Annotated in this window: 179 protein-coding genes, 3 rRNA genes, 1 pseudogene and 2 riboswitches (2 of these 185 cut by a window edge); of the genes and pseudogenes, 131 read left to right on the forward strand and 52 right to left on the reverse strand. The window is 44.9% G+C overall.

Annotated elements, in window-relative coordinates; genetic code table 11:
- The 3 genes from MKX40_RS04200 to MKX40_RS04210 all read left to right on the forward strand — a co-directional run.
- Positions 1 to 1553, forward strand: partial view of a glycosyltransferase family 39 protein gene (locus tag MKX40_RS04200; RefSeq protein WP_339239612.1) — the 3' portion only. It extends 31 nt beyond the left edge of the window; the window shows 1553 of its 1584 coding nt (coding positions 32–1584); its start codon lies off the left edge, out of view; its stop codon occupies positions 1551 to 1553.
- A 4-nt stretch (positions 1554 to 1557) separates the two neighbouring features.
- Positions 1558 to 2106 carry a hypothetical protein gene (locus MKX40_RS04205; protein ID WP_339239614.1) on the forward strand — a complete coding sequence of 183 codons (549 nt, stop codon included), beginning with the start codon at positions 1558 to 1560 and terminating at the stop codon, positions 2104 to 2106.
- A 406-nt stretch (positions 2107 to 2512) separates the two neighbouring features.
- On the forward strand, positions 2513 to 3502 hold the full coding sequence (locus MKX40_RS04210; protein ID WP_339239617.1) for a phosphotransferase: 990 nt from the start codon (positions 2513 to 2515) through the stop codon (positions 3500 to 3502).
- Positions 3503 to 3692: 190 nt separating this feature from the next.
- On the opposite strand, the gene MKX40_RS04215 is transcribed toward MKX40_RS04210, so the two are convergent.
- The gene (locus tag MKX40_RS04215) at positions 3693 to 4295 is read right to left on the reverse strand and encodes a hypothetical protein (RefSeq protein WP_339239618.1); all 603 of its coding nucleotides are present in this window, start codon (positions 4293 to 4295) and stop codon (positions 3693 to 3695) included.
- Between the two features lie 238 nt (positions 4296 to 4533).
- Between MKX40_RS04215 and MKX40_RS04220 the strand changes: the two genes are divergently transcribed.
- The 7 genes from MKX40_RS04220 to MKX40_RS04250 all read left to right on the forward strand — a co-directional run bounded on the left by MKX40_RS04220 (position 4534) and on the right by MKX40_RS04250 (position 10031).
- Complete coding sequence (locus MKX40_RS04220) at positions 4534 to 5106, forward strand: RNA polymerase sigma factor (protein ID WP_339239619.1); 573 nt, start codon at positions 4534 to 4536, stop codon at positions 5104 to 5106.
- Positions 5081 to 5929 (forward strand): hypothetical protein, encoded by an 849-nt coding sequence (locus MKX40_RS04225; RefSeq protein ID WP_339239621.1) that lies wholly within the window; start codon positions 5081 to 5083, stop codon positions 5927 to 5929. Before MKX40_RS04220 ends, MKX40_RS04225 begins: the two co-directional genes overlap by 26 nt.
- Entirely contained in the window at positions 5910 to 6785 is an 876-nt protein-coding gene (locus MKX40_RS04230; RefSeq protein ID WP_339239623.1) for an ABC transporter ATP-binding protein, read from the forward strand. The genes MKX40_RS04225 and MKX40_RS04230 overlap by 20 nt, the downstream gene beginning before the upstream one ends.
- 116 nt (positions 6786 to 6901) lie before the next feature.
- The gene (locus MKX40_RS04235) at positions 6902 to 7852 is read left to right on the forward strand and encodes a hypothetical protein (RefSeq protein ID WP_339239625.1); all 951 of its coding nucleotides are present in this window, start codon (positions 6902 to 6904) and stop codon (positions 7850 to 7852) included.
- A 130-nt stretch (positions 7853 to 7982) separates the two neighbouring features.
- The gene (locus tag MKX40_RS04240) at positions 7983 to 9119 is read left to right on the forward strand and encodes an Imm41 family immunity protein (protein ID WP_339239627.1); all 1137 of its coding nucleotides are present in this window, start codon (positions 7983 to 7985) and stop codon (positions 9117 to 9119) included.
- 25 nt (positions 9120 to 9144) lie between these two features.
- A complete protein-coding gene (locus MKX40_RS04245) occupies positions 9145 to 9594 on the forward strand; it encodes a hypothetical protein (protein WP_339239628.1) in 450 nt (149 codons plus the stop codon).
- The gene (locus MKX40_RS04250; protein WP_339239629.1) at positions 9591 to 10031 is read left to right on the forward strand and encodes a hypothetical protein; all 441 of its coding nucleotides are present in this window, start codon (positions 9591 to 9593) and stop codon (positions 10029 to 10031) included. The genes MKX40_RS04245 and MKX40_RS04250 overlap by 4 nt, the downstream gene beginning before the upstream one ends.
- A 102-nt stretch (positions 10032 to 10133) precedes the next feature.
- Here MKX40_RS04250 and MKX40_RS04255 read toward each other — a convergent pair whose 3' ends face one another.
- Positions 10134 to 10538 carry a CBS domain-containing protein gene (locus MKX40_RS04255; RefSeq protein ID WP_074093601.1) on the reverse strand — a complete coding sequence of 135 codons (405 nt, stop codon included), beginning with the start codon at positions 10536 to 10538 and terminating at the stop codon, positions 10134 to 10136.
- 177 nt (positions 10539 to 10715) lie between these two features.
- Between MKX40_RS04255 and MKX40_RS04260 the strand changes: the two genes are divergently transcribed.
- On the forward strand, positions 10716 to 12803 hold the full coding sequence (locus MKX40_RS04260) for a penicillin-binding transpeptidase domain-containing protein (RefSeq protein WP_339239632.1): 2088 nt from the start codon (positions 10716 to 10718) through the stop codon (positions 12801 to 12803).
- Between the two features lie 139 nt (positions 12804 to 12942).
- On the opposite strand, the gene MKX40_RS04265 is transcribed toward MKX40_RS04260, so the two are convergent.
- Positions 12943 to 15876, reverse strand: coding sequence for a pentapeptide repeat-containing protein (locus MKX40_RS04265; protein WP_339239634.1), 2934 nt, complete (start codon positions 15874 to 15876; stop codon positions 12943 to 12945).
- A gap of 246 nt (positions 15877 to 16122) precedes the next feature.
- Here MKX40_RS04265 and MKX40_RS04270 point away from each other — a divergent pair, with 246 nt between their 5' ends.
- The 3 genes from MKX40_RS04270 to MKX40_RS04280 all read left to right on the forward strand — a co-directional run bounded on the left by MKX40_RS04270 (position 16123) and on the right by MKX40_RS04280 (position 18531).
- Positions 16123 to 16539, forward strand: a complete 417-nt coding sequence (locus MKX40_RS04270; RefSeq protein ID WP_339242910.1) for a VOC family protein — start codon at positions 16123 to 16125, stop codon at positions 16537 to 16539.
- Between the two features lie 139 nt (positions 16540 to 16678).
- On the forward strand, positions 16679 to 17278 hold the full coding sequence (locus tag MKX40_RS04275) for a TetR family transcriptional regulator C-terminal domain-containing protein (RefSeq protein WP_339242912.1): 600 nt from the start codon (positions 16679 to 16681) through the stop codon (positions 17276 to 17278).
- 32 nt (positions 17279 to 17310) lie between these two features.
- Positions 17311 to 18531, forward strand: a complete 1221-nt coding sequence (locus MKX40_RS04280) for an MFS transporter (RefSeq protein WP_339239635.1) — start codon at positions 17311 to 17313, stop codon at positions 18529 to 18531.
- A gap of 100 nt (positions 18532 to 18631) precedes the next feature.
- On the opposite strand, the gene MKX40_RS04285 is transcribed toward MKX40_RS04280, so the two are convergent.
- From MKX40_RS04285 to MKX40_RS04295, 3 genes are all read right to left on the reverse strand, one after another.
- A complete protein-coding gene (locus tag MKX40_RS04285) occupies positions 18632 to 20041 on the reverse strand; it encodes a glycoside hydrolase family 1 protein (RefSeq protein WP_339239636.1) in 1410 nt (469 codons plus the stop codon).
- A 42-nt stretch (positions 20042 to 20083) separates the two neighbouring features.
- The gene (locus MKX40_RS04290; RefSeq protein WP_339239638.1) at positions 20084 to 21982 is read right to left on the reverse strand and encodes a beta-glucoside-specific PTS transporter subunit IIABC; all 1899 of its coding nucleotides are present in this window, start codon (positions 21980 to 21982) and stop codon (positions 20084 to 20086) included.
- 184 nt (positions 21983 to 22166) lie between these two features.
- Positions 22167 to 23027 carry a PRD domain-containing protein gene (locus MKX40_RS04295; RefSeq protein WP_339239640.1) on the reverse strand — a complete coding sequence of 287 codons (861 nt, stop codon included), beginning with the start codon at positions 23025 to 23027 and terminating at the stop codon, positions 22167 to 22169.
- A 311-nt stretch (positions 23028 to 23338) separates the two neighbouring features.
- On the opposite strand from MKX40_RS04295, the gene MKX40_RS04300 reads away from it, so the two are divergent.
- The 28 genes from MKX40_RS04300 (at position 23339) to MKX40_RS04435 (ending at position 61098) form a co-directional block, all read left to right on the forward strand.
- A complete protein-coding gene (locus tag MKX40_RS04300) occupies positions 23339 to 23506 on the forward strand; it encodes a DUF3934 family protein (protein ID WP_076333364.1) in 168 nt (55 codons plus the stop codon).
- A 165-nt stretch (positions 23507 to 23671) separates the two neighbouring features.
- Positions 23672 to 24103: a MarR family transcriptional regulator gene (locus MKX40_RS04305; protein ID WP_339239642.1), complete on the forward strand. Its 432-nt coding sequence runs from the start codon at positions 23672 to 23674 to the stop codon at positions 24101 to 24103.
- 80 nt (positions 24104 to 24183) lie between these two features.
- Positions 24184 to 25344 (forward strand): ABC transporter permease, encoded by a 1161-nt coding sequence (locus MKX40_RS04310; RefSeq protein WP_339239644.1) that lies wholly within the window; start codon positions 24184 to 24186, stop codon positions 25342 to 25344.
- Between the two features lie 253 nt (positions 25345 to 25597).
- Positions 25598 to 26515 (forward strand): ABC transporter ATP-binding protein, encoded by a 918-nt coding sequence (locus MKX40_RS04315; RefSeq protein WP_339239647.1) that lies wholly within the window; start codon positions 25598 to 25600, stop codon positions 26513 to 26515.
- A gap of 4 nt (positions 26516 to 26519) precedes the next feature.
- Positions 26520 to 27674 carry an ABC transporter permease gene (locus tag MKX40_RS04320; protein ID WP_339239650.1) on the forward strand — a complete coding sequence of 385 codons (1155 nt, stop codon included), beginning with the start codon at positions 26520 to 26522 and terminating at the stop codon, positions 27672 to 27674.
- 1 nt (position 27675) lies between these two features.
- Positions 27676 to 28782: an ABC transporter permease gene (locus MKX40_RS04325; protein WP_339239653.1), complete on the forward strand. Its 1107-nt coding sequence runs from the start codon at positions 27676 to 27678 to the stop codon at positions 28780 to 28782.
- A gap of 104 nt (positions 28783 to 28886) precedes the next feature.
- Positions 28887 to 31544: a condensation domain-containing protein gene (locus MKX40_RS04330; protein ID WP_339239655.1), complete on the forward strand. Its 2658-nt coding sequence runs from the start codon at positions 28887 to 28889 to the stop codon at positions 31542 to 31544.
- On the forward strand, positions 31525 to 32664 hold the full coding sequence (locus tag MKX40_RS04335; RefSeq protein ID WP_339239659.1) for a condensation domain-containing protein: 1140 nt from the start codon (positions 31525 to 31527) through the stop codon (positions 32662 to 32664). Before MKX40_RS04330 ends, MKX40_RS04335 begins: the two co-directional genes overlap by 20 nt.
- 14 nt (positions 32665 to 32678) lie before the next feature.
- Complete coding sequence (locus MKX40_RS04340) at positions 32679 to 34286, forward strand: non-ribosomal peptide synthetase (RefSeq protein ID WP_339239660.1); 1608 nt, start codon at positions 32679 to 32681, stop codon at positions 34284 to 34286.
- Positions 34267 to 35742, forward strand: coding sequence for a condensation domain-containing protein (locus tag MKX40_RS04345; RefSeq protein WP_339239661.1), 1476 nt, complete (start codon positions 34267 to 34269; stop codon positions 35740 to 35742). Before MKX40_RS04340 ends, MKX40_RS04345 begins: the two co-directional genes overlap by 20 nt.
- 15 nt (positions 35743 to 35757) lie before the next feature.
- Positions 35758 to 36918: an ACP S-malonyltransferase gene (locus tag MKX40_RS04350; protein WP_339239663.1), complete on the forward strand. Its 1161-nt coding sequence runs from the start codon at positions 35758 to 35760 to the stop codon at positions 36916 to 36918.
- Positions 36919 to 36954: 36 nt separating this feature from the next.
- On the forward strand, positions 36955 to 40728 hold the full coding sequence (locus MKX40_RS04355; RefSeq protein ID WP_339239666.1) for an SDR family NAD(P)-dependent oxidoreductase: 3774 nt from the start codon (positions 36955 to 36957) through the stop codon (positions 40726 to 40728).
- 24 nt (positions 40729 to 40752) lie between these two features.
- A complete protein-coding gene (locus MKX40_RS04360) occupies positions 40753 to 45246 on the forward strand; it encodes an SDR family NAD(P)-dependent oxidoreductase (RefSeq protein ID WP_339239668.1) in 4494 nt (1497 codons plus the stop codon).
- Positions 45243 to 46460 (forward strand): beta-ketoacyl synthase N-terminal-like domain-containing protein, encoded by a 1218-nt coding sequence (locus MKX40_RS04365; RefSeq protein WP_339239671.1) that lies wholly within the window; start codon positions 45243 to 45245, stop codon positions 46458 to 46460. Before MKX40_RS04360 ends, MKX40_RS04365 begins: the two co-directional genes overlap by 4 nt.
- A 14-nt stretch (positions 46461 to 46474) precedes the next feature.
- Positions 46475 to 47200, forward strand: coding sequence for a thioesterase domain-containing protein (locus MKX40_RS04370; protein ID WP_339239675.1), 726 nt, complete (start codon positions 46475 to 46477; stop codon positions 47198 to 47200).
- Between the two features lie 14 nt (positions 47201 to 47214).
- Positions 47215 to 48810, forward strand: coding sequence for a non-ribosomal peptide synthetase (locus MKX40_RS04375; protein WP_339239677.1), 1596 nt, complete (start codon positions 47215 to 47217; stop codon positions 48808 to 48810).
- Complete coding sequence (locus MKX40_RS04380) at positions 48788 to 49444, forward strand: hypothetical protein (protein ID WP_339239679.1); 657 nt, start codon at positions 48788 to 48790, stop codon at positions 49442 to 49444. Before MKX40_RS04375 ends, MKX40_RS04380 begins: the two co-directional genes overlap by 23 nt.
- A gap of 11 nt (positions 49445 to 49455) precedes the next feature.
- A complete protein-coding gene (locus MKX40_RS04385; RefSeq protein WP_339239681.1) occupies positions 49456 to 50127 on the forward strand; it encodes a 4'-phosphopantetheinyl transferase superfamily protein in 672 nt (223 codons plus the stop codon).
- 206 nt (positions 50128 to 50333) lie between these two features.
- Positions 50334 to 50987, forward strand: coding sequence for an accessory gene regulator B family protein (locus MKX40_RS04390; protein ID WP_339239683.1), 654 nt, complete (start codon positions 50334 to 50336; stop codon positions 50985 to 50987).
- A complete protein-coding gene (locus tag MKX40_RS04395; RefSeq protein ID WP_339239685.1) occupies positions 50950 to 51117 on the forward strand; it encodes a cyclic lactone autoinducer peptide in 168 nt (55 codons plus the stop codon). The genes MKX40_RS04390 and MKX40_RS04395 overlap by 38 nt, the downstream gene beginning before the upstream one ends.
- A gap of 212 nt (positions 51118 to 51329) precedes the next feature.
- The gene (locus MKX40_RS04400) at positions 51330 to 52679 is read left to right on the forward strand and encodes a GHKL domain-containing protein (protein WP_339239687.1); all 1350 of its coding nucleotides are present in this window, start codon (positions 51330 to 51332) and stop codon (positions 52677 to 52679) included.
- A 24-nt stretch (positions 52680 to 52703) separates the two neighbouring features.
- Positions 52704 to 53438, forward strand: coding sequence for a LytTR family DNA-binding domain-containing protein (locus tag MKX40_RS04405; protein ID WP_339239689.1), 735 nt, complete (start codon positions 52704 to 52706; stop codon positions 53436 to 53438).
- A gap of 519 nt (positions 53439 to 53957) precedes the next feature.
- Positions 53958 to 55509 (forward strand): 16S ribosomal RNA (locus MKX40_RS04410).
- Positions 55510 to 55815: 306 nt separating this feature from the next.
- Positions 55816 to 58741, forward strand: a 23S ribosomal RNA gene (locus tag MKX40_RS04415).
- Positions 58742 to 58817: 76 nt separating this feature from the next.
- A 5S ribosomal RNA gene (rrf, locus tag MKX40_RS04420) occupies positions 58818 to 58934 on the forward strand.
- The 16S, 23S and 5S rRNA genes sit together here, the layout of an rRNA operon.
- Before the next feature lie 186 nt (positions 58935 to 59120).
- Positions 59121 to 59744: a deoxynucleoside kinase gene (locus MKX40_RS04425; protein WP_017690540.1), complete on the forward strand. Its 624-nt coding sequence runs from the start codon at positions 59121 to 59123 to the stop codon at positions 59742 to 59744.
- Complete coding sequence (locus tag MKX40_RS04430; RefSeq protein ID WP_339239693.1) at positions 59741 to 60397, forward strand: deoxynucleoside kinase; 657 nt, start codon at positions 59741 to 59743, stop codon at positions 60395 to 60397. The genes MKX40_RS04425 and MKX40_RS04430 overlap by 4 nt, the downstream gene beginning before the upstream one ends.
- Before the next feature lie 218 nt (positions 60398 to 60615).
- Positions 60616 to 61098: a hypothetical protein gene (locus MKX40_RS04435; protein ID WP_339239695.1), complete on the forward strand. Its 483-nt coding sequence runs from the start codon at positions 60616 to 60618 to the stop codon at positions 61096 to 61098.
- Between the two features lie 553 nt (positions 61099 to 61651).
- Here the strand turns inward: MKX40_RS04435 and MKX40_RS04440 are convergent.
- The 7 genes from MKX40_RS04440 to MKX40_RS04470 form a co-directional block, all read right to left on the reverse strand.
- Positions 61652 to 62395, reverse strand: coding sequence for a MerR family transcriptional regulator (locus MKX40_RS04440; RefSeq protein WP_339239697.1), 744 nt, complete (start codon positions 62393 to 62395; stop codon positions 61652 to 61654).
- A 359-nt stretch (positions 62396 to 62754) separates the two neighbouring features.
- Complete coding sequence (gene thiE, locus MKX40_RS04445) at positions 62755 to 63420, reverse strand: thiamine phosphate synthase (RefSeq protein WP_339239699.1); 666 nt, start codon at positions 63418 to 63420, stop codon at positions 62755 to 62757.
- Positions 63420 to 64232, reverse strand: a complete 813-nt coding sequence (thiD, locus tag MKX40_RS04450) for a bifunctional hydroxymethylpyrimidine kinase/phosphomethylpyrimidine kinase (RefSeq protein ID WP_339239701.1) — start codon at positions 64230 to 64232, stop codon at positions 63420 to 63422. The genes thiE and thiD overlap by 1 nt, the downstream gene beginning before the upstream one ends.
- Positions 64229 to 65041 carry a hydroxyethylthiazole kinase gene (gene thiM, locus MKX40_RS04455; protein WP_339239703.1) on the reverse strand — a complete coding sequence of 271 codons (813 nt, stop codon included), beginning with the start codon at positions 65039 to 65041 and terminating at the stop codon, positions 64229 to 64231. The genes thiD and thiM overlap by 4 nt, the downstream gene beginning before the upstream one ends.
- Positions 65042 to 66238: 1197 nt before the next feature.
- The gene (locus tag MKX40_RS04460) at positions 66239 to 67312 is read right to left on the reverse strand and encodes an ABC transporter substrate-binding protein (protein ID WP_339239705.1); all 1074 of its coding nucleotides are present in this window, start codon (positions 67310 to 67312) and stop codon (positions 66239 to 66241) included.
- 179 nt (positions 67313 to 67491) lie between these two features.
- The gene (locus MKX40_RS04465; RefSeq protein ID WP_339239708.1) at positions 67492 to 68295 is read right to left on the reverse strand and encodes an ABC transporter permease; all 804 of its coding nucleotides are present in this window, start codon (positions 68293 to 68295) and stop codon (positions 67492 to 67494) included.
- A complete protein-coding gene (locus MKX40_RS04470; RefSeq protein WP_339239710.1) occupies positions 68282 to 69049 on the reverse strand; it encodes an ABC transporter ATP-binding protein in 768 nt (255 codons plus the stop codon). Before MKX40_RS04470 ends, MKX40_RS04465 begins: the two co-directional genes overlap by 14 nt.
- Before the next feature lie 176 nt (positions 69050 to 69225).
- Positions 69226 to 69328, reverse strand: a riboswitch (TPP riboswitch).
- A gap of 286 nt (positions 69329 to 69614) precedes the next feature.
- Here MKX40_RS04470 and MKX40_RS04475 point away from each other — a divergent pair.
- From MKX40_RS04475 to MKX40_RS04485, 3 genes are all read left to right on the forward strand, one after another.
- The gene (locus MKX40_RS04475) at positions 69615 to 70325 is read left to right on the forward strand and encodes an aspartate/glutamate racemase family protein (RefSeq protein ID WP_339239712.1); all 711 of its coding nucleotides are present in this window, start codon (positions 69615 to 69617) and stop codon (positions 70323 to 70325) included.
- Between the two features lie 118 nt (positions 70326 to 70443).
- Complete coding sequence (locus MKX40_RS04480; RefSeq protein ID WP_339239714.1) at positions 70444 to 71319, forward strand: radical SAM/SPASM domain-containing protein; 876 nt, start codon at positions 70444 to 70446, stop codon at positions 71317 to 71319.
- Between the two features lie 349 nt (positions 71320 to 71668).
- Complete coding sequence (locus MKX40_RS04485) at positions 71669 to 72337, forward strand: pectate lyase (RefSeq protein WP_339239716.1); 669 nt, start codon at positions 71669 to 71671, stop codon at positions 72335 to 72337.
- Between the two features lie 188 nt (positions 72338 to 72525).
- On the opposite strand, the gene MKX40_RS04490 is transcribed toward MKX40_RS04485, so the two are convergent.
- Complete coding sequence (locus MKX40_RS04490) at positions 72526 to 73479, reverse strand: copper amine oxidase N-terminal domain-containing protein (protein ID WP_339239718.1); 954 nt, start codon at positions 73477 to 73479, stop codon at positions 72526 to 72528.
- Between the two features lie 166 nt (positions 73480 to 73645).
- Positions 73646 to 73756: riboswitch (TPP riboswitch) on the forward strand.
- 266 nt (positions 73757 to 74022) lie between these two features.
- On the opposite strand from MKX40_RS04490, the gene MKX40_RS04495 reads away from it, so the two are divergent.
- The 10 genes from MKX40_RS04495 (at position 74023) to MKX40_RS04540 (ending at position 88177) form a co-directional block, all read left to right on the forward strand.
- Positions 74023 to 74616 carry an ECF transporter S component gene (locus MKX40_RS04495; protein WP_339239720.1) on the forward strand — a complete coding sequence of 198 codons (594 nt, stop codon included), beginning with the start codon at positions 74023 to 74025 and terminating at the stop codon, positions 74614 to 74616.
- Positions 74617 to 76191, forward strand: coding sequence for an ABC transporter ATP-binding protein (locus MKX40_RS04500; RefSeq protein ID WP_339239722.1), 1575 nt, complete (start codon positions 74617 to 74619; stop codon positions 76189 to 76191).
- The gene (locus tag MKX40_RS04505; RefSeq protein WP_339239725.1) at positions 76166 to 76960 is read left to right on the forward strand and encodes an energy-coupling factor transporter transmembrane component T; all 795 of its coding nucleotides are present in this window, start codon (positions 76166 to 76168) and stop codon (positions 76958 to 76960) included. Before MKX40_RS04500 ends, MKX40_RS04505 begins: the two co-directional genes overlap by 26 nt.
- Before the next feature lie 100 nt (positions 76961 to 77060).
- Positions 77061 to 79364 carry a PQQ-binding-like beta-propeller repeat protein gene (locus MKX40_RS04510; RefSeq protein ID WP_339239727.1) on the forward strand — a complete coding sequence of 768 codons (2304 nt, stop codon included), beginning with the start codon at positions 77061 to 77063 and terminating at the stop codon, positions 79362 to 79364.
- Between the two features lie 131 nt (positions 79365 to 79495).
- Complete coding sequence (locus tag MKX40_RS04515) at positions 79496 to 80305, forward strand: ATP-binding cassette domain-containing protein (RefSeq protein WP_339239729.1); 810 nt, start codon at positions 79496 to 79498, stop codon at positions 80303 to 80305.
- Entirely contained in the window at positions 80302 to 80973 is a 672-nt protein-coding gene (locus tag MKX40_RS04520; RefSeq protein ID WP_339239730.1) for a methionine ABC transporter permease, read from the forward strand. The genes MKX40_RS04515 and MKX40_RS04520 overlap by 4 nt, the downstream gene beginning before the upstream one ends.
- 65 nt (positions 80974 to 81038) lie before the next feature.
- Positions 81039 to 81896 (forward strand): MetQ/NlpA family ABC transporter substrate-binding protein, encoded by an 858-nt coding sequence (locus tag MKX40_RS04525; RefSeq protein WP_339242914.1) that lies wholly within the window; start codon positions 81039 to 81041, stop codon positions 81894 to 81896.
- 487 nt (positions 81897 to 82383) lie between these two features.
- Entirely contained in the window at positions 82384 to 84381 is a 1998-nt protein-coding gene (locus MKX40_RS04530) for a methyl-accepting chemotaxis protein (protein WP_339239731.1), read from the forward strand.
- Between the two features lie 71 nt (positions 84382 to 84452).
- Complete coding sequence (locus MKX40_RS04535) at positions 84453 to 84758, forward strand: PAS domain-containing protein (protein WP_339239734.1); 306 nt, start codon at positions 84453 to 84455, stop codon at positions 84756 to 84758.
- Positions 84759 to 84952: 194 nt separating this feature from the next.
- The gene (locus tag MKX40_RS04540; protein ID WP_339239737.1) at positions 84953 to 88177 is read left to right on the forward strand and encodes a response regulator; all 3225 of its coding nucleotides are present in this window, start codon (positions 84953 to 84955) and stop codon (positions 88175 to 88177) included.
- Between the two features lie 21 nt (positions 88178 to 88198).
- Here the strand turns inward: MKX40_RS04540 and MKX40_RS04545 are convergent, their stop codons facing one another.
- Positions 88199 to 88873 (reverse strand): response regulator transcription factor, encoded by a 675-nt coding sequence (locus MKX40_RS04545; protein WP_339239740.1) that lies wholly within the window; start codon positions 88871 to 88873, stop codon positions 88199 to 88201.
- A 135-nt stretch (positions 88874 to 89008) separates the two neighbouring features.
- Positions 89009 to 89872, reverse strand: a complete 864-nt coding sequence (locus MKX40_RS04550; protein ID WP_339239744.1) for a helix-turn-helix transcriptional regulator — start codon at positions 89870 to 89872, stop codon at positions 89009 to 89011.
- A gap of 139 nt (positions 89873 to 90011) precedes the next feature.
- Here MKX40_RS04550 and fabF point away from each other — a divergent pair, with 139 nt between their 5' ends.
- Positions 90012 to 91250: a beta-ketoacyl-ACP synthase II gene (fabF, locus tag MKX40_RS04555; protein WP_339239747.1), complete on the forward strand. Its 1239-nt coding sequence runs from the start codon at positions 90012 to 90014 to the stop codon at positions 91248 to 91250.
- 123 nt (positions 91251 to 91373) lie between these two features.
- Here fabF and MKX40_RS04560 read toward each other — a convergent pair whose 3' ends face one another.
- Positions 91374 to 92603, reverse strand: coding sequence for a nitrate/nitrite transporter (locus MKX40_RS04560; protein WP_339242917.1), 1230 nt, complete (start codon positions 92601 to 92603; stop codon positions 91374 to 91376).
- A 425-nt stretch (positions 92604 to 93028) separates the two neighbouring features.
- Between MKX40_RS04560 and nirB the strand changes: the two genes are divergently transcribed.
- The 3 genes from nirB (at position 93029) to MKX40_RS04575 (ending at position 98242) form a co-directional block, all read left to right on the forward strand.
- On the forward strand, positions 93029 to 95197 hold the full coding sequence (gene nirB / locus MKX40_RS04565; protein ID WP_339239750.1) for a nitrite reductase large subunit NirB: 2169 nt from the start codon (positions 93029 to 93031) through the stop codon (positions 95195 to 95197).
- Between the two features lie 39 nt (positions 95198 to 95236).
- Positions 95237 to 97369 carry a molybdopterin oxidoreductase family protein gene (locus MKX40_RS04570; protein WP_339239753.1) on the forward strand — a complete coding sequence of 711 codons (2133 nt, stop codon included), beginning with the start codon at positions 95237 to 95239 and terminating at the stop codon, positions 97367 to 97369.
- A 132-nt stretch (positions 97370 to 97501) separates the two neighbouring features.
- Complete coding sequence (locus MKX40_RS04575) at positions 97502 to 98242, forward strand: hypothetical protein (protein WP_339239756.1); 741 nt, start codon at positions 97502 to 97504, stop codon at positions 98240 to 98242.
- A 79-nt stretch (positions 98243 to 98321) separates the two neighbouring features.
- Here MKX40_RS04575 and MKX40_RS04580 read toward each other — a convergent pair whose 3' ends face one another.
- Positions 98322 to 99254 carry an AraC family transcriptional regulator gene (locus MKX40_RS04580; RefSeq protein WP_339239759.1) on the reverse strand — a complete coding sequence of 311 codons (933 nt, stop codon included), beginning with the start codon at positions 99252 to 99254 and terminating at the stop codon, positions 98322 to 98324.
- A 162-nt stretch (positions 99255 to 99416) separates the two neighbouring features.
- Here MKX40_RS04580 and MKX40_RS04585 point away from each other — a divergent pair, with 162 nt between their 5' ends.
- From MKX40_RS04585 to MKX40_RS04610, 6 genes are all read left to right on the forward strand, one after another.
- Positions 99417 to 99701, forward strand: a complete 285-nt coding sequence (locus tag MKX40_RS04585; RefSeq protein WP_339239761.1) for an Atu4866 domain-containing protein — start codon at positions 99417 to 99419, stop codon at positions 99699 to 99701.
- 17 nt (positions 99702 to 99718) lie between these two features.
- Positions 99719 to 100456, forward strand: coding sequence for an SDR family oxidoreductase (locus MKX40_RS04590; RefSeq protein WP_339239763.1), 738 nt, complete (start codon positions 99719 to 99721; stop codon positions 100454 to 100456).
- 403 nt (positions 100457 to 100859) lie between these two features.
- The gene (locus tag MKX40_RS04595; protein WP_339239766.1) at positions 100860 to 101285 is read left to right on the forward strand and encodes a hypothetical protein; all 426 of its coding nucleotides are present in this window, start codon (positions 100860 to 100862) and stop codon (positions 101283 to 101285) included.
- 24 nt (positions 101286 to 101309) lie between these two features.
- Complete coding sequence (locus tag MKX40_RS04600) at positions 101310 to 106280, forward strand: DUF4132 domain-containing protein (protein ID WP_339239768.1); 4971 nt, start codon at positions 101310 to 101312, stop codon at positions 106278 to 106280.
- Between the two features lie 626 nt (positions 106281 to 106906).
- On the forward strand, positions 106907 to 109618 hold the full coding sequence (locus tag MKX40_RS04605) for a glycoside hydrolase family 3 C-terminal domain-containing protein (protein WP_339239771.1): 2712 nt from the start codon (positions 106907 to 106909) through the stop codon (positions 109616 to 109618).
- Positions 109619 to 109700: 82 nt separating this feature from the next.
- Positions 109701 to 111269, forward strand: coding sequence for a glycoside hydrolase family 30 beta sandwich domain-containing protein (locus MKX40_RS04610; protein ID WP_339239774.1), 1569 nt, complete (start codon positions 109701 to 109703; stop codon positions 111267 to 111269).
- A 238-nt stretch (positions 111270 to 111507) separates the two neighbouring features.
- Here the strand turns inward: MKX40_RS04610 and MKX40_RS04615 are convergent, their stop codons facing one another.
- Positions 111508 to 112296: a formate/nitrite transporter family protein gene (locus tag MKX40_RS04615; protein WP_017690511.1), complete on the reverse strand. Its 789-nt coding sequence runs from the start codon at positions 112294 to 112296 to the stop codon at positions 111508 to 111510.
- Between the two features lie 384 nt (positions 112297 to 112680).
- Between MKX40_RS04615 and MKX40_RS04620 the strand changes: the two genes are divergently transcribed.
- Complete coding sequence (locus MKX40_RS04620) at positions 112681 to 115068, forward strand: S-layer homology domain-containing protein (protein ID WP_339239777.1); 2388 nt, start codon at positions 112681 to 112683, stop codon at positions 115066 to 115068.
- A 31-nt stretch (positions 115069 to 115099) separates the two neighbouring features.
- On the forward strand, positions 115100 to 119443 hold the full coding sequence (locus MKX40_RS04625) for an S-layer homology domain-containing protein (RefSeq protein ID WP_339239780.1): 4344 nt from the start codon (positions 115100 to 115102) through the stop codon (positions 119441 to 119443).
- Positions 119444 to 119542: 99 nt separating this feature from the next.
- On the opposite strand, the gene MKX40_RS04630 is transcribed toward MKX40_RS04625, so the two are convergent.
- From MKX40_RS04630 to MKX40_RS04645, 4 genes are all read right to left on the reverse strand, one after another.
- Entirely contained in the window at positions 119543 to 119953 is a 411-nt protein-coding gene (locus MKX40_RS04630) for a hypothetical protein (RefSeq protein ID WP_339239783.1), read from the reverse strand.
- Positions 119950 to 120474 carry a HEAT repeat domain-containing protein gene (locus MKX40_RS04635; protein WP_339239785.1) on the reverse strand — a complete coding sequence of 175 codons (525 nt, stop codon included), beginning with the start codon at positions 120472 to 120474 and terminating at the stop codon, positions 119950 to 119952. The genes MKX40_RS04630 and MKX40_RS04635 overlap by 4 nt, the downstream gene beginning before the upstream one ends.
- Before the next feature lie 5 nt (positions 120475 to 120479).
- Entirely contained in the window at positions 120480 to 120719 is a 240-nt protein-coding gene (locus tag MKX40_RS04640) for a bacteriocin immunity protein (RefSeq protein ID WP_339239787.1), read from the reverse strand.
- A gap of 398 nt (positions 120720 to 121117) precedes the next feature.
- Positions 121118 to 122107, reverse strand: coding sequence for a zinc-binding dehydrogenase (locus MKX40_RS04645; RefSeq protein WP_339239789.1), 990 nt, complete (start codon positions 122105 to 122107; stop codon positions 121118 to 121120).
- A gap of 181 nt (positions 122108 to 122288) precedes the next feature.
- Here MKX40_RS04645 and MKX40_RS04650 point away from each other — a divergent pair, with 181 nt between their 5' ends.
- From MKX40_RS04650 to MKX40_RS04665, 4 genes are read left to right on the forward strand one after another with little or no spacing between them, the layout of a single operon-like run.
- Complete coding sequence (locus MKX40_RS04650; RefSeq protein ID WP_339239792.1) at positions 122289 to 123149, forward strand: LysR family transcriptional regulator; 861 nt, start codon at positions 122289 to 122291, stop codon at positions 123147 to 123149.
- A gap of 48 nt (positions 123150 to 123197) precedes the next feature.
- A complete protein-coding gene (locus tag MKX40_RS04655; protein WP_339239793.1) occupies positions 123198 to 124304 on the forward strand; it encodes a beta-eliminating lyase-related protein in 1107 nt (368 codons plus the stop codon).
- A 41-nt stretch (positions 124305 to 124345) separates the two neighbouring features.
- The gene (locus tag MKX40_RS04660) at positions 124346 to 124807 is read left to right on the forward strand and encodes an SMI1/KNR4 family protein (RefSeq protein WP_339242918.1); all 462 of its coding nucleotides are present in this window, start codon (positions 124346 to 124348) and stop codon (positions 124805 to 124807) included.
- 30 nt (positions 124808 to 124837) lie between these two features.
- Positions 124838 to 125725: a LysR family transcriptional regulator gene (locus MKX40_RS04665; protein WP_339239795.1), complete on the forward strand. Its 888-nt coding sequence runs from the start codon at positions 124838 to 124840 to the stop codon at positions 125723 to 125725.
- 233 nt (positions 125726 to 125958) lie between these two features.
- Here the strand turns inward: MKX40_RS04665 and MKX40_RS04670 are convergent, their stop codons facing one another.
- Positions 125959 to 126948 (reverse strand): aldo/keto reductase family protein, encoded by a 990-nt coding sequence (locus MKX40_RS04670; protein WP_339239796.1) that lies wholly within the window; start codon positions 126946 to 126948, stop codon positions 125959 to 125961.
- 107 nt (positions 126949 to 127055) lie between these two features.
- Positions 127056 to 128090 carry a PocR ligand-binding domain-containing protein gene (locus tag MKX40_RS04675; protein WP_339239799.1) on the reverse strand — a complete coding sequence of 345 codons (1035 nt, stop codon included), beginning with the start codon at positions 128088 to 128090 and terminating at the stop codon, positions 127056 to 127058.
- 306 nt (positions 128091 to 128396) lie between these two features.
- Here MKX40_RS04675 and MKX40_RS04680 point away from each other — a divergent pair, with 306 nt between their 5' ends.
- From MKX40_RS04680 to MKX40_RS04700, 5 genes are all read left to right on the forward strand, one after another.
- Positions 128397 to 129539: a glycerol dehydrogenase gene (locus MKX40_RS04680; RefSeq protein ID WP_278296700.1), complete on the forward strand. Its 1143-nt coding sequence runs from the start codon at positions 128397 to 128399 to the stop codon at positions 129537 to 129539.
- Entirely contained in the window at positions 129539 to 131305 is a 1767-nt protein-coding gene (gene dhaK, locus MKX40_RS04685) for a dihydroxyacetone kinase subunit DhaK (protein WP_339239801.1), read from the forward strand. Before MKX40_RS04680 ends, dhaK begins: the two co-directional genes overlap by 1 nt.
- A gap of 403 nt (positions 131306 to 131708) precedes the next feature.
- Complete coding sequence (locus tag MKX40_RS04690; protein WP_339239803.1) at positions 131709 to 132764, forward strand: hypothetical protein; 1056 nt, start codon at positions 131709 to 131711, stop codon at positions 132762 to 132764.
- A gap of 500 nt (positions 132765 to 133264) precedes the next feature.
- Positions 133265 to 134440, forward strand: coding sequence for an alanyl-tRNA editing protein (locus MKX40_RS04695; protein WP_339239805.1), 1176 nt, complete (start codon positions 133265 to 133267; stop codon positions 134438 to 134440).
- Positions 134441 to 134595: 155 nt separating this feature from the next.
- Positions 134596 to 135900, forward strand: a complete 1305-nt coding sequence (locus MKX40_RS04700) for a DUF1963 domain-containing protein (RefSeq protein ID WP_339239807.1) — start codon at positions 134596 to 134598, stop codon at positions 135898 to 135900.
- Positions 135901 to 136312: 412 nt separating this feature from the next.
- Here MKX40_RS04700 and MKX40_RS04705 read toward each other — a convergent pair whose 3' ends face one another.
- The 3 genes from MKX40_RS04705 to MKX40_RS04715 all read right to left on the reverse strand — a co-directional run bounded on the left by MKX40_RS04705 (position 136313) and on the right by MKX40_RS04715 (position 137506).
- The gene (locus MKX40_RS04705; protein WP_339239810.1) at positions 136313 to 136501 is read right to left on the reverse strand and encodes a hypothetical protein; all 189 of its coding nucleotides are present in this window, start codon (positions 136499 to 136501) and stop codon (positions 136313 to 136315) included.
- Between the two features lie 85 nt (positions 136502 to 136586).
- Complete coding sequence (locus tag MKX40_RS04710) at positions 136587 to 136934, reverse strand: DUF1801 domain-containing protein (protein ID WP_339239812.1); 348 nt, start codon at positions 136932 to 136934, stop codon at positions 136587 to 136589.
- The gene (locus MKX40_RS04715; protein ID WP_339239814.1) at positions 136931 to 137506 is read right to left on the reverse strand and encodes a GNAT family protein; all 576 of its coding nucleotides are present in this window, start codon (positions 137504 to 137506) and stop codon (positions 136931 to 136933) included. The genes MKX40_RS04710 and MKX40_RS04715 overlap by 4 nt, the downstream gene beginning before the upstream one ends.
- Before the next feature lie 180 nt (positions 137507 to 137686).
- On the opposite strand from MKX40_RS04715, the gene MKX40_RS04720 reads away from it, so the two are divergent.
- Positions 137687 to 138142, forward strand: a complete 456-nt coding sequence (locus tag MKX40_RS04720) for a GNAT family N-acetyltransferase (protein ID WP_339239815.1) — start codon at positions 137687 to 137689, stop codon at positions 138140 to 138142.
- 423 nt (positions 138143 to 138565) lie between these two features.
- A complete protein-coding gene (locus MKX40_RS04725; protein ID WP_339239818.1) occupies positions 138566 to 139918 on the forward strand; it encodes an amino acid permease in 1353 nt (450 codons plus the stop codon).
- A 271-nt stretch (positions 139919 to 140189) separates the two neighbouring features.
- Here MKX40_RS04725 and MKX40_RS04730 read toward each other — a convergent pair whose 3' ends face one another.
- The 3 genes from MKX40_RS04730 to MKX40_RS04740 form a co-directional block, all read right to left on the reverse strand.
- Entirely contained in the window at positions 140190 to 141080 is an 891-nt protein-coding gene (locus MKX40_RS04730; RefSeq protein WP_339239820.1) for an SDR family oxidoreductase, read from the reverse strand.
- A gap of 68 nt (positions 141081 to 141148) precedes the next feature.
- The gene (locus MKX40_RS04735) at positions 141149 to 141490 is read right to left on the reverse strand and encodes an antibiotic biosynthesis monooxygenase (protein ID WP_339239821.1); all 342 of its coding nucleotides are present in this window, start codon (positions 141488 to 141490) and stop codon (positions 141149 to 141151) included.
- A 155-nt stretch (positions 141491 to 141645) separates the two neighbouring features.
- The gene (locus MKX40_RS04740; protein ID WP_339239823.1) at positions 141646 to 141993 is read right to left on the reverse strand and encodes a helix-turn-helix domain-containing protein; all 348 of its coding nucleotides are present in this window, start codon (positions 141991 to 141993) and stop codon (positions 141646 to 141648) included.
- 295 nt (positions 141994 to 142288) lie between these two features.
- Between MKX40_RS04740 and MKX40_RS04745 the strand changes: the two genes are divergently transcribed.
- Complete coding sequence (locus MKX40_RS04745) at positions 142289 to 144043, forward strand: HAMP domain-containing methyl-accepting chemotaxis protein (protein ID WP_339239825.1); 1755 nt, start codon at positions 142289 to 142291, stop codon at positions 144041 to 144043.
- 176 nt (positions 144044 to 144219) lie between these two features.
- On the opposite strand, the gene MKX40_RS04750 is transcribed toward MKX40_RS04745, so the two are convergent.
- Positions 144220 to 145131 (reverse strand): LysR family transcriptional regulator, encoded by a 912-nt coding sequence (locus MKX40_RS04750; RefSeq protein ID WP_339239827.1) that lies wholly within the window; start codon positions 145129 to 145131, stop codon positions 144220 to 144222.
- Positions 145132 to 145247: 116 nt separating this feature from the next.
- Between MKX40_RS04750 and MKX40_RS04755 the strand changes: the two genes are divergently transcribed.
- Entirely contained in the window at positions 145248 to 146291 is a 1044-nt protein-coding gene (locus MKX40_RS04755) for a 2,3-butanediol dehydrogenase (protein ID WP_339239828.1), read from the forward strand.
- A 200-nt stretch (positions 146292 to 146491) separates the two neighbouring features.
- Here MKX40_RS04755 and MKX40_RS04760 read toward each other — a convergent pair whose 3' ends face one another.
- Together MKX40_RS04760 and MKX40_RS04765 are read right to left on the reverse strand one after the other, a co-directional pair.
- A complete protein-coding gene (locus tag MKX40_RS04760) occupies positions 146492 to 147004 on the reverse strand; it encodes a GNAT family N-acetyltransferase (RefSeq protein WP_339239829.1) in 513 nt (170 codons plus the stop codon).
- Positions 147005 to 147133: 129 nt separating this feature from the next.
- A complete protein-coding gene (locus MKX40_RS04765) occupies positions 147134 to 147898 on the reverse strand; it encodes an AraC family transcriptional regulator (RefSeq protein ID WP_339239831.1) in 765 nt (254 codons plus the stop codon).
- A gap of 201 nt (positions 147899 to 148099) precedes the next feature.
- On the opposite strand from MKX40_RS04765, the gene MKX40_RS04770 reads away from it, so the two are divergent.
- From MKX40_RS04770 to MKX40_RS04790, 5 genes are all read left to right on the forward strand, one after another.
- Positions 148100 to 150421 (forward strand): beta-L-arabinofuranosidase domain-containing protein, encoded by a 2322-nt coding sequence (locus MKX40_RS04770; RefSeq protein ID WP_339239832.1) that lies wholly within the window; start codon positions 148100 to 148102, stop codon positions 150419 to 150421.
- Positions 150422 to 150504: 83 nt separating this feature from the next.
- On the forward strand, positions 150505 to 151071 hold the full coding sequence (locus MKX40_RS04775) for a Uma2 family endonuclease (protein WP_339239834.1): 567 nt from the start codon (positions 150505 to 150507) through the stop codon (positions 151069 to 151071).
- Positions 151072 to 151788: 717 nt separating this feature from the next.
- Positions 151789 to 152520, forward strand: coding sequence for a hypothetical protein (locus MKX40_RS04780; RefSeq protein WP_339239836.1), 732 nt, complete (start codon positions 151789 to 151791; stop codon positions 152518 to 152520).
- A 12-nt stretch (positions 152521 to 152532) separates the two neighbouring features.
- Positions 152533 to 154221 carry a VWA domain-containing protein gene (locus MKX40_RS04785; protein WP_339239839.1) on the forward strand — a complete coding sequence of 563 codons (1689 nt, stop codon included), beginning with the start codon at positions 152533 to 152535 and terminating at the stop codon, positions 154219 to 154221.
- A gap of 19 nt (positions 154222 to 154240) precedes the next feature.
- Positions 154241 to 155380, forward strand: coding sequence for a toxic anion resistance protein (locus MKX40_RS04790; RefSeq protein WP_017690481.1), 1140 nt, complete (start codon positions 154241 to 154243; stop codon positions 155378 to 155380).
- A gap of 121 nt (positions 155381 to 155501) precedes the next feature.
- Here the strand turns inward: MKX40_RS04790 and MKX40_RS04795 are convergent, their stop codons facing one another.
- Together MKX40_RS04795 and MKX40_RS04800 are read right to left on the reverse strand one after the other, a co-directional pair.
- Positions 155502 to 156053 carry a hypothetical protein gene (locus MKX40_RS04795; RefSeq protein WP_339239841.1) on the reverse strand — a complete coding sequence of 184 codons (552 nt, stop codon included), beginning with the start codon at positions 156051 to 156053 and terminating at the stop codon, positions 155502 to 155504.
- Between the two features lie 117 nt (positions 156054 to 156170).
- The gene (locus MKX40_RS04800; protein WP_339239843.1) at positions 156171 to 156770 is read right to left on the reverse strand and encodes a TetR/AcrR family transcriptional regulator; all 600 of its coding nucleotides are present in this window, start codon (positions 156768 to 156770) and stop codon (positions 156171 to 156173) included.
- Between the two features lie 192 nt (positions 156771 to 156962).
- Here MKX40_RS04800 and MKX40_RS04805 point away from each other — a divergent pair, with 192 nt between their 5' ends.
- Positions 156963 to 157721, forward strand: a complete 759-nt coding sequence (locus MKX40_RS04805) for an SDR family oxidoreductase (protein ID WP_278296680.1) — start codon at positions 156963 to 156965, stop codon at positions 157719 to 157721.
- Positions 157722 to 157888: 167 nt separating this feature from the next.
- Here the strand turns inward: MKX40_RS04805 and MKX40_RS04810 are convergent, their stop codons facing one another.
- Positions 157889 to 158923 carry a LacI family DNA-binding transcriptional regulator gene (locus MKX40_RS04810; RefSeq protein ID WP_339239846.1) on the reverse strand — a complete coding sequence of 345 codons (1035 nt, stop codon included), beginning with the start codon at positions 158921 to 158923 and terminating at the stop codon, positions 157889 to 157891.
- A 445-nt stretch (positions 158924 to 159368) separates the two neighbouring features.
- Here MKX40_RS04810 and MKX40_RS04815 point away from each other — a divergent pair, with 445 nt between their 5' ends.
- The 4 genes from MKX40_RS04815 (at position 159369) to MKX40_RS04830 (ending at position 164417) form a co-directional block, all read left to right on the forward strand.
- Positions 159369 to 160655 carry a maltose ABC transporter substrate-binding protein gene (locus MKX40_RS04815; protein WP_339239847.1) on the forward strand — a complete coding sequence of 429 codons (1287 nt, stop codon included), beginning with the start codon at positions 159369 to 159371 and terminating at the stop codon, positions 160653 to 160655.
- Between the two features lie 138 nt (positions 160656 to 160793).
- Entirely contained in the window at positions 160794 to 162149 is a 1356-nt protein-coding gene (locus MKX40_RS04820) for an ABC transporter permease subunit (protein ID WP_339239848.1), read from the forward strand.
- On the forward strand, positions 162146 to 162982 hold the full coding sequence (locus MKX40_RS04825) for a sugar ABC transporter permease (protein ID WP_091015889.1): 837 nt from the start codon (positions 162146 to 162148) through the stop codon (positions 162980 to 162982). The genes MKX40_RS04820 and MKX40_RS04825 overlap by 4 nt, the downstream gene beginning before the upstream one ends.
- A gap of 148 nt (positions 162983 to 163130) precedes the next feature.
- On the forward strand, positions 163131 to 164417 hold the full coding sequence (locus MKX40_RS04830) for an MFS transporter (protein WP_339239851.1): 1287 nt from the start codon (positions 163131 to 163133) through the stop codon (positions 164415 to 164417).
- A gap of 194 nt (positions 164418 to 164611) precedes the next feature.
- Here the strand turns inward: MKX40_RS04830 and MKX40_RS04835 are convergent, their stop codons facing one another.
- A complete protein-coding gene (locus tag MKX40_RS04835) occupies positions 164612 to 166768 on the reverse strand; it encodes an alpha-amylase family glycosyl hydrolase (RefSeq protein WP_339239854.1) in 2157 nt (718 codons plus the stop codon).
- A 446-nt stretch (positions 166769 to 167214) separates the two neighbouring features.
- Between MKX40_RS04835 and MKX40_RS04840 the strand changes: the two genes are divergently transcribed.
- Genes MKX40_RS04840 through MKX40_RS04850 form a run of 3 tightly spaced genes read left to right on the forward strand, consistent with a single transcriptional unit; the run spans position 167215 to position 171382 of the window.
- Positions 167215 to 168594 (forward strand): alpha/beta hydrolase-fold protein, encoded by a 1380-nt coding sequence (locus tag MKX40_RS04840; RefSeq protein ID WP_339239857.1) that lies wholly within the window; start codon positions 167215 to 167217, stop codon positions 168592 to 168594.
- Positions 168591 to 170009 carry a hypothetical protein gene (locus MKX40_RS04845; RefSeq protein ID WP_339239860.1) on the forward strand — a complete coding sequence of 473 codons (1419 nt, stop codon included), beginning with the start codon at positions 168591 to 168593 and terminating at the stop codon, positions 170007 to 170009. Before MKX40_RS04840 ends, MKX40_RS04845 begins: the two co-directional genes overlap by 4 nt.
- On the forward strand, positions 170003 to 171382 hold the full coding sequence (locus tag MKX40_RS04850) for a fatty acid--CoA ligase family protein (protein ID WP_339239862.1): 1380 nt from the start codon (positions 170003 to 170005) through the stop codon (positions 171380 to 171382). Before MKX40_RS04845 ends, MKX40_RS04850 begins: the two co-directional genes overlap by 7 nt.
- 348 nt (positions 171383 to 171730) lie before the next feature.
- On the opposite strand, the gene MKX40_RS04855 is transcribed toward MKX40_RS04850, so the two are convergent.
- Together MKX40_RS04855 and MKX40_RS04860 are read right to left on the reverse strand one after the other, a co-directional pair.
- Positions 171731 to 173503, reverse strand: coding sequence for an alpha-glycosidase (locus MKX40_RS04855; RefSeq protein WP_339239864.1), 1773 nt, complete (start codon positions 173501 to 173503; stop codon positions 171731 to 171733).
- A 186-nt stretch (positions 173504 to 173689) separates the two neighbouring features.
- Positions 173690 to 174271 carry a hypothetical protein gene (locus MKX40_RS04860; protein ID WP_339239867.1) on the reverse strand — a complete coding sequence of 194 codons (582 nt, stop codon included), beginning with the start codon at positions 174269 to 174271 and terminating at the stop codon, positions 173690 to 173692.
- A gap of 422 nt (positions 174272 to 174693) precedes the next feature.
- Here MKX40_RS04860 and MKX40_RS04865 point away from each other — a divergent pair, with 422 nt between their 5' ends.
- The 24 genes and pseudogenes from MKX40_RS04865 to MKX40_RS04980 form a co-directional block, all read left to right on the forward strand.
- A complete protein-coding gene (locus MKX40_RS04865; protein WP_339239869.1) occupies positions 174694 to 175695 on the forward strand; it encodes an iron-siderophore ABC transporter substrate-binding protein in 1002 nt (333 codons plus the stop codon).
- A gap of 124 nt (positions 175696 to 175819) precedes the next feature.
- Entirely contained in the window at positions 175820 to 176833 is a 1014-nt protein-coding gene (locus tag MKX40_RS04870; RefSeq protein WP_339239871.1) for an iron ABC transporter permease, read from the forward strand.
- Entirely contained in the window at positions 176830 to 177873 is a 1044-nt protein-coding gene (locus tag MKX40_RS04875) for an iron ABC transporter permease (RefSeq protein WP_339239873.1), read from the forward strand. The genes MKX40_RS04870 and MKX40_RS04875 overlap by 4 nt, the downstream gene beginning before the upstream one ends.
- A 13-nt stretch (positions 177874 to 177886) precedes the next feature.
- Entirely contained in the window at positions 177887 to 178708 is an 822-nt protein-coding gene (locus MKX40_RS04880; protein WP_339239876.1) for an ABC transporter ATP-binding protein, read from the forward strand.
- 586 nt (positions 178709 to 179294) lie between these two features.
- Positions 179295 to 180317, forward strand: coding sequence for a hypothetical protein (locus tag MKX40_RS04885; RefSeq protein WP_339239878.1), 1023 nt, complete (start codon positions 179295 to 179297; stop codon positions 180315 to 180317).
- Positions 180318 to 180485: 168 nt separating this feature from the next.
- Positions 180486 to 181841, forward strand: coding sequence for a diaminobutyrate--2-oxoglutarate transaminase (locus tag MKX40_RS04890; protein WP_339239880.1), 1356 nt, complete (start codon positions 180486 to 180488; stop codon positions 181839 to 181841).
- Entirely contained in the window at positions 181835 to 183268 is a 1434-nt protein-coding gene (locus tag MKX40_RS04895; protein WP_339239883.1) for an MFS transporter, read from the forward strand. The genes MKX40_RS04890 and MKX40_RS04895 overlap by 7 nt, the downstream gene beginning before the upstream one ends.
- A complete protein-coding gene (locus tag MKX40_RS04900) occupies positions 183246 to 185033 on the forward strand; it encodes an IucA/IucC family protein (protein ID WP_339242920.1) in 1788 nt (595 codons plus the stop codon). The genes MKX40_RS04895 and MKX40_RS04900 overlap by 23 nt, the downstream gene beginning before the upstream one ends.
- Positions 185008 to 186843 (forward strand): IucA/IucC family protein, encoded by a 1836-nt coding sequence (locus MKX40_RS04905; protein WP_339239884.1) that lies wholly within the window; start codon positions 185008 to 185010, stop codon positions 186841 to 186843. The genes MKX40_RS04900 and MKX40_RS04905 overlap by 26 nt, the downstream gene beginning before the upstream one ends.
- On the forward strand, positions 186840 to 187616 hold the full coding sequence (locus MKX40_RS04910; protein WP_339239885.1) for an aldolase/citrate lyase family protein: 777 nt from the start codon (positions 186840 to 186842) through the stop codon (positions 187614 to 187616). The genes MKX40_RS04905 and MKX40_RS04910 overlap by 4 nt, the downstream gene beginning before the upstream one ends.
- Positions 187613 to 189016 carry a type III PLP-dependent enzyme gene (locus MKX40_RS04915; protein WP_339239887.1) on the forward strand — a complete coding sequence of 468 codons (1404 nt, stop codon included), beginning with the start codon at positions 187613 to 187615 and terminating at the stop codon, positions 189014 to 189016. Before MKX40_RS04910 ends, MKX40_RS04915 begins: the two co-directional genes overlap by 4 nt.
- Complete coding sequence (locus tag MKX40_RS04920; protein WP_339239889.1) at positions 188976 to 190823, forward strand: IucA/IucC family protein; 1848 nt, start codon at positions 188976 to 188978, stop codon at positions 190821 to 190823. The genes MKX40_RS04915 and MKX40_RS04920 overlap by 41 nt, the downstream gene beginning before the upstream one ends.
- Positions 190824 to 191086: 263 nt before the next feature.
- Positions 191087 to 194572, forward strand: a complete 3486-nt coding sequence (locus tag MKX40_RS04925) for a glycoside hydrolase family 2 TIM barrel-domain containing protein (protein ID WP_339239891.1) — start codon at positions 191087 to 191089, stop codon at positions 194570 to 194572.
- 192 nt (positions 194573 to 194764) lie between these two features.
- Entirely contained in the window at positions 194765 to 195079 is a 315-nt protein-coding gene (locus MKX40_RS04930; protein ID WP_339239893.1) for a DUF4362 domain-containing protein, read from the forward strand.
- A 232-nt stretch (positions 195080 to 195311) separates the two neighbouring features.
- Entirely contained in the window at positions 195312 to 196784 is a 1473-nt protein-coding gene (locus MKX40_RS04935; RefSeq protein ID WP_339239895.1) for a hypothetical protein, read from the forward strand.
- A 129-nt stretch (positions 196785 to 196913) separates the two neighbouring features.
- Positions 196914 to 197294 (forward strand): hypothetical protein, encoded by a 381-nt coding sequence (locus MKX40_RS04940; RefSeq protein WP_339239897.1) that lies wholly within the window; start codon positions 196914 to 196916, stop codon positions 197292 to 197294.
- 415 nt (positions 197295 to 197709) lie between these two features.
- Positions 197710 to 198765: a DUF4183 domain-containing protein gene (locus MKX40_RS04945; protein ID WP_339239898.1), complete on the forward strand. Its 1056-nt coding sequence runs from the start codon at positions 197710 to 197712 to the stop codon at positions 198763 to 198765.
- Between the two features lie 82 nt (positions 198766 to 198847).
- A complete protein-coding gene (locus tag MKX40_RS04950) occupies positions 198848 to 199132 on the forward strand; it encodes a DUF4183 domain-containing protein (RefSeq protein ID WP_339239900.1) in 285 nt (94 codons plus the stop codon).
- 255 nt (positions 199133 to 199387) lie between these two features.
- Positions 199388 to 200584 carry a WXG100 family type VII secretion target gene (locus MKX40_RS04955; RefSeq protein ID WP_339242922.1) on the forward strand — a complete coding sequence of 399 codons (1197 nt, stop codon included), beginning with the start codon at positions 199388 to 199390 and terminating at the stop codon, positions 200582 to 200584.
- Positions 200584 to 201057, forward strand: a complete 474-nt coding sequence (locus MKX40_RS04960) for a hypothetical protein (RefSeq protein ID WP_339239901.1) — start codon at positions 200584 to 200586, stop codon at positions 201055 to 201057. Before MKX40_RS04955 ends, MKX40_RS04960 begins: the two co-directional genes overlap by 1 nt.
- Positions 201058 to 201230: 173 nt before the next feature.
- Positions 201231 to 201806, forward strand: a complete 576-nt coding sequence (locus tag MKX40_RS04965) for a hypothetical protein (protein ID WP_339239903.1) — start codon at positions 201231 to 201233, stop codon at positions 201804 to 201806.
- Between the two features lie 76 nt (positions 201807 to 201882).
- Complete coding sequence (locus MKX40_RS04970; RefSeq protein WP_339239904.1) at positions 201883 to 202371, forward strand: hypothetical protein; 489 nt, start codon at positions 201883 to 201885, stop codon at positions 202369 to 202371.
- A gap of 120 nt (positions 202372 to 202491) precedes the next feature.
- Positions 202492 to 202971 (forward strand): hypothetical protein, encoded by a 480-nt coding sequence (locus MKX40_RS04975; RefSeq protein ID WP_339239906.1) that lies wholly within the window; start codon positions 202492 to 202494, stop codon positions 202969 to 202971.
- Positions 202972 to 203184: 213 nt separating this feature from the next.
- Positions 203185 to 206081, forward strand: a pseudogene (locus MKX40_RS04980) (DEAD/DEAH box helicase family protein); the annotation flags it as partial.
- Between the two features lie 184 nt (positions 206082 to 206265).
- Here the strand turns inward: MKX40_RS04980 and MKX40_RS04985 are convergent.
- Positions 206266 to 207453 (reverse strand): DNA cytosine methyltransferase, encoded by a 1188-nt coding sequence (locus MKX40_RS04985; RefSeq protein ID WP_339239908.1) that lies wholly within the window; start codon positions 207451 to 207453, stop codon positions 206266 to 206268.
- Between the two features lie 110 nt (positions 207454 to 207563).
- Here MKX40_RS04985 and MKX40_RS04990 point away from each other — a divergent pair, with 110 nt between their 5' ends.
- Positions 207564 to 210707 (forward strand): ATP-binding protein, encoded by a 3144-nt coding sequence (locus MKX40_RS04990; protein WP_339239910.1) that lies wholly within the window; start codon positions 207564 to 207566, stop codon positions 210705 to 210707.
- A gap of 2 nt (positions 210708 to 210709) precedes the next feature.
- Entirely contained in the window at positions 210710 to 212617 is a 1908-nt protein-coding gene (locus tag MKX40_RS04995; RefSeq protein WP_339239911.1) for a response regulator receiver domain, read from the forward strand.
- Between the two features lie 20 nt (positions 212618 to 212637).
- On the opposite strand, the gene MKX40_RS05000 is transcribed toward MKX40_RS04995, so the two are convergent.
- The 3 genes from MKX40_RS05000 to MKX40_RS05010 form a co-directional block, all read right to left on the reverse strand.
- Positions 212638 to 213084, reverse strand: coding sequence for an IS5 family transposase (locus tag MKX40_RS05000; RefSeq protein WP_339242924.1), 447 nt, complete (start codon positions 213082 to 213084; stop codon positions 212638 to 212640).
- Positions 213027 to 213401 carry an IS5 family transposase gene (locus MKX40_RS05005; protein WP_339239913.1) on the reverse strand — a complete coding sequence of 125 codons (375 nt, stop codon included), beginning with the start codon at positions 213399 to 213401 and terminating at the stop codon, positions 213027 to 213029. Before MKX40_RS05005 ends, MKX40_RS05000 begins: the two co-directional genes overlap by 58 nt.
- 208 nt (positions 213402 to 213609) lie before the next feature.
- Complete coding sequence (locus MKX40_RS05010) at positions 213610 to 213966, reverse strand: helix-turn-helix transcriptional regulator (RefSeq protein WP_339239915.1); 357 nt, start codon at positions 213964 to 213966, stop codon at positions 213610 to 213612.
- 145 nt (positions 213967 to 214111) lie between these two features.
- Here MKX40_RS05010 and MKX40_RS05015 point away from each other — a divergent pair, with 145 nt between their 5' ends.
- From MKX40_RS05015 to MKX40_RS05040, 6 genes are all read left to right on the forward strand, one after another.
- Positions 214112 to 214627 carry a HEPN domain-containing protein gene (locus tag MKX40_RS05015; protein WP_339239917.1) on the forward strand — a complete coding sequence of 172 codons (516 nt, stop codon included), beginning with the start codon at positions 214112 to 214114 and terminating at the stop codon, positions 214625 to 214627.
- A gap of 144 nt (positions 214628 to 214771) precedes the next feature.
- The gene (locus MKX40_RS05020) at positions 214772 to 215044 is read left to right on the forward strand and encodes a hypothetical protein (RefSeq protein ID WP_339239919.1); all 273 of its coding nucleotides are present in this window, start codon (positions 214772 to 214774) and stop codon (positions 215042 to 215044) included.
- Between the two features lie 161 nt (positions 215045 to 215205).
- Positions 215206 to 216321, forward strand: a complete 1116-nt coding sequence (locus tag MKX40_RS05025) for a WXG100 family type VII secretion target (RefSeq protein ID WP_339239921.1) — start codon at positions 215206 to 215208, stop codon at positions 216319 to 216321.
- Positions 216322 to 216333: 12 nt separating this feature from the next.
- Positions 216334 to 216645 carry a hypothetical protein gene (locus MKX40_RS05030; protein ID WP_339239922.1) on the forward strand — a complete coding sequence of 104 codons (312 nt, stop codon included), beginning with the start codon at positions 216334 to 216336 and terminating at the stop codon, positions 216643 to 216645.
- A gap of 183 nt (positions 216646 to 216828) precedes the next feature.
- Entirely contained in the window at positions 216829 to 217155 is a 327-nt protein-coding gene (locus MKX40_RS05035) for a nucleoside triphosphate pyrophosphohydrolase (protein ID WP_339239923.1), read from the forward strand.
- On the forward strand, positions 217139 to 219583 hold the full coding sequence (locus tag MKX40_RS05040) for a DEAD/DEAH box helicase family protein (RefSeq protein ID WP_339239924.1): 2445 nt from the start codon (positions 217139 to 217141) through the stop codon (positions 219581 to 219583). The genes MKX40_RS05035 and MKX40_RS05040 overlap by 17 nt, the downstream gene beginning before the upstream one ends.
- Before the next feature lie 46 nt (positions 219584 to 219629).
- Here the strand turns inward: MKX40_RS05040 and MKX40_RS05045 are convergent, their stop codons facing one another.
- The 4 genes from MKX40_RS05045 to MKX40_RS05060 form a co-directional block, all read right to left on the reverse strand.
- Complete coding sequence (locus MKX40_RS05045; protein WP_339239926.1) at positions 219630 to 220073, reverse strand: hypothetical protein; 444 nt, start codon at positions 220071 to 220073, stop codon at positions 219630 to 219632.
- Positions 220074 to 220288: 215 nt separating this feature from the next.
- A complete protein-coding gene (locus tag MKX40_RS05050; RefSeq protein WP_339239927.1) occupies positions 220289 to 221059 on the reverse strand; it encodes a MerR family transcriptional regulator in 771 nt (256 codons plus the stop codon).
- On the reverse strand, positions 221034 to 221960 hold the full coding sequence (locus MKX40_RS05055; protein WP_339239928.1) for a DUF2268 domain-containing protein: 927 nt from the start codon (positions 221958 to 221960) through the stop codon (positions 221034 to 221036). The genes MKX40_RS05050 and MKX40_RS05055 overlap by 26 nt, the downstream gene beginning before the upstream one ends.
- A gap of 59 nt (positions 221961 to 222019) precedes the next feature.
- On the reverse strand, positions 222020 to 223276 hold the full coding sequence (locus tag MKX40_RS05060) for an MFS transporter (protein ID WP_339239930.1): 1257 nt from the start codon (positions 223274 to 223276) through the stop codon (positions 222020 to 222022).
- Between the two features lie 276 nt (positions 223277 to 223552).
- On the opposite strand from MKX40_RS05060, the gene MKX40_RS05065 reads away from it, so the two are divergent.
- The 3 genes from MKX40_RS05065 (at position 223553) to MKX40_RS05075 (ending at position 225610) form a co-directional block, all read left to right on the forward strand.
- The gene (locus MKX40_RS05065) at positions 223553 to 224842 is read left to right on the forward strand and encodes a galactokinase family protein (RefSeq protein ID WP_339239932.1); all 1290 of its coding nucleotides are present in this window, start codon (positions 223553 to 223555) and stop codon (positions 224840 to 224842) included.
- 171 nt (positions 224843 to 225013) lie between these two features.
- Positions 225014 to 225295, forward strand: a complete 282-nt coding sequence (locus MKX40_RS05070) for a hypothetical protein (protein WP_339239934.1) — start codon at positions 225014 to 225016, stop codon at positions 225293 to 225295.
- Between the two features lie 36 nt (positions 225296 to 225331).
- A complete protein-coding gene (locus MKX40_RS05075) occupies positions 225332 to 225610 on the forward strand; it encodes a hypothetical protein (RefSeq protein ID WP_339239935.1) in 279 nt (92 codons plus the stop codon).
- Between the two features lie 151 nt (positions 225611 to 225761).
- Here the strand turns inward: MKX40_RS05075 and MKX40_RS05080 are convergent, their stop codons facing one another.
- Both MKX40_RS05080 and MKX40_RS05085 read right to left on the reverse strand, forming a co-directional pair.
- Entirely contained in the window at positions 225762 to 226295 is a 534-nt protein-coding gene (locus MKX40_RS05080) for a hypothetical protein (protein WP_339239937.1), read from the reverse strand.
- Positions 226296 to 226651: 356 nt separating this feature from the next.
- Positions 226652 to 226930, reverse strand: coding sequence for a hypothetical protein (locus MKX40_RS05085; protein WP_338591354.1), 279 nt, complete (start codon positions 226928 to 226930; stop codon positions 226652 to 226654).
- A gap of 146 nt (positions 226931 to 227076) precedes the next feature.
- On the opposite strand from MKX40_RS05085, the gene MKX40_RS05090 reads away from it, so the two are divergent.
- The 3 genes from MKX40_RS05090 to MKX40_RS05100 are packed head-to-tail and all read left to right on the forward strand — an operon-like array spanning position 227077 to position 229241.
- Positions 227077 to 228519: a hypothetical protein gene (locus tag MKX40_RS05090; RefSeq protein ID WP_339239939.1), complete on the forward strand. Its 1443-nt coding sequence runs from the start codon at positions 227077 to 227079 to the stop codon at positions 228517 to 228519.
- Between the two features lie 35 nt (positions 228520 to 228554).
- On the forward strand, positions 228555 to 228845 hold the full coding sequence (locus MKX40_RS05095; protein ID WP_339239941.1) for a hypothetical protein: 291 nt from the start codon (positions 228555 to 228557) through the stop codon (positions 228843 to 228845).
- A gap of 30 nt (positions 228846 to 228875) precedes the next feature.
- Positions 228876 to 229241: a hypothetical protein gene (locus MKX40_RS05100; protein ID WP_339239942.1), complete on the forward strand. Its 366-nt coding sequence runs from the start codon at positions 228876 to 228878 to the stop codon at positions 229239 to 229241.
- A gap of 207 nt (positions 229242 to 229448) precedes the next feature.
- Here the strand turns inward: MKX40_RS05100 and MKX40_RS05105 are convergent, their stop codons facing one another.
- On the reverse strand, positions 229449 to 230612 hold the full coding sequence (locus MKX40_RS05105; protein WP_339239943.1) for a Ger(x)C family spore germination protein: 1164 nt from the start codon (positions 230610 to 230612) through the stop codon (positions 229449 to 229451).
- Positions 230609 to 230686, reverse strand: partial view of a spore germination protein gene (locus MKX40_RS05110; RefSeq protein WP_339239945.1) — the end only. 1431 nt of this gene lie beyond the right edge of the window; 78 of the gene's 1509 nt are visible here — the last part of the coding sequence; the start codon falls outside the window, past its right edge — the gene reads right to left on this strand; its stop codon occupies positions 230609 to 230611. Before MKX40_RS05110 ends, MKX40_RS05105 begins: the two co-directional genes overlap by 4 nt.

Below are 230686 nucleotides of genomic sequence, written 5' to 3' on the forward strand. Positions count from 1 at the left end.
TCATTTTGCTCGTGTTTGTTGCGGTGTTTATTGCTTCATCCTTGTTGGTTCGGGCACAGTACAACTACGCCTTGTATGGGGACAATCCCATTTTGGGCATGCAGCAGTGGAGTATTTTTCTGCCGGTCATTCTTTTGCTTCTTGGTTCAGGTGTCGGGTTATATGCGCTTTGTCTGAAACTGAACAAATACACTCCAAAAGTTGTCATTCCAATCGTGCTGTTATGTTCTCTGGCCATTCAGATTATCATCATTTTCGTATTTCCAAGAGTGCCTACGGATGATTCGCAGACGGTTCTTTCACTCGCCATGAACATGCTCTATGACCAGGATTACTCCTCGTTTGAAACGGGCGGTTATTTGCACATGTTCCCGTTTAACTACTCGATCGTACTGTACCTGAAGACGTTGCTGTACCTGTTCCCGGACAACTATCTGGTTATCAAACTATTCAATATTTTGTTTTCAACATTAACCACATTCATGATTTACCTTATTTATAAACAAGTGAATGACAGATCCACTGAACGTGATTACGGTGTGTTGATCTTTGCAGCGACGTACCTGCCGTCCTTGTTCCTGAACAACCTGATCTATAACGATGTGATTGCCACAGCATTTCTGACATCGTGTTTATACTTTATCATTCGTTTTGTGCGTGAAAAGTCTTGGAAAACAATCATCCTTGCCGCCATTTTTCTCGCGATGGGCAATTACTTTCGAAGCATCGGTGTTATCGTGCTAATCGCTGCTATCATCTATATCCTGCTGAATATGCGGAGCATCGGAGCGAAGAAAGTTGTCATTTCCATCGGTGTGCTAGCTATGTTGTTTAATGTACCAACCTGGACTCAGAATGCAGTTCTTCAATCCTCCGGTGCTGTGAGTGAACCTGTTGGAGAGAATGCTGCACCAGTCTATATGTGGCTCAATATGGGGATTAATCTGGAGCGTTTTGGCTTTTGGGACAATATGGAGAGTTATCAGATCTATCAAAGGCAGGCCAACTACAATAAGGCCGAGAGCGCAGCATTGTTCAAACAAGAGATTGGCAGCAAGCTGTCCGAAGCAAGTGCGAGTGACTTGGTGCAGATGTATTACAAAAAGATCATATGGACCTGGACCGAAGGGACATACCAGATGGACCGATACGGAATCGGCAATGAAAGTTCCATCGGTGCCGGAAGAGGAAGGGGAGGCGCAATCGCAGGGTCCTATAGCTATACCAATGCGGTAACAGAACTGATGCAGGGGGATTCGGCTTATCGGACAGGATTACTCTGGATCGTATATGTGATGAATTTCCTGATGTACTGTTTTATTCTCATCCGGTTGGTCGGTGGAATTCGTCGTAAACGGTATGACGAAGTTTCATTGATTCTGGTCATTCTCGGATTCATCGGTTTTTATATTCTCTGGGAGATTAAGTCCAGATACATCTATCCTGTATATCCGTTGTTGGTTGTGCTGTCCTATATGGGGTTCAAAGACACGTATGACTTCATATTCCATCGTAAAGGTACCTTGGAGCAATATTCTCTGAGAAAAAGGTGATCATATGCGAAAAAAACAATATTTCACATCGGTTACGCTATTCCTGTTGCTAGGATGCTTGGTTATGCTGACGGCTTGCGATGTTATAACCGCCCAGAATATTACCAACACCGGTTCTGTACAAGGTATAAACGGGTTTGGGATGCCAAATGGTGGCGGTCTGGGCATGAACGGAGGAACACCAAGAGGTGGAAGGGGTACCCCGGGCACGAATGATCGAACAGGCAGTCCCGACATGACGCAGGGGACGATGAATGCCGACATTACGGGTAGAATCGTCTCCGTGGAGGGAAACACAGTTACGCTGGCGTTACTTGAAATGCAGGACACCTCATCTCCAAGCATGGAATGGAAGGATACCGGAATGGAATTGAAATTGAATATAAAAGATGATGTCACTATCACTGAAGGCATGGGGATGCCACGCTCGGGCAAATCAAGCCCGAGTGCGAATACGTCCATTCAAGTGTCTGATCTTCAAAAAGAAAATATCGTGATGGTGTGGTATAAGGATAACTCTGAGACGGTGGAACGGATGATGGTTGTGCAGTAAAAGATGATGGGATTATCGTCATTTTGTAATTGCTTACAATAGGGTTATCGGCTATTATGGAAACAACTGGTTTTTTTAAAGGGAGTGAGCGTCATGAAACGACGGTCTAAGATGGTATGTTCGATCACTACAAATAAGGTAAGAATGAACTGAATACTTCCGGCAGACCATTAGACGAAGGGTGGAACACTTTTAGTTTCCCAGTCCGATCTGAGTTCTGCCGACATATAGGGATATAACTGCTCAATTTTTCTGGCGTATGCGAGGTTTATTTGCTTGTGCAAATTTCTCATACACTCAGAATTTTTAAAAGCCGCAGGCATAGCCTGCGGCTTTTTGCGCGCAAAAATAGGCAGACGATGGCTATAAACCATCCACACGAAATGATTAAAAAGGAGAAATGCCCATGTTATCATTAAAATATTTATTTCAAAATAACAACCTTGCCGAGATGATTCTGAAGAATTGGAGTTATGATCCCGAGTCACTGGATATGTTTCAGTATTATCGCATATCCTCCAATGCCGTGTATCCGTTTAGAGATCAGGGAGAGGTCCGATTGCTTCGATTTGCCCCGGTAGAGGAAAAGAATAAAATCAACCTTAGCGCTGAACTGGATTTCCTCCGTTATCTTCGAACGAATCATTATGGAGCCATGGAGGTGGTACCTGCCCATTCAGGAACAGAACTCGTAGAGACTCACACGCCGTGGGGAACATACTACGCTTCCGTATTCAAGCGAGTACCCGGATCGCAGTTAGGGAGCATTGAACTAAATGACTCCATCCTGTACAGCTATGGTGAGGCTTTGGGTGAACTGCATCATTTATCGCGATCATTCATACCTGCGCAAAAGGAGAAGCAACGCTGGACCTATACAGATGTTTTGGATTGGATGCAGAAGATTTTGGAGGGGTTTCCTGCGGAGGCGGCTGCTCTGAACGAGGTAGAGCTTCTTCAAACGTATTTTGCAGCATGGCCGATAAACAAGCAAAATTTTGGACTTATCCACTACGATTTTGAACCGGACAATGTCTTCTATGACGAAAAAAAACAGTCTTGTTATGCCATTGATTTCGATGACTCGATGTATCACTGGTACGCGATGGATGTGGAGCGAAGTCTGGATAGTCTGCGTGAGGAGATCGAGCCTGAGCAATGGGAGCAGAAGAAACAATGGTTCCTGAACGGGTACTGGTCCAAGGCGGGAGAACGTTATGATCTGGAGAGCATGTTCCCCGCATGTCGCCGGTTTGCCAATCTATATGGATACGTGCGTGTGCTTCGGTCTGCCGAAGAGCAATTTTCACATGAGCCGGAATGGATGAGTGCACTCAGAGCAAAATTGAGTCAGAAGATGGCTGAACAAGCGGAGCAATTTGGTCATCCGATGTAAAGTCTACACGTAAACAGTGATCCCATAGATTAAACATTGAACGTAAGTCACATCCCATACCAGAATCAATCCTCATAACTAACAAACCAGCTTGGGAAATCGAATGTAGAATCCCCGAGCTGGTTTTGAGCACAGGTTACCCCGCTGATTCGGGGCAACTCATGCTCTTTCTACATATGTATCTATTTGGTTAGTCGAGACTCAGATCGAAATCAGGCTCACACATATATTCTAATGGGTACAGATCGTCACGTGCCGAGATTAATGCACGGAAATGCAGATCCTTGATACTGTGCTCAGATGCGTTTCCATCGGCGTGATTGGAGACAAGTTCAGCTACAACAAACACATCTTCTGCGAGGTTACATTTAAACAGAACATTCTTCGGATGAATAACTTCCTCCAGGTAACTGTATGTCATCACATGAAATGTTTGTGCACGCCAGTTTGTCTTGATTACTTTATAGGACTGTGTGCGAACTAGGTCCAGATAACGTTCCAGCTGGAACGTATGTTCAAATTGCGTAATATAACCTTGTTTATCTACATCAATCGTAAACTCCACATCGTAACTGACATGCATTTCATCTTTATAAGTTCCGTTCATGACCTTCATGACGTCAAAGTGTGATCCGAATGCCGGATCCTCCACATAGGGAATGGTTACGAGTTCGGCATTAACATAATCTGTAATCTTACTGTTCGTGGAAGGTGGACTGTAATATTTCGATGGCTGAAGATCAATGGTTCCAATCATGCTTCCAGGAAAACCGGGGCTGCAAGTTATTCGCATAGTCATCTCCTTCGTTGTTGGTCAGTAGTTAGACGAACGAGTAAGAAGAAAGTTGCACCAGAATAAGGAAGTGGAAGGATGGAGCTAATAGTTCGCACTTCTGCGTAAAATTTGGATCAGAGTCAGTGTATTAATGCATTTTTTGGGGGGGTTTTTATATTCAGAAAAATATATGCTTTATTTTTGATCTTTTATAATCCAAATATCGTTAATTGTAGGTAGAGGAGGTGAGGGAGCGTTGAATGATGAAGAGCTTATTCAAGAGATTCATGAAGGTAGCCGAGCTGCAATGGAAGTACTGGTGAAACGGCATTATAAGACGATATTTGCTTATGTTTACCGAAAAACCGGAGAATACCATACTGCTTATGATCTCACACAAGAGGTATTTATAAAAATGATGAATTCACTGAACAAGTATCAGAACACAGGTAAATTCAGTCACTGGTTACTGAAGATTGCAGTGAACCATTGTAGAGATTATTATCGTGGGCGGGAGTTCAAGCAGCAACAAAGAGAGAGTGAATTAACTGAGGAGGCGTTCCCTGCCAGTGAACAACAGAACGTTTGGAATATTTTTCATAAGCGATATCAGAACGAACAAGTCAGGCGGGCAGTATTAAGTTTGCCTGATCACCAGCGAGACGCAGTCATTCTAAACTATTACAATGGATTGAAGATCAGGGAAGTTGCTGAACTTACGGGAACCAATGAATCTACCGTAAAGTCACGCATTCGATTAGGGATAACGAAATTAAAGGAGATTATTGTGGGAGGTGAACGGGATGAAAAGCAGAGGAAACGGAGATAAATCGAATCCCGTGGCAGAGTTGGAAATAGAAGAGTACCAACAAATAGCTTCATATCTGGATGAGTATCCGGTCGAATTTCCATCCGAGATGGAGATTGACAAGACAATTAGAATACTTGATACATATATGCCAGATCACATGAATGCTCAATCGAAACAAAAATCATCTGGGATTTCAGTCAAGGAATTGTTCCAGTTAGTTTATAGTGAGGTTGCTGTCTTCCACAAATCTTACTGGTTAGTCTGTTCAATGCTATTGTTGTTCGGCTATTGGCTAGGTACCCACAGCACGACAGACCCGTACATGAGTGTACTCTTTATAGTTCCTGTCCCATTTGTACTTGGTTTGCTAGAAGTTTTCAAAGGTCGAGATCAAGGATTAATGGAAATTGAATTGACCTGCAAAATTACAGCACAGCAACTGATGCTTACCCGTCTAATCGTAGTGCTCACTGGGAATATGGCGTTTGTTTTTTTGCTTAATTTGCTTATATCAAGCGAACCAGGTGTTTCCTTATCATGGAGTGCTATCGGCCTCGCGTATACACAGCTTATGATCGCAGCAGGTACAAGTCTATGGCTCGCGATGCGTGTCAGAGGCGGGACAGCCGTTAGTATATTTTTAATTGTATGGTTCGCACTGGTTTGGCTTGTATTAAGTAATCCCGGATTGAAGACTCTACTTCAATCAATTCAGCCCGCAGTAGTTATAGCGATGGCTCTATGTGGAGTTCTACTATTGATCAGTCAGATCTATGAGATGGCAAGGAAATATACATTAAAGACAGAAAGAGGTTACTCCTTTGATACTGACCATGGATAACGTATCCAAGAAATACAGGAACAAGTTGGCGGTAAAAGAAGTCTCACTGGAACTATCCAGTGGTGGTGTTTATGGCCTCCTTGGACCGAATGGAGCAGGGAAGACAACATTGCTTCGCATGATTGTAGACATTTCCAAGCCCACGTCTGGACAAATTTTGTTGAACGGGCGGCCTATCCAAAACATGGGGGAACATTATCGAAGTTTGTTGGGCTACATGCCGCAACGATTTGGGTTTTATAACCGATTCAGTGCTTATAAATTTCTCATGTATATGTGCTCTTTGAAAGGGATTGGTATTAATCAAGCTTCAGCACGTGTACAGGAAACGTTAGTAAAGGTGGGCCTTGAAAATCAGGCACAACATAAAATCCGCACATTCTCCGAAGGGATGAAGCAGCGATTGGGAATTGCCCAAGCTTTGCTGAATGATCCACAAATTTTAATTCTTGACGAACCTACAGCTGGATTGGACCCCAAAGAGCGCATTCGATTTCGTAACATTATCGGTGAGCTGGGAAGAGATCGTATTGTAATGTTATCTACGCATATCATTTCTGATTTGGAGTTTTCATGTAAGCAGATGATTCTGATGAATGAAGGGCAGCTCATCGCCCATAATACTCCGGAAGAGATTATGAGCCGGATGAAAAATACCGTATGGAAAGCGAAATTGAATTCGCAGCAACTTGCTGATCTTACCTCTCATTTCAAAGTAAGTGGTTTGTCTTATGAGTCAGATGGAATCGTAGCCCGAATTCTCGCCAAAGAAAAGCCTGTTCCCCAAGCCGTACCAGCATCACCTCGGCTTGAGGACGTATATATGCACTATTTTGGAGAGGAGACGAAGTCTTGATTCGTTTAACTCAATTCGAGTTTTATAAAATTATAACGCGTAAAAGCATTGGTATAGCGATGTGTATTTTGATTGTTTTTCTAGTCGTATACTCATTTTGGAGGCATCCTGGGATAATGGATGGTTCAGGTTTCTACAAACCTTATGAAGGTCCAATTACAACAGAGAAGGTAAAAGTCGCACATAATCAATATGATTCCCTCTGGGATAGTCCCGAGGGTAGATACCAATATGGTGCATTTTACGATATTGTGTTTTTTTCTCCGGAAACGATCAAGAACAGCACACGATATGATGATCGTGGCAATGTCATGGAGCGAACAGTGAATGTATCGGAAATTTATTATAATAAACCTTGGGGCTACTTATTGGAATACATTGATCAATACGGTGTAGTTTTTATGATGATTATGGTTCTACTAGGGTTGGCTCCAGTATTTACTGAAGAATATGCATTAGGTACAGCATCATTACTGCGTAGTAGTAAAAGAGGCAAAAGCAAGCTCGTATCGGCAAAATGCATTGCTTCCATATTGTACGTTGTTATGTGTGTCATTTTATTTACTGGGATAAACTTGGTTTTATATTGGTTAAGGTTTGGTAATCTGGCTGGGGCGAATACTTCTATACAGAGCGTGGGCATGTACGTTTACAGTTTTGATTATGAGTTCTCACCGTATACTTTTAATGCTTTTCAATATTATTTGGTTCAATTGTTTACTCATATAGCAGGCAGCTTGGTCTTTGCATCTATTGTTTTACTGGTATCCGTTCTCAGTTCTACATCCTTTATAGCTACAATTGTGAATACTGTGATAGTAGGTCTGCCATACTTGGCCTTTGACGTATTAAATTTAAATTCCGGGTCATTAAAGTGGGTAGAAAAATTTTCGATAAGTACCATGATACGGGTAACAGGGCTTTATCAAACACCAATAAACTATTCCTTATTTGGACTGAATATGTCTTATTTAACCTTATATATTGTTGTGATGGCGTTCATTACTGTTTCGACTATACTTGCCACATATCGTATATTCCACAGCAGGGAAAGGTTTTTTGAGTGAAGCTATTTTATTAGAAATAAGGTTCGCAGTTACTGCGGGCTTTTTTATTTGCAGAGATACGGGCACTATTTCCAATCTACCTTCTCTTTTGATACAGTAACTGTAGGACATATCGGAGGTTATATCATATATGGAACAAGCACTTCAGATCCTGATGCAAAATGCACGAGCAGAAGAGAATACCTTGTTGTATATGCTGCATGAGGAAGCACGTTTCGATCAGGAACTATTCTGGCAATACGTGAACAGTATTGTGGAACTGACTCGTCTTACTGCCAATCAGCCTTTGGATCGAGAACTTTCCAGTGCCGTTAGTTTCACCTATTCCAAAATCATGGAGTATCTGCAATGGCATCAGTTGGATCGTGATGTGTATGAGATTAAACAGTTTCCATATGTCTACGCACATCAGATTGTGAATCTGCTAGGCAACGTAGTTAACGGTTTCTATCAAGGTATCGTACCCGCTGAAGCCAGTTTCGATGAGGAGTTCCCCAATCCAGCCTTCACAGGCGAAATGGCAGAAGAGCAACCAGCCGTTCTGCAGCTGGGCTACTATAAACAACATACGAATGTACACGCCCTTGGCTTCCGCGAGGAAGATGGGGCGTATCGAATTGTTTTGAACGAAGAAGAGGATCGGGATCTTGCAGATTCCAGGCTGAGTCGCCGAGAGGTGGAGGGAACGTATCTTTTTACGGCCCCCGATGCCAGCAGCGCCTACCAATGTTTTCACGAATGGGTCATGGAGAACAGTGCCCCGTATCGCTCTTGGAGAGGAGTCCATCGAATGAATGTGAATGAACATGTAATTGAACAGCAGCCGCTTACCTTTGTGGGAATCAAACAAACATTTTCTTGTGTGGATGGTGAAAATTTAAGAGGGATCCCCAAGATGTGGCAGGATGCTTTGGCAGACGGCATTGAGGAACGTTTAAACGGGTTCAATAATGGAGCTATTCCCGGTCTGGTGGGCATCTGTGTAGATCAGAGGGAGCTGCATGACAATCAAATGGAGTACTGGATTGCCACTTCTCACACAGGTGAAGTGCCTGAAGGCCTGGTGTCCATCGAACTGCCCGCGTCCCATTGGGTTGTATTTGAGGCCGACGGATTAGAGCCGGAGGCGATACAACGATTGTGGCACCATATTATGACAGAGTGGTTTCCCTCCACTTCATATCAGCATGCAGGTATTCCGGAACTTGAAGTATATAGAGGTCATGGCACACCCCCCCAAGTCTGGATACCTGTAAAATCACTGTGAGCAAAATTGAAATAGGAGGGCTACGATGTTATCCAATAAAGTAATTGAACACTGCCAGGAGCAAGGCTGGTGGCATGAAGATGTTCCGGCAGCATACGAAGACGCATTACGGAAGCTTGAGATTGATCTTCATTCGGATTTTGCCCAATTTTATTTACATGCAGAGGATGGACCGACTTTTTACAGCAGGCATCAGGAGTTGTATCAGATCTGCTGGTTTATGGAGAACACCGTATATATGGAAGACATGAATGTAGCACAGCTTACACTGGGACTTCCCGAGGCGTATATTCCACTGGACAGTTTTGAAGGTGAAGGTGGATTTTTCTACAACCGTCGGACGGGAGAAGTGGTGCTGGTGGAATTGGGGGAGTCCATCGAACGGTTTCTAAATGGCGAGAGCAAACCGCAGTGGGCTGATTTCAATGCTTTTCTGGAATGGTATTTCGTCCTGGAGGAGGAGACGGTGCAATGAAAGATCTGACACCGGAACATGCCGAACTGGAGCGACAAATTATAGAAACGGTAGAAGCCGGTAATGTGCTGGATGAGACGCAGCAGCATGAACAAGCACTTATCCATTATGATCAGGCATGGGGCATGTTGCCCGAGCCGAAGATGGAATGGGAGATCGCAAGCTGGATCGCATCCTGTCATGCGAATGCACATATCGATCTGAAGCAATATGAACTGGCAAAGCCGTGGGCTGAGATATCGTTACATACGCGGAGTACGGATAGAAATACGAGTCCATTGATCGATCTCGGCATGATCTGCATGAGACTTGAACAGCATGACGAGGCGTATATGTATCTGCACCAGGCGTATGAGTTCGGCAGAGAGCGGGCATTTCAGGGAAGTTCGAGGGACGTACTGAGTTATTATAAGGAAGAGCGGGCTAGGCGCAAGTAGAGCCAATTCCATATCCATACCATGCAACGAAAAGGGTACCCCGGTTTGGCCAAACATGACCCAGGAGTACCCTTTCAATTATTACGGCATGTTCGACTTCATCTAATCCGAAATGTTACGCGTATAGTATTCAATAATATCCTTACGACGGATAATACCGAGGAAGACACGATCGACATCCACCACGGGCACAAAATTTTGGTCTGCTGCAAGTGTCAGCATATCCTCCATTTCAGCCTCAATGAATACACATTCATTATATACCCGATTGTTAATCTCATGGACTTGAACCTGATCCATCGTATCAAAAGTCAATCCGGGTGTATTTCGCATTTTCCATAACAAATCGCCTTCGGACAGGGTAGCAACATATTTTCCATCCTGGTCAATCACGGGAATGGCGGTGTAGTGGTGCGATTCCAATTGCTCAATAGCATCTTTCATGGAAGCGGTAGACTTGATATAGGCCACTTCGGCTTTGGGGAGTAAAAAATAGCTGATTTCCATCATCGGGCTCCTTTTCAGCCTTTTGCATAGCAAAAAAGCTTTAGTATGTAATCTCACTATCCTTATTTAAACATATTATGTGAGCTTTCGGCTATTTTTAATGATAAATTCGTCAGATTTGTTTCATTGTTTAAATGGCGCTGGAAATCTATAGTGTATATTAGAGGTGATGTAACCATGAAATCCAAACGTAAATTAATGTACGGACTGCTACCCATCTTGTTTGCAGGTGGAATCGGAATGTATCTATACATGCAGAATAACAAAGAAGCAGAAGCCAAGCCCCAGACTACCGTGAATCAGTACGTAGAGCATCTGCAAAAAAAGGAGTTTGACCAGCTGTATACCTTGATGACGTCTGCTTCGCTGCAAGAGTCCGGCATGAACAAGGAACAATTTGTTGAAAAATACAATGCGATCTATTCAGGTATGGAAGTATCCACCGTCAAGGCAGAGGTTAAGCCAGTAGATATTGCCGAAACGGCGGCCGATGGCAGCAAGACCGATGCAGAGAAACAAAACCCGGATACATATGAGGTGGATTATAACCTGCAGCTGACAACTTTTTTGGGGGAAGTCAGTGAGACGCATACATTGAAACTGGTTCGACTGGAGCTTGAAGATGGAAGCAAAAGTTGGAAAATTAACTGGCAGCCCTCGCTGATCCTGAATGACATGATTAAGGGCAGTAAGGTACGCGTGAGGACACTGTTCCCTGAGCGTGGAGACATTGTGGATCGTGATGGTTTGCCATTGGCTACCAAGGGTACGATGAACGAATGGGGCATTGTACCTGGGAAACTTGGTGATAACCCGGACCAGATGATTACCCAAATCGCAAATCATTATCAGGTTTCGGAAGATGCCATTCACAAGGCGCTTGCACAGACATGGGTGAAGCCGGAGTACTTTGTCCCGATTGGTTCAACAGAGGAGTTTGACGTGCCAGAATCTTTGAGCGGGGTTACGATGCAAAGCAAGGAAATTCGTTATTATCCACTCGGCGATGCGGCTGCGCACCTGATTGGTTACGTGCGTAAAGCCACTAAGGAAGATCTGGATAAGGATACAGAAGGCTATTATCGCGCAGAGGATTGGATTGGCAAAGCGGGTTTGGAGCAGTCCATGGAGAAACAGCTGCGTGGTGAACGTGGTGGATTGATTGAAATTACGGATGAATCCGGCAACTCCCGTTCTGAGCTTATTCGCAAGGATGCTGTAGATGGACAGAATGTTCAACTGACGATTAGCTCCAAACAACAGAAGAAATTGTATCAGACATTGTCCAGTGGTGGAGACGCCGGTGCGATGGTTCTGATGAATCCGACGGACGGCAACTTGCTGGCGTTGGTGAGTGCGCCTTCCTATAACCCGAACAAGATGGTTACAGGACTTACACAGGCAGAGTGGGATGCTTATTCGGCAAATGAGAAGCTTCCTTTTATCAATAGAGTAACTACTCGATATGCTCCAGGCTCAACCTTCAAAGCAATAACTGCGGCAGCAGGCCTAATGGAGAAGGTAACGACAGCGGACAAAACCCACGAGATTTCCGGTTTGCAGTGGCGTAAGGACGACAGTTGGGGCGGATATTACGTCAAACGGGTGAAAAGCCTGAGCCCTGTCAATATGGTCGATGCTCTGGTGTATTCCGATAATATTTATTTTGCGATGGAAGCCACCGAGATGGGCAGTGCAAAGTTCATCGACGGAATTCAAAAGTTCGGGTTTGATGACAATTTCGGGTTGGATGAGCTGTACCTGAAGCCAAGTCAATATGCGAATAATTCTCATAAAGACCTTTCCTCCGAAGTGCTGCTGGCTGACACATCCTATGGACAGGGTGAAATGTTAATGTCGCCAATTCATCTCGCTGCTGCCTTTACGCCATTTGTGAATGAAGGAAAGCTGGTGAAGCCTGTTCTGATCGCTGGCAAAGAAAGCACGGACTCTGAGGTAATTATTACTCCCGAAGCTGCAAATACAGTTAAGAATGCTTTGGAAGAAGTGGTTTCCCGGCAGGGAGGCACCGCCCACACCTTGAATTCAATTCCTGGAGGGCTCGCAGGCAAGACGGGAACAGCCGAATTGAAGGCGAAAAAGGGTGAGAAGGGGCAGGAGAATGGATTTTTCGTAGTGTTTGATACCGACTCTCCGACCTACCTGTTAACCGCTGTAATTGAAGAGGTGGATGGCAGGGGAGGAAGCCATTATGTCGTGGATAAATTAAAACCTTTTTTGGAAAAGTTGGAGATTACGCAGTAACTCCGATGTAATGTATGAGTAGTCTTCTAATATTTTTATATATGCTAATAGAGTGATCAGTTATCACTAGAAGTTGATAACTAATCACTCTTAATTATTTTTATTTGGAGAATTTAATGTGTTCTGAGAAAAAGCGATGCTACATTCTATTTGAAAATTGATCTTCCATAAATTCTTCATGCTTGATTACGCAGTATGAACCCTCGAAATTACAATTTTCCATAAACTTAACCTTCTCAAAGTCAACCTTTGTCAAGTCGGCTCCTTCAAAAATCACATTATTTAATACTGCATTATCAAAACAAGAATGTGATAGATTAGCTTTATGAAAATTTGTGTTGTTCAATAATGCATTTTTAAAATTACAACCACGTAGTGAAGAATTTGAAAAATCCGTATATTCTAATTCTGTACTTGAAAATATTATCATTTCAAATCTTAATTGACTTTTATTATTTAGATTTTTTAAATTCGCTTTATAGAAGTTAGAATTTGAGAAGTCAGTTTTGTAAATAGTTGCATGCTCCAATTGTGCCCAATTAAAATAGGCATGTCGAGCGTAAGCTTCATATAAATAAACTCCGGTCATATTACATTCATTAAAATGAGTTCTTTCTAACTGAGAATAACTTAATTTAGCTCCTTTGAAATTTGCTCCATCACACATAGAATGAACTAAATTAGAGTAGTGCATTGCTCCTGACTCAAAGTTTATGTAGGATAAGTCAGCCCTATATAAATCCGCCATGTCAAGACATTGATTAGATATGTCTAGATGTCTTAAATATGACATAACGATTGCGTTTGTTGCACCAGTACGTTGTCCAGTTATCATTTTTAAAATAGTACCAAAACTGTTTTCTAAATCCCAATTAATTTTTAGTGATTGGTCGATATGGCTAGAAGCCAAGCTAAGTAAAATAATCAAAGATTCAAAAGTGTTGTTAGAGTATATCCTTTCTAATGAAAAGGATGGCCTAGGATCAAGTCTGTCAACAGGTACGTCAAATTTAATACAGTAATTTAATAACTCTCCTAATGTCACTTGGAGTCTTTGTATTTCCTTCACACTTAGAAAATCAAGCTCTCCTTTTATAAAGTTGATTAAATAAGTGTCAATCTTAGCTGACCCACATAAATTAATAAAGTAAACAACTGCTGATTTAGTATCCCATCCATCATCAGGATCATCTGCTCTTCTAGAAAGCATTTTATTTATATGTTTTAATGATAAGATAATTCTCCGAGAAGCTAAATACTCTCCGAAACTCTTATGGGTGAATTCAAAAGTGTTATCGCCCATATTATTTGCTCCTGATTCTCTGAAATAGAATGCAGTTAGGAGCCTAGTGACTCCATTAGCGGCGCCTTCTTGAAATCTATTTAACAAATCTTTTAACCCATTGTTTTGAGAGTAGTTTTCTATATCCCTTATTGTGGTGGTTCGACCTGAACCGTGCCAAACCGAGACAGCTATAACCTCTAGGATACGAATGAATTGTTCTAAAGTAGTGTCTTTTATTGATGGGTGCTTATTATTGGCCCATCCTCGTTCATAGACTGCTTGTAGTAAGTCATTATATATTGCGTTTAAATTGTTATTTTTATTAAAATCAATCTTATCTCTCATAAAACTTAATGCCACTAAATAATTTAGTAAGGGCTGAGAAGTTATTTCTTCGAGACTTTCTCCAGTTAAGGTATCAGGTATAGAGGTAAAGTTTTGGCCACTTGCCAATCCATAAAGTTTCCACCAAGTTTTTCTTTGATCTGTTTCTAAAAGCTTATTAGGATCATAATAGTCATCCTTGTCGTCGTGGCTAATATAGTATGGAAGTATTTCAAATATTTGATTAGGCCGCCTAAACTGATCTTTGCTTTGCTGTATACTTAGTTCTCTACCTGTCATGATGACCTGAATTCTTATTTCTTCCATATTAAAGCGATCTACTTTACGTTGTACTTCCTCAACAAATTGTCTGGCTATCTCATTTGCTAACTTTCCTTGTCTAGATAGTTCATCCAAACCATCAAAAAAAACAATTATTCTTTCCTCACCATTTTGAGGATCTAAGGGGTTATGGATGAGGTACTTATCATATTTCACGAATCGTCCTACTGCCTCAATTAAGTCATCGGACAATTCAAAATGATGCAATGGAATAAATAACACAGGTATACTTTGCTTTTCGGCTAATTTTGCCGAGTATATTTTTGCAAAAGAAGACTTCCCTGATCCGGGACCTCCACTTATAACACGAATAGCATCATTTTTATCAGCTGTATGTAACCAGTTATCTAATTCTTTCTCTAAATCAATAACGACCTTTTTATTAGGAGGAAGTGAAAAATCAATATCTCCCAACTTTGAATTATCCTGAGATTTTTTGTTATAGTATGCCCGCAGAGGAACATAGATTTTTCTCAAACTAAATGCTTCATCAAACATTCTTTTTTCAGTTTCTTTTCGCAAATAAGTGGTATAGCGCAACCAAGAAAGTTGTCTTTCATTAGCTCTCATAAAAGGAGAATCAAAGTATTCTGAAATACTTTTATATTGTTCTGGCCTTGCTTTCCACTCTTCATGGAGAGCAAAGGTGAAAAATACGGGTAATCGATCAGTTATTGAAGTGATTTGACTTGCTGAGAGATTGAATCCGTCTAACCATTGTGCAAACGGTATTTTTACAGTGCTTAATATTTTCAAGGATTTAGGGTTAGAAAAGAAGTTTCTATCAATCTCAAATATTTCATTCTCTAAAGATAGATCAATTCTCATGCTGAGACTTTCTATATCTATTTCTGTGATATTAAATAATTCACGACTTTCTTCAACTATATTTCTTATAGCTTCAGTAAGAGATCTATAAATTAGAAGCCAGGCTAGATGTGTTACCTCCTTCTCAAGTCCAAGTGAAAGTAATGCTTCATAACTGTTATTAATAACCTCTTTAGAATCTAAGAATACTCCTCCAATTGTTGCTTTTCCTAAAGACTTAAAAAAATCATTCCAATTAGCCTTCATTGATTGGTTCAAATTTTTTATGCTCTTTCTGACAACCAAAGTCTCCATGTTAACACCTCCAAGTAAATAAAAAAATTATAGCATTCGAGGGTTACAAAAAACTACAATATATGTAGCCAAACTGATTATTTTATTTTTAAATAAATAATATTTTCAAGATGAGATATACTTTGAGTTTATTCTACGAGAAAATGATCTTGTGGTATTCGAAGGTATTTATAATAAAATTGATAGCGTATTCGCGAGGTGTTATTTTGAGGTGGAATCTATTCTATGAGTTCGAGGTGACCCATGGTGGCTATTCGTGCTAAGCAGATTTTTGTCAATTTACCTGTTCAAGATTTGAAGAAATCCGTTGAATTTTTTACCAAGGTGGGGTTTGAGTTTGAAGCTAATTTTACGGATGAGTCCGCTACTTGTATGATCATCGGGGAAAACATTTATGCCATGCTTCTGGTTGAGGAACGTTTCCAATCCTTCATCTCGAAAAAAATCTCCAATGCTGCCGAAACAACCGAAGTCATCGTTGCTCTGTCTGTAGATAGCCGTGAGCAGGTAGATGTCATAGTACAAGCTGCCCTCAATGCAGGAGGCAAGCCATCCAACGAACCACAGAATCATGGATTCATGTATGGATGGAGTTTTCAAGATCTGGATGATCATCTGTGGGAAGTATCCTATATGGATATAAGCGCTTTTCCTTCAGAGTGACATAATGAAAATAACTAGGGCAATACTAGGAAGGTTCTATTTTTGTTAGTCATACCTTTTTGATTGCTTATATTCGATGCATCTGTTAAAATACAGAACGAATGTTCAGTATGCATGGAACGGAGTGAATGGAATGAATATGAATAAAAAACAACTTCAAACCGAGCAGACCAAGAAGAAACTTGCGGATGCTTCCAAAGCCCTTTTTGTACAGAAAGGCTATAAAGCAACGTCCATTGAGGATATTGTAGCTGCGACGGGTAGCAGTAAAGGCAATATATATTATCATTTTAAAAGCAAAGAAGGTCTGTTCCTTTATCTAATCGATGAGTGGGATCGGGAGTGGGAAGCGAGCTGGGCGGCCAAGGAACATCTCTATCGCACGTCCACGGAAAAGATTTACGGACTGGCTGAACAACTCGTCATGGATGACATGAATCATCCACTGACGAAGGCGGCTGATGAGTTCTTCACTGGGGAGAAGAAAGAAAATGATATTGAGGAACGGATCTCCTTGATGTTTGAGCGGCATATTCAATTTAATAAACAAATGATAGAACAAGGCATTGAGAGCGGCGAGTTCAAAGCAGACAATGTAGATCATCTCGCACTGATCTTGGAAAGTACCATTATTGGCCTAAGCCAGATGTCACGGGGCATGGAACCTGAACAGGCTCTTGCGTTATACCGCCAGGCTGCCAGTGTATTCTTGCATGGCATTGCAAAAGATAAAGCTTAAGCAACATTTTGACAACTACGGAGGATGGAATCATGGCATTATTAACACGGAACAGGGGCGCATTGCTGCTGTTAATGTTTAATATTTTTCTTGTTTTTACGGGTATTGGCCTGGTTGTGCCGATTATGCCTGCGTATATGGATCTTCTCCAAATCACTGGCTTCACAGTTGGATTGCTGGTCGCGGCATTTTCCTTTACACAGTTTCTGTTCTCCCCGCTTGCGGGTCGTTGGTCGGATACGTGGGGACGTAAAAAAATTATCGTTGGCGGTATGCTGATCTTTGCCGTATCGGAGTTTATGTTTGGTGCGGTTAATGCACCGGTGCTGCTCTTCGCAGCCCGTATGCTTGGTGGGATTGGAGCAGCGATGATCTTCCCAGCGGTTATGGCTTACACTGCGGATATTACTACGGAGGAAGAACGGGGTAAAGGGATGGGCTTGATCAATGCAGCCATTACAACCGGATTTATCATCGGACCGGGAATTGGTGGATACATTGCTGACTTTGGCATTCGAATTCCGTTTTACGCCGCAGGGGTTGCCGGTTTGCTGGCATCCATCATTACATTAATTATTTTGCCTGAATCTACCCGAAGCACAGGAGAGCAAAGTAAACCTGTGGCTGGCGAGTCGAATGTCAAAGCTCCGGGCATGATATCTCAATTACTGAATTCGTACCGTGAACCCTACTTCTTCAGCTTGATTATTGTGTTTGTTATGGCATTTGGTCTGGCAAACTATGAGACCGTATTTTCATTGTTTGTGGATCACAAGTTTGGTTTCACCACGAAAGACATTGCATTCATTATTACATTTGGTTCCATCGCGGGTGCGGTGGTGCAAGTATCCCTGATTGGTTGGTTGCTCAACCGATTTGGTGAAAAGATGGTCATTTCAGTCTGTCTGTTGTTTGTAGCCGTATTTGTATTGTTGACCTTGTTCGTGCACACGTATTGGCTCATTCTTGTCGTAACGTTTATCGTGTTTCTGGGTATGGATATTTTGCGTCCGGCCATCAGTACACAGATGTCCAAACTGGCACAGGAACAGCAGGGTTTTGTGGCTGGACTGAATTCGGCGTATACCAGCTTGGGGAATATCGCAGGTCCGATTGTGGCTGGAGCACTGTTCGATGTGAATATTAACTATCCTTACGTTTCAGCAGCAGCTGTTCTGGCGATCTGTTTCCTGTTATCCCTGCGGGTACTTCGAGGAGGCAAAACGGTGAAACAACCGAAGACTGAGATGTAATTGTATTATTGGAAATGAAGTACACTAACACAAAAAAACAGTCGATCACACCTAACGTGTGGTCGACTGTTTTTTATTATGTTATTAAAGGATTACGGTATTAACGAATTTCTCCATTCGTTTCAATCAGTTTTTGATACCAGTGGAAACTTTGTTTGCGGATACGTCTCAATTCCTTGATATCGAATTCCTCACGATCCACATAGATGAATCCATAACGTTTGCTTGACCCTTGATGTGTGCTAACCAGATCGATCGCAGACCAAGGGCAGAAGCCAAATACATCTACGCCGTCCGTGATCGCTAGTTGAATCTGTTCGATATGTTTATTGAAAAATTCAATACGATACGGATCGTTAACCACGTCGCCTTCCTCCAGTTTATCAAATGCACCCAGACCATTTTCCGTAACAATCAATGGCAGGTGATAGCGAGAGTAGATCTGACGCAGGGTAGAGCGGAAGCCGACCGGATCAATTTCCCAACCAAACTCCGTTTTTTGCAGATTGGGATTCACAGATCCTCTATATGCGCCCGGTTCACCTACGATTTCATGCTGGTCTCCTGTATGGGAGAAGTCATTACCATCGTTCAGACTTTCACCAACCGTCTGGGAAGTGTAGTAGTTAAACGCAATAAAGTCAGGATTTCCTTGCGCCAGGATGTCCATATCTCCGTCTTCAATGATGGGAGTATATCCTTTCTCTTCGAGATAACTCCAGGCAATATGATTATAACGTCCGTATACCGCCATATCGAGATAGAGCCAGTTACGAATGGCAGCATAGTTATCAGCCGCGAGTGTATCTTCTGGTTTGGAGCTCGCCGGGTAAATTACACCGATATTGGGAGCTGGGCCAATCTTGGCTTCAGCCAGCATATCATGACATAGGACCATGGCTTTAGCTTGAGCAACCAGCATATGGTGATTTTGCTGATACAGTGTTTTTTGCGGATCAACAAGTGTTGTATCCAGTGTCCCCAGAGAGCCAGGATGCAGGATCAGCATATTTTGTTCGTTAATGGTCAACCAATATTTAACCCGATCTCCGTAGTTCTCATAAAGGGTCTTGGCATATTGTTCAAATGCATCAATTGTGGCACGGTTGGACCAGCCTCCTTTTTCTTCAAGCGCATAAGGAAGGTCGAAGTGATACATGGTCACAATGGGCTCAATACCATATTTAATTAATTCATTAATGAGAGAATCGTAAAAGGCTAGACCCTTAGGATTCACTTCACCTGCTCCTTGCGGATAGATGCGTGTCCATGCGATCGAGAAACGATAGGCTTTAAAGCCCATTTCAGCCAGCAATGCTACATCTTCTTTGTACATATGATAGTGATCACTGGTTACTTTGAAGTCGGTTACACCTTCGACATGGTTTCCCATGTCGATGACAGAAGGGCCTTTACCATCTTCATTCCAGGCTCCCTCAATCTGATAGGCAGAGGTTGAACCTCCCCAGAAGAAATCTTTAGGAAATGGTTTTAGTTGAGTATGTTTCATGGTTAGTTCCTCCTAAGTTGAATTCGTATAAGATAAGTTGTGTCAGACAACGAGAGTCAGCAGGACATCATTTTTCTCTACCTGCTCTTGATTCGTTTCGAACACATCCACTTCTTGCTTCGTTAGGGTCACAATGACAGGGGTTACGGTTTCGTATCCGGCTTCCTTGATCTTATCGATGTCAAACTGGATCAACAGATCGCCCTGTCTGACGATATCCCCTTCCTGAACGACAGGAGAGAAGTGTTTTCCTTTCAGCGCTACGGTGTTGATGCCGATATGAATCAGAATCTCCGTACCTGCATTGGTTGTTAATCCAATGGCATGTCCAGTCGGGAAGAGGGAAGTGACAACACCGTCTACCGGAGCAACAACTTCACCAATCTCAGGCACAATCGCCAAACCTTTGCCCATAGCACCAGTCGAGAAGGCTGGGTCATTAATGGTGTTCAGTGCTACGGCTTTACCTGTAAGTGGGCTATAAATTTGTTCTTTCTTGATCTCCGTTGTTTTGGTCTCAGGTATGACAGGAAGCTCTACCGGCGTACTTTCAGCTGATGTGCTGGAACCAGATTCATTTTTCTCGGAAGCTGTGTCTTTCGTTTTGCTTTCATAACCAAACATCACCGTTAATACCGCGGCTACCGCAAAGGAGCAGGCAATCGCAATCACGTAGACAACCGTTGGTGTGTAGACAGGAATGGCAAAAATATTGTGGAACACATAAGCAGTCATTTTAACGCCAAAGTGACCATTAATGGCACCGCCGATCGCACCTGCGATAACTACGATAGGAATCACACGTTTATAACGCAAGATCAGACCGTATACGATTGGTTCAGTTACTCCTGCAAGTAAACCGGTAAGGCTGGTCGAGCCAGCAAGGGTTCGCAGGGTTTTATTCTTTTTGGCTTTCAGGAAAATACCGAAGGCTACACCGATTTGTGCAAATACAGCTGCAGCAGCCATGGCTTCAATCGGATCGCCGCCAACCCCGATATTCTGTATCGTGATGGGAGTGAAGCCCCAGTGGAGTCCAAAGACAACCATGAAGGTCATGAATCCACCGAGTACAATCCCTGATAATATACCGCTGACACCAATGAGCCAAGTTACACCGGAGGAGATCCAGTCACCTACTGTAGTGCCGAATGGTCCGAAGGCCATGGCGGGCAGCGGAACCATAATCATCAGAGCAATCATTGGTACAAGGAACAATTGCAGGTCTTTCAAAATGATTTTTTTGAGTAACTTATCAAGAACAGCATAGATACTAATCGATATGAAGATTGGGAATACGCTGGCTGAATAATTCATCATCACAACCGGTATACCCAGGAACGATACATCTGAGCCCTTATCCATCAGCCCGGTGAAGCTCGGTTCCATCAGAGCGGCACCAATTACGCCAGCTACATAAGGATTGGCTTTCAGCTTCATACCCAGTGTGATCCCAAGGAAAATGGGCAAGAAATAAAATACAGCGTTGCCGGCAGCGGATAAAATCAAGTATGTGTCACTTGTATCCGACATCCATCCGAGCATGGTAAGGACAGTCAGCAAAGCTTTTAGCATACCTGATCCTGCCATAGCCGGGATTAACGGCGAGAAACTTCCGGATATAATTTCAAAAACTTTGGATAACAGCGAGGTTTTTTCCCCTGTGGACTCAGCCGATGAGGAGGAATCTCCTCCAAAATCCCGGTTTTTCATAATCTCCGCATATACATGAGCCACGTTACTACCGATGACCACCTGGAACTGGCCGCCGCTTTCGACAACGGTAATAATGCCGTCGTGTTTTTCGAGCGTTTCGCGTTCTGCCTTTTTCGAATCTTTCAGGTCAAATCTCAGCCGGGTCGCACAGTGGACAAGACCATTGATATTGGCTTCTCCGCCGACGAGACGAACGATGTCATCCCCCATTTTTTTATGATCCATGTTCATTCTCCTTTGTTGTTAAGATTGCCTGAAAACAAAAAAATACCTAAACGAATGGCTATGATCATCGGAAAGATGACCTGTTGCCAATCATTTAGGTATCGCCTGCTTGAGCAGTAACAATCCTTGTCGTTAAGTTGTGAGACCTACTATATATGACGCCGTAATCGTTTGCAAGCTTTTTTTATTCCGCGTCAAGCAACTCGTTACGGGAAGTGACACGTTGAATATGGATCGTCAAATACACCTTTTCATCAATGGACATGGCACTTTCAAACTTGTCTTCAAGATAATGATTAATCAACTGGGTGCACTGAAAAGCCTTGCTATATTTGTCTTTCACCTGCTCATACAGAAAGTTATCGCCTGAAGCAAATTGCTCCTGTTCATTACTTAACATTCGCTGCACAAAGTATTGCAGATGGGTAATAAACCGGGAATAATTAAATGAATTTTCATCCAGGGCGATGTGGTAATGGTTGGTCACAATGTTGAAGATATCATCAATAACTTCGGTAATTTCAACGGTCTGTTTCATGCCTTGAGCATCTTGGCGTGCGTTGACAAAATGCATGGCAATAAAACTTGCCTCATGTTCATCCATTTGGATGCCGAATTGTTCCTGGATCAGCTCCACAGCATTCATACCAACCCCAAATTCCTTCTTGTAAAACTTCTTAATTTGCCACAAAAGGGAATTCTTCAGCCCGACGGATTTACGGTACCGGGTAATGGCAAACTGAATATGATCGATCAATGATATATAGATATTATCACTAAAAATATCGCCCATTTCCTTTTTGGCATGACCAACAATTTCGTCTGCTAACTTCAAATATTCAACCGATGTTTCCCCAATCAGATCAATGAGCTTTTGCGGTATTTTATCTGATTTCAGCACAAAGGTTTTTTCAATTTTATCCTCATCCACGGGCTGGCCGTTTTTCTTTTTGAAGCCGAGACCGTTGCCAATGACAACAAATTCGTGACCAACCTGGTTCTCAGCCCGGATGACATTGTTGTTGAAAATCTGACGAATGATCATATATGTGTTTCACCTCAATGGTCATAATAATAACAAAAAACCCAAACTAAGGCTCCATAGACAGCCTTGGTTTGGGTATCGCCTGCTTACCAGTAACAATCCCGAAGAAGATACAGCTTCCTCTTTCAATTATGTCCACTATACCGCTTTCATAACAGAATAACAATACAATGATTTATGGAAATGGACGTAAAGACGTGGATTTTTGGTATAATAAGAGATGCTGGAAGTGAATTAGATGGGCTGGGTTGCATAATAAGTTACCGAGGACGGTCATTTTTAAGCATATACAGGATTATTGGAGTGATAACATGAGTAAAGCAAAAGGTAAAGGCGGCACCGGCCGTGGCACGGGAAAAAAAGGCTGGAACCGATGGCAAGCCGCCGCTAACCGGGCAAAAAGTACACCGAAGCCTTATAAAAGTAAAGGTACGAAGAAGAAGGACGATACCGAAACTTCAAGTGGCAAGCCCGAGTAAGTGTGGTTTGACGATGCCAGAGGAGAGAGCTGCCTGACTAACGGGTGGGTCTCTTTTTGTTTGGAAATATAGAAAATTAAATTGACAGTAGTGTAGATTTGGTAATAATATAGAGCTTACGCAAATTAGATGGTAGTGCTACTATATGGAGAAAGGAGCATCAGTATGCCTGTTAATATGGATGAAAATCCACTTGGACTGATTCTGTCACGGACGTATCTGGCATATAAAAAAACAACAACCAGAAATCTGAGTGAACAGGATATTACTCCGGAACAATTTGCAGTTCTGAATGAATTGAGCAAGGCTGGAAGTCATATATCACAGAAAAAACTGGCTGAATTAACCGTTCGGGACCAGACAACTGTGGGTAAAATTATAGACAAGTTGATTCGTAAAGGTCTGGTGACAAGAGAAGAAGATCCACAGGACCGCAGAGCGGTATTGCTTTGTTTGACGGCGGAAGGACTGGAAATGAATAACGTTCTGACACCAAAGGCAAAACATCAAGAGCAAGAGGCACTCGCCGAATGTTCCCCTGAAGAGCTTGAAGTATTCATGAATGTGATGAATCGCATCTATGAAAAGATGAAATAAATTTTTTTGGCCAAATATGTGCATGTGCATATATATGTAGTGCAATTATTTTAATTTTAACTAATGGGAGTCGTGAACGAATGAAAAGCTTCAAAGATTTTCTTAAAGTGCCACAGACAAAAATAGGGTTGGTTTTTGCATTGATTGTTCCACTGTTATTTGTTGTGATCTGGATGACGGGTTATCATCAAGCCACGGAGAGAGTGGATCAACTTCAAGTTGCTTTGGTGAACGAAGATGGGACACAGGGAACAGAGGTGCAGAAGCAGATTGAAACGCTCGCGCCTTTCCATGTCAATGTTCTGAATTCTTCACAGGAAGCCGAGAAACAGATGAATGCGGGTAACTATGCGATGGTTATTGTTATTCCGGAAGGATTCACTGACCAGATTGCAGGCGGTACAGACGCGAGTTTGTCCTTTTATATCAATCAGGGAAATGCCGATGTAGCCAAATCCATTGTGGAACATGCGGCGACCGGAATGACTGCACAAATGGGTCAAGGGATTCTGGAATCCAAGGTTCAAGTGACACTTAATAACGATAGTATAAACAGCGATGAACTGAGTTCAGCTATTGGACAAGCGATGGCGAAGATGAATGAAGGGCCTGTGAAGGCTGAAATTAATAAAACGAACAGTGTCAGTGATTTTGCTACATCGATGTTGCCTATGATTCTGGGTTTTATCACCTACATTGCTTCGATGACCATGAACATCCAGTTCAATATTACGTCGAATATCATGAAGCGAACCCATTCCAAGTGGGAAATCTTCTGGGGACGGCAAATACTGTTATTGTGTATAGCTGTGATTGTTCCCCTAATTGTTGATACAGTGGCTCTTCAGTTCACGGATGTGGCGAGCTCCTTCGGCGCGTTGTATCTGTATCATGTGCTGGTGAGTCTGGCTTGTATCTGTTTTACACAAATGAGTTTTGCCCTGTTTGGTAATGCAGGCCCTCTATTTAATGTGGCGATGGTTCCACTCCAGTTGATGACTGCAGGAAATATCATTCCAGCCGAGATGCTGGCGCCATTCTACCGTTATATTGGAAACTTTCTGCCCGCTTCCAATGGGGTACAGGGATTTATGCGTTTGATCTATAGTGGAGAAGCCGTAGGTGGATACATGGTTCATCTTCTGTTGATCGCGGTTATAACGTGGGTGATTACGCTGCTGCGAGTTGGCATGCAAAAGAATAAGTCTGTCCAACCCACGGTCGCAGCGGTTACAGCCTAAACATAATAAGAAAGATCTGATGTGCAGCAACGATCCTGAAGATACGATATATCGTATCTTCAGGATCGTTGTTTTTGTTATTGAGCCTAATAATCAGAGGTCATGTTTTAACGGTTACGAAGCCAAAATCTGTTTCAGAAAGTACAGTTATTACTTCATACGTGCCTGTTATGACATGAAAGTTTAAGTGATGAGATTGAGTGCTACACTAAGTTTACATAAAAGGCACAACAAATCTAGGAGGTAAACGAATATGCAAACTGTATTTACTGGAGAGAATATTCAATTCAGTTATAACAAAAAGAAACCAGTACTAAAACAATTATCCTTATCGGTTGGGGATCGTCAGATTTACGGCTTACTTGGTCCCAATGGGGCAGGGAAATCTACTTTAACCAGAGTTATGCTTGGGCTGGATAAACCTCAAAATGGTAAAATTCAGTGGTTTAACGAACATCTCAATGCAAGCACAAACAAACGAGTAGGTTATGTTCCACAGGATTTGGCCTTGATTTATGACCTATCTGCTTATGAGAATGTATTGTTTTTCGGTAAACTGTACGGATTAAAGGGAGAGCGTTTGAAGAAACAGGTTCGTTTTGCCCTTGAATTTGTTGGACTGTGGGAAGAACGCAAACAAAAACCTAAAAAATTCTCGGGTGGCATGAAAAGAAGACTCAATATTGCTTGTGGTATTGTCCACAACCCGGATGTCATCATACTGGATGAGCCAACAGTGGGTGTTGATCCACAATCCCGTAATCGAATTTTGGATGCCATTATAGAGTTGAATCAACTTGGAACAACCGTTATCTATATTTCTCACTACATGGAGGAAGTTGAACGAATTTGCTCTCATGTCGGAATTATCGATGATGGACAATTGCTCTGCCAAGGTAAGCTCAATGATGTAATTCAGGAACATACAGACCAGGCTATCATCCGTTTGGAGCTACAACGTAAAAGTACGGCGTACACCAAGCAGCTTGAGGATTATGTTGTATTACTGGCAGAAGGCAACAATGTCGAGTTGGGAGTCCCTAAAAATGACGTGAATGCAATAAGTCAGATCAAAGATTCTTTTGGCGAAGATGTGAAAAGCTTTCAATATATTACCCCTAATCTGGAACAAGTGTTTTTCAAATTAACAAGAAAGAATCTGAGGGATTAGATCTATGTGGACGATATTTGCAACGAGTATGAAGCGTAAGCTTCAGAACCCTGTCGTATTTGTCAATTACATCCTGTTGCCGCTTCTTTTGATTATGATTCTGGGGAATGCATTGTCTGGTGTGTTTCAGACAGGAGATAAGGAAACAAAGTCCACTATCATATCTCAGATTTCAACAGTTGTGGTCAATGAAGATAGTGGAGATGTTGGGAAAAATATTGTTTCATTCCTTAGTAGTGAAGACAACAAAGAGATGTTTAATGTCAAGGTAGGCTCTAGTAGCACACAAGCGCTCAAGATGTTGGAGTCTGGAGAGGTAGAACAGTATATATATCTGCCTAAAGATCTAACAAGTGAGTATGAGAAAAATAAGAACGGTAACATCACGGTGTATGGTAAGGATAATAATATTGAGAAAGTTAATATTACAGACCTGGCCCTATCAGCCTATGGTGATGGCTACCTGGCAATGGAAGTTGCGAGTGCGGGCAATCCGAATATCGTATATTCACATGAGTATAGTAACATGTTGGTTGCTCCGGGAACTGCAACAGAGGCTTCCACGGAGAGTGGTTCCAATATTTCAGCGATGAGCTATTATGGCGTGACTATGTTAGTTCTGATTCTTGTATATGGTTTGGCTAATACCATGAACTTTGTACAGGAAGAGTACAGTGAAGCATTAGGAGATCGTTATCTGGTTAGTCCAATTTCCAAAACAGCATTAATTATGGGGCAGTTTCTAACAGGGTGTACGATATCTATTCTTCAAGGCGCAGTCATTGTATTCTGTGCAAAACTCTTCTTCAACGTCAGCTATGGAGACAACATGATGTTTGTATTCTTCATCATTATCGCAGGTTCAATTTTCTTTAACGCTCTAGGTTTGCTCTTGGGGGTTATTGGACGCCGAATCAAACAAGTGGATGGTGTAGTGACATTGTTGATTCCGGTTATGACATTTGTGGGTGGCGGATTCGTTAAACTTGATATGGGTGAGCTCAGTTCCATAAGCATCAATGAAGTGTTCCAACGTCCAATGTTCGATTATATTGGGCAAGGCGTAATTGATTTGATGCCTGTATTTACTGCCCTTATTGCTGCAATGGGTTTTGTTCTAATTGCAGTGTACTCCCTCACAAGAAAGGAGGCACGATAAGATGCGGGTATTCGAACTGTATTTAAGACGTATTTTCAAGCGAAAACTTACCTTTATCTTAATCTTGTTGTTGCCAGTTGTATTTACGTATTCTGTAGTAGCGCAATATGAGGAAGCAACCAAGGTCACACTTACGATGTATGTAGAAGATTCAGCTGTGAATTCTTATATCACGGATATGCTGAAGAAGCAGAATGTCACCATTACTCAAGCAGCTTCGGCAGATGATGCTATTCATCATAGTACCAATCTGGGAATTGTATTCCCTTCAAGCACTCAGGACATATTTAATGATCCGGATCTGCTCAAGGTGAATAGTTACGTGAATGAGCAGAATTTCAATTCAAACTCGTTGGAGATTAAACTGAATAGTGTATTCTCTGTTTTAAAAACATTGGCCAAAAATGCCACCAGTGAAGAATCATTAACCGCAGGTATGAAAGAAGCTGCAGCAACCAAAGCTCCAATACAAGTGGAACAGAAGATTCTTGGAAACCCTAATGCGGTGGTATTAACGAGTTCATTCAATATGATTGTGTTTATCATTATGTTCCTTACAATGACCAATACACTATTATTCCTTGGTGATAAGGTGCATACCACGACCCAGCGTTTATTACTGGCAGCGAGCAGTAAATTGAGCTACTATGTGCAGACCGTAAGTGTGTTTGCAGTCATCGGTGTAGGACAATTTATACTTATGATTGCTCTGATGACCGGAGTTTTCCAAATTGATCTGTCTTTATCGTTCGGAGAACTTCTATTGCTCGTGTTGGCGTATGGATTACTCAATATGATCGCGGCAGGTATTGGGTTACTGCTTGTAAGTCGTACAACCAAAATGTCTACCGGGCGGTTGCTTATTACCGTAGTATCGCTTCCTCTGGCGATGTTAGGCGGAACACTCTGGCCAAGTTCAATTATGCCTGAAGGCATGCAAAAGATTGCAAGTGTATTGCCTACCCATTGGATTACAGAGTTGAACAATGAGATGTTCAGTGGGTTTACAGGTAACAGTAGCATGATTACAGTGCATATTATCAGTTTGTTCGTCTGTGCTGCGGTTATTTTTGTACTACTGACAAGAGTGAGAACGGAAGATATTTAAGCTCTTCCAGCGTATAAAATATAGCAGAACCTCGTTTTCCCGGTACATCCTCGAATGAAGGGAGATGCCGGGGATACACGATGGAGATCGGAGGACGGATTATCTTGACCATTCAGGTTGCGCAAACCATCGAATTATCCAATCTATCATCTCTACACGAAAAAATTTTGTATGCCGAGAAACATCGTAAGAACTACGATATATTCTTCACCGTGAAATATGATTCTAAGTGGGCGGCTTGTAATATAGCTGATGCTATTGAACGAGTAATGGAAGGCCATAAAGCTTTAGGATTAACCATTGTACAGAAGGAGTCCCAATATGCTTTTTGTTCAAGGCTAAACACGCCTAATTCATTTAGAAGTCATATTTCTCTTCAGGATGTCAAACTGGATGTTTTTGAGGGAGAAGGGTTGGCAAAATACTATATAGATGAAGCGGAGTGCAGAATTGAATTTCTTATCCATCATCTGGTGTTTGATGGCGATTCGATGAACGAGTTCATGACCGCATTGGAATATTCAGTGCTTCATGGTGAGTTCTCTGTTCCTGCTGGTCTGTACGATATGCCAGAGAGGTCCCTAACAATTCGAAAAAAAGATTCATCGATGCTCCATGACTATTTCGAATCCTTTAAGTCCATATCCCATTTCTCTGCTCATGAGCCATTGGAAGATCCCGTTTATGGAAAAGTCAAATTGTCATCACAAGTGTGGGAAGCCATAGGATCATTGGCACAAAAGCTCCGGATTACCAAATTTGGTGTCATATTATATGCAATAGCTCTTGCAACGGAGCGTAGGCAATCCCGTTTCGGGATAGTTATATCACGGCGGAATCATCAGACAGAACAAAATCAGATTGGTAATTATACAGATGTTGTTCCGTATTCATTCCAACTGTCAGAACAGCTGAGTTACAAGGATAACGCCAAAGCTCTGTTCAAGAATTTTTTTGTGGCTATTGAATCTTCAAGTGCATTAACTTATGAGGAATATATGAATCTTATTGGCGTGAAGGGTTTTGACTTGGTCGTCTCTTATACACGAATGTCAGATCCAATTGCCCATTCTGAAGTGTTCTCAACCTTTGTTTTGGGAGATTATTTGTACAAATATGATAACCATACCCAATTCAATGAATATGAAGACGGTCTATATATGGAGTTTCGTTACGATAACACGTTAGTAAAGGGCGTATGTGATTGTTTGGGAGAGATGGTACTTGAATTGGATATTATTAATCTCGATGAGCAGTTAAGTATGAGTGGGCAGGAAGTAAGTATCGAAACAGGTGAAGTTGAGCCAAAAAACAGCCCCACTATTAGTGCTGATAAAGCTCAGCGGAGTTCTACACTCCAACTTTTATTTGAGCGATATAACGAAGAAGATCATCTACTGGATACGGATATCACCTCTTTCGAGATTGCTCAGATCATTACAGATGCCTACGAGTACTATGACGTTCAATTGTCTTACCATGATATTTATACTTCTTCTACAATTAAAGAATTGAAACAAAAACTCAGTAAAAAGTCCATTTCAGAACGGGAGGATGGACCAGAATCGACTAACCTTAATCATTATCATCTTCCTGGCTTTTTGAAAACAATCTTTATTGATAGCTTTCGTTTCATAAATACGGATATGTACAATGTAAGTTATGCTTTACGTCTAACGTCTCAGTCAGCCAGCCATATGGAAAGGGTTAAAGAAGCTATTGAACAGGTTATTCAAGGAAATGATATTTTTTTCACTTCATTTGAAATGCAGGATGGCCAGTTTATAGCTTCAGTAATGCCTCAGCAGCAGGTACATATTGAGTGGGTGGATGTAGGAGATTTAAGCGATCTACAGCGAGATCAAGAAACACTTCGTATACATCCTCACTCACAATTATGGGACTTCAAACTTGTTCATTTGAATTCCACAGGAGATATGTATCTGTACTTCAATATTCATCATATACTTATTGATCATATGGGTATTCAAATCCTAAAAAATCAGATAACAGAGTGTTATAACAATCATAAACCTGTATATTCGCAATATGCTTCATTGGCAGAGGAGTACAGTCATGCTACCTCTATAGCCCTCAAGCAATGGGAAAGTCTTCTTCCGTACAAACAATTCCACAATCCGGGTAAATCTTCTCTTGGTAGTGGATACTTTCATCCATATCACTGGAACCTGGAGATAGGCATACCGAATTTCGAAGAGACAGAATTAAGGATACTAAACGTAGTCCATTATTCATTATCCAGGTATTTTGATTACGAAGAGGGATATATTGGTGCTGTCTATCATGGGCGTGTTATAGCACGAACCAGTCAGGTCATTGGTTCATTTGCCAGAGTCTTACCTTTGTTCTTCTCTACTACGAATTCGGATATTCTGAAGAACAGTCTTTATATTGCAAGAATGAACCAAACGGTATCTTTAATGGATTTGAATGAACATGGATTTAATCTTTCCTATCCTCGTGTTGTTTTTCAAACACTGCAAGAAGGGGAAGAGCCTGAGGATTCATCTATATTTGATCAAACGATTGAATTTGATGGATTATCCAAGTTTCAAATTTTCGTTCAGCTGCGTAGAGGTTTTTCAAATTCCCAACTAAGTGTGTATATCGATAGTAACGTATATGACTCAGAAGAAGAAAGACGGATAATGGTTACTTTTGAGCGATCTTTGAGGGAGTTTCAGATAATACCTATGGATATTGAAGGAGGGGTAACATCAGATGGACCTTCTTCAATCTAGCGAACTGACATATATACAACGAAAAATGTTTATCTGCAATCAATTGCCTGTGTATCGTTTGCCATTCATCTATGAAATTCCAGAACCTGTTAGTCTTAAGGAGGTCTGCACTGCTCTTTTAAAAACAATACAGGAGTGTCAAACCTTACAGACCCGGTATACCTATGATGCGGAGCACCGAATGTTTAATCAAGTTTATCACCGCCTGGATCCACATCAATTTGAAATTCCGCAGATCTATTTAGATGAACATCCCGAAATTTATTTGAAGCAAAGGAAAGAAATGATCGATCTTATCAAAGAATATCCCTGGAGAACTCAATTCGCAGAGTACAAACAAAAGATGTATTTACTAATTGAATTTCACCATATCTGTATTGACGGATGGGGAATTCGAAACTTTGAATCTATGTTTATGGATCACCTTGCAGGGCGATCTCGGAATTCACCAGATACCGGCTTTGGTTTTTACCAACGAATTAATGAGTTACAAACCAACAAGTCTTCTTTTACTAAGGAAGAATTGTTAAGGCTATCTGGACAAAATATGCATGTAACAACTAAAAAAGGTCATTTGGAACGTCTAATAAAACAATTGAAACCTGAACAATTTCAACATATTGAGAAAATTTCAACCTTGTTGAAAGTAACCAGAAATTCAGTTTTTCAAGGATTATGGGAATCGGTATTAGAACAGACTTGCACAGGCAGCGTGTATGGAACTATAGGTAATTGGCGTATGAGTATGGGAGCATTTCATGAGATTGGTTGTTTTGTACAGATGCAGTCCCGAAGAATTGTTAGGGGACGCGACATTTTAGCAACGATCAAACAGATCTCCTTGGATAGTCTCAGTGCATTTGCAAAGCGTGGTAAGGAGCCACACACACTATGTACCAATGATTACCCAGTTGTCTATTCCTATGAAGAAGATATGTTCAGATACTTTCAATATATTCCTGCGGATAACTTAAACAAATTTGAACTATACATCCGTGTTTATCTAGTGAATGGTAACGCACAGATCGAAATCGAATATAATTCAAGCCAATACAGTGAAGAGCAAACTCGTTTTATGTTAGATCTATTTGATACAACGCTGGAAAACTGTCTTGTCTGAAAGGGGGATTTCTGTTGAATGTATTAGAAGAATTAGATTGGAGTTTCAACACGCATAAGGAGAAAATTGCGATTAAGGATTCCTCAAAGACGCTGACGTATGGTCAATTGGATATACTGACAGCCAAGGTAGCAGAACATTTAATGTGGCAAAAAATAGCCAATGAAGATGTGGTAACTATTGAGGCGGAGGATAAGTTGGAGGCGATCATTCTCATGCTTGGAGTTGTCCGAGCGGGGGCTGCATATTGCGTCATTCCACAAGACTATCCGAATCATCGCAAAAATAAAATGCGTACTAAAGTGAATGGCAAAGTCGTACTTCGTAGTCTTAATGAAATAGAGAAGCAAGAGTGTGCTCGTCAAAATGTGTTACAAGACGTATTGGGGGTACAGCAAGCTTCTCGCCAAGCCAACAGTCTTTTATACATTATCTTCACTTCTGGATCAACTGGCGAGCCTAAGGCTGTAGCTATTGAAGATCGATCTATTGAAAAAATTGTGAGACAAAATGAATTCTACGAAGGCAATGTAATTGGTCAATTTGCTCCTCTTGAATTCGATGCATCCGTCTACGAAATTTTTGGCGGATTGCTGAATGGGATGACACTTAGAATGGTAAGTAAGGATGATAGTCTAGACTTTGATATCCTCCCAGAGATTTTGGAAGAGATCGATACGGTATTTCTGACAACACGATTGTTTAATCTATATGTTGAAGAATGTGTGGAGGACTTGAGCAAGTTGCAACTCATCTTAACGGGGGGTGAACGTGCTTCCATCAAACATCTGCATGAAGCGGCGCAATATTGCAATGTGTACAATGTGTATGGCCCAACGGAGACCACAGTCTTTGCCACCCGATATAAGGTAATTGGGGATGAAACAGAGATTCCAATCGGGAAGATGTTTGACCAGGGAAATTCTCTCATTCTGGATGAAAGTGGCATACCGGTTAACCGTGGAGAACAAGGACAGTTATTGTTATCTGACTCAGGTTTGATGAGAGGCTACATCGACAATGACCAAGCGAATGAAAAAGCGTTTGCGTACTGGGAGGGGCAACGCTATTATCGGACAGGCGATGTTGTTTATGAGAGTGCTGGAGGGGAATTGAACTATGTCGAGCGAGCAGATCGGCAGGTTAAAGTCTCTGGATATCGGATTGAACTTGGCGAGATTGAACGTTGTGCATACAACTATGGCCTAAATAAAGAGTGTTTGGCTCATTACGATGGTACACGGCTGTACCTGTTTGTAACAGATATGATCGAACTCGAACCATTCCGTCAGCATCTTCGCAATATACTGCCAGATTATATGATACCAACAGTTAAGGTGGTGGGCAAAATCCCGATGAATAACAATGGTAAAACAGACATGCAAGCAATGAACCGACATAAAGATCAGGAGTCCAAAAGTGTAAACAAGGTTGCAGAAGTAATGACAAGTGTACTCCAAAGTGAGCTAATCATGAGTAAGACTTTTTTGGAGCTGGGTGGTGACTCTATTAAAGCAATGGAAGTCATCTGGAAATTAGGAGGAGAGGGTTATCCGATAGATCTGGATATGCTATTTACACGCACCTTAGGAGAGATTGTGAATGATGTCAAAGCCGGCTAGTGATAGTGAAAAAAGAATCATTAATAGCAGTTTACTGAATCCTACGGCTTACAATATTCCCATGATTGTGAAGTTTGGGGAAGGGCTCAATGTTGCCAAAATGTATAATCTGCTTACATTATACTTTGAACAATTTGATATTTTCCGGACTTCCTATCGAATTGCTTCTGACATTGAGAGATGGATCACGGCAGAAGTACCTACAATTGAAATTTGCTCACAGTCTAAGTTTGAACCTCAAGCAATGCTCGATGCTCACTTGATATCGGTGGAAGATAAAGAGTTAGTCAAAATTGTATTATGTAAGGTGGCTGATGAAACCAATGATTACCTTTTTGTTAATGTACATCATGCGTTACTTGATGGCTTAAGTATTAATCTATTTTTGCAAGATGTGATTGCAGCATATCTCTCGGATGAGCCATTGGCCTTCCAATGCAGTTCGGTGGAAGAACATAAGGATTCTAATATTAACTCACAGCGTAATACAGTTGATTTTGGAGAATATGAAGGATTTAAATCTCGGTTGCTCAACAAACAGATTGAGCATGTGAACTATCGAAGTGAAACTGTGAAACTGGGAAGTATGGTCAAACACAAATACACGGATTTCTCTTTATGTCTGACTGCTTTTGCAATCAGTGTAGCCGGCTGGCTGAACCATAACTCCGTGTATCTGGCTTATCCGTATCTGGGTAGAAATCAGACCAATTTTAGAGCACTTGGAAACTTTGTTCAGTTAGTTCCTTTTCATAAGAGGTTTGATACACAGCATTATTCAAGCGTGGAGCAACTCACTGCAGAAGTTCAACAACAGATATTCAAGGATCTGACAACGAGCAGCCATTATGATGCTGTGAGATATCGGGAGTCCATGAAATGTATGAACATTTTTCGGGATATCATATTTGACTACAAATCAGGAAGTCTGATCGAGACTACGCTTAGTCATGAGCATGCAATAACACTCCATGAAATCGAGACATATCGCGATGAAAAATATGGTCTTCACTTCTCGATATATAAACAACTGAATGAACTTCATATAACAATGATATCCAGCGAATATAGTTCGGAAGACATGGAACAACTGTTATCTATTTTTAGTCGTAATGTCCATGCATTATACGCTGATACGGAAATAGGGCTGGATCAAATGTTACGTTTGAAAGATGAAACTAAGACAGATGGAGATAACGCTTCTCCAAACGTTATCTTAAGAGAAGATAACTATGAAGTTATATACAAAGAGGTATCCGGGATGGTATGCACATTGCTGAATGAACAGACTGTACATGCAGAAGAGAGCTTTTTTGATCTCGGTATGGATTCGACACTCTTGGTAAAGTTCAAAAAAAGAATACGAGAACAATTCAAAGTGAATTTAAAAATAAGTGATTTCTTTAACCACTATACTTCCGAAATGCTGACACATAAAATTCTTGAACGATTATAAGGAGGATAACTCGATATGAAAATTGCATTAATGTTGGCAGGACAAGGAACTAAAATTAGCGAGGAAGTAAAGGAAGCATGGCTGAAAAATAAACAAACACTAAAATGGATTGAGCAAGCAGAGACACAGTTGCAGGAGCCGATCAGAGAGTGGTTCTGTTCTGATCTAAGCCAAGACACACGAAAAGCACAATTGGCAACCTATGTAGGGTCCATGTGCATGTATCAATTGTACCGGGAACATGTGGGTTTATATCCTAGCATCGTTCTTGGACACAGCCTGGGTGAGATTACAGCACTAACCATTGCAGGTGCTCTAAGCTATAGTGAGGGATTAAAACTGGTAGATGTGCGAGGAACTGCCATGAAAAAAGCAATTGATACACAAGAAAGTACGGGTATGACAGCTGTGTTTGCTTCACCGGAGAAGGTTGAATCGTGGTTGAGCGATAGACAAGATATCTATATAGCCAATTATAATTCTTCTAAGCAAACGGTCATTGCGGGTAAGAAGACTGATCTACAGGACTTCGTCAAACAAAACAAGGTAGAGTCTGTTCCTTTAGGAGTCAGTGGCGCTTTTCATACTCATTACATGCAGGCAGCGGCAGACGAAGTTTACAATCAGTTGAACAGTTTCTCGTTTAACCCATATTGGAGTACTGAAGTCATTAGCAACGAATTCGCAAGACCGTATCAGCCTTCTAATGTTCAGAAGGGGATATCCAGTCAGATGGTAAATCCCGTCTGTTGGACACAGTCTGTAGATTATGCAGTGAAGCAGGGCATTCAAGTATTCATTGATTTATCCCCGAACGGAATGTTTGTCAAAATGCTTGGAAATCAGGTACAAGTGCACGCCCTCCACAACGAAGAGCAACTCTCAAAGCTTAGTAATGAACTGAAGGACGACATCGAAGTCAATAAAAACTACAGTGTCTTTTCGCGAGCACTAGGGATTATTGTCTCGACCAAAAATAATAATGAAGATTCGGAAGCATATGAAAATATTGTGATTAGTGGATATAACCAGATCAAATCACAGATTGGGAAAGAGGCAACGGCTGAGGATGTAGAAAAAACGTTATCCTTGTTGGAGCTCATTCTTCGGACCAAAAAAGTTCCAGAGGAACAAATCATGCATTATCGTAACAAATTAGCCTGGAAAGCGGGATAAATTCCTGGAAGCTGATCAAGGAGAGGAGGAAAAGGATTGAGTATAGGAGATATTGCCATTATCGGTATGGACCTTACGCTTCCAGGGTGTGGGAATATGAATGATGCATGGAATAAAATACGTGACAAGCGAATTTCTGTGGGGAAATTTCCGACTAACAGGCATGCACAGATTGGTGAACTGGTTGAGGACATATTCATGCCAGGTTCATATCTTGAACATATCGATCAATTTGATCATAAATATTTCAACATCGCACAAAAAAGTGCTGATTTTATGGATCCTAACCAGAGATTGACCCTGTTATCAGCCACCCGGGCACTGAATGATGCGGGTTGTCTTGAGCAGATCCGCGGTACACAAACCAGTGTATATGCAAGTGTGAACTCCACACAGCAATATCAATATCAATTATTGTTGCAGCAGCGTAAGTTGAAACCGGATCTGCTTGGGATGCTAAACTCGACCATATCAAGTCGCATCCAATATATCTATGACTTACGTGGTGCTTCCATAATGACGGATACGGCCTGTTCATCATCACTGGTATCTATTATTCAAGCGTCAAATGATCTTAGACAAGGGATTATTGATCAGGCTATAGTCGTTAGTTCTAATCTTTATGTTAAGCCGGGGTACAAGTCCGATAAATTGGTAGACATTTTGGCAACAGATGCTAGGACGCGTACCTTTGATGATCGAAGCACAGGTACATCCATTGGAGAGGGCGTAGGTTCTGTAATTCTCAAACGGAAGGAGGATGCAGAACGGGATGGTAACTTTATCTATGGTCTGATCCGCAGCTACGCCATGAATAACGATGGTCAAACGATGAATATGTCTTCGCCTAACCCGGATGCGCAAGAACGACTGATAGAACAGGCATGGGCTCCCCTTCAGGATGAGATGCAGCAGCTGGCATTTATTGAAGCACACGGTACGGGGACGGCTATCGGAGACACGATCGAATTTGAGAGCCTGAGTAATTACTTTTCAGAACGTGTTAAAACAAAACAGAAAATTGCTCTGACAGCATGTAAGTCCAATTTCGGACATCTGGATGTAACATCAGGATTGTTCTCATTGATTAAGTCGGCCTTATCTTTACGTAACCGCGTTGTGTTACCTCATCCGGATTTTCAGATTCCCAATGAGGAGATTGATTTTGAAACATCAGCTTTCTATATTCCGGATCAATCTGTTCCGCTGGAAGAACATGCGCTTGCAGGTATTAGTTCCTTCGGCATGACGGGTACAAATGCTCACGTTATTCTTCAACAATATAGCTGTTCGGTGCCATCCCAAGTTAAGGAATTGCCATTGAATTTAAAGAGTTACTGGTTCCCATTAGATGAAAATTCATTCACAGTACAAGATGATCTTCAGCGCTTGGAAACGGATGAGTGGCTTATCGTGCAGTTTCCTTTACACAGTAAGAGACAATGGGAGATTCGTGAACATCAGTTCAATGGAAAACATCTGCTTGTGGGTACAAGTATTTTTGAAATGATAGCCCAGGGGTTAGATTGTACACCGTACACTCTTGAGCACTATGACATCACTGGTCTTCACATTATGAATCAGATGGCAGTTCAAGACGGCCCTCTGACGATTCTACTCAAACTGGATAAGAAAACCTTAAAGGTGGTTGTAACATATAGGACTGCTGGTGTGTTGAAGACTTGGCTACAGTTTGAGTTACATGATAAATCTTCATTGCACAAACCGATAAGAAGAACGGCTACAGAGCTGGATCAGAGAATAAAAGCAGGAGAACTTATGGAAGTCGCTGTAACAAGCCAAGTTGGGGGCGAAGGAGTAGAAGATATTGCTGTATCCCGAAGATGGGATGTAGTAGATCGTTTATGGACTAATCAAGAACATACAAGAGCTGTAGTTAAGCTGAGACCTCCTTCAGAGTACAAAGTGGAATTCTCAATGTATAGCTTTTATCCCTCCATTCTCGATCCTGCCTTCAATGCTCTAAACCGAATGGCTGAACCGGAACAGATTGTGTTTCCATGGTATTGGAGCGATATCCGTTTTGAGCAGTTTGAACTTGTAGGAGAAGAGTTCTATTCGGAAATAGAATTAGTAGATCGCACCATGGATGAACGAGGAAACATCATCCTATCACTTAATGTTAATTTGTTCGATGGACAGTGGAATCTTATTCTATCTGCTGATCATTATAAAGTGAAAAATGCTCTTAACAAGGGAGAATCGAGTTCATATTTTAAGCAAGAAGAGATTATACCTGCAACGTTTACACAACATTCGTACAGTCCATCCGAAGCGATCCATTTTGTACATGAATCCTTGCGTTCCCAACTTCAACTTGATAGTCCAATAGTCTATTTTACGGAACTAACAGAAATCAACGAGAAGGCGATAGGGATTCAAGAGAAAGATATGTTAAAGCACGTATACCTGTGGGACCGGAATTACACAGAGATAGATCGTGTTGCGGATGAGACGTATACCCTTGGAAAAGTGCTAATCAGTTTAAATAAAATCCTGCATATGAAAAAGTTTTATTACGTGAATTCAGGAGTTTTAGGATACACAGATAAGAAGAGTGAGTATCCCAAAATGAATGCGTTAAATCGTTCCATAGCCATGGGTGCCTATGCCTTAAGACTGGAAGTGAATAGTGAAGTTATTGTTGTGGATACAGATCATACATATTCAACGGATGTGGAGCGAGTTGACTATGGGTCGGAGCAACATATTATTCACCGGGAAGGTAAGTTCTATATCCTGCGTTTGAAGAGTTTGAAAGTGGATGAATCATCCCGGGACAAATTCTCCGAAGGTAAGACTGTACTGATCGTTGGGGCCAGTTCTGGAATTGGTGAGGCATACACAAGAGATTTGGCTGATCGATATGCTGACATCCATATCATAGCTGCGGGAAGAAGGTCCGTGTGGGATGGTCTGCCATCAAGAGATAATGTGAGTTATCTCAAGTTGGATATATCTAATGAGGATGAAGTTTCTTCTTTTGCTGCTCAGTATCATGGCAAACTTGATTATATTTTGAACTTTGCAGGTGAGCCGGCTCAGGGATTGTTTGTTAACAAGTCCAGGAATGAGTTTTGTGCGAAAACAAAAAGTAAAATAGAAGGTTCACATCTGTTGGGAATGTATTTCCCTGAAGTACAAGAGATCATTCATTTTTCCTCACTAGCGGGTGTAATTGGGGCGATGGGACAAGCGGAGTATTCCATGGCTAATGCATATCAATCGGGCTTGCCCTTAACGAATACGAATGTAAGAGTTCTCAATCTAACGGGTTGGCAGGATGTAGGTATGTCAGCAGGAATGGAAGATTACTATTTCGAGAAATTAACCAGTGCAGAGGGCATTCCATTATTAAATCGGTTCATTCAATCGAATGCCAAGTCGGCTGCTCTCTTTAAGCTAAAACGTACAGCAGATGAATATTCTTCTCTCTTCAGTCCTGTTACAAAAATGCACAGGAAGCAACAAACTGAGAAGGTATGCACGGGTTCTGATCGTGTTAAAGATCATATCGTTGCTGCATGGGGGAGAACTCTAGGTGAAGATGATTACGACCATAATGTTAGTTTCTTTGAACAAGGAGGGGACTCTATTACAATCGTACATTTATGTGATGAATTGAATCTAGCGTTTCCTGGACAATTCGATGTAACAACATTGTTCTCTATTGCAACGATACAGGGCCAGGTTGATCTTATCAATCAGCTGGACAACCAGGAGGCAGTGACAGAACAAAGTGATGGTCATTATGATGCAGCAGAGATGCTGGCATTTCTCAATAAATAATAATCATGAAAGAGGCGATTGAACATGAAGGCGAGTGAGTATATCTTCGGTCAGATTCAAAAGGGCCAACTTGATTCAGCAGTAGGCAAAGACTTATTAGAAGAGATTATTCCAGATGATATTGCGATAGTAGGCATGTCATGCGAATACAGTGATATCAAAGATACATTTGAGTTTTACCAAACGGTTAAAAACGGAAAGCAGGGGTTTAAGGAATTTCCCAAAGGTCGAATAGCTTATATTCCCGAAGATCACACTTATCTGCACAACGGAGCCAAACATTTAAAGATCACACCAGAGGAATTCCTGGAGAGATTGTGTAAAGAAAAGGGATCTTATCTCGATGATATTGATACCTTTGATTATGAATTTTTCGGTATCAGTCAGGACGAAGCCAGATATATTGATCCCACGCATCGTTTGGTTATGAAGCACTCCTATCTTGCTTTGGAGGATGCAGGTATTCGCCTATCCGATGTTAAGGATAGCAAAACAGCTATCTATGTAGGCAAAGACAAATCCATTACAGCAAGTTATCGTTCTGAGATTGAAGAGGACTCCAATCATATAAACTCAGGAAACTGGGAAGGCATACTGGCAAGTCGTCTCAATTATATATATAACTTGTCCGGAGGTTCGTTTGTCGTTGATACAGCTTGTTCTTCCTCGTTGGTCGCTGCACATATAGCATTGAAAACACTTCGGGATAAAGAGATTGATACAGCAATTGTTGGCGGTATTGCTCTTGGACTATTCCCACGTCAAGGTAGCGTACTCGATCAATACAGTAATGTGGAGACACCGCGTTCCTTCCTGAAAGTATTTGATGCCGAATCTCAAGGAACGATCTTTGGCGAAGGTGTCGGTATTGTCATTCTGAAAAGGTTGAAAGATGCGATAGCAGACAATGATAACATTTATTCTATTATCCGTGGCAGCATGATTAATAGTGATGGCAAATCTAACGGTTTGACCGCCCCTAATCCACATGCTCAAAAGGATCTTCTACTGGATGCCTATACAAGCAGCCATATCTCACCTGAAACGGTGGATTACATTGATGCACACGGAACGGGCACGAAACTTGGCGATCCGATTGAAGTTCGAGGGCTAACGGATGCATATAAAAAATATGTGAACAAACGCGGTTTTTGTGCATTAACAAGTTTGAAAGAAAATATTGGTCATACCGTAGGAGCAGCAGGGGTAGGCGGATTGATTAAGATGTCGCTGGCTCTTCGCAATCAGGAAATCTTCCCCAACCATTCTTTTGAAGCTCCGAATGAATATATCAAGTTTGTGGATAGTCCATTCTACATTCCTACCCAGGCTGAGAAGTGGGTCAAAGGAAAGTACCCGCGTCGAGGAGGAATCAGTTCCTTTGGATTCAGCGGTACCAATGCTCATGTGATTCTTGAGGAATATGAGCAAGCTATAAACGAATCAGATCATAATCAACATACCTTTCCATTTGTTTTCACGGCACAATCGACTAATCAATTAATCAAGATGTTGTACAAGTACGTGCGGCATGAAGAATACATGAGCGAATATAGACTACAAGATATTTCATATACCCTTATTCATAGAAGAAACTGGTTTAATACAGGAGTTGGTTTCCAAGCTAATTCAATGGAAGAATTCATAACAAAAGTAAGAGCGGCGATAACATTGCTGGAAGGCCAAGTGCCAACAGACGAAATCTTTACGACCAGTGATCGTGAAGTAACAACGGATATGAAAAAACTTATCCATTATCAATTGAAAACAGACTATAGACAATTTGACTTGAATGAGCTTATTCAACTCAAATTGGATGGGTACGAGACGACATTTGACGAATATCCGTATGAGAAGGCCAGAACTGTAACATTACCAGGTTACGAATTCAAATCTGATATTCTATGGGCTACAGTTAAACGATATAGTCCACCTGTTCAATCAGGTCCAAGTCTTCCAGTGAAAGCGACATTAATTCAAGAGCAAGTGATCAGATCCGCCAAATCGGATGTGTACCAAGTCAACTTATCCCCAGATGATTGGTTCGTGGATGATCATCGGATTGGAGGTAAGCGTACGTTCTCGGGTACCACGTATACCGAATTGGCTGCTGAGTTAGCTTCCTTATACTTTGACGAACCTGCGTTCACGTTAGAAAAGTTGTATTTCAAAAATCTGATTCAGCTCGACGATAAAACAGATAAACGTTTCCTGATTCATGTTAACAAACTGTCTGCCAAGCAACTGGACATTGAGGTTCTCTCATACGAGAATGATGATCTGGAGCAGTATACGACTCATGCGGTCTTTACACTTAAACCTCAGGAAGTAATGGAGAAGCATAAGCTTGATTTGTCCTCAGAGGTACAGAATCAATTGAAACCTACAACGATGGGAAGTACAGAAGAGGAAAATAACTTCTTCAAAGGACGTTGGAACTTTATCGCTCAGGACTTCCGGATGGTTCATATGGCCGATTCCAAATTGCTTCTCTCACTTGATCTGCAAGAGGAATTCCTTGAAGATCTTGACGCCTACCATCTGCACCCTTCCATGTTGGATGGAATTCTGGGGGCTATGGTGTATGAACGGGCTCAGGCTCGCCAGAAGACATATCTTCCCTTGTCTTATGGTCGGTTTACCTATACAGGAGTAAGATTCACCAAGAAGATGTATTCCGTCACCGAACTTCTTTATGACATTACCGGTGATCATGATGTAATCACTGCGCACATCCATGTGTACAATGATCAGGGGGATCTAGTTGCTTATGTAGATAAATATGTTATGAAGTCTTTTGCCAATATGTTATTTAAGCCGTATCTTCATACTATTGGGTGGGGACGTTCAACGGTTGAGTTTACAGGTGGAGAAGAAGAACATTGGGTAGACAAACAAGTGTTGCTGATAAGCAATGATCTGGTTTCAACGCCTGAATCTTCTACAATAAATCATGTGAATTATGAACAATTAGATCAGATAACAACAGGGGTTAGATATGATCTGGTAGTTTATGCACCGTGGATTGGATTGGACATATCTGATCCCGGGAAAATTGAAGATGAGATGATGAAGTACTTCCTATTCGCCAAGACAGCTAACAAGTTCCTCAAGAGAGGCGGTAAATTAATTTTTGCAGCTGATCAGGGTCTTGCTTTGGAGAAAGACGAGCTTCAAGTTAACCCGCTTCAATATGCAATGCTGAGTTCAGGTCGGATTGTGGGTTTGGAGAATACGGGTTTCACCACACAAATGATTCAGATCTCCGAGTTTAATATTACCGAGTTGTTAAAGGTCGCTGCTCGCAGTGAACTGGACGGTAAAAAAGTCATTGTTAATGATGGAATCATATACGAAGAATCTCTCATCGAAAATAAAGATTTGAAGCATAGATCTGTAGACTTGTTGAAGGATGACTGCGTTATTGTCACAGGGGGTTACGGGGGTATCGGGCTTGAATATATTGAGCAGCTACTCGATGTGAATGCCGAAGTACACATAGCGGTATTGGGGCGTACAGATATCCAAGCAGCCCTCGCTTCCAAACAAGAACGCACACCATATGAAGACAGCAAACTAAATAAATTGAATAAGCTGATATCTAAAGGAGCTGACCTGGAGTTCTACCCTTGCGATATTTCACATGAGTCTGAGGTACAGACAACTATAACTAGAATTCAAGGGAAATATAATATAGCTGGAATTATTCATTTGGCGGGAGTTCCAGAGGAGGGCATGTTGTTCTCCAAAACGGAGGATGAATTCAAAAAAATTATAGCACCAAAGGTTACGGGTACACTTTTGCTTCAAAAGTATGTCGACGCAGACAAGTTACAATTCTTTGTTACCAGTTCTTCAATGACTACAATTACAGGTTCTGCCGGCCAGTTCTCTTATACCGTGGCTAATGCATTTTTGGAAGGGACGGCACTATCTGATTCGTTAATAACAGCAATACAGTGGCCGGGATGGAAAGAAACGGGAATGGCCCTTAATTTCGGAGATCTGGATGCCGCGGATGAACATCTCTTAATGAAATCTGTTACTAACATGGAGGGCAGAGAATATATTAAACTTTCGCTTCATGCGGGAGACTCCGGTTTTATTGCAGGTGAATTTAACACATCCAAGGTCGAAGAATATTTAGGCGCATATATCCAGTTACCAAGCGGTTACAGTGATGGGAAATCTCGAAATAATGTGGAAGGGGAAGAGGAGGAGGCTCGTCCTTATCAGATCAAGGATTATGGTTCTTTAACTGTAACTGGGACGGATCGTCAGGATGATATTGAGAAGTTTGTTACCGTCGTATTTGCTTCGGTGCTTGATCTTAATGAGATTGATGTGCATAAGAGCTTTACCGATCTGGGTGGAGATTCTCTCAAAGCATTTGGTATTTACGGGCCTATTGCAGAGCAGTTTAACATTGATATAGAGGTTGCTGATGTATTTATCTACCCGACGATTGTGCAGTTAAGTGAATATGTGAAAGAGCTGATGGAAGAGGCTGCAGCATGAGTAAATCCAGTTCTCGTGTCGTCATAGTAGACTACCGCTGGGATATGCCGGCGAAGGATGATTCGCAAGCGAAGCAGCTTCTCCATAGCAAGGACAAGCTTTGGGAAAATAGAATAGAGCAGTTGAGCGTGCGCTTTAGTCAAGATTTCCACGGAGCTAGCTCATTCGATGGGATTTTCTATCCATCCATTGAAGAAAGATTTGCTTTAGAAGGCATAGATGAGGAAAAAACAACATATTTGCTCTCCAGTGAAAGAATCACACTATCGTTGTTTCAGTCGCTCATCAATCAGAATGTCGTGACAACGAAGCACGATGTGTTGGTATCCAACGGAAGTGCACAAACAGACTTGATATCCAAATCGGCCTATTTGGGAATGCAGGGCGTTGATTTCATGAAGGCTATAGAGTTACTTGATCCGTTGGCATATCTGAAAATGCTACGTTTATCCAGGCCGCCAGCAATTCAGATGGTAAGCGAAGCATCAACTTCAGGTATAGGGGCTTTATATAGCGGGTATAACGCCGTTAAAAAGGGGAAGTTTAACACAGCCTTGGTCGGTGGTTCTTGCGCTAGTACGATGCCATTCCCCCATGAGTTATCCAACTTTGGGTTTGGTTCTGATCGATTCACTCAACCATTCGAACAAGGTGCTTCGGGGCACTATTTTTCAGAAGGAGGCGTTGCCTTTCTAATAAAAGAAAGGCAGCAAGCCCTTGCAGATGGAGATCACATTCTTGCTGAGATTAAAGATATCACCGCAGGCACTATGGGAAGTCCTGTAATTAATCGCAATGCAGTTAAAAAACTGGTGCTTCAATCTCTGGCAGATGCCGGGGTACTTCCTACAGATGAGATATTTATGGACCTGTATGGAAGAGCTAATGAGATCGATGATACTGCTGAGTTTTCCTGTTTGAAAAATGTACAGAAGGTATTCCCTGGTTTAAAGGGAGGATATCTCAAACAGCATGCTCAATACATGATTGGATACTATGGACTAATAGGATTATGTCGTTTGCTGGAATCGAAGAAAAATAACAAAGAGCTACAGGGCGGTGTTGTTACTCAGCCAAACTCCTATATAGGCAAGATAGAACCGGATCAATGGACGAATCAAGTGAATGATTATCATTGGATTACAATGCCCATGTATTCAATGCATGGCAACGTGTATAACTTAGTCATTCATATGAATCCTGATGAAGGATAGAGGAGGAAATAGACATGCAACTGATATGTTTTCCTTATGCTGGAGCTCATGTAAATGTATTTGTTGAACTACAAAATCAGATCAAAAACAAGTATCCCCATATGCAGATCATGTCTGTGGAATATGCTGGGCATGGGAGACGGTTTTCTGAGACAGCGTATCAGTCCATTCAAGAGAATGCGGCCGATCTATACATGAGAATTACAGCAACAATGAATAAAGAAGAAGAAATCATGTTGCTTGGATACAGTATGGGTTCAATTGTTGCCTATGAAGTTGCACAAATGCTAATCAGGGAAGGCTACAACATAGTCAAACTGATTTTTATGGCCGCTACTCCGCCTCATCGAATAGATATTCGAAATGAGGATTTATCAGGAGATGAGGAACTTCTTCTACGCTGCAAACATTACGGATTGATTAAAGAAAGGCAGTTTGATTCTGCACAGATGCGTAAGCTGTTTCTGCCAGCGCTTCGCCATGACATTAATGCAGTGAATACGTACAATGTCGTCAACAACTATCAGAGCTATACATTTGATGAAAAAGTTCAAATTGCTGTTTTTCTAGGTCAGCAGGATCTGTCTGTCGCCGATGAAGATTATTGGACAGACCTTTCCGAGAATGATGTACAGTATCATTTCTACCCTTCTGGACATTTCTTCTTATATGACCACCAGAATCAAGTCAGTCTGGATGTTATTGATTTTATTACTAATTCAAATAAGACCATTATCTGAGGAGGGGTTAGAATATGAGTTTACTTGGAATGCTTCAGCAAAGCGTGGAGATGTATAAGAACAAGATTGCCATTTCCGAAACGAATCGTACGGTTACTTATGGAGAATTGAATGCATTGTCGAACCAGTACTATGACTGGCTAGAAGAAAAAGGGGTATCCGTTAATGATATTGTTGCTATTGAACTGGAGAGAAGCATAGAAGCTATTGCTGCAATGATCGCCATATTAAAACATGGTGCAACATATACGGTTATTAATAAAGACTATCCAGAGACTCGTAAGGAGTATATGAGACAAACACTGGACATTAAGATAACCATTGAATCTGTTTTTGAGGTAGATCATCAAAGGATGGAAGAGTGGTCAGGTGTAACGAGAACAGAGGATCAAATGTGTTATGTCATTTTCACATCGGGAACAACATCCCTTCCCAAAGCAGTGGGAATTCCTGATCGTGGAGTGGTGCGATTATTGCATGAAGATCGTTTGGGATGGGACGCAGCTAAGACCATATCTCATATCAGTCCTCTGGAATTTGATGCTTCAATTATTGAGATCTGGGGGGGATTGCTTAGTGGCATGACCATTGCGCTACTTTCCAAAACAGAGGTTCTGAACATTTATCTGGTTGAAAAACGAATTCAACAAGAAATAGATATCATGTGGATAACGAGTTCCTTGTTTAATTTTTGGGTGGATAAAAAACCTGAAATGTTCAAGAAATTAAGTCATGTTATTGTGGGCGGGGAGCAGCTAAGCTTGTCACATGTGGAGAAGGTCCTGCCATTTACGAAAGTTATTAACGGATACGGACCTACGGAGAACACTGTTTTCACTACACTAGATGTAATGGAAGGTTCTGTGGACGAGATTGCAATAGGAACGCCAATTTCCGGAACGGAAGTATATATCGTTAATGAGCAAGGTGAGATGAGTAATGAAGGGGAACTTTACGCAGCAGGAGAGGGAGTAGCCTTAGGATACCTTGGTAATCCCGAGAAGACGAAGGAATCTTTTATTAGCTGGAATGGCCTACCTGTGTATAAGACGGGTGACCTTGTACGAGTGAATGCAGACGGCCGAATAATCTATATGGGAAGAAAAGATACCCAGGTTAAAATTAATGGTTACCGCATTGATCTTCAGGAAATCGAATCTACTGTAAAGTCGTTGGGTATCTCCAACTGTCATGCTTTTGTACAGGATAAAAAAATCTACCTTGCTGTTACAACACGCCAAGAAAATATAGCAAGCCAACTAAAACGATTGCTTCCTATTTACATGATCCCGTCCAAAATAGCTTATGTTAGCGAATTGCCTTTGACAGGGAACGGGAAGACCGATACTAAAACGTTGTATGAGCATTATTTTATTACCAAAACGAAAAGACTTATTCGAATTTTACAGCGGTATTTGAATGCGGACATCACTGAACAGACCAATTTGTTTGAGTTCGCCATCGATTCAATTACGATCTGGGAGATTGCAAGAGAGATTAATCATTCGTTCCACAGTGATCTCAGTTTCTTTGATATTATTGAGAATCCGACAGTCAATGAGATTACCAAAATGTTAGGAGAAGAATATGATGCAGCGTACAATTTATGATTTTCTGCTCCGAAAGTATGAACTGCATCATGCAGGTCAAGACCCTTCATTTAGGAAAACATTTACGGGAAGCATGAAGTGGTACTGGGGATTAAAACTGATTGTAGTGGGTATCTACATTGCTCTTTTTCTCCATTATGTAGGAAAGGATCAGTTTCTTCCGTCGGAAACGTATTGGTTCATTGGGGGAATTGTGTTCTCATTATTCGTTATTACCTTATCCTACCTGAATATTTTTACAGCCTGGTTTGCCATCATGCTTGGAAAACATCGTAAATGGATAGACAATCTATTAATTATTACAGGTATTCTGTTGTGTATAAAACTCCCCGTGTATACGTTTGGAAATGGTGATGTTAACTTTTTCAATATACAGGATTCACTGCTTCTTCCCGGTATATTGATGATTGCTATGGGGCTCTATCGTAAAGTTCATTACAGATCTTCAAAAGTAGTACCTTGGTGTGCAGCCGTGAGTCTCTTGATCTCAGCAGTTATTCTTGTTAAATTCCCAATTGATTCTATCGGCCAGAGTATTTATCTTGGATTTATAATGTTGGTAAATGCAGGTTTTATCATTGATTTGCTAGTGCTCTATATGTTGCATTTCAAATCAAGAATGCTGGCACATTGAGGTGAATGCGTATGATTACTCCAAATCTGATTGCTATTAGTGAGCAAGAGATTGAGGCTGACGACATCTTGAGTCCTTATGAGCATGAAATATACGATAACATAACCAATGAAGGCAGAAGGAAAGAGTTTCTGGTCGGGCGATATGCTATTAAAAAAAATCTGAAGGATCAATTTCCCTCATATCATGGGGAGATGAATAATATCTCTGTTGAATATGGGAGTCTGCGTTTTCCGCTGATTCATGACAATCTGTTCGAAGTGGGATTAAGTCACTCTAAGACGTATGCTCTTTCTGTACTATACAGCAAGGATAACGTAGTCGGAGTTGATATAGAGACCATACGTTCAGATATCCCGATTGCAGAGATGCTTAGTGAGGCCGAGAAAAAACTTATAGAACATCTTTACCCAGCTTTACAATTTGCCTATATATTCTTCAGTTGTAAAGAGGCACTGGGGAAAGCGTTGAAAATGGGACTTCTAGCTGATTATTCAATCTATGAGATAAGTGAAGTTGTTTCAGAATTAATACATGGACAAGAAGTGTTTCGTATACAATTCAAACGATTTCCGTTCCTTACAGGTTATAGCTTTATGAAAGATGATAAAGAAATATGTAGTTTGGTTGTACCGCAAAAAGTTGATATAAGGGAGGTACTGAGATTACTCATTGCTTCCTGAATCAAAAAATAGAAAAACCACCACGGTTAGTAGTCGTACAGACTACGAAATCGTGGTGGTTTTGTCTTTTCATGCAGTTACGTGACATTATGAAGCGCTTATGACATAGGTAAAGGCAGATCATGTACGTTTGTGACGGAAAGAATCAATAGTAGGAAGGGAACGGATGTATAGGTCTTTACTCCCCTATAATTAGTACCAGAGAGGTGATCAACATACAAGAACAACCCGCAGTACATACCAGCTTAACGGAATCATTGGCTAGTAAGATTGCACTATGGATTAACAAGGAGCGTGATGGAGAACACATTCGATACTTAAAGATGAAGCTTGGTATTGAAACGTTATTGATTAATACCATGAAAAGTGTTTTGGTCTATGGTCTGGCTCTCTTATTCAATATGCTTCTGGAAACGTTAATTGTACATGCTACATATTATGCTGTCCGTCGAATATCATTTGGATTGCATGCCAGTACAAGCTTCAGGTGCAGCATGATCAGCATAATGTTATTCGTTGGTTTACCCTACATATGCTCATACATAATGATTGGCAACGATATGGTTTTAATTACTGGATTGATCTCTGCAGTGCTTTTGTATCGATATGCGCCAGCAGATACTGACAAATTCCCACTTCTTGGAGCGAAGAGAAGAAAGAAACTGAGAATGGCTTCTGTACGAACAGCAGTAATTCTCACTTTAATTGCACTTTTATGTCCAAGTCATACGGTGAAAACATTAATGATGACAGGCATGTTGTTACAGATCATTTCAATTCTTCCCGTAACATACAAAATACTTAAGAGGAGTGTTAGAAATTATGAAAAATATGAAACAGATGCTGTTGGACGGATTTAAGAATAATGTAGCGAAATCAATGGAGGTAATGGCGATTAAAAGTGGAGAGATAGCGATGGAAACGAGCTGTTCACTTTTTAATTATGAGTCTAAAATCCCGAGCGAATTGTTGTTGAGTAATAAGGAGTAGTTAAATATTACCTGATTTATCCTAATAGTCTATCTTACTTTATACCCAGCTATGGACTGGTGAAACAGTAAGATAGACTATTTTGTTGATAAATTTTACATTATTTCATATAATCATGATTATGAACTCCTGCTAATTTTTGTTAATGATTCAGAATTTATTCAGGCAAGAATCGCTCAATCTTTATCACATAGAGAGAAGGGTAATTGATAATGTTGCTGATTATTGGTTCTATAATTCAAATGGTAACTTTTAGTTTGTCTATTCCTATCATGTTGAAGAATCAATTTAGTCGGAAGTATATTGCTTTTATGGTTACTGTTTCAATCCTTCTAGGATATTTCTTTTTTTTAGTTATGGGATCAGCAAGTAGTTTTGTAGTTTTATTATTTCTAATGTTATGTGTGTATTACAAATTGAGAAAGTTCATTCTTAGCTTTCTAATTCCTACGATTACGCTTATTTTTATGGTTATAAGCGACTACATATGTGGTGTAATAAATATCAGGGTTATTGGCGGTTCTAATGTATCTCTTCAAAATAATCCGTTCTATATGTTACTCTCTGTGACCGGAATTATGCTTTTAACATTTCTAATGAGCGCAATAGTTAGGGTATTACTTATGAAGTGGAGTAATCATGATATCTTTTTAAAAAGATATGGTCTATACCTAACGGTACTATCTTTTTTTACTGTGGTGATTTTTTATATAAACATATGGATAGGACAACGACAAGGTTTTTCCGATGAGAACATTCAAGCGAATAGTATTCTTTTTATATTCTATTTTGCATTGTTAATTGGAGTTTTCGTTGCATTAACTCGAACAGTTATGAAAGAGTCGGCACTTCAGAATCGACAGGAACAGTATGAACAATTAACAGAGTACACGGAAAATTTGGAACACTTATATACTGACATGCAGAAATTCCGACATGATTATATTAATATTCTTCTGAGTATGTCTGAATTTATTCGAAATAAAGATATGGAAAAGTTACAAATTTACTTTGAAAAAAAGATTATGCCAATCAGCCAAGGGATGCAGTCTAATACATACAAGTTAGGGCCGTTACATAATCTGAAAGTACAGGAATTAAAAGGTGTCATATCTGCCAAGATGATTAAAGCACAAGAGTTGAACATTGATGCGGTAATTGAGGTGATTGAGCCTATTGAGCACATCAATATGGATTCCATTCAATTATGCCGATGTGTAGGGATTTTGCTAGATAATGCTATCGAAGAAGCGATTCATTGTGACGAACCGATTGTGAATTTAGCACTGATTCGTAACGAAAGAGGCATATTAATTGTGGTTATGAACAGTTGTAGAGAGGAAACTCCTGCATTATATAAACTTTTTGAAAAGGGCTTCTCAACCAAAGGCAACAATCGTGGACTTGGTCTTAGCAACTTAAAAGAGATGGTTTCACAGTGCAAGGGCGTTGCTTTGGATACGGAGCGCAAAGAAAAGACATTTATTCAAATATTAGAAGTGCTCGAGCCCTCGTTCAATAGTGATGCCAATAGATCTGCGAGCAGTGTGATATTAGGATAACTCAGTTTAAGTGGGGGGAAGGGCATGCTGGAGATTTTTATTTGTGAAGATGATGAAGAACAACGCAAACGTTTAACCAAATATGTAACGGACTATATTATGATAGAGAACTTAGATATGAAGGTTGTTGTCTCTACTGCACATTCTAATGATATTATTGAATATCTCCAGCAAAATAATACAACAGGTCTATATTTTTTGGATGTAGACATTCAGGAAGAGAAGAGTGGAATTGCACTCGGAGCGGAAATTCGTCAATATGATACTCAGGGAGCCATAGTATTTGTGACGACACATTCAGAGCTGACCTATCTAACATTTACTTATAAAGTAGAAGCAATGGACTATATTACAAAAGATAATTTCACTGATATACAAAAACGGGTTATCGAATGTATTAATACGGCAAATCAGCGATATGTTCAAAATAAACAAAACAGTCGTAAAATATTTCAAACAAAGTCTGGCGATAAAGTCATCAGTATTGAGTACAACGATATTTTATTTTTTGAAACCTCTCCGCAATTACATAAAGTGATTCTTCATGCTAAAAATCGTCAAGTTGAGTTCTATGGAAAATTGAAAGCTTTACTTGAGATGGACAGCAGGTTTTATCGTTGTCATAACTCGTATGTAGTGAATAAAGATAATATTTCAGAAATTGATTTTGCCACGAGGGAGATTCAGATGGTGAACGGTCAGATCTGTTATGCTTCCAGTCGGTTTTTGAAAGGATTAAAGGATATCGTTCAAAAGTGAGTATATTAGCCCTCATTTGTTATAGCTGCTTACAGTCTATTATAAATGAGGGCTAATATTATGTTTGAAGTGGAAATGAATCTTATACACTCATAAATATGTGTCTATACATATTTTATTAATGAAGAGAAAGGTGATGAGCAAAGAAGGGCTGCAACTAAATAAGTATTTTTAATAAATTGTTGCAATTGATGATCTGGCGTGATATATTATTAGTCCGGCCAAGAAAACACGAGAAACACGGTGCGGCAAGCGAATGGATTAAGCTTCGAAAGAAACTTGAAAAAAGAGATTGCAAAGTTGGTTCGGACATGATATTATATAAGAGTTGCTGAAGAGAACGGCTTTCGGTAACGAAACAAGTTTGATCTTTGAAAACTGAACAACGAGTGAGTAAACATTCTGCTTGCAGAATGAACGCGAAAGTTTGAGACAAGCCTTGGCTTGGATCGACTGGAGCACAAATGAGATGTTTAATCTCGTCAGATTCAAAATGAGCTTATCGCTCTTTTCAATACTTTATTGGAGAGTTTGATCCTGGCTCAGGACGAACGCTGGCGGCATGCCTAATACATGCAAGTCGAGCGGAGTTGATAAGAAGCTTGCTTCTTTGATACTTAGCGGCGGACGGGTGAGTAACACGTAGGCAACCTGCCCTCAAGTTTGGGACAACTACCGGAAACGGTAGCTAATACCGAATAGTTGTTTTCTTCGCCTGAAGGAAACTGGAAAGACGGAGCAATCTGTCACTTGGGGATGGGCCTGCGGCGCATTAGCTAGTTGGTGGGGTAACGGCTCACCAAGGCGACGATGCGTAGCCGACCTGAGAGGGTGATCGGCCACACTGGGACTGAGACACGGCCCAGACTCCTACGGGAGGCAGCAGTAGGGAATCTTCCGCAATGGGCGAAAGCCTGACGGAGCAATGCCGCGTGAGTGATGAAGGTTTTCGGATCGTAAAGCTCTGTTGCCAGGGAAGAACGCTTGGGAGAGTAACTGCTCTCAAGGTGACGGTACCTGAGAAGAAAGCCCCGGCTAACTACGTGCCAGCAGCCGCGGTAATACGTAGGGGGCAAGCGTTGTCCGGAATTATTGGGCGTAAAGCGCGCGCAGGCGGTCATTTAAGTCTGGTGTTTAATCCCGGGGCTCAACCCCGGATCGCACTGGAAACTGGGTGACTTGAGTGCAGAAGAGGAGAGTGGAATTCCACGTGTAGCGGTGAAATGCGTAGATATGTGGAGGAACACCAGTGGCGAAGGCGACTCTCTGGGCTGTAACTGACGCTGAGGCGCGAAAGCGTGGGGAGCAAACAGGATTAGATACCCTGGTAGTCCACGCCGTAAACGATGAGTGCTAGGTGTTAGGGGTTTCGATACCCTTGGTGCCGAAGTTAACACATTAAGCACTCCGCCTGGGGAGTACGGTCGCAAGACTGAAACTCAAAGGAATTGACGGGGACCCGCACAAGCAGTGGAGTATGTGGTTTAATTCGAAGCAACGCGAAGAACCTTACCAGGTCTTGACATCCCTCTGATCGATGCAGAGATGTATCTTTCCTTCGGGACAGAGGAGACAGGTGGTGCATGGTTGTCGTCAGCTCGTGTCGTGAGATGTTGGGTTAAGTCCCGCAACGAGCGCAACCCTTGATCTTAGTTGCCAGCATTTCGGATGGGCACTCTAAGGTGACTGCCGGTGACAAACCGGAGGAAGGTGGGGATGACGTCAAATCATCATGCCCCTTATGACCTGGGCTACACACGTACTACAATGGCCGGTACAACGGGCTGTGAAGCCGCGAGGTGGAACGAATCCTAAAAAGCCGGTCTCAGTTCGGATTGCAGGCTGCAACTCGCCTGCATGAAGTCGGAATTGCTAGTAATCGCGGATCAGCATGCCGCGGTGAATACGTTCCCGGGTCTTGTACACACCGCCCGTCACACCACGAGAGTTTATAACACCCGAAGTCGGTGGGGTAACCGCAAGGAGCCAGCCGCCGAAGGTGGGATAGATGATTGGGGTGAAGTCGTAACAAGGTAGCCGTATCGGAAGGTGCGGCTGGATCACCTCCTTTCTATGGAGAATCGTTTCCTGTAACGGAAACATTCAAATATGCAGCTCAGCTGCAAACTACTCACTCGTTGCTCAGTTTTGAGAGCTCAAACTCTCAAACAGCTTGCTTTTGCATGGAGCTTGTTCTTTGAAAACTAGATATCGAAACGAAAGTAAATGCGAATTAGAACATTCCTTTTTAGCTGAACTTGTGTATAACAAGTTTCAATAAAAACGGTAGATTGCTGGAGCGAGTGATCGAAATGGAGCGACTTTTGGATTTGCGCAAGCAAACCAAGCGGAGCGACAGCTCGAACACGAGCGCAATGGTTAAGCTACTAAGAGCACACGGAGGATGCCTAGGCGCTAGGAGCCGATGAAGGACGTGGCGAACAACGAAACTGCCTCGGGGAGCTGTAAGCAAGCTTTGATCCGGGGGTGTCCGAATGGGGAAACCCAGCTGGGGTAATTTCCAGTTACTCATAACTGAATACATAGGTTATGTAGAGGCATACCAGGGGAACTGAAACATCTAAGTACCCTGAGGAAGAGAAAACAATAGTGATTCCGTCAGTAGCGGCGAGCGAACGCGGAGAAGCCCAAACCAGAGAGCTTGCTCTTTGGGGTTGTGGGACGTCTCACATGGAGTTACAAAGGAGTCAGTTAAACGAAGAGGTCTGGAAAGGCCCGCCAAAGAAGGTAAAAGCCCTGTAATTGAAAGTTGATTCTCTCCGAGACGGATCCCGAGTAGTGCGGGGCACGTGAAACCCCGTATGAATCCGGCAGGACCATCTGCCAAGGCTAAATACTTCCTAGCGACCGATAGTGAAGCAGTACCGTGAGGGAAAGGTGAAAAGCACCCCGGAAGGGGAGTGAAATAGAACCTGAAACCGTGTGCTTACAAAAAGTCAGAGCCCGTTTTAGGGGTGATGGCGTGCCTTTTGTAGAATGAACCGGCGAGTTACGTTCCCGTGCAAGGTTAAGGTGAAGAGCCGGAGCCGCAGCGAAAGCGAGTCTGAATAGGGCGACATAGTACGTGGACGTAGACCCGAAACCGGGTGATCTACCCCTGTCCAGGGTGAAGGTGCGGTAACACGCACTGGAGGCCCGAACCCACGCACGTTGAAAAGTGCGGGGATGAGGTGGGGGTAGCGGAGAAATTCCAATCGAACTCGGAGATAGCTGGTTCTCCCCGAAATAGCTTTAGGGCTAGCCTCGGAAAACAGAGTCGTGGAGGTAGAGCACTGATTGGGTGCGGGGCCCGCAAGGGTTACCAAGCTCAGTCAAACTCCGAATGCCATAGACTTACTTCCGGGAGTCAGACAGTGAGTGCTAAGATCCATTGTCAAAAGGGAAACAGCCCAGACCATCAGCTAAGGTCCCCAAGTGTGTGTTAAGTGGGAAAGGATGTGGAGTTGCACAGACAACCAGGATGTTGGCTTAGAAGCAGCCACCATTGAAAGAGTGCGTAATAGCTCACTGGTCGAGTGACTCTGCGCCGAAAATGTAACGGGGCTAAACACACCACCGAAGCTATGGCTTGATGCTTTGCATCAGGGGTAGGGGAGCGTTGTATAAGGGTTGAAGGTGTACCGTAAGGAGCGCTGGACATTATACAAGTGAGAATGCCGGTATGAGTAACGAAAAGATCAGTGAGAATCTGATCCGCCGAAAGCCTAAGGGTTCCTGAGGAAGGCTCGTCCGCTCAGGGTAAGTCGGGACCTAAGGCGAGGCCGAAAGGCGTAGTCGAAGGACAACAGGTCGAAATTCCTGTACCACCGTAAGCCGTTATGAGCAATGGGGGGACGCAGTAGGGTAGTGACGCGGACTGATGGATGTCCGTCTAAGCAGTAAGGCTGATGTGTAGGCAAATCCGCACATCATAAGGCTGAGCTGTGATGGGGAGCGAAAATTGTAGTAGCGAAGGTCATGATCTCACACTGCCAAGAAAAGCCTCTAGCCAGGTGAAGGTGCCCGTACCGCAAACCGACACAGGTAGGCGAGAAGAGTATTCTAAGGCGCGCGGAAGAACTCTCGTTAAGGAACTCGGCAAAATGACCCCGTAACTTCGGGAGAAGGGGTGCCCCGGTAGTGTGAATAGCACGAGGGGGCCGCAGTGAAAAGGCCCAAGCGACTGTTTAGCAAAAACACAGGTCTGTGCGAAGCCGTAAGGCGAAGTATACGGGCTGACGCCTGCCCGGTGCTGGAAGGTTAAGGGGAGTGGTTAGGAGCAATCCGAAGCTGTGAACCGAAGCCCCAGTAAACGGCGGCCGTAACTATAACGGTCCTAAGGTAGCGAAATTCCTTGTCAGGTAAATTCTGACCCGCACGAATGGCGTAACGACTTGGGCGCTGTCTCAACGAGAGATCCGGTGAAATTTTAATACCTGTGAAGATGCAGGTTACCCGCGACAAGACGGAAAGACCCCATGGAGCTTTACTGCAGCTTGATATTGAATTTGGGTACGATCTGTACAGGATAGGTGGGAGCCTTTGAAGCAGGAGCGCAAGCTTCTGTGGAGGCAACGTTGGGATACCACCCTGATCGTATCTAGGTTCTAACCTGGTACCGTAATCCGGTGCGGGGACAGTGTCAGGTGGGCAGTTTGACTGGGGCGGTCGCCTCCTAAAGAGTAACGGAGGCGCCCAAAGGTTCCCTCAGAATGGTTGGAAATCATTCGAAGAGTGCAAAGGCATAAGGGAGCTTGACTGCGAGACCTACAAGTCGAGCAGGGACGAAAGTCGGGCTTAGTGATCCGGTGGTACCGCATGGAAGGGCCATCGCTCAACGGATAAAAGCTACCCTGGGGATAACAGGCTTATCTCCCCCAAGAGTCCACATCGACGGGGAGGTTTGGCACCTCGATGTCGGCTCATCGCATCCTGGGGCTGAAGTAGGTCCCAAGGGTTGGGCTGTTCGCCCATTAAAGCGGTACGCGAGCTGGGTTCAGAACGTCGTGAGACAGTTCGGTCCCTATCTGTCGTGGGCGTAGGAAATTTGAGAGGAGCTGTCCTTAGTACGAGAGGACCGGGATGGACGTACCGCTGGTGTACCAGTTGTTCCGCCAGGAGCACCGCTGGGTAGCTATGTACGGACGGGATAAACGCTGAAAGCATCTAAGCGTGAAGCCCCCCTCAAGATGAGATTTCCCAGTATGTAAGACCCCTTGAAGACGACGAGGTAGATAGGCTGGGGGTGGAAGTGCAGCAATGCATGGAGCTGACCAGTACTAATCGGTCGAGGGCTTATCCAAATATGCAAGTGATAGTTCGCATGTTTCGTTTCGAATCTAGTTTTCAGAGAACGATCTCTGAAATGTAAGCTATGCGTTTGGTGGCGATGGCGGAGGGGTTCCACACGTACCCATCCCGAACACGACCGTTAAGCCCTCTAGCGCCGATGGTACTTGGACCGCAGGGTTCTGGGAGAGTAGGACGCCGCCAAGCAATTGAAGGACACACTTGATGATATCGAGTGTGTCTTTTTTTATTTTAATGTAATTCATTGGTTCTGATTTGACTTGTTATATACATAAAATACTGGCGTTCCAATCCTTAAAGCTGTGATACAATAGGTGAGGTCTATATAGAAAACGGAAACACGCATAAGTACGAGGAGGAACAGTGAACACAATGAAATCAGCCCCGTTTATTGCCGTGGAAGGTCCGATCGGAGCGGGGAAAACAACGCTGGCAACGATGCTTTCCCATGAATTGAATCTTCCGTTAGTTAAAGAAATTGTAGAAGAGAATCCATTTCTGGCTTCCTTTTATCAGGATATCGACGAGTGGAGTTTCCAATTGGAAATGTTCTTTCTGTGTAATCGGTTTAAACAACTGGAAGACACGGGTGCTCATTATGTAGAGCAGAATACCCCAGTTATTTCGGACTACCATATTTATAAAAATATGATTTTTGCCGATCGTACCTTAAAAGGAACGAAACGGGATAAATACCGTCAAATTTATCATCTGTTAACAGATGATCTGCCCAAGCCCAATCTGGTGCTTTATATTGAAGCTGAACTCGATACGCTGATGTACCGCATTAACAAGCGTGGACGCTCATTTGAGCAGGACATGGACCCGGCATATATGGAACAACTGATCGCTGATTACAAAACAGGTATGGACTATCTTGCGAATAGCTCAAATCCGCCAGTAATCATTAAGGTCAATGCAGAGCAACTTGACTTTGTGGAACATCCTGAACACTTCAGGCAAATTGTTAATCAGGTAAAGGAGTATATTATATGAATAACTATGGCATTCCAACGAATGCATTAATTACGGTAGCAGGTACGGTTGGAGTGGGTAAATCCACGTTAACAGCTGCACTCGCACAGCGCTTGAATTTCAAGACTTCTTTGGAGCAAGTGGATCATAATCCATATTTGGAGAAGTTCTATCATGACTTTGAGCGTTGGAGCTTCCATCTGCAGATTTATTTCCTGGCAGAGCGCTTCAAGGAACAGAAAAAGATTTTTGAACTGGGTGGGGGATTCGTACAGGATCGTTCCATCTATGAAGATACGGGCATTTTTGCACAAATGCATGCAGATCAAGGAACCATGTCTGCTACAGATTTCGAGACATACAGCAGTTTGTTTGAAGCGATGGTGATGACACCGTATTTCCCACATCCAGATGTACTGATCTATCTGGAAGGAAGTCTGCCTTCAATTTTAAACCGAATTACGGAACGCGGACGCGAGATGGAGATTCAGACGGACCGTTCGTATTGGGAACACATGCATGAGCGTTATTCTGTGTGGATTGATCAGTTTACGGCTTGCCCTGTGCTGCGTCTGAACATTGATGAGTATGATGTGCATGATCCGGCATCGGTGGATGCTATTTTGGCACAGATTGCAGCTGTCATTCAGCCTGCCAAGGAAGCGCAAAGATAAGAGAGAACGCGTTTTTCAATGTAGTTTTCTGAATTACAGTGGTTATATCAAAAATATAGATACGGACAACATCCCTTCTACGGCTATTATGCTGATGGAAGGGATGTTTTTTATGGTCAACAGTAGAAAAATGTTGAATAATAGGTCTTTTTGTGGTTTCATAGGAAAGGTGAATTCTGGAAAATAAGCATATGCATGACTCAGGAGGGAAAGACAACGTGGAAGAGAAACAAGGAGTTAAAATTGGTATGCCGATCATTGGTGGCTTAATTGCAGCCATTCTTGGGGGCATCGTCTGGGCGGCAATTGCTGCAATGACCGAGTATGAGGTAGGATTGATTGCAATTTTGATTGGAGCACTCACGGGTTACGCCGTTGTATTGTTCTCCAATAAACGAATTGCGACAGTACATAAAGTTATTGCCGTACTGTTTGCGCTCGTTGGCATTTTGCTGGGGAAATATCTGACGGTGGTTTATTTTACTTCCGAACTGTTTGGCGATGTAAGCGTGATGGAACTCGTGTTTGATAGCGAGATGATCAGCGCGTTTGCAGAAACCTTCCAGGACTATTTCAGTCAACCGATTGATTTGTTATTCATTGTGCTTGCGATTGTATCTGCATGGCAGATTCCTGGTCGGATGGCGAGAACCAGTCTGGCTTCAGACGCAACTTCATCGGATCACGCGCCAAGAGCTTAATCCGATAGACGGTGGACGCTGGTAGCAAATTGAAGGACGTCTGACAGAAGAAACTTAATGCTCATCATCCTAAGCATCTGGTGAAGTTATATCGAAGGACGGGGAACAGAAAGTAGTAAAGAGCATCTACTTTAAAAGATATTCATAAAGTACTCAGAGTGATCAGCAGTTAGGCTAGTTCACATTGCGGCTGAGGTACTTGAATACATAAAAGGGACGTAACGCCTGAGAGGGCGTACGTCCTTTTATGTATTTACTAGGCTGTAGGCGGGTTATGGCTCATAACTGATGTAATAACTTGAATGGATCAAATTATTTGCAACGTACCTAGGATATATCCAGCTTGTTCATAAGGTTAATTCCAAGAACGATATGACCAACGCAGGAGGAAGGTTATAATATCCTGATCTCATATACAGCGAATAAGGCTGATGACGAGAGATAACGTTTACTACTATAGGACAGAGGTCCAAGTTACAGACGATCGTTTACAGCGCTCATCTGATGGCAATGGGAGTTGAATATATTGCTTGTGTTTGAAGACAGGGCTATATTATTTGTTTTGGTCAGCAAATACAGCCATAGCATCTCTCATAAATACTGCCAAACCATCGCCAAACTGATCAATATTACGCGTGAAACGTTCATCGTCCACGTACATCTGACCAAGTCCTCTGAAGGCTTCAGGCGAGTAGCTTCCCATTTGGTTTAGCCAAGTGTACCACTCTTTGATGCCAGACTGTGCCTCCGCAGATGCCGGTTCTGTGTGACGAAGTGAAGCCAGATGTTTGTAAATTTCGTTCATTTGATCGGATAGCGCTTTCTGCGCCGTGGTTGATTTACTGTACAGCTTCTGATTTGCCTGGTCTACAGCATGGTCTCCCCACCGTTCGCGCGCTTCCTGTTCATACGGATTCTGGCTAAAATTAAATCCTTCGAATTGTTCTTTGGCTGTCATTTTAATTTCTCCTCTCACGTGTAAAACCGTTCTATCAATGGTAGCAATCATCTGGTCCAAGCGTTGGCGCTTCTCCAGCAGTATAAGTCGATGCATTTTAAGTGCTTCTTCCGGATTGAAGGAGGGGTTGGTTATAATGTTTTTGATCTCCTTCAGAGAGAAGTCGAGTTCCTTGAAAAACAAAATCTGCTGCAATCGTTCCAGGTTGGCGTCTGAATATAATCGATACCCGGCAGCAGTTACTTCGTCCGGAGTTAATAGCCCGATCTCATCATAGTGATGCAGTGTGCGCACACTGATTGAGGCAAGTTCAGCAACTTCTTTTACCTTCATGGCCATGAGTGAAACCTCCTTACAACACTGATTGTACAGTGTCACGTTACGTGAGAGTCAACAGTTGAAAATGAAAAAAACAAGATGCGGCAGGAAGCTGCATCTTGATCATGGATCGGTTACTGGATGTGACTAGGGCTGATTGGAATGTGGCTAGATATGAAACTAGATGTGAATAGGTGGACGAAATAATTGTATTATTCAGTCACTGTAGAATGGCGGCTGGGCTTCTGTCGAAGACATGGGCTGCTGCCGCGCCGTAGGGGTGTTGTGGAGCTCCTCTGTTATGGAGAGGAGAGCGATTGGTTGTGGGCTGAACCATGTATTCGGTGCAGCCCACGGGCTGGCTGTGCAGGGAAGCAGGGCTACGCCCGCATCCCGCGCACTGCCGCAGCGAACTGCGCAGCCGCTGCGCACACGTCGGCCGCGCCCGCGATGGCGGAGATGACGGCTACGCCGTCGGCTCCAGCCGCCATCACGGCGGCCGTGGTATCGGGCGTAATGCCGCCGATACCCACAATCGGAACTGCGATGCCTGCGGCGCGCAGTTCCGCCACCCCTGCGGGGCCCAGCACAGCGTGGGCATCCGCTTTGGAGCGCGTCGGGTACATGGGCCCGACGCCAAGGTAGTCGGCGCCCGCCTGCACAGCACGGCGCGCCTCATCCACAGCGTGGGCGGATACGCCAAGCATCCGCCCAGCGCCAATGCGGGCGCGTACCAGCGCCGCGTCCGCATCATCCTGGCCGACATGCACGCCGTCGGCCTCCACCGCTACAGCCAGCTCCACATCATCGTTCACGATGAACGGGACCTCGTGCTGGCTGCACACCTCGCGAAGCCGCATCGCAAGCGTCATGCGAGCTTCGCCGATCAGGGCGCCAGTTCCCTTTTCGCGGAACTGGAACAGCGTAATGCCGCCAGCAATGGCTTGGCGTAGCACCTCGACGGGGTCTTGCGTCGTATTTACGCTGCCCATGACCAAATACACCTGCATCGCGCGTTGTACCGCTTCTGCATCCCAAGGGCGCATCACTGCTCACCCCGCTGTCTGCGCTGATACGCAAAATGATTTGTTGGCCCATGTCCGGCCCCAATCCCCAGCTCGTCTTCAATGGCTGCCTGAATGAATGCTCTCGCGGTCGTTACGGCAGCCAGAACAGGTGAACCCTTGGCTAACTCTGCGGTGATCGCAGCAGAGTATGTGCATCCCGTTCCGTGTGTATGACGTGTTAGCACACGAACATTCTCCAGATAATGAAAAGACTGCCCATCGTAGAGTACGTCCACGATCATGCCACTTCCTTCATCATGACCACCTTTGACCAAAGCATACGTCGAGCCCATCTGTACAATCCGTCTCGCGGCTTCTTCCCGCTGACTAAGATTCGTGATGGACATTCCGGTAAGCAGTTCGGCTTCCGGAATATTAGGTGTTGTGATCAGGGCATGGGGCAACAGCTCTGTAATCAGCGCCTGTACAGCTTCCTGCTGGAGCAGGGGGGCGCCGCCTTTGGCGACCATCACGGGATCGATGACCAGATTAGACCAATCATATTGCTGCCACTTCTCAGCGACGAGTCGAATAATCTCGGCACTATATAACATGCCGGTCTTCACCGCAGTTGGCTGAAAGTCTTCTCCGGTTGAGTCCAATTGCTGGGCAATGCCATCGTAAGGGATGGGGAAGACTCCTTGTACACCTGTTGTATTTTGAGCAGCAATAGCGGTGATGACGGTCATGCCGTATACGCCAAGCTCCTGAAACGTTTTGAGATCGGCCTGAATTCCTGCGCCTCCCCCGTTATCGGAGCCTGCAATGGTTAGTGCTTGAGCAATGCTCATACTGCACCTCCACGGATCAGACGAATCTGTGCGCGTTCTGCCACAAGGTCGGGTGTTACTTGTGCCAGTTGATTCAAGAATTCAATCTGGAAGCTGCCCGGCCCCTGATGAGCCGTCTTCTCTGCCGCCAGTTCAGCCGCTACGCCATAAAAAGCGAGTGCTTCAACAACACTGCCTGGAAGATCGTCTTCGGATTCCGCAATGGCTGTAAAAGCGCCAATCACCGAACTTAGCAGACAGCCAGCACCTGTGACCTGAGTGAGCAGGGCATGACCATTACTCGTGAGGAATGTGGATTGCCCATCGGTAATGATATCTTCTTTACCGGTAATGACCACGACACAGCCAAGTTTATGCGCTGCCCGCTCCGCTATGCCGATCCGGTCACCCTCACCTGATCCCGCGTCCACACCTTTGATACTCCAGCTCTCACCGATGACATTGGCAACCTCCGCCACATTGCCGCGCAGTACCGTGAGGCGAAGCTCACGAACGAGCATCTGAACGGTTTCTGTACGATAGGCGGTTGCGCCTGCGCCGACGGGATCTAGTACCACAGGCACATGATGCGCATTAGCCGATTGGCCTGCCAGACGGATGGCCTGAACGATTTTATCATCGAGTGTGCCAATGTTGAGCACCACGGCTCCTGACATCTTGGCAACATCAGCGACCTCTTCATGAGCATAGGCCATAAATGGGGATGCACCAAGTGCAAGCAAACCATTGGCTGTAAAGGGAGCAACGACAAGGTTGGTGATATTGTGTACCAGCGGATTTTGCGTACGAACACGTTTCAGATAAGACATATAATTTCCTCCTTGTTTTGAAGTAACGCCACCGGCAGAAGCCTGATATTCAGAGTCACTCAACAGAATAATAGGATATGAGTCTCCGTGTTGAGCAGGGCGAATAGTGTAAAGACACCGAGAGACGTTACAGCGGTAAAAGCAGATGTAAAAGATAAATCCAATTCATAATGCAATAAAGATGGATTAATGTAACTGGATATGGAAGAACAAAGGGAATCATCTTGATCAATGTCTAGCCTTGATTGAAACAGCTAAAAGGTAGAGCCACATAAAAATGTAATTCGCAAAAAATAGTAATAATACAAAAACGCGACAGTACAACAGTACAGCAATGTAACAATGCAACAGTACTACAATGCAATATACAGAAAGTGACCCCAGGGTAAGTCTCCTAATTCAGGCAAGCGGTATAGTGAAGGAATTGACGTTCAAATAGAGTCTTGAAACCCAAACCCAAACCCAAACCAAGCTGGTAGCTCTTTTGGCGAATTCCTTCCGCTGGTTCAGACGGTGTTTCTAAAGAACCCGGGACATCTTATTTGGCTGTCAAATCCTACTTTTGAAATGTAAGGAACCTCAGACACGTTATTCCCTGAATTCCTTGATTAAAACGATGCAAACGGCTGTTTATTCTAATATTGCGTGTCTCAGATTCCTTAGATTTCTGAGACTGCTTTAAATCCTCGAATAAGACGTCTCAGATTCGTTAGCGCTCGCCGCATGCTCTACTCCGAACACATTAGGACGCGATTCAGCTCCCGGTAGATTTGAAGATGTGCGCTAATGTACATGAACAAATGCATAGCACCAAGCCGCCTAAACGTATACAAGGTACTCCGCATACCATGTCATCCAAACGTATACAAGGTACTCGATCGCATACCATGTCATCCAAACGTTTACAAGGTACTCGATCGCATACTATGTTATCCAAACGCATACAAGGTACTCGATCGCATATCATGCCACCCAAATGCATATCAAGGTACTCAATTGCACATCAAGTCACGTAGAATTGTTAAAGATTATGATTCTCCACTCCTTGCTCCAGCCAGTTCCATTACGGAAACCTTTTACATTCGCAAACCTTGTTGCCCCTAATGCCACGTCCTTGCTAACTTTCTATTCATTCCTCTTACTTGCCGATCCATTTCTTTTAGTCATTTTCCCTTCATTCTCGTGGCTTTTCTTTACTTACTCTCCTTGCAGATTTATAAACGCATCCTCGGCTTTCACCGATTCAGGAATCATTTCAGTTGCAACGAGCCATGCACGTACATTCTCCCACGACTCCATTTCCTGCCGACCAAACGGTTGACCTTCTTCATTCATGAGCGGCAGTAGAATAGCCAGGCTTTTGGTTTCGATCTCCGGGTCAAGCGGAGATGTTTCATTCTCATGAGCAAGCAGAATATTCAAGGCTTCTTCTGAATGCTCCGTGACATATTTCTGTCCTTCCTGGATCGCTTTGACGAACCGGGTAAGTTGTTCTTTTTTGGCTTCCATACCAGCTTCACTTGCGGTCAGGACCAATTCATAATAATCAGGCACGCCATAGTCGACAGGGTTAATCGATTTCATGGCATGGCCTTCTTTCTCCAAAATCAATTGTTCATGGTTAATAAAACCACCCATAATCGCGTCCGCCTGTCCGGAAGCCAGAGAAGGAATCAGATCGAATCCAACGTCGACCAGTTTCATGTTGTCTGGGCTGCCACCATCTTGGCTGATCATCGTCCGTACCATCGCGTCATACAGCGGAATCGAAGAATAGCCAACCGTCTTTCCTTCAAGGTCTTTGGGTGAACGCACGTTGCCATTTGCTTCGGTCAACAGATGTACGAGCGGGTGGCGAACAACAGCAGCAATGGAACGTACAGGAATGTTCTCACTACGCGCGAGCAAGATTTGAGGCTGATAGCTTAGAGCCAGATCAATTTTACCGGCAGCAACAAGTTTGAGTGAATCATTGGTATCCGCAGGCATCTGAATGTCGACATCGAGACCTTGGTCTGCAAAGTATCCATTTTCCTGAGCTACATAGATGAAGGAATGTACTGCATTGGGGTACCAGTCGAGCATGATGGACAGTTTATCTTTGGTGTCTGATGCTGGTTCTGTTACAGGCGAGTTAGCTTGCTGTGCATTGGTTTCCGATTCTGTTGTTGGCGTGTTTTTGCCAGCACCCGTGTTGCCGCATCCGCTAACGATCAGCAACAGGCTTATGAGCATAATGGGAAGCAGGGAGTATATACCTTTGTTAGTCATAAATGAAGTTCCTCATTTCATCGTTTGGGTTTGTAGACAATGGACAGCAGTATGTTAACGGACAAGATGACAAAGTACTGATTGAAGTTAGCTGCTGAAATGGTGCATAAGTTATGTTGTGTAGAGCGTAATTCTTGTAGTAACATCTAAAATCTAAATTCTCTCTACGTTTTATCCAACTATTTTTTCGCTTCATGGCGCCGAGTGCCAAACCGTTTCTCCAGCCAGGCAATCAGTACAAACAAAACGATCCCGAGCAGGGATAACAGCACAATAGCGGCGAACATCGCGTCCGTGTTCATGTTGCTGGACATGCGGCGGCTGAAGTATCCGAGACCTTTACTGCCACCGAGCCATTCGCCTATCGTTGCACCAACCACGCAGTACACCACAGACATCTTTAGCCCCGAGAAGAAGGCGGGAAGTGCCAGTGGAACCTGGAGTTGGCGAAAAATATCCCACGTGCTGGCTCCCATGGTGAGCAGTAGTTCACGCTGCTCTGGATCGCCTTGGCGAAGTCCATCGTAGGTACTCACCACAATGGGAAAGAAGGCGATCAGGAACACCACCGCAACTTTGCTCCACAGCGTGTAGCCAAACCATAGGATGAAGACGGGGGACAGGGCAATCAACGGGATCGTCTGACTGATTACGATGAAGGGATATAACGCTTTTTCAATCGACCGATTCATATGCATACCAGTTGCAAGTGCAATTCCGGCACCAATGGACAAGCCAAAACCAACAACAACCTCCATCAAGGTAGCAGGCAGATGTGTAGCCAGCAGGAGGTGACGATGCTCATACAGGGAGTTGGCAATCGCCGTTGGGGCTGGAATGATGAAGGAGGGCACCCATCCCATACGCACAATCCACTCCCAGAAGACAAGCAGCAAGAGCAGGAGCCAAAGAAACAGACCATAACGGTCAAGCCAACGCCTTACGTTATTCTTCATGCAGTTTCCCAAGTTATCCTCTCGCATGCAATTGTTCCTCCAGTCGTCGTCTCATCTGAACGAGCGCCGGTTCGTAGATCATGTCCGAATGTCTTGGACGTGGCAAAGGTACCGTCAAATCTTGTAGCGGTTGGCCTTGGCTCCCCGGAGTTAACAGGATAATCCGATCACTGAGTAGCAGGGCCTCTTCAATATCATGCGTAATGAACAGCACGGTTTTGCCCAGATCTTCCCACAGCTCCAGTAGCCAGCGATGCATCTCGCGTTTGGTTAAGGCATCGAGTGCGCCGAATGGTTCATCCAGCAGCATGAGTTGGCCACCTGTCAACAAAGTACGAAGCAGCGCGACACGTTGGCGCATGCCACCCGACAGCTCGTCCGGATAAGCATGCGCGTAGCCGGATAAGCCAAATCTGTCGAGCCCTGCCATAATGTCTGCGCGAATTTTTCCCTTATCCTGTCGCCCTGGAGCAACTTCAGCGGGGAGCATGCAATTCTCCATGACGGTTCGCCAGGATAACAGGAGGTCCTTTTGTGGCATGTAGGCGACCTGCCCCAGTCGCTTTCCTTCAGGGACCCAAGGAATTTCAATGGTTCCGTGGGTTGGCTCAAGCAGACCTGCCAGCAGCTTGAAAAGGGTGCTTTTACCGGAGCCGCTAGAGCCGATGAGCGAGACGAATTCGCCGTTGGTTACACGCATCGACACATTGGAGAGCACGGGAGAATCCCTTTTTCCCGGGAAAGCGTAGCTCATGTTGTGAATGGTTATGTTATTATCCATCTCGTTCTGTTCCCCCTTGTTATTCCAAATTCAACTTCAAACTGCGGGATCTTTCATTACACCTGCTGATCTGCCCGCAGAACGCGAAAAAGACCCACCCATTTCCGGAGAAATGAGTGGGTCTGTAAGTTCAATTCACATTAAAATTCATTATCAACATGAAAAAATCCGCTTACAAAAAGGCCGCTCCACTTCCCTCCGCTGGTATGATCCAGATCAGGTTCAAAGGGTCCGAATCATTCGATTCGTCTCAGCCGTAAGGCTCCCCTAGTGCATTGTTCAAGATATGCAGTTATGTGTTCAGCATATATCACATGCAAGTGGAATGTAAAGGGGGCGCTCAGAAAGAATGTGAGTACTGATCTGAAAATGGTACCGTTCGGATTATTAGGATTGCACAGCCAGATTATTCGGGCAGACGCATTAATCCGTTGCCGGAATTGCTCCAGTTTCCTCAACTCCTCTTACTGTGGCAGGTTTATTTAATGAAATAGATACGATACAATATCTACTGAATTTCTATACACTGCTTTCGGGATGTAATCAATGGAAGGGGAAGTGTAATATGAGAACGATTGGTCTTATTGGTGGAATGAGCTGGGAGTCATCGTTAGAATATTATCGAATTATTAATGAAGAAGTGAAAAATAAATTGGGAGGATTGCATTCAGCCAAGTGCATTTTATATAGCGTGAATTTTGAAGAGGTCGAGCGTTATCAAGCTGAAGGTGATTGGGAAAGCGCTGGTGAATTATTAGGGAATGCTGCTCAGTCTTTGGAAAAGGCAGGAGCAGAAATGATTGTAATTTGTACAAATACGATGCATAAAGTGATTAAACATATTGAAGAAAAAGTGACACTACCCATCGTACATATTGCTGATGCAACAGCAAATCAAATTCATAACTCCCATATAAGTACGGTTGGTTTACTCGGAACCAAATATACGATGGAACAAGACTTTTATAAAAAACGAATTGAATTTAATGGTATTAAGGTTTTGATACCGAATGAAGAGGATAGAAAAGTTGTCAATAAAATAATATACGAGGAATTATGTTTAGGGAAAATTGAGCCCTTATCAAGGGATTATTATAAAAAGGTGATCCAAAGGCTGGTTGATGATGGAGCTGAGGGAATCATATTAGGTTGCACCGAAATTGGATTATTAGTAAAAGTAGAGGATTCAGAAGTTCCATTATTTGATACAACACATATTCATGCGATTGAATCTGTTCATTTGGCACTAGCCAAATCATTTGACTCAACCCGATAAACCCGTTCTCTGATTTACCTTGGCTTATGAACTCGATATAATAGGGATGGGCCGTACAGGCCGGATCACAAAATGCAGGTGGGATTGTTCTCCCTCCTAGGCAGAATGGGGACCCAAGTTGAAAACGTTCAAAAAAGTATATATTGAGATCACGAGTATCTGCAATCTGGCTTGCAGCTTCTGTCCGCAGACGCAGCGTGCCAAAGGATTCATTGACCCTGAAGTCTTCAACAATATACTGGAACAAGTTAAACCACATACCAATCATATTTATCTACATGTCAAAGGCGAACCCTTGTTGCATCCCAAAATAGATCTTCTGCTAGATTCCGCACACGAGAAGGGACTCAAGGTGAACATTACAACGAATGGTACACTGCTGCCCAAGACTCAGCATAAATTGCTTGGTAAACCGGCGCTGCGTCAGATGAACTTCTCCCTGCACAGCTTCGATGGGCACGAAGGTTCAACCGACCGTGACGGATATCTGAGCAACATTTTGTCTTTTGTACACGAGGCGGTGAAACACAATGTCATCATCTCATTCCGACTGTGGAATCTGACGCAGGATAACTTCACGAATGCTCAGATGAATCGAAATCGGGAAACCCTTGAAGTGCTGGAACGTGAATTCAATCTGGACTTCCGCATTGAGGAAAAAGTGGTTCCAGGCAGCGGGGTCAAAATTGCCCCGAATGTATACCTGAATCAGGACCACGAGTTCCAGTGGCCAAGTCTGGATGCACCTGAAGATGACGGCAAAGGCTTCTGCCACGCATTGCGTAGTCAGGCGGCTGTGCTAGTGGATGGAACGGTGGTTCCATGCTGTCTCGATGGCGAGGGTGTGATTAACCTGGGTAATGTGCACGAGAAGTCATTCTCGGAGATCATTGAAGGGGAGCGAGCGAACAATCTGGTATATGGCTTTTCCAAGCGGGAAGCTGTGGAAGAGTTGTGTCGAAAGTGCGGTTATCGTCAGAGGTTTGGAGCCTGACATCTTATATCAGCAAGCTGGAAGCCATTCAAGATCACACATTTGAAAGACAAATGTAGTGATCTTTCTTGTTTACTGGGGATTAAAGTCAGAGGTACTTACGTTACAAATGAGCATACCAGAGGTTGATATCAGCATATTGTTCAAAGATCCTGACTTGCAAAAAATGCCGATATGACAGTCATTATGCGATGTCAGGATATATCTGATCTAATGATTATTTTAGTTACCTTCCTTATTTGGTAGGATTAGGTTGTGAGTTGGGCAGAGGTGCACCTCTGGCGAACTTTCAGTACAAGCACAGGCTTGTACACGATCCATAACGAGAGAATAAGGGAGGAATAAAGTAATGAAAAAAATGTTGACGTTGTTGTTGTCTGCTGGTTTGGTTGCTTCCATATTTGGTGCGGTTCCCGCTGCTGCTGCGCCAACAGTTGTTAATTCAACGATTATTGTTCCAGCGGGCACGACTTATGACGGTCAAGGCAAAACATTTGTAGCCAATCCTTCCACATTGGGTGACGGGTCTCAAGCAGAGAATCAGAAACCGGTATTTCGTCTGGAGGCAGGGGCTACGCTCAAAAATGTAAATATCGGATACCCTGCTGCCGATGGTGTTCACTGTTATGGCAACTGTAATATATCAAATGTAGTTTGGGAGGATGTGGGTGAGGATGCACTCACATTGAAGTCGGCCGGAACGGTCAACATTACCGGCGGTGCGGCGTATAAGGCCTATGATAAAGTATTCCAGATCAATGCAGCCGGAACGATTAACATCAAAAATTTTCGTGCAGATGATATCGGTAAGCTGGTACGTCAAAATGGTGGAACGACCTTCGCAGTTAACATGACGCTGGATAACTCCAATATTTCCAATGTGAAAGATGCTATTATGCGTACAGATAGCAGTGTATCTCAAGGGAAAATTACGAATACCCGCTATTCCAAAGTGCCAACCCTGTTCAAGGGATTTGCTTCAGGTAAAACCAGTCAATCCGGCAATGTCCAATATTAAACGAGAGACTCAATCGCTGGAGTTGTTAAAAATATAAGCTCCACTTAATTTGGAAGTAAGCCGGAATATAACGCTAAAAAAGAGCGTCCCAAGGTCATTGTCACACTGACTTTGAGGAACGCTCTTTGTAATGCAGATGTCACCATAGTATAGTTCTGCTGAGTAATGTTTCATTGTGGAGGCTCAAATTATTTCTCTCCCGGAACCTCAACGATGACTTTGCCATGCTCGGGGGCAACGGAACCGCTATCCGTGGAGCCCAACTTGTTTATGACCTCATATGAGGTTTCTTCAAGCATGCGGGAGTACTTGAATGATACGAGTGTTTGACCTGCTACGGAAGGACGAGTTCCTGCTTCAGCAACGGCTTTGGTTTTAATAAAGAACAGGTCACCGATAGTTCCTTCATTATTGCTGATGTTGGCCTGCCATTGCAGCAGTGCACTTCCATTTTTAAGAACATAATAACTGACCAGATCGTTATCCTCCACAACGAAGAAACGATCTTTTTTGCCTTGTTCAAAAATGTATTTAATGGAGGAATCCACCGGACCCAGAGGGTTGCGAATATCCAGACGTGTTTGTCCGAGTTCAGAGAAGCGTGGCAGATGAAGTGCGGCTTCGCGCGCCATAGTCAGATCAGAACTGTTATATTCTTTTACAATCGTAGCATCGGTAGTGTAAATGTAGGCTTCCTTGGCCTTCTGATTCCACTGCACCTTCGTACCAAAAGCCTCACCAATGGCACGGAGCGGAAGCATCGCTTTACCATTCACCAGAATCGGGGCGGAAGACAAAGTTGCATTTTGGTCATTTTTCTTCATTGTCTTGCTGTTAGGTTTAAGGACATAATTATCGCTGCCTGTGCTAATGCTGATCTCTTTTGTTTTGTTATTGTAGCCAAACGTATAGTTGCCGAGGAATTGAAGCTCAGTCAATGCCACGTACATGGTCCCCTGCCGGATGACAACTTCATATTGAGCTTGAACATTGTTAATATAAGCTGTCGGTTTAGGTTCAGTTGCCGCGGCTTCCGCCACAGTGGATGAGAGTAAGGCAGGTGCCGTACCTGCGGTAAGTATCGAAGCGGCAAGGATCATTTTCCATGTTTTGAGCTGCCAAGCAGAGTTATACATTTTCATTACTATCAATCTCCCTTCTAGTATTTCAGACGGACTACATAACCTAAATGTTTCATATTATGGAAAGTGTACAATAGATATCCCCTGTTCATTTACCCCAAATGAAGCATGGTGATACTTCTGGGGATTGCCACAAATACCCATCTGATGTACATTAGAAGCAATGAAATAAGTGAACCGGGAGCTCAATGAAGTTGGGCTGAGAGAGTGGCCTTGTGCCGCTGACCGTACATCTGATCTGGGTAATGCCAGCGTAGAGAACATGGATTTGCAATATGTAAGGGTGAAGTGTAGGAATGAACGTGGATGAACAACAGACCTTTTTGAACTGTGGTGGTGTATCTGCCAGGGCGGAGAGGAATGGTTGATATTCCGTATTTTCGACATCCACCCAGTACATCATTGTGAGGATTGTATACTGCGTGTTAGGCCTGCCCGGAACCGGGGAGGCTTTTTTTGTTTATTTTTAGAGGTTGTTCAACCAGTCTTTTTGAACACACACATTTACAACCCCACAGGGGACAGAGGAAGGACGTAGAGAACATGGCAACAACAACAGGCAACAAACGATTGAAATTAACGGATATTCTGGTAACCATCGTAATCGCAGTGGTGTTTGGGGTGATTTACAAGATATGGGGACCTACGTATGACTTGATGAAACCATTCGGCGTTCATGCGGAGCAGATGATCTACGGCATGTGGTTTATGGCGGGCACGTTTGCATTTGTCATCATTCGTAAACCAGGCGTGGCTATCTTGGCCGAGGTTGCGGCTTCAACGGTAAGTGCTTTTCTGGGCAGTGAATGGGGCATGTCCACACTGGTGTATGGTCTGTTGCAAGGATTGGGAGCCGAGATCTTCTTCGCAGCATTCCTGTATCGTAAAACCAATCTGTTTGTCACTTGTCTTGCAGCCATTGGAGCCGCAGCGGCCTCGCTTTTGCTGGATTATCAGTATGGCTATATCGATTCACTCTCGGCCTGGAATTATACGTTATTCATCGGTTTCCGCTTCATCGGAAGCATCCTGATTGCAGGAGTGTTTGCTTATTATCTCGCCAAAGCTTTGGAACTGACTGGTGTAACACGTTCACTCAGACCGGTATCCAAACAGGATTATGAGGCGTTGGATTAGATGAGCGGAGAGGGGAATTCGCAGGCGGTAAGTGTGACGAATCTAAGATGCAAGTTCCCGGGAGAGAAAGCCTTGGTATTTCAAGGCTTGTCTCTTTCTGTGCGTCAAGGGGAGAAAGTGCTGCTGCTTGGACCAAGTGGCTCCGGTAAATCGACGTTATTACAAATCTTGAGCGGTCTGATACCTCGTTCGGTTGAAATTCCGATGAAATGTGATGATATTCAGGTTCCCGTCAAAGCAGGAGTGGTCTTTCAAGATCCGGATACCCAGTTCTGCATGTCCTTTACGGATGAAGAGATCGCATTTGTTCTGGAAAACCGAAGTATTCCGCGTGAAGAGATGCCTGCTCTGATTAAATATTATCTGAAACAAGTGGGGTTATCCTTGGAACAGAACCGTGTATTGATCCAGTCCATGTCTCAGGGGATGAAGCAACGTCTTGCGATTGCCTCGATGCTTGCCATGGACCCGGAGGTATTGTTTTTGGATGAACCCACGGCACTGTTAGATGATGAGGGGACTTCCCAGGTGTGGGATACCGTCAAACGGATCGCCAGTGATAAAACGATCATCATCGTTGAACACAAAATAAACGAGATTGTAGATATGGTCGACCGCATCATTGTCTTATCACCTGAAGGAAAGATTGTGGCGGATGGGCCAGCACAGCAGGTATTCACGGATGAACGGAGCAAGTTGAGGGATTATGGAATCTGGTATCCAGGCGTGTGGGAAGAGCATGAGCAGGAGAGGGCAACAAAAGAAGAAGAGGGAACTTCTGGAGAGCTTCAAGCGTGTGAGAATCAGGGGATCTCAAGCTTGGAAGCACAGCAGTCGACTGGCTTATCTGATGCAACGGAGATTTTCCCCGTATCTCATGTATCATCCTTATCGCCTGTATCGTTAGCCGATCAGCCTGCACTGGACTTGCAGCAGTTCACTGGATGGCGTGGAAAAACACCTTTCATTCAGGTGGAACAGGCCAAGGTATGGCACGGAGATTGGATTGGTATTGTCGGGGCCAATGGAGCTGGCAAGAGTTCATTGTTGTTATCTCTTATGAATATTCTGAAAACAACAGGTCATTATGAGGTGCACGGTCAGCCTTCTGGCAAAACGGAACAGCTTGCAGATCAGATTGCGTTTGTCTTTCAGAACCCGGAGTTTCAATTTGTAACCAACACCGTCGCGGAAGAAGTGGAATTCTCATTGCTGGGGGGCAGGCTTACAACGGAAGAAAGACATGCCAGGACTCATCATATGCTGAATCAATTTGGACTAATCGACTTGTCCGAGCGCCACCCCTATCAATTATCGATGGGGCAGAAACGACGTTTGAGTGTGGCGTCCGCATTGGTCAGAGAGCAGCGAATTCTGTTGCTGGATGAACCTACTTTTGGACAGGATGCCCGTAATACCTTCGCCATGTTGGCACAACTGGAGCAATTGCGGCGTGAAGGAACAGCTATCGTTATGGTTACCCATGATCGTGAAATTGTAAAAAGATATTGCACCCGAATCTGGTCGGTGGATGAGGGGAGGTTAAGTGATGCAACTGTCGTTTCCTCATCGTGAAACCTGGCTTCATTCCGTTAATCCGGGGTTGAAGATGATTATTCTGACACTGATGTTTGTCATCGTTATCCTTATTCACAATCTGAATGTAATGGCCAATGTTGCGGTGGTAATGATGTTATTACTGTGCTGGACAGGCCATCCGTGGTACAGATTGATTCTGTACACATCACCATTCATTCTGGTGTTTATCTCTACGTCTGCGGGCATGATGATGTTTGGCAAGGGAGAGACCACTTGGTATAAGTGGGGGCTGATTCACATCACCGAAGAGAGCTTCTATCGCGGTCTACACTTGGGTTTTCGCTCGCTGACTATGGCCGCGGCTGGGTTACTCTTTGGTCTTACGACCAAGCCAGTACGGCTATTTTATTCCCTGATGCAGCAGTGGAAGCTTCCTGCAAAATATGCCTATAGCTTTCTGGCCGCGATGCGCATGATCCCCATTTTGCTGGATGAATTCCAGACGCTCCGTTACGCTATTCGTATTCGTGGAACAAGGCAGCGCGGTTCGCACTGGAACGTGTATGGTACACTCAAGCGTTATGCTATTCCTCTGCTGGCACAGAGCATTCGTCGTGCACAGCGAATGGCGGTAGCGATGGAAGCGAAGGGATTCACGGATGGGGCGAGCCGAACGTATTACATTCAGATGGGCTATTCCCGAGCTGATCTGTGGTTTGTATTTTATTATATCCTCACCTTAACAGCTGCTTATTACATCGGGATTACCTTTCCTTATCATGCTACGATGGTAGATGTAAGGTAATACTGGGAGATAGAGAGAAATATATTGAGGTAAACGGTAACTTTTTCCTGCGCACAACGTCTATATGGAAATAACTTCTAATGGATGGGGATGAACGAGAGTGAAGACGGGTCCTGACTGGCAGGGAATGGGGTACAAGTGGATTACCATGACTGGATTATCAGCTGTACTGTTGACGGGATGGATGATGCTTGATTCACAAAAGGTAGTGCTTGGAGGACAAGCTTCGGTTACAACGCCCCAAGCTTTGGGAGCAAGTCCCCAAGCCTTATCAACAAAGTTGGCCTACAAACAAGGAGACTCCGTTACGCTCATGAATGATATTCCCCTGTTTCAAAACAGGAGGGACAGCAGTGTGGCTCCTGACCAAATGAAGATTGAATACTATACTACAAAAAACGAGAAGTATAGGTTGGCATCGGTTCGAGGCGAGTGGTTGCAGCTTAAGTCATCCGATCATGGAGACTTCTGGCTGCCAAGTTGGTATGCAATGAAGGAGAGCAGAAGCATGACGGAAACAGCTCCGCAAAGTCTCAAGATCCAATCGGGCAGCAAGCTGTATCTGGCTCCAGACAGTGCTACAACCTGGACTTTTGAGAAAGCGCTAACAAGTAAAGCTGTTATTGTTGCAAAGTGGAAAGGATGGTATGGCGTCTCCATTGCTCCACGAACCTGGAGTAAAGAATCCTCCACGTATCGGCCAGGACTCTTCTGGATCAAGGCAGGGGCTCTAGAGCAGAGGAAGAATGTGGATGATGGTTGGTTCCAACAGAATACATCGCTACCGACCTCGGTTATTCGTCATTTGACGGATATTAAGCTGAACAAGGCAACCACCTCCAAACAAGTGGCCGAGTGGTTAGGCGAGCCCGATTGGAGAGAGGGTTCAGGCAATCTAAATGATACAGGGTATGCAATGAGTATTGGACAGACCTGGAGATATGAGCGGCAAGATGGACAATTTTTGGTCACATTCAACAAGAATGGCAAGCTGGTCAGAACTCGCTGGAATCTACCACAGCATGATCGAAATGCTGTCGTTTCTGATTGGAATATCAGTCGGGCGGATGAATATGGGTTTACGACAAAAATGTACGGCACAACGCTGCCGAAGACAATCCCTTGGAAACCGGTCTGGACTAACCAGGGGGATATTAATTACACTTTTTTACAGGTAGCCACGGATGATGTACTCCTGATGAAGGGGGATGACGGTGGATTTAGCGGGGGCTACTACGAAGGTTCCATATATGCCCTTGACCGTCATACGGGCCAGAAATTATGGAGGATTAATGGGGGTTTTGGAAGACAGCAGGCTGAGGTGGATACAGCACGCCAATACGTTACAATCTACAATGATTATGACCCTGACAAGAAAAAATACGTGGATCGTATTCGTCATCTGAACTTGAAGAGCGGGAAGGTCACGTGGACGTACACCCCTAAGCAAAATTTCAGACTAAATGGCATCACTGCTGCGAAAAACGTTGTGGTCGTGGATAGCCCGGTTGTTGATAGCTCAAGCAACAGTTGGTTGACGGTACTGGATAGTGCAAACGGAAAAACATTGTGGACGCGAAAACTCGCGAAAGGTTATGAATTATTGAACAAGAGTGCAGATGACCCTTATGTGTTGTATTGGGAAAAGAATAAGCTGACTGCAGCCGACCCGCAATCGGGGCGAACTGTATGGAGCTTGAAGGCCAAGCGATCTACCATAGAACAACTTGGGAATGATCCATATTTTGATGGAATTGAACGTCTGGATCCTTTTACAACCAGGAATGCTGAAAGATGGCTATCGTTAGATAATCAGTGGCTGCTGCTTGATCTGAACACGGGGAAAAAGCTTGCCCAATTTCCTGCCCGGGTAGGACAGAGATTGGAGGAGCTGAAAGATGGCATGCTGTTGATCCGTGAGAATCAAAACGGCGATCATTACGGAGAGTATGAAAATTTTACAACCACCCTGTACGATGCCGAGACAGGCAAAACACGGTGGACGCTCAATGGCAAAATTGAACGAGGACTGGTGGAAGATGATCAGTTATATGTAATTAAAAATGGTTACCCCGCGGCTTTGAATTATGATACGGGGGAGACGCGTTGGAATGCCAATGATACGATTGCCACTCTCAAGTATCCCACGAATCAGGGGAGCTATCTGGTCATTGATGATCAGTTGCTGCTGCCCATGGATGAGAATTGGTTGGTATTGAATAAAAACAATGGAGCCTTGTTAGGTCGTGTACATGACGTGGCGATGGGAAACCCGGAGCATCGCGACCGGGATGCGAAGAACGGAACGATCAACCGGATCGGCAATGAAGTGTATGTGGGTTCGTCCAACGGACGTTTTCGCGTGTATGAAGCCAGCCGCCTTCAGGAGGCAATCTCACCTTAAAAGCTTGTCTCATCAGGGATGTTGATTTATTATAAATGAACAGGATTGCTCGCGCTCCGGTTATCGGCTGTGCGGGCTTTCTTCATGTGTTCTTGAAGAACCATGCATGATCATTCACGGGAGGACTCTCCATGATCTCATTATATGGTGTAAGCAAACGTTATAACGAGCGCGGTTCCCGTGCAGATCAGGGATTCGAAGCGTTAAGCTCGGTGTCGCTCGAAGTGGGACAAGGCGAAATTCACGGCATCATCGGTTCGAGTGGCGCAGGCAAATCCACGCTCCTGCGGATGCTCAATGGTCTGGAAAAGCCGGATGAGGGTGAGGTTGTTGTGAATGGGCAGCACCTGACCCAGATGAATGAGCGCACTTTGCGTCTGGCACGAAGGTCCATTGGCATGATCTTTCAGCACTTCAATCTGGTCAGTAATCGGACGGTGAGTGGCAATGTCTGTATGCCGCTAGAACTGGCCGGGATGTCCCGTACACAGCGAGTCGAGCGTGGACTTGAGGTGCTTAGGTTTGTTGGACTGGAAGACAAGGCAGATCAATATCCTGCTCAGCTTAGCGGAGGACAGAAGCAACGTGTGGCGATTGCACGCGCACTCGCCAGTCGTCCGGATGTGCTTCTCTGTGATGAACCGACCTCTTCGCTTGATCCACAGACTACGAATGGCATACTGGATGTGCTACGTCATATCAATGAAACGCTGGGCGTGACCATTGTCGTCGTGACGCATGAGATGGAAGTGGCTCGTAGACTATGTCACAGGGTATCCGTCATGAAGGATGGGCGACTCGTACGAACATTGACTGAAGCGGAAGTGAGCAGTATTCCCGCTCCGCAGCCGGATCTGCTGACCTCCTTGCTTGCGGGTGATGAATATGGGATGGCAGGTTCGTCTTTGTTCCGTCAGACAGAACAGGGGGACAAGTCATGAGGTTACCTGAATCTGTACTGAAGTATCAGCATGAGATATGGCAAGCGATCGGAGAGACTTTTGTCATGGTAGGCATTTCCATTGCAGCGGCTGTTCTGATCGGGTTACCTCTGGGTACACTTCTGTACTTATTCCGGAGAGGACAACGGTACCAGAATCAAACGTTGTCTTTTGTACTCGGCAGTATCGTCAACATCATTCGTTCGTTTCCATTCTTACTGCTGGTTGTCTTCATGATTCCATTCACACGAATCGTCGTTGGAACGTCCATCGGTACACTGGCGGCAACCGTTCCACTCTCGGTCATTGCGATTGCCTACTATGCCAGACTCGTGGAACAAGCGTTGCTGGATGTACCGAAGGGCGTGGTTGAAGCTGCATCATCCATGGGGGCATCGACGATGCAGCTCGTGGTGAAATTCCTGTATGTGGAGGCAAGATCTGGCCTTGTACTGGGACTCACCACAGCTACGATTAGCTTTATCTCCTACTCGACGGTGATGGGCATTGTAGGTGGCGGCGGGGTTGGAGATTTTGCCATTCGCTACGGTTATCAGCGCTTCGAAACGGAGATCATGGTATTTACGATCATCATTATGATTATCCTGGTACAGATGATCCAATTCACAGGCAGCAGATTGTCCCGCTGGCTGGATCGCAGATCCTGAGCGTAGTGACACGGTACATGATTGAAGAAAGTGCAGTAACAAGGAAGACCAATACAGATTATATGATGAGGGGTAGACATACAATGAAAGCAAAAATGATGCTTATGTTGCTTGCAGTCATGCTTGTCGTAGCTGCTTGTGGCAAAAAAGAAGAAACACCTGCGGCTGAAGGAACGAAAGAAGATACACAAGCTGCACAAGAAGTTACGCTGAAAGTGGCCACATTGATTCCGCCGATGACAGACGTACTGGATATTGTTAAACCACTCTTGAAGGAAGATGGCGTCAATCTGGAAGTTGTTGTGTTGTCGGATAACGTTCAACCGAATACGGCACTGGCGAACAAGGAAGTAGATGCAAACTTCTTCCAACACGTGCCTTACATGAATCAATATAATGAAGCAAACAATGCGAACCTGGTGGCTGTACAGCCCATCTATAATGCCATCTATGGCGGCTATTCCAAAAAATACAAAACGATTGAGGAATTGCCAGAAGGTGCAACGATCGCAATCGCGAACGATCCTTCCAACATTGGTCGCTCTCTTGTGATGCTGGAGCAGAACGGATTGATTAAGCTGAAAGAAGGCGTAGGTTTTAACGCCACACAGGCAGATATCATCGAGAATACGAAGAACTTCAAGTTTGAGGAAGTGGACTTGTTGATGCTTGCTCGCATGATGGATGACGCTGATCTGGTAGCCATGACACCTGCTTATGCCAGTCCGCTCGGTCTTACACCGAAAAAGGATGCGCTGTTAACCGAGAAGGATGATTCCCATTTTGCCATCACCCTGGTTGCTCGTGAGGATAATAAGGACTCCGAAGCGATCCAGAAGCTGGCTAAGCGTATGGCGGGTCCGGAGGTCAAAGCCTTCTTCGAAGAGAAATATGCAGATATCGCTATCCCGGCATTTAAATAGAGAATACGTGGGAACAACGTGAATAGTCTTAAGATCTAAGCGATAACGCTTGGATCTTTTTTTTTGTCCTCACGTGCTTATTAACAAGTATTTAGAAAGTTAACAATTAGGTCATATCCCCGGAACATTTTATTTAATAGTTTTTTTGTATAATTTGTTTGAAAATAGTTCTTTAGGATTATAAATTAAGAGATTTCATTCTATTTTTGAGCGTGAAAAATGTCTTTTACAAGAATGGAGACCTAGTTTTTAGAAAGATGGTTTACACTCTATGAGAGCTATATAAGATGTATTAATCATTTACACGAAAACGGAGAGGACAGAAAAAACTGAAAAAGCGAAGCGGTCGCCTAAAAGCTTTCTGAAAGAAAGCTGCATCGGAAGCATAAGCTATCACCGGATGTTCCTGAAAAAGGGGAATTAAAAAAATCTGGGGGATAACAGCGATTGGAAGGTTGTAAAATTAATCTGGAAGAGGTAGAGAAATTTGTCCCAAAACAATAGCAAGCCGACCTGGTTCAACAAGATACATAAGAGCTTTAAGACAAAGCTGGTGGTGTCCTTTATTGCTTTCCTGGCCATTCCTTCGTTAAGTATTGGAATCTTATCGTATAACAGTGCCAAAGGTGAAGTAGAGAAGCAAATTTTACATAGTGCGATGGAAAACGTGAACCTTGCCAGTGCGACGATTGATCTCTCAATCAATGCCAAACGGAATCATATTGAATACTATGCGAAAACACTTGCAGTGCAATTAAGACAGGAAGATGCCGAGGTTCGGGTTGTGAACGAATTGAAGGGGTATGCTGCGCAGAACACAGACATCATCACCATAGGTGTGGGCACAGAGGCAGGTGTGTATCTCATGTCCTCTGATGCGGAGATGCCTGAAGATTATGATCCGCGAACCAGACCATGGTACACGGAAGCCATGGGAACTCCACAGCAGGTGATTGTTACAGATCCCTATGTATCTGCTGAGACAAAAGAGATCACCATTACGATTGCAAAGGCATTGGAAGACCAATCCGGTGTGGTCCAGCTGGATCTCGATCTGTCGGACATTAGCCAATTGGTTAGCGGAATTAAAGTTGGAGAGCAAGGGCATCTGATTCTGCTGGATGCCAGTGAAAAGTATATCTATCATCCGACAATGCAACCTGGAACAGATGCAACAGAAGATTTTTGGACACAAGTGTATACGAACGAATCCGGTAACTTTAGATATACCTTTGGTCAGATGGATAAGGTCATGTATTACGCTACGAATGCATCCACGGGATGGAAGGTCGCTGGCACCATGTTCTCCTCTGAAGTAGAGGATGCTGCTGCGCCCATTATGAATCGAACGATTATGGTAATTGTTTCTTTTCTCGTCATCGGAATTATGATCATCTGGCTGGTGATGCGATCGATTGTTAAACCGATTCGTCAGTTGAAGGTTCAGGCGATTCAGGTGAGTGAAGGAGATCTAACCCAGACGATTACAAGTACAAGTAATGATGAGATTGGTGAACTGAGTGAAGCATTTGGCAAAATGCAGAGCAACCTGCGTGTATTAATCCAAAATGTGGAGAACAGCGCCAATCAGGTCGTTATCTCATCGGATGAAATGACTCAGAGTGCGGAATCAACCAGTGCAGCCAGTGAGCAAGTAGCACGAGCTATTCAGGAAATTGCGAGTGGCGCAGAGAAACAGACCCAAGGAATTGAACATAACCATCAGGCCATGAATGAAATCACGATTGGCATTACAAGGATCGCCGAACGTTCCATACATGTTGCTGATTTGGCTAAACATACAACCGTACAAGCGGAAGAAGGCGGCAACACCGTCAAACAGACGGTGAGTCAGATGCAATCGATTCAAGAGACGGTAGAACAGACAAACCTGATGATTCAGGCGTTATATGAACGATCACACCAAATTTCAGCGATCACGGAGTTAATCGGAAACATCGCCAAACAGACAAACCTGCTCGCACTGAACGCATCCATCGAAGCTGCTCGTGCAGGAGCTCATGGCAATGGATTCGCCGTTGTAGCAGCAGAGGTTCGCAAGTTGGCAGAGCAATCCGGGCAGTCTGTCAATGAAATTACCGTGCTGACTACGGCGGTACAGGAAGATATGGCTGCTTCCGTTCGCATGATGGAGAAGGTAACTTCAGAGGTGGGAGAGGGCATGGAGATCTCTACAGAAGCGATTCGAAAGTTCGAACGCATTCTGGATAGCATGCGTGAAACGACACCTCAGATTGAAGAGATTGCAGCTACGTCACAAGAGATTACAGCAGGTGTACAGGAAGTATCTGCTGTATCCAATGAGTTGGCTGGCATTGCGTCAGGCAACGCTGCAACTTCCGAAGAAGTGGCCGCTTCCTCAGAGGAGCAGCTGGCAGCGATGGAGCAGATTTCTGCCTCGGCTCGTGGCTTGTCTACCATGGCGGAAGAGCTGCAGCACCTGATTAGACAGTTTAAGTATTAATCGGGATCGTAGATACGAATATCACACAGGGACAGCATCACATGATGTTTCATCAGAGGGAGTGGACAGCCATGCAACCAGAACTCAAAGCCTTCTTGCTGCTAACGGATGCGGTCATGATTACAGATGAGGAGGGTGTGATTCTAGATGTGAATTCCGTTTATGTAACCAAAACAGGATTCTCACGGGAAAGCACCATAGGTCAGCCTGCCCGATTGCTAATGGATACGCACTGGAGAGGAAATCAGACCTGGTCCGGCGTAGCCAAACTGATGAAGGTAGATCAGGAATTTTGGGAAGCTCAAGTTACGATTACATCGGTTTATTTGAACGATTCTCTCTTTTATATCAGTATTTTTAATGATGAATTTTCATGAAAAAAAATCGTTGTTTTGTGATAAGGGTATGTTAGCTGAAAGTGGGAATTATTTTCAAAAAAAAGGTCAATATCGTCAATTGAATAAGGGAGCCTGGCATACTATGATTTGTGTACCGGGGGACTGCGAACGTGAATCTGGCAACATTCATTGAATGCATGAAATCCTGAAGTCGTAATGTGGACGGTGACCATTTGCTACGCGATCTTGTGTTAAATTTCACGCTAATTCTGATCTTTGTTTTCCTGACTCATCACTATCTGAACCAAACCAATGCTACCCGTTCCACATCCATCACGACTCGGATCATTATTGGTATTACACTGAGCATGTTGGGTACGGCGCTCTATTATTTCTCTATTGTGCTTGAGGATGGAACATTGTTGAATTTCCGGGCCAGTGTATATCTGCTCGCCGCTTATTTTGGTGGAACTGGCTCTGCCTTTGTTACTTTTGCATTCATGTGGATTTTTCGCATTAATATGGGGCGTAATCCTTTGTTGGAGAACTGGCAGTATGCGTTGGCAGAGTTGTTATTTGTTGTAGCCGTATGCCTGATCTTTCAGTATGTTAGGGGATTTATGCAAAAGTGGTTGTCTGGAGCGTTGCTGCTGATAACTGTGTATGAGTTTTTCGTACTAAAGATATATTCTCCTTCTCTGCTAATGTTGGGACAGATTCTCCTTTTCCAAGGTATCTGCATGCTCTTCGTTATATTATTCCTGTACTATCTGAACCAAAATCATCGATATAGGAGATTGGTCATTCAAAGGGATCAGGAAATGCTGGAGATGCTTCGGATGCAGCCGGGTTTTACGTTTAAAATCCATAAACAGAATGGGAAATTTGAGTACCTTCTGCTTGAAGGGGAGATGCTCTCCCGACTGGGCTTGGATATGAATAGTCTGAAGCAAGACTACAAGCTGGGTACATTGAACATTTTACCTCAGGAAAAGGTAGAATTTCTGCGAAAGCAGTTTAACCGGGCCTGGGAAGGGGAATCTTTTTTTTACGAGATTGAGCATGAAGGGTTCTATTCCCTGGTGAAAATTCGCCCTCTTCGAGAAGAGGGGGTTGTGAAATATGTCGTGGGATATGGACTCGATATCACGGAACACAGAGCGGTTAAACGAAGGATTCAAGAAAGTGAAGAGCGATATCGAACACTTGAGCGCGTGTCGGCAGACTGGTTCGTCGGTATGGACAGCAACAGATGTATTGTGTCGGTTAATCAGAAGTTTCTGGATGTGCTCGGTCTCAGCAGGCAGGAAGTGCTTGGTCGTCAGCTTGAAGAATTATTGTTCATTGAGCAGTTGGATAACTGGTTGTTCATTTTCCAAAAAGCCTTGCATCACAATATAGCCCAGGATACGGAATTAAGTTTCATCATTGGAGAAGCTCATGAGCAGCATGTTCGGGTTCACCTGTATCCTGTCAAAGGACTAAACTCAAGTGAGAAAATTAAGGCAGTCATTCGTGACATTTCGGATCACTATAGACGTGTTAAGGCTGACAAAGCAAGTCAGGCGAAGAGTGAGTTTCTCGCATTCATGAGCCACGAGATTCGTACCCCACTGAGCGGCATTATCAGCTTTTCGTTGTTGCTTCAACGAACAGATCTATCTCCACAACAGAAGGATTATTTGAGTAAAATTAATGCGTCCTCCCAAACCTTGCTTGCCCTCGTAAATGATATTCTTGATTTTTCGAAAATTGAGGCAGGCAAGCTGATTTTGGAGAAGGTTTCTTTTTCACCGGAGGATGTGATCAAACGTGTGGCAGATCAGGTCGGTGTGGCCATCGGGCACAAAGATATCGAAGTGATCTTTACAACCGATCCCGATCTGCCGTTAACGGTGATTGGTGATCCCTTCCGACTTGAACAGGTGTTATTGAATCTGCTTAGCAATGCAATTAAATTTACGGAGCATGGATATGTGACGTTGCAGGCAGAGGTGCTTTCATTGGAGGCGGAGCAAGTTCAGGTCCGTTTTGAGGTAGAGGACACGGGAATCGGAATCTCACCCGAACAATTGGAACGGCTTTTTGTCCCGTTTACTCAAGCGGAACCTTCAACGTATCGAACATATGGTGGTTCTGGTCTTGGACTGGTCATCTGTTACCTTCTGGTGACCTCCTTGGGAGGAAGTTTGCAGGTGGATAGTGTTCTGGGAGAGTACAGTCTGTTCTCATTCGACTTGATATTTGAACTGGCAGAATCGGAAGAAGAAAGTTCCTTTCTGCAAACATACCCTCTTCTATATTACGCGGATGATGTGGTGATCGTTGAGGAAGATGAACGAATGGGCGCGAATTTGAAGCAGATCCTCCACTCATTCGGGATGAAGCCGAAGCTGTATCCTTCGTTGAACCATATGATGGAAAGTGATTGGTGTATACCAAAGGCAGAGGGGATAAGTTCAATATTATTGATGATAAATATGGATGCAGCACACGCACACCATCGTTTACCTTGGAACAACCTGATGAAGCGATTGAATCGAACCAAATTTCAGATGGTGGGTTATACCCATGCCTTTAGTGAAAATGCCCTGTGGAGTGAGGAGAGATCCTTTCGCCCGGATCTCATGATGATCAAACCGATTACACGTCTGGGATTGTTCGAAGTGTTACTTGCACTTCAGGGTGAAGGGCCATTAGAGGACAAGCGGATGAGCGAAGGCGACGAGTTCCATTCGCGTAACCTGAAAGGCCACATTCTGATAGCTGAAGATCATGAAATCAATCAATTGGCCATTCGGGCCATGCTGGAGCATATCGGATTCAAGGTGACGCTAGCAGACAGTGGCACAGAGGTTTTGGAGAAATTGCACGAACAAACATGGGAACTGATTCTGATGGATCTCTTAATGCCAGATATGAATGGTATTGATGCAGCAAGGCACATTCGCAAGATGAGGAAATATGACCGTACACCCATTATCGCGCTTACAGCGAATGCTTTAAAAAGGGACGATGAGTTATATCTTGAAGCGGGCATGAATGCAATCCTGACTAAGCCCATACAGGAACAACAGATCGAAGATATGTTGGACACATGGATTGATCTAAAAGGCATAAGAGAGATCAATGGAATCGATTCAGATAAGGCCATTAGACAGATGGACGGCAAGCCGCATATTCTGCAATATGCGCTTACGAAATTCAGGACGGAGTATGGTTCGTTTCAGCAAAAGCTGGCGGCACAGCTTCAGCAACAGCAGATTACTGAAGTAATCCGTAATGTTCATTCTCTTCGAGGCGTAGCTGCGAATCTGCATGCAGTGGACCTGATGTGTACGGTTCTCCAGCTGGAGCTGCTCTTATCCGATCCGTTACTCGAAGAAAAGGCACTGAACTCGGTATTAGAGAAGGTGCAACAGGAAATTGATAAAATTACCGGGTCTCTGCCATGGTGACCTTAATAAAGTTATATTATTTTAAGGAGTAAACTTATATCCGACCCCCCAGATGGTTTGAATGTATTGGGGGTTTTTCGGATTGTTCTCGATTTTTTTGCGAAGCTTGGTAATGTGCACATCGATGGTGCGATCATTAATGCCGGCATCAATACCACGAATGGCTTCAATCAGGGCATACCGGCTGTAGACCTTGCCAGGATTGAGGATAAACAGCTTCATGATCTCAAATTCGGAAAATGTCATCTCCACTCGCTGGTTATTTAACAGAACGGTTCTTCGCGCCAGATCGAGAGATATTCCAGTTTCCTGTTCAGTGACAATAGAGCTGTTCAATATGGCGTAACGACGCAATACAGCCTCAATACGTGCTTTCAGTTCCTGCATGCTGAAAGGTTTACATACATAGTCATCAGCCCCATCTGTTAATGATCGAATTCGTTCAGAAACTTCGGTTAACGAAGAGATGACAATGATGGGGATTGCCGTATGTTGGCGCATAAGAGAACAAGGATTCTTATTACCCGAATCAGGGAGCAGCAAGTCAAGAAGCAGGATATCAGGCCGCGCTTGAAGCTGTAGAAGACCATCTCTTGCGTTATCGACACGGGTAACATCATACCCTTCACCTTGTAAATACAAGGATAATGTATCGCCTAACATGTTGTCGTCCTCTATGATAAGCACTTTCGTCATGATATTCCTTTCTGAACCCCCTTCTTGTAGAAGGATTAAGATCCATGGATTAACTTAATATACCTGATATTTAAAACAGGCTGCATGAGGATGTCAAGACTCTAACATGACTCCAAGAAGGTGAGAGAATCTGGTTTATTGCTCGCCCAAATGTGGATGAGCTTCACGCTCGATCAGGCGCATCAGTTTGCGCTCGGTGGCTGTCTCTGGTGCAGGGGTGTAGACACTGCAACGCAGATCGGAACTACCCTGAACCTGCAACGAAGTCAGATCAAACAACATTTTGCCTGCTTTGGAGTGCCTGAATTCGATTAATACGTCCGGGGCGCTGCTGACGCTGCTTTGTTTCCAAAGGGTGTGAAAATCGTGATGTCTGTTCATCATGTCGTCCAAAAATAAATTATACCATTCATCATCAACATACTGACCATAATAAGCACGAAAGATTGCCAGAAATCCGCTAACAAAATCCTCCCAGTTCACCGCGAGCCTGCGAAACTCCTTTCGATCAAATAACAGACTGATCATATTCCGCTGTTCGGGGGCAATCTGTTCAAAATCCATAAAAACATGCCGGGCTGCATCATTCCAGCCAACAATGTAACAACGCCGATCCGAGATCACGGTAGGGCAGTGATGAAGCTCTTGCAAAATTTTCTGCAAGGAAGGGTGAAGTTGAACAGGTTCTTCTTCCAGTGTCGGCAGTTCGGAGTGATGTTCCATGGCAAGTGAAAACAGATATTTTCGCTCATCCGCAGTAAGTCTTAGTGCTGAAGCGATGTTGTCCAAAACCGAATGGGATACCTGAATATCCCGACCTTGTTCAAGCCAGGTATACCATGTTGTACTTACACCTGCCAGTTGGGAAACCTCTTCTCTCCTCAAACCAGGCGTTCTGCGCCGGCTTCCAGTGGGTAAACCGACAGATTCGGGAGAAATTTTGGAACGCTGTGTTTTTAGAAAAGTAGACAATGCTTGTAACCTGACATCGTAGTTCAATCCATCACCTTCCGTCCTCGTTATCATGGTAGTCATTATACTATTATAATTGACAACTTGTAATAGGATATTCAAAAGTGCACTATTAGTGGCATAGCGTAAGAATGAAGGAAGATAACAGCGCTGAAGGAGGATGGATATGGAACGAGTCGTCATTACAGGTATGGGAGTCATCTCTCCTTTGGGAAATGATGTACATACATTCTGGAATGGATTAATTGAGGGTAGATCAGGAATATCAACAATAGAACATTTTGATACAGCTTCCTATAAAACCAGAATCGCTGGTGTGGTCCGTGATTTTGATGGTGAAGAGCAATTTGGACGCAAGGAAGCAAGGCGTATGGACCGCTTCGTTCAATTCGCTGTTGCTGCTGCGGACCAGGCAGTATCCCAATCGGGTCTTGTGATGGACGAACTGGATCGCGAACGGGTAGGTGTATATATTGGTTCAGGAATAGGCGGAATTCAGACATTGATGGAACAAGGCAAGGTCCTGTCTGATCGGGGACCTGCGAGAGTCAGTCCAACACTCGTACCTATGATGATATCCAATATGGCTGCAGCTATGGTTAGTATGAGGTTTGGTTGCTGGGGGCCGACATTGTCGCCAGTAACCGCTTGTTCCATTGGCAATACAGCCATTGGAGAGGCTTTCCGTCTTATTCGTCATGGTGGAGCCGATGTCATTATTGCTGGCGGGACAGAAGCCGCTGTAACTGAAGTGTCACTGGCAAGCTTCGGTAATGCGACAGCGTTGTCAACAAGAAATGAAGCGTTCCATGCAGCAAGCCGTCCATTTGATGCGGGGAGAGACGGTTTTGTCATGGCGGAGGGCGCTGGGATTCTGGTTGTTGAGTCACTATCTCATGCACTGGAACGAGGGGCAAATATTCTTGCCGAAGTAATTGGATATGGTGCCAGTTCAGATGCATATCATATGGTAGCAACCCACCCGGAAGGACGGGGGGCATATCTGGCAATGAAAGCAGCGCTTAAAGAAGCTCAGATTGAACCTGAAGACATCGATGTAATTAATGCTCATGCCACCAGTACGGAGGCGGGCGATCTCTCTGAGACGAGAGCGATTAAGCAACTTTTCGGGGAAGCTGCCTATGATGTTCCGGTCACAGCGAATAAGTCCATGACAGGACATATGCTTGGTGCAGCTGGTGGTGCGGAGGCGATCTCACTTATTCAAAGTTTGCGTCATGGCATCATTCCTCCAACCATCAATCAGGAGCAGAGTGACCCTGAATGTGATCTGGACTATGTACCCAATGAGGCAAGAAGAGCAGATTTGCGGATTGGAATGTCCAATTCCTTTGGTTTTGGCGGTCATAATGCGGTGATTGTTCTTCAAAAATATTCTTCTTAAGCTAAAAGAACAGCTGAAATAACCAAAGGAACAGCGCAGCCTGGTGAGGCCACGCTGTTCCTTTGGTTATACGCGAATCATTCGTATCACGGAACCCTATTAACAGGCAAGTGTTTGCATGCCTTACGAAGAGAGAGGCGTTGATTCCGCTAAGCCTTTGCTGCCCCGACTCAACCAGCTTACATGCCAGCGGGATTGCATGAAGAGAACAAGGAACAGGGAAGCTGCAGCAATCAGGCTAAGAATGACGAAGCCTGGAGTGTAGGATTGGTAGCTGCTATACAGTTGACCGAGAATCAGCGGCAGTGCGTATCCGCCCAACCCGCCAGCCGCGCCTACAATGCCTGTCATCAGGCCAATCTCGTTACCGAAGCGTTGCGGAACCAGTTGGAACACGGATCCATTTCCAGCTCCCAAACACATCATACCGAGGAACAGCATGACCACTACAACAGGAAGTGGTGGCATGAAGGATACTCCAATCAACATGACGCAGGCTCCTGTATAAAGGAAAGTCAGCATGCGGGTTCCACCAATTTTGTCTGCCAGATAACCCCCTACAGGCCGGAAGAAGCTGCCTGCAATGACACAGAAGGTGGTAATATCTGCGGCTCGAACAGGTGAAAGTCCATACTGGGTGTTGAAGAAGATGGTTAGATAGTTACATAATCCAACGAAGCCGCCAAAGGTTACACAATAGAAGGCACAGAACACCCAAGCATCTTTTTGTTTAAGCAGACTTCCATATTGGGACAATTTTTTGGGCTCAGGCCGGTTAGGACTATTCTTGGCAAAGAGAGAAAAGAGAATAAATACGAGAGCAATCGGGATAATAGCAAGTCCGAACACAACTTCCCAGCTGCCAAAATGCGTAGCCAAGCGATTGGCAAACAACGTCGCGAGTACGGTTCCGCTGTTACCCGCCCCGGCGATACCCATGGCAAGACCCTGGTGCTCTTTGCCATACCATTGGCCCGCCAGCGGCAACGCAGCAGCAAAGGAGGCACCAGCCACACCCAGCAAGAGTGCCACCACGTAAAGCTGGCTTAAGGAGTCAACCCATAACCAGCCGAGTAATAAGGGAACCAGAGTGACGAGCATCCCGATCTGTGCGGTTAGTTTCGGACCGATATAATCAGACATGAAGCCGAGTACAAGTCGCAGGATGGAGCCGCCAAGAATAGGCAATGCGACCAGATTGGCCTTTTCCAATGGAGTCATCGGATAGTCCAATGCGATGACAACTGCGAGTGGACCCAGCATCCCCCATATCATAAAACTGATGTCAAAGTACATAAACGCCCCGAACAGGGTGGGCTTATGCCCGCTTTTCCAAAAACTTTTGCTCTCCATCATCCATCATCGCTCCTCATCCAATTAAGATCTTCGTAATTTGTCTATGTGCTTGTTGAGGCAGAAAAAGGCCGCAATTCGTCCAGATCAGAACGATTTGCGGCCCCGTTGCCGACAGGCGGTACACGTCATTGTGTTCCCGCATCTGAGTTGATCACAGCACTGTGATTTTGATTCAAATTATAAGCAAGAGAAAATGGTCATGTCAACAAAAATTACACGTAATTTTAATTAATTCTTTTTTTGATCGTGTTTCGTGGTTTTGATGTTAATTATATTGACATTGTATTTGGATTCCCTTAATCTGAATCTAATATGAATCCACACAATGGCGTGTGGATTCCGGAGGCAACGGTGCCCTTTTCCGAATGATGGAGAAGGGATTTTTCTGTTTATTTTCAGGTGAAAGAGATAGGGGGCAGCCCATGAGCAGAAGCAAACTGGTGATTATCGGGAATGGCATGGCAGGAATGAAGTGTGTTGAAGAGATCATCGCACTGGAGCCTGATACGTATGAGATTGTAATCTACGGCAATGAACCCCGTCCCAATTACAATCGGATCATGTTATCAAAAGTATTGCAGGGGGAGCATTCGCTACAGGATATCATAATCAATGACTGGGGCTGGTATGCCGAGCATCAAATCCGGCTATGCACAGGTGAGACGGTACACCGAATTGATACCCGAGGGAAATATATAGAGACTGAATCCGGCCTAAGAGAAACATATGATGTCTTGATTCTGGCGACAGGGTCTTCACCGTTTATTCCACCGATTCCAGGAGTGGATAAAGAACGGGTCATGTCCTTCCGAACCATTGATGATTGTATGCGTATGTCCGACTATTCCAGAGAATTTCGCAAGGCCGCCGTTATTGGGGGTGGATTGCTTGGACTGGAGGCTGCACGTGGGTTGCTGCATCTGGGGATGGAAGCTGTGGTGATTCATAATGCACCTTACATTATGAACCGACAGTTGGATCAAAAAGCAGCTGCGATGCTTCAGGGGCAGCTTGAAGACCAGGGTATGTCCTTTCTTTTGTCCAAAAACACGCAGAAAATTACCGGACGATCACAGGCGCAGGGGTTGCTGTTCACAGATGGTTCCAAGCTTGAAGCTCAGGTTATCATTGTCGCTGTAGGCATTCGGCCAAATGTGGATCTCGCCAGACGAAGTGGAATTGCTACAAATCGGGCAATTGTGGTAGATGACTATATGCGCACCAATGTACCGGATATATATGCAGTTGGGGAATGTGCCGAACATCGGGGAATCAGTTATGGTCTGGTGGCCCCCTTATACGAACAGGGGAAGGTGCTTGCACGTACGCTCTGTGGACGGGAAACGCATGAATACAAAGGATCGATTCCCTACTCACAGTTGAAGGTATCGGGAGTTGATGTTTTCTCAGCCGGCGAGATTAGTGGTGAAGGTGTACAGACCGCAATTCAACATCTGGATGGCATTCAAGGCACATACAAAAAGGTACTGATGCAGGCTGGAAAAGTGCGAGGAGCCATCTTATTTGGAGATACAACCGAAGGAACGTCGTTGCTTGGACTTGTGCAACGAGGTGCGGATGTAGCGGAATTGGCTCCGCGTGAAGGGGCCCCAGACCCGGCTGAGATGGCTGCTGCGGCATTACCAGTTCAGGAGACCGTATGTGCCTGTAACAATGTGACCAAGGCTGCCATTATGAAGGCGATTCAGGAACAGGGCCTCGAGACGGCAGATCAGGTGAAGGAACAGACGAAGGCTTCTGGTTCATGTGGTGGCTGTCGCCCGATGGTGGCTGCACTGTTGAAACATACGCATAACCTGAAAAATAACGGGGGTACTGGGGTGGAAGCCACACCAGATAAACCTGCTCCAATGTCTGTATGCAGTTGTACGGCGCTTGGGCATGCAGAACTGAAGGAAATGCTGGCTGACATCGTTGTTCCGAATACAGATCTACCTTTGATCTTGCAGAAGTTGGGTTGGGGTTCGAAGCTTGGCTGTGCTGTATGTCGTCCAGTGATCCACTATTACTTGCAAGTATCCGGTGGAACGATAGTTGCACGAGAGATCGAAGGGCACTCAGAGGTCCAGGTACGCTGGGATAATCATATCCCGTCGTCATCCTATGCCAGAGATGTCAGTAGGTTGGCTGCGCAGCTTCGTGCCAGTTGGATCGGTGCAGTGATGCCGTCATCCGTGAATATTGGGGTTGCACCAGGGCCGGGGTCATTAGTGAGCGTACTGGTTCAGGATATTGGTTTGCTGGCTTCACCAGCTGGATGGGAGATCTATGCAGGTGGTCATGCAGAGCATCCGGTGAAGGAAGGTGAGTTGCTTGGGGTGGCTGAGACAGAGATGCAAGCGGCTACGCTTGCATCAGCCTGCCTTCAATGGTATCGCCAAACCGCTTGGTATGATGAGCCTTTATGGGCATGGACCGAGCGAATGGGATTCATGACGATCCGGGAAACGCTGCTGGATGACCAACTACAGAAGGAACTTGTTGCGATTCATCATTATGAGCGGGATGTGGCTTCAGCATCCCCGATGAAGCAATTTCTTGAATCTCCCGCGGTGCAGGGCACCGTCTGAAACGGATCAGTATTACAGCTGAAAGGCAGGGATGGGAAAATGGAATTATCGATAACTTCGGAAATGGCGGTATCCAAGCTGTATGTAAAAGAAACACAGTGTCCATATTGCAGTGTGCAATGCAAGATGACAGTTGAAGAGCTGGCCGCACCTGTTGCAGGTCAGAGCCGAGCGGAATATACGGTCCAAGGCGTTCCGAATGAAGCTTCTCAGGGCAGACTGTGTGTGAAGGGTATGAATGCTCATCAGCATGCGCTCAGTGGTCAACGATTAATGCACCCGCTGATTCGTCGTAATGGTGAGCTTGAACCCTGTTCCTGGGAAGAGGCCATTCAGACCATCGCACAGCGGTTTCAGAACTTGAAAGATTCATACGGAGCAGATACGGTTGGAGTATACGGAGGCGGATCTTTAACAAATGAGTCAGCCTATCTGCTCGGCAAGTTCGCCAGGGTTGCTTTGGGGACGAAATATATCGACTATAATGGACGATTCTGTATGTCAGCTGCCGCTTCGGCCGGAAGTAAAGTATTTGGGATGGACCGAGGACTGACGTTCCGCCTGTCCGATATACCGAAAGCGGGCTGTATTATACTTGCCGGAACCAATATCGCAGAATGCCAACCTACACTCTTGCCATACTTTAATCAGGCGAAGGAGAATGGGGCCTTTCTCATCGTTATTGATCCCCGCAAGACGGCAACCGCTGCCATTGCCGACCTTCATTTGCAGGTGAAGCCTGGCATGGATGCACTGCTGGCAGATAGTATGTTGAAGGTGATTATGGATGCCGGATTGGTGGACCCTCATTTTATAGGAGAACGAACGCATGGATACGAGCAATTGATACAAGGGTTGGCTGATCTGCAACTCGAACAGTCGGCACTAGCATGTGGAGTCGATCTGGCCCTGATTCGTCAGGCTGCACTGGCCTATGGTGAGGCAGAGACAGGCATGATCATGACAGCACGTGGTGTGGAGCAACAGACGGATGGGCATATGGCCGTCAGGCATTTTCTCAACCTGGTGTTAGCGACTGGCAAAATTGGCCGAGAAGGCTGTGGATATGGTGCGATCACAGGTCAGGGGAACGGGCAGGGCGGACGGGAGCATGGGCAGAAGGCTGACCAGCTGCCGGGCTATCGATCGATTGAAAATGAAGCTGATCGTGCCTATGTGGCATCGATCTGGGGCGTGGACCCTGCAAGTTTACCGGGTAAAGGAGTCTCGGCCTACGAGATGATGGAGAAAGTTCATGACCAGGAGATTCGGGCTTTGCTTGTGATGGGCTCCAATCCGGTTGTATCCAATCCTAATGTGCGTTTGGTGGAGGAAGGTTTGCGTAAGCTGGATTTTCTAATCGTGGCAGATATGTTTCTGTCCGAGACTGCACGAATGGCGGATCTGGTTCTTCCCGTTACCTCTTATATGGAGAATGAAGGTACACTGACCAATCTGGAGGGGCGTGTTCTGCTCCGGGAACAGGGGAGGCCTGCGCCAGGCGAAACGCTCGATGATTGGGAGATATTATGCCGGATTGCCGCGCAATTGGGTAAAGTTTCTTACTTTGAATATGACACTGCTGAGGATATCTTTAATGAGCTTCGGTTGGCGAGCCGTGGTGGAGTGGCTGATTACTATGGCATTACCTATGAGCGTTTGCGTAACGAGAAAGGGGTATACTGGCCGTGTTCTTCCCTTGAAGAGCAAGGAGAAGGCCTGTTATTCGGTGATCGATTCGCACATCCCGATGGCAAAGCGGCATTCACATGTGAGTCAAGCCTGGGGTGGAATGATATATCACCGGAATTCCCCTTAATTCTTACCAACGGACGTGTGCTCCCTCATTATCTTACAGGGGTGCAGACGCATCGCAGTCCGGCACTTGCAGCTCGTGAATTGGAGAACTTCGTTGAGCTTCATCCGGTTACCGCTGCCCGTCATCGTATTCACGATGGAGAGTGGGTAGAGATACAATCGGAGTACGGAAGTTTCACGGTTCGTTCGCGCATCAAGGATTCCATTCGGGAGGATACCTTGTTTGTGCCGATGCATTGGGGTGGTGTTCAAAATGTGAATCGGGCAACCCGACCGGAACTGGACCCGTTCTGCCGTATGCCCGGATTCAAGACGGCGGCAGTAACCATTCGACCATTGCGATTAGCCAAATAATCCATACAGGTTTCCAGGCATCATAAGCTGCTCTAATGCTAACTTCGAGAACGGATATGTAAATGACTGGAACTTAAAAGCAGAATAAAGCGTTAAGAATATATACTGACTAAATAAGAGGTGGTCAAACCTTTGAAAAAGAAAACATTGGTTTCACTACTCACCCTACCACTGGTAGCTGCATCTGTATGTGGCTACATGTACTTGAACAAGCCGTCTATAGTTAGTGCTCAAAGCGATGTTGAAGCAGCAGCACTTAAGGCGACCCAGGGTAAGGTGGATTATATTAAGGAATCGTTTGAAGACGGATCATATATCGTTCGCTATCGGGACCGTGTGAATTTGACAGAAGTCACTGAGGAATACCGTGATAACCAGCTTCATTACAAAATGATTATTGAAGATGGTGGTAAGAAAATCACTTCGTATGGTCGAGATTTTGAGACGGGAAAATTGGTTGGGAACACTTGGACCATGCCGGACAACATAGCTGCTGAAAATGAGAAGTTGCTACAGAACTCGCTGTTGGAAAATGCTAAAGAAGAATTACAAGGTCAGGATTGGACCGTACTGGAAACTGCGGGAACACACTCCCGTTCTGCTACAGAGCGTAACGAGCAAAAGGCTGTTTCTGAAGACGCACTCCACAAGGAAGTGGTGACCATTGATGTAAATACGGGTTTACCGACGCAACGTGTGATTTATCAGAAAGACAAAAACGGTGAAATTGTAACCAGACCAACCAAGACCGAAGAGTACAAGCATTTGGATTCTATCCCGATGAAGATCCAGAGCTTTGCTCCGGAAGAATCGATTGAGATTAGAGAAATACCGGCGCCGGTCATTGAAGATAAGGTGCTTGGAGGGTCCTAAGATTTTCTATTTCATCAGCAATTACAATTACAAGAAAGCCAGCCCTCATATTTGTTGAGAGCTGGCTTTTTCCTTGAATTTAGCCCTCGATCTGGAGTGTATGGCGAAGGCGCTTGATATCACTTTTAGGAGGAAGGCCATACATGCGGGCGTACTCCCGACTGAACTGGGAAGGACTCTCGTACCCAACCTGGAATGCCGCATCGGCCGCATCGGTTGAACCTGCAAGTAACATTCGCCGGGCCTCCTGCAATCGAATCTGTTTTTGATATTGCAGTGGGCTCATGGCGGTAACGGCTTTGAAATGATAATGCAATGAGGACGTACTCATGTTAATCATGGAAGCCAATTGCTCGATTCGCAGTGGATGGGCGTATTCGGAGTGAATGACTTCAATGACTTGGGCGATATGCTGTGCATGACTGTTTTGGACTGCAAACTGCCTGATGGAATGTCCGTGTTCATCCTGAATCAGGCGATATAGAATCTCACGAGTCATAAGAGGTGCAAGTGCAGGTATATCTTCAGGTGTATCCAGCAATCTGACCAATCGGATTACGGCTTCCAGAAGCGGAGGTTTGTTTGAGCTTACAAACAACCCACGACGTGTTGAGTTGTTGGATTTGGTGTGTGCGGAAGGAGAATCTTGAACAAGATCAAAAACCTGCCCCGAATCAAAATCAAGTCGTAAGCAGAGATAAGGGTGTTCTGTCGTTGCCTGTACCACTTGTCCTGAAATAGGCAAGTTTATGGAAGCGACCAGATACTGTGAAGAGTCATAGGTATAGCTCTCTTGTCCGAGAATAACCAGTTTGGAACCTTGGGCCACAATGCACAAGGCGGGTTCGTGCACGGTATGAATGGGCTCTGAAACCTGGGAAGCACGGATCAAAGCAAGCGAAGGAATTGCTGTTAGATGAATCCCGTCATCGTGGGCGAAACGACTGATTAAGCGGGCCAATTCCTGTTGCTGCTCAATAATAGCTGTACCCTGTTCCGTTTTGGATAGCATGGATTGCAGGCCCCCTTTCCTGATACTCATAACCATTTTAAAATGCGTTGGACGAATAGGCAAGAATACTGTGGGATTCTTCTATCGTACAGAGACTGATCGACTACATAATGAAATTAAGCAATTGAATCTGTTGGCAACAGAAAGGAGTGACGTGGAAATATGGCAGGTAATAGATCAGAAGACAGACCAGAATTGGAGCACCCGTATGTAGGAATGTGGGTGACGAAGGACGGGTACATCCGACATGAACTGCTTCCTTCCGGTCGTTATGACGAATCACGGGGAGATAGGCAAAGTGCGTACCAAGGTCGATATGTAGTCGAAGGAGATCATATTGAATATGTGGATGATACTGGCTTTACTGCGGATGGAGACTTTAAGGAAGGCGTGCTTTATCATGCAGGCATGGTTCTGTACAGAGAAGATGCACAATCAAATACCTAATAGGGAGAGAAGTCGATATGTTTAATGTAAAAGGGAAAGTCGTTGTAATCACGGGTGCAAGCAGCGGAATTGGGGAGGCAACAGCGCGTCTGTTAGCAGAGCAGGGAGCACATGTTGTTATTGGTGCAAGACGAGTGGATCGCCTAGAGGTGCTGGCTTCCGCCATTCGCTCGGAAGGTGGTTCAGTAGAATATCATGCCCTTGATGTTACACAGCTGGAAGACATGCAAACGATCGTAGAGCTTGCGCTCAGTCGTTATGGACGTTTGGATGTGATAGTTAATAATGCCGGGGTCATGCCACTATCAACCCTTGAAGCACTAAAAGTGGACGAGTGGAATCGTATGATTGATGTTAATATTCGGGGTGTTCTACACGGTATTGCAGCTGGGCTGCCCGTTATGAAAGAACAGGGTTTCGGGCAGTTTGTTAATATCGCTTCCATTGGAGCTTATGCCGTGACACCAACAGCCGCAGTATATTGTGCAACCAAGTACGCTGTCCGGGCGATCTCGGAGGGTCTGCGACAGGAGGTAGGCTCAGATATCCGCGTGACCCTTGTATCGCCAGGTGTGACTGAATCCGAACTTGCCGAATCCATCTCTGATCATGGAGCACGGGAGTTTATGAAAGATTATCGGAGCATATCCATTCCAGCTACGGCTATCGCTCAAAGCATACTATATGCGATCAACCAGCCGGCTGAGGTGGATGTGAATGAAATTGTGGTAAGACCCACTGCAAGCTTAGTTTAAACCTCGCTGTAAGATTCCGAAGACGCCCCTACCATATATACGGTTGGGGCGTCTTTTTGTACCTTATAAACAACTTGGTTCATATTTCAGGGTGACCAACCACTAATGCTATCAACAGTAAGATAGAAGAATTTAACATGGGGGCAATCCAGAAAGAGTGTATTAGCTGATTTTGCGTATATCTACGCAAGTAGTTCATAGTTCCGTGGTTCCACGTAAACATGAGGATTGGCTCATGAATATGGATTGAATTTTAGTTATGATGTTCATTAGGGGTACATATGTACGTGTTTTTAATTTTATTTTGGGATAGATCGTCATTGCGAGTTTAGGTTATTACGCATCGTGGTATAGATATCGGGGCTTATGGAAGCTTCTTCAAATAGGGCAGGACAGAGGGGGCATGACAGTGAACATATGGATAACGGTAAAAAGTCTGGGTAAGCGCAAGCCGGTACTTGCCAAGCAAGCTGCTGAACTTCCGGAAACAACTCATACGCTAAGGCAGCTCATTGAAAATATGGTGGCTCTGCAAGTAAAAGCTCTTCAGGACAAGAAGCAACAGGCGGAATTGCTCGCCTACCTGATGCCGGATGATATTGAAGCGCAGGGAGCGGCGGGGAAAGTCGGGTTTGGCGCAGTATACAATGAGGGTGTTCCTGATCTGAATGGCGCGATGGAGACAGCTATAACTGCCTATGAGGATGGATTGTACAAAGTGTTTCTCAACGATGAAGAATTGCAGGAACTGGACAAGTCAATTTTGATACAAGACGGCGACAACGTGGTGTTTATCCGATTTACAATGCTTGCCGGACGTCTGTGGTAGAGAGTGATGAAGGAGGAGAACAGGATGAATCAGGAAGATCAAGTGCAGGTGTATATGGATGAATTGCAGGAAAGAGCCAAGTCGTTAACAGGGGTACAGCTTGAGTTGGCAGGTTATGTTGTGGAGATCGCCGGGTCTACGTATTTGCGTGGAGACGAAAAGATGTTTTTGAATACAGAAAAGTTGCTTGAAAGGCTGGCTGCAGAGACACAGAAGCCATTATTCCAGCCACTATTGGATGTGCTCCAGCATCTGGCGAGTGAGTCATTGGTTGCACGATTCCGTTATATTGCAGAGCGTGCGACCCGTTTCCCATACAGTAACAACTATGAACGCAGGCCCTTCCGCACATCCGATCCGGGGCAGCATGTAGCACAGGTCATCCGTAAACTGATGGGGTTGTTCCGGATGGAAATGAATAATTTTTCTCTGGAAGAATATGTGTCACTTCGTGAGTACAAGCTGGATTATCTGCATGAGATCCGTTGGGTCCTGGCGGATTGTATCGCGTATGAACTGGATCATCAGGGCGGAGGTATGAAGCAGGCGCTGCACGATATTATATATGGTGACAATCAGAATGCACTGTTAACCCATGAAATGATAAAGGGCATATTCATGAGCGATCAGGTGGAAGCCTATCAGATGGTAGGTGAGCTGCTGGTTGCAGCACGGTTGCAGGAAGGTCTGCGCCAAAGCATTGTGGAGCGGATGGATGAAGGAACACTGGAAGCCTATATTTACATATTAAAAATCATTATCGACAACAACCTGATTCGTTTCAGTTCTGTGGTAAGAGCGCTCGCTGTCTGGACGGGGATCGGCATAGAAGCAGCCAATCAGCGAGTTGCTGCACAGCTCATTGAACAGGCTCATGAGGCGCTGGTGCAACCAGAGGTACGAGAAGCCTGGCAGCAGGAAGCGAACGCGAACAAACTCTTTATCAGCCTGTGGGCGACAGCAGTCATCGAAGAGAATGATTTGAAGAGCAAGATCATCGAGATTATGGATCAAGGCCAATTATATCAGAAGATCGTGGCCCAATATGTACTGGCTAACAGCCAGAACCGAGAGCTTCGATTGGACATTGCACGTCGGTATCTGGAAGCGCAGGATACCGAGTTAATGCACTGGATTGTGACCAACTATGACGCCATGTATATGTATAACTGGAGTTTCGAGAATGGTGAGAATCAGCGTAGCGTTTACGTGTGGCCATTGCAGGCTCTTGAAGATAAGGCCTTGCGGCGTCAGGACTTTGACCGATTCAAACAGATGTTGGGTGTCATTCCAAAAGGCGGGTCAGGCGGGCCATCGGGTGTACTTGAGTATGTTCACTACCGGATTGATATGGATGATGTAGTCAAAAAAATGTTATATCTGGCCGCTTATGATATGGACCCGGAATGGATCGGCGAAGTCATTGCAATCAAGGACCGCCTAAGCCCGGAACTGCGTGGAGAACTGTTATCCCAGTTTGTTCAGCATCCTGAGAATGAGGTGCAAAGACAGTTTGTGTTTGAGAGTCTGTCTGATAAAAGTATGAGTAACCGGGAGAGTGCACTCGCCAAGGCGAAGTTGCTCACGTTGACAGTTGAAGAGATGGAACAGATGGAGGCACTGATGAAGCTCAAGACAGGCTCACTTCGTCAGAAGGTCATCCATGTATTATTACTGCAACCTATAGACCAATTGACGGTCTCACTGAAGCGACTTTTGCAGGCTAAGAGTGAGTTGCAGCGTCTGGGCGCACTCGAATTGTTGACCGAGATTGCGGCAGATCCGGAGCGGGCAGATCAGCAGGAGGCATTACAGCCATTGGCGCAGCTTATTGAGACACCAACTGCCAAGGAACAGAAACTGCTGGATAAGCTGACCGATCAGGGGAGTCGTTACACAGCCTCCAATGGATTTGGTTTATTTGATCCGAAGCGACGTGAGCCATTGCTGGATGAGATGCGTGATCTCAAGGACGTTACTCCGAAGGACATCTTCACGCTCTCTCTGGATAAGACCAGACCTTTTCTGGAGGGTCTCAATGAATTGGTGCATGAACACAGGGATTATGAGTATGAAGTGGAGTACTACGCTGGCTATAAAGAAACATTGTTAGTTGGAGCGAGTCTTCGCTCCAAGGTTCCGTATGGAGAGCGCAATGAAATGAAGCATATGCAGCAGTTTCCGCTTCATGAGGTATGGGAGAACTATATTCAACATGGCGAGTTTAGCAGTATGGAGTTAATGCAGTTGTATATGGTTATACAGCTCCGGGATTTCAATGGCAAATTGAGCGACCATTACAGTTACTTCCATGATCAGTATGGCTATGAAGAACTGCAAAAGATTCCGTTACTGGAAGGCTGGCGCAAGACGTTTGCTGAACAAATCTATCCGCTGGAGGATATCGAAAAACTGCAGCAGATGCTGAATTCGTTACCGTATAAGGATCAGGTAGTGGCGCTTATATCGGCAGCATTTCTGGATAGCGATCCGATCGACACGTTTGAGATAGCCGAGAAGACTTGGGCCTCTATTATTGCGAGTATGCCTGCTGATCGACTCGAAAAGGAGTCAGGCATGCTTCATATTCTGACTGCACCCTGGAATTATGTGGTTCGTGGCAAAATCCATGACGATAACAGCTTCAAACGTTTCTTCCAGACGGCTTACCAGTTCACCAGTCTTGTAGAGCGTAGTGAGCCGCTGTCTTTACTGTCACTTGAAGATTTCCTCCGTGCGTACCAGTTGAACCTGATTGACGAACAGGAGATATATCGACAGGTTCTGGTCGGTGGGAATCGTCTGATGTTTATTCGGAACTTAACATCCACTCGTACGGAAGAGATCGCAAGTGACCCGAAGCTGATTCACTTACGGGATACGGTCGTTAATCGGATTCTGGAAATCGAGCTGACCCGGGGAGAACTCTCTACAGAAGTAAGTACACTTGCCATGAAACTGGAACGAATTGAAGGCATGGAACACTGGGTACATCTAGTCTCTGCGATGGATCAGGATACCTTTGTCCGTGGATATATCTACAGTTATGGGGACAACACAACACGCAAAGAGACGTTCAGCTATCTGATTCAGAATTGTCATCCACGGGATGGAGAAGATGAGAAACAACTCGGAGAGTTGCTCCAGAAATACCCAATTAAAGAGAAAAAATTGCTGGAAGCAGCCATGTACGCGCCACAGTGGATGGAGATTGTTGCAAAACATCTGGGATGGGAAGGTCTTCGCAGTGCGGCATGGTACTTCCATGCTCATATCAATGAACGCTTTACTGCGGAGAAAGAAACCATCGTGGCCCACTATTCTCCAATCTCACCACAGGACTTTAATGAAGGTGCGTTTGATATCGCTTGGTTTGAAGAAGCTTATGCTGCTGTCGGGGAGGAACGGTTCAATCTCTTATACGATTGTGCCAAGTATATTTCCGGGGGAGCCAACCATCGCAGATCTCAATTGTTTGCGGATGCTGCACTGGGCAAGCTTCGGCTGGAGGATATGCGTGATTCCGTGTCAGACAAGCGAAACAAAGATCATTTATTAACTTACAGTCTGATTCCATTCGCCGTAAATCGTGAACAGGATCTGCGTGAGCGTTACGACTTCATTCAGAAATTCCTGACACAGAGCAAGCAATTCGGCGCACAACGCCGCGCAAGTGAAGGTGTAGCATCACAGATTGCACTGGGTAACCTTGCTCGTAATGCTGGCTATGCCGATGTTACGCGGCTGATGTGGGACATGGAAGCACGTAAGCTCGATGAAATGAGATCTTTCTTTGAGCCATATGCATTGGATGCTGACACGACAGCACAATTGGTCATTGATGAGGAAGGCCAGCCCGAGATGGTTATCGTTAGCAAAGGCAAGACACTCAAATCTGTACCTGCCCGGTTCAAAAAAGATGGATATATCGCTGAACTGAAAGAGCTCAAAACGGATCTGGTGGATCAGTATCGCCGGGCAAGACAGGAGCTGGAGCGTTCGATGACGGCTGGAACATCCTTTACACGTCAGGAAATTGCCAGTCTGATGCAAAATCCGGTTATACATCCGTTGGTAAGAACGCTTGTATTCCAGTCAGGTGACAAGATGGGAAGATTCGATGGTTCGTCCAGTGGTCTGGTTGCTCCAGGACCAGAGGGTACGATCCATGCCCTAGCGGAACAGGATCAACTGTTGATTGCTCATCCGCTTCATCTGTATCAGAGCGGAAGCTGGAGTGAATTCCAACGGGATCTGTTCACCCGTCAGGAGCGTCAGCCGTTCAAGCAGGTATTCCGTGAATTATATCTTCCTAACGAGGACGAATTGGCTAATGGTACGGTGTCCCGTCGATATGCCGGGTATCAGATTCAACCGAAAAAAACAGTTGCTCTGCTCAAAGGACGCCAATGGACAGTCAGTTATGAAGAAGGTCTGCAGAAGGTAAGCTACGAGCATAATCTGATTGCAAATCTCTATGCCATGGCCGATTGGTTCTCACCGGCAGATACCGAAGCACCAACACTGGAGACGGTGCAGTTCTACGATCGCAAGAGCTACAAACCTGTACCGTTGCAAGATGTGCCGCTGACGTTCTTCTCGGAAGTTATGCGTGATATCGATCTGGTGGTCAGTGTTGCACATGTGGGAGGTGTAGATCCGGAAGCCAGCCTGACCACCATCGAGATGCGCCATGTCATTGTGAACGAGTCGTTGCGTCTGCTGAAGATCGACAATGTACGTCTGGATGGGAATTACGCACGGATTGATGGTAAATTGGGTGAGTATGCTGTTCATCTGGGTAGCGGCAATGTATTCAAACAAGCTACAGGTGCCCTTCATATCGTACCAGTGCACAGTCAGCATCGGGGTCGAATCTTCCTGCCATTCCTTGATGAAGATCCGAGAACGGCCGAGATTCTGTCCAAGGTGATGTTGCTTGCCGAAGATAAGAAGATCAAGGACCCGCAGATTCTTGCACAGTTACAGAATTAGAAGTTAGCGAATTAGAAGTGAACCGCCCTGTGGGGCGGTTTTTTTTATTTGTTACCCCGATTTTCAATGTATCTCCGAATCTCGTGAACAAGCGGGAGAGACTTCAACATAAAGCGGCTGAGGAACCTGATAAAAGGGACTTCAGTTGCTTTTATATTTTTGGATAAATCAATGGGCCGGATTGGTTCCGGTTACAAATAGACCTGGGACCCAGAGTATCTCAACATATCCCTTAATATGTTAATTAATTGTATTAATTGGTTGGTGAGGAGTGGGTCGAACCGACTGTTTTTAAAAGTAGAGAATTGGTTCGGAAATAGTTACGGAACTGTAAATAATTCGCTTTCTTGTTATGTTATCTGAATTTAAAGTGAGATGATTCCAAAGGACTAGGCTCGCTATAATCTGTTATTTACCAAATTTAAGGGGGTGTAATTCATGATCATGTCGGCTATCGTTAGGAAGCGAAATCTGCTGTCTTGCTTGCAGGCTGCAGTTTCCGAAGCCATGTGCAGGACGACCTGAATGCTTGAAAGACTGGGATCAAGCCAGTTTGCATTCCCTTGTATACATGTATTCAATATGTGCACAAGAAAAATGATCAAGAGAGAGGGAGAACTTACAACATGAACAGAAGACTCAATCTAATTTTCCTCAAACGATGGTTTATGCTATTAATCATCGTGGCGGTTGCGGCTATGCCGCTGCATGCCTTCGCCGCGGAGGCGGAATTCGGGGCTGATCGGCCTTGGATGAACAAATCCTTATCTGCGGAGGAGCGCACCGAGCTGTTACTCAAGGAGATGACGCTGGAGGAGAAAGTTGGATTCGTAACTGGTAAAGTAAATAACTATTATGGTTTCTATAATGATGGATTGGAGCGCCTCGGCATTCCGGCATTACAGATGGCAGATGGACCTGCAGGGGTACGTGTGGCCAACCCGGATGTGCAGGACAAAAAGTCTACGGCACTGCCTGCACCAATTGCGCTAGCTGCTTCCTGGGACACTAATCTTGCCAAGAAATATGGTGATCTGATCGGTCAGGAAGCACATGATACAACACATAATGTAGTTCTCGGCCCTGGGCTGGATATTGCACGTACACCATGGGGTTCCCGGAACTTTGAATCGCTCGGTGAAGATCCATTGCTGGCTTCCGGTATGGGTGCAGCGTATGTAAACGGGATTCAAAGCAATCCGGTTATCGCTACAGCGAAACACTACATCCTGAACAACCAGGAGACGGAGCGTTTCACCACCAATGCAACAGCCAGCGAACGTGCCATTCAGGAAGTCTATGCACGTCCGTTCCAAGCGATGGTTCAAAAAGCGGATCTCGGTTCCGCAATGTGTTCATTTAACCAGGTGAACGGTACATACGCTTGTGAGAACAAGGAGATGCTGACCGATGTCCTTAAGGATCAGTTTGGCTTCGAAGGGTTCGTCATGAGTGATTACGGTGCAAACTTCAGCACTGCCAAATCCGCCAATGCGGGTCTGGATCTGGAGACACCTGGGGAGCCGTATGGCAAATGGGGAGACAAATTGCTGGAAGCCGTGAACAAAGGCGAAGTCAGCGAGCAAACGATTGATGAGAAGGTTAGACGCATTTTGCTTCAGATGTTCGATAAAGGGCTGTTCGATAATCCTGTAACGAATACACAAATCAATGCCAAGAAAGACGGCAAACAAGCGCGTGAAATTGCAGAAGAGAGCATGGTTCTTTTGCAAAACAACGATAATGTACTGCCACTTTCCAAGAAAAACGTGAAATCCATCGCGGTCATCGGACCGGATGCAGATAACGCATCAGCTGCTGGTGGTGGTAGCAGTCTGGTTAACCCGACGTATACCGTAAGTCCACTGCAAGGTATCCGTAACCGTGCCGGTAACGGTGTGGATGTAAAATATGCGGCCGGAACTGATCCAATCTCCGCAGGAGATGCATTTAATGGACCGTCTGCCGTACCTTCCACTCTTTTATCGCCAGCAGATGCTCAAAAAAGTGAAAGAGACTATGGTACAGATCGTGCGGAATACGGTCTGCGTGCTGAATACTGGACGAATAAAGATATGGAGGGTAACCCTTCTCTGGTCCGTACAGACAATCAGGTCAACATGAATCTTGGATTCTACAACTATGAAGGTTTTAACGCACAATCTTCCAAGCTTCCCGTGACACCAACGAAATTCAATGCCAAAATGTCCGCTCGTTGGATAGGGGCAATCACAGCCCCTCAAACGGGTGAATATAAACTGTCCCTGACCAGTCTCGGTTCTGCGAAACTGTATGTGGATGATGAGTTACTCGTAGACAATCAAGGTGATACATTGAGCACAACGAAGAAAGAAATCACGTTCAAAGAAGGCGAGTCCCACGACATTCGGATTGAGTATCGTACCGATTTCCCGGTACAGTCCAATCATGATATGGGCGCACAGGTTCGTTTTGGCTGGGAAGCTCCAGAAGACGCTGTTGATATTAAAATGCAAAAAGCAGTTGAGCTGGCGAAAAAATCCGATGTTGCCGTCGTAGTAACACGTACGTATGACAGTGAAGGTTATGTAGACCGTTCCGATCTGGAACTGCCGAATAACCAGGAGCAACTGATTCGCAAGGTAGCGGCAGCCAATCCGAAAACGATCGTGGTGCAGATGAGTGGTCGTGCTGTAGAAATGGATTCCTGGCAAAAAGAAGTACCATCCATCGTTCAGGCTTGGTATGCAGGTCAGGAACAAGGTAACGCCGTGGCACGTGTTCTGTTCGGAGATGTGAATCCATCCGGTAAGTTACCAGTGACGTTCCCATCAGATGATTCCCAGACCCCGGTATCCACTGCGGAACAATTCCCGGGTGTGAATGGGGTGGGTAACTACTCCGAAGGTATCTTTGTAGGGTACAAAGGATATGACAAAGAAGGCATGACACCGGCGTTCGCTTTTGGACACGGACTGTCGTATACCGATTTTAATTATCGTAATCTGCATGTGAAGAACACAGGCAAAGGCGACAAAGCAACCGTGGAAGTATCTCTGAACCTGCGCAATACAGGTAAAGTTTCCGGTGCAGAAGTCGTACAGGTCTATGTTGGCAATCTGCCAACCAAAGTGGAGACGCCAGAGAAGCAACTTGCTGGCTGGGCGAAGGTTGATCTGAAGGCAGGCAAGCAGCAACGGGTCAACATTCAACTGGATCGCAGCGCACTGTCCTATTGGGATGAAACATCCCATGAATGGGTAATGCCTAAGGGTAAAGTTCAAGTGTATGTCGGCAATGCATCAGATGATATCCGTCTGACAGGCAGTGTGAATATCGGAAGCAAGTCCGGTAAATAAAAGTGAAGTCAGGGAGATCGCAAAAATGAGTCGTGGCCTAATGGCCGCGGCTTTTTCCATAATGGAAGGAGAGTGAAGTGTGATGAACATGGGCTGGCGAGAGCATCCCAAACGATGGATCATCCTGTTCATCGCTGTTTGTTGTGTCGGTGTAGGGGTCTGGATTATCTTCAACCGAAGTGAAGAACCCGCTCCGCCACCGGTAGTGGACAAGCAGAGAGCGGCCGAAGTCTGGTTAACCACAGGAGATCAGCAAAATCTGCTTACACCACAAAAGCCTATTCCAATTACAGATCAGAATGATGCAGACACAGGCTCTTCAGTCGCTTCAACGCAGGAGTCAGACACTTCTTCGTCGGAGTTCACCATACAGATTAACCCGGACAAGACGTATCAGACCATGGATGGATTTGGCGCAGCGATGACAGGTTCGTCGGTACATCTGATTAATCAGCTTCCAGAGGAAAAGCAAGAACAACTGCTGAAGGAACTGTTTACAATGGAAGGGCTAAACATGGATATGGTGCGTCATACGATTGGTGCCTCCGATTATTCGGTGGGTGAATCAGGTGAGGCTTCAAGCTATACCTATGATGATATCGAGTCCGGCACGGACTACGAGATGGAACACTTTTCGATCGATAAAGATCAGGATGTTGTGAATATGTTGGAGCGTGTAGCTGGATTGAAACCGGATCTTAAAGTATTGGGCACACCGTGGACGGCCCCGGCTTGGATGAAGTACGGGGAAGAGAAGACCACTAACGGCTGGTATCTGGATTATAACAATCCCAAGGTATATGAAGCTTATGCGAGATATTTTGTGAAGTATATCGAAGCTTATCAGGCGAAGGGCATTCCCATCTACGGGATCACGTTGCAAAATGAACCGGAGTTCACCTCGGATAAATATCCGAGTATGAGTATGGGGGCCGAAGAACAAGCCATGTTCATTCGGGATGATCTCGGCCCGGCACTACAGGATGCGGGACTGGATACACGAATCATCGCATATGATCATAACTGGGATCGGGCGGTCGAATATACCGGCAAGGTGCTGGGTGATGAGCAGGCTGCTGCCTATATCGATGGATCTGCTTTTCACTGTTATGCAGGTGATCCATCTGCCATGTCGGAAGTGCATGAGCGCTTCCCGGATAAACATATCTATTTTACCGAATGTAGTGGTGGGGAGTGGAGTCCTGATTTTGGCGAGAATCTGAGCTGGCAGATGTCCAATCTCATCATTGGTGCACCTCGCAACTGGGCGAAGAATGTACTGCTCTGGAACATTGCACTCGATCCGCAAGGGGGTCCCACGAACGGGGGCTGTGAGAACTGCCGTGGGGGTGTGACGATTGACCCGGACAGTGATGAAATCACTAGAAATGTCGAGTATTATGCGTTGGGCCACATCAGCCGTTATGTGCGTCCGGGAGCTGTAAGAGTGGATTCCACGCAAGAACATGGGCAGATTGAGAACGTTGCCTTCCGCAATCCGAATGGAACGATGGTGCTGGTTGCAGCTAATACGGGTGAGGCAGATGTTTCCTTTGATGTAGTCATGGATGGAGATACGTTTCGATATGTGCTGACTTCCCAATCGGCAGTTACCTTACGTTGGACTCCGAAAATGGGGACAGAGTATTAATTCAAGCTTGGGGATTAGAGTGCAGATGGAAGGATGGCATGGTAAAAGGCTTTTGGAGTTTTTTGAATAGGCTGATAAATGATAAGAGGCAGGCGGGGTAACGTAAGCTTGCCCATAGACAAACACCCCGGCAACCTTTTCCCTGAGATGGGAAGGTTGCCGGGGTGTTTATCGTTTCTCTTACCGGTTAGCCTCGGTCAATGGACCGGGCCGGGAGGGGATTTTTTTTTACCGGAGATTAATGTGTCTCTTCATCCAGAAACGGTTTGTTCACCGCATAATACATAAAGCCCATCAGCAGCACACCACCCACCAGATTACCCAGGGTCACGGGCACCAGGTTGTGAAGCACACCTTCAAATGAGATCGTCCCCGGGTGATTCAGCACAAGCGCGATCGCGAACGTACACATATTGGCGATGCTGTGCTCATATCCCGAGATGAAGAAGCAGAACACAAAGAGCATCATGGCAAACATTTTGGCTCCATTCTCCTTCATGAACATCGGGACAAAGAATGCCATACATACGAGCCAGTTACACAAAATTCCCCGGAAAAAGAGCTGCATGGTTGGGACCTCCATCTTGTGCTCCACCACGCTTAACAGAAACCCATTCACCTGAGACGAGTCGAACAATCCGGTCAGGTATATTAACAAGGCAAACACGGCTGCGCCCATCAGATTACCGCTATAACTTGCAATCCACAGCTTGATCACTTCGAACCAGCGCAGTTTCTTGCGCAGCGCCGCATACGTGTAATAGAACGTATTGCCCGTGAACAGGTCACCCCCACCGTAGGCGATCAGGATGATGGCCGCGCCAAACGTAATGGCTGCCATCGGATAGGTAAACGGGGACTGCTCCATATAAAAGAAGTTACCTGTCTTAAACGCCACGATGACGCCGAATCCGATAAACATACTGGCCAGCATGGAACGTGCAAGGTACCTGATTAAGCTTTGTTTGTAAATCTTGTGTTTCTTCAGAGCAAGTTGTTCCACGTTCCGTAGAGCTTCCGTTTCCATAATTCTCCTCCAGTAGTTAAGTTGAATGATTGCATTAACTTACAAATCTCACCAAGTTCCTTTTATTATAACGATTTTTGAGATAGTAACACGCTTTTTCAGAAAGAATATCTTTAATCAGTTAAAGTTTATTTTGGATGTGAACTTATAATATGGGTTCATATTGTTTGCATTTTTTGAATAGTTATTTGCATATTTTTCTCGTTCCGTAATTCTGAAATTTATATAGAACAATGTATCCCCATGTTAAGTGAAATTTGTATGGGTTACATCGATATAATCTTCTTTTATCTGGTTTTTTTACTAGTTGTTTTGTTCAGAAATTGTTCAGAGTATCTTGATAAAATTTGTGCGGAAAACGAAGTTTTATTGGGAGGAACAAATATGAATCAGGATTGGAAAAAAGTGTTGCTGACTTCACTGGTAGTAGGCATGCTGTGGGGAACTCAATTTGTCAACGCAGCAGAGCAAACCGGAGAAGCAACAGTCTCCGTATCATCGGTTTTTACAGATCAGAACGATATACGATCGTCCTCTCTTCAAGCGGTAAAGGAAGCAGTAGAGAAAGGGTTGATCTCGGGTTATCCAGATGGATCATTTCACCCGGACAAGCCTTTGACTCGGAGAGAAATGGCTGTGTTGTTGGCCAAAGCATCACAATTAGAGACTGATAAGACTTCCAACACTGGGCATAACCATTCAGATTGGGCCACTCCTTATATTGAAGCAATTCGTCAAGAGGGATGGATGACCAGTGATGCAACAGGTAATTTCCGTGCTAACGATCCGATTCGTCGTGAAGAGCTTGCTTCCATTTTGGTAAGAGTTACAGGAACACAAGGAGCAAAGGGAGGCCAACAGCAGACGCTTGCAGATGAATCTACGATAAGTGGTTGGGCTAAAGAACAGGTACATACGGCGTTGAAACTGGGTTTATTGGATTCCAATGAGGGGAAATTCGAATCCAAGGCTTTGGTGGAGCGGCAAGATATAGCAAAAGTTCTCGTTGATGTTTTTCAGACGGGTGAGCGGACAGCCTCTTTGACTGCACTGGACGGAGATATTGCTTATGTGGATGGACGTCCATTTGTGATTAGTCAGGCATTGCAAAGAATTTTGAATGACGAGAACAAAGAAGCATTGCAGAACGCAGTAATTACTTATGATGCACGTACACGTAACCTGTCTGCCTTATCAGAAATCCAGATCACCCAAGCAGGCACGCTACAAAATTACGTGAAATTGAATTTGGTCGGTACCTCCTATCAAGGTGTGGTCACAGTCTCTTCAAATCATGTTGCTCTCAAGGCCGATACCTTGTCCAAGGTTGTATTAAAGCCAGGCGTAAGTGCGATAACGATTGATGGAGATATCGATGCGGTAACCGTAGATACGACTGACAAAGTCACTGTTCTAGGAAGTGGAACGTGGAAGGAAGTTGTGTTAAAAGATGTGAAATCCATTATTCAATTACCGGCAAGTGTAAAAACAAATACAGTTATTCTTCCAAAAGGCGGCGTAACCTCACAGATCATTCGTAGTGCACCGCCACTGACCGCACCATCCAGCAATACCGTGGCAAGCAACTCCAATTCTGGCTCAGGATCAGCGACACCAACTCCTACACCGACTCCGACTCCAGAACCTGAGCCGCCAGTTATTGTACCTCCGTCTCCTCAGAATAAACCGCCTGTTGTTCAGTCTAACATCTCTGACATGATGGTGGTTTTCGGACAAGGCATGCAAGAGGTTGATCTGGGAGCTGTATTTACTGATCCAGATGAGGATGAGCTAAACTATGAAATTACCGAAATCGATCATAACATCGCTACTGCGAATATTCAGGGTTCAAAATTAAATATTGTGGACGTTGCTATAGGGCAAACCACGGTTACGGTGAAAGCTGCAGATGGAAAAGGAGGAAGTGTATCGGCTACATTCATTTATTTGGTAAAACCGACCTTTGTTCCACCACCATTCCCGCCTTTACCGCCTATCATCATCCCACAACCACCAATCAACCATGCTCCTGAAGTGGTAAAAACACTGCCAACTGTTGTGGTTGAATTGGGTACCGTGAGTAAGACAGTTGATTTGGCTGATGTGTTCGCTGATATGGATGGCGACATTCTATCGTATTCAGCGCAATCTTCTGATCCCGCTGTGGTAGAAGTGAGTGTACAAGGAGATATATTGACTTTAGATCTCAAGAACGTTAAAGGTTCTGCCACCGTTAGCGTCAAGGCTACTGATCCCGCTGGTAAAGACGCTGAGACCACATTCACGGTTAAGGTGGAGGACCCGGATGCAGGAAAGAGCCTGTTTATTTCCGAGGTGGTCTGGGGAGAAGGCACTACTCAAGCGATCGAACTGTATAATCCAACGTCCAAACCAATTGAACTCAGTCAGTTTGAAATTAAACGTAGTGATATAGACGATCCGATTACGTTTGCTCCTGGAACTATCATTGCACCTTATAAAACAATGGTCATTGCCGATGACTCCACAGATTTCACGATCAATGAGGACGAAATCTATTATGTGTCTTTTAATTTTGATATTGATCAACCCCAAGACATTACTTTGATACTCTATCAGATTAACGATGGGGAACCTATGGATACAGCCATCTTGAAGCCTGCGCAATCTTTAACAAGGACGTCAGGCAATGTTCGTGGTGATGCAAATTATGAAGGAGCACGATGGATCCAACAAGGAGAGAACTATTACAACGGTCTGGGTAACTACACATCCTCACCTTCGATTCCTTAATTTTGAATATCCCACATGAAGGAGAACATCTATGCCCAAAATAAGAAGGACTGTGCAGCTCGCTTTGATTGCGTTGCTTCTTTCCAACACTGTACCTGTATCTGCACAACATGATAAGTCGGAGGCACAGATTATGTCTGTGTCTGACATATCCTCAGATGATAATAACAATAGCAAATTAAACGATGTTATGAATAGGGCCGTAACCATGGGGTTCATCAAAGGTGATCCAGATGGGGATGTTCGTGCAGCTGACCCAATCACCCGTCAGGAACTGGCAGTTGTTCTTGCTCAAGCTCTGGGTCTCACACTGGACAAGTCAGTCTCAGCATCTTTTACGGATGTGAAATCTACTAGTTGGTCAGCACCTTCGATTCAGGCGGTCAAGAAGGCGGGGATTTTACAAGGAGATGCAACAGGACGTTTCCGTCCACAGGCCCAGATTACTGGACAGGAACTGGTGACGGTTCTTGTAAGAGCCACGGCTTTGGCTAAACAAGAAGTTCAGGGAGATTCTCTCCCCTCAGATTGGAAAGAAGCGAGTACATGGGCTGCTCCATACATTCGAACTGCTGAGAAGGCTGAAATTCTAAGCGAATATCAGGGACCAAATAAAGTTAAACAAGGGCTTGTTCGGGGTGAAGCCATAGGCATGTTGTTGTCGGCCCTATTCCCGGAAAACCGCTTGTCTGTCATTCAGTCAATCGAAGGAAAGCAGATTCAGATCAACGGTGTTGTCTATCAGATTTCTGAACAAGTGGGAGGCCTTTTGAATAATCGCAATAAGGCTGTACTGGTTCAGGCTGGAATACAGTTTAAGAGTCAAAATCATACACTCACCGAGATCAAGGGGTTGGAAATTAGAACGGGGGGTCAGGATGCGGCCTCAGGACAAGCTGAATTTAGCGGAAATCTGCTATTGGAGGGTGGAGACGCCGTAATTCATGGGGATCTAACGACGAAGGCAGACTTTGTTTCAGTGGAAGGACTTACAGTCGAGGGCAAGCTGACAATTGCCCCCGAGGTCAAACATGATTTTTATGCCAAAAATATCAGTGTGAAACAGTCTGTTTTCGTTTATGGCGGTGACAGTAATACGGTTGTATTTGACAATTCCACTCTCAATAATGTGGATGTAGATAAAAGCGATGTACATGTGGCACTAACAGGGGATACCCGTACTCAAGAAGTCAACATTAGATCAGACAGTATGCTTGATATCGGGAAAACAGCTAATCTCCCGTTATTAAATATTCTCGAAGGTACAAGCAAAGTAGAGCTACAAGGAGCCGTTGATACGGTTCAAGTGAATACATCCAAGTCCCTGCAACTCAACGGTAACATCACTTTACAGCAACTCAATGTCGATGGGACAGGCGCTGTCAACATTAATGCATCAGGCTCCATTCAACAACTTCAAGTGAATAACCCTTCCGCCCAGGTTAATGTAGCGGACAATGTGAAAGTTTCGGAGATTTCTTTGGCTGCTGGAGTCTCGTCTTCAGCTGTAAGTGGAAATACAGGAACGTCATCTCCAAATCCGGTATCTTCTTCATTAGGGGGAGCAAGTGGGGGGAGTGGAGGCGGAACATCTCCTGTTGTTGCCAATCGTGCTCCTGAACTACTCAAATCATTCGAAAGTCGCAAGTTTACACGGAATGGACAAGGGGCAACGTTAAACCTAAACAACTATGTGACAGATCCGGATGGTGACTTGGTAACTTATACGGTCAGTTCATCCAAACCTGCCGTTGCAAAGGTTATCCTGAATGGATCGCAATTGGATGTTGTTCCCTTGGAAGATGGCACGGCTACCATAACAGTAACTTCCAATGACGGCCGTGGTAAAAGGCTGAGATCCACATTCGAAGTCTACGTGAATAGACCTCCTCTTGCATCACCAATTCCTGATCAGGAATTGATAGGTGAGTCAGGTAGCAAGGATGTAGATCTCATGGTCTATGTTATGGATGATGTGAAGTATGAATCGGAGTTGCTATACAGTGTAACAAACAGTGCCCCGGAAATCGTGCACACTGAAATCGTGAAATCGAACTATGCTGAATCTGTACTGAGGTTAACGCCTAAAAAGGCAGGTGAAGTTATTCTTAAAATTAAGGTAGATGATGGGCAAATAGCAGATGATGGCAGTACGGGAGTTACTGAGCTTGACATGAAAGTTGTTGTTCTGCCACCACTCAATCGTGCGCCCGTGGGGGAAGCCCCATCGAAAATAGAGGTATACCTGGGGGAAGACATCCCTGTAGTAAAGTTGAACGAGGGATATACTGATCCAGACGGTGATCCTTTGACGTATACAGCGACTTCATCCAATCCAGACGGGGTAACAGTAGAGGAAAATGAGGGTGAACTGAAGTTAACATCACTTCAAAATGGGACGTATACGATATCATACACAGTGAATGACGGTAACGGAGGAATCACTACAGATTTCTTTGAAATCGATATTCTACTCGTTCCAAATCATAATCCGGTAGGAAATTCACCAGGATGGGTTGAAGCATACCTGGGTTTCCTCACAGATCCTATCCCCTCGGTTGACTTGAATGATTATTATACAGATCCGGATGGTGACCCACTCACATTCAGTGCATACTCCTCTAATCCTCACTTAATTGTTAAGGAGGAAGCGGGTGTACTGAACTTTACCGCTATAGAATTTGGAGAATACATCATTTATTATTCAGTTGAGGATGGAAAAGGTGGTCTCATTTCAACTGCATTTCAGATAAGGGTTAATCCTAAGCCTAATGCTTCTCCAGTGCTTACTCAGCATCTACCTGCTCAAACGGTGTTTGTAGGTAAGGAAGATGCGGTCATTAATCTCTCGGATTATTTTAATGATCCCGATGGAGATGCATTAGAGTTTAATACACCACTTGATTTCAATAATCTACTGATCGCAGCGGTGGATATTCAAGAAAACAAGCTGATTATTCATCCAAGACGGGTTGGTAAATTTCAAGCTAACATCAAAGCAAAAGATATGTATGGAAAAGAAGCGTCAGCCTATATTGACATTGAAGTTCTTGAATCTGGGAATATCAGTTCAATTCCGGATCAAACGGTAACATGGCCTTGGTCTGTTCTGAATCTTGATCTGACATCGTACCTGCTGAATTTTGATTCAGCTACGTTAACAGTGGATGCTTCCTCAGCAGATCCCAATATTGCGACGGTCTCTACCAATAGCTCACAGATAACTGTTGCTCCAGTTGCTGCAGGAAATACGACAGTCACGTTAACGGTATATGACCAGAAAGGTCGTAGCGAACAAGCATCCTTTGGCGTGACTATACAAGGAGAGCCTACTGGCCCTAACTTGGCCCCTGAGGTAGTGAGTAGCATTTACGAACAAGTATTGACACCTAATGTAACGAATGAGCGCACGTATGATCTGAGTCAATTGTTCAGTGACCCCGATGGAGATGCGATGCAATTCACGATAAGCAACAGCTCAAATGAAGCGGTGAATGCAAGCATTAATGGTAACCAGATTATACTAAAACCGGGAACAGGGAATGTCGTTGCCCCTTTAACGATAACAGCAAAGGATGGGAAAGGTGGACAGGTAGATTACACCTTCAACGTTCGCACTGCTTCTCTGGTTAACGGTGGGGTTATGCAGATCAATACGAAGTCCGGCGTCATAGATCCTCTGACCCTTACAGCTTCCAATTGGTTCCCTGGGCAGACGAGTTTTAAAGTATATAGCGGTACGCCGGATTCGACGTTTACAGGACCGGATACGATTAATTCTTCCCAGATCCCTTTGAGTGTATCTCCGTTATTATTCTGGATCATAGGGGATGACGGTAGGGCCGTGGTCGTTCAGGTAAACTCGAAAAATCAGGGCACCTCAGAGTTGTTCTTCTCTCAGTATGCAGACGCAGGGGACGGACGCAGTGTAGTTCAACTTTATTACACAGGTGACGGTGATCCGTCGCATAAAGCAACCGGATATCAGTTGGAAGTTCATCAATGGATGAAAAAGACATCCACAATGAAAGTGACAACAAGAAACATATCTGATGTTACTTCAGGGTTACCTTATTTAAACATCAATTATACTTTTTACGACTTTTTCGATATAACGTCAGCTTGGTACTATAATGATGAATTGGAATTGTATAATCCGAATGAGTATAATGTCGTTGCGTTCGTTCTGAGAAAAGAAGGACGAATCGTAGATGTCCTAGGTGACCCAACTTCACATGATCAATTCATGCCTGCTGGCGGGACGTTTATTCGAAAACGGGGGATATATACAGGTTCACAACAGTTCTCATTAACCGGTGAATGGAATGAGTTTCCTAAAGGAACTCTACAGTACGTGGACAAACATACACCGTAGACTTGTATTTGCTACAATGACGTTCAGTTTAACAGAGGGTACGTCCTAATAACGAAATGAAAATCCTCCATGCTCTGAAAGAGAGTATGGAGGATTTTTTCATTTAACCGGATACGGATACATGCAGGATCTAAGAATTTCGTTCTTCTGCTCCTCTGTTCGTTCACGCGGTGCCAATTCTTCTGCATAGGAACGCTCCACCTTGGCGCGCATAAAACGCTCCGCATATTCGTTTGGACGAGAGTGGAGTTCTTTGGCGTACTCACCAAATGAGCTGACATCCCGTACCTTTTCCAACACACTGTTCAGTAGCGGACTGCCTGCATAGAGCAAGGAGGCCGTCTCTTCAGATTCAAACTTGAGGAACAGAATAGCTTTCTGTAGGGCGTTGATCTCACCTTGGGTGAGGTATACAGCCTGCGTAGCATGCTCTCCTGATGCTTCTGTTTCTTCTGCTTCTTCTGATGCTCCTGGTGTTCCCGGTGAAAATGGTTCATGGTCCTGATTCATAGATCATCACTTCCTGATATGGAATGCAGTTCTCGCTTGGCGGAAGCGCCGAAATGCGGATGAGATTGAAGAGATTTTAGCGCAAGGACTGCGCCCGGAACATGTTTGTGAGCAGCAAGAATAGCAAAAGCTGCACCTTGAAGTAATATATAGGCATTCCCCGACAATACATCCTGGGCCAACGTAATCTCAGCTTCCGTAGCAGGTAACAAGGCTAGAGTCTGTAAAGCATAGATCTGTACATCCTCATCTTCTTCCGAGTCACGAACAAGCTGCGCGGCCGCATGACGAATTTCATCCAAAAGTGAGGAAGACTCTGCCATGCCCAAAGCTCGCCATGCTTCGATACGGATGAGATCCTCTTCATGTGTATCCATACCGATAGATAGAACTTGATGTGTAAGTTGGTTATCGGTTAGATCGATCAGATCACGAAGTGCCTGGATTTTCTCTTCACCACTGATTTCGTTAAAATCAGGGTGTTCATTGTTGTTATGATTCAAATGATTCATATCAGACATCTGCATCATTCACCTCCTGAAGAATATGAAGATGGGGGCGGAAGAATGATCGGACGAGCTGCCAACGCCTCCTCTACAATCTGTTCTGGCGTCAGGTCTCGATCATCCCAGTAAATCAGGTTACTGATCTCAGCGTGAGGCACCTGTTGTTGTAGCTCCGTCAACATGTCATCCAACTCGGCTTCGGTTCCTTCGGCGTCCATTAGTTTGCGAACCAATTCTATCAGATGCGAACGATTGTTCATATGTATTTACACCTCCTGAATGATTAATATCGTAAAGTAACTAGTCTTTCATGGGCTCATTCAATGGATCATATATAATGATCACCGGTAAAAATTTGGGCTCAAGCATCAGACTAATGAGTTGTTCATCTTGATCAGTATAAGAAATGATATAGTTCCCGAAATGAGACTCGTATATGAAGTCTTTGAATTGAAAGGAATGTTCTGGATACTTTATCTTCACATATAGCGCAGTAACTCCGCGGGCTAAAGTTTCTTTTAACACAGGAATTTGGGCTAAAAGCATAATAGCGACCAGAAAAATTAGTATACGTTTAGCGAGACGGGTCAAATGAATTCACCCCATTATCATAAATCAATATTTTAACAAATCATGAAGGCCCATCTCAAAATAGATTTCACTCCATACGTATAGCCAGATTACCAAACTGCTCGCCATTTTCCATACGTTCGAACGCTTTCGCTACGTCCTGCAACGGATATACGCTATCGATCACAGGATGTATATCATGTTGCTCCACCCATTGCAGCATCTGCACAAACTCCTCACGGCTGCCCATAGAGGTGCCGATCAGACTGATCTGCGGGAAGAAAATAGAGCGAATGGGTAGAGTCAGATCATCCCCCGAGCTTGCACCATACATCACGATACGTGCACCTGGTTTAATTATATCAAAATATTTTGGGAACATGGCTTGCCCGATGCTATCCAAGATCATGTCCACAGGTTCCAAATCGTTCTGCAAATTCCAATCGGCATGACTATCCAGTGCATGGGTAGCACCCAAGCGCAGTGCATCATTTCTTTTGGCTTCACTTCTGGAGGTGACAGTCACCTTCGCGCCGGCAGCGACAGCCATGAGCAGGGCATAGGTCGCCACACCACCACCAATACCGGGAATGAGCACATGTTCACCTTGCTTTAATACGCCGCGAGTAAATAAGGCGCGATAGGCCGTCAGCGCTGAGAGGGGTAACACGCCTGCTTCCTCCCAAGATAGGTGGACTGGTTTAGGCAGGGCATTTTCAGCAGGCAACGTTATATATTGAGCCAGTGTTCCATCCGTAGGACCACCAACAATATCGGGCACGATGGGTACGTTATTCGCAACTTCCCAACCGAGCGTAGGATGGATAATGACTTCATCCCCTATCGCGAGTCCACTTACTCCTTCGCCAATCCCAACAATAATACCTGCTCCATCGGAACCGGGAATGAGCGGGGTGTCCTGAGTACTGCGTCCTGCCATGACAAATAGATCCCGATGGTTGATACCAGCGGATTTTAATTGAATCTGCACTTCCCCGGCTTCGGGTACCCGAGATGTTGACTCTGTATATTGAAGACCTGCAAGGCCGCTCTGGCCTGAATGTACGATAGCTTTCATATTCAATATTCCTCCTGTCGATATAATCGGATTTCACTACTGAGCCTCATTGTACAGATGGTGCAGATTCACGTAAAATGAACAAAAATGATGGTCAGTATCATTGAAAATAATAGATAAGCACTTTGCATGAATCGATGATGTAGAATGCCGATATAAACGACGAGCAGGTGATCAGGGTATGGATGCAGGTGATTTAAAAATATTTCAGGCGGTTGCCCGCGAAGGTAGTATCAGTAAAGCTGCACTCGCACTCAATTATGTACAATCCAATGTGACCACACGAATCAAACAGTTGGAGACACAGCTACAGGTTCCGCTGTTTCATCGTTCCAATCGGGGGATGTCTCTTACACCAGCGGGCGAGAATCTGCTTGTGTATGCGGATCGAATTTTGCAATTATTATATGAAGCAGAGCAGGCGACACAAGTGGGAAATCCGCCTTCCGGCATGCTTCGTCTGGGTGCCATTGAGACAGCAGCTTCCACTTTCCTCACGCCGCTCCTGGCTGAATACAGCTCATGCTACCCGGAGGTACAACACTCGCTTGTCACGGGTGGGACCCATGAGCTGAATCAGAAGGTGATCCAACATGAATTGCATGGGGCGTTAATATATGGCCCAATCGATCATCCTGATCTGAACTATATGAAGATGTATGACGAGGAATTGGTGTTGATCGCTCAACCTGGAGTGCATGAGATACACGAGTTATTATCCAAGCCAATGTTGTTTTTTGAGATCGGCTGCACACATCGCACTCAGGCGGAATCCTTTCTGCAAGATCAGGGTATCCACTCACTGAGCATTATGGAATATGGAACACTGGACACGATTCTGAATGGGGTATCTGCCGGGCTCGGTGTATCATTGATGCCACGATCTTCAGTTACCAAAGCAGAATTAAGAGGTGAGATCGCGGTGATGTCTTTGCCAGATCCCTATTGCCGGTTGGAAGTAGGATTTGTGTATTCCCGTGGTGAACATATATCAAGTGCGCTAAGCGCTCTGGTACAGATCATTACAGAACCAGAACTATAGCGGTTATTGAAAAAGTAAGCTTTTGAACACGCATTATTAAAGGAGTGAATGGCTTTGGAGGATACTACGTTAACATTGGCTGATGCATTTAATCAGGTAGAATTTATTGTGGGCGGTCATGGCAGTCGCCAAGTGAAGGTGCTTCAGAACGTACTGGAGCAGGTCGATGGGGAGACCTTCAGTGATCACTACGGTAACGGCCCGATCATCGAAGAATTTCAGCAACAGATGGCTGACATTCTTGGCAAGGAATCGGCAGTGTTTTTCCCAAGTGGAACGATGGCGCAGCAGATTGCGTTACGAATCTGGTGTGACCGCATAGGAGTGAAGCGAGTCGCTTATCACCCCCTGTGTCATCTGGAAATCCATGAGGAAGACGGATTGAAGGAATTACACCAGATTGAATCGATTTTGCTGGCGGACAAGGAGCGGTTGATTCGTTTGCAAGATGTACAGGCGCTTGATCAGGACATTGCCTGCCTGCTCTTGGAACTGCCACAACGCGAGATTGGCGGGCAATTGCCAGCGTATGAAGAACTCGAAGCGATCTCGGCCTATTGCCGTGAACGCGGGATTAAGCTGCATCTGGACGGGGCACGCCTGTTTGAGATTACTCCCTATTACGAGAAAACGCCTGCGGAGATTTGCAGTCTGTTTGATACGGTGTATGTGTCCTTTTACAAAGGGATCGGGGGCATTGCGGGGGCCATATTGGCCGGAGACACGGATGTGATGCAAGAGTCGAAAGTATGGAAACGTCGGCACGGTGGTGATCTGATTGGCCTGTATCCGTATATTCTGAGTTCCCAGTATTATTTCAATGAACGGATTGGCAAAATGGAGCTTTATTATGAGCAGGCTAAAGAACTGGCATCTCTATTGAATGCGTGTCACGGGATACATACCTTGCCTGAGGTACCTGTATCGAACATGTTCCATGTACATTTTGCGCTCGCTGCTGACGAAGTTGAACCAATTCTTGTGCAAATGGCTCAGCGATATGGCATAGGAATGACTTCATATCTGAACAAAACAAGTGCGAACAGCTGTGCTTTTGAATTGTCTACGGGGGATCGTTATGAGAAACTTCCCCAAGATAAGCTGCGTGCAGCACTGGAATGGCTGGATCAAGAATTGCGTACACAGGTTAGATAACAAGAGGATTCTAGTGTAAAGGAGGAGTCCAAGTGAAGTCGATGGAATTGGAACCGATTCGTGATCTTTTGGTGAAAGCTTACGATACGACAATGGGAGAAGGGTGCGCGCCGGAAACGCAACAGAGCATTGAGGATATTGAGCAAAAGTATAACGTAAAACTGCCCGCAGCGTACCGTGCACTTCTGCTCGAATTCGGAGCATGTAATTTCGGCGATCCAGCCTTGTATTCAGCCAAAGAACTGGATTGGGCATATCCCGAGTTTCTGGAAGTCTACCGTGAAGTTAAGAAAGAGTACCACCTGTCAGATGATCTCAATCCGTTCCCGATTGGTGGATTTGGCGAAGGAAGTATGGCTATGCTCGATCAGACCTCGGGCAAGATCCTGATGTTGATCCACGATGCAGGAGATACGCCAATTCGAGAGATTGCAGCAGACTTTAATGACTTAATGACGCAGCTGACGGAGTCCGCGATCTGGGTACAGGAACAGATGAATTAACAGGGAGACGGAAGGAAGCGCAACAGACCTATGGATATTCGTAAGTTAAGATATTTTATAACCGTGGCGGAGGAGCTTCATTTTCACCGTGCAGCGGAAAAATTAAACATGACGCAGCCGCCTTTGAGCCAGCAGATTCAAAATCTGGAGGAAGAGCTTGGCGTAAAGTTATTGGAGCGCACGAGAAAAATGGTCCGTTTGACGCCAGCGGGTGCCATCTTTCTGGAACAGGCCAGACTCATCATGGCCCAACTTGATCGATCCATTCAGCTTACACAAAAGGCTGATCAAGGTATCATTGGACATATATCCGTGGCCTTCGTGGACTCCGCTTCGGGCGGGATCATGGTGGAGGTGCTTAGAAAATTTCGCACTGCATATCCGCAGATTGAATTGACATTACATGAGATGACTTCATCCCAACAATTACAGGCATTGGAAGACGGACAGATCCATATTGGATTTTTGCGGTATCAGGAAGATACCCGGCATGTTTCCTTCCGCCCCTGTCAGGAGGAAACGTTGCTCGCCGTGTTGCCTGATCATCACTCCATGGCAGCCCAGACTCAAGTTTCGATTCGGGAACTGGCGGATGAAGATTTTATTTTATTCCCACGGCATCTTGGCTCCCCATTTCATCGAATGGTTCTGGACTATTGTAGAGCACATGGTGTAGATCCACGAATTACGCAGGAAGAGATCCAGATGTATACGATTGTAAATCTAGTTGCAGCGGGCATGGGGATTTCCATTGTTCCCTCCTCGGTGGATGTGTTCCAGCGAAAGGGTGTGGTCTTTCTTCCCTTACAAGAAAATCCGCCCTCCGTACCGTTGTATACGGCATGGCGGACGGATATGAATCAGGAAGTGGTTTCCCGTTTTATGGACATTGTTGAGGGGGAATATGAGTTGCACTAAAGGTTAGTTACACTTACACTGCGATGACAGAACAACCTTCCAATCGCTGTTATCCCCAGATTTTTTGATCCCTTTTCTCAAGGGGAGACTGGTGCTAAAGGCGAAGTGTATGCTTCCGAAGTAGCTTTCTTGCAGAAAGCTTTTAGCTCCGCTTTTTCAGGTTTTTTTGTCCTCTCCGTTTTCGTGTAAATGATTAGTTCAACTTAGTATGTTGTGAGTAGTGAAAAAAGAAACTATCCCGTCTTGGTTGGATCACGCTCAATCCAAGGATTCAGTATTTCATCAATACGAGTCATGATCGCAGAGTCCAGTTTCACACCGGAGGCTTTTACATTTTCCAATACCTGCTCCGACCTAGATGCGCCAATAATAACGGAACTGACATACGAGTGCTGAAGAACCCACGCCACAGCGAGTTGAGGAAGAGTTAGACCAATCTCTTTAGCGAGCGGAACAAGCTGTTGCACAGCGGTAAGAACATCTTCGCGTAGCCACTGACCAGCCAGTTTATTGAAAAAGGGTGCACCTGCCTCCCCAGCTGCACGTGATCCGGCGGGCAATGCTTCGTTAGGCACATATTTGCCTGATAGTATACCCTGAGCCAGAGGAGACCATGTAATCTGTCCAAGTCCTGCCTGATCGCTTGCAGGTACCACTTTTTGCTCAATCACACGCCATAACATTGAATATTGGGGCTGACTTGCAATGAATGGTACATGAAGTTCCCGCGCCAAAGCGGCTCCTCTTGCAATCTGATCCGCGTTCCATTCACTCACCCCGATGTAGTGAACCTTGCCCTGACGCACCAGGTCGGAGAATGCCAGAAACGTCTCTTCCAGCGGCGTGCTGTAATCATAACGGTGAGCATAATAGACATCGATATAATCAGTCTGTAGCCGCTGTAATGAACCATTGCATGCTTCCATGATGTGTTTACGTGAAAGTCCGCGGTCATTATGACCTGTGCCGGTTGGGTGACAGACTTTGGTGCATAGTTCAATACTTTCTCTTCGTATATCCTTAAGAGCCTGTCCCAAGACGGTTTCTGCCTTCGTATTCGAGTACACGTCTGCCGTATCAAATGTGGTAATGCCTGCATCCAAAGCGGCGCTTACACAAGCTTCTGCTATTCCATCATGCACTTGCGCTCCATGCGTAATCCAATTGCCCAGTGAAATCTCACTGACGGTTAATCCACTGTTTCCTAACTTGCGATACTCCATTTCAATGCCGCCTCCCTATGTGATCTGGACTCCATTGTAGCAATGGCAGATTAATAGGTGAAATATCTTTTACCCCCATCTTTGATATGAAAAAGATATCAGTGCACCTACATGTTCTCCTGTATGTATTTACGATAGAGGGCAGGCGTAATCTCCTCGAACTTTTTGAATATTTTGATAAAATATCCCGATTCATTGAATCCCAGCTCGTCACTGATCTGTGAGACAGGCATGTCGGTGACCTCCAGCAATTGCTTGGCCCACTTAATTTTGAGTTTAGCCAGGTAGGTGGTGAAGTTCTCACCCGTTTCCTTGGCAAAGAGCCTGCTGAAATAACTCGGACTCAGGTGGCACAGATCGGCCATTTGTTTGAGCGAAACCTGTTCGCTTTTGTGACTATGAATGTATTCAAAAGCAGGCTGCAGCACCGGACTGGAGCTTTCCGCATCACTTGGGCTATTTTTGAGATAGGCATCCGCAATCGCATTGGTCATTTCTTTTTTGATCGACTCGATATTACGAATGGAGTAACCCGGCAGAATGGTGGAGAGGTTCAGAGACTCCTGATTGCCTGAAGCTTTCTCGAACATTTCAACTAATAAATTTTTGTTGAGCGCTTCCTCCACAATGTAATTGCAGAGCAGGGATAACATGTTGGAGATTTTCACAATCTCTTCATAGGTCATCACAGGCAGCTGGGCGTAATCATCCTTTAGTTCCTCCAGCTTCGCTGCATGCATGGGGACGTTTTTGGACGTGACAATTTGCTCCAAGTCGCTACCTTTCTCGGGATCGGCGAGTTTCACTTGTCCTGCCATGACGGCGCCGATATATTTGCCATCGATTGTAATCGGAATCGCGATATCTATAATATTGAAATGGCATAAATACACATAAGGCTCATTCAACCGAACGGCTTCCAGACCGCCGCGTGAATCACATTTTTGGCAGTAGGGGAGCAGCTCGGGGTCTTTGCGTACGTTCTGGCAGAAGGCCTGACAACTGCTATGACTGGTTACAGGAATGCCTTTATAATCAACGGTGAGGATCGCCAGTTTGGTTACTGTTGCAAGAGAATCTTGTAGACGCTTCCATTTATTAAGGTCCAAAATTTTATTGATATGTAGATATTCTTTGATCATTGGTGCAACCTCCATATCTAACCTAAAATTCATGATTTAGGCCGTTAAAAGTTAGCAAGTTGTACATATTAAGATGTAATGATGACGGGTAATGTATGATGGGAGGTCAAAATTCAACCATCTCATGACAATAACATACCATGATTGCACCAAAAAGCAAAAAATTACGATTGTAAGTTATAATAATTTGTTATCAAAGTCCACTGTAAACCTGCTGGCTATGCGTTATATTAAGGTCAATTGCAAGAGATTAAAATTTAATGTATTCACTACACCATTCCATATCCTTTAGGAGGCTATATTAATATGAGAAAAGCATTTATCAGCCCAACCAAATATGTACAAGGCGAAGACGAATTGTTGAACCTGGGGTACTTTGTGAAATCCTTTGGAGAATCTGCCTTGCTGATCGCACATCCGGATGATGTACAGCGTGTCAAAGCAAAGCTTGATGCAACAGCTGAGAAATTCAATATTACGTTTGTTGAAAGCGGTTTTAAAGGGGAATGTTCCCGTGAGGAAGTTGCGCGTCTGCAAGCAATCGCGAAGGAAAAAGGATGTGACTCTACAATCGGTCTTGGTGGCGGTAAAGCCATTGATGCAGCCAAATGTGTAGCTGAAGGCGAAGCATTGATCATCTGCCCAACGATCGCGGCAACAGACGCACCGACAAGTCACTCGGCTGTATTGTACACACCGGAAGGTTCGTTCGATGACTATGCTTACTTTAAACAAAGCCCAAGTGTCGTTCTCGTCGATACAACGGTTATCGCCAACGCACCTACACGTTTCCTCGTATCGGGTATGGGAGATGCGCTCTCTACATACTTCGAAGCAAGAGCAACAGCGAAATCCTATTCCCGTGTAAACGCAAGTTTGCCAATGGGTTCTCGTGAAGGATATACACCATCCGCAGTAGGTACCAATGCGGCACTTGCCTTGGCAAAATTGTGTTATGAAATGCTGCTGACGGACGGTGCAAAAGCGAAAGTGGCCAGTGACAGTAACGTCGTGACGCAAGCGCTGGAAAACATTGTTGAGACCAACATTCTGTTGTCTGGCCTTGGATTCGAAAGTGGGGGTCTGGCTGCGGCACATGCGATCCATAACGGTTTGACTGTTTTGGAGGGAACACATCACTTCTTCCACGGGGAAAAAGTATCTTTCGGTACGATTGCACAACTCGTGCTTGAAAATGCACCAACCGAAGAGCTGCATGAAGTCATGGACTTCTGTCTCGAAGTGGGACTGCCGATCAGCTTGGCGGATATCGGTGTAGATACAATTAGTCAGGAAGAGCTGTTGAAAGTGGCAGAGATCGCTTGTATTCCGGAAGAATCCATTCATGCGATGCCATTCCCAATCACCGTTCCTGAAGTGGCTGCTGCCATTGCTGCGGCTGACCGAATGGGTCGTGAGTACAAAGCAGCACGCCGGGAGGCAAAATAATGAAAAAAATTATTAACCAAGCTGAACATGTTGTTATGGAAATGTGTAACGGGATTGCGCTTGCACACCCGGAGCTTGAATTTCTGAAAAAATATAAAGTCATCAAACGCAGAGAGATTCAGGCCGATAAAGTCAGCCTGATCAGTGGTGGCGGCAGCGGACATGAACCGGCTCACGCAGGTTATGTCGGTAAAGGGATGCTGGATGCAGCGGTATGTGGAGATGTATTCGCATCTCCTTCCCAAATCCAGGTGTATCAAGCGATTAAGGCAACCGCCAGCAACAAGGGTACACTCTTGATCATCAAGAACTATAGCGGTGACATGATGAACTTCAAGAATGCAGCGCATCTGGCTGAAGAAGATGGCATTGACGTACAGTATGTTCGTGTTGAGGATGACATCGCTGTGCAAGACAGCTTGTACACGGTAGGACGCCGCGGTGTTGCGGGAACTGTACTGGTTCACAAGATTGCCGGAGCAGCAGCCGAAGAAGGCCGCAGCCTGGCAGATGTGAAATCCGTTGCTGAGAAAGCAGCTCAGAATGTTCGCAGTATTGGTTTTGGATTCACATCCTGTACCGTGCCAGCCAAAGGTACGCCTACCTTCGAAATTGCTGAAGACGAGATGGAATTCGGCGTAGGGATTCATGGTGAGCCAGGAATTCGTCGTGAGAAAATCGTATCTGCGGATGAATTGGCAGGACGAATGGTTGAAGCATTGCTTGCCGATATGAAGCTGGATACGGCTTCTGCTGAGATTGCGGTGCTCGTGAATGGTTTTGGTGCAACGCCACTGCAAGAACTGTACCTGCTTAACAATTCCGTTCAGCGTGAGCTTGCAGGACATGCAGGTCTAAAGGTTGCGACTACGTTTGTAGGCAACTACATGACAAGTATCGATATGGCAGGGGCATCGGTTACGATTCTGAAACTGGATGATGAACTGAAAACGCTGTTGTTCAAGGAAAGTGATACTCCTGCGTTTAAAGTATCCGGTCCTCCAGTGGCACAAGTGGCGTATTCCGAAGCGTTGGAAGCGGTTGTTGGTGAAGACGCTCCCGTATCTTATGAAGTGGAGACGGATGCATCTGCTGCGGTAATCGAAGGCAATCAATTTTCATTGGACAATGTCGTCTATCTGATCGATAAAATGGGTGAGATCATCATCAAGAACGAGGTACCGTTCTGTGAACTGGATTCCCATGCCGGTGATGGCGACTTCGGTATGAGTGTGGCTAAAGGCTTCCGCCAGTTGAAACGCGAATGGAATCACATCATTAACGAACATAAACAAGACATCGGATCGTTCCTGGATGCATGCTCCTTGGTCATCATGGAATATTGTGGCGGCGCATCCGGCCCAATCTGGGGTTCGGCATTCCGTGCGGCTGGCAAAGCTGTAGGGGATAAACAGCAATTAAATGTTGCTGAATTTGCTGAGATGATGCATGCAGCCGTGCAAGGGATTCAGTCTACTGGAGAGCGTTCCTTCGGACGTGGTGCCGTTGTAGGCGACAAAACTTTGATCGATGCACTCGTTCCATGTGCTGATTCCTGGACACAAAGTGCGGAATCTGGTGATGACTTCAAAACTGCATTTGCCAAAGGTGCAGCAGCAGCCGTTGAAGGTGCGAAGAAAACAGAAGATATCGTGGCACGTATGGGCCGCGCAGGTACCGTCGGCGATCGCAGTCTGGGGTACCCAGATGCTGGCGCGTATGCGCTGGGTGTTATATTCACAGAGCTGTCCGAGTCGATGAAGTAAAGCTGTCGACAAACTCGCAACTGTAAAATTATAGAGTGTTTCTACGAAGAGGATGTCCATAAGTCATGAATATGACGGGGGACATCCTCTTTGCTGTGTTTTTTTATGGTAATGAACCTGTGTTGGGTTCGTTAGCAATTGGAGCGAGGGTGAATTCCTTTTGAGACAGCTCCTCCGTTGTAAAGAGTACATAGTCAACCTAAATGCGCTTATTGAAAACTTCTATAATAAACTCTATATGGAAATTACAGGTGATAATTCATATACTTATAGGAGTATGGAGTCTGCACAAGCGATCAGATTTCTCACATCCGTATCTGACGGAAGAAGCTTAGAATGCTTATAAGGGGCGTTTGGATTTGGTCTATAGTTTTTGATAAAAAATGATACGGAGGTAGAAGTTATGAGCGATATAAAACTGCCAATGATAAGACCTTCTGTACATGGTTACCTATGTAATGCCTATCCACTCTCAATTGTAATGCAGCATAAACAATCGGAGGCTTGGTTTTACAGTAATTATATTCAATTGATTTGTGCTGGAAACTTTCCAGAAGGGAAATTCTTTTCGTTTTATACATCTAACTTGCCTTGGTATGATTTCTTTATGAGTTGTCCTCTCATTAACTATCAAAAGATCAACCAACGCTTTTTGGAAAAATATATGGGGGGTATCATCAGCTTTATTTGTGATTCTATTGATCAAAATCAATATATTCATTTGTATGTGGATGAAAGTTATATTGCCCATAAAAAGGCGTATAAAAAATATGCTTTGCCGCATGAAATGTTAATTTTCGGTTATAACAAAGAGACATTAAAATTTTATGTATCAGGCTATAATTCAGATGTTATATTCGGAGAATATGAGGTAGGCTTTGAAGAGCTTCTAGTCGCTTTTAACAATTGTGATAAAACAAAAAATAGAGAATATGTATGTTTATTATCTTATAACCCAGAGCATAATTATCATTTTGATCTAAAATTGATTATTAGATCTTTGAGGGAGCTAAGGTTTAGTCTCAATTCATCTTATCATTATCGTTCTATGAGCACTCCTTCTAATTGGATCTTTGGATTATCCATCTATGATCATATTGTTCAATATTTAAGTGATCAAGTTAGTACATCAAAGGAAAAGATTGATATACGAATCTTTCATACCATGTGGGAGCATAAGCGTGTGATGTTGGATAGATTAGATTATTTGAAAGAACATCATTATTTGGACGATGCTGACGAGCTTATAAAAATATATTCTGAAATCGAATCGGATTCAAAAATTTTAAGAAATTTGGCTATAATATATAACAAAAATGAGAACGCCACCAGTATAACTTCTATCATTGAAAAACTGAAAAAAATCAAGACTATAGAAGAGAATGCATTAAGCGACTTAATTTCAAAGTTGGAAAGTGTGGAGATCGATGAAAAGCTCCTGAGTCATTATTATCTATAATGTATACAGAGGTGCAGTATGAGGTATAGGAATCTGTGATGCGTGTAAAGTATAGCCATAAACCTTAAAAAAAGTTGTCTGATTTAATGTTTAATGTAGACAATACACAGCTAGCGATTTATTAGCTACAACTAAAGGGGGAGTCAGAGAAAGCGGACTTAGCTCCCCTTCGTATCAACTAATGAGCATCCAATTTCCTTCCGAATGTCCTGTTCTCTGCACGCTTGAATACCCCATACATAACCATGTTTAATAAACCGAGTATAGCCCGCTTCCAATCCTAAGACTGCACTTCCCTAGACAATGGATAGGACAACGCTCAGCATGCTGAATAGGCTTATGAACTGTATCTCACTGTTACTCTAGTGTTATTGGCTTGATAATGTTAAATAGTGTAAGCTTGAGAGCAGATATAAGGGTTCTAATGATGCGTAATGCGATATGTCAAACGGGCAACAAAAGTGGTATCTATATGAATGAGAAGGGATCTGGATGATTCAATGACTCAAAAAATCTATTATGACTCTGCTTATACAAGAGAGTGGCATACAACAATTACTGGCAAAGTAGACAAGGAAGATGGTGTATATGTCACGCTGGCGGAGACTGCTTTTTACCCGCATGGGGGTGGACAACCTTGTGATGTGGGACAAATTGGCGGCATCGCTGTACTGGATGTAAACATCGAAGACGGAGAGGTATGGCATAAGCTGGAACGTGCTCCTGAACAGAGCGAGGTACAGTGCGAGCTGGATTGGGCGCGAAGATTCGATCATATGCAGCAGCATACGGGACAGCATTTGTTATCGGCAATGACGTTGAAAGTGGCTGAAGCCATGACGCTCAGTTTTCATCTTGGTACGGAGTATGACACGATTGATGTGGCTGCTGAGTTGGGAGCGGATCAATTGACCATCATTGAACAAGAAGTGAATCGTCAGATCTATCGTAATGCTCGCATCAACACGTCCTGGGTTACGGCAGAAGAGGCTGCACAATTGCCGCTGGTGAAGCAACCTACGGTAACGGAAGACATTCGTATCGTCGAGATCGAAGGTGTGGAGTATAACGCCTGCGGCGGAACCCATGTGTCGGCTACAGGTGAGATTGGCATCATCAAACTGTTAAAGACCGAAAAAGTGAAGGGCGGCACTCGCATTTATTTCAAATGTGGAACAAGGGCGCTGAATGAATTCACATCCACACAACATGTGCTCAATAGCATTATGGTTAAATTAAAGACCAGCAAGGACGAATTATTGGAGCGCATTGAGAAAATGGAACTGGAGCAAAAACAGCTGCAAACTGAGCTGAATGCAGTGAAAACAACCAATGATGCCTACTATGCGGAGCAACTTCTGGCTGCTCGCGAAGGGCTGGTGATTGCTCAGGTCTTTGAAGACAAATCTCTCAAGGATATGCAGAGCCTGGCTACCAAATTGACGACAGACCATGAAGGCCTCGTACTCTTTGCCAGTATCTCCGAGGCGAAAGTTGTTCTGGCACAGAACGGACAGCCGCCTGAATGGGCTTGCGGACCTTTCTTCAAAGGCAATCTTGGTGCCTACCAGGGCAAAGGTGGCGGCAGTGAGAAAATGGCTCAGGCCGGCTTTGCCAGCAGTGAAGACGCGCTTGCCTTTTACGAATTCACCAAGGACCAGTTGGGACATCACTGATCTGTATTTTGCAGATACGAATACGAGACAGGTAGCATTGAAATATGAGTGGGACAAGCACGTCACATTGTGGCGTGTTTTCCATGGATATCGAGGGACATGGGTTACTGGTTACATGAGTTGAACGATTGGCAATCGTTAAAGGAGGTTGGAAGATGACAGAACGAATTCCGTGTATACGGGAGGCATGTGCAAACACCATTTTGCCAACAACGGCTGCCAGAACAGGTGGGTTTTGCATGCCTTGCAAGCAGGAGATGGAGCGCGAGGAGCGCCAGAGATACATTGAAGCGAATCGACGTGACGTGAACGTGTATGCAGGTATCACAGACCCGGTCGAAGTATTGAAAATCATGCATGAACCTCAGGTTCGCGACCCATTAATTCGTTATGTGCCCTATGAAAAATCCAAGGAAGAGGTATATCTGTCCTTGTCTGCAGAGCAACAGGATCAGATGAAGGATTACGCGATGCAACGGATTCGTACAGGTGATGAAGATAACGGCAAAGACATTCTGATATACCTCGTTTGTTACCATGATATATCGTTGACCAACGAAATTCCTGAGCTGCTGGAACAGGAGATCTATTATCCTGCGATTTTGGTTAAAAGTGCCTCGCCTGAAGTTCGAGATCGGCTCCTGCAGCAGGTGAATACCGATGATGAGAATCGGAACCACATATTGCTCATGCTGGCCCATATCGGGGATGATGTTGTCGTGCAGCAGTTCCGGCAATGGAGACAATCTCCGCCATCCTGGGCGTGCGAATTGTACGTGGCACCTGAGCATTACACCACTGAAGCAGGATGGGAGCTTACGAATGACGGGCAGCGCAGAGAATTATTCACCACCCCAAGTTATTCACTCTATAAAGCAACAGAAAATGAAGCAACTAAAATGGCAATATCCGAAGATTCGCTATTGATGCTGACCCCGAGCGCTCAAGGTTGTCCATGGTGTGGTAGTGCATTAACGTCCTTAATTAATCTGGATGTTAAGCATCCGGCACTGCGGGATGTGTCTTGGCATGCTGAGCGACTTCAGATCCAGACTTGCGTGATATGCAGTAGTTATGGCGTGGTTTACATGGAACTGGACGCAGCCGGGGAACCGTTATGGAGTTCACATAATGTCATGCCTATGGGAATGGATGAGATTGACCTGGAAGACTATGGTGAACTTGCACCGGATGTCGGCCGGCAGTTTAGGATTGCGAATGCATCGCGTCATGCATTCCATGCCAGCGAGTGGGGAATGGAGCCATCGCTATCTCAGATCGGGGGCCATCCGGGTTGGGTTCAGGATGCCGAGTATCCACCATGTCCATGCTGTTCCGCGAGAATGAAGGCTGTCGCACAACTGGATTGGGGTGAGGTTGAGGAATATGGTGAGGGCATGTATTACATGTTCATATGTGAGCCGTGCCAGATGACCGCCGTATCGTATCAGCAATCTTGAGGTGGAAGCTATGATTATAAGCCATTAACACATCTATAGTACTACAGGACCGATTCGGTTGTAAGAGAGTGGACAGTTGCAGTCATACTATGACTATATAAGGCATCCCGTAAGTTCTTGAACTTCATGGATGCCTTTTTGCTTGCTCTGCGCAGGATACAAGGGGGCTATCTGCTCCAATTAGCCTTTTTTTATGTTAGTTATTTAGTCAGCAGTGAGAGAATGGGCGGTTTTTCTGCGTGCTTGGGCAGCTTTGTCGTACGCACACAATGTAACGAACCCAGCACGTCTTATTAGGCGATTTTGCAGCACTGTAGAATTCTAACGAATCGTAGCGATGTTATTGCTTCTTATGCCAGGTGTTTTCGAAGCAAATCAGAGGTTTTGTCTGTAATAAGACTGCTGAGATTCGTTAGAATTTCATATGGCTGTATAACAGCGATATAAGGTGTGTCCGATTCGTTAGCGCTTGGCCCAAACCCGAACCCGAACCCGAACCCGAACCCGAACCCGAACCCGAACCCGAACCCGAACCCGAACCCGAACCCGAACCCGAACCTAAACTCACCTCATACACACCGCCCGCGCAATTACTACTCATACACACTAGCCCCACACTAGCCGCCAGCATAATAACACCTAAGTTACTCCTACTGCGAGCGTATGCTCCTGTTCAATACATCCGTCTACAATTCCGCAGATGCCTGCTTTAACAAACCAGACAACCACTCATAATCCGGCGTATCTTTTTCCTTGAGCTTGATCGTTTTGCGTTCTTCCGGGCCTTCAAATATGCCATCGGGTAGATCAAGTCCGGTTGCATGAAAGATCGTGAAGGATACGGCTTGTTTGGATGGAGAGATGACCGCAGCGTAACTTCCGTTTTTCAAAAAATGAGGTTTCTTGTATTGCACGCGTTCCTGCACGTCTGGGATGGTATCATGCACCATTTGTCGCAATTGTTCAGCGACCTGTACTTGCCAGGGGATCTGAATCTGTTCAATAAACGTAGTAACTTCTACATTCTTGGTCATGCATGTTCACCCTCCGTATGGATCTGATTGTGTGTTTCCCATTCTGATCTCAGGATTCCCATCATTAAGCGGTCGTAACGTTTGCCATCACGATATACTGCTGAACGAGCCCGACCTTCCAATTGAAAACCAACCTTTTCATAGGAGCGAATCGCTTTGGCATTGTAGGCGATGACATCGAGACCAACCCGGTCCAGATTCATCTCGTGGAACGCATATCGTAAAATAAGATTCAACGCTTCCGTGCCATATCCCTTGTTGCGATGTTCCGCAAGTCCGATGCCAATGGCAAGCTGTCCGCAGCGGTTGTTCCATTCAATGCTATGAATGACGACAAAACCAATCAGCGTATCCTCTTCATGCGTGCGAAGTCTGAAGTACACTTCCTTGTTTTTAGTCTCTCCCTCATCTTCCAACTGTTTCTCTGAGTAGGGAATGGCAAGATCAGTATCCACATTCCGTAGATATTCCGGGTCTTCGTTCCATTGCAGCATGGTCTGCACATCTTCAGCACGTGGGGGTGTCATTTTCAATCGTGTGCTATAAAACAGGTTATCCGTTGTTAGTGTCATAGGGTTCTCCTTTTGCATCTGATAGCCTCATCATAATGGAAATAATAGGTGAATCACAATAGAACATTTTATTGCATATAAGTGGCCTCTTGTCATGAAACCTAACACGGTAGTAAGATGAATTAATCGAAATGCATTCAGTGATAGAACCAATAAAAATGTCAGCAGGAGTGATATGTTTTGGAGATCAAAGTGGATGATTTGAGTGGAGTACAAGTGAAGGCATTAATCGCGGAGCACTTGCAAGGGATGGCAGCGGATTCGCCTCCAGAGAGTATTCATGCGTTGAATCTGGATGGACTCAAGAAGCCTGAAATTACATTCTGGTGTGCATGGGAAGCGGATGAACTACTGGGCTGCGGAGCCATCAAAGAACTTGATCCAGAACATGCAGAATTGAAGTCGATGCGTACGGCTTCGGCCCACTTGAGAAAAGGCGTAGCGAGAAAAATTTTGGCTCACATTATGGAGGTTGCCACAGAACGTGGCTATAAACGAATTAGTCTGGAGACGGGTTCAATGGATTCATTTATCCCGGCAAGGAAGCTGTATGAAGATTTCGGATTCGAATATTGCGAACCATTCGCCGACTATATATTGGACCCGAACAGCGCATTTATGACGAAAACAATCTAAATGGATTCGCATGAGAAACCAGCATTCTGTTTGTACAGGATGCTGGTTTTTATTTATTTTGCAACATATCGTACATTTTTAAAGTTGGAAAAAGAGTAGAATACACGCAATGATGTAACATGGACCATGCTATGAAAAGGGTGGAGGGAGCTGTGGATGATATATTGGTGGCTAGATCAGATGAATCCGCTGTTTGCCGTCTTGGTGTTATGTTCCTATAATTGCTGTGGTGCTTACCTAGATTGTATACAGATTGCTTTGTGCCATTGTGGGGTATAAAACATAGGTTATGTCCAAATATGCTTGGGATGAATTGGCCATAAGGAACTTCTGGGCTGATTGCTGGACAATAGGGTATACTGGACATTATGTCTATGAAACAAGACAGTATTACAGACGTTTTTTACATCAGGAGGATTTGAATTGGCTCAGACAGAAGGAACACTACAGAAGAAGCTTAAACCAAGACACATCAGTTTTATGGCTATGGGCGGTGTGATTGGTACAGGGATTTTCAAAGGCAGCGCAGAGACGATCGGACTCGCAGGTCCGGGCGTTATTATCACGTACATTTTTGCCGGATTATTGTTGCTGGTGGTTATGGCCGCGATGGCGGAGATGGCTACGGTGTATAAAAACAAGAATATGAAAGACTTCGTGCAGGAAGCATTCGGTAGCCGAGTTTCCTTTGTTATGGGATGGATGTATTGCTTCCTATGGTTATCGGTATGTGTTATTGAGGTGATTGCCGCCGGGAGCTTTTTGCAGTATTGGTTTACAGAAGTACCGTTGTGGATGCTGAGTCTGGGGTGTGCGGCGTTCATTATACTTGTTAATCTGCTCAGTGTGGGTGTGTTCGGGGAATTTGAGTTCTGGCTGGCCGGGATCAAAATTGCCATGATCATCATTTTTATCTTCCTGGGTGCAGGGTTGATCTTTGGCATTATTCCAAGTGATAACACCCCTTATCTGCAAAATTATACACAAGCAGGCGGGTTCTTCCCCAACGGTTGGTCATCGATCTTCTCGGCATTGCTTGTGGTCATGTTCTCTTATGGGGGATCGGAGCTGATTGGTCTGACTCTGACGGAGACGAAAAATGCAGAAAAAGTGATGCCCAAAATCGTGGGCAATTTCATGCTTCGAATTATTCTGTTCTTCACCTTGCCGATTCTCATCATCTGTGGTCTCATCCCATGGAATGAGATTGGGCCGGAAAGCAGTCCGTTTGTACAGGTACTCGCCTCAACGGGACTACCAGGAGCAGCACACATTATGAACTTTATTTTGGTGACGGCAGTTCTGTCCGCTGCAAATTCAGGGATCTACGGTGCATCCCGGATGATGCATTCCATGGCAGTGGGTGGTGAAGCTCCGAAGGCATTATCACAGACAAATCGTAACGGTAGCCCGGTTAATATCTTGCTGGTGTGCGCGGTTGTATTGCTTGGAGGTTCCATGCTTGGCCTGTTCGCGCAGGATCAACTGTTCCGTGTATTGCTCGCAGTTCCGGGCTTTGTGGTCATCCTTGTGTGGATCTGTATTGCCTCATCACAGTTAAAACTGCGGAAGAGATATCCGGTTCAACCGACCTTCAAAGTTTGGGGTTTCCCTTACGTCACCGGAGTGGTGGTACTATGTCTCAGTGTGATTGCGGTGATGTTTGTGTTCGATGAAGGTAATCGGTTCAGCATTAGCATCTGTCTTGCCGTGCTTGCGTTGCTGATCATCTGGTCCCTGATTAGATTCAGGAGGACGAATGGACGAACAGTTTAGTATGAATGGGTAGTCATCATTAATGAGAAAACTTTATAAGTAAAATAGGGGCTGCTTTTAGCAGTCCCTATTTTATACACTTTGAGCGAATATATTTTGTTCTATAACCAGAACCGATTGCTAGAATGGACATTAACACTTTCCTATTAATTATTTAGACATATATCTAATCTTTGGGTAGCTTTTCCCAAGGGGTGGAGTACTTTGCGGCGATTTCACCAAAGCGTACTAGATTATGCTTCGCCCTTTTTGTTTAAGTGCATGTCAGCTTTCAATCTTCAACTTTAGAAAACGGAGATTTGATTTTAAAGAATTCCTTATATGACATTGGTTTTCGGCCAATCAGACGTTCAAGATCTCCAGATGTTTCCGAGAATTCTCCAGTGTTGATTGCCCGCATCCAACCTAATAAGAAGTCAGTCATATGAACAGGTAAGCCATTCGCTACCATAGTGTCTATATATTCGGTTTCGCTAATTGCAACATAAGGGATATTGATCTCACTAATCTCCGAGAGGGCTGCAGCGATATCTTCGAAAGAGCTTCCCTCACTGCCACTTAGAGTATATGACTTATTTTCGTGTCCGTTTTCGGTGAGAACGGCTACGTTGGCTGCCGCCAAATCATCCAGAGATGCAGCGGATACTTTACCGGAACCCTTTGGTACTCGCACACTTCCAAATTTAAGTGCATCTCCAGAGAACGAATTTATGACTTCAAGATACGGTGGATTCCGCAGGATTGTATAGTCTAATCCGGATGCTTTAAGCGTTTGTTCAGCGAATAAGTCTGACATCGTTACTTCGGGCAAAATTAGATTTGAATTTTCTTTTCGTATGATCGACGTGAAGATGACTTGCTTAACCCCAGCCTGCTTTGCAGCAGCGATGACGTTGAAATGTTGTGTATTGCGATCGGTAAATGCTACCGCGGAAATGAGCATCACTTTTTCAACACCATCAAAAGCTTGTAGAAGAGAGTTATAATCAAAATAGTCGCCTTGATGGGCTTCCACACCTTCTTTAATAAATCTTGCCACTTTATCAGATTCCGGATTACGGACTAATATAGCCACCTGATTTGACGGAACTTTTTTGAGAAGAAGTTCTAGCGTTCTGCTTCCGAGATTACCTGTTGCTCCAGTAATAAGTATTTTCCCCATATTTACAACTCCTTTGAACGTCTATAAATACATGAAAATATTTTGTTTCACATGCTCATCTTGAAAACTTACCGTCTTACATTCGTCAGTGTACTACCCCATTCACCGACTGGTTCAAGCCAGCTTACGATTCTATCATCAATGAGGTTGGTAAGCGCACCTTCATACTCAGCACGATAAGGTTTAGTAAGTTCATCTTGAATCCAACTTTCTCTTGTTCCTTGCCAGATTTCATAGATCACCAGATCATCAGAATGATCAAGATCATCGGAGACGATCGCATTAACAAAAGTGGGTTCACTTTTGAAATGGCTAATCATCGCGAATAGATTGTCGCGGAAAGTTTCTTTCTTACCGGGCTTAATTTTGAAACGGATATTGAGAATGACTTGTTTGTTGGTTGTTGACATCGTTACACACTCCTCAATTCTTTTATTTTCTTTATATTACAAGGCTCATTATGTACCATGTAGCACTTTTAAAATAGTACGTACTTTTTGGTTATATAGTAACCAAAAAGTGATAATTGTGATGAATCAGATCATAAATTGATTTTGAAATTACTCTATTCTACATTTATTCTCTGATATTCATCCTTGCTCAATGTCTTCTCTGCATAATTCTGACCCCATTCACAAAGAGCTCGCAGAGTGGGTTCAAGTGACATACCCATTTCTGATATTGAATATTCCACTTTTGGTGGTACCTGATTGTACATTGTTCTTATAACTAGATTATCACCCTCCAACTCCCGTAATGACTGGACTAACATTTTCTGAGAAATGGTTGGCATGAGTCTTTTCAATTCACCGGTCCGTTTAGGACCTTTTAATAAATAATACAGAATAAGAGGTCTCCACTTTCCGCCAATGACATCCAAGGTAATTTCCAGATCACAATAAAAAGTTTTCAATTGAGAAACACCATCCCTCTTTTAGTTTCGATTATTATAGTACATGTGTTGATTCAATCAACCTTCCTACACAACACTCCTAATACTGAATAAACATAACTCATTTAAGCCTAAATGCAGTTCCATCGACCAAAGCTACCACAACCATGATAGCGTTTTTATTTCAACCCAATATTTTCTTGCCTAATTCGACATATTCGTTTACTATTTTCCCATACTTAGTGCTTCAAGCATGCGTTTTTTGGGTAGCGTGTAGTCAAAAAGGCTTGGGTTCACGGGAGAGGAAGAGGAGCGGATGATCGGTTTTTTTAGAAAACGTTTGGTTGTACGCATTGTTGCAGTCGTTACACTGGCCATGACGATTATAGCTGTTGGCAGCATGCTGTTACAGGTGGCCAATATGAAACTGGCTGCACAGGAGGCCATTTCGAGTTACAATATCCAAATTGCTCAGAGTTATGTGAATCAGCTGGATACAGCATCTTATGCCGAGTTTGCCAAGGATCCCAAAGAGAATGACGCATTCTTGAAGATTCGTGATGAACTGGATGATTTTCGTGTAAGGATTGGTGCAATGTATGTCTATTTCGTCAAAATAGATGACAAAGGTACCCCACTTATTATGGTGGACGGTATGAAGGATGCGGATAAAGCTTCACCGATTAATGAAGTCACGGATGTCCCTCAGGAGGCTGTCCAGAAGCTGTTGCAGGGGCAACCAGCCAGTTCTTCAATTATTAATAATGAGGATTATGGCAACTATATTTCCTCTTACGCTCCTATGCTCGATAGTAATGGCACTGTAACAGGTGTAATTGGTATCGATACGGCGGTATCGGTGATCGGAAACATTGAATCGGATATCATGAAATCCAGTATTCCCTTCTATGCCTTATTGCTACTAATTACCCTTATAGGTATTGCCGTTGTCATGACGTTTATCGTAAGGGGGCTGCGACCACTTCAACCGCTGAAGGCGAGTGTGGAAAAAATGGCGCAGGGTGAGCTTGCAGAAGCCAACCAAATTTTGACGTCTTACCGTCTGAAAAGCAAAGATGAGATTGGAACCACATATCAAGCAATGATACATATGTCCGGCAACTTGAACAAGATCGTGAGTAACATGGTTGAAGGCGTGGCAGTAACCACCAATATTTTATCGGAATCAACGAAGGAATTTAATCGCAGTACCGAAGAGATGATTGAGATGAGCAAGACGGTTGATCAGTCAGTCGAACAGATCAGGCAAGGGGCGCATACGCAGAAGCAGGGCGCGAGCGATAGTGCGAATGCGATGGAGGAGATTGCCAAAGGCATAACGGACATTTCCGAATCCTCCATGATCGTATCGGATGCAGCAACAAGTGCGCTTGCTACAGCAGAGTCCGGTAAACAGAGCATGACATTGATGAAAACACAGATGGAGAGCATCTCACATGTCTCAGGTGAAGTTGTAACGATGGTTCAGGTGCTGAACAACTATTCCCAGGAGATTGGTGGTGCCTTGCACACGGTTCGTGATTTTGCGAGTCAGACGAAGCTGCTTGCACTTAATGCATCCATTGAGGCAGCTCATGCAGGAGAACATGGCAAAGGTTTTGCGGTTGTGGCGGATGAAGTTCGCAAGCTGGCTGAAGCCTCAAGCACATCTATGGAACGGATCTCCGACTTGCTGCTTCGCATTCAACAAGAATCACAGCAGATTGGCTCACAGATGGGGGTTACCGCGCAGGAGATTGGACAAGGTGTTACGATTACCGCAGAAGCGGAGCAAGCCTTCGCCCATGTGGTTGATGCGTTCCAACTGGTGACTCATCGCATTCAAGAAGTCTCCGCTGCGGCAGAGGAAATCTCGGCAGGATCGGAAGAGGCCGCAGCCTCCGTCAATACGATCTCGCAGATCTCAGCCGGGGTCTCGGATCATTCGGATGAAATCTATCGCTTGATGCGTGAACAGTCGGCCATGTTCAACAGGGTGGCGCAGACTTCCACCATGCTGGAGCAGCAGACCAACGAGATGAGCGAAGCCGTGCGTAAAGTAAAAGTATAGTTTTTGTAGTTGGAGTATGCTGTAGCCATAGTTTACGTAAGAGGCAGCAGAAAAAAACTGGTCTGTTGTATAGTCAGTGTAACGATGTAAGGTATAAAAAAGTGCTCCGTTCCTGGAGAAGTTGGTGTGTATCCCAAACTTCCTTCAGAGGCGTGGAGCACTTTTTGTTTTTCATATCACTTTGATAGATGATCCAGCTCTATCGCCTGTCTGAAGCGTCGGGCGAATCGTTCTGCGGCTACGGCGGCCTCTTTGGATTCCGTCTGCACGAAGCCGATTTGCATTTTGGGTTGATCGATTCCAGCGATCTCTACCATCTTTACCAGACCTTCCTTCCATAATGGATTTTGGTAAAAGGAAAAGTCGTGACCAATCGTGGCGGCAATATCGTTTCGTAACACCATGTTGATGGCTTCTGAATTATTTGTTTTGAACAAAATGGACAGAGATCCATGATCATAGGTGAATTCCCTGAGAAAGTCTTCGATGAAACCATCTCGATAGAGTGCCAGCTTGTGTTCTTTTAATTGATCTGGTGAAACACGGCTGTGCTTGGCAAGTTCAGACAGGTGATGAGTACCAATTACCAGCTTGCCCGAGTACATGGGACTGAACTGAAGTCCATCGAATTCCCGCAATTGCTTGGCATAGATCGCGATAAAGCCCAGATGGGTTTTGTTATTCCGAATATCCTCGATAATTTCCATGGACCCTTTCTCTTCAATGGAGATGTTAAGTTGCGGGTGCTCACGCTTCATATCTGCAGCAGACTGAACAAGATAGGGCATGACACTTGGAAAAGTAGCCACATGAAGCTCACCGCTAAGAGAGGAGGCTTCTGCGTTCAGGGATTTCAATTCATCAATCCGCTGTAAAATGTCCAGTGCCTTGGCTATGAATTGTTTGCCTTCGGGCGTGGGATGAGTTCCCTGCCGCGAGCGTTCGAACAGGATGATCCCCATTTCTTTCTCCAGACGATGAACCGATTGGCTGATCGCCGATTGTGTGACATGCAGATGCTCCGAGGCAGCGGAGAAGGATTGGGTTTTCGCAATTTCAACGACATATTCGAGCTGTTCCAGATTCATGAGTTCATCTCCGTTTAGCATTAATACAACTAATGTTAACATTAGTATCTATAAATATGAATAATACATGAACAGCGATATAATATATAGACAATCATATAAAGGGGATGAACTTCATGAAAGCAGCAGTATGGTATGCCCATAAAGATGTGCGTGTTGAAGATCGCGAGGTTCCGGTTGCTCAAGCAGGACAAGTCAAAATCAAAGTGGAATATGCGGGGATCTGCGGCAGTGACTTGCATGCTTATCATCATGGTGTGGGCATTCAAGAAGGCGAGAATCATCCGCTCTCAGGACAGAAAGCACCGCTGACATTGGGGCATGAATTTGCAGGAACCGTGAGTGAATTGGGAAGTAATGTAAGCGGTATCAGTGTGGGGCAGCGAGTTGTGGTAGAGCCATTGTACCACTGTGGAAAATGCGAATACTGTATCCAGGGGCGTTATAACCAGTGTACTCAATTTGGATTCGTTGGACTGAATGGTGATGGTGGTTTTGCGGAGTATGTTGTTGTTGAATCCTATATGGTACATCCCATCCCGGATAACGTAACATTCGAAGAAGGTGCGCTCGTTGAGCCTACAGCAGTAGCGTTTCATGCGGTTCGACACAGCAAACTGAAAGTGGGGAATAAGGTAGCCGTGTACGGAGCCGGTCCAATTGGATTATTGACCATTCTGTCTGCCAAAGCAGCAGGCGCTTCTGAAATCTATGCAGTCGATGTATTTGAGGAACGTTTGGACTTGGCAGCCAAGCTGGGAGCTGTTCCGGTGAATAGTGCCAAAGTTAATGCAACCGAAGTGATTTTGCAACAATCGGGTGCAATCGATGTGGCTTATGAAGCAGCGGGAGTGCAACCAACCATGGACAGTGCCGTTGCGGTTGTCAAAAAAGGTGGAGAAGTTGTTGTCATCGCGGCAATTCCGAACCCGCTTCAAGTGAACTTCTTCGATCTTCTGGTGAAGGAAGCGAACCTGACAGCAACGCTGGCCTATCGCCACATTTTCCCTGAAGTGATTTCATTGATTGCGGAAGGATCGCTTGATGTGAAACAGGTCATCACCAAAAAAATTAAACTGGACGACATCGTGCAGGAAGGGCTTGAGCTGTTGATGAGCGACAAGAGCCATGCGAAGATTTTGGTGGAGATCGGCGGCTAAAGACTTTTCGCTAACTTCTCACTAACAAGGATAGATTTTCATATCAACGTAACTGAAGTATAAATTTTAGATCGCGAAAAAGACCATTCATCCGCATGAATGGTCTTTTTCGCTTTATTCAAGTAGAACAGTCATCTTTCACTAGCTACTCTTTATGAATCAATTCCGCTGATCGCGGTTCGTTAAGCTAATACCCAAAACTAGGAATCATAGCGGTAGCAAATCGCCTTACCCCCGCTACTCTCGGAGCTAAATTCCTTATCCTCATAGAATCCAAAACGCTCATATAAACGGATGGCATTCACCATCTGACCGCCCGTATATAAATACACCGTATTTTTGCCCATGTCTTTGGCAGATTCCACACATTGCTGGAGCAATGCTCTGGCGATCCCATGACCTCTCCATTTTGGATCAACACCTAACAGCCGAATAAACGGATAATCGATTGGCAATTCAAAGTCTGGATAAGCCTTGCGCGCTGTTTCGAATAATTGGACTGTACCAACAATCTGACCATCAATCTTGGCGATCCATAATTGTGTCAGGTACGGATTAACCACGGACTCTCGAATGTCTTTTAAGTAGGCCTCCCAGCGTTCATTTTGCTCAAAAGTCTCCCGATACTCGGCATAACTTGCAATAAGGATATCTACAATCTCTGGATGGTCCGTTTCTGTGGCGGGATGAATCGTAACGGCAGCCGTTGTCATCTTTTAATTCCTCTTCTCTTATGGGTTAAGTATGATATAGAGTTTTCTTGCATTTTACCATAACGGATTCCATCCGATTCATTCAAATTTTCTATAGTTCACTCAGTCATTTCTATAGGTCAAAGCTTATCAGCGATTGAGTTGTGTGGAATACAGATGATTGCGATATTCGGTTGGCGTATTGCCTTCGTATTGTTTGAACATGCGCAGGAACAGCTTGTAATCGGAGAATCCGCACTGTCCGGCGATTTCTTTTACACTGGCATTGGTATTGAGCAGCAGTTGTTTCGCCCGGCGAATACGTTCGGTGAGGATATAGGTTTTGAGCCCGGTACCTTTCTCGCGCTTCACCATCTTGGAGATATAGTCTTTGTTAAAATTAAAATTCTCTGCAATCTGACTCACGGTGATGTTCGTATGCAGATGAATATCGACCCACTTGCAGATATGGTCCACAATCGCATTGTGCGGGCGATAATCGGCCTCTATATTACGCTCCAGTTCTCTGAACAACAATAGTAGTGCAGCGTCGGCTTCCTCCGGTGAGAAGGATGACACATGCAGCAGCTGCTTGAATAACTGATTGGCCATGGAAGGTACCTGGATGGTGGCATGTGTCCTGAATTGGTTGAATTCTGGCTGGATGGCATCATAGTGAACCCAGTAGAAGCTGACGGGTGTGTCACTGACCTGATAGCCATAGTGGGTGCGACCCGCGCGCAGAAACAACAGATCGTTGGCACGAACTACGTACTTTTCGTTGTCCTCCGCGATGTACATCTCACCTTCCAGCATCAAAATGATCTCATGGACAGGCATGCTGCGTCTCATGTGGCTCCAGTTGCCGTCGGATATGAACTTGCCGCAAAGGTAATGTTCCAGTGGCTTTTGCATAGGACGGATTTATCCACCTTTTCTTGGATTATGAGTCTGATGTTATTACATTTTATTTGATAACATGGGGTTATTCAAGCAGTGGGGTGGATTGTTGAGTATAGGACATATGGAACGGAACACGGATTTTACCCCTCTGGATGTATCAATGAAAATACAAGTGCATATCTGTCTAGTACATACCGTGAAGGAGTGAGTGTCATGATTGATACGAAAAAAGGATTTCTGGGACCGGAACATGTAGAGCTGTTACATGGTGTGTTCCAAACATCACAAGAGGTGGGAGAGCGTTACCTGTTATCGCTGGATATGGATCGGTTCCTGGCTCCATGCTTCGAGGCTCATGGTTTACCTGCCCGAAAAGAACGCTACGCGGGTTGGGAGGCACGTACCATCAGCGGACATTCCCTTGGACATTATCTGTCTGCCCTGGCTGTGACGTATCAGGCAACCGGGAATATGACGTTAAAAGAAAGACTGGATTATGCTGTCACCGAACTGGCGAGAATCCAAGAGACCACGGGGAGCGGGTATATCGGTGGTTTGTCCGAAGAACCTTTCCACATGGCTTTTCGAGCAGAGAATATCGGTGGATTCAATATCGGTGAATACTGGGTTCCCTGGTACAGTGTGCACAAAATCTATCGCGGTCTGATTGATGCGTATAAACTCACTGGTAACGGACAGGCACTTGAGGTGGTTACTCGATTTGCAGACTGGGCGGTAGAAGGTTTACTCCCGATGACAGAAGAACAGATGCAGACGATGCTTCTAAGTGAACACGGGGGCATGAATGAAGTATTTGCACATTTGTATGGGATCACGGGCAAGGCCTTATACCTTGAGATTGCCAATAAGTTTACCCATCAATTGATCCTGAGACCTTTGGAGCAGAAGCAGGACGATCTTCAAGGCAGACACGCCAATACTCAGATTCCCAAAGTGATCGGTGCTGCCGAAATCTACAATCAGGACCATAGCCATGAGAGTTATAAGACAGCGGCAGAATTTTTCTGGAACACGACAGTGCATCATCGTTCTTACGTATTTGGCGCGACGAGCATTTCGGAGCATTACGAAGCGAAGGGCATGGAGAGTCTGGGCATCAAAACAGGAGAGAGCTGTTGTACCCACAACATGATGCATTTGACCAAACAACTCTTCGCCTGGAATCACGATAGCGCCTACATGGACTATTATGAAAACGCCATCTATAATCACATCCTCGGCACGCAGGACCCCGATACGGGGAACAAAACGTATTTTGCCTCAACACTGCAAGGGCACTACAAAATCTATGGAACTCACGATACCGCCTGGTGGTGCTGCACAGGATCAGGCATGGAGAACCCGGGCAAATATGCCGAGGCGATCTATTTCGAAGACGAGCAAGACCTTTACGTCAACCTGTATATCGCTTCCCAGCTGGACTGGATCGCTCAGGGAATATCCCTGAAGCTTGAAACCGACTTTCCTTATTCGGAAAAGGTGACCCTGACGATCACCGAAGGCAGCGCCTCGGCCCATCTAAGATTACGCGTGCCCTCATGGCTGCAACAGCCAATGACGGCAACGGTTAACGGGGATACGGAACATCCGTATACACGGATGGAACCCGGCTATCTGTCCATCGACCGCACATGGTCTGCGGGCGATGTCATCACAATCACCCTGCCGATGTCGCTTCGCCAGTACACTGCCCGGGATGATGCGCACAAAGTAGCCTTTCTGTACGGCCCGATTGTGCTCGCCGGTGCACTGGGAAGCGAGGGTCTTCCAGAGGACACAATTGTGGACGAAACAGCATTGAATCCCAAGACCGCACCTGTACCTGTGATCTGGACGGAGCAGGAGGATGTGCGAGAGTGGATCAAGGTCGTAGATGCAGACACGTTAACATTTGAACTTAACAAGGATGTCACTTCCACGGGAGAACCCGTGAAGCTGATTCCGTTCTATGATGTGCACCATGAATTTTATACCGTGTATTGGCCGTTTAACGATGAAGGTGATGCGCTCGAAAAAGAGTTGAACGATATCACGATCGACAGGGTTCAGGCGGACGGTCAACAGGATGAGATAGGACATCAACTGGATAGCAACTGCCGTGGTGAGCATTATAACGGTTCAACCACAGATGGACGTAAGAAATTGCATATGTGGCGAGAGGCTTTTGGTGTCAGCGGGGCTTACTTCAGCTACCAACTGGCGGTGGATCGCGCCGCAACCAATTATCTATGTGTGGCCTATTGGGGTGGAGATTATTCCACATTTGAACGGGAAGGTGTGTTGTATGAGAGACAATTCACCATTACCGTGGATGGCACACGCATTGGAGAGCAGCGAATTCATATGAACAAAATCGGCGACGTATTCTATGTGACCTATAATATTCCTGAGTCCGTTACATCAGGTAAAGACAGCGTTAAGGTCATGTTCCAGGCGGAGGGCGACAATGGCTGTGCCGGGAAAGTTGTCGAGGTACGCACTACGCGAAGCAAACCCGAATCTCTCTTTGCATGATAAGAGGCATGGTGTGAAAAGGCGCAAACACAATGTTATAATGAAAATAAATTACGGTTAGTTGGGAAGAGGAGGTTGGAAGTGTGGCAAAACCCGATAATAAAGGTACGTATAACTTTCAGGATTGGTTAACTTGGGAGGGGGCATGGGAATTAATTAATGGCAAAGCTTTTAATATGTCTCCAGCACCCACTTCATTGCACCAGTTTATTGTGGGTGAGCTGCACTTCTCTTTGCGGACTTTTTTTCAGAATCGGAAATGTTTCGTGTTTGTTGCCCCTTTTGATGTGTATTTTAGCGAAAATGAACAATATGACCTGCCAGATCAAGTTGTACAGCCTGATTTATCGGTGGTTTGCTCCAAAGACCAGATATCTAAGAATGGCTGTCACGGCGCACCTTCTTTAATTATCGAGGTGTTATCGCCTTCGACTGCGCTAAAGGATTTTAACGAAAAATTTAACTTGTATCAGAAATACGGCGTGAACGAATACTGGATTGTTGACCCCGGGAATCAAACCGTCCATGTGTACACGTTGGAGGATGGCAGTTATCAGACCCGTCATCTGTATACTGAGCAGGAAACGATGATATCTGTCTTGTATCCTGAATTGCACATTCCGCTGGATTCGTTGTTCAAGCTAAGGTAGTGCGAAGCGTCAACCTGTCCGCTACAGAGGAAGCAATAAGGTAGCCGTTTTCTAATGCTAACGAACCCTACACGCCTTAATTGAGCAATATGGGTAAAGTGGAAAATGTAACGAATCTCAGCGACGCTATTTCATCTGAAATAGGCGATAAACAACGTTTTTACACCTAATACACGAATATAACGTGTCTCAGGTTCGTTGCATTTTCAAATGAGCTGACATGCACCCAATAACGTTACCTCAGTTCGTTAGCTATAGATAACCCAACCTTAAACGAAGAAACAACGCATAAGAGGCGAAATTGGATGATCTCCGTTTCGTCTTTTTTTATGCTTCAGTAGTGTTTGTAGTTCTAACATGTTGTGTGAGTGTTCTTGTGACCCCTGTTTTACATTGCTTATTTTCAGACAAGTCTTATATAAAAAATGACACGCATAGCCATTTTCCACGTATTACCTGATAACATTTCTTATCCACAATCTGCTGTCTTGTAAAACTCACTTTGTATGGATTGACCACAACATTTCCTGCCGAGTTCCACGTTGTCCCTGAAAATATGAAATGGGATAAGCCCAAACCACGTATATTATGAGTATCCCAATATCCAATGTTATCCACCTGAGAGCGTTAACATCATGTACAATAGAAAAAGTGGAACAGGAAAATAACGACATATAGCTTCAATATATAACATGAAAGGAGGTCGGATGATTGAACATGAGTAAGTACATACAATTCATGGGATTAATCCTCGTTGTTGTTGCTGTGAATGTTCTGGCATTCTCACCCGGCTTTATCGGGCTGAATTTCGGGGAGGGTGCATTCACAACTTCGCTATCCGTTACCCTGTTGTTCGGCAGTGCAATGGCACTCTTATATGGCAGTTACACCATGCTGTTCAGACAGCCGGTGGTTCTGCCCGTGAAGCATATCGAAACACATGAAGATTATGTGGAAGCTTTATCTTTTTATAGACGCATCAAAGTACTCGAAGAAGATATTACGCTGGGGCTGTCTCAACTTAGCCGGATGAAAAAGAAGAAAGAAACACTTCTGAATGTGCTTCATCAGCGGTTTGATCCGGGGGAACTAAGCTACAAAAAATTCGCATCAGTCACGATGGAAGTGGAGAAGCTGTTATACCTGAATATCCGCAGTGTACTGAATCGGTTGAATGTATTCGATGAAGCCGACTATGCCAACATGATGAAATCCAAATCCTCAAACCTTCCCCAGAAACTTTTTCAGGAAAAAACCAAGGTATACAACGATTATCTGTCTTATGTGAAGAATGCATTACACACCAATGAGGAAATTTTGCTCAAGCTGGATCAGTTGTTACTTGAGATTTCACGCCTCGACAGCTTTGAAGCAGGAGATATTGAACAGATGCCTTGTATGCAGGAGATTGATCAGTTAATCAAGCACACCAAATTATACAGACAGTGAGGGGTTGCTCGTATGGCCAAGAAGGGAAAGTTTTTTTTCATATCGATTGTAATGCTGGTACTCGTATTTGGTCTGGTCTATGCAGGAATAACATTAACATCGAACTTTGGCAAGTCGACCACACAGGTGAGCACAGAGAATGCAGGTAAGGAACTGGGCAAACTGTACGCAAACATTGCACCAGCGACGGCAGAACCGGTCAAAGGACAGATTGATCTCGATCCGGTCGACGTAGCGGAATCGCTGCCGGATATCTCGAAATTCGCAATTGCCGTAGAGAATACAACGAATGATTACGTCGAAATATTCTCTTCCACGGAGAAGTCAGGCAGCGGGGTAGATGGCTGGTTAACTGAAGTGGGCGAGGAATTCAACAAAGCAAAAATTACCGTTGGCGGGAAACAGGTATCCGTCAAAATCCGCAACATTGCCTCCGGAACGGCTACCGATTATATCAAGTCGGGCAAGTATATACCTGATGCATTCACGCCTTCCAATGAACTGTGGGGCGAGATGGTTGAGGCCAGTGGGGTGAAAACAGAGATGGTTTCCAAGCGATTGGTTGGGAATGTCCCTGGTATTGTCATTTCCAAAGCCAAGTATGATGCACTGGTTGATACCTATGGCTCTGTGAATGTAAAAACCGTAACCGAAGCGATTGCCAATAATGAACTCGCGATGGGATATACCGATCCATTTGCCAGCTCCACAGGACTGAACTTCCTGGTGACTGCACTGAATACGTATGATAGCGCCAATCCACTGGGCGAGAAAGCTATTGAGGGATTTGAGAAATTCCAGACGAATGTACCGTTTACAGCCTCGACAACCATTCAGATGCGGGAAGCGGCCAAGTCAGGCAGACTGGATGCCTTTGTACTCGAATACCAGACATATGTGAATACCGCCGATCTGAAGAGTGGTTACGTCTTTACACCTTTTGGCGTGAGACATGACAGCCCGCTGTATGCACTGGGACAATTGCCGAAGAACAAACAGGAGATTATCCAAAAGTTTGCGGAATTTGTAACTCAGGCGAAGTATCAACAATCAGCGGAAGAGTTTGGTTTCAACGGGTTGCAGGATTACAAATCCGAACTGGCCACCGTGGATGGCGGCACGTTGTTGTCTGCACAGAAAGTATGGAAAGAAAAGAAAAACGGTAGCAAACCGATTGCCGCTGTGTTCGTGACGGATGTATCCGGAAGCATGGACGGCGAACCGCTTAACCGACTGAAGGAGTCCCTGCGCAAAGGTCAGAAGTACCTGGGTACAGACAACAGTATTGGCTTGGTTTCATACTCCAGTGGGGTAACCGTGAATCTGCCCATTGCCAAGTATGATACGAACCAACAGTCCATGTTTGTCGGAACAGTGGATAGTCTGCAAGCTGGCGGAGGGACGGCGACGTTTGACGGGATCGTGGTAGCGATGAAGATGTTGGAAGATTACATGGTTGCTAATCCAAACGTGAAGCCGTTAATCTTTGTCCTGAGTGATGGCGAGACCAATGAAGGTCATACCCTGAAGGATATCCGGGATCTGGTCGAGACGTACCAAGTGCCGATCTATACGATTGGGTACAACGCGGACATTAAGGCTCTGGAGAGCATCTCCAGCATTAACGAAGCGGCAAGCATCAATGCCGATACCGACGATGTCGTGTACAAGATCGGGAACCTGTTTAACGTACAGATGTAAATTTAAAGGGGGAACTTAGATGTCATTTTCAATGGAAATACCGAGCCAGAAGGAAATTCAGAAGGTGATTGAAGAAGAGGTGAAACCCGTGCCCGCCGAGGTCGCGGAGCTTCAACAAGTGGCGAATGCCAACGTAGAGATGATCATGACACTGGATCTCGAATCCCTGGAGAAGCGCAAAGAGATTCTGCAATCCATTGACGGCTTTGGCATGAACACGATGAGATCCTCTTCCGAGAAAAACGCCTTGCTTCAAGTCTCCGTTGGACATCTGTCCAAGACGGGAGACGAAGGCGGTCAGGTCGCCAAAGGTTTGACCGAGCTGCATATGCAACTGAAGGATCTCGACCCGAGCGTGGTCGACTTTGCCAAGACCGGTTTCCTTGGGAAATTGTTCAATCCGCTTCGCGCCTATTTCCTGAAATACCAGAAGGCTGACGCAGTCATCGCTGACATCGTAACCTCTTTGGATAAAGGCAGATCCACCCTGCGTAACGATAATACAACCCTGGAGATCGAACAACAGAACCTGAGAGAACTCACCAAACGACTGCAAAAGGAGATTCAGCTTGGCGTGCTCATGGATGAGTCCATCGACGCGCAGATTGAAGCAGCCAAGGTCCGCAATGAGGACCCAGAGAAAGTCCGCTTTATTACAGAGGAAGTGTTGTTCCCACTCCGTCAGCGGGTCATGGACCTGCAACAAATGCTAGTCGTGAACCAGCAGGGTATCATGGCGATTGAAGTGGTCATCCGTAACAACAAGGAGCTAATTCGAGGGGTAGACCGGGCCAAGAATGTAACGATCTCAGCACTGAAAATTGCCGTTACGGTAGCGAGTGCTTTGTATAATCAGAAGATTGTATTGCAGAAGATTGAATTGCTGAACCAGACAACCAATGATTTGATTGCCGGTACATCCAAAATGCTCAAGGATCAGGGGATTGCCATTCAGAAGCAGGCATATGAAGCCAGCATTTCCGTGGATACGATGAAACAGGCGTTCACCGATGTGTTGTCAGCACTCGATTCAATCAGTCTGTATAAGCAGGAAGCCTTGCCAAGAATGCGTGAAACGATTAACCAGTTCCGTGAGCTTGCAGATACTGGAGAGCAACAGATTCAGCGTTTGGAGAAGGGGCAGAAGCTAGGGCTGTAAACAGAAGAGAAAGAAATACAATGTCACTTGTTCGCTGGCTATCATTTGTATAATTAGAAAAAGCGATCGTTCCTCATTAAGCATGGGGAATGGTCGCTTTTTGGTTTTCTATAATTAGTTACTAACTGTCATATCCTAAACTTCTCGCATAAGCATATAACTGTTGTTCACACTGGTCCATTAGAACAGCAGCGGTGTTTACTTTTGCATTTCCCTGTTTCAGTAATGTGTAATTCACTTTGTTCTTGGAGACTGCTTTTTGGTACAACAGGTACCCTTCGAGCTGAGTGTAGCTTGCTTTGATAAATGTGGCGTGAATTTTCTTAATTTGCGGGTTGGCAGGCTTGATTTGTTTTGCCCTGGATACCAATTTCGTATAATTGGGGATCACTGTATTCGTAAGTTTAAGATACATGGACTTGCGGTTCGTTGAAGTTACCTGAGTGTCGATGCTTTCCAGAGCGGTAAACGCTTTGGCCTCATAAGTTTCAAGAGCAAATAATTGAGTAGTGTATTCTTTAAATTCTTCATAACTCTTATCTGAATCTGAATCTGAATCTGAATATGTAGAGGTTGCTACTTTGGCTGCATCAGCAGAAGCGGCTGGAGAGAAAAGAACTCCTCCAAGCAAAACAAAACTGGTAATCAATGATATAATCCACGACTTCTTCAAATGTATTGTCATCCTCCTTTGGTTGTATTCCACTGGATAACCTAACATATCATTATCAGAAATTACAGGAATACATTTACATAAAAATAGAGTTGCCGCTTTTTTTCAAAATCCCCCTCAATAATCATCTTTTAACACGACATTGTCAGGTCTGTAATGAATGATCTTGAATAACTCCTCGGCCATGTAGGCGGGGCTGTGCTTGAAATCCTGCCTGATCCACTCCATGATCATGCCGAATATCGCATGAGACTGGTAACTTGCCAACAGTTCATGGTTAATGTGCTGCGGGAAGATATGGTTCAGATCCTGTAAGGAGAGATCGCGAAGAACATCACAGATCATGCGTTGAAAGTTGGACGAAGCCTCGGACTGTACAACCAGTGTGTAGAATTGTGCATGCTGGTGCACATGTTCAAATATGGTGATGGCCGAAGAGGGCATCAGACCTACCTCGAACTCTTTCAACCCTTGATAGGGTTTGCGAAAAGAAGTCACCAGATCCTGAATCACATCATCGATGATTTCGTTGAACAGGTCTTCTTTGTACTGATAATGCCTGTAGAAAGTACCTCGATTCAGGTCGGCGCGCTCGACAATATCCGTAATGGATATTTCTTTAAAGGGATGTTTTTGCATTAGATGGATGAGAGCATCCTTCAGCGCAGCTTTGGATTTCTTGATTCTTCGGTCCATCGAATTTGGAGTTTCAGACATCTATTTTCCTCCTCGCGAGTTCACTTTATTAATTAAAGTACATTTGGGCTTAGTAGTGTTGTTTAACGTACAACTGGACAAGCTTTTACTGATTGAAGTGAATTGCTATGACTTATTATACTAAGGATAAGAGTTAATGAACATTTGTTTGTTAACTTATTGTAAACGAATACACAAAGGAGGATACATGGAATGAAACTTCAAGATAAAGTGGCAGTTGTCACAGGTGCTGGTTCAGGTATGGGGAAAGCGATCGCGACGTTATACGCCCAAGAGGGTGCAAAAGTAGTCGTATCGGATATTAACGAGGAATCCGCACAGGCGGTTGTGAATGATATTAAGGCACAGGGCGGGGAAGCGATTGTGGTTCTGGCCAATGTAGCCAAAGAAGAAGATGTGCAGAATCTGATTGATACGACGGTGAGCACATACGGTACAGTAGATATTCTGATTAACAATGCGGGCATTATGGATGGCATGGAGCCTGCAGCGGATATAACGGATGAGAAGTGGGAGAGATTGTTCGCTGTGAACACAACCAGTGTGATGCGGACAACACGGAAAGTATTGCCGATCTTCCTGGAAAAACAAAAAGGCGTCATCGTGAACATTGCTTCGGCAGGTGGATTGCACGGCGGACGTGCAGGAGCAGCCTATACGGCCTCCAAACATGCGGTCGTGGGTTTCACCAAAAATACAGGGTATATGTATGCTGAGCAAGGCATTCGTTGTAATGCGATCGCCCCAGGTGCCGTGGCAACCAACATCAGCGCATCCATGACTGGCATTAGCCCATACGGTGCAGGACGGCAACAGCTGGGCATGGCAATCAACCCACGCATCGGGACGAGTGAAGAGATCGCCAAGGTGGCCTTGTTCCTTGGGTCGGACGAGTCCAGCTTCGTGAACGGAACCGTCGTTACAGCTGATGCAGGTTGGAGTTCCTATTAATCCATTCAAGCGCAGTCGAGCATGGAGTACCGAAATAGTGCGAACAGTCAGGAAGCCGCATAACCATATGCGGCTTCTTTTTTGTGTTACTCCGAGAACGGTGGATCACAGCGCCATATCCCGTATAGGACAAACGTTTGCATTTCTACACGGATGCTTGAAATGAATCAATTTAACGGTGGTTTTGGTTTGGAAAAGAGTGAGGATTCACGCACAATCAGACGATGGGGAATAATGACCGGATTATGAGGCTGTGGTTCCCCGCTTAGAATTTTCAACAAGACCTGAACGGCTGTATAGCCCAGCTGATAGGTTCCAATGTCTATAGAGCTTAAGGGTGGTGAAGCCAGCTCCGATAAAGCAATATTGTTAAAACTGACCACGCTGATATCCTCAGGCACCAGATAATGAAGCTCGGCAAGAGCTCTCAGTACCCCGAAGGCCACATTGTCATCAATGACAACGATTGCGGTGGGTCTGTTCGGCAAGGACATGAACAGCGACATCGCCCTGAATCCACTTTCCTGTAGAAATTCACCTTCCACAATCCAGTCACTATCGGCATCCAGCCCGGCTTGGGCAAGCGCTTTTTGGTATCCTAGCATGCGATCATGCGATAACGTAATGTCCGGTGGGCCGCTGACAAATCCGATTCGCGTATGCCCTTGGGCGATCAGATGATGTGTCGCATCATAAGCAGTCTGTACATTATCGTTATCCACCATGGGGGCATTGGGATGAGCTTCGCTGCGACCGATTAACACAAAAGGAAACTTTTCCGCTTCCAAAAATGAAATGATGGGATCGTCTCGTTTGGACCCAAGCAACAGAATGCCATCCACTCTGCGACCATGAACAAGACGGGAGATCGCGTGCAGTTCATTGTCTGATGAAGTTTCAGTGGTTAGCAGCAATTCATAATTCATACGGGTGGCATGTGTAATAATACCCCGCAGCAGTTCCCCGAAAAAGTAATTCTGAAACAACTCTTCAGCAGGACGCGGAAGCATAATGCCAAGGGTATGGGTCGTCTTGGAAACCAGGCTCTTCGCCATGATGTTGGGATGGTAGTTTAATTCTTTCATGATTTGCTTCACTTTGAGAGACGTCTTGGTGCTGATTCTGGGATGGTTGGAAATCACTCGTGACACTGTAGAAGGGGAAACACCCGCCAATTTGGCAATATCCTTGATCGTAATCATGTAAAAAATCCCTTCTGAACAATCGTATAAATATTCTCCTATGGTAATCCAAAGGATACGATAAATCAATTGCTAACTGCCACATATGGGTTGCACAGGAAGTAAAATAAAGGAAGAAAGAGTCTGAACAAGAAAATAGGAAATTACTGTAGGTAGAAGAGGTAAATTGGTTAAAATTGAGCAAATATGGCTTGTGCAAACGTTTGTGCAAAGAAAGTTAGGTATTGTATGATGTGATTGTTATTGTAGCGCTTACATCTATGAATTTACATACTTCTTGACTTATTTCCCCCTACATATTGAACGAAGGAGTCATCTTGTCTTCCATTTGGGCAAACGTTTGTACAAAAGTGAACATGGAATGCAAAACCTGACAACATACGCAGACAAAAGGGTGAAAAGCGCGAACATTGTTGGACCAAGCAGAGGGAAGGGGACATTTTACATGAGAAAATGGCAAGGGGCAACATTGTCCGTCATGATGGCTTTCACACTGGCTGCATGCGGGGCTGGAGGCGGAAGTCCATCTCCAACTACGGCAGGTGAAAATCCGGAGGAAGTGGTAGAGCTGACAGCCGAGAATCTTCAACCGGAAGAAGGGGCAACCCTGGTGATCTGGGAGGACAAAAATCAAAGCAGTTTTATTGAGCAAAGAGCCAAAAAATTCGAAGAGAAGTACGGGGTAACGGTCAAAATGGAGGAGCTACCTCCAACCGATCAGGTCACCAAACTAACGACGGATGGCCCGGCGGGTCTCGCGGCAGATGTTGTCGTTTTCCCACATGATAAGATTGGTAGCGCTTCAGAGGCGGGACTTATTCTGCCCAATGACATATTCGAAGCAGAGACCGCAGAGAACACCAGCGACAACGCACTGAAGGCGGTAACGTTCAAGGATATCCTGTACGGCTATCCGTACAGCGTGGAGACGTATGCTCTCTTTTACAACAAAGCATTGTATCCAGAAGCTCCGAAAAACTTTGATGAGATTATCAGCTTCGCCAAGACGTTCAATAACGTGAAATCCAATCAATATGCGCTGATGTGGGAATTGCAGCAATTTTACTATAACTATGCATTCCTGGCTTCACAGGGCGGTTATATTTTTGGGGACAACGGGATGGATAGCGCGGATCTCGGTCTGAATAACGAAGGAGCCCTGAAGGGTGGACAGTTCTTGCAGAAGCTGAAGTCGGAAGTACTGCCGCTCAAGATGGGTGACGTGAACTATGATATCAAAAAAGGATTATTCTCCAGCGGCAAGCTGGCTATGGATATTAACGGTCCGTGGACCATTGCCGATTATCGCAATGCCGGTATTGATTTTGGCGTTGCTCCGCTTCCGGCAATTGATGGCAAACCGATGACCTCCTTCTCTGGTGTTAAAGCCTATTATGTAAATGCATTTACACAATACCCGAATGCATCGAAGCTTCTGGCAGCGTTCCTTTCCAATGAAGAGGCTCAGATGGAGAACTTTGATCTAAACGGTACACTCCCTGCGAACAAAAACGTGGCTGCTGATTCAAAGGTGCAGGAGGACCCAATCAATAAGGCGTTCTTGGAACAGTTCAACAACTCTACACCAATGCCTTCCCTTCCTGCCATGGACAGCGTATGGGGACCAATCACGTCTGCGATTACGGATATATGGGATACCGATAAGGACGTGAAGGCATCGCTGGACAATGCCGTGAAACAGATCCAGGAAAGCCTTGCTACCGTCCAATAGGGACGAACGACGAATCCGAAGATATGCATAAGAATTGTATAGATTGAACTTCATATTTACACAAAAACGGAGAGGTACAGTGTAAGCACACTTTGTTCAATGTATACACGTTAGCAATAGGCGGGGAGGAGAGAGCAAATGCAGCAGCAGCATGTCCCGGTGCCCGTTGGACCGAACAGGGAAAGACAACACCGGATGACAGCGGCTATATGTTCCATCATACTGCAAGGTCTTGGACAGCTGTACAATCGACAGTGGATTAAGGGAATTTGTCTGTTGTTACTGGAGGGAGCAGGGCTTGCGTACCTGCTTCCTCGTCTGTCACAGGCTGTATGGGGCATATGGACACTGGGGGAAAATACACAGCGTTTTGTCAAAGTGAATGGGTCCACCGTACTTCAAAGGGGAGACCATTCCATCTTTTTACTGTTGGATGGCATTATCGTACTACTGGTGTTTTTTGTGTTTATTCTGATCTACATCCTGAATATTCGGGATGCATACGTCACGGGAGTCGCCAGGGAAGAAGGGAAGAAGACCCTGGGCGCAGGGGCTTCGCTTCGAAACATGATGGACAAAAACTTTCCCTACCTGTTTCTGTCCATTCCGGCACTGGGCATTCTGTTTTTCACCGTTATGCCGATTCTGTTTACGATCACGATTGCATTTACCAACTACTCAGCCCCGGATCATATTCCGCCAGCCAAACTCGTGGACTGGGTTGGCTTCAAGACGTTCAGTGATCTGATTCAGTTGAAATCCTGGAGCCAGACCTTCTATGGCGTACTGACCTGGACGGTCATCTGGGCCATTCTGGCGACAGTCACCACCTATTTTGGCGGTGTGCTTGTGGCACTGTTGATAGAACAGCGGGGCATACGCTTCAAGAAGCTATGGCGCACGATTTTTATTTTGCCTTATGCGATCCCGCAGATCATTTCTTTGCTGCTCATGCGTAATCTGTTCAATGGCCAGTTTGGACCAATCAATACGTACATGCGAGCGTTTGGGCTGGAGGGATTACCTTGGCTTACAGATCCGTTCTGGGCGAAAGTCACCGTCATTGTTGTCAACATGTGGATCGGTATTCCCGTCAGTATGGTGCTCATTCTGGGTGTATTGACGGCCATCCCTCGTGATCTCTACGAGGCTGCCGAAGTGGATGGAGCATCCGCATTTCAGAAATTCCGAATTATTACGATGCCGTTCATTCTTTTTGCTACAACTCCGGTACTCATCATGCAGTTCGCCGGAAACTTCAACAACTTCAATGTCATCTTCCTGCTGACGAACGGAAATCCGCTACGCGGAGATTATCAGTACGCGGGGGCGACAGACCTCTTGGTAACTTGGCTCTACAAGCTCACGCTCGACAATAACAAGTTCAATATGGCTTCAGCGGTAGGGATTATTATCTTCCTTATCATCGCTTCATTCTCCATCTGGAACTTCCGCCGCTCCAAATCATTCAAGGAGGAGGACATGATTCAATGAAGACACGTAATAATCCGCTGCGACTGGCTCTGAGTTATGTGTTATTGGTGATTATCGCTATTGTCTCCATCTACCCGGTACTCTGGATCTTTCTCTCTTCCCTGAGACCGGGTGCGGCATTGTTCAGTGAACGGTTGTGGCCCGAAGCATTCACGCTGACTCATTACGGTGAGTTATTTAATAATCCGTCCTTTATGTATGGAAGATGGTATATGAATACGCTGAAAATTGCCTTTTTCACGATGATCTTCTCCACGTTGATGGTGACACTCGGGATGTACGCACTGTCCCGCTTCCGCTTCCGTGGACGTAAAACCATTCTCTCCACCATGCTGATTCTTGGCATGTTCCCAAGCTTTATGAGCATGATTGCGATCTATATCATTTTGCTGCAAGTTAAATTGCTCGACACCCACGCTGCGCTCATCCTGGTCTATTCATCCGGAGCAGTACTGGGTGGATTTATCGTCAAAGGTTTCTTTGATACGATTCCTCGCAGTCTGGACGAAGCTGCTCGCATGGATGGTGCGAGTCACCTGCGGGTATTTACCAGCATCATCCTGCCCTTATCCAAGCCAATGCTGACCTATGTGGCACTAACCAGTTTTACCGGTGCGTGGATGGACTTTATCTTCGCCCGGCTGGTGCTGCGGACGAAGGAAAACTGGACGCTGGCGGTGGGGATGTGGGATCTGGTCAACCGGTATCAGGACAGTAACTTTACGATGTTTGCTGCGGGGGCGGTACTGATCGCCATTCCAATTACCCTGCTGTTTGTATTCCTCCAGCGATTCCTTGTTCAAGGGCTGACAGCAGGTGCTTCCAAAGGGTAATGCCGTGCCATAACAGCATAGTCAGCCGCGGTAAATGCGGCACTTCAACCAGGCACTTCCGTAATGTCCTGTCTTTGTCGACAGCCATTGCTGCGGAAGTGCCTGATTCTATATGGGCTTGAATCATGATTAGGGAGGAACGTGATGTATGGGCATAAACCCGTCCAGTGAGCCCGAGGTTATGGGATATCAACGAGGACAAGCTGCATTGCAAAATGCCAAGACTCCGCGAACGCTTTGGCGTAATGTTACCTTTCGGAGGATATTGTACGGCTATGGTATCTCCGTATTCGGGGATTGCTTTAATGGGATTGCGATCAGTCTGTGGGTGTTACAGACCACAGGGAGTGCGAAGAGCATGGCGGCCGTACAGATCTGCAATATGGCCGTCAGCTTTCTGTTTGGATCGGTGGCGGGTACGGTTGCAGACCGGTTGGATCGCAGGAAGCTGATGCTGGCCTCGGATGTATTCCGCGGCGTCATGGCTGTACTGATTGCGATTAGCTTATTTGGTTGGCATGCGCCGTTCCCGGTGGTACTGCTGTTGCTCTCACTCTCCATGTTTTCAAGTCTGTTTCAGGCACCTGCATTCCACGCCTCAGTGGCAAGTATGGTAGGCAGGGAGCATATTCAACAAGCAACCGGAACCATTCATATGGTGGATAATCTTGCCCGAATCAGCGGTCTGGCCGCGGCGGGCGTTGCTGTGGCTGCATTTGGAGGATTCGTCGCTATATTAATTACAGGGGCAACCTTTCTGTTGTCCGCAGTCTGTGTGCTGATGGCGGGCCACTTTCCTGAAGTACAGCGATCCGTTAGTCAGCAGACCACGTTTGTTCAGGAATGGCGCAGTTCGTTTGGCTACATCTATCGGAATCGTCTGATTCGATCCATTGTATTGCTCAATCCAGTGCTAATCTTGTTTTTCATGTCAGCCATGATGCTGGTTCAAGTGATGGCAGTTAAGGTATGGGAGGCGAATCCGGTACAGTTTGGATTAATTGAGACCTGTATTCCACTTGGATATATGATGGGCTCTGCACTGCTGATTGCTTCGGGGAAACGATTGAAGCGAAGAGGGAGATGGGTATTTATCGGTCTGATTGTTTTAGGCCCACTCTATATTTTTTTGGCGAATGTATCCTCACCAATCATGGCGTTGCCGTTAATCGTGGGCGGAGGAGCGATGTTCGCCTGCTGTACGATGCTCACCCAAATTATGCTGAGGACAGCCGTACCGGACGAGCTGCAAGGAAGGGTCTATGGCGTCGTTGGAACAATCACCAGTACAGCGCCTATTCTGGGATTGACTGTTGTCTCCGTATTGGCAGATCAGTGGGGGGCAGCTTCTGTGCTGCAAGGCGTGGGCATATTGCTGTTGGCCACAGGTATTCTGGCAGCCACAACATTGAAGTCGATTCGAACCTATCAATAAAACGTAGTAGGGAGTATGCATGATATGGATTGAACCACATGTACACATCGGTAGAGAGTGGGATAGAGGTAATCTTCGCAGCTTATGAAGAACCTAAGCATTCTGGCTAAGTTAAACAAAACAAAATAAAACAAAACCCGGAGCATACGCTGCGTTAGCGTAACTACTCCGGGTTAACTTGTGGACAGAATATTCTATTGCCAGTTTACATTTACAGTCGCTGTACCGCTGGCTGGTGTGGTAAATGTGTGGTTGGAACCACCTTCCCACGTAATGGTTGCCCCATTTTTCTTGAAGAATTTGAACTCCAGTTGTTTACCGGCAGGAACGCTCACATCATAGTACCAAGTTGGGTAGGCGTGGATAACCTGATTGAATGCAGGCCCAATAGCTGTTGTGCCCGTACTCCAGTTGCCCAGTTCTGCCACATTACCTGTCAGATAGATGTTCTGACCCAGTGTGGTGGAAGCGTTGTTAATGACGAATCGTACAGTGACCTGATCACCTGTAAGGATGGTGAAGTTGTTATAGGCATTGCTGTTGACGCCATTCGCAGCTACTTTCACAGCATAATTGCCTGCGGCAACAGCCGGGATCGTCACTTTGATCTGTGTATCTTCCCAGGATGCAATGGCTGCACCAGTAACGGCTGTTGTACCGAAGTATACGGTACCTTTGGTGGAGCCAAATCCACGTCCGCTAATCGTAACAACATTACCTGGTTTGCCCATCACCGGACCTACATGTCCAATCGTTGGTGTTGTTTCGCTTGTTGTATACTGCCAGACCGCGGTTGCCCCGGCAGCAAGCGTGAATGAAGAGACGGTACCATTGGTGGAAGTGATGTTATTACCGTTCAGTGCGCCGCCTAGTACATCGGTGTAGTTGCCTGTTGGCAGTGAAGTGCTTAGATTCGCAATGCTCGCTGGTGTGGAGAGATTACGGTTCACGGCAACAACAGCTACACTTTTGCCGAATTTGCGTTCATAGATATACACATCATTATTGATCCAGCGTTGCTGCGTGGAGCCGTAGGCAATAGCCGGATTGGATTTGCGAAGAGGGGCCAGCTTGCTGATGACGTTGAAGGCCGTTGTTGTTTTGGAGAAAGAAGGCATTTTGGCCCGATTGTCAGGGTCCCCGTTACCTGTCAGATACTGTTCGGTACCATAATAGATGGCAGGTACGCCGCGTGAAGTCAGCGTGAACGCCAGCGCCTGTTCCAGACGACGGTTATTGACGGCACTTGTTTTGAAGCGATCCATATCATGGTTGTCGATAAACGTAACTTGATCATTTACCTGATTATAATCTGCCGCTGTGCCTGTAATCATCGAATCGAGAGCATACATGTTGGATGTGTTATCCCGGAAGACGTTACGTACGGCAGAGTTAAAGCGGAAATCAAGCAGGCTCATCCCGGATTCATTGGCAAATTCCGTGTTATCCGCATCGGATGCAGCAGATCCCAGGAACCATTCACCGAAGGTGAATACAGGTTTATGTGCATAGATAGAGGACATCCAGCTCTTTTGCCAGCCGAGAGGCATATGTTTCACCGCATCAACACGAATCCCGTCCACGCCCATATCAAGCCATAGCTTGATTGCATCTTTGAAATATTGGTCAATGGTACTGTTATTATGATTCAGGTCAGCCAGGTCATAGAGGTTTTTGTAGATACCATTCTCCAGGGAGGAAAAATCGGAGCCGCCGTTGTGATGGAAATATCCATTTGTATCATTTGTGTATCCGCCAACAAGATTACCGTTATCGTACAACTTGCCGTTCTCAGCGAAGGACGTATCGGTTTCCATGGCAGGAGACGTATGGTTCGGTGCAAAGTCAATGACGATCTTGATGCCTTTGGCATGAGCGGTTGTAATCAGATTTTGAAAGTCAGCCATCGTTCCGAAATACGGATTGGTCTTCTTGAAATCACGTGCCCAGTAGCCATGATATGCTGTGTTGATAACGCCGCCATAGTTGATCGTGGCGAAGATATTCTCAACCGGCTGGGAGATCCACAATGCGGTAACGCCCAGATCGCTGAAATAGTTATCGTTGATTTTGTTAATCAGGCCCTGCCAGTCGCCTCCGCAATACAACTTCAGGTTGCTGCAAGTGGCATCGTAGGCAGCTCCGGTGGGATTGTTGGAAGGATTGCCGTCCAGGAAGCGGTCCGTAAAGATCTGATAGATGACGTCTGTACTGAAGTTCTGCTTGTTGGTAACTGCGGTATCCGCATCGGCATAGATCGCGGAAGCAGGCAGATAGGGAAGTGCGCCTCCTGCAAGTAAACTGAGTGTCAGTGTTGTGCTGAGGAGTACGCGTTTGGCCATTTGAAACATAGTAATCCACCCTTCTCGTGAATGTAGTAGTTTAGATAAACAACCAACCTGGCTTTTGAATAATAGCGCTTTCAATACAACGGAATGATACGCAGTGGATTGAAGACTTCCCTCCTTTTGACACGCCAACAACCCCGGCATCTCCTTCGGGAGTTACCGGGGTTGTCCTAAACCGCTCTGGTTTAAAAGCATGGCCCTCGAGTTATGATCACAACGTTATCGTAAGAAATAATGGATCTTATGTCAATAACTTTTTTGAGAGCATTTATTTTCTATTTTTATGTTTACAAAAGCACGTTCGCGCATTAAACTATTCGCAGATTCACAATATAAGGGCTATGTATCCCGGGACACGCACGTGTGTTTTGGGACAACCCCGTCTCTTCTGAGGCGGGGTTATTTGTATTATGCAGTCGAATCGGGAGAAGAGAGGCGGTTGACGATCGTTGAGTACCCATTCTGTCATCGAATGTTTGGAAGGCATTCAGGCATCACGGCTGGGCAATATCCGCAACATTTATGTGTATCTCCCGCCCGGTTACCATGAGCATACAGCTCGGCGTTATCCGGTTCTGTACGTTCATGCAGGGCAGCGGGCTTTTGGTCCGTCCGGGCCAGGCAATGAAACATGGAATATCGATCAGGCAGCAGACGGTCTTATTTCTTCCGGGCAGATTGAATCACTGATTATTGTCGGCATTACGCATGTCCGTCCAGTCACGCACAACGAATTCTATCACTTCATCGCCCCGGAGAGAGAGGCCGTGAGTGTGGGATGCTCAGGCATCGCCTATGAGCATTTTATCATTCATGAACTCAAGCCGATCATTGATCATCGGTACCGGACGTTGCCGGACAAGGAGAATACCGGGCTGTTGGGTTCATCTGCTGCTGCACTTTGTACATTGCACATGGGGATGCGAAATCCGGATGTTTTCGGAAAACTGATCATGATGTCGCCATTCTATGTGGATGTGCAGCTGGACGAAACATCGGAAAGCGGGCTGTTGGAAGAAAACATGTATCGCTTGCCAGAAGAGGTACCCGACGTTCGGATGTGGATAGATATTGGAGACACGGAAGGCCTGTTTCTGCCTTCCCAGGTCAGAAGGGTAGCTCATCAATTACTTGAACGCGGAGTCAGAGCGGATGAGGAATTGGCATTTCTGGAACAGCCGGATGCCTGTCATCAGGAAGGTGACTGGGGAGCACGCGTTCATCTCCCATTACTATACATGTTCGGCCACGTAGGTAACCCCACCTCGCTTCAACTGCTTGGCAGGGATGTCATCGGACTACAGGGTGGAATGACCGTGTGTATCAATGCACTAATGCACTACGAGAGCGGATGGGTTCGGAGTCTGCTGCATGGAAATTATACTTCAAGTGACCCGGATGTAATCCAGGTTCGTTCGAATGGAGAACTGGTGCCTGTCGGTATTGGAAGTGCATCCATCACGCTGACTATGGGGGGACTGTCTGCTACACGCATCTATACTGTGGTTCCTGAATTGTCCACTCATGTGGAGGTCTGCATTCATGCAGAGGTAGCCTCAGAGGAAGGGACGCAGGAAACGATCTATGGTGGGATGGGCATGAAGCTTGTCCGTTCCGGTATAGGTCGATATGAAGGTTGTTACCGAGTTCCGCGTGATAGTGGATTCTCCTTCCGGTTTACTCGGGGTTTCCGCCGCTTCGAGACCGATGTGGATGGCAAACCTGTTGTCAATCGTGTATTTCGAGCGACAGATGATATGTCTGTACATTATTTAATCCAATCCTGGGGCAGTACGTCAGCCAAAACGGGAACAGGAGGCCCAAAATGATCATTCCTTCATTCGCTCCAGTGCTGGACATTCCCTATTATTATCCCTGCAATTTCCCTCTGATTCATGAAGTGCTCCATCAGCAAGGATCCATTACAAGTCTTGCACTGCTGGCGGCAAGCCGGTTGTACAGCCTTCCATCGTGCGGGGATAACGGACTGGTGAAGCCTTATTTTCACAAACTGGATTATGTTGAGCCGATCTGGGAGATGTATGGTCAGCGGGAGCTGGACAGCTTCGAGGAAGGCAAGGCGCAGATTAGGCAGCATATCGGCGATGGTGGGCTTTTTTTGGCTACAGGAACCAGTTATCATCTGCCTTATTGTGAGGATTATCAGAATCCCGAATACATTCGCAAACACGTGAAGCAAGGCTCCCGACTGCATCTGGTAGACCATTGGATTGCCGTGTATGGTCTGGAAGATGAGCATGTTCACGTCTATGATCCAGTGCCCTCCAAGTACAAGGGGAAGGTTGCTCAAAGAGCCTTTCATGATTTCTGGAAAGGGAACCAATGCATACCCGAGCTTGCTCAGGCGAAGCGCAAAGAGAAACTCCGAACGTTTGGCACCATGGACATTCGGGCAACTGTGCAGCTTGACTCTGCCGGGTACCGAGACATGTTGAACCAAGCGTTAACAACGCAGATTGAAGAATTTCTGACAGGCCGGACGATTACACAAGGAGAGCGGAATTATTATTTTGGACATGCGGTGTCTCTGCAGCTCATGGATACGTTGCATGGGACGAAAGAAGGAGATCAAGCCAATGAAATGTTAATTTCGGGTCTGCTCTTCGATATGCGATGGAGCCGGTATTTTCTTCGAGATCTTCTTCAGGAGTCTGCCTTATGGCTAGGTTCACCACTTGATCAATATGCAAGAAAATTCAGCGACATCATTGTACGGTGGGAGAAGGCATACAATATGCTGCAGGTCAGCCGGATGAAGAACCGCGAGCACTGGAAAGTACAGCTTACAGGTGTCATTAAAATGTTGATCACGGATGAATGGCACTGGTATGAGTCGCTTCGACAGTCCATGCCTCAGGCAGATTGCTTTCAACGTCAGACCGTGCCAATGATTGAACAAGAACACAGGGAGGCTTTGCTTCGTATCGTGCTGGATAGTTGCCGGGAGTTAAATGCATACCATAATACATCGATTCCGCTTGGTGAGGGCGGTAACGCTCCGCTATACGGACGAAATGGACAACTGGATTCGCTGGAACTCGTGTCATTGCTTGCTGTGGTGGAGCAGGGAATCGAAGATCGTTGGGGTACGGGAATGGGAGCTGCTCTGGCGGAGATAGCAGCTGCTTCCATGCCGGAAAGTCCCTATCAGACGGTAGGCTCACTTGTTGATTATCTCGCACAACAATATTCGCCTGCCGGTGAGGAGGAAGCAAAATGTTAAACCAATTCTTGCTTGAACGATTCGAGGAACAGGGACAGCATCCTGCACTGATCTGGAAGGATCAGGAGTACAGCTATCAGTGGCTGCTGGAACAGGTTGGCGTCATGAGTGAGTGGATTATAGCAGAAGGGCTAACGGGGCAACTTGTAACGCTGGAGGAAGACTATTCCCCATATGCAGCGGCAGCATTGGTTGCTTTGCTCGGGCAAGGGTGTATCCTGCTCCCCATGGATCGGTACCTGGTTGAAGCCAAACGACAGGAATATATTGAACTGGCACAGGTGAAATGGCGATTGGGCGTTGAAGATGGCAAGCTGTGCATTCGGCAAACGTGTGAAACTTCTGGAGAGATTCCTAGGTTGTTATCTACGCTGGCACAGGAGGGTGTAGGAGGCCTGGTACTCTTTTCATCCGGATCGACCGGAGTGAGTAAAGCGACTGTGCATCGTGCAGATCGGCTGTTATATCGTTTTCGCCGGCGGGTTCGGCCCTTGCGAACGATTCCATTCATGATGTTTGATCATATCGGCGGTGTGAATACCATGCTGCAGTCCCTGTCCAGTGGGGGATGTCTGTGTATCATTGCGGATCGATCTCCCGAAGAAGTGTGCCGGACGATTGAGAAGTTTCGTGTGCAGGCGCTGCCCGTCTCCCCAACATTCATGAATCTGTTGCTGTTGGGCAGAAACGATGAAGGGTATGACCTGTCCAGTCTCGAGGTTGTATCATACGGATCGGAAGTGATGCCTGAGTCCGTACTGGCAGCCTGGAATCGGAGATTTCCACAGATCAGGACGATACAGGCCTATGGTATGTCTGAACTTGGTATTCTGCCAACCCGTTCCAAAGAACCAGGTTCTCTACTGTTCTCCATTCAAGATGAAGAGGTCAAGTACCGGGTGGTGGAAGGAGAATTACAGATTCGTACAGCAACAGCGATGATCGGATATCTGAATGCACCATCACCTTTTACGGAGGATGGATGGCTGCGTACCGGAGATGAAGCCGTATTGGAGCAGGGGTACATTCGCATTTTGGGTCGCCGTTCGGAGATTATTAACATAGGGGGACGGAAGGTATATCCTGCCGAGGTTGAGGGTGTGCTGGAAGAGATGGAATGTATTGAAGCGGCGGTAGTTTCGGGAGAACCGAGTGGTATCACGGGTCAGAGAGTGAAGGTGACTATCCGGCTGGCTACAGAATGTACTCTAACCGATCTGCGGCGGTCCATCTGGGAATATTGCCGGGACAAGCTGCCTTCTTATAAGATTCCGCAGAAAATCGTAATTACACAGGGAGAACTCGTAAGTTCGAGAATGAAGAAAATTCGTAAACCGTCGATGTCGATATCCTTCGCCTCGGCTGGGAAATAGGTTCCTGCCACCAATGAGTTTTATCTCAATTGAATCGCTACCGCTAACGAATCTCAAACGTCGTATTAAGGGGATGATCAAGAAAAGTAAAACTTAACGAATCTCAGCAACGTTATTCCGTCGAAAGCACCGCTTCTGCTTGCGAAAATCGACTTATTAAACAAAATAACATTTCTCTGATTCGTTAGACATTTAGCCCGGATATAATGAAGCAAATAACGTGTGCTTGGTTCGTTAGAATATGACATATAAAACGCATAAGATGCAGGAGAGGCTGTCCCTGGTCGTCAATATGACCTGGAGGACAGCCTCTTTTGGAGTTATATCGCCTTGTTAGCTGTATTTATATCAAGCTTCCGCAGGTTGTTTGACCTCCATTTGCAGTAAGGAGAAGCCGTAAGCTTCCAGATCGAGGGTCAGTTTATTTTGCCGGGATTCCACTTCGTTTGATGTGTACAGATTTCGCCAAACGTTACGATCTGCCAAAGGCAGTTCAAGAGTACATGGCTCATCTCCTGCATTCAGCACAAGAAGCATGCGCTCACCCGTATGCGAATCCGATCGTTCGATGGCAAGACAAGGGTCTCCGGCTTTTGCATATACAATCTTCAGTTCCGTGCTGCGCAGCGCAGGGTGCTGTTTGCGAAGGGCAATCGTATGGGTGAAGAATTCCAGAAGTTCACGGTTCTGCTTGGTCTCATCCCATTCCATACACTTGCGGCAACCCGGATCATATCCCCCGTCAAGCCCGACTTCGTCTCCATAATAAATACATGGCACACCTGGATACGTAAGCAGCAACGTAACGGCAAGTTTCATCTTACGCTCGTCTCCATCACATAAGGTCAGCAGTCTGGGTGTATCATGACTTCCAAGCAGATTGAAGGCAGCTTCAGTAACCGTTTGTGAATAGGCTGCAAGCAGTTTGCCGATCTCATTGGCAAATCCGAGTCCATCGAGCTTTCCGTTCACGGTGTAGTCCAATACCGAATTGGTAAACGGATAATTCATCACGGCATCGAATTGGTCTCCCTGAAGCCACATGAGCGAATCATGCCAGATCTCACCGAGCAGATACGCATCAGGTTTGATGGCTTTTACCGTCTGACGGAATTCGCGCCAGAACTGGTGATCCACCTCGTTGGCCACATCGAGCCTCCATCCGTCAATGTCCATCTCCTCGATCCAGAACCGTCCGACCTCCAGCAGGTATGCCTTCACGTCAGGGTGTTCCGTGTTCAGCTTTGGCATAAGCGGTTCAAAGGCAAAGGTATCATATGTGGGTATGCCATCCTCCACACGTGGCGGCCAGTCTTTGATATAGAACCAGTCTGCGTAGGGGGAATCGGCTCCATTCTTCATGACATCGACAAAAGGAGGGAACTCTCTGCCGGAATGATTGAACACCGCATCCAGAACGACACGTATGCCGCGCTGATGACATGCATCCACAAAGGTCTTGAACTGTTCATTGGTTCCAAAATGAGGATCGACCTTCATATAATCGCCTGTATTATATTTATGATTCGTGGTGGCCTCGAACAGCGGACAGAAATAGATGGCATTGATGCCCAACTGGCTGATGTGATCCAGATGATCAAGCACACCTTGCAGGTCCCCGCCGAAGAAGTTCACAGGTGTGGGTTCCCCTCCCCAGGGTTCAGCATTGTTGGGACTGATAGATGGATCGCCATTGGCATAACGTTCGGGGAAAATCTGATAAAACACGGCGTCCTTCACCCACGCAGGCGGTTCAAAAATGTCGACCGGATTCATAAATGGAAAATCAAAAAATTCCAGTGGATGGTCAGGCAGCGCCTGCTCGAATCCGCGCTCCGTCATCCAGACCGATTCCTCTCCCTGAATCAATTGGAAGCCATACCGTAATCTGCGATAGGGAGGTGAGGTCTCGGCTTCCCAATAGTCGAACATCTCATCCCGGGCAAAGATGCGCATGGGGATGTGTGTGATTGTTCGATCCCAGGCATATTTGTCCCCGGTAATGGCAATCACCGCATCCAGATCACCGCGTTTGGAACGAAGACGCAAATGCATGGTCGAGCGATCATAAGCATAGGACCAATTGAGTTTGGGACGATGATAAATGGCTTCAAGAATCATGTGAATCACTCCTCGTTAGATGATGAGATTTCAGATCAATGCGGCCATAAAACGCAAAAAAGGCACAACCTCTATTGTTCACGAGGTTGTACCTTTCGGCAGCATAGCCTTTTGATTATAGTGCTATTATACGAACTAACTCAGCAAAAGAAAACACTTTTTTTCCTTAAATTTCAAAATTGTTTTTTAGAAATCATATCCAAGACTATTGGCGTAGGCAGACAGTTCTTTTTGATATTTCTCGATATTTTTCTTGCCGGCAGCAATTTTGGCATTGGCTTGTTTCAGGACAGCGCTGTTTACCGTAGTTTTGGAGACCGCTTTTTTGGCGAGTTGGAATCCTTCCAGTTGCGTATAGCTCCCTTTGATCAGGCTGGCATGGATTTTTTGCAACTCTGCAGTTTGCGGTTTAATCAGTTTCAGCTTGGATACATATTTGGTGTAGTTAGGAATTGCAGTGTTGGTCAGTTTCAGGAACACGGACTTGCGATTGGAAGATGTAATGTAAAATCCGCCTCCCAGTGCATTGAAAGCTTTCTCCTCATATACTGCTGCGAGATCCAACTGATTCAGGTAGTCCAGGAAATCTTCTTCTTCAACCGTAGGAATCGGTTCTTGTTCGGACGTGTCAACTTCTTCATAGTATTCGTCTTCCGAATATGTGGTGGTTGAGTCATCCGCAGCAGCGGCATAAGACCCTGCAGGTGCGAACACCCCGCCGAGCAAAACAAAACTCATAATGATTGATAGTAACCATGATTTCTTCACGTGCCAATATCCCCTATCTATAGATGTGATTTTATTCCAATGGATAATCTAACATAGTACGACAAGAAATTACAGGAAGGGTTTTACAGCAAAATCCTTTTCATATGCATAAAAATGAATAATTAATTTACCATCAAAATTACATTGTATTAGATGAAGAAGAATTACGATGAGAAATGGGGCTAATTCGCATAAGGGTAAAGATTACATATATGGTGAGTAGGGATGCGTATTGTATCGATATATATTATATGGTCTCAATTAATATGTATCTATTTATAGTTGTTTTCAGAAGTAATAGGAGCTGCGAGCGAGTGAGAAGTTTTCCCAAATAAAATGCTTGTATAATGATTTCATCTCCATTACAATACAATTGATAATGAGATTCAATATCATTTAGATAAAAAGGGGAGACAAGTTACATGTATAAAGTAAAGAAAAAGCTATACATTTATGCAGCATTTATTCTGATGATTTCACTGCTTGCTGGTTGTGCTTCGGGGGGAAGTGCCGAGACGACGAATACGTCCAGTCAAGCTGCAAGTAATAGTGAAAGTGATACAACTGCCAGTGCGGCTGAAGATCAGACCCGAGTGATCAAGCATGCCATGGGTGAAACGACAATAAAGGGAACACCGCAAAAGATCGTGACGCTGTTCCAAGGTGCTAATGATGTAGTCGTTGCACTGGGCGTGAAACCGACAGGCGTGGTTGAATCATGGGTTCAGCAGCCCGTCTATGAATATCTGAGAGCCGATCTGGATGGAGTTCCACAAGTAGGACAGGAATCCCAGCCCAATCTGGAGGAGATCAACAAATTGAAACCTGACTTGATTATTGCTACGAAGATCAGACATGAAGAGATCTATGATCAATTGTCCCAGATCGCACCAACGGTAGTAACGGAGACCCTGTTTGATTGGAAAGAAACCGTGAAGATGGCTGGGGAAGCGATGAATATGGTTGAGCAATCGGATAAATTGTTGTCAGATTGGGATGCCCGTGTAGCAGATTTCAAAGAGAAAATGGGTGATCGTCTGCCAATTGAAGCAACCATCACGAATTTTAGAGCCGATCAGGTTCGTATTTTCTACATGGGTTATGCAGGTAAAATTCTGAAAGAGCTTGGATTCACCAGACCCGAAGGACATGATGCAGACACATGGGGAGTTGAATTGACTTCCAAAGAGAATATTCCGGACATGAATGCGGACATGATCTTTAACTTCAATTCAGGCACCGAAACCGATGCGATTCAGAAAAATTATGATGATTGGACCAGCAGCCCGCTGTGGAAGAATCTTGATGCAGTCAAGAACAACCAACTGGTTCAGGTTGATGAAGTGGCCTGGAACATGGCAGGTGGATACACATCTGCGAATATGATGCTGGACGATCTATATAAGCAGTTCAACCTGAACTAACTAACTAACTAACTAACTAACTAACTAACTAACAGGAGCAGGACCTGCCGTGCACCAGGACATTCGTTAACGAAGTGTATGGGCAGGCAGGTCCTTTTCATTTTACAGATGAAAGAGTGAGAATATGTTTCCCCTTTTTACAAAGGCAAGCGCCAAGATCTATGGGCTGGCTGGTTTATTCATATTACTTCTGTTTGCCTGCCTTGCCAGTATGATTCTGGGACGCACGCATATCACATTTCAGATGGCATGGGATGCACTGCAATTCTACGACGAGAGTTCTGTGGAACATGTGGTTCTGCTGACGGAGCGCTTGCCACGAACCATTATTGCCGCTGTCGTTGGTGCAAGTTTGGCTGTGGCAGGTGCACTGATGCAGGCATTGACACGTAATCCGCTTGCATCACCAAGTGTGTTCGGGATCAATGCAGGGGCAATCTTTTTTATTGTCATTGCCATCGTAGTATTGTCCGTATCCTCGCTGACCACCATGATGTGGTTTGGTTTTGCCGGAGCTGCGGTTGCCGCGGCGATTGTGTATGCCTTGGGTTCCCTTGGTCGGGATGGCCTGACTCCGATCAAAATTGTACTGGCGGGGACGGCAATCTCGGCATTGTTTGCCTCGTTCACACAGGCGATTCTCGTGTTGGATGGAACCGGATTGCAGGATGTGCTCTTCTGGCTTGCCGGTTCAGTTAGCGGGCGGACATTGGATATGTTATATCCCGTTCTGCCGTACATGACAGCCGCAGCCATTGTCTCTCTGTTCATGGGCAGAGCGATTAATCTGCTATTGACGGGTGACGATATCGCCAAAGGCATGGGACAGAATGTACTTCTGGTCAAGGTGCTCATGGGCGTTGTTACCGTATTGCTAGCGGGTGGTTCGGTTGCCGTAGCCGGTTCGATCGGTCTGGTCGGTCTGGTTGTTCCGCATATCATGCGTGCACTGGTGGGCAATGATTACCGCTGGCTCGTTCCTTACTCTATTGTAGGGGGAGCCATTCTGCTGCTGTCCGCAGATGTGGTTGCCAGACTGGTAATCATGCCGCAGGAAGTTCCACTCGGTGTCATGACTGCATTGATTGGCGGACCTTTCTTCGTATACATTGCCCGCAAGGGGGTGACGAAGATATGAGGAAGATGTTGACTTTCCGCAATAAAAAAGACACCTTATCGATGCAAATGGAACGAAAATCACTGGTTGTCATCAGTGTGTGTATGCTCTTGTTTGTAGTTGCAGGAGTAGTCGGTACCAGTGTGGGCAGTGACTTTATTTCTCCGCTGGATGTACTTCGAACGATATTTGGTCTGAACGAAGGGGAACATGACTTCGTCGTGCTGACCCTGAGATTGCCACGAGTGTTATTGTCCCTGCTTGTGGGTGCAGCGCTCGGTATGTCAGGTGCACTCCTGCAAGGTATTATCCGTAATCCATTGGCCTCACCGGATGTCATCGGTATCACTGGTGGTGCGGCTGTTGCGGCTGTGGGGTTTGTTACGTTGCTGGGCGGAGCGGTGAGCATCAAGTTATTGCCGCTATTTGCCATTGTCGGTGCACTTCTGACGGCATTGATCATCTACATGCTTGCCTGGAAAAAGGGAGTCAGTCCGATCCGCTTGGTGTTAATCGGGATTGGAGTGTCAGCCATTACCGGTGCCGGGACGACCTTTATGCTGATCCTGAGTCCGTTCTACACGGCAGGTCAAGCCTATATCTGGCTGACAGGAAGTGTGTATGGAGCATCGTGGACCGATGTTCGAACCATACTGCCGGTTATCGTGATTGTTGTACCGCTGGCGATCTGGCTCGCCCGCAGCCTGAATGCACAGGAGTTTGGAGATGATCTGGCGACAGGACTGGGGGTAACGGTACAGTGGCATCGTTCTGCATTGCTGTTATGTAGTGTACTGCTTGCGGGAATCGCCGTGGCTGTGGCCGGAACCATTGGTTTTGTTGGCCTGATTGCTCCACATATTGCCCGGAAGCTGGTCGGTCGGATGTTTGGCAGTATGCTGATCGTGTCTGGACTGGTTGGTGCTCTGCTCGTATTTGCAGCAGATCTCATAGCTCGTACGGCCTTTCTACCGCTTGACGTTCCCGCAGGGGTATTCACCGCAGGCGTAGGCGCACCATTTTTCCTGTATTTGTTGTTCAAGAATCGAAATCAGTTTTGAGGAGGAGAGGACTGTGAGTATTCTGGAAGCCAAGGAGCTTACGATCTCCTATGGAGCAGATCCCATTATTGATAATTTGAACCTGACCATTCCCAAGGGACAGATCACCGTCCTGATTGGCAGCAACGGTTGTGGTAAATCTACGCTGCTGCGTACGATGGCCCGGTTGCTGAAATCCAGTTCAGGTTCCGTGCTGCTGGATGGTGAAGAGATTGCGAAGCTGCCGACCAAGGAGATTTCAAGACGCATGTCCATCCTGCCACAGGGTCCGACTGCCCCGGAAGGCCTGACGGTGAACCAACTGGTGAAGCAAGGACGTTATCCGCATCAGACATGGTTGAAGCAGTGGTCACGAGAGGATGAGCGCATGGTCAAGCTGGCACTGGAGTCCACGCATCTGACTGAACTTGCGGATCGGCCTGTAGATGCCCTGTCCGGTGGACAACGTCAGCGTGCCTGGATTGCAATGACCCTCGCACAGGGTACGGAAACGCTGCTGCTGGATGAACCTACAACCTATCTGGATATGACTCATCAGATTGATATCCTGGATCTGTTGTTTGAGTTGAATGAACGGGAAGGACGCACGATTGTCATGGTACTTCATGATCTGAATCTGGCATGTCGGTATGCGCATCACATTGTGGCTGTTCACAACAAGTCCATCTACGCGGAAGGTAAACCGGAAGACATCATTACGCAGGAGATGGTCCGTAAGGTCTTCCAGATGGAGTGTGAGATTGCGGTTGATCCACTCTTCGGTACACCAACCTGCATCCCGCATGGAAGGGGAAGGAAACTGAATGGGGAGCAGCGTTACACTCAGTTGGCTTGATTACTTCAATTAATGATTCGACGAATGATGATTCAAGCGATATCGCTATTTTTTTCAACCCACCTCGTCAACACTTCTGCGTTTAATGAAGATAACAGGAACAGGCAAGCTCTTGGTTTCATACAATCCAGAGCTTGCCACTTGTTGTACTTATTCTTCGATGTAACAAAACCACACCTGCATAAATCTAGTCTAAAATCAATCTTATTTTTCCTTAAAAGTTTATTATTGACAACAAAGATCGAATTGCCATAAAATAGATTTTATATGATATTGATAATCATTATCAATATTATACTACAATAAATATTGATGAACGTAGGAGCAATATAAGTTGAATTAATCATTTATATGCAACGGAGAGGACAGAAAAAACCTGAAAAAGCGGAGCTACAAGCTTTCTGCAAGAAAGCTGGCATCGAAAGCATACGCTATCCCCGGAATTTCCCCCTTTGTAAAAGGATTCAAAAAATCTGGGGATAACAGCGATTGGAAGGTTGTTCTGTCATTGTAGTGTCGGTGTAAATAATCTTTAACTCAACTTATATAGGAGCGAGTACCTTCATTCGATCGAGGAGGATTTTCAGTGTTTCCGAAAGGGATTCATAATCTGCAAAACCGACTCATTATAAGCAAAGCGAGGGAAATGGGGATCACCTGTGAGCCCCTTCTTGAGGGATGCGAGGACTTTCTGAAGCTGGCAGTAGGGGACAAGCCGATCATCATAAACAAAACCAGATCTCATCGTCTGCCGTTAATCGCCGGATTGCTCGCGAAGAACAAGCAGGCATGTAATATGCTGCTGCATGAACAGGGCATGCCTGTACCTTCCTATATCGTGATCCCGGAGATGGGGAGTGAAGCAGTAGCTTTTCTGAATAGATACCGCTCCATTGTGGTGAAACCGTTGGATGCGAGCAGCAGCATGGGCGTGACGCTGGATGTGCGTACTGAAGAGGAACTGGAGGCAGCCATTCATCTTGCGAGTGTGCACGGCAGCAGCATTATGTTGCAGCAATATGTGACCGGAATCGATTACAGAGTGCTGATCATTAACGGTGAAGTGGCGGCTGTGAATGAGTATCGACCTGTCTATGTCGAGGGGGATGGAACTTCAACCGTTCGCACATTAATCGAACAGTTGAATCAGGAACGAATGAAGATTACGTCCATTGGCGAGTATGAAGCCTTTCCCCAGGTGCATGCAGAAACGGAACGACTGCTGGAGGTATTACATGCACAAGGCACAAGCCTGGATGAAGTTCCTGCCGCTGGTGAAGAAATTGAGCTATATGATCTCCGTAACTCAGCCGCCGGAAAAATCAGTGAATTCTACAAGGATTGTACCGAGATCATTCATCCCGAGAATGCGCGAATGATCGTTCAGGCGGCCCAAACTCTTCAGATTGATGTAGCAGGGGTCGATGTTCGTTGTCGTGATATCCGCACGCCGATCTCCAGAGAAGAAGGGGGCATTCTGGAAGTGAACGCCTTGCCAGATCTCACACACCACGTCTTTCCCCATGGGGGGACAACTCGTGACGTGGTGCGGTTATACCTGGAATACTTGTGTCAGGAACAATTTGAATCTAAGTCATATAACTTATAACAACAGATAAACGACAATATATAACGGATATCAGATGACGGATACCCTTATTTATAATTCGGACCTTGCCTGATTTTGAATCCATACCATGCCATATGCAAAATGCAGAAAAAAGAAATTACAGGCAGCAGTTAAGCCTGAATCGATGATAAGGAGCGTTAAAGGGCTATGTCAGTAGAAGTGCAGACGGAATATCTGAAGATGCAAAATGAGAAGGAATCCAATGCAAGATCGTACCCCAGACATTTCCCGCTTGTTATTAGCAAGGCCCATGGGGTGAAGGTAACCGATACGGATGGCCGCGTATTCTACGATTGCCTGGCTGGTGCAGGAACATTGGCGCTGGGGCATAACCATGACACGGTAATCAATGCCATTCGCGATGTCCTGGATCAGCAGATTCCGCTACATACCCTGGATTTGGCAACGCCGCTGAAGCTTTCATATATGCAAGAATTGTTCTCCATTCTTCCAGCAGCGATGCAGAACAAGTCCAAAATCCAGTTCTGTGGTCCAACTGGAGCGGATGCTGTAGAAGCAGCTATTAAGCTGGTCAAACATGCAACAGGTGGCAAATCCATTCTTGCCTTTCAGGGAGGTTATCACGGTTCAACCCAAGCAACCATGTCGATGAGTGGCAACCTGAGCAAGAAACAGCATCTGCAAAGCCTGCTGCCAGATGTACATTTCCTGCCGTTTCCTTATGAATACCGCTGCCCATTTGGTGTTGGTGAGGGCATGACGGCCCGGTTAAGTGCACAGTATATCGAGAACTTGCTCGATGATTGCGAGAGTGGTATTGCTGCACCGTGCGGAGTCATTGTGGAGACGGTGCAGGGCGAGGGCGGGGCGATTCCGGCAGACATTGAATGGCTGAAGGAGCTGCGCCGAATCACAGCAGAGCGAAGCATTCCACTCATTATCGACGAAGTGCAGACAGGCATCGGACGCACAGGCCGTATGTTTTCATTTGAACATGCCGGAATTGTACCTGATGTAATTATCTGCTCCAAAGCGGTTGGCGGAAGTCTGCCCATGTCTGTCGTCATCTATAAGGAAGAGCTGGACCAATGGCAGCCTGGTGCACACACAGGAACGTTCCGTGGCAATCAGCTGGCCATGGCTGCGGGACTGGCCACACTTCGTTATATCCGGGAACAGGATGTTCTACACAATGTACATCTGCGCAGTGAGCAGTTCATGAAGCAACTGAATGCATTGAAAGAGCGCTATGCCGAGATTGGTGACGTCCGAGGCAGAGGACTGATGATCGGCGTTGAGGTGGTTAATCCGGCAGGCCGCAAGGATCGTCTGGGACATTATCTGCCTAATGGTGCACTTGCTGAGTCTATTCAACGTGAATGTTTCAAGAATGGATTAATTGTGGAACTGGGCGGGCGTCATTCAGCGGTTGTTCGTTTTCTGCCGCCGCTGAATATTACGGAGCAAGAATCGGGCGCGATCCTGGCGATCTTTGAGAAATCGGTAGCTGAAGCAATTGCCTTAGCAACGGCTGCATGCTGAAGCTATCCCTGATGAAGAGGCATGCCGTATTACTTGCGATTCTGCTCGGTGCTTTTTCGCTGGTACTGACCAACAGTGCATTTAATCTGCTGCTGCCTTATTTTGTGCAATATTATCAGATCTCTACGACAGCAGGCGGATGGATCATCGCCCTCTACATGCTGGCCATGACGTTAACGATGCCGCTGGCTTCCCTGATCGTAGACCGACTGGGCCGGAAGCAGACGTATATGTTGGGCATCACCATCTATGGTGTGTTCTCGGTGGCAGGTGCACTATTTTATCACTCGATTGAGGTACTGTTGCTTGTGCGTTTCATGCATGGGGTTGCCGCCGGGCTGATGATTCCGTTATCGCTTGTGTTGTTGTTTGATGTATATGGACCAGAGGTAAGGGGACGAATTACAGGAGCGTGGGGGTTGCTGCTTATGCTTGCTCCTGCGGCTGGGCCAACGCTGGGCGGCTTCATCATTCAGTATGGACGGCTTGAAATGCTGTTCTGGCTTAATGTGCCGCTGGCTGTGTTCTCGTTTATCGGGTGCGGTCGAGTCATTCAGACTTATATTCCTGCCCGTAGGAAACGATGGCATCCAACCAGTATCATGCTGCTGATCTGTTCGGTAGGTGCCCTTAGTCTGGGCGTACAGTTGTATGCGAGTCCTGTCGCAGCGGTATGGGTACCTTGGCTGCTGATTGCGCTCGGTGTGGTGTTACTTATTCGTTTTGTCCAGACCGAGAACGGTCGCAAGGAACCACTGATACGTTACCAGTTGCTGCGGCGTAATGCCGTCTTTCCACTGACCGTGCTGATCTCGACCATTCAGGATTGTGTCATGTTTGGCGTGATCTTTGCATTGCCATTATTGTTCCAGGATGTCTTCCACCTGTCGCCGGCCTTGTCCGGTGCGCTGTTCATACCCTTGTCGATCTGCACAAGTCTGTTCATGTGGATCGGAGGCAGTCTGCTGGATCGTGGTCGATCCATGCATTTTATCGCATGGGGCACGTTGCTGGTGTCGATATCGATCTTGTCGTTTGCCGTTCTACCCATGGGAGCATCGATCTGGATTATCGGTATGCTCATGGCGTGCCGTGGAATTGGCGTTGGCCTGTCAGGCATGAGTATCTCTGCGATTGGTCTGCAAGCATTACCAGACGAAGACATGCACGAAGGGTCGGTGTTATCGACCACGATTGAGCGGCTGGCTTCTTCGTTTGCAGTGATGGGTATGACCCTGTACTACGATATGCGCTGGCAATGGCTAGCAGGGGCAGGAACGTCTATGGAGATGGCAAAATGGGGAGCGCTCAAAGAGATCTGTATCGGCCTTGGCTGCGCCATACTGTTTACCCTTCCCCTGGTACTATTTATAACCCGAAAGAAGGTTGGCATCATTGTTCGAGATGGAAAACAAGCTCCGGTCTGAGGCAGAGCAGCAGGCCCGTGAACATTCGTGCAAGCTTCTGCTGAACTGTTACATCCGTGAGCTTGCGTTAGAGAAGGAAAATGATATTCGAATCAATCCGAATACGCTGACGTACGCGGTTGCTTTTCCAGCCAGTGGGGTGACGGTGACAGGACAACTATCCTATTACTCTGCGATGGGAGAGCATGAATATCTCAGCATGGAATCTGGCGGAGAAGCGGTGCATGATCGCGACCTAGTTCGCTGGATCACATCTGAGCTAATTGGAGATGGGGAACAGGGAGCGAGTTCGGACCAACATGGAATGTTGAAGAGTACGGTGCAAATGAAGAGTTCACTTGAGCTGGAGAATGTACATCCATTGAGTGAGAATACGAATCGTGTCGAGGTGGCGTGTGCCAGAGATTTTGCACAAAAGGTAGATAACAGCGTAGGTAACCTTACGTTGTATATCGGACAAGCGGCCGGTCTCGAAATCCACGACTATCGGACATCGGAACAGTCACTGTTATATGGTCATCCGTTTCACCCTTTTCCGAAGAATTCCAAAGGCTTCAGCGAGCAGGATGTTCGGAAGTACAGTCCGGAGCTGCGCACATCGTTTCAACTCTGTTATATCGCGGTGAGGCAGGACGTCTACGTGCAGGAATGGGTGGATGACGAGGCGGCAATGGATTTGCAAGAACTCCTGCGGAGCCATGTGCAGCCGATTTTAAAAGAAAAGAGTGAAATGTATGGGCTGCTGCCCGTCCATCCATGGCAATACGCTTACCTATCACGGTTGACCGAGATACAGCACTATTTTCGAGAAGAAAAATTAATTCTGCTTGGCACTGCGGGGCCTGTCGTCTATCCAACCTCTTCGGTCCGTACGGTCTATGTTCCGGCATGGAACTGCAATATCAAGCTCTCACTGAACATGCAGATTACCAACATGATTCGCACCAATAGTGCTGAGCAGATGCGCAGAACACTGGATGCCTCCAGATACGTCAGGCAGCATGACTGCTTCGGTGGTGAGCCGAATACCCATATCGCGTATGAAACAGGTGTAGCGACTTGTACTTTTGAAGATGAAGAGTTAACGAGTCTGTTTACGATAGCTTATCGACCCATTGAGTTCGACCCTGCGAATACGTATGTCTTATCCAGTCTGATTGAGGCACCACTTCCGGGGAGGCGTTCTAGGTTGATGACGATGCTCGGTGGTGGTCTGATCAATGCTGAGCGTTGGCTGGATCATTATCTGCAATGTTCTCTGCTTCCGATTGTACGGGCGGCGGGTGAGAGAGGCATTCATTTTGAAGCGCATCTGCAGAATACCCTTGTGACCTTGAAGGATGGGTTGCCTGTGGACTTTATCGTCCGCGATCTGGAAGGGGTCAGTGTGGATGAGGAACTTATCCGTGAGCAGGATCGTGCTTCGTCCGATTTATTATTTTATTCGCGAGAGAACGCCTGGGCGCGGACATCGTACTATTTTATCGTCAATCATCTGGGGTCTCTGATTCATGCCCTGGCGCGAGATGTGAACGTTCCGGAGGAGCATTATTGGAAGCAGGTACGTGAGGTGCTTGAGGCTGAACTGGAACGAACGGGCAATGCGTATGTACGGCATCTGCTGACAACGGAAGCATTCCTGGCCAAGCAAAATTTGGTGAGTTGTCTAAGGGGTATCAGCCAGACTCCGGCTTATGTGCCGGTGAGCAATCCAATGAAACGAATAGGGAGTGAAGTGCGTGGGAGTTGTGGGATACAGGGCTGAAGCAGGCGCTAGGACAGAAGCAGTCTACGTGGGTGTACAGGAACGAATCATGCGACAGACTTTGGAGGCCATGTGGTTCGAAGGTCTCTTGGACAGTGATGTACATGGGAGTGAATGGCGAACCAGTGGCCTTACATCTTCTGGCGATTCTGTAGGGTACACGTGTGAAGCGGAGCGGAAGTTTTCATTTGGCCGGGTGAAGGTGAAGAAGGATTCGATTCAAAGGGAAGGCGTAGCCTGCACCGATCTGGATCTGTTTTTGGAGGAAATCGTGCTGAATTCATTAAAAGGTTCGAATGTGACGGCTTTTATTCAGGAGCTGCTCGAAACGATGGCAAAAGACAGCCAGTGCCGGGCGATTTTGCCTTTGAACATTCCGCTAGAAGATCGGCATTATGATGCGCTCGAAAGTCACATGACCGACGGTCATCTGTATCACCCGAGTTATAAGTCGCGGTTGGGGTTTTCTCTGAAAGACAATCTGGCGTATGGGCCTGAGTTTAACTCTGAAGTTGCATTAGTCTGGGTGGCTGTGAAAAAAGAACTTGCTCAGACCGCTGTATCCGCGGGCTATAGTTCTGAAGAATTGGTAAGGCAGCATCTGACTGCGGAGGATGTAGAGCGATTTCAAGAGGTTCTGGAGGGTGACGGGAAGACAGGTTCTGACGCGGATGATCGATATGTGTTTATTCCGGTTCATCCATGGCAGTGGGAGCATCAGTTGGAGTCGGTATATGCCCGTCAACTGATGGATGGAGATATGGTATATCTTGGTCCATCGTCTACGCCCTATCGTGCGCAGCAGTCGATCCGTTCGCTGTCGAACCGGATTAATCCGGAAGCCCCTTACATCAAGCTGTCCCTCAGCATTACCAACACGTCGAGCACACGTATACTGGCACAGCATACGACCCAGAACGCACCGCTGATCAGCGATTGGCTGGATAATCTCGTTCGTGAAGATGAGCTGTTGCAGCAAGAGCAGTTTGGCATTTTAAAAGAAATCATGGGACTGTCGTTCCGTTATGAGCAGTTATCTGCAACGCAATATGGACGGGCCTACGGCACACTTGGAGCCATCTGGCGGGAGAATGTATCGGTTCACCTGAAGCAGGGTGAGACGGCGTGGCCGCTGAATGCGCTAATGTTGGTGCAACCGGATGGTGTTCCATTTATCCAGGATGCTGTAGAACGACATGGCGTAGAGAAGTGGAGCGAGGCCCTCGTTCGCACGGTTACACTGCCCATCATCCATCTGCTCTATGCACACGGGATTGCGCTGGAATCTCATGCACAGAATATCATTTTGGTACTGGAAGACGATCTGCCGAAACGAATCATAATCAAGGATCTGCATGATGGTGTTCGCTACGTACCGGATCAACTGTTACACCCGGAACGCGCACCGAAGCTGAACCCCGAGCCGGAAACGCATCGCAAGTTCAATCGATACTCCTTCATCTATGCGGGAGATGTGTCGGAAGTCCGTGACTATACGTATGACGCATTCTTTTTTATCTGCATGACGGATATTGCGTTGACCTTTGAGAAGTTTGGATTGTCAGAGCAGTCATTCTGGCAGCTGTGCGCAGGTGTAATTGTGGATTATCAGAAGCAGCACCCGGAATACGCAGAGCGGTTTGTTGCATTTGACCTTTTTGCCGAAGATGCACTGATCGAAGAGATGACCAAGCGCCGTCTGTATGGGGATGGGGAGTTGTATTTCCGTAAGGCGAGCAATCCGCTCAAGGTATCGAAGGATGCACTGGAATCACAGGGAACACCCGAATTAAAGGGAATCGTCGAATGAGAATTAACACGCTGAAGGAAAAAATTGCACGCAAACAGCCGGTGTATGGCCTTTTTGTATCCATACCACATCCAGTCATCATTGAGATGATCGGGCATGCGGAATATGACTTTGTCATCATTGATCTGGAACATGCCACAACATCGATGGAATCGGTAGAAGAGTTAATTCGGGCGGCGGAACTGGTCGGCCTAACTCCGCTGGTGCGTATCTCGAAGGTGGAACGAGCGGAGATTCTTAAAGTGCTGGATTGTGGGGCGCAAGGTATCGTTATTCCGCATGTCGAGCAGCTGAAGCAGGTGGAAGAAGCGGTTCGTCATGCCTACTATCATCCGGTCGGAATGCGGAGTCTGAATAGTGGTCGTCCTGGTGTATTCGGGAAATATCCGCTCACGGGATACATTGGGGAAGCGAACGAACAAGTGATGATTGTCCCCATGATTGAAAGTGCAGAGGGCGTTCGGCAAAGTGCACGGATTCTGTCTCATCCTCAGGTGAGTTTTGTATTGGAAGGTGCGGCGGATCTGTCGCAATCCCTCGGTGTGCCATGGCAGACCGAGCACCCGGATGTGAGACGTGCGCTGGATGAATTGCATGCTACCGCGCAGCAGTGCGAAGTACCATATGCTACGGTCACGAGGGGCGTGGACGACATGGCGCTCTGGGCTGAGCGGGGAGTACATATATACGTGCTGGGTGATGATCGGAATACGGCATTTCGGGCGTATATCCAAAAACGGAATGACTACAGGAATGCGGGTGGGCAGATATGAAACCAAGTGTATGGCAGGCGATCAATGAACTTCAACGAGGGACGGAAGACCCGGTATGTGCGTATATCTATGATCTGGCTGGCATGCAGGAACAGGTACGTCAGATGCTGGGCAGCATGCCCGAAAACACACAGTTGTTCTATGCCATCAAGGCGAATCCAGATCCACGCATTATTGAGGCATTGCTTCCATTGGTAAAGGGCTTTGAAGTGGCTTCCATTGGAGAGTTGCTCAAAGTTAGAGCCGTAAGTCGAGAGGTTCCGATCCTTTTTGGAGGTCCGGGTAAAAAGGAGAGCGAGCTGCGGTTAGCAATCGAGAATAACGTGAGTTATATCCATGTGGAAAGTCTGCTGGAGCTGCGGCGCATCATTGCGATTGCGAGGGTGCGAGCGATGGATCAAGAGCAGGGGCAAGAGCATGTGCAGGGAAGCAGGCAGCAGCAAGAATGGGAGCAGGCGTATGGAGGCAAGAACATGCGAGGGCAGGAGCAGGTACAGGAGGACATGCATGAACACCACCATGAGCATTACCGCGGTCAAGCGCAGGAAGTACGCATTCTGCTCCGAATCAATCTGCGAAGTAGTACGTTACCCCGGACGAAAATTGTCATGGGCGGTGGGCCAAGTCCTTTTGGCATCGATGAAGAGGCAGTGGAAGAAGCCATCGAACTTATTCGTGTGGAAGGCGCGGGTGTGGTTCGGTTGAGCGGGTTCCATTTTCACTCTTTGTCCAACAATATGGACGCCAGGCTGCATGCCGAGATGATTGAGCTGTATTTGCAAAAGGTAGAGCAGTGGCAGCTCAAGTATGGTCTTCCTGTGGAAGTGGTGAATGCAGGAGGGGGATTCGGTGTAACGTATGATGGGAGTCCCGGATTCGATTGGTCGTTGTTTACTTCTCTGCTGGAACAAAGTGAAGCCAGACAACGACTTGCTTCACGTGGAGGCGAGTTGTATTTCGAATCGGGCCGACTATTGGTGGCAGACCATGGGTATTATGCCGCAGAGGTTACGGATGTCAAAACTTCTCATGATCAGCATTTTGCTGTGTTGAGGGGAGGTACGCATCATCATCGTCTGCCTGCTTCATGGGGACATAACCATCCATTTCAGATTATGGCGACAGATCGTTGGAAGCATTCATTTGCCCGGCCAGAGGTAAGGGATGGTCGAGTCCATATCGTAGGTGAGCTGTGTACACCCAAGGATCGCATGCATTCCGATGCGGAGGTAGCACTGCTACGGGTGGGAGATATTGTTTTGTTTGAAAAGTCTGGGGCTTATTGCTGGACCATCTCGCATCATGATTTTCTGGGGCATCCGCACCCGGCATTCCATTATCTAACGGAGGACAATAATCATGTCAACACTGATGAAGCGTTCCAGTCTGCAAGCCGCTGAACGCCGGATTATGGCGGATTTGATGAATTCATTTTTGGCCGAGCAATTACTCCCACTGGAGGATCACCCATTCATTGATTTTGCCGCAGCACCTGCACCGTTCAGAAGATTGTATAAGGAATATGACGGCGAGGTGCAGAGACAGAATGGTGATTCTTACATTAGATTGCATACGCATGGTGTATTGTGTCTGATCGAAACAGGAGTAAGACAGGCGATTCAATGGGTTCAGGGTTCACCGATCTACGAAGAGAAAGCAGATGGAAGCTGGGTTCTCCTTGATTCTCCGGCAGAGGTTGGACGTGCGCTGTTACAGAGGGCTGTGTCAGATGAAGAATATAGGCAACCCGGAGTGGCGGAATTCCTGACTAGTCTGGATATTACTGTAGAGCAGTATGCTCTGGGCTGGGAACAAGTCCAGTACCTGTCCGCCAACGTTCCGGTGTCTGCTTATGAGTGGTTTATCAAAGGTGAGCGTGTTGCTGCATTGCGGGATCGTCCGTTCCACCCATCGTCCAAAGCCAAGGTGGGATTCAACGCAGAAGATGTAACGCAGTATGCAGCGGAATTCGGGAAGGCGATTCCGCTGCGCTGGGTGGCTATACAGCTGGATGCCGTGCAGCAAGGTTGCGAAGATGGGTTGTCCATTTTGGCCGTCTTAGACGATGTTCAGCGTGAAGTGGTGGAAGTCGAGTTTGCCCGTAAAGGAATCACGTTCGACGAATATCTGCCGATGCCTGTTCATCCGTGGCAATTGCAGCATGTGATCCTGCCTCGCTTCACTGGAGAGATTGAAGAGGGCAGCATTGTTGTATTGGAAATAGAAACGGGCGACGTACAGGCCACATCCTCTCTGCGCTCGATGGCTCCGTTAACCGAATCTAATCTGATGCTCAAGCTGCCCGTTAGTGTGCTGTCGCTGGGGGCTGCTCGTTATCTGCCAGTAGTCAAGCTGCTGAATGGTCTTGCTGGAGAACAGATGTTAAGACAGGCCGTTGCTTGTGACGAGACGTTGAAGGACAAGGTATATATGTGCGAAGAGCAGAACTGGTGGGGCTTCATGCCGGAATCCATGGGACTGTTCGACGATCATCCCCGCCATCTGGCTGCACAGATTCGTGTGTATCCCGCTGAATTGTTGGGTGAATCCTACAAAGTCATCCCCATGGCAGCACTGGGTGTAAATCTGGATGGACATCATCTATTAACGGAGATTCTGGGAGATGATCTGAGCAGCGCGGACGTGGTGGAATTCTATACGAGTATAGCTACGACGTTCTATGACATCGTAATGCGTCTATTCAAGGTGGGCGTTGTACCTGAGATTCATGGTCAGAACTGCTGTCTGGTGTTACGGGATAATCAGGTAAAGGGTCTCTTGTTCCGAGACCATGATTCCGTGCGTCTGCATCAGCCTTATCTGGACAAGCATGGTATTGCAGACCCTGCCTATCATATTCGCCCGGGATACTCGAACAGCCTGTATAACGAGACGATCCAGAAGTTGATCTTCTATGTGCAGTCGCTGGGGACGCAGGTGAATCTGGCTGCGATCATGGAGGCACTGAGCGAAGTGTATCACATCCCGGAAACGAAGTTCTGGGAGATCACGGAGCAGGCCTGGAAGGAAGCGCTGACTCATGTGCAGCTTCCAGAGGTTGACCGGGTCGCCCTTGCTCATGCGATATTCGAGAGCGAGGCGTGGCCCGTGAAGTTAGTTGTCCGTCCGCTGCTTGAAGCGGATGGGGTGCCTGGCGCGATGCCATCGGGCAAAGGCATAGGGTGGAACCCTTTTTATAAGGGATAGATATGGAACAGAGAAGGTGACCCGTTTGACGGGTTGCCTTTTTGGCTTGTTGTTATTGGGAGTTGAAATGCTTGGAGGGGATTAAAACGTTCAACAATCTGGCTAAAAATTCTTATGGAATGGAGTTACAGGAAAGAGACTGATGGTATAATCGGGTTATGTGTTATAGTCATATTTAGCAATACCGAAAAGGTTTTCGTAAAAATCGATATCAACTGTTGTAACCGCAATCATAATTTACTTCAAGAAAGTGAGAATCTACGATGAATCAGAAGAGGCTTTTTAATGATGGATGGCAATTTGCGAAAAGTAAGCTGGATGTTACGGAACCTGCGGGTCTGGTGTATGAACCTGTGGAGCTTCCCCATGATTGGCTGATATATAATACGCTTGAACTGTACGAGGATAGCATTGGATGGTATCGCAAAACGTTTCATTACTCGAAGGATGAGCAGCAGCTACTGCTCTGTTTTGATGGCGTATACATGGATTCGTCCATGTATGTGAATGGGCAGCTGGTTGGGGAGTGGAAGTATGGATATTCTGCTTTTGAACATGAGATCACGAATGCACTGGTGGAAGGCGACAATGAGATTGTGATCAAAGTGGTGCATCAGAGCCCGAACAGCAGATGGTATTCCGGGGCTGGAATCTATCGCAACGTGTGGCTAAAGACAAGGGACCGCAACCATATTGTGACGGATGGAACGTATGTATCTATCAAGCAGCAGCCGGATGGCTGGCAGGTGGAAGTGGATACGGAACTGAACCTGGAGCAGAATCAGCAGGCAGAGCTGGTGCATACGATCCGGTATGAAGGTCAAGTGGTGGCATCCAGCCAAGCGAATGTTACGACTTCGGTGGGAGAGAATGCGGTTGTATTGACAGATAGCCAACAGATCATTGTGAAGAATCCAAACCTGTGGAGCCCGGATGCACCACATCTGTATGAGCTGGTCACGGAACTGAAACTGATCTCGGAAGATCAGAGCGAGAAGATCATTGAGGCGGTATTCCAACGTATTGGATTCAAGGACGTTAAGCTGGATCCGAGTGAAGGTTTCTATCTGAATGGGGTCCATACGAAGATGAACGGTGTGTGTGAACACCATGATCTCGGGGCGTTGGGAGCGGCATTTAACCTGACGGCACTGCGCAGAAGATTCGTTTTGCTCAAAGAAATGGGCGTTAACGCCATCCGCACCGCGCATAATATGCCAGCCAAAGAGTTCATGGAACTTGCAGACGAGATGGGCATGCTGATTGTGTCCGAAGCCTTCGACATGTGGGAACGGGCCAAAACGCCATATGACTATGCGAGGTTTTTCCCAGAGTGGGCACATACGGACGTGAAGAGCTGGGTGAAACGAGATCGTAATCACGTCAGTCTGATCATGTGGAGTATCGGGAACGAAATCTATGATACCCATGCGGATGAGCGCGGCCAGGAAGTGACTCGGATGCTGATGGATTATGTGCTGGAATTTGATCCAAAAGGCAATGCGGGCGTGACCATCGGTTCCAACTATATGCCATGGGAAAATGCACAGAAATGTGCGGATATCGTGAAGCTGGCAGGCTACAACTACGCGGAAAAATACTATGATCAGCATCATGCAGAACATCCAGACTGGATCATCTATGGCAGTGAGACCTCATCAGTGGTGCAAAGTCGTGGCATCTATCACTTCCCATTTGAACAGCCGATCCTGGCTGATGATGACGAGCAGTGCTCGGCACTTGGGAACAGCACGACAAGCTGGGGCGCGAAGTCGGCAGAATATTGCATTCTGGCTGAGCGGGATCGTCCGTACTCACTGGGGCAATTCCTGTGGACCGGATTCGACTATATTGGTGAACCGACTCCGTATCATACGAAGAATTCGTATTTTGGACAGCTGGACACGGCAACGTTCCCGAAAGACGCTTATTATATCTACCAGGCAGCATGGACGGATTATAAGAAAAATCCGATGATTCACCTATTCCCTTATTGGGATTTCAACCCGGGTCAGATCATTGATGTACGTGTGTGCAGCAACGCACCGAAGATTGAGCTGCAACTTAACGGTAAGACGATTGGCACCTACGATATTGACCATGCGCATGGAACACAGCTATCTGGCTGGTGGAAAGTCCCTTATGAAGAGGGCGAGCTGAAGGCGATCGCTTATGATGAGAACGGTGTTGTGATTGCAATCGATGTACAACGATCCTTTACGGATGCGAAGAAGATTCGTCTGCAGGCGGATCGGGAGCAATTACAGGCGAGCGGCACAGATCTCATTTTCGTGGAAATTACGGTGGAAGACGAAGCGGGTAATCCGGTGCACAATGCCAACAACCGCGTCCAGGTTCAGGTGTCTGGTGCAGGGCGATTACTGGGTCTGGATAATGGAGACAGCACGGACTATGATCCATACAAAGGGCTCAGCAGAAGGTTGTTTAGCGGTAAACTGATGGCCATTATCGGAGCAACGGATGAAGTTGGAACGGTACGTATCGAAGTATCTTCGGAAGGGTTGGAAGGTGCCGCAGCGGAGTATGAAGTGCAGGTTGTGGATGCGACAGATGTCGATGGTCAGAAACAAGTGCAACCAGTCTTCATGGTCAATGAAGAACGTCCGGTGCTGACGGGCAGCGCTCAGGAGATTCCTTTGCGGAAAATCGAGATCATCAGCGAATCAGGACAGTTGCTCGATCCGTCCAACCCAGAGCTCTTCGTAACAGTCAAGCTGTATCCAGAGAACGCGTCCTATCGGGACATCGAATGGGCTGCTGTGAATGATGGCGGCATCGAATCCAACATTGCCAAGGTGGAAGTCATGCCTGCGGGAACGGATGGCAATGGGGAGAATCAACATACGGTGAAAGTATCTGCGATTGGTGACGGGGCGTTCCGACTTCGCGCTACCAGTGCAAATGGTACGGACAAAACCAAACTCATCTCCCAATTGGAATTCAAAGCGGAAGGGCTCGGTACTGCCTACAAAGATCCATATGGCTTCATCACAGGCGGATTATATGATTACACCAAAGGTGAGGTTGGTAACGGGAATGAACGCGGTGTAGCAACAAGTCGGGACGGGGAGACACATGTAGGCTTCCGCAATATCGACTTTGGCCCATATGGTTCCGATACGATCACTATTCCGATCTTTGCATTGTCGAGCGAAGAGTACTTCATGCAGATCTGGGAAGGCATGCCGGATGAAGAGGGCAGCACAATGATCGCCGATGTGGTGTATGACAAGGAATCCAAATGGAATGTGTATCAGGAAGAGACGTATAAGCTGTCCAAACGTCTGAGCGGGATTACTTCGATCTGTTTTGTGTTGAAGCAGAAGATTCATATTAAAGGATTCTCATTTGAACGCCAGAGTCGTGCTTTTGAACAGAATGCGGCGGCATCCTGTGACCATCTCTATGGAGATACCTTCAAAATTGAGGGTGACCGTGTTGAAGGCATCGGGAACAATGTGTCGTTGGAGTTCGAAAACATGGACTTTACGAGCGAAGGCACCTCGAAGCTCGTTATTCATGGCCATTCACCGATTGATATCAATACGATTCATATCCGCTTCGCGGGTGCGGACGGACAGAGCAATCAACTGGTTGAGTTCACACAATCCGAAGGATATGAGGAGCGGGTGTTTGAGCTTGGGCGGGTGACAGGTGTGCAAAAGGTAATCTTTATCTTCTTGCCGGGAAGTCAGTTTGACTTCGACTGGTTCCGTTTCGAGAAATAGAGTAACCGATCAATCCTCTTCAAGTAACCGATGTTCTATCAGAACATTGAGTTACTTGAAGAGGATTTTTTATAGTCATAACGAGCGAGCGAGAATGAAGAGTGCTGAGCACTCATGCTATTTTAGAGACAGAACATAAAGAGAGAGCATACCAATAGAGTACTTTGAGCGTTGTACATATGAGGTGATCCAATGAGAAAATGCATACTCACTCTATGTATATTGATTGGGCTGTTAACAGGTTGTAATCCAATTCATCAGCAGACCATCGATTCTGAAGAAGTCATGACTTCTTTTCCTGACATTATCGAACCGCATAACCCTGAACAAGCAGAGCAGAGTGGAGATGTGGTTGTACTCATGAAGGGCATGCGAAACGGCGACAAGTGGAGGACATTCATGAAGCACGTGAGCAAAGAGCAACCGAGTCAAGTCCGGGTAACCAAGTACACGATTGAAGGTGGGCCCGTGATCCACGAACTGGTATATGACGGCAAGGTGATTTAAACCACATATGATGATTCAAGAGATATGTATGGCTCAGGGCAGGGTGAAACTACGAATACGTGTAAAGGCATCGGTACGATAAAAAGTGAACAGGGGCGTACGTTCTATGTGTTAACCGATTGTGAAAAGGAAAATATCTTCTCTCTTCCGAAGTAATATTCGATTCTTTTATCACATAAATAGGTTTATAGAAAGTAGATCGAATCGTCATATTATGGAAGGAGTTCATCAGGTGAATTACGTGTTATCGACATCTATTGCTTCAACAAACCATCAAGTACCAGCCCTCGCACAGGGACAAGCCTTGGTATTGCAGGATGATTGGATTCTTCGCATTAGTGAATCATTGATGTGGGTGCTGCTCGCCATGACTATTCTGCAATGTTTAACCTGGATTCGGAATTACTTAAGCCAAGGTACATATTCGGATGAAGAAGTGGAGCAGGCGGACCCTTTGTTTCTGGCTTATTTACGCAGTAAGGGACGATTGAAGTTGAGGGATACACAGGCGTCGTTATTCCAGTTAACCCGTTCTCGGGTGTTATCCCTGCGCATCGTGCAAGCCAAAAAGAGATATCGGGATGACAAGTATGGGCCAAATACCACACTGGAGTATCGGAATGAGCAACCTGCTGCTGCGGTAAATGAAGACGAACGCCTACTTTTGCAATGGATGCTGAAAGAATATAGCTTCGGTCAACAGCGATTCCGGCTGGATACGCTGGCAGGACCAAGCTCGAAGCAAAGTTCACAGTCCGAAGAGATGCAGCATTATCGTCGTAAGGAAAAAGTAATAGAGCAGGGATTGAAGGCATGGAAGAATAGCGTTCTTGAGACAAGACAGGACTGGAAACGTTTGATCCGAACGCCCCTCCTGCTCCGACTGCTTGTGATGCTCGTGTTTCCTGTATTGTTTATCTTGACCTGCGAACTATGCTTCTCCAATGGGGTGGGGATTCAGGGGAGTATAGCTCTCGCTGTGACAGTGGTGCTCTGGTTGGTAGCTGTAAAGCGAATTCGAGTGCGCTGGGCTTATCAGCTGGCTAGTGTAGGATTACTGGTCACAATAACACTGTCCGCTACGGGGGAATCAGCCGAGAACAGTATGTTCATTGGCGTGATTATCTTGTCGCTGTTACTACGTCTAATCCTGCCTGCTCGTGTAGTAGATTCTTCTGCACGGGATTGGGCTGTCTCCATGCGCCGCTGGCGTAGACGCTATAAGAAAGGAATTCCAGTAGATCGTCTGCACGAATCCGCGGAGAACATTGAACGCATTTTACAGACGGCTCTGGTGCTCGGGATTGGATCACGTTGTGCACGTAAGACCGATTGGAGCCCACTTCAGAATCATGTCGATCCGGAACTCAGACGTTTGGTGCAACTGAAAGCGGAACAAGTAGATAGTGTGCCTGTTTCCTCCACGCTTACACACGCGCCATTATTAGCACTAGCATTGCATCTACGTGGAGTATTTCGTCCTATGTTAGCTGCGGAGTATCCATATGAGCGTTTGAATTACGTGACTGGAACTTTGGAGACGGGGTCACCAGGTAGCAGCACGGGATATAGCGGTAGCTCAACAGGGTATGATAGCGGGCATTCACATCACCATCACGACAGTTCTGGTGGACACCATCATGGATCGGATCATGGAGATTCTGGGGATTCCGGTGGAGGCGACTCAGGTGGCGGTGGAGATTAACAAAAAAGAGTTCATTCATGGTGCTCATGAATGAACTCTTTGTAGTTCCTACTCTAATGGAATGACGATATCGTGTTACGCAACTATTAATAAGTAGTAACAATTATTGTATTTTGGAGGAGGAGTTTAATGAAGAGGTTCTGGTTGTTATGTATGTTGATATTCGTATTGACAGGCTGTGGTCAAAATAATAGAGAAAAGGCCATTGAACAATTAACTCAGTTTCAGAGGAACGATGCTTCTTTAATTGTATTTACTGACCGTACGGCGGAGCGGCCATTTATTGTTGATCTACAGGCGCAATTAAGTGAAGTGAATAACGAGAATTTGAGGGCAGAAGGCCCAATTACTAACGTAACCTTTTATAATGTGCGTGATGAAAACAAGTTTGATTATGAGAAGATTTTTGGTCTGAAATCATATCCGTACATGATCCTGTTCGAGAAAGGCGAGATTACACTGGAGACGCAGGAACCGGAAGAGATCGTTCAGCATTTTAAGAAGAGGTAAGAATCTACTAAAAAACGTGCACGGACACGTAAAATATCTGGCTAATGAATGTTTTTTGCCTATGGACGAGAAAGCCCGATTGGTTCAGCAAAGTAACCGAGAACTAGATCGAGAATCGCTGAACTCTATAGATGGAAGTTTGCTTCCGACGGATCGTCTGAGTTAAACATAAAATGTGATATGTGAGGTTCTGGTGGGGAAACAATGAGCTAATGGGCTTCCATCATAGTTATTCGCACACTCTCCGAATGTGCCACTGACATATACATAGGGCATACACACTGTGTGCATCGGCCTAAGGAGAGTGACTATTTTGAAGAATCTGAACAAGAGGACAGCTACCCTCAACAAATTAAGGCCCAGACGTGCTAGATTGAAATACAAAAACAAAATTCGACGAAAACGGAAATATAAGATGATTCGTAAAGTGTGCCGAAGAAAGTACCGCTCCCTGAAGCGTCCAGTAAAATCACAGAAAATGGTCTGTGACAAAAAAGTTATTGCATTACCGAGAGCGGGAGGCAGCAATCCTGTATGTTGTGAGCCTTCCCCACTGCTCGCTCCGTTGAGACAACATGAATTGAAGACGGTTAGTCTCCCCGGGACGCAAGGGGGTGCAGGCGCCCAAGGTCCCGCGGGATCTCACGGCGAGCCGGGTCAACCGGGTATTCCCGGAGCGCAGGGCCCCGCAGGCCCTCAAGGTGGGCTGGGTCAACCGGGTATTCCCGGAGCACAGGGTCCAGCAGGCCCTCAAGGTGGGCTGGGTCAACCAGGAGTTCCCGGAGCGCAGGGCCCCGCAGGCCCTCAAGGTGAGCCGGGCCAACCGGGAACTCAAGGAGCGCGAGGCCCAGCAGGTCCTCAAGGTGAGCCGGGTCAACCGGGGGTTCCCGGAGTACAGGGTCCAGCAGGCCCTCAAGGTGAGCCGGGTCAACCGGGAGTTCCCGGAGCGCAGGGTCCAGCAGGCCCTCAAGGTGAGCCGGGTCAACCGGGAGTTCCCGGAGCGCAGGGTCCCGCAGGTCCTCAGGGTGAGCCAGGTCAACCAGGAGTTCCCGGAGTGCAGGGGCCCGCAGGCCCTCAAGGTGAGCCGGGTCAACCGGGAACTCCCGGAGCGCAAGGGCCAACGGGTCCCCCAGGTGAGCAAGGTCCGCCGGGCACCATACCCGGAATTGAAATCATTCCTACGGTAAACCGTTACTTCTATTTTCCAGATACCGATCTGGATTTGTCGGTCTCAGTTATAATTCCTGCCACAGCATTCACTAATGACGATGGCGACAGCATAACCCAATTTGCCGGGATTGGACTTAACAGCTTTAACAATCTTTATATCAACGGGGTCGTCCAACCAGGAAACTCATATAGTGTAAGTGCGGATAGGTTGTCTTTTTCGTCACAAAACGGTGTGATCTTTGCAGGGACACCTATTATTATCGAGATGATTATAATAACAACCAATATCATAAATGGTTAAAATTGGTTTTATTCACCGGTTCCTTTGCCCTCACTGCGCTCGAATCTACCACATATACTATGTCAGGTAGGAGGTGAGAAACATGCCACTCGTGACCCCATTTCAGAACAGTTTGAGATTTGCTGCAACCATTGGTGACGGAACCGGGACTGGAGCAACATTTGCGATTGCTGCGACAGCTTTTACAAATGATGCGGGTGTAGCTGCAACGGCATTCCCAGGCACGTTCAACTATTACAATCTTTATATTAATGGCCTTATGCAAACAGCAGATACATCCTCGGCTACGACAACTACACTTACAATCCCTGGTGGAGATGCATTAAATGCAGGGACTCCAATTGTTGTACAATTTGTAGTGTCTTAATGAAGATGTAATCATGCTGTATCGTTATCTTGTGCGACTTCTATCTGAGGGTAGAAGTCGTTCTTTTTGTACAAGACTCCCGTCGACATACCGGTATTCATTCATGCATTAATGTGCAAAAATGGTTAACCAAGGATGTTGCCCAACTACCGGATAACCTCTGAGGAAATGATCCTTCCGTTTGATTCCAATCCTCACTCTCACTTGTTAAAATTTAGGTACATAAACTATGGTCAGGTTGGCGGTGAAGATAGGATGCAACGTATTCAGGTACACCCCGATGTGTTGGACGAGAAAGCTCGATTGGTCCAGCAGAAGAAACAGGAACTGGAGCGAATGGTCTGGGAACTGGAGAAATCGATCTATATGTTGCAATCCGATTGGTCGGGTGTGACCGGAGAGCGTTTCTTCTGGGATTTTATGCAGGCAAAAGAAGTGTTCCCGACTACACTCGGTCTGTTGGACAAGATCCAGAATGAGTTTACGTTTATCGCAAAGAACTTCAGAACAACGGACGGCTCAGGCGAGGTGGCGTTGTACATCCCAGAAGAGCTGAAGCGCAATTTCGCTGTAGGGCTGCTTGATAAATCCATAGGAGAAACAATAACGGGAATGGGGCAGACAGCAGAAGCTTTCTTCTCTAACCCGTTCAGTACAATAGGCAGTGTGGCATATGCGATGACCGTGGGCAAAGTTGTAGACGTTGGGCGTGGTATTCAGTTTGCATGGGATACCGCTTGGGGTACGGGAACCGCGAGGTCTGATATAGAGCAATTTGTAGAAGACCAGAAGAAGCAGATTGATGAGAGTGGGGCAGGATATTACGGTGGGGCGATGACAGGTCAGGCTCTGGCGTATGTATTGTTTGGGAAAGCCTTTCGTTCGATGGATGACAAGCATACCGATCTGGGTGGATCTGGTGTTAAAAGAGAGGGACCGTATACTCTCAATGAACCTGTAAAGATTAGAACAAATAAAGGGATAGAAGTTGAGTTCACGAATCCATCAGGAAATAAGATTAGCTGGATTGAACAGAATCCTAAAAATATACCAAACGCAATCGAAAGTTCGTTAAAGAGTCCTAACTCAGGTAGAGCTCTAGAGGGAAGGGTGGCGGAGTATGTTCAGCAAAGAATTGAAGTACTTGGATTTGCATTAAAAGCAAATAATCTTACGAATAATGAGGTTGCAGGAGACCTAGATGTTGTTACTAGTAAACAAATTATTGAAGTGAAAAAGTCTACAGCGGCCTTAGACATGGAACAGATAGATAAATATATTAATTCAGACAATGCTAAGTTTCTCAATCATGAAATGAAAGAAGTTATTGTCTATATTGACAAGCCAATTGATTTGACGAATAAATACGTAAAAGAGAATATGGATTCTCTTAAAAATTCAGGTGTTATTGTTGTAAATTCACTAGATGAATTAGGAGGAGTATTGAAATAATGGGAACGTCAGCAGCTGTTGTATTTAGAAGCGGGGAAAGTATCGAAATAAATAAATTATTACTCCGTTTAGAAGAGTTATGTAATAAGGAGGGATTATTTTATAGTCATGACTTGAAAAAGATTGATGAAGCCTCAAAATTAAAATATTGTGAGTTTTGCATTAGTGATATTCCATTAAAAGATAGCTTTGACAGACAACTGATGTTTGGACTAGCAGATGAACCATACCCTCATAAACTTGTTAATTTTGAATGGGATTCTCCAGAAATAGATTACTTTAAAACAGTAGTATCTGGTGATTTTGAAGATAATGAAGATTTGTTATTTAAATTTCTTTTTTTATTTTTGAATGAATTTCCGGATGCAAAAGCATGGATTGAGGAAGATTGGTTTTATAACTTGGATGATATGAAGAAGATAAAAGTATCCTACAATGACAATTGGTGTTACATGGATCCTAAAAGCCTTTGAAATAAAAATATACAACTGAATTATAGATAAAGCATATAGCACTTCTACCATACTATGTTGGAAAAAAAGGATAAATATCTTCTCGATTGGTGTTGATGTAGAAGAGGAAGATGTACCGATGATTATTGAGGAACTACTTCTGGTGAAGGATTGAGCTGTCAAGAATTTAAAAGATGAGCAAAGGGATAAAAAGAGGGAAAGCTAATCGACAAGTTGAAAGAGGGCTGTTTGAGATGAGTTCTTTGATTTTTTTGAAAAAGATTGAAAACTATTCTCCTGGAAAAGCCATTGAAGATTTTAAGAAAGCAGCGCAAAAAGCGAATATATTTTGTATTTTGATAAAAGATAAATACCGTGGGGATCTCTTCATATCAGCTGAGGGAACACTATCAGAAGTTGATGAATTTACTTTTAAAAACATGGATAAAAAGGACAACTTAAAGTACTTCACATTTAATGTTAATCAAGTAGAAGAAGACTCAGTCGATAGTTTCACTTGGCTTACTCAAGACGAAAATTACTTCTGGGCTTTAGATATTGAAAATATAAATCATCAGTACAAGTTTATTTTTAGATTTGTTGTAGAGTATTTTAAAGATAATGGCGAGGATTATTTATGGTTTGATGATGCCGAGTGGTATTACACAGCTGATGATATTTTAAAACTAAGTCAGATGCCATATGATCCGAATTGGTCAGTGAAAAGGTTGTCTAGTTTTATACATTTGAAAATAACGAGGTTTTACTAGGGATTAGACATAGTCGAGGAGTATTGAAATAATGGGAATGTCATCTTTTTTATATTAAAGTAAAGGCGAAAAGATAATGGAATATTCACTGAAGTTGAATGGAAAACAAGATCCTTTATGGTTGAAAAAATTAATTGAAAGTAAGAATTTTGAAGTGAATTATATGAACCGACAACACAATGCATTGTTCATTCATGAGTTTGATCTAAGCGGTGGTTTAAAAATTACTGTTTATGATAATAATTTTCCGGCTGATCATCCAGCAGCATCTTATGAAACGATGTTCCAAGAAGAGGATTTTATTTATCAACAAACGATTTCTTATGAATTGGAGAATAACCAGCAATATGAATTATGGTATAAAACAATGTATGAAATTTCTTTCGCTATATTAAAATCACTTAGAGTAGAGGGCGTATTCTATCACACTTCTGGAGAGGAGATATTTCTCTTTAAAAACGGAAAGTATACGTTCAACGGAACATACCTTGAACTGCTCCAGACGCATTATGGAGAACTCCTTGAGAATATCGAGTATTCGGTTTTTACGAAACCTCACAACTGAATTACAGATAAATAATGTTAAATGCACTTCTACCGGACCAAAAGTAGAAGTGCATTTTTTTGGAATAAGAATACTAGCTACGATGATAAGATTGATTACTAAATGTTGAGGTGAAATAGAATGTTATTGGAAAATGCAGTATCCAAACTAAATAATATAAATTGGGCCTTAGTAGGTACTGTTATCTCTGAGGAGGATACTAAACTCGGATATGAATTTCTCAGAAGAATGGCTCAATTTTATAAAGCGGAGCAGCTGAAGCCTATGCCACCTGCATTTACAAATGTGGCGAAACTACTAGGAGATCAAGAAGAGGAATTAGATATTTCAGCTTATTGCAGTTCGGAGGCTGTTGCGTATTTGAATCAAAACTCATATGTGAAAAGAATATTTGAATATTATCTACAGTTGGCGAAGTACGCAGAGAATACTCCGAGCATCAGCCAGTATCTAGACATATATGAACCGGTAATTATACTTTTTGAACGGGGGGGCTCTTTTACCATCAAACCACTCTCTCTAGAAATTACACAAGTCTCACATTTTCCATTAAACAATTGGTATGAAAAATTTGTTGAGAAAGATCCGATGGATATTTAATAATCTGTAGATCATTAGGTTAATATTTCGCAAAATCGTATTCATAGAAAAGCACTTCTACCAAACCAAAAGTAGAGGTGCTTTTTCCTATGAAATCAAACAACTAATGAAATCTTCCACCAATTGGTCGATAATATAGAAGAAACAATTTTTAGCTCATCATATACATAGAGAAATATCCACAACTATCCTACACCCACACGAGGTATATTCATGAAACAAGGCATATATGAACAGCTTATTAACATTATCACCAGACAGGAGATTTCGGCGCTGGACCCGGATGTGTATAACATTGGGACCGAGAAATTGGATGCAGAGGAAGCGCGCAAGCTGCTGTCCACGTATTTGGCGGCGGTGACTCGGCGAGCGCTCAAGATTGTGCGGGAACAGACGGAAGATAAGACAGCAGTGTTGGCGCAGATTCGAACGTGTAATGAGATTATTGCTACCCTGAAAGGCACACTGGGGGAAGAAGAGTACAACGAATTGCAACTGGATGAGCAGGGGGAAGTGTTGACCCATGTGTATTCCAAGCTGAACAGTATTCGTGCGGTCCGGGATACCAAAATCGTTCGTCCAGATACGCCAATCGCCCAAAGCTCTTTATTCACAGGTGCGAAGTCCGAACCGAGTATGTTATTGGAGTTGCAAAAGGAGATCGTGACCGCCGATCGGATCGATTGGTTGGTTTCATTTATCAAGTTCAGCGGGCTTCGCCTGCTTCTGGAACAGCTTCAACAGTTCACGGCTGGTGGCGGGAAGCTGCGGATCATCACGACCACCTATATGGAGGCAACCGACCTCAAGGCTATTACCGAACTTAGCAAATTACCTAACACAGAGATTCAGATTTCGTATGATACCAAAGTGACTCGGCTGCACCCCAAAACGTACATTTTCCACCGTGATACTGGCTTCACTACAGCCTATGTCGGCTCCTCTAACCTGTCCAACCCGGCGCTGACCAGTGGTATGGAGTGGAACCTCAAGGTGACGGAGAAGGATTCACTCGACGTGCTGCGCAAGATTGAAGCGACTTTTGAGAGCTACTGGAATGACCGTGAATTTACCCTATATGTAGCTGAAGATGAAGGACATGAGGCCCAGTTGAAGGCGGCTCTAAATCGCAAAAAAGATCAGTCCAACCACTTTCACCTCGACATCCAGCCTTACGATTATCAAAAGGAAGTGCTGGAACAGCTAGACGCTGAGCGTACGCTGTATGGACGAAACCGCAACCTGATCGTTGCCGCCACAGGCGTTGGCAAAACGGTCATCTCTGCCTTTGACTTACAAGAGGTTCCGGGCAAGCCATGTGGGAGCCAAGCTGCTTTTTGTCGCCCATCGGGAAGAAATCTTGAAGCAAAGCCGGGACACGTTCCGGTATATCCTGAAGGATATGAACTTTGGGGAGCTGCATGTCGGGAATCACCGAGCGGAGGCGTTGGACCACTTGTTTGTTAGCATTCAGAGTCTTAACGCTATGAAGCTGACGGAGATCACCAGCCCAGACTATTACGATTACATCATTGTGGATGAATTCCACCATGCGGCTGCACCTTCATACCAGAAGCTGTTGTCCCATTACGAACCGCAGATTCTACTCGGACTCACTGCAACACCGGAACGGATGGATGGCAAAGACATTACCGCCTACTTCGATCATACGATTGCCGCCGAGATCCGCCTAACCGATGCAATTGACCGTAAGCTACTGAGCCCTTTTCAATATTTTGGCGTCACCGATACTGTCGATCTATCTCAGGTGAAGTATGACCTGAACGAACTGGAGAAGCTCTATACCCATAACAAAATCCGTGCCAACCAGATCATCCAAAGTCTGAACAAATACGTAACCGATCTGGACGATGTGAAGGGGCTTGGTTTCTGCGTAGGGGTGGATCATGCGCTGTATATGGCAAAAATATTTAACGAAGCTGGCATTCCATCCATGGCCCTGCATGGCGGGTCGAGCGAACAAGAACGTCATTCTGCGAAAGGACAGCTGGTGAACGGGGAACTGCGCATGATCTTTGTCGTTGATCTGTACAATGAGGGCGTGGATATCCCTGAGGTGAACACCATCCTGTTTCTGCGTCCTACCGAGAGTCTGACCGTATTCCTGCAACAGTTGGGACGTGGACTACGGATGGCGGAGGGCAAAGAGCAAAGAGTGCCTGACCGTGCTCGACTTCATCGGACAAGCGCATCAGGAATACAGGTTCCAGGATAAATTCCGCGCCCTGATCGGCGCCACCAAACATTCCATCTCGTACTACGTCGAGAACGGATTTTCGAACCTGCCACGCGGCACGTTCATTCAATTGGAAAAGCAAGCGAAGGAATACGTCATGCGCAACCTCAAGCAGCTGAGTCGTAATCGCAGAGCCTTGATCCAGAAGTTGCAAACGTTTCAGCAAGACACCGGACTGCCGCTGACCTTGGCTCACTTTGTGGAGCATCATGGGATGACTCTCTATGAATTGTATGGTGAACGCACGGGGAGAAGGTATTTCCGCGGCATGTTGGCCGAAGCCGGATTAACAGCACCTATTGAAGATGAACACGAAGAGTACATCCGCAGACTTCCATCTGTGCTGACCATCAACTCCCGAAACTGGCTAACGTTCCTGATAGACTACATTGAAAAAGGGAAAGAACCGACCAACGCTGATGAACAGCGCATGTTGATTATGTTCTATTACACCTTCCACCGGGCCGCGCCTGAGAAGCTAGGGTTGAGCAGCATCGAAGAGGGTGTGCAGCGTGTGCTGTCTTGTGAAGCATTCCAAGCAGAGCTTGTGGATATTTTCAAATATAATCTGGCTCATCTGCGATTTGTGGATAAAAGTAATTCGTTCCCGTACACTTGTCCACTGGATATCCACTGTATGTACTCCATCGATCAAGTGCTCGCCGCCTTCGGTTACTGGAATGCGCAGCAATCCCCCGCCTTCCGTGAAGGGGTGAAGTATTTTGCGGATGAACAGACCGATATTTTCTTCATTACACTGAACAAATCGGATAAGGACTTCTCACCCTAAACGATTAACGAGCGGCTATTCCACTGGCAGACTCAGAGCCGGGTGTCGGAGCACACTGCTACCCGAGCAGCTGTATAAGTGCCGTTAGGCGATAGAATATACATAAATTGTTTTTTAAAGATATAAATAATAAGTAAATCATAATTTTTGAATAAACTAACAAGTATTTTATCAATTTATAGTAATTTTTTTGTTTAGGGTCTACAATACTATTCAACGTTTCGTAGATCCGTTATGCTATTGAGTTTTATGATTTGATAGATAGATCATCAGTTTCATACTTGTTTAAAAGCTCCTTGTATATCACATTAACGAATGATTGAGCAAGTTTTACAGGTACTGCATTACCAATTTGGGTAGCAATGTTCTCGCTAGAGCCTTCATATGCCTTTCCATTAATTTTTCCAGTGAATTTATAGTGCATAGGAAAAGTTTGAATTAATGCAGCCTCTCTCATACTGATAGCTCTATCTTCCTCAGGATGTCCAAAACGTCCTTTTGTGTAGGCCAAACATCCGCAAGTTATAGTAGGGGCGTAATCATCAAAATTCATTCTGCCATAAACATCGCCAAAACTAACATTGGTTTTTTTATGACATTCCAGTACTAGACTTTCATCATTCCAATCTGCGCGGCTCCCACCATTTAAAGGAGTATTCTTAATTCTTTTCAGATTATCAGATGACAGATTTCTACATTTATGAAGTTTATCTTTTTCATCAACTCCCCCTGCACTTAATTCAGACAATTTATATCTTTTTAGAAAGTTTCTTAAAGTTGGAGCCATTTTCTTTTCTGGCCACAGAGAAAGTGGTTTAACTACATATGGTATTCCTTTTATAGTTTCTTGAATAATCGCATCATTATTAGGAAATGTATCAATTAATTTCCCTATAAGGATCATCCTTTTTCTATGTTGGGGAACTCCATAGTCAACTGCGTCTACGACTTCAAATCGAAGATGATATGAAGGACGACTGTTATTTATTTTGAAGCCTTCAGAATTTAAATTCGCTAGAAGAGATAAAAAAATATGAAAAATTTTGAAATTTACTATATTATCGACGTTTTCAAATAGTATATAATTAGGTTGGAATAAATTCGCAACTCTAATAACTTCCATTATTAGTTTGTTGCGATTATCGGCACTAGATGTACTCTTTTTACGACTATGTCTAGAAAAACCTTGACATGGCGGTGTAGCAACAAGTAAATCTAAATTTTTACCTTTTAATTGTTTGTGTATTTCTTTCCATTTTTTTTTTTTGATTTTTTTTATATCTTTAACTAATAGGTGTGTATTACCATGGTTCAATGCATATGTAGATGCAATAGTTTTGTCGAATTCTACTGCACATATTATATTAAAGTGTTTTTTCAATGCTTCAGATACCCCACCTGCTCCTGAAAATAATTCTATAGCTGAGAATTTCAATTGGTACCCCCTAGAATAAGACTTTTAGTAAGATAATATTGTATAACAATGTACTGGTTGCTGAAAAGTTATTTTTGAATGAAAACAATATAGATTAGAAGGTGAGCTGTTTGCCAGTTAATAAATTTCGTACTAAAGCAAGAGCAATTGAGTTGTTAGGACGAAAACAAATAAGAGATGATATTACAGCATTAATCGAACTTATAAAAAACTCATATGATGCGGATGCAGAAGATGTAACTGCTGACTTTAATTTAGATAACACATCACCTTATATTTTTCTATACGATCTTGGTATTGGTATGGAAATGGATGATATTCTTAATAAGTGGTTGGTACTAGGAACTGATTCTAAGAAGAAACCGAAGAATGAAAAATTATCAAAAGTAAAATCAAGGCGACTTATGGGTGAAAAAGGAATTGGCCGGTTGGCATCTGCAGCTCTTGGCGAGCAACTTTGGCTATTTACCAAATCACAAAATGAAAGATGGCATGTACTATACTTGAACTGGAATATTTTTGAGAATCAAGATATGTATCTCGAAGATGTTGTGATTCCCTTACATTTTAATAAATCTAAAGAAGAGATTACATCAGAGGCGTTTTTTTCATTGCTAATTGAAGAACAAATGTCTAATTTGAAAAATGTATCGTGGTTTGATAGCAATGGATTACCAAATAAAAAGTATTTTGATTTGTATGAGCGAATAAAGAGTCAAATTTCAAGAAATAGCACTCCAATTGATCATTTAGCTGAAATCGTTCATTCCTTAGACTTGAAGAAACAAGGGACAATTTTGCTTATTCAGGATTTGAGGCATTCTTGGACGGAAGTTTTTGATACAACAAAGAACAGAGAAGCTAATTACATGGCTAGTCAAAGATATAATAGACTAGGGTCTTTTATTGATAGTTTCAATAACACCATGGAAGATTTTAATGTGGAAATGATTGTTGATAATACCCCCGTGAAATTTAATCACTTTGTCGATGACGAGTTACATGAGCTTTATGATTTGAAAATTAAGGGGAAAATTGAGAACGGTAAGTTCTTTGGACAGCTATTTGCGATAAATGCAGATGTGGAGTTGTTAAATGCTTGTAATAATGAACTTCTTGCAGGGATAGAAGTTACTGGAGGGATTATGAATCCTTCTAACAAAGATTGCGGACCTTTTAGTTTAGAATTATGCCATTATGAAAAGGATTTGGATAAAACAGGATTAACAAAACAGCAGATAGATACATTAAACTCTCGAATAGGGTACGTTGGTGGTTTGAAAGTATATAGGGATGGCGTAAGAATTTTACCTTACGGTGATCCTGAAAATGATTTCTTAAATCTAGAACAAAATAGATCCAAGAATGCAGGTAAATACTTATTCAGTCATAGAAATTTGTTTGGGAAAATTGAATTAACATCGGAAGATAATCCTGAATTAGAGGATAAATCAAGCAGAGAAGGACTAATTGAAAATGAACAGTTTCATTATTTTGTAAAGACATTACAGAATCTACTTGTAACTATTGCAGTTGATTTTTTATCAAATAAAAGAAAGGATTCAAGAGCATTAAGAGAAAGTTATGTAAGTTTTAATCAACTTAAATACGAGAAACAAAAAAAGGAAAACGAAGCTCTTGATAAAGAAGAAAAAGAGAACAAACGAGCGATTAATAGTATTTTGAAGGAGATTAAAGAAAAAAAGAAATTATTTAATAATTATAAAATTAATATTAGAGAAAAATTTGATTTAATGCCAAAAATACCGGAAAAATTTAGTTATGCTTTGTTAAATAAATGTTATTCAGAGCTGCTAAATTCCAAAGATTCATTATATAAGATCATTGATAATGATTATGAGCAAATGAGGATGAGAACCAATCCTAGGTTTGCACTAAATGAAGAGATACAAGATGAGATCAATATTTTCAACTTAAATATTGATGAAGATTTTCGTGAAAATCTAAATCAATTAGAGATTCTATTTGAAGAGAGAGAAAAGGCAATTCGTCAAAGAATGGAAGAGTGGCGTGAGAGTGTCTCGAAGCTATTTAATAAAGATTTTGATAGATACGTAACTGCTAATTTAAACAGATTAAATGTATTAAGAGAAGATATAAAAGACATTTTTAATCATATAGAAAAAGAAGTTAACAACGCAGAGAAAAATGTGCTAATTGAAACTAGTCAACTAATAAAACTTGAAAATGCCTTGTCAGAAATTAAATTGAATATTTTTTCGAATAACATACGAATACAAAAAGAATTAAATCAAGATGTAGAAAAAGGTCAATTAATGTTGGAACAGTTTCGTCTCCTAGAGCCTCACGAGATAAATAATTTTGACGCATCATTCAGTTATTTGATTAACACTATTGAACAAAGAATTGATGAGATTCGACATGCTAAATTGAAAGAAGTAATGAATTTTTTTAATACGTCTTACAGGGAAATATTGAATAGAACTATTACTGAGATATCGAAATTGGGTAAAGTCAATTCAATAAATGATTTAAACGAGTTAGTAGGTCTTCTTAAGACTCAAAACCAAGATTTAAAAAGAGAAAATGAAATTTATGCTGATCTCGCAAATATGGGAATGGCAGCAGAGATTGTAAATCATGAATTTAATCAGTTATTAGTAAATGTAGAAGATGGGATTAAAAATATAAAAAATACGAGTCTTAACCCCACGCAAAGTTATTGGATTCGCCAGATTGAAGCTGGCTTCAAAGCTATAGGAGCAAGACATAGCCAACTTTCTCCCATGTATAGAAGTTATAATTTAACAAGACGAAATGTTAAAGTTTACGACCTTGTTGAAGAGCTAGTTACATTCTTTGCTGCTCGATTAAACCAAGCAGGTATAAAAGTCGAGAACCAAGTAGACAAAGATTTTGTATTAATGCTATCGCCTTCAAAGATTTATCCTGTTATTTCAAATTTAATTGATAACTCAATTTATTGGTTGCTTAACGGGAATGATAAGATAATTTTATTTAGAAGTAACATAATGAATAATTCACTATATATTGAAGATAGTGGTCCTGGAATAACTGTTAGGATTCAAGAACGAGTGTTTGAACCTTTTTTCTCAAAAAGATCTGGAGGAAGAGGATTGGGACTAAGTATAGTAAAGAAGGTACTCGAATCACAGGGGCATACAATTTCATTAATTCAAAGGCCAGAAGAAAAGATACTTAGTGGTGCAAGTTTTGAGATAAAATTCAACGAAAATGATAGGGTGGGGTAATTTTGTTAGATACAATAAATTCTGAAGTTATTAATATCGCAAAAGAGTATTTTAAAGATATACTTTATGTTGATGATGCAATTAAAAAGCCATCAGATTTAAGAAGCGTTATGGAGTTAACTAATAGGGAAGTTTCTGTAGCATCGGATTCACTTGAATCGATAGAAGAAAAACCAATGACGAGAAGGCCAGTAGTTCTTACACAAAGTTTAGAGGTGACTCAAACCATAAATGATGTGAAAACAGAAAATGAACAACCTATATTTGAGAATATGAATATTCTTGATGATTATTTTGATGCTTTCGAAATAATATATAATCTAAATAGTAATGGTAATAAGGTAAGCCCGTTTTTCTTTGAGGGTGAACATCAAGTTGATACGGTAGCATCTTTAATAGAACAGTCACACTTAACAATTCTGGACTGGGAGCTAGATGCAACTGGAGGAGAAACGACACTAAAGATTCTAGAAACTGTTTTCAGTAATACTGGCAGATTAAAGATGATAGTTGTTTACACAAAGAACCCGCTTCAAGCTTCACATATGATTCGACAGGGCTTTCCTTCAAAAATCATCGAAAGTAGTAAAAAGAGAATTGAAGAGAGCGATGTGGATATTTTCGATTTACAAGATGCATTCATTTTAGTCTGCAAAAAAAGGGAGTTACCCAGTAACAAATTAAAGGACACGTTTATTGAAATTCTAGTTAATAAATTTGGATTTTTTCAATTTGCATTTTTTGATTCGATAAATAAAATTATTGGAGAAACAGCAACAGTACTTAAACAGTTCTCTCATCCTTTTGAAACGACATTATTGCTTCAACTTCAGTCATCAGGTGTCAGTGCAACTGATTATGCTAAAGTCATTTCTAAGATGATAACTAACCATATAAATAAAGTTATTGATGTCAATCCTATAATTTTTGAAGAGATAACGGGGCAATGGAAGAAAAAAATTAGTTTGTTGCTGGCAATGAGTGACGAACAATTAGTTGGACAAGTAAATGAAAAAATAAACTATTTAGAACAGATTCAAAACGCGAGGACAAATGGGAAGAAAAACAAAAAATATATATCAAAATTAAAACAGATTTCTGTAGAAAAATGGAAAGAAATTTTCAATTTACTGAGTAGTACTAATCTAATTGATGGTACTTCCTTAGATCCAGCAATTGGAATCATTATTGAGAAAGTTATTGATATTTCTTGTGAAGAGGAGTTGAAAAAAAATACTGAATTAGCTAAATTATGCAGAGAAAATCAAAAATTGAAAGATCAGTGCATTAAATTGTATAGAAATAATGTGAAGAAAGAGATAACTGATTGGCTAAGACCACTATTACCTAGTGTGATATTGGCACTAGTTACTGATGATAGTGGGAATACACATTTCTCTAAAACAGTATCCGATCTAGTTCATCTAATGAAAGTTATAGAATATAAAGAAAAACGTCTTGACAATATAAGTACTATTATTTCGAGTGGAAATATTGTGAATTATTTCAATACTGGAGATGTTTTAATTAAAGACAACAAGCTTCTTCTCTGTATATCGCCAAGTTGTGATGTTTTCCGCCCTAAAAAAGTCGGTAATATGCTGAAATTTGTAACTGGTGAGAAAATAGATAGCGACTCAGCGTTTGTACAACTAAAGTCATATGAACACTTAACTATTCTGCCTAATATTGAAAATTCCGAGAAGTTGATTTGTGGACTCTGGAACTTTGGTGCAACTGAGGTACATAATATCGAGAATTTAGGTGAATACACAAGGCCTTATAGGCTAGAACCTGGGTATATTCAGCAAATTATGAATGAGTATATTGCTTATCAATCTAGAACTGGAGTTGATGAACTCTTTGTAAAAAATTCAGCTAGTCTAAGAAATTTTTATCTTTTCAATTAGGCTAGGGCGTGTCTTCAAACTCAAGCAAGCCACACCATAATGGATGCCAAGGCCAAAAAAGACTTAAATGTACACGCTAATTTATCATAACGAGTCGCTAAACGACGATAATTCTTTACTTTATTAAAGAAGCATTCCACCAAATGGCGCTCTTTGTAGACATCCCGATCATATTTTAGGGTCATTCGGCGATTTTTCTTTCCGGGAATCACCGGTATGGCCTGTTGTTTCTTTAAAAAGGCCCGAATGGCATTTGTATCATACGCTCGGTCGGCCAGGACTTGCTTCCGGGTCAGTTTCATGCTTTTAAGGATTTCGAAACCTTGGACGGAGTCATGCGCTTCGCCTCCGGTCAAGTCGAAGCGAAGTGGATTTCCTAACGCGTCAACTACCGCATGAATTTTCGTACTTAATCCACCTCGGGAACGTCCGATCGCTTGCTTGCTTTGCCCCCTTTTGCGCCTGATCCATGCTGGTGAACTCGCACAATCGTGGCGTCAATCATCACACTTTCCTCATCAGAATCTAGGGATACATGCTTTAATACTTCATCCCAAATGCCCGCTTTCTGCCAGCGTCGAAAGCGGGTGTAAACGGATTTCCAATTGGGAAAGTGGTCCGGTAAATCACGCCAAGGGGCACCTGAACGAGCTACCCATAGCATCGCATTTAACATAATTCGATTGTCCACTGCGGGACGTCCTCCTTGTGGTTTTCGTTCAGGTGGAAACAAATCTTGAATTAGCCGCCATTGTCTCTCGCGAATTTCGTATCGTGTAATCATTTAATATAATTAACCCATCTATTACCATTTAATCGGTTTGAAGACACGCCCTAGTTTATAGAAGAAAGTTCTTATATAAATATACAAATAAGATAAGACTCAGAGAATAATTTCTTGGGTGTCTTATCTTATTTATCTTATGAAAGTCACCTTTTTTTTATAAAAAAATCCTATATTCTCAAATTTTGAGTGAATTATAATTACAATGTTATTTGTCTGTGTTATTTACCCTTAATATTTCACGTAGTACATTTCTTGATAAAATAATATTTTTTATTTCAGCTTCTCTTAGCATGGTGATTATCTCCTGAATTACAACCTCCGATTCTGCAGACCCCTTATCTTCATTCTTATAAGTAAACAACTGCGATAGATCCACTTCCAATGCCTCAGCGATTTTAGCAAGATTAACTAAAGATATATTCTTTTCCCCACGTTCAACTTGTCCAATGTATGTAAAATGGAATCCACCTTTTTCTCCAAGTGCCTCCTGGGATAGCCCTCTCTCTTTCCTTAAAACCTTAATTCTCGCGCCAACTAAATTTAAAATCTCTCTGTCTTCCATCAGATGCACCCCCTCTATGTAAAAGTGTAGACAAGATTTCGGGGGCTAAACATGACTATTTGAATCGTATAATTTTATTTAAATTATATCTTTAAGTATTTATTTTATTGTATAATACTGGTATTAACTCTTTGGAGGGATGACAATGGCAAGAAATTGGTCCATAACCGAAGCACATTGTAATCACCAAGTAGATTTTACCCCACGTTTGCAAGACCATGATAACTTCATACCATCCAATTCCAAACATACTCCGGCTTACCACATGCTACATACTACAATAATGGACTATCACCAACATGCTAAGTATCATCTCAAACTTGCCGTAATCATGCGTAATCACAATCAGTTTAAAGCCTGCCTGATTTTATGTGATTGGGCTTTAGCCTCTATGATTAAGGCGCTTTATATCCATAAGTATCATTTAGTTCATCCACCCAAGGAACTCACCATGAACGTAATCTTGCCTTTAGTGCATATGGACATTGAACCCGGATTGGATATCGCCTTGTTCATCGGTACGATGCAACATATGTCATCCCTAGCAGATTACCCACATGACCAGCCACTAGAACTGAACAACATCGAAAAGCTTCTTCAACGAACAGAAGAGATATTGGACGAGTTAGCCACTCGATTGGAGGATGATTCATCAGAGTAAGATGTTTTTTAATTGATCATTTGGGTTAAATGTTTGATTTATCTATGTTACGCTTACAAGATGACATCATCCAAATAAAGGATATATAATGCAGAGAATACAAAGGATGCTCTTTGCTTTGCGTCTGGAAAGTAGGTGTACATTTTGAAAAGAGTGATTGCTATCGCGTTTTTTATATTATCTATATTGGAATTGGTTACTTTAATCCTAATCGGCAAAAGCATGATGACTGGGTATATGGAACCGAGTACGTTTAGCGGGATAATTTCATTCCCACTAGGCGCTACGTACCTCTCGATCTGGATGTTCTTTTCACGGCAAGAGTTTACCGGAGGACGAGTCGCGGCACAGATCAGTTTTACAGCGGCATTGTTGACGGCGTGCCCGTTGGTGTGTTTATGGATTGTTTTCTATTAAATCAAGTGATTAAGAAAATTTCCTTTGAATTAGGACATATGAAGTACGTTGTTGGAAATATTGTTATGGTGAGAAAGGGAAAATCAGGATGTTAGAAGGATGTATATACACCAAGCTTCTGCTAACATGGTAAAATCCTAATTTTAACGGCGGAGAATGATATGAGTACAATTAAAGTAACACCAGAGCGGCTGCTGCATGTATCCAGACAGATCGAGCAGGGTAGGCAGCAGTTGGAGGGTATACGTAATGACCTGACCGCACGGATCGGATTCATCCAGTCTCAGTGGGCGGGAGCAACGCAAGAACGATTTTTCTATGATTTTCAGCAGTCACGTTCAGTACTTGATCGAGCAATGGAAAGTATGGTTAAGTCATCCCAAGATCTGTTCGCGATTGCCGAGAGATTCGAACAAGCAGATCAGGAACAGGTGAGCTTGGGAGCCGTTGCTGGACAGATTGCTGCCCATACAATGATGAACCATAATACAGATAACCCAGAAGAGCAACGACGAATGGTATATAATCCTTTGTTTGGAGTTAACATGCCTGCCAGTGAAGCAGAGGATGGGATGCCAGGGCAAAAAGAGTTTGTTAAGTATTGGGAAAATGGTGGCACCTATGAAGAAATGAGAGCCGGACCGAAGCAACCGGAGTCTAGTGGTGGGGATATATATGATGAACAGATCAGCGCATTTAAGGAAGGTCATCATCCCGTAACTGGAGAATCCATACCAGCATGGCAAGCAGCAGTTTCTATAGGAGGTTTACAGACTGCTAAGCTCGTGTTGGCTTTTACAGGAACGTATAATAGGGGTTATAAGGTTCCGAAAGAAGGATTAGGATTCCCAAAAGGTATGATCGGTGGAAGAATTACAGTAAGTAATGAAAGAATTCACCATGCTTCACTTGGAGATTTTAATTCTAAAAATAGATTGATCAATGGTGGTCACGGTCAAGATAATATTAATTACTTACTTAAAAATAAGATCGCATTTAACATTACTAAAGAATATGAAAACGGTGTACGAGTTGGTAATATACCTAATCACAAAAATAAAGCAAAGCGAAGTGGAGAGGGCCAAGCATGGTTCCCTAAGGAATGGACATCGGAAGATATCAAAAAGTCAGGTGAGCATGTAGCAAATCTGCCTGAGAATAGAGTTAAGGGTGACGGTGAATGGATGTTTGGGAACTATAATAACGTTAGAGTAGGAGTAATCAAGAACGATGGACAGATCGGAACGATTACTCCAGATAATTCAAGACAACCGTGAGGAGAGTAAAACATGGTAGACTACAGTGAAAAAGTTATCTCATTAGTAAAGAAGAGAAAAGATTTACACCCCGACGATCCTGCTATTCAAACGATATGGAATGAGATGGTAGACATTCTAAAAGAGAATGAGCAAAACGCCATATCATTTCTAAATCAATGTGGAGAAGAAGATTTATATTGGCTGAGTGAGATATTTGAAGATCTATCTTCTGAATTCCAAAGCCGAGCATTTATAGATTGTCTTCTTCAATTGCAAAAGAAGTATCCTGATCTGGATATGGAGCAGGATATAGAATATGCGATTCAATCAATGGAGGAATAATAAAAAATAAGCCTATTTCTACTCCTATACGGAGTAGTCATGGGTTATTTTTATTCCCTCATTCCATCCCAACCACTTTACAAAATCAACCCATCGCTCTCCATGGCAAGTGGTATAATGGCAAAAAGGGAGATTCTGGCGCGAGGCTTGAAGGCTCTCACAGCAGAAAGGATGTTATACCACATGCCTACATACAACAAATTGGTGCGGGACAAGATTCCGCATATTATCACATCCAGTGGGAAGGAATGCCGCACACGTATTCTGGACCCGGAGGAATATAAGCAAGAACTAAGAACAAAGCTGCAAGAAGAATCGGATGAGTACATGAGTGCAGGAAGCGATCAGGAAGCGCTGGAAGAACTGGCCGACATGCTCGAAGTAATCCGGGCGCTCGCGGAGGTGCATGGTGCGAATGCGGCGCAGCTGGATAAGCTACGGGCGGATAAGGCTGAGGCACGCGGTGGATTCCAGGAGAGAGTGTATCTGATCGATGTCGACGAAGCTTAACGTTAAACTTATTACAGATAACCTGGCAGACGAACTCATTTCCCGGATGCAGCATGCGTCCGGGATTTATATTATGACGTCCTTTATCATGCAGTCTGGTGTGAAGCTGCTTGCGCCGCATTTAAAGCGGGCGGCGGAGCGTGGGGCAGAAGTACGGATGCTCGCGGGAGACTATCTGTATATCACGCAGCCGGAAGGACTTCGGGCGCTCTGTGAGGTCGATCCACGAATTGAAGCGCGGTTGTGGAGAAGTATGGGGACTTCTTTTCACCCGAAAGCGTATCTGTTCGATCATGACAATGGTGAAGGACTACTAATTGTCGGCTCTTCGAACTTTTCCTTCACGGCGCTGAAGACGGGATATGAATGGAATTTGGCGATGAATGCGGAGGCGGAGCCATATACGTTCCAGATGGCTTTGGATAAGTTCATGCAGAGCTTCTACCACGAGACAACCCTGCCGGTGAACCCGGATTCGATTGAACTGTATGAGGAAGAGTACCGCAAATATCACCAGAAGAACCCGGAGATGATCCAGCGCATCACGGAGATGGAAGAAGCGGAATTTGGCATAGGTCTACCAGAAGACAAAGAGAAAGAAACCGCCGACCTGTCGCTGGTGCCGATTCAACCGCGCTTTGCGCAGTTGGACGCCCTCGAAGCACTTCATGGGACGATGGAGGAGCAGTACGACAAGGCGATGGTCGTTATGGCGACCGGGCTTGGCAAAACGTATCTGGCGGGTTTCTTCGCGCAGCGGTTCCAGCGGGTGTTGTTTGTGGCACATCGGGAAGAGATTCTGTTCCAGGCGAAGAAGTCTTTTCAGCGGATTATGCCGGAGCGCACTCATGGGATATATAACGGACAGTATAAGGATGGGGCGGCAGATTGTGTGTATGCTTCGATCTTTACGCTGAGTATGCAGAAGCATCGGGATGGTTTTGCGATGGATGCATTTGATCTGATCGTGGTCGACGAATTCCATCATGCGGCGGCGAAGACATATATGTCGGTGATTGAGCATTTTCAGCCGAAGTTCCTTCTGGGCATTACGGCGACCCCGGATCGACTGGATGGTAAAGATGTGTATGCGCTCTGTGATGGGAATGTGGCGTATCAGATGCATTTTATTGAAGCGATCCGGCGAGGTTGGCTGGCGCCATTTCAATATTATGGAGTATTCGACGATACGGATTATTCGCAGATTCGCTGGATCGGGACAAAGTATGATGAAGAACAGCTCATGGCCGTTCAATTGCAAGAGGAGCATGTAGAGACGATCTATGCAGCCTGGGCCCGGCACAAACAGACGAGAACGATTGGCTTTTGCTCGTCGATCCGGCAGGCGGATTATTTAGCTGCGTATTTCCGAAGTCAGGGCGTGAAGGTACTTAGTCTGCATTCGCGTACATCGGAGATGTCGCGGGAGGAAGCCATTCGGCAGCTTGATGCGGGTGAGCTGGAGGTTGTGCTGACGGTGGATCTGTTCAACGAAGGTACGGATATTCCACGTGTGGATACGCTATTGTTCGTGCGTCCAACCGAGTCGCTCACGGTGTTTACACAGCAGATGGGGCGTGGTCTGCGGCTGGCGGAAGGCAAATCGCATTGTGTCATCATCGACCTGATCGGAAACTACCGGAATGCGGATGTGAAGCTGAGCCTTCTGGATGTGCGCGGAGACGAGGAAAGAAGCGGAAAAACGATGGATTCGGCTGTGCCTGAAGTTCCGGCTAACTGTGGGATTCATCTGGAGACCCGGGTAGTGGACCTGCTTCAGGAGCTAAGCCGCAAACGGCTACCGCGCCGCGAGAAGCTGCATCAGGATTTTCTGAGTGTGAAGCGAGAACTGGGGCGTATTCCGACGTATCTGGAGTTGCACCTGATGGGGCGTTCGAAGAGTATCGGGTATCGGAGCGAATTCGGTTCCTATGTTGGATTTCTGTATTGGGCGGAGTTGCTGTCCCCGACCGAGGGAGAAATGTACGTCCGGCATGAGGCGTGGCTGCGCGATGTAGAGAAGACGATCATGAACAAAAGCTACAAGATGATCGTGCTACTGTACATGCTGGAGCGAGGCGAAGCGCATTGGATGGACCCGATCACGCCGGGGGAGATGGCTGGATTTTTCCATACGTATCTGACGGAGAAGGAATACCGGAAACGGAAAGACTTTTCAGACAAGGACAAGCTGGCGCTCTGGGAATGGAACGAGAGGACGGCAACACGGATTGAGAAACTGATTATTGATATGCCAATGTCGATGTGGAGCGGGGCAAAGGGCAGCATGACGCGATTCGAGGATGGCCTGTTCTCACTGAATGTGCAGGTGCAGGATGCGGAGGAACGGGCGTTGCTGTATCGCTGGACGAAGGAGATTTGTCTGTATCGGTTGCATGTGTATTTTGAGCGGGGGAACCCTAGTTAAACGAAAAACCAGACTACACACCGTTTTATGGTATGTAGTCTGGTTTCTATTTTCCATTTCTTGTTTTCCATAACGTATAGATACACAGGGCAACAAGTAAAAACGCAGGGATAATAACGGGTTGAACTGAATTACCTATCGGCATGGAGCTAGCAAGTGAAACCACATAACTAATTACTGCAATCCCAATGAATAATGCTGCATTGAAGATGAGAAAATGTTTTAAAGGTTTTTTCTGAAATTGATACATTACAAAAATGAATGCAATCACGAATAGAATGAGGAACGCAGATTCTGAGATGGTTGTCCATCTTCCGGTTTGGCTTATGGAATTAACATCATCTTGGGTTAAGATACCTTCAGATAGCCATTGTTGAGAGTGACTTAATCGGGTATTCTCTAAAAATAGATAGATACTGTAACTTACGAGCATTGGGACAGCGTATATAAGTAAAAAGAGTGTTGGTAGCTTTTCACTTTTTGTTTTCATGTATGATCACCTCTTTACTTAATAAACTGACATTTCTATCTAAGGCTGTAATACGGAAGGATATGCGTTCATAGTATCCGTATGAGTTCCAATCGAGATTGACTCCTAATGGAAGATCTCCTGAACTGGTACGAAAGGACGTTGCGAAATACGGCAGGGGAGACACTTACTGTGGAGTCTACTTTTGAAACCATACTAATACTAGGAAACGGGTCTCAAAGTTCTTCCCCACCCTCCACATAAACCATTATAGCTTCATACAAAAACCTCAAAAAATCCTCATCACCAAACTGATCGAAATAACCCGCATAGCGACGATCCGTCGTATAGGCTTCCGCGATACATCTCAGAATCTCAGTATCACAACTCATCAATTGCTCCAGGCAACTCTTCCATTCACCCACTAACGCTTGTACCTCAACAGAAGCAGGAGGTAGATCCTGATGCTTCGCCAACTCCCGAAATACCTGCTCCATGTTGACCGAGAACTGCTGGTAGGCTTGTTCTTGCTCTTCCGCAGATAGCTGGTTCACATTGGCTTCAAATTCCTGATATTTATCGGTATCTCCGTAGATGAACTTTGCCTCGGATTCGTATTGCTCTTGAATGGACAGAATGGAAGAATCATCAAACAGATGAAGATGAGAGATATCCGTCCCATCCACATACTCGTCCAACTGGTCGATGATGGTTTCGAGCTTTTGTTTGCGCTGAACGAGTGTACTGCGGTGCTCTCTTAGGATCTCTTTCTGTTCACCTTTCGAAAGTTGCATCATGGCGGCAATGTCTTTCAATGAGAAATTCATTTCTTTGAACAAGAGGATCATTTGCAGATCCCCCAGTGCCTTTTGATCGTAATACCGATAGCCATTGTCCTCGACTTTGCTCGGTTTTAGGAGATCCGTTTTATCGTAATAGTGTAATGCGCGTTTGGTGATGCCTGTGATTTGAATAATATCTTTAACGGTGAAATAGGGTGTCTTCATTCCAAAAGTCCTTTGTTTCAGCAAGGATAACACTTGCCGGAGTAATAGTTGCTTCGGTGATCGGTGTACCTGTTTTGTTCAAGTAGTATTGAATTAGGTGATAACCGCAGGCATAGCCAGCCGCATAGGGCATACCTACGGGCGTGAAATTTTGCATTGTGGCAAGTTCATCGCCGTATAGATACGGATTAATCTGGTCAAAACCAGTGACATGCAACTGATCTTTCATCTTCGGTTTGATAACGTTGTTCAAAGTCTCCATATCCGTTTTGGCTACCCAGGGGCCCAGCAACTCTTCTCCATACAGGGATGTCGCAAAGCTCTCAGCCAACCCCTCGCTAACAAGCATCTCGCCAAGCGTAATCTGTGGATTCCACTGGATATATTGGTACCTCACATTATGATTGCATTCATGGGCTAACACGGATTGCATACGAGGTAGAGTATATCTATTTGGAATCAGGTTCGCAATAATGTAACCGGGGATTCCACCGTCTCCGCTGATACCTTCGTTCATGGTCAGTGAAGGGCTATTCTTATCACCCAATAAAATGGTATATAGATATTCGGAGACCGATAGCTCAATCCCGTGCTCTATAAAGGTGGATAGACTCCTATGAACAGCTTCATGACACTGTTGCCAAAATGCTTCGGACGAGATCGCAGCTAACGATTCGTTAATCTCAGGTGTGATATCTGCGGGAGCGATATTCAACAAGTTATTCATCGTGATCACATCGAAGCCGTTAGGCTCCTGAGATCGAAACGGGATCTGTTGTATGTTCCATTTGTTCATAAAGGGACCCATCATACGCTCGCGGTATAACTCCAATTTCTCATCGGGTGCAGCCTGAATGATCTCCTCATAAATTAGATCTGAACGTAACGCGGTAATCTTCATTCTTGATCTCTCCTTCTTATTCGCTTGAGATCATTATCAAGTATGACCTAACGTAACAGTCAAGCGTTGATGTTAGGCTGCTGGCTCTCTGCATGATTCTTCATTTTCATCGTGAATACCAGACCAGACAGGATATAGATCAAGCTTAGCAAGAGATAAGGGAGTTGCAGCGAGAATACGCGATCGAACGTCGTTTCACTAACCCGCACCAATAATCCGCCGAGAAGCGTACCAATGGCACTAATGCCAAAGGAAAGAAAGCGAAACACACTTCCAACCCGGCCAAGCATCTCATTAGGAACGGAACGTTGCAGGATGGAGGAACGGGTAACATTGTAGACAATAATGAAAAATGCAGCACAGAAATATAGGCCACCTACCATATATGCATTCGTGGTTAGTCCCACGACACCGTAGATGATTCCCATGCACAGAATGGAGGAGATAATCAATTGTTTTGTACTCCATTTCTTGCGCATATATGCAACAGCTTGGCTCCCCACAATGCTGCCGATGGTTGCGATGGAGATGAGCATACCGAATGCAAAAGCATCCAACTGAAGCACATCTCGTACAAAGAAGATCTGAGTAGCCAGAATGATGGAATACATCAGCGTAATGGTGACGGACAGAACGGCTAATCCGCGGAGAAAACGATCATGATAGACATATTGAATACCGGACCACATCTCGCGTTTCCAATTCTTCATCGGGCGAACTTGCTTCTTGGTTGTTTCCGTATCTCCTGGGTAGAAGTTTCCCTTCATACTGATCAAAAAGAGCAGAGCAATAACAGCCGTTACCGCGTCTATGGCAAAAGGGAAAACAATATGCAGGGTGATGATGAACCCTCCCAGAGCAACGCCCAGAATATCACTTGTGATTAACTGTCCGGCGGTGAACTGCCCATTGGCTTTTTCCAACTTAGTCTCATCTACCAGTTGAGGGATGACCGTCTGCACCGTACAGTCGAATACGACCCGGCTAAGCCCGATCCCGAACATGAACAGAGCCAGAATCGGAATGCTCACCCATCCTCCCCAGATACATAACGTCAGAGCGAGCAGAAGAATCATTCGTGTAAAGCCAGCCCCAATCAGCATATGTTTGCGTGAGTAACGGTCGATGAGAACACCCACGGGCAGACTGAAGAGAAGCCATGGTAAACGAAGTGCCGTCATGGTGACAGAGGCATACAGCGTATCGCTTGTAAGTGTGGATATGAGCCAAGGAACCGCAGCAAGCGTGAGTCCATCACCCAAAAATGTCAGCGAAAATGCACCGAATAACTTGGTATAGTTCGACTTAATTTTCATCGTTCCCTCCACCAATAAGATGTAAAGCATAGCTACAAGAAGATTGGGAAATAATGTGTTTTCACTTAATAACAATGTAAGTTATTGAAAAATGGTTTTCAATCCTATTTTTACATTAAATAACTTCACAAAACGCTTACAAACTTTCAATTCTACCCTACCTTTTCCGCTGTGAAGCTGAGATAATGGGAGAGGAATAAGGCATGAAACAGATGCGACAACCATGTTCACCAACAGCCCAAAAATAAAAGCTGCACATCCATAGGAGGATTATTAATGACGACACAACCATTGAATCTGATCCAATCCACGGAGGGCCAAGCTTTGCTTGCCCAAATGTATGGACAATCACAAGTAGCGGAACAGACTGCACGTTACACGAAGTTGAACGCAACGTTCGAAGAGTACTTTGGCGCACAAGAAGGAAGCAAGCTGTTCAGCGCGTCAGGACGCAGTGAGATTGGCGGCAATCACACCGATCATAACCATGGTAAGGTGCTGGCGGGCAGCATTACGCTGGATACGATTGCAGTGGCAGCACCAACTGCGGAGTCGGTTATTACCTTTTACTCAGAAGGCTATGACAAGAAATATGTAATCGATCTCACGGACCTCACGCCAAATACGGAAGACGATGGCACAACAGCATTGATTCGCGGTATGGCTGCGGGATTTGGAGAATTCGGATATAAGGTAGGCGGCTTCCAGGCGTACCTCTCCAGTAACGTGTTCTCGGCATCTGGAGTGAGTTCTTCGGCGTCATTCGAGATGTTGATCTGTACGATTTTGAATCACTTCTATAATGATGGAGCAATGGATGTTGTCACTTTGGCCAAAATCGGTCAGTATGCGGAGAACCATTATTGGAATAAACCTTCCGGTCTGCTGGATCAGATGGCTTGTGCGTACGGCGGACTGATTGCCATTGATTTTGAAAATCCTGCACAGCCGGTTATCGAGCCTGTTCAGTGGGATTTCCAACAGAATGGGTACTCATTGGTCATTGTGAATACGGGTGGCAACCACGCCGATTTAACGGAAGATTACGCGGCTGTGCCCAATGAGATGAGAGCGGTTGCTCAGGCGCTGGGCAGTGAGTATGTTCGGGAAATTACGGCAGACGCAATCTACGCCAACCTCAAGAAGGTTCGTGAAGCGGCTGGAGATCGTGCCGTGCTGCGTGCGCTTCATTTCCTGGAGGAAAATAATCGTGTCGATGGTGAGGTTCAGGCGTTGCGTGATGGACGTTTTGCTGATTTCCTGAAACTGATTACCGCATCCGGTAACTCGTCATGGAAGTGGCTGCAGAATGTATATCAGAGTGGTGCTGTGAAGGAGCAAGAGATTGGCATCGCGCTGGCACTGACCGAGAATTATCTGCAAAACCTGGGTGACGGCGCTTGTCGGATTCATGGCGGTGGATTCGCAGGGGTTATCCTTACAATTCTTCCGAACGAAAAAGTGGAAGAGTATATGTCTTGGATGCACGACATGTTGGACACGCCAATTATTGTTGTTAATGTGCGTGCACAGGGTGCGGTGTGCCTGAATGCATTGATTGCCTAATGCTGGCTAAACAGTACTTAGTTAAATAGTTATAATTCAAGGAAGTCCGGGCGATGCCCGGGCTTTTTGGGTTATTCCATTTTTGAAAAAACTTCAAACTTTGAAGGGACGTAATGTGTTATTTAAGTAGTGGTTGTATCTCAATAATGTTCTCATGGGAGGAAGGATCAGATGGCTACACCTACAGTGTCTGGGCCGGAAGAAGCTCAATTATATGACGAGTTGCGGCGTGCGATCGAAGAATTCGAAGAGGGTGAGCAGAGACAAACTGTTCTGAATCGGATGATCAGACAGCTCAGAGTCGCCAAGTGGCGCAAAGATCGAAAGCGTAAGATCGATGCATACTGCCAAAGCATAAAGCCCGCAACACTTTGGATTATCTTAGCCACAGGTGCGCTTGCGCCCGTCTTGTTATTTACGATGTTCATTTGGGTATCTCTATGGGTAGAGTAGCAGACAACTAGAGAGATAAGGAGAGATCAATTCCGTATGTTATTTATTGTGTTTTTTATTGCGCTCGTATTTGGTGTTTTGTTGATTTTTCGAATGGATGAGGACAGAAGGTTAAAAGCCGGAGCGCTGACCGTGGTCGTGTTCAGTATTTTGCTGTGTATGCTACTCATATTCCAAATGGGTAGTTACGGAGGCGATTCTTTTAGCTATCTGGGGTTTTTCAACATGTCGTATGGAGCGGCCAACGTATGGATTCACATCTTTATTGTGACGACGCTGGCGGGGTTACTGACATATCTCGGTGCGAGTGAGTAGCAGAGAAGTGAGGTTAGACCGTGAGGGGAGTTGGTCAGGACTACTCGTCACAGTCTAACCTTTTGCATATAAAGAAGTGTAACTAATCTCATAAAAGAGCCTTACTTTTTTTACAAGGATGAGTCACTCGGGTAAACAGAACCAATACTGTTTAGTGTAAATCATGAGTATTCTTGTTCAAAGATTGTACGTTTCCCTGAATGTACTGGTGGTAATCGCGGAAGCTGCTGATGTGATGCAAGGAATCGGAATTCTCGGATTGAATCTTAATCTTGCCATCCTGAGGCAATTTCTTCATCTCGGCAATGACCGATTTGGAACCTTGAATATCACCTGACATGTCCTGAATTCGCTGTAATAAAGCGGGATGTCCTTCATGCTGGAGCATTTCGGCGAGTGGTCTCATCTCCTCCAGCTTCTGGCTCGACCGATCAAGCACGGTCATTACTTTGTCTCCATCTGTGCTTGCACTAAGCGAAACCATCCGGTGGATATGATCTTTCTCCATACGCTCAAGTGCTTCGAGATGGGAAGCTTCCAGTCGTTTGGGATCGCTCCAACTCTCCGATCGGACGGTGTCATTCTGCTGCTGGGAAGCATTATTCGCAGTGCCATTGCCACATCCCCATAACAAAGTTGAGCAAGTTAACACAGCTCCAACAGCAATCATACTTTTTAATCTCATACTGTCACTCCTTCGATAATTTCCTGAAGGTAGTATGAGCAATTATATCCAAAATGATGCTTACTCGCTTCATTTCTTTCCCATAATTAAGCATATCACTGGTTTATCTGGTCAAAACGGCCTAGATGAATTCAAATTTATTTAGCTATTCAAACGAAATTACAGACTTTCTGCTTATTTTTGCAGGCATCTGTTTTCGGGTGTATAGATATTGATTTATAATGAATGGATATAAATACAGGTAAATTGTTACAAATAAACTACACCTAACAACTGAAAAAAAAGAGACCTGGACGTTTTGTCCAGGCCATTCCTAATGAAATATAAAAATTGGTGTATCACTTTGCAGTTTTTTCTCAGGAAGAAGGTACTTCCTTTTTTGGATTTCGACTGTCGATAAACCAACCTGGTCCTTCTACACTGATAACCTCCTGTGAGTCGTAGTTATAGGAAACGGTGATACGTTCATCCTCATGTCCCGTTATATGACCGTATAGATATAGACGTGAATGGATGGAAGGATCATCAATATCGTGACTCGTTACAATAAAGTCCGCATTATAGTATTTCTTTATGTACTCAACACTTATTGGTGTAGCTGTTTCAACAATACTTTGCTTATCTGAGGTAGACATACTTGAACATCCTCCTAATAAGAATAGAAAAATAAGTAAGGTCAGAGCTGCAGGTTTTATTCGCATAAGCGTTAATTCTCCTTTTATGGAAATAAACTCTAAGCACACTTTAATACAAATTAATGTAATAGACAAGGTGGGGTATCATGACATACATAAATGATAAGACCTATTGGACCATTGCTGATGAGGTATACAAACGAGATTTACCATCTTCCGGATATAAGAATGAAAATCTTCCAGGTTGGACAATAGTTGAACCGAAGGGGGCCATGCTTCATGATACAAATGGTTCTGGATTTGATGCTACTGTGTTTTACAATGAGGATAATAATCAAGTTATTATTGGTTATCGGGGAACTGAACCCCCTGATCGTCCCAAATGGAGTGTACTAACAGATTGGGAGACTGATTTAAATGATGTTGTAGGTAATCGAACCAAGAATTTGGAGGAAACTCACAATTATATGGAGCAGTATAAGGAAGAGATTGCGGCGCTGCCTCTGCATCAACAAATGCCTTTTATTGAAGCTGAATCTAGGTATCAGAATAATCAATTTATTCAGGCACTGAACCTCTTTGATAAAGTAAAGGAGGAGTACCCGGAAGCTGATATCTCAACCACTGGACACTCGTTGGGAGGTGCTCAAGCCGAATATGTTGCGATTCGTAATGGAGTATCATCAGCGAGTTATAATCCGCCAAGTATCGTACATTTACTTCCTGATGATTTGCAAGAGAAGGTTCGGAACGGAGATTATCTGAAAACGAATGTGGCCTATGTCCATCCAGGGGATTCTGTGGGTTCTGGTGTGAAGAATGCCGAGCAGCATGTTGGTGCTACTTATTATATCAATTCTACTTTTGAAGATGCTAATCGTTACGAGACAATCCCCATGTTCTTACCGATACCTCGCGAGACGTGGTGGGAACAAAGATTGTTCGGTAACAAGTGGTCGTTTGAATTTATTCGTGTCCCGTCTATATCCGGAGAACAGAGTGTATTATCCAAGTTTTTGGATTCCATGCTAGTCGGTCAGAGAACACATAGTATGGATCATTTTACATTCGATGAGAAAGGGAACATAAGTAATACATTGTATACGATAGATGGGCAACGTGTGGATGGTCAGCCTAGAGTAGAAAATTATTCAGAGATGATGAAGGCAAGAGAAGAGTTTAAGGAAGCGATGAATATGCTGGTTGAGAAGCATGGTTCAGCTATGGGAGGGTTCGGCCAACTTGCGGCAACAGTACTAGGAATCAGTCCAGTCGCTATGAATAGACAGAACTCAGCATACTATGTTGGCGACCGACATGGGAGCACTATTCAACTAACACCTGAGGAGCTTGGACATGCTTCCAGACAGATGCGGGAAAGTCTGCATGGCTTTGCCAATGATGCCCGCTCTTCAATCCAGATGTTCCAAGCACATATATCAACAAGTGAGAGTCAGTCCTTTACACCCATTGCCTATGATGCTACGGCAACGTTGGAGCGGATTAATCGGTGGTACCAAGAATCCATTACAGAGATCGCAGATTATATCGAACGGAAAAGACAGGATTTTGTTCTGGCAGATCGATAATAGTTTAGCTGCAATGAACTACAGGAGGTGTACATATGGGGAGAATATCTGTCTCTCTGTCAGATTTGAGAAGAGCGATCCAGCAGTGTGAACAGTTACAGCAACGCTTGATTCAACAGGAGCAGCAGATGCGAAACATATATGGAAGACTGCAAGATTGGAAGGGGGAATCTGCTGTACAGTTGACTGCAAAAATGTCAGCGTTTCTTGAAGGAACTACATCCAAACTAGCAGAGCTAGAAGCACACAAAGAACAATTAAAACAATATATAAGGAAGATGGAAGAGGCCGACCGCGAAGATCGACGCAAAGCTCGGAACCTTTAGTAATCGTCCTTATTTTCCGAGATGGGAGGAATGATGTATATCTATAACCATTCGATCTGGCGCTGGACCATCAATCTTCTGTATCCTGCCATTATCTTTGTCTTCCAGAGCTGGGGACCGATACTGGATACTTGGACAGGTCCTATTTTGTTCGTCGCGGTGTTCTGCTTTCTATGGAGCGATGTGAAAGATATGTTCCTTTCTACGGGCTTGACATGGTTTATTTCCATCCCGTGTTGGTGGTATTGGATTGAGCGTCCGAAACCATCATTCGGTGCTGAGAATTTTGCCGCACATCTATGGTTAATTGTACTTATGTACATTGTCTTTGTGCTCATCCCTCAGACGTTGGTCCTGACTACGCGGTTGCGGGTCATGGATTATTATAAGAAATGAAAGTTACAAGACCTCGCTATGAACGGTCTGACTCCTGCGGTAATCCAGCAACCGATTAAGGAGATGATATGGGACATAAAAGGTCTGAACGACGAAGGATATATTATCTACTCATCTCTTGATAATGAAGAGTAGGAGGTGAATTATAACCTAAAAAATAAGCCATCCTCCTGTGTTGTTCCTCATGATAAGCGGGATGGCTTGGTTCTATACTTTTCTCTTATATTTTCCTGTATATGGGATCGTAAGGTGTATATTGAGTTCCTCAATAGAATCCTCGGATAGAATTAATTTTTCTCCGTCACCGGATAACTTGTGCCACAATTTCGGGTCTTTGCGGTACAGTTTTTCTTGCAGGCCGAATACATCAACTCCTCGTTCCAAGCCATGGCGATACGTTTCCATAATCTGTTCTTTTAGTTTATCTTCACTTACCCGGGTCATTTCATCGTATGGCATGGGAACCAGATATTCATATAATGCTGTTAGATATTTGGCATCAATAGAGAATGTGACGTGATCTCCGTGGATAATCGGTTTAATTTTAATGGTAGGCAGACCAACACTGAGAGCACCGTAGATGACATTGTCCTTCTGGATCAGCAAGGGTGCTCGGCGCATGCCTTTGACCAGCCAGTGGTAACCCGGTAGATCATTGTGTGACATGAACTCAAAATTCTTTCCCGTCCTCTCGAAAAAGGCTCCTTCGATCAGGAACAGATCATGTTCTTTTTTATTTTGGAGCCAGAGTTCCTTATTCAAAGAAATGACTGGTAGATACGTCGTAGTTGCTGGATCATTGTGCGTTGCAATCAATTCGAAGCTGAGAACGGGTGCAAATAAAGAGTTTTCCATGTAACTGGGCAAAGGATTGTGGAGGATGCTATCCAGCGGTGAAAGATTGTAGATGGATGCTGTGCTCAAAATATCCAGTAAAGGTTCACGTGTACCATATACCCAGGTGGTATAACGGGCTTCGGGGAAGCGCCCGAGCATGTCAAACACATCCTTGATGTGTTTGTTATTCAACACTCCGTCTGCAAGTACAATCGCGGTCACATGTCCCCAGGCAATGTGTAATTGTGAGGCACGCCATAATTCGTTCATCGCGAGACTCATTGTCTTCCCTTCAGCATGACCAACCCAGATCGGAGGTGCTTCCGCAGTTTTGCTGGAGCTCTCACTCTTGGCTATACTCGAAAAGTCCAGGGTCTGTACATAAATGTGATACATACCGTCTTTGAAATCGATACCGATCGCCTTTGCATAGTCTACCTGCTGAATTTCGTATGCACTCCAGCATCCGGTCGTCATGAGGACTAGGGAAAGACTCAACAATCCTAGCACACAGCGACGCAACAGTCTGTTCATCGTTCATTACCTTCCTTGCGCGGTTTCTGCGTCTCCAAATAGACAGGTCTGCGTTTGCCAATGCCCGTTGGCAT

It is taken from the genome of Paenibacillus sp. FSL R5-0517, from assembly GCF_037974355.1.
GTDB lineage: Bacteria > Bacillota > Bacilli > Paenibacillales > Paenibacillaceae > Paenibacillus.

Coding starts and splice junctions, on each gene's coding strand:
- MKX40_RS04205 (WP_339239614.1), top strand. CDS start 1,558: ATGCGAAAAAAACAATATTTCACATCGGTTACGCTATTCCTGTTGCTA.
- MKX40_RS04210 (WP_339239617.1), top strand. CDS start 2,513: ATGTTATCATTAAAATATTTATTTCAAAATAACAACCTTGCCGAGATG.
- MKX40_RS04215 (WP_339239618.1), bottom strand. CDS start 4,295: ATGCGAATAACTTGCAGCCCCGGTTTTCCTGGAAGCATGATTGGAACC.
- MKX40_RS04225 (WP_339239621.1), top strand. CDS start 5,081: ATGAAAAGCAGAGGAAACGGAGATAAATCGAATCCCGTGGCAGAGTTG.
- MKX40_RS04235 (WP_339239625.1), top strand. CDS start 6,902: ATGGATGGTTCAGGTTTCTACAAACCTTATGAAGGTCCAATTACAACA.
- MKX40_RS04240 (WP_339239627.1), top strand. CDS start 7,983: ATGGAACAAGCACTTCAGATCCTGATGCAAAATGCACGAGCAGAAGAG.
- MKX40_RS04245 (WP_339239628.1), top strand. CDS start 9,145: ATGTTATCCAATAAAGTAATTGAACACTGCCAGGAGCAAGGCTGGTGG.
- MKX40_RS04250 (WP_339239629.1), top strand. CDS start 9,591: ATGAAAGATCTGACACCGGAACATGCCGAACTGGAGCGACAAATTATA.
- MKX40_RS04255 (WP_074093601.1), bottom strand. CDS start 10,538: ATGGAAATCAGCTATTTTTTACTCCCCAAAGCCGAAGTGGCCTATATC.
- MKX40_RS04260 (WP_339239632.1), top strand. CDS start 10,716: ATGAAATCCAAACGTAAATTAATGTACGGACTGCTACCCATCTTGTTT.
- MKX40_RS04265 (WP_339239634.1), bottom strand. CDS start 15,876: ATGGAGACTTTGGTTGTCAGAAAGAGCATAAAAAATTTGAACCAATCA.
- MKX40_RS04275 (WP_339242912.1), top strand. CDS start 16,679: ATGAATAAAAAACAACTTCAAACCGAGCAGACCAAGAAGAAACTTGCG.
- MKX40_RS04280 (WP_339239635.1), top strand. CDS start 17,311: ATGGCATTATTAACACGGAACAGGGGCGCATTGCTGCTGTTAATGTTT.
- MKX40_RS04285 (WP_339239636.1), bottom strand. CDS start 20,041: ATGAAACATACTCAACTAAAACCATTTCCTAAAGATTTCTTCTGGGGA.
- MKX40_RS04290 (WP_339239638.1), bottom strand. CDS start 21,982: ATGGATCATAAAAAAATGGGGGATGACATCGTTCGTCTCGTCGGCGGA.
- MKX40_RS04295 (WP_339239640.1), bottom strand. CDS start 23,027: ATGATCATTCGTCAGATTTTCAACAACAATGTCATCCGGGCTGAGAAC.
- MKX40_RS04300 (WP_076333364.1), top strand. CDS start 23,339: ATGAGTAAAGCAAAAGGTAAAGGCGGCACCGGCCGTGGCACGGGAAAA.
- MKX40_RS04305 (WP_339239642.1), top strand. CDS start 23,672: ATGCCTGTTAATATGGATGAAAATCCACTTGGACTGATTCTGTCACGG.
- MKX40_RS04310 (WP_339239644.1), top strand. CDS start 24,184: ATGAAAAGCTTCAAAGATTTTCTTAAAGTGCCACAGACAAAAATAGGG.
- MKX40_RS04315 (WP_339239647.1), top strand. CDS start 25,598: ATGCAAACTGTATTTACTGGAGAGAATATTCAATTCAGTTATAACAAA.
- MKX40_RS04320 (WP_339239650.1), top strand. CDS start 26,520: ATGTGGACGATATTTGCAACGAGTATGAAGCGTAAGCTTCAGAACCCT.
- MKX40_RS04325 (WP_339239653.1), top strand. CDS start 27,676: ATGCGGGTATTCGAACTGTATTTAAGACGTATTTTCAAGCGAAAACTT.
- MKX40_RS04335 (WP_339239659.1), top strand. CDS start 31,525: ATGGACCTTCTTCAATCTAGCGAACTGACATATATACAACGAAAAATG.
- MKX40_RS04345 (WP_339239661.1), top strand. CDS start 34,267: ATGATGTCAAAGCCGGCTAGTGATAGTGAAAAAAGAATCATTAATAGC.
- MKX40_RS04350 (WP_339239663.1), top strand. CDS start 35,758: ATGAAAATTGCATTAATGTTGGCAGGACAAGGAACTAAAATTAGCGAG.
- MKX40_RS04360 (WP_339239668.1), top strand. CDS start 40,753: ATGAAGGCGAGTGAGTATATCTTCGGTCAGATTCAAAAGGGCCAACTT.
- MKX40_RS04365 (WP_339239671.1), top strand. CDS start 45,243: ATGAGTAAATCCAGTTCTCGTGTCGTCATAGTAGACTACCGCTGGGAT.
- MKX40_RS04370 (WP_339239675.1), top strand. CDS start 46,475: ATGCAACTGATATGTTTTCCTTATGCTGGAGCTCATGTAAATGTATTT.
- MKX40_RS04375 (WP_339239677.1), top strand. CDS start 47,215: ATGAGTTTACTTGGAATGCTTCAGCAAAGCGTGGAGATGTATAAGAAC.
- MKX40_RS04380 (WP_339239679.1), top strand. CDS start 48,788: ATGATGCAGCGTACAATTTATGATTTTCTGCTCCGAAAGTATGAACTG.
- MKX40_RS04385 (WP_339239681.1), top strand. CDS start 49,456: ATGATTACTCCAAATCTGATTGCTATTAGTGAGCAAGAGATTGAGGCT.
- MKX40_RS04395 (WP_339239685.1), top strand. CDS start 50,950: ATGAAAAATATGAAACAGATGCTGTTGGACGGATTTAAGAATAATGTA.
- MKX40_RS04400 (WP_339239687.1), top strand. CDS start 51,330: ATGTTGCTGATTATTGGTTCTATAATTCAAATGGTAACTTTTAGTTTG.
- MKX40_RS04405 (WP_339239689.1), top strand. CDS start 52,704: ATGCTGGAGATTTTTATTTGTGAAGATGATGAAGAACAACGCAAACGT.
- MKX40_RS04425 (WP_017690540.1), top strand. CDS start 59,121: ATGAAATCAGCCCCGTTTATTGCCGTGGAAGGTCCGATCGGAGCGGGG.
- MKX40_RS04430 (WP_339239693.1), top strand. CDS start 59,741: ATGAATAACTATGGCATTCCAACGAATGCATTAATTACGGTAGCAGGT.
- MKX40_RS04440 (WP_339239697.1), bottom strand. CDS start 62,395: ATGGCCATGAAGGTAAAAGAAGTTGCTGAACTTGCCTCAATCAGTGTG.
- thiE (WP_339239699.1), bottom strand. CDS start 63,420: ATGCGCCCTTGGGATGCAGAAGCGGTACAACGCGCGATGCAGGTGTAT.
- thiD (WP_339239701.1), bottom strand. CDS start 64,232: ATGAGCATTGCTCAAGCACTAACCATTGCAGGCTCCGATAACGGGGGA.
- thiM (WP_339239703.1), bottom strand. CDS start 65,041: ATGTCTTATCTGAAACGTGTTCGTACGCAAAATCCGCTGGTACACAAT.
- MKX40_RS04460 (WP_339239705.1), bottom strand. CDS start 67,312: ATGACTAACAAAGGTATATACTCCCTGCTTCCCATTATGCTCATAAGC.
- MKX40_RS04465 (WP_339239708.1), bottom strand. CDS start 68,295: ATGCGAGAGGATAACTTGGGAAACTGCATGAAGAATAACGTAAGGCGT.
- MKX40_RS04470 (WP_339239710.1), bottom strand. CDS start 69,049: ATGGATAATAACATAACCATTCACAACATGAGCTACGCTTTCCCGGGA.
- MKX40_RS04475 (WP_339239712.1), top strand. CDS start 69,615: ATGAGAACGATTGGTCTTATTGGTGGAATGAGCTGGGAGTCATCGTTA.
- MKX40_RS04485 (WP_339239716.1), top strand. CDS start 71,669: ATGAAAAAAATGTTGACGTTGTTGTTGTCTGCTGGTTTGGTTGCTTCC.
- MKX40_RS04490 (WP_339239718.1), bottom strand. CDS start 73,479: ATGAAAATGTATAACTCTGCTTGGCAGCTCAAAACATGGAAAATGATC.
- MKX40_RS04495 (WP_339239720.1), top strand. CDS start 74,023: ATGGCAACAACAACAGGCAACAAACGATTGAAATTAACGGATATTCTG.
- MKX40_RS04500 (WP_339239722.1), top strand. CDS start 74,617: ATGAGCGGAGAGGGGAATTCGCAGGCGGTAAGTGTGACGAATCTAAGA.
- MKX40_RS04505 (WP_339239725.1), top strand. CDS start 76,166: ATGCAACTGTCGTTTCCTCATCGTGAAACCTGGCTTCATTCCGTTAAT.
- MKX40_RS04515 (WP_339239729.1), top strand. CDS start 79,496: ATGATCTCATTATATGGTGTAAGCAAACGTTATAACGAGCGCGGTTCC.
- MKX40_RS04520 (WP_339239730.1), top strand. CDS start 80,302: ATGAGGTTACCTGAATCTGTACTGAAGTATCAGCATGAGATATGGCAA.
- MKX40_RS04525 (WP_339242914.1), top strand. CDS start 81,039: ATGAGGGGTAGACATACAATGAAAGCAAAAATGATGCTTATGTTGCTT.
- MKX40_RS04535 (WP_339239734.1), top strand. CDS start 84,453: ATGCAACCAGAACTCAAAGCCTTCTTGCTGCTAACGGATGCGGTCATG.
- MKX40_RS04545 (WP_339239740.1), bottom strand. CDS start 88,873: ATGACGAAAGTGCTTATCATAGAGGACGACAACATGTTAGGCGATACA.
- fabF (WP_339239747.1), top strand. CDS start 90,012: ATGGAACGAGTCGTCATTACAGGTATGGGAGTCATCTCTCCTTTGGGA.
- MKX40_RS04560 (WP_339242917.1), bottom strand. CDS start 92,603: ATGGAGAGCAAAAGTTTTTGGAAAAGCGGGCATAAGCCCACCCTGTTC.
- nirB (WP_339239750.1), top strand. CDS start 93,029: ATGAGCAGAAGCAAACTGGTGATTATCGGGAATGGCATGGCAGGAATG.
- MKX40_RS04570 (WP_339239753.1), top strand. CDS start 95,237: ATGGAATTATCGATAACTTCGGAAATGGCGGTATCCAAGCTGTATGTA.
- MKX40_RS04580 (WP_339239759.1), bottom strand. CDS start 99,254: ATGCTATCCAAAACGGAACAGGGTACAGCTATTATTGAGCAGCAACAG.
- MKX40_RS04585 (WP_339239761.1), top strand. CDS start 99,417: ATGGCAGGTAATAGATCAGAAGACAGACCAGAATTGGAGCACCCGTAT.
- MKX40_RS04590 (WP_339239763.1), top strand. CDS start 99,719: ATGTTTAATGTAAAAGGGAAAGTCGTTGTAATCACGGGTGCAAGCAGC.
- MKX40_RS04595 (WP_339239766.1), top strand. CDS start 100,860: ATGACAGTGAACATATGGATAACGGTAAAAAGTCTGGGTAAGCGCAAG.
- MKX40_RS04600 (WP_339239768.1), top strand. CDS start 101,310: ATGAATCAGGAAGATCAAGTGCAGGTGTATATGGATGAATTGCAGGAA.
- MKX40_RS04605 (WP_339239771.1), top strand. CDS start 106,907: ATGAACAGAAGACTCAATCTAATTTTCCTCAAACGATGGTTTATGCTA.
- MKX40_RS04610 (WP_339239774.1), top strand. CDS start 109,701: ATGAACATGGGCTGGCGAGAGCATCCCAAACGATGGATCATCCTGTTC.
- MKX40_RS04615 (WP_017690511.1), bottom strand. CDS start 112,296: ATGGAAACGGAAGCTCTACGGAACGTGGAACAACTTGCTCTGAAGAAA.
- MKX40_RS04620 (WP_339239777.1), top strand. CDS start 112,681: ATGAATCAGGATTGGAAAAAAGTGTTGCTGACTTCACTGGTAGTAGGC.
- MKX40_RS04625 (WP_339239780.1), top strand. CDS start 115,100: ATGCCCAAAATAAGAAGGACTGTGCAGCTCGCTTTGATTGCGTTGCTT.
- MKX40_RS04630 (WP_339239783.1), bottom strand. CDS start 119,953: ATGAATCAGGACCATGAACCATTTTCACCGGGAACACCAGGAGCATCA.
- MKX40_RS04635 (WP_339239785.1), bottom strand. CDS start 120,474: ATGTCTGATATGAATCATTTGAATCATAACAACAATGAACACCCTGAT.
- MKX40_RS04640 (WP_339239787.1), bottom strand. CDS start 120,719: ATGAACAATCGTTCGCATCTGATAGAATTGGTTCGCAAACTAATGGAC.
- MKX40_RS04645 (WP_339239789.1), bottom strand. CDS start 122,107: ATGAAAGCTATCGTACATTCAGGCCAGAGCGGCCTTGCAGGTCTTCAA.
- MKX40_RS04650 (WP_339239792.1), top strand. CDS start 122,289: ATGGATGCAGGTGATTTAAAAATATTTCAGGCGGTTGCCCGCGAAGGT.
- MKX40_RS04655 (WP_339239793.1), top strand. CDS start 123,198: ATGGCTTTGGAGGATACTACGTTAACATTGGCTGATGCATTTAATCAG.
- MKX40_RS04660 (WP_339242918.1), top strand. CDS start 124,346: ATGGAATTGGAACCGATTCGTGATCTTTTGGTGAAAGCTTACGATACG.
- MKX40_RS04665 (WP_339239795.1), top strand. CDS start 124,838: ATGGATATTCGTAAGTTAAGATATTTTATAACCGTGGCGGAGGAGCTT.
- MKX40_RS04670 (WP_339239796.1), bottom strand. CDS start 126,948: ATGGAGTATCGCAAGTTAGGAAACAGTGGATTAACCGTCAGTGAGATT.
- MKX40_RS04675 (WP_339239799.1), bottom strand. CDS start 128,090: ATGATCAAAGAATATCTACATATCAATAAAATTTTGGACCTTAATAAA.
- MKX40_RS04680 (WP_278296700.1), top strand. CDS start 128,397: ATGAGAAAAGCATTTATCAGCCCAACCAAATATGTACAAGGCGAAGAC.
- dhaK (WP_339239801.1), top strand. CDS start 129,539: ATGAAAAAAATTATTAACCAAGCTGAACATGTTGTTATGGAAATGTGT.
- MKX40_RS04690 (WP_339239803.1), top strand. CDS start 131,709: ATGAGCGATATAAAACTGCCAATGATAAGACCTTCTGTACATGGTTAC.
- MKX40_RS04695 (WP_339239805.1), top strand. CDS start 133,265: ATGACTCAAAAAATCTATTATGACTCTGCTTATACAAGAGAGTGGCAT.
- MKX40_RS04700 (WP_339239807.1), top strand. CDS start 134,596: ATGACAGAACGAATTCCGTGTATACGGGAGGCATGTGCAAACACCATT.
- MKX40_RS04705 (WP_339239810.1), bottom strand. CDS start 136,501: ATGAGTAGTAATTGCGCGGGCGGTGTGTATGAGGTGAGTTTAGGTTCG.
- MKX40_RS04710 (WP_339239812.1), bottom strand. CDS start 136,934: ATGACCAAGAATGTAGAAGTTACTACGTTTATTGAACAGATTCAGATC.
- MKX40_RS04715 (WP_339239814.1), bottom strand. CDS start 137,506: ATGACACTAACAACGGATAACCTGTTTTATAGCACACGATTGAAAATG.
- MKX40_RS04730 (WP_339239820.1), bottom strand. CDS start 141,080: ATGGGGAAAATACTTATTACTGGAGCAACAGGTAATCTCGGAAGCAGA.
- MKX40_RS04735 (WP_339239821.1), bottom strand. CDS start 141,490: ATGTCAACAACCAACAAACAAGTCATTCTCAATATCCGTTTCAAAATT.
- MKX40_RS04745 (WP_339239825.1), top strand. CDS start 142,289: ATGATCGGTTTTTTTAGAAAACGTTTGGTTGTACGCATTGTTGCAGTC.
- MKX40_RS04750 (WP_339239827.1), bottom strand. CDS start 145,131: ATGAATCTGGAACAGCTCGAATATGTCGTTGAAATTGCGAAAACCCAA.
- MKX40_RS04755 (WP_339239828.1), top strand. CDS start 145,248: ATGAAAGCAGCAGTATGGTATGCCCATAAAGATGTGCGTGTTGAAGAT.
- MKX40_RS04760 (WP_339239829.1), bottom strand. CDS start 147,004: ATGACAACGGCTGCCGTTACGATTCATCCCGCCACAGAAACGGACCAT.
- MKX40_RS04765 (WP_339239831.1), bottom strand. CDS start 147,898: ATGCAAAAGCCACTGGAACATTACCTTTGCGGCAAGTTCATATCCGAC.
- MKX40_RS04770 (WP_339239832.1), top strand. CDS start 148,100: ATGATTGATACGAAAAAAGGATTTCTGGGACCGGAACATGTAGAGCTG.
- MKX40_RS04780 (WP_339239836.1), top strand. CDS start 151,789: ATGAGTAAGTACATACAATTCATGGGATTAATCCTCGTTGTTGTTGCT.
- MKX40_RS04785 (WP_339239839.1), top strand. CDS start 152,533: ATGGCCAAGAAGGGAAAGTTTTTTTTCATATCGATTGTAATGCTGGTA.
- MKX40_RS04790 (WP_017690481.1), top strand. CDS start 154,241: ATGTCATTTTCAATGGAAATACCGAGCCAGAAGGAAATTCAGAAGGTG.
- MKX40_RS04800 (WP_339239843.1), bottom strand. CDS start 156,770: ATGTCTGAAACTCCAAATTCGATGGACCGAAGAATCAAGAAATCCAAA.
- MKX40_RS04805 (WP_278296680.1), top strand. CDS start 156,963: ATGAAACTTCAAGATAAAGTGGCAGTTGTCACAGGTGCTGGTTCAGGT.
- MKX40_RS04810 (WP_339239846.1), bottom strand. CDS start 158,923: ATGATTACGATCAAGGATATTGCCAAATTGGCGGGTGTTTCCCCTTCT.
- MKX40_RS04815 (WP_339239847.1), top strand. CDS start 159,369: ATGAGAAAATGGCAAGGGGCAACATTGTCCGTCATGATGGCTTTCACA.
- MKX40_RS04820 (WP_339239848.1), top strand. CDS start 160,794: ATGCAGCAGCAGCATGTCCCGGTGCCCGTTGGACCGAACAGGGAAAGA.
- MKX40_RS04825 (WP_091015889.1), top strand. CDS start 162,146: ATGAAGACACGTAATAATCCGCTGCGACTGGCTCTGAGTTATGTGTTA.
- MKX40_RS04830 (WP_339239851.1), top strand. CDS start 163,131: ATGGGCATAAACCCGTCCAGTGAGCCCGAGGTTATGGGATATCAACGA.
- MKX40_RS04835 (WP_339239854.1), bottom strand. CDS start 166,768: ATGTTTCAAATGGCCAAACGCGTACTCCTCAGCACAACACTGACACTC.
- MKX40_RS04845 (WP_339239860.1), top strand. CDS start 168,591: ATGATCATTCCTTCATTCGCTCCAGTGCTGGACATTCCCTATTATTAT.
- MKX40_RS04850 (WP_339239862.1), top strand. CDS start 170,003: ATGTTAAACCAATTCTTGCTTGAACGATTCGAGGAACAGGGACAGCAT.
- MKX40_RS04855 (WP_339239864.1), bottom strand. CDS start 173,503: ATGATTCTTGAAGCCATTTATCATCGTCCCAAACTCAATTGGTCCTAT.
- MKX40_RS04865 (WP_339239869.1), top strand. CDS start 174,694: ATGTATAAAGTAAAGAAAAAGCTATACATTTATGCAGCATTTATTCTG.
- MKX40_RS04870 (WP_339239871.1), top strand. CDS start 175,820: ATGTTTCCCCTTTTTACAAAGGCAAGCGCCAAGATCTATGGGCTGGCT.
- MKX40_RS04875 (WP_339239873.1), top strand. CDS start 176,830: ATGAGGAAGATGTTGACTTTCCGCAATAAAAAAGACACCTTATCGATG.
- MKX40_RS04890 (WP_339239880.1), top strand. CDS start 180,486: ATGTCAGTAGAAGTGCAGACGGAATATCTGAAGATGCAAAATGAGAAG.
- MKX40_RS04895 (WP_339239883.1), top strand. CDS start 181,835: ATGCTGAAGCTATCCCTGATGAAGAGGCATGCCGTATTACTTGCGATT.
- MKX40_RS04900 (WP_339242920.1), top strand. CDS start 183,246: ATGGAAAACAAGCTCCGGTCTGAGGCAGAGCAGCAGGCCCGTGAACAT.
- MKX40_RS04910 (WP_339239885.1), top strand. CDS start 186,840: ATGAGAATTAACACGCTGAAGGAAAAAATTGCACGCAAACAGCCGGTG.
- MKX40_RS04915 (WP_339239887.1), top strand. CDS start 187,613: ATGAAACCAAGTGTATGGCAGGCGATCAATGAACTTCAACGAGGGACG.
- MKX40_RS04920 (WP_339239889.1), top strand. CDS start 188,976: ATGTCAACACTGATGAAGCGTTCCAGTCTGCAAGCCGCTGAACGCCGG.
- MKX40_RS04925 (WP_339239891.1), top strand. CDS start 191,087: ATGAATCAGAAGAGGCTTTTTAATGATGGATGGCAATTTGCGAAAAGT.
- MKX40_RS04930 (WP_339239893.1), top strand. CDS start 194,765: ATGAGAAAATGCATACTCACTCTATGTATATTGATTGGGCTGTTAACA.
- MKX40_RS04940 (WP_339239897.1), top strand. CDS start 196,914: ATGAAGAGGTTCTGGTTGTTATGTATGTTGATATTCGTATTGACAGGC.
- MKX40_RS04945 (WP_339239898.1), top strand. CDS start 197,710: ATGATTCGTAAAGTGTGCCGAAGAAAGTACCGCTCCCTGAAGCGTCCA.
- MKX40_RS04950 (WP_339239900.1), top strand. CDS start 198,848: ATGCCACTCGTGACCCCATTTCAGAACAGTTTGAGATTTGCTGCAACC.
- MKX40_RS04955 (WP_339242922.1), top strand. CDS start 199,388: ATGCAACGTATTCAGGTACACCCCGATGTGTTGGACGAGAAAGCTCGA.
- MKX40_RS04960 (WP_339239901.1), top strand. CDS start 200,584: ATGGGAACGTCAGCAGCTGTTGTATTTAGAAGCGGGGAAAGTATCGAA.
- MKX40_RS04965 (WP_339239903.1), top strand. CDS start 201,231: ATGAGCAAAGGGATAAAAAGAGGGAAAGCTAATCGACAAGTTGAAAGA.
- MKX40_RS04970 (WP_339239904.1), top strand. CDS start 201,883: ATGGAATATTCACTGAAGTTGAATGGAAAACAAGATCCTTTATGGTTG.
- MKX40_RS04975 (WP_339239906.1), top strand. CDS start 202,492: ATGTTATTGGAAAATGCAGTATCCAAACTAAATAATATAAATTGGGCC.
- MKX40_RS05005 (WP_339239913.1), bottom strand. CDS start 213,401: ATGATTACACGATACGAAATTCGCGAGAGACAATGGCGGCTAATTCAA.
- MKX40_RS05010 (WP_339239915.1), bottom strand. CDS start 213,966: ATGGAAGACAGAGAGATTTTAAATTTAGTTGGCGCGAGAATTAAGGTT.
- MKX40_RS05015 (WP_339239917.1), top strand. CDS start 214,112: ATGGCAAGAAATTGGTCCATAACCGAAGCACATTGTAATCACCAAGTA.
- MKX40_RS05025 (WP_339239921.1), top strand. CDS start 215,206: ATGAGTACAATTAAAGTAACACCAGAGCGGCTGCTGCATGTATCCAGA.
- MKX40_RS05030 (WP_339239922.1), top strand. CDS start 216,334: ATGGTAGACTACAGTGAAAAAGTTATCTCATTAGTAAAGAAGAGAAAA.
- MKX40_RS05035 (WP_339239923.1), top strand. CDS start 216,829: ATGCCTACATACAACAAATTGGTGCGGGACAAGATTCCGCATATTATC.
- MKX40_RS05040 (WP_339239924.1), top strand. CDS start 217,139: ATGTCGACGAAGCTTAACGTTAAACTTATTACAGATAACCTGGCAGAC.
- MKX40_RS05045 (WP_339239926.1), bottom strand. CDS start 220,073: ATGAAAACAAAAAGTGAAAAGCTACCAACACTCTTTTTACTTATATAC.
- MKX40_RS05050 (WP_339239927.1), bottom strand. CDS start 221,059: ATGAAGACACCCTATTTCACCGTTAAAGATATTATTCAAATCACAGGC.
- MKX40_RS05055 (WP_339239928.1), bottom strand. CDS start 221,960: ATGAAGATTACCGCGTTACGTTCAGATCTAATTTATGAGGAGATCATT.
- MKX40_RS05060 (WP_339239930.1), bottom strand. CDS start 223,276: ATGAAAATTAAGTCGAACTATACCAAGTTATTCGGTGCATTTTCGCTG.
- MKX40_RS05065 (WP_339239932.1), top strand. CDS start 223,553: ATGACGACACAACCATTGAATCTGATCCAATCCACGGAGGGCCAAGCT.
- MKX40_RS05070 (WP_339239934.1), top strand. CDS start 225,014: ATGGCTACACCTACAGTGTCTGGGCCGGAAGAAGCTCAATTATATGAC.
- MKX40_RS05075 (WP_339239935.1), top strand. CDS start 225,332: ATGTTATTTATTGTGTTTTTTATTGCGCTCGTATTTGGTGTTTTGTTG.
- MKX40_RS05080 (WP_339239937.1), bottom strand. CDS start 226,295: ATGAGATTAAAAAGTATGATTGCTGTTGGAGCTGTGTTAACTTGCTCA.
- MKX40_RS05085 (WP_338591354.1), bottom strand. CDS start 226,930: ATGTCTACCTCAGATAAGCAAAGTATTGTTGAAACAGCTACACCAATA.
- MKX40_RS05090 (WP_339239939.1), top strand. CDS start 227,077: ATGACATACATAAATGATAAGACCTATTGGACCATTGCTGATGAGGTA.
- MKX40_RS05095 (WP_339239941.1), top strand. CDS start 228,555: ATGGGGAGAATATCTGTCTCTCTGTCAGATTTGAGAAGAGCGATCCAG.
- MKX40_RS05100 (WP_339239942.1), top strand. CDS start 228,876: ATGATGTATATCTATAACCATTCGATCTGGCGCTGGACCATCAATCTT.
- MKX40_RS05105 (WP_339239943.1), bottom strand. CDS start 230,612: ATGAACAGACTGTTGCGTCGCTGTGTGCTAGGATTGTTGAGTCTTTCC.